This window comes from Fundidesulfovibrio magnetotacticus (assembly GCF_013019105.1).
In the GTDB taxonomy this organism is placed as follows: Bacteria; Desulfobacterota; Desulfovibrionia; order Desulfovibrionales; family Desulfovibrionaceae; genus Fundidesulfovibrio; species Fundidesulfovibrio magnetotacticus.
On sequence record NZ_BLTE01000001.1, the window covers coordinates 220,432 to 444,616 of the forward strand.

Annotated in this window: 198 protein-coding genes and 1 pseudogene (2 of these 199 running past the window's edge); 110 read left to right on the forward strand and 89 right to left on the reverse strand. The window is 68.8% G+C overall.

The features are described from left to right. The 15 genes from NNJEOMEG_RS01060 to NNJEOMEG_RS01125 form a co-directional block, all read left to right on the forward strand. Window positions 1-766: the 3' portion of a nucleotide sugar dehydrogenase gene (locus tag NNJEOMEG_RS01060; protein WP_173080458.1), read on the forward strand. 560 nt of this gene lie to the left of the window's left edge; only the last 766 of its 1,326 coding nucleotides appear in the window; its start codon lies off the left edge, out of view; its stop codon occupies window positions 764-766. A gap of 100 nt (window positions 767-866) precedes the next feature. Continuing rightward, window positions 867-989 carry a hypothetical protein gene (locus tag NNJEOMEG_RS20850; protein ID WP_268885669.1) on the forward strand — a complete coding sequence of 41 codons (123 nt, stop codon included), beginning with the start codon at window positions 867-869 and terminating at the stop codon, window positions 987-989. Between the two features lies 1 nt (window position 990). Next, window positions 991-1,710: a futalosine hydrolase gene (mqnB, locus tag NNJEOMEG_RS01065; RefSeq protein WP_173080459.1), complete on the forward strand. Its 720-nt coding sequence runs from the start codon at window positions 991-993 to the stop codon at window positions 1,708-1,710. A gap of 40 nt (window positions 1,711-1,750) precedes the next feature. Next, on the forward strand, window positions 1,751-2,719 hold the full coding sequence (locus NNJEOMEG_RS01070) for a polyprenyl synthetase family protein (protein ID WP_173081172.1): 969 nt from the start codon (window positions 1,751-1,753) through the stop codon (window positions 2,717-2,719). An 18-nt stretch (window positions 2,720-2,737) separates the two neighbouring features. Further along, the gene (locus NNJEOMEG_RS01075) at window positions 2,738-5,242 is read left to right on the forward strand and encodes a diguanylate cyclase (protein ID WP_173080460.1); all 2,505 of its coding nucleotides are present in this window, start codon (window positions 2,738-2,740) and stop codon (window positions 5,240-5,242) included. A gap of 67 nt (window positions 5,243-5,309) precedes the next feature. Continuing rightward, window positions 5,310-8,297 (forward strand): AIR synthase-related protein, encoded by a 2,988-nt coding sequence (locus NNJEOMEG_RS01080; protein WP_173080461.1) that lies wholly within the window; start codon window positions 5,310-5,312, stop codon window positions 8,295-8,297. Between the two features lie 423 nt (window positions 8,298-8,720). Further along, the gene (locus NNJEOMEG_RS01085; RefSeq protein ID WP_173080462.1) at window positions 8,721-9,179 is read left to right on the forward strand and encodes a cytochrome c family protein; all 459 of its coding nucleotides are present in this window, start codon (window positions 8,721-8,723) and stop codon (window positions 9,177-9,179) included. A gap of 10 nt (window positions 9,180-9,189) precedes the next feature. Then, a complete protein-coding gene (locus NNJEOMEG_RS01090) occupies window positions 9,190-11,229 on the forward strand; it encodes a methyl-accepting chemotaxis protein (protein ID WP_173080463.1) in 2,040 nt (679 codons plus the stop codon). Between the two features lie 221 nt (window positions 11,230-11,450). Next, window positions 11,451-11,612: a rubredoxin gene (gene rd, locus NNJEOMEG_RS01095; RefSeq protein ID WP_173080464.1), complete on the forward strand. Its 162-nt coding sequence runs from the start codon at window positions 11,451-11,453 to the stop codon at window positions 11,610-11,612. Window positions 11,613-11,673: 61 nt separating this feature from the next. Beyond that, window positions 11,674-12,879, forward strand: a complete 1,206-nt coding sequence (locus tag NNJEOMEG_RS01100) for an FprA family A-type flavoprotein (RefSeq protein WP_173080465.1) — start codon at window positions 11,674-11,676, stop codon at window positions 12,877-12,879. 155 nt (window positions 12,880-13,034) lie between these two features. Continuing rightward, on the forward strand, window positions 13,035-14,111 hold the full coding sequence (locus tag NNJEOMEG_RS01105) for an acyltransferase family protein (protein WP_173080467.1): 1,077 nt from the start codon (window positions 13,035-13,037) through the stop codon (window positions 14,109-14,111). A 352-nt stretch (window positions 14,112-14,463) separates the two neighbouring features. Beyond that, a complete protein-coding gene (locus NNJEOMEG_RS01110) occupies window positions 14,464-14,925 on the forward strand; it encodes an RrF2 family transcriptional regulator (protein WP_173080469.1) in 462 nt (153 codons plus the stop codon). A gap of 117 nt (window positions 14,926-15,042) precedes the next feature. Then, window positions 15,043-16,344: a cytochrome ubiquinol oxidase subunit I gene (locus tag NNJEOMEG_RS01115; protein ID WP_173080471.1), complete on the forward strand. Its 1,302-nt coding sequence runs from the start codon at window positions 15,043-15,045 to the stop codon at window positions 16,342-16,344. A 16-nt stretch (window positions 16,345-16,360) separates the two neighbouring features. Beyond that, complete coding sequence (cydB, locus tag NNJEOMEG_RS01120) at window positions 16,361-17,389, forward strand: cytochrome d ubiquinol oxidase subunit II (RefSeq protein ID WP_173080472.1); 1,029 nt, start codon at window positions 16,361-16,363, stop codon at window positions 17,387-17,389. 121 nt (window positions 17,390-17,510) lie between these two features. Then, complete coding sequence (locus tag NNJEOMEG_RS01125) at window positions 17,511-18,260, forward strand: substrate-binding periplasmic protein (protein ID WP_173080474.1); 750 nt, start codon at window positions 17,511-17,513, stop codon at window positions 18,258-18,260. Window positions 18,261-18,296: 36 nt separating this feature from the next. Here NNJEOMEG_RS01125 and NNJEOMEG_RS01130 read toward each other — a convergent pair whose 3' ends face one another. Further along, entirely contained in the window at window positions 18,297-18,725 is a 429-nt protein-coding gene (locus tag NNJEOMEG_RS01130) for a FlxA-like family protein (protein WP_173080476.1), read from the reverse strand. A 199-nt stretch (window positions 18,726-18,924) separates the two neighbouring features. Between NNJEOMEG_RS01130 and ppsA the strand changes: the two genes are divergently transcribed. The 6 genes from ppsA to thiL all read left to right on the forward strand — a co-directional run bounded on the left by ppsA (window position 18,925) and on the right by thiL (window position 28,416). Next, on the forward strand, window positions 18,925-21,339 hold the full coding sequence (gene ppsA / locus NNJEOMEG_RS01135; protein ID WP_173080478.1) for a phosphoenolpyruvate synthase: 2,415 nt from the start codon (window positions 18,925-18,927) through the stop codon (window positions 21,337-21,339). A gap of 175 nt (window positions 21,340-21,514) precedes the next feature. Next, window positions 21,515-24,553, forward strand: a complete 3,039-nt coding sequence (locus NNJEOMEG_RS01140; protein ID WP_173080480.1) for an HD domain-containing phosphohydrolase — start codon at window positions 21,515-21,517, stop codon at window positions 24,551-24,553. 23 nt (window positions 24,554-24,576) lie between these two features. Further along, on the forward strand, window positions 24,577-25,614 hold the full coding sequence (mnmA, locus tag NNJEOMEG_RS01145) for a tRNA 2-thiouridine(34) synthase MnmA (RefSeq protein ID WP_173080482.1): 1,038 nt from the start codon (window positions 24,577-24,579) through the stop codon (window positions 25,612-25,614). Beyond that, complete coding sequence (locus NNJEOMEG_RS01150) at window positions 25,611-26,255, forward strand: D-glycero-alpha-D-manno-heptose-1,7-bisphosphate 7-phosphatase (RefSeq protein WP_308464625.1); 645 nt, start codon at window positions 25,611-25,613, stop codon at window positions 26,253-26,255. Before mnmA ends, NNJEOMEG_RS01150 begins: the two co-directional genes overlap by 4 nt. After that, window positions 26,252-27,454, forward strand: coding sequence for an oligosaccharide flippase family protein (locus NNJEOMEG_RS01155; RefSeq protein ID WP_173080484.1), 1,203 nt, complete (start codon window positions 26,252-26,254; stop codon window positions 27,452-27,454). Before NNJEOMEG_RS01150 ends, NNJEOMEG_RS01155 begins: the two co-directional genes overlap by 4 nt. Continuing rightward, the gene (thiL, locus tag NNJEOMEG_RS01160) at window positions 27,451-28,416 is read left to right on the forward strand and encodes a thiamine-phosphate kinase (protein ID WP_173080486.1); all 966 of its coding nucleotides are present in this window, start codon (window positions 27,451-27,453) and stop codon (window positions 28,414-28,416) included. Before NNJEOMEG_RS01155 ends, thiL begins: the two co-directional genes overlap by 4 nt. A gap of 249 nt (window positions 28,417-28,665) precedes the next feature. On the opposite strand, the gene NNJEOMEG_RS01165 is transcribed toward thiL, so the two are convergent. From NNJEOMEG_RS01165 to NNJEOMEG_RS01185, 5 genes are all read right to left on the reverse strand, one after another. Next, window positions 28,666-29,124 carry a DsrE/DsrF/DrsH-like family protein gene (locus tag NNJEOMEG_RS01165; protein ID WP_173080488.1) on the reverse strand — a complete coding sequence of 153 codons (459 nt, stop codon included), beginning with the start codon at window positions 29,122-29,124 and terminating at the stop codon, window positions 28,666-28,668. 77 nt (window positions 29,125-29,201) lie between these two features. Then, a complete protein-coding gene (locus tag NNJEOMEG_RS01170; protein WP_173080490.1) occupies window positions 29,202-31,340 on the reverse strand; it encodes a cytochrome b/b6 domain-containing protein in 2,139 nt (712 codons plus the stop codon). A gap of 57 nt (window positions 31,341-31,397) precedes the next feature. Then, entirely contained in the window at window positions 31,398-31,706 is a 309-nt protein-coding gene (locus NNJEOMEG_RS01175) for a hypothetical protein (RefSeq protein WP_173080492.1), read from the reverse strand. Between the two features lie 2 nt (window positions 31,707-31,708). Further along, the gene (locus NNJEOMEG_RS01180) at window positions 31,709-32,173 is read right to left on the reverse strand and encodes a hypothetical protein (protein WP_235956784.1); all 465 of its coding nucleotides are present in this window, start codon (window positions 32,171-32,173) and stop codon (window positions 31,709-31,711) included. Continuing rightward, on the reverse strand, window positions 32,166-33,143 hold the full coding sequence (locus tag NNJEOMEG_RS01185) for a 4Fe-4S dicluster domain-containing protein (protein ID WP_173081178.1): 978 nt from the start codon (window positions 33,141-33,143) through the stop codon (window positions 32,166-32,168). The genes NNJEOMEG_RS01180 and NNJEOMEG_RS01185 overlap by 8 nt, the downstream gene beginning before the upstream one ends. A 141-nt stretch (window positions 33,144-33,284) precedes the next feature. On the opposite strand from NNJEOMEG_RS01185, the gene NNJEOMEG_RS01190 reads away from it, so the two are divergent. Both NNJEOMEG_RS01190 and NNJEOMEG_RS01195 read left to right on the forward strand, forming a co-directional pair. Then, window positions 33,285-34,847: a sigma-54 interaction domain-containing protein gene (locus NNJEOMEG_RS01190; protein WP_173080494.1), complete on the forward strand. Its 1,563-nt coding sequence runs from the start codon at window positions 33,285-33,287 to the stop codon at window positions 34,845-34,847. A gap of 86 nt (window positions 34,848-34,933) precedes the next feature. Next, window positions 34,934-35,218, forward strand: coding sequence for a sll1863 family stress response protein (locus NNJEOMEG_RS01195; protein ID WP_173080496.1), 285 nt, complete (start codon window positions 34,934-34,936; stop codon window positions 35,216-35,218). Between the two features lie 83 nt (window positions 35,219-35,301). Here NNJEOMEG_RS01195 and NNJEOMEG_RS01200 read toward each other — a convergent pair whose 3' ends face one another. The 6 genes from NNJEOMEG_RS01200 to NNJEOMEG_RS01225 form a co-directional block, all read right to left on the reverse strand. Then, window positions 35,302-35,781 carry a hypothetical protein gene (locus NNJEOMEG_RS01200; RefSeq protein WP_173080498.1) on the reverse strand — a complete coding sequence of 160 codons (480 nt, stop codon included), beginning with the start codon at window positions 35,779-35,781 and terminating at the stop codon, window positions 35,302-35,304. Next, complete coding sequence (locus tag NNJEOMEG_RS01205; protein ID WP_173080500.1) at window positions 35,778-36,281, reverse strand: hypothetical protein; 504 nt, start codon at window positions 36,279-36,281, stop codon at window positions 35,778-35,780. The genes NNJEOMEG_RS01200 and NNJEOMEG_RS01205 overlap by 4 nt, the downstream gene beginning before the upstream one ends. Window positions 36,282-36,362: 81 nt before the next feature. Further along, window positions 36,363-37,493: a radical SAM family heme chaperone HemW gene (gene hemW, locus NNJEOMEG_RS01210; protein WP_173080502.1), complete on the reverse strand. Its 1,131-nt coding sequence runs from the start codon at window positions 37,491-37,493 to the stop codon at window positions 36,363-36,365. 4 nt (window positions 37,494-37,497) lie between these two features. Continuing rightward, window positions 37,498-38,097 (reverse strand): epoxyqueuosine reductase QueH, encoded by a 600-nt coding sequence (locus tag NNJEOMEG_RS01215; protein ID WP_173080504.1) that lies wholly within the window; start codon window positions 38,095-38,097, stop codon window positions 37,498-37,500. A gap of 3 nt (window positions 38,098-38,100) precedes the next feature. Next, entirely contained in the window at window positions 38,101-39,555 is a 1,455-nt protein-coding gene (locus NNJEOMEG_RS01220; protein WP_173080506.1) for an Rne/Rng family ribonuclease, read from the reverse strand. Window positions 39,556-39,731: 176 nt separating this feature from the next. Next, window positions 39,732-40,709 carry a radical SAM protein gene (locus NNJEOMEG_RS01225; RefSeq protein ID WP_235956785.1) on the reverse strand — a complete coding sequence of 326 codons (978 nt, stop codon included), beginning with the start codon at window positions 40,707-40,709 and terminating at the stop codon, window positions 39,732-39,734. A gap of 83 nt (window positions 40,710-40,792) precedes the next feature. Here NNJEOMEG_RS01225 and NNJEOMEG_RS01230 point away from each other — a divergent pair, with 83 nt between their 5' ends. The 8 genes from NNJEOMEG_RS01230 (at window position 40,793) to NNJEOMEG_RS01265 (ending at window position 48,233) form a co-directional block, all read left to right on the forward strand. Further along, window positions 40,793-41,728 (forward strand): tRNA (adenine-N1)-methyltransferase, encoded by a 936-nt coding sequence (locus tag NNJEOMEG_RS01230; protein WP_173080508.1) that lies wholly within the window; start codon window positions 40,793-40,795, stop codon window positions 41,726-41,728. A gap of 201 nt (window positions 41,729-41,929) precedes the next feature. Next, complete coding sequence (locus NNJEOMEG_RS01235) at window positions 41,930-42,679, forward strand: SIR2 family NAD-dependent protein deacylase (RefSeq protein ID WP_173080509.1); 750 nt, start codon at window positions 41,930-41,932, stop codon at window positions 42,677-42,679. Window positions 42,680-42,701: 22 nt separating this feature from the next. After that, a complete protein-coding gene (locus NNJEOMEG_RS01240) occupies window positions 42,702-43,457 on the forward strand; it encodes a MotA/TolQ/ExbB proton channel family protein (RefSeq protein WP_173080510.1) in 756 nt (251 codons plus the stop codon). A 1-nt stretch (window position 43,458) separates the two neighbouring features. Further along, on the forward strand, window positions 43,459-43,905 hold the full coding sequence (gene tolR, locus NNJEOMEG_RS01245; protein WP_173080511.1) for a protein TolR: 447 nt from the start codon (window positions 43,459-43,461) through the stop codon (window positions 43,903-43,905). A gap of 30 nt (window positions 43,906-43,935) precedes the next feature. Beyond that, window positions 43,936-45,102, forward strand: a complete 1,167-nt coding sequence (gene tolA, locus NNJEOMEG_RS01250; protein ID WP_173080512.1) for a cell envelope integrity protein TolA — start codon at window positions 43,936-43,938, stop codon at window positions 45,100-45,102. Between the two features lies 1 nt (window position 45,103). Beyond that, complete coding sequence (locus tag NNJEOMEG_RS01255; RefSeq protein WP_173080513.1) at window positions 45,104-46,426, forward strand: beta-propeller domain-containing protein; 1,323 nt, start codon at window positions 45,104-45,106, stop codon at window positions 46,424-46,426. Window positions 46,427-46,606: 180 nt separating this feature from the next. Then, complete coding sequence (pal, locus tag NNJEOMEG_RS01260) at window positions 46,607-47,113, forward strand: peptidoglycan-associated lipoprotein Pal (protein WP_173080515.1); 507 nt, start codon at window positions 46,607-46,609, stop codon at window positions 47,111-47,113. Window positions 47,114-47,261: 148 nt separating this feature from the next. Then, on the forward strand, window positions 47,262-48,233 hold the full coding sequence (locus tag NNJEOMEG_RS01265) for an alpha/beta hydrolase (RefSeq protein WP_173080517.1): 972 nt from the start codon (window positions 47,262-47,264) through the stop codon (window positions 48,231-48,233). Window positions 48,234-48,579: 346 nt separating this feature from the next. Here NNJEOMEG_RS01265 and NNJEOMEG_RS01270 read toward each other — a convergent pair whose 3' ends face one another. The 3 genes from NNJEOMEG_RS01270 to NNJEOMEG_RS01280 form a co-directional block, all read right to left on the reverse strand. After that, entirely contained in the window at window positions 48,580-48,948 is a 369-nt protein-coding gene (locus NNJEOMEG_RS01270; RefSeq protein WP_173080519.1) for a hypothetical protein, read from the reverse strand. 56 nt (window positions 48,949-49,004) lie between these two features. Then, the gene (locus NNJEOMEG_RS01275) at window positions 49,005-49,580 is read right to left on the reverse strand and encodes a flavodoxin family protein (protein ID WP_173080521.1); all 576 of its coding nucleotides are present in this window, start codon (window positions 49,578-49,580) and stop codon (window positions 49,005-49,007) included. Between the two features lie 247 nt (window positions 49,581-49,827). Beyond that, complete coding sequence (locus NNJEOMEG_RS01280) at window positions 49,828-50,481, reverse strand: lactate utilization protein (protein ID WP_173080523.1); 654 nt, start codon at window positions 50,479-50,481, stop codon at window positions 49,828-49,830. 168 nt (window positions 50,482-50,649) lie between these two features. Here NNJEOMEG_RS01280 and rpmH point away from each other — a divergent pair, with 168 nt between their 5' ends. From rpmH to NNJEOMEG_RS01310, 6 genes and pseudogenes are all read left to right on the forward strand, one after another. Then, window positions 50,650-50,787: a 50S ribosomal protein L34 gene (gene rpmH / locus NNJEOMEG_RS01285; RefSeq protein ID WP_173080524.1), complete on the forward strand. Its 138-nt coding sequence runs from the start codon at window positions 50,650-50,652 to the stop codon at window positions 50,785-50,787. A 14-nt stretch (window positions 50,788-50,801) separates the two neighbouring features. Continuing rightward, window positions 50,802-51,161, forward strand: a pseudogene (gene rnpA, locus NNJEOMEG_RS01290) (ribonuclease P protein component); the annotation flags it as partial. 62 nt (window positions 51,162-51,223) lie between these two features. After that, on the forward strand, window positions 51,224-51,487 hold the full coding sequence (yidD, locus tag NNJEOMEG_RS01295) for a membrane protein insertion efficiency factor YidD (protein WP_173080525.1): 264 nt from the start codon (window positions 51,224-51,226) through the stop codon (window positions 51,485-51,487). A gap of 10 nt (window positions 51,488-51,497) precedes the next feature. Further along, entirely contained in the window at window positions 51,498-53,102 is a 1,605-nt protein-coding gene (yidC, locus tag NNJEOMEG_RS01300; protein WP_173080526.1) for a membrane protein insertase YidC, read from the forward strand. Between the two features lie 9 nt (window positions 53,103-53,111). Further along, window positions 53,112-54,281 (forward strand): protein jag, encoded by a 1,170-nt coding sequence (locus NNJEOMEG_RS01305; RefSeq protein WP_173080527.1) that lies wholly within the window; start codon window positions 53,112-53,114, stop codon window positions 54,279-54,281. A gap of 225 nt (window positions 54,282-54,506) precedes the next feature. Beyond that, window positions 54,507-54,929, forward strand: a complete 423-nt coding sequence (locus tag NNJEOMEG_RS01310) for a hypothetical protein (protein ID WP_173080528.1) — start codon at window positions 54,507-54,509, stop codon at window positions 54,927-54,929. A gap of 259 nt (window positions 54,930-55,188) precedes the next feature. On the opposite strand, the gene NNJEOMEG_RS01315 is transcribed toward NNJEOMEG_RS01310, so the two are convergent. From NNJEOMEG_RS01315 to NNJEOMEG_RS01325, 3 genes are all read right to left on the reverse strand, one after another. Continuing rightward, the gene (locus NNJEOMEG_RS01315) at window positions 55,189-56,700 is read right to left on the reverse strand and encodes an AMIN domain-containing protein (RefSeq protein ID WP_173080529.1); all 1,512 of its coding nucleotides are present in this window, start codon (window positions 56,698-56,700) and stop codon (window positions 55,189-55,191) included. 41 nt (window positions 56,701-56,741) lie between these two features. Further along, window positions 56,742-57,629, reverse strand: a complete 888-nt coding sequence (locus NNJEOMEG_RS01320) for a hypothetical protein (protein ID WP_173080531.1) — start codon at window positions 57,627-57,629, stop codon at window positions 56,742-56,744. 73 nt (window positions 57,630-57,702) lie between these two features. Beyond that, window positions 57,703-58,581, reverse strand: coding sequence for a deoxyribonuclease IV (locus NNJEOMEG_RS01325; protein ID WP_235956786.1), 879 nt, complete (start codon window positions 58,579-58,581; stop codon window positions 57,703-57,705). Between the two features lie 94 nt (window positions 58,582-58,675). On the opposite strand from NNJEOMEG_RS01325, the gene NNJEOMEG_RS01330 reads away from it, so the two are divergent. Next, a complete protein-coding gene (locus NNJEOMEG_RS01330) occupies window positions 58,676-59,881 on the forward strand; it encodes a glycosyltransferase family 4 protein (RefSeq protein ID WP_173080533.1) in 1,206 nt (401 codons plus the stop codon). 108 nt (window positions 59,882-59,989) lie between these two features. After that, window positions 59,990-60,442 carry a YaiI/YqxD family protein gene (locus tag NNJEOMEG_RS01335; protein WP_173080535.1) on the forward strand — a complete coding sequence of 151 codons (453 nt, stop codon included), beginning with the start codon at window positions 59,990-59,992 and terminating at the stop codon, window positions 60,440-60,442. A gap of 170 nt (window positions 60,443-60,612) precedes the next feature. On the opposite strand, the gene NNJEOMEG_RS01340 is transcribed toward NNJEOMEG_RS01335, so the two are convergent. Then, complete coding sequence (locus NNJEOMEG_RS01340) at window positions 60,613-61,686, reverse strand: glycosyltransferase family 4 protein (RefSeq protein ID WP_173080536.1); 1,074 nt, start codon at window positions 61,684-61,686, stop codon at window positions 60,613-60,615. Window positions 61,687-61,763: 77 nt separating this feature from the next. On the opposite strand from NNJEOMEG_RS01340, the gene NNJEOMEG_RS01345 reads away from it, so the two are divergent. From NNJEOMEG_RS01345 to NNJEOMEG_RS01405, 13 genes are all read left to right on the forward strand, one after another. Then, complete coding sequence (locus tag NNJEOMEG_RS01345) at window positions 61,764-63,167, forward strand: lipopolysaccharide biosynthesis protein (RefSeq protein WP_173080537.1); 1,404 nt, start codon at window positions 61,764-61,766, stop codon at window positions 63,165-63,167. A gap of 180 nt (window positions 63,168-63,347) precedes the next feature. Beyond that, on the forward strand, window positions 63,348-63,773 hold the full coding sequence (locus NNJEOMEG_RS01350; protein WP_235956787.1) for an NADH-quinone oxidoreductase subunit A: 426 nt from the start codon (window positions 63,348-63,350) through the stop codon (window positions 63,771-63,773). After that, a complete protein-coding gene (locus NNJEOMEG_RS01355) occupies window positions 63,749-66,136 on the forward strand; it encodes an NADH-quinone oxidoreductase subunit B/C/D (RefSeq protein ID WP_173080538.1) in 2,388 nt (795 codons plus the stop codon). The genes NNJEOMEG_RS01350 and NNJEOMEG_RS01355 overlap by 25 nt, the downstream gene beginning before the upstream one ends. Window positions 66,137-66,152: 16 nt before the next feature. Then, window positions 66,153-66,647 carry an NADH-quinone oxidoreductase subunit NuoE gene (gene nuoE, locus NNJEOMEG_RS01360; protein ID WP_173080539.1) on the forward strand — a complete coding sequence of 165 codons (495 nt, stop codon included), beginning with the start codon at window positions 66,153-66,155 and terminating at the stop codon, window positions 66,645-66,647. Window positions 66,648-66,650: 3 nt separating this feature from the next. Further along, window positions 66,651-68,042: a complex I 51 kDa subunit family protein gene (locus NNJEOMEG_RS01365; RefSeq protein WP_173080540.1), complete on the forward strand. Its 1,392-nt coding sequence runs from the start codon at window positions 66,651-66,653 to the stop codon at window positions 68,040-68,042. Then, a complete protein-coding gene (gene nuoG / locus NNJEOMEG_RS01370) occupies window positions 68,030-70,507 on the forward strand; it encodes an NADH-quinone oxidoreductase subunit NuoG (RefSeq protein WP_173080541.1) in 2,478 nt (825 codons plus the stop codon). The genes NNJEOMEG_RS01365 and nuoG overlap by 13 nt, the downstream gene beginning before the upstream one ends. Beyond that, on the forward strand, window positions 70,504-71,496 hold the full coding sequence (nuoH, locus tag NNJEOMEG_RS01375) for an NADH-quinone oxidoreductase subunit NuoH (RefSeq protein WP_173080543.1): 993 nt from the start codon (window positions 70,504-70,506) through the stop codon (window positions 71,494-71,496). Before nuoG ends, nuoH (NNJEOMEG_RS01375) begins: the two co-directional genes overlap by 4 nt. A gap of 3 nt (window positions 71,497-71,499) precedes the next feature. Further along, window positions 71,500-72,054: an NADH-quinone oxidoreductase subunit NuoI gene (gene nuoI, locus NNJEOMEG_RS01380; protein WP_173080545.1), complete on the forward strand. Its 555-nt coding sequence runs from the start codon at window positions 71,500-71,502 to the stop codon at window positions 72,052-72,054. A gap of 37 nt (window positions 72,055-72,091) precedes the next feature. Next, window positions 72,092-72,613: an NADH-quinone oxidoreductase subunit J family protein gene (locus NNJEOMEG_RS01385; protein ID WP_173080547.1), complete on the forward strand. Its 522-nt coding sequence runs from the start codon at window positions 72,092-72,094 to the stop codon at window positions 72,611-72,613. Further along, entirely contained in the window at window positions 72,610-72,918 is a 309-nt protein-coding gene (gene nuoK / locus NNJEOMEG_RS01390; protein ID WP_173080549.1) for an NADH-quinone oxidoreductase subunit NuoK, read from the forward strand. The genes NNJEOMEG_RS01385 and nuoK (NNJEOMEG_RS01390) overlap by 4 nt, the downstream gene beginning before the upstream one ends. A gap of 4 nt (window positions 72,919-72,922) precedes the next feature. Then, complete coding sequence (gene nuoL / locus NNJEOMEG_RS01395; protein WP_173080551.1) at window positions 72,923-74,788, forward strand: NADH-quinone oxidoreductase subunit L; 1,866 nt, start codon at window positions 72,923-72,925, stop codon at window positions 74,786-74,788. An 18-nt stretch (window positions 74,789-74,806) separates the two neighbouring features. Further along, window positions 74,807-76,252 (forward strand): complex I subunit 4 family protein, encoded by a 1,446-nt coding sequence (locus NNJEOMEG_RS01400; RefSeq protein WP_173080553.1) that lies wholly within the window; start codon window positions 74,807-74,809, stop codon window positions 76,250-76,252. A 10-nt stretch (window positions 76,253-76,262) separates the two neighbouring features. Continuing rightward, a complete protein-coding gene (locus NNJEOMEG_RS01405; protein WP_173080555.1) occupies window positions 76,263-77,663 on the forward strand; it encodes an NADH-quinone oxidoreductase subunit N in 1,401 nt (466 codons plus the stop codon). On the opposite strand, the gene NNJEOMEG_RS21085 is transcribed toward NNJEOMEG_RS01405, so the two are convergent. From NNJEOMEG_RS21085 to NNJEOMEG_RS01440, 6 genes are read right to left on the reverse strand one after another with little or no spacing between them, the layout of a single operon-like run. Beyond that, window positions 77,660-78,670, reverse strand: coding sequence for an acyl-CoA thioesterase (locus NNJEOMEG_RS21085; RefSeq protein WP_308464626.1), 1,011 nt, complete (start codon window positions 78,668-78,670; stop codon window positions 77,660-77,662). The two genes, NNJEOMEG_RS01405 and NNJEOMEG_RS21085, sit on opposite strands and share 4 nt — an antisense overlap. A gap of 14 nt (window positions 78,671-78,684) precedes the next feature. Beyond that, window positions 78,685-79,227, reverse strand: a complete 543-nt coding sequence (locus tag NNJEOMEG_RS01420; protein WP_173080557.1) for a 2-oxoacid:acceptor oxidoreductase family protein — start codon at window positions 79,225-79,227, stop codon at window positions 78,685-78,687. Window positions 79,228-79,239: 12 nt separating this feature from the next. After that, entirely contained in the window at window positions 79,240-80,052 is an 813-nt protein-coding gene (locus NNJEOMEG_RS01425; protein WP_173080559.1) for a 2-oxoacid:ferredoxin oxidoreductase subunit beta, read from the reverse strand. 1 nt (window position 80,053) lies between these two features. Continuing rightward, window positions 80,054-81,202: a 2-oxoacid:acceptor oxidoreductase subunit alpha gene (locus tag NNJEOMEG_RS01430; protein WP_173080561.1), complete on the reverse strand. Its 1,149-nt coding sequence runs from the start codon at window positions 81,200-81,202 to the stop codon at window positions 80,054-80,056. Continuing rightward, a complete protein-coding gene (locus NNJEOMEG_RS01435; protein ID WP_173080563.1) occupies window positions 81,199-81,462 on the reverse strand; it encodes a 4Fe-4S dicluster domain-containing protein in 264 nt (87 codons plus the stop codon). The genes NNJEOMEG_RS01430 and NNJEOMEG_RS01435 overlap by 4 nt, the downstream gene beginning before the upstream one ends. Window positions 81,463-81,490: 28 nt before the next feature. After that, the gene (locus tag NNJEOMEG_RS01440; protein WP_173080565.1) at window positions 81,491-84,409 is read right to left on the reverse strand and encodes a response regulator; all 2,919 of its coding nucleotides are present in this window, start codon (window positions 84,407-84,409) and stop codon (window positions 81,491-81,493) included. 250 nt (window positions 84,410-84,659) lie between these two features. Here NNJEOMEG_RS01440 and NNJEOMEG_RS01445 point away from each other — a divergent pair, with 250 nt between their 5' ends. The 3 genes from NNJEOMEG_RS01445 to NNJEOMEG_RS01455 are packed head-to-tail and all read left to right on the forward strand — an operon-like array spanning window position 84,660 to window position 87,753. Further along, complete coding sequence (locus tag NNJEOMEG_RS01445; protein WP_173080567.1) at window positions 84,660-85,238, forward strand: helix-turn-helix domain-containing protein; 579 nt, start codon at window positions 84,660-84,662, stop codon at window positions 85,236-85,238. A gap of 8 nt (window positions 85,239-85,246) precedes the next feature. Beyond that, window positions 85,247-86,908: an AMP-binding protein gene (locus tag NNJEOMEG_RS01450; RefSeq protein WP_173080569.1), complete on the forward strand. Its 1,662-nt coding sequence runs from the start codon at window positions 85,247-85,249 to the stop codon at window positions 86,906-86,908. Beyond that, window positions 86,905-87,753, forward strand: a complete 849-nt coding sequence (locus NNJEOMEG_RS01455) for a L,D-transpeptidase family protein (protein ID WP_173080571.1) — start codon at window positions 86,905-86,907, stop codon at window positions 87,751-87,753. Before NNJEOMEG_RS01450 ends, NNJEOMEG_RS01455 begins: the two co-directional genes overlap by 4 nt. Window positions 87,754-88,015: 262 nt before the next feature. Here NNJEOMEG_RS01455 and NNJEOMEG_RS01460 read toward each other — a convergent pair whose 3' ends face one another. After that, window positions 88,016-88,555, reverse strand: coding sequence for a type 1 glutamine amidotransferase domain-containing protein (locus NNJEOMEG_RS01460; protein WP_173080573.1), 540 nt, complete (start codon window positions 88,553-88,555; stop codon window positions 88,016-88,018). Window positions 88,556-88,854: 299 nt separating this feature from the next. Between NNJEOMEG_RS01460 and NNJEOMEG_RS01465 the strand changes: the two genes are divergently transcribed. Continuing rightward, entirely contained in the window at window positions 88,855-89,997 is a 1,143-nt protein-coding gene (locus tag NNJEOMEG_RS01465) for a GGDEF domain-containing protein (protein WP_173080575.1), read from the forward strand. A gap of 138 nt (window positions 89,998-90,135) precedes the next feature. On the opposite strand, the gene recQ is transcribed toward NNJEOMEG_RS01465, so the two are convergent. The 4 genes from recQ to NNJEOMEG_RS01485 form a co-directional block, all read right to left on the reverse strand. Continuing rightward, on the reverse strand, window positions 90,136-92,289 hold the full coding sequence (recQ, locus tag NNJEOMEG_RS01470) for a DNA helicase RecQ (protein ID WP_173080577.1): 2,154 nt from the start codon (window positions 92,287-92,289) through the stop codon (window positions 90,136-90,138). A 148-nt stretch (window positions 92,290-92,437) separates the two neighbouring features. Then, a complete protein-coding gene (locus tag NNJEOMEG_RS01475) occupies window positions 92,438-92,680 on the reverse strand; it encodes a helix-turn-helix domain-containing protein (RefSeq protein ID WP_235956788.1) in 243 nt (80 codons plus the stop codon). A gap of 79 nt (window positions 92,681-92,759) precedes the next feature. Beyond that, the gene (locus NNJEOMEG_RS01480) at window positions 92,760-93,512 is read right to left on the reverse strand and encodes a uracil-DNA glycosylase family protein (protein WP_173080581.1); all 753 of its coding nucleotides are present in this window, start codon (window positions 93,510-93,512) and stop codon (window positions 92,760-92,762) included. A 203-nt stretch (window positions 93,513-93,715) separates the two neighbouring features. Further along, the gene (locus tag NNJEOMEG_RS01485) at window positions 93,716-94,687 is read right to left on the reverse strand and encodes a deoxyhypusine synthase family protein (RefSeq protein ID WP_173080583.1); all 972 of its coding nucleotides are present in this window, start codon (window positions 94,685-94,687) and stop codon (window positions 93,716-93,718) included. A 319-nt stretch (window positions 94,688-95,006) separates the two neighbouring features. Between NNJEOMEG_RS01485 and NNJEOMEG_RS01490 the strand changes: the two genes are divergently transcribed. From NNJEOMEG_RS01490 to NNJEOMEG_RS01500, 3 genes are all read left to right on the forward strand, one after another. Then, on the forward strand, window positions 95,007-96,689 hold the full coding sequence (locus NNJEOMEG_RS01490; protein WP_173080585.1) for a long-chain-fatty-acid--CoA ligase: 1,683 nt from the start codon (window positions 95,007-95,009) through the stop codon (window positions 96,687-96,689). Between the two features lie 44 nt (window positions 96,690-96,733). Next, complete coding sequence (locus NNJEOMEG_RS01495) at window positions 96,734-97,234, forward strand: cyclic nucleotide-binding domain-containing protein (protein ID WP_173080588.1); 501 nt, start codon at window positions 96,734-96,736, stop codon at window positions 97,232-97,234. A gap of 114 nt (window positions 97,235-97,348) precedes the next feature. After that, window positions 97,349-98,797 carry a menaquinone biosynthesis decarboxylase gene (locus NNJEOMEG_RS01500; protein ID WP_173080590.1) on the forward strand — a complete coding sequence of 483 codons (1,449 nt, stop codon included), beginning with the start codon at window positions 97,349-97,351 and terminating at the stop codon, window positions 98,795-98,797. Between the two features lie 85 nt (window positions 98,798-98,882). On the opposite strand, the gene NNJEOMEG_RS01505 is transcribed toward NNJEOMEG_RS01500, so the two are convergent. The 7 genes from NNJEOMEG_RS01505 to NNJEOMEG_RS01535 form a co-directional block, all read right to left on the reverse strand. Then, complete coding sequence (locus NNJEOMEG_RS01505; RefSeq protein WP_173080592.1) at window positions 98,883-99,263, reverse strand: hypothetical protein; 381 nt, start codon at window positions 99,261-99,263, stop codon at window positions 98,883-98,885. A gap of 240 nt (window positions 99,264-99,503) precedes the next feature. Then, window positions 99,504-100,181 (reverse strand): hypothetical protein, encoded by a 678-nt coding sequence (locus NNJEOMEG_RS01510; RefSeq protein WP_173080594.1) that lies wholly within the window; start codon window positions 100,179-100,181, stop codon window positions 99,504-99,506. Between the two features lie 375 nt (window positions 100,182-100,556). Continuing rightward, on the reverse strand, window positions 100,557-101,918 hold the full coding sequence (locus NNJEOMEG_RS01515) for a sigma-54-dependent transcriptional regulator (RefSeq protein WP_173080597.1): 1,362 nt from the start codon (window positions 101,916-101,918) through the stop codon (window positions 100,557-100,559). Further along, window positions 101,918-102,538, reverse strand: a complete 621-nt coding sequence (locus NNJEOMEG_RS01520; RefSeq protein WP_173080598.1) for a hypothetical protein — start codon at window positions 102,536-102,538, stop codon at window positions 101,918-101,920. Before NNJEOMEG_RS01520 ends, NNJEOMEG_RS01515 begins: the two co-directional genes overlap by 1 nt. Before the next feature lies 1 nt (window position 102,539). Continuing rightward, complete coding sequence (locus NNJEOMEG_RS01525; protein ID WP_173080600.1) at window positions 102,540-104,003, reverse strand: HAMP domain-containing sensor histidine kinase; 1,464 nt, start codon at window positions 104,001-104,003, stop codon at window positions 102,540-102,542. A 62-nt stretch (window positions 104,004-104,065) separates the two neighbouring features. Next, window positions 104,066-104,572, reverse strand: a complete 507-nt coding sequence (locus tag NNJEOMEG_RS01530) for a PH domain-containing protein (RefSeq protein ID WP_173080601.1) — start codon at window positions 104,570-104,572, stop codon at window positions 104,066-104,068. Window positions 104,573-104,981: 409 nt separating this feature from the next. Continuing rightward, window positions 104,982-105,941, reverse strand: a complete 960-nt coding sequence (locus NNJEOMEG_RS01535) for a rhomboid family intramembrane serine protease (RefSeq protein WP_173080602.1) — start codon at window positions 105,939-105,941, stop codon at window positions 104,982-104,984. A gap of 89 nt (window positions 105,942-106,030) precedes the next feature. On the opposite strand from NNJEOMEG_RS01535, the gene NNJEOMEG_RS01540 reads away from it, so the two are divergent. After that, window positions 106,031-107,221, forward strand: a complete 1,191-nt coding sequence (locus NNJEOMEG_RS01540) for an AI-2E family transporter (RefSeq protein ID WP_173080603.1) — start codon at window positions 106,031-106,033, stop codon at window positions 107,219-107,221. 151 nt (window positions 107,222-107,372) lie between these two features. On the opposite strand, the gene NNJEOMEG_RS01545 is transcribed toward NNJEOMEG_RS01540, so the two are convergent. Genes NNJEOMEG_RS01545 through NNJEOMEG_RS01555 form a run of 3 tightly spaced genes read right to left on the reverse strand, consistent with a single transcriptional unit; the run spans window position 107,373 to window position 109,453 of the window. Then, on the reverse strand, window positions 107,373-107,819 hold the full coding sequence (locus tag NNJEOMEG_RS01545; protein WP_173080604.1) for a hypothetical protein: 447 nt from the start codon (window positions 107,817-107,819) through the stop codon (window positions 107,373-107,375). A 33-nt stretch (window positions 107,820-107,852) separates the two neighbouring features. Next, the gene (locus tag NNJEOMEG_RS01550; RefSeq protein ID WP_173080605.1) at window positions 107,853-108,452 is read right to left on the reverse strand and encodes a class I SAM-dependent methyltransferase; all 600 of its coding nucleotides are present in this window, start codon (window positions 108,450-108,452) and stop codon (window positions 107,853-107,855) included. Continuing rightward, on the reverse strand, window positions 108,449-109,453 hold the full coding sequence (locus NNJEOMEG_RS01555; RefSeq protein WP_173080606.1) for a S49 family peptidase: 1,005 nt from the start codon (window positions 109,451-109,453) through the stop codon (window positions 108,449-108,451). The genes NNJEOMEG_RS01550 and NNJEOMEG_RS01555 overlap by 4 nt, the downstream gene beginning before the upstream one ends. A 326-nt stretch (window positions 109,454-109,779) precedes the next feature. On the opposite strand from NNJEOMEG_RS01555, the gene NNJEOMEG_RS01560 reads away from it, so the two are divergent. Next, entirely contained in the window at window positions 109,780-110,331 is a 552-nt protein-coding gene (locus NNJEOMEG_RS01560; protein ID WP_173080607.1) for a hypothetical protein, read from the forward strand. Window positions 110,332-110,347: 16 nt separating this feature from the next. On the opposite strand, the gene NNJEOMEG_RS01565 is transcribed toward NNJEOMEG_RS01560, so the two are convergent. Together NNJEOMEG_RS01565 and NNJEOMEG_RS01570 are read right to left on the reverse strand one after the other, a co-directional pair. Further along, window positions 110,348-111,865 carry a nitroreductase family protein gene (locus NNJEOMEG_RS01565; RefSeq protein ID WP_173080609.1) on the reverse strand — a complete coding sequence of 506 codons (1,518 nt, stop codon included), beginning with the start codon at window positions 111,863-111,865 and terminating at the stop codon, window positions 110,348-110,350. Next, entirely contained in the window at window positions 111,859-112,275 is a 417-nt protein-coding gene (locus NNJEOMEG_RS01570) for a DUF4079 family protein (RefSeq protein ID WP_173080611.1), read from the reverse strand. Before NNJEOMEG_RS01570 ends, NNJEOMEG_RS01565 begins: the two co-directional genes overlap by 7 nt. A 119-nt stretch (window positions 112,276-112,394) precedes the next feature. Here NNJEOMEG_RS01570 and bioB point away from each other — a divergent pair, with 119 nt between their 5' ends. From bioB to bioA, 5 genes are read left to right on the forward strand one after another with little or no spacing between them, the layout of a single operon-like run. Further along, entirely contained in the window at window positions 112,395-113,396 is a 1,002-nt protein-coding gene (gene bioB, locus NNJEOMEG_RS01575; protein WP_173080613.1) for a biotin synthase BioB, read from the forward strand. Beyond that, a complete protein-coding gene (locus NNJEOMEG_RS01580) occupies window positions 113,389-114,543 on the forward strand; it encodes an aminotransferase class I/II-fold pyridoxal phosphate-dependent enzyme (protein WP_173080615.1) in 1,155 nt (384 codons plus the stop codon). The genes bioB and NNJEOMEG_RS01580 overlap by 8 nt, the downstream gene beginning before the upstream one ends. Further along, complete coding sequence (locus NNJEOMEG_RS01585; RefSeq protein ID WP_173080617.1) at window positions 114,540-115,175, forward strand: alpha/beta fold hydrolase; 636 nt, start codon at window positions 114,540-114,542, stop codon at window positions 115,173-115,175. Before NNJEOMEG_RS01580 ends, NNJEOMEG_RS01585 begins: the two co-directional genes overlap by 4 nt. Continuing rightward, window positions 115,172-115,969, forward strand: a complete 798-nt coding sequence (locus NNJEOMEG_RS20395) for a methyltransferase (protein WP_173080619.1) — start codon at window positions 115,172-115,174, stop codon at window positions 115,967-115,969. The genes NNJEOMEG_RS01585 and NNJEOMEG_RS20395 overlap by 4 nt, the downstream gene beginning before the upstream one ends. A gap of 10 nt (window positions 115,970-115,979) precedes the next feature. Then, a complete protein-coding gene (gene bioA, locus NNJEOMEG_RS01595; RefSeq protein WP_173080621.1) occupies window positions 115,980-118,004 on the forward strand; it encodes an adenosylmethionine--8-amino-7-oxononanoate transaminase in 2,025 nt (674 codons plus the stop codon). Here the strand turns inward: bioA and NNJEOMEG_RS01600 are convergent. Both NNJEOMEG_RS01600 and NNJEOMEG_RS01605 read right to left on the reverse strand, forming a co-directional pair. Beyond that, the gene (locus tag NNJEOMEG_RS01600; protein ID WP_173080623.1) at window positions 118,001-118,429 is read right to left on the reverse strand and encodes a MauE/DoxX family redox-associated membrane protein; all 429 of its coding nucleotides are present in this window, start codon (window positions 118,427-118,429) and stop codon (window positions 118,001-118,003) included. The genes bioA and NNJEOMEG_RS01600 overlap by 4 nt on opposite strands. Next, entirely contained in the window at window positions 118,426-118,914 is a 489-nt protein-coding gene (locus NNJEOMEG_RS01605) for a rhodanese-like domain-containing protein (RefSeq protein ID WP_173080625.1), read from the reverse strand. The genes NNJEOMEG_RS01600 and NNJEOMEG_RS01605 overlap by 4 nt, the downstream gene beginning before the upstream one ends. A 48-nt stretch (window positions 118,915-118,962) precedes the next feature. Here NNJEOMEG_RS01605 and NNJEOMEG_RS01610 point away from each other — a divergent pair, with 48 nt between their 5' ends. Further along, window positions 118,963-119,847, forward strand: coding sequence for a rhodanese-like domain-containing protein (locus NNJEOMEG_RS01610; protein WP_235956789.1), 885 nt, complete (start codon window positions 118,963-118,965; stop codon window positions 119,845-119,847). Window positions 119,848-120,055: 208 nt separating this feature from the next. Beyond that, a complete protein-coding gene (locus tag NNJEOMEG_RS01615) occupies window positions 120,056-120,481 on the forward strand; it encodes a YccF domain-containing protein (protein WP_173080627.1) in 426 nt (141 codons plus the stop codon). Between the two features lie 9 nt (window positions 120,482-120,490). Here NNJEOMEG_RS01615 and NNJEOMEG_RS01620 read toward each other — a convergent pair whose 3' ends face one another. Beyond that, a complete protein-coding gene (locus NNJEOMEG_RS01620; protein ID WP_173080629.1) occupies window positions 120,491-121,231 on the reverse strand; it encodes a TlyA family RNA methyltransferase in 741 nt (246 codons plus the stop codon). A gap of 130 nt (window positions 121,232-121,361) precedes the next feature. On the opposite strand from NNJEOMEG_RS01620, the gene NNJEOMEG_RS01625 reads away from it, so the two are divergent. Both NNJEOMEG_RS01625 and NNJEOMEG_RS01630 read left to right on the forward strand, forming a co-directional pair. Further along, on the forward strand, window positions 121,362-121,784 hold the full coding sequence (locus NNJEOMEG_RS01625) for a hypothetical protein (RefSeq protein ID WP_173080631.1): 423 nt from the start codon (window positions 121,362-121,364) through the stop codon (window positions 121,782-121,784). Between the two features lie 88 nt (window positions 121,785-121,872). Further along, entirely contained in the window at window positions 121,873-122,271 is a 399-nt protein-coding gene (locus NNJEOMEG_RS01630) for a hypothetical protein (RefSeq protein ID WP_173080633.1), read from the forward strand. 409 nt (window positions 122,272-122,680) lie between these two features. On the opposite strand, the gene thrC is transcribed toward NNJEOMEG_RS01630, so the two are convergent. The 11 genes from thrC to NNJEOMEG_RS01685 form a co-directional block, all read right to left on the reverse strand. After that, window positions 122,681-124,126, reverse strand: a complete 1,446-nt coding sequence (gene thrC, locus NNJEOMEG_RS01635; RefSeq protein WP_173080635.1) for a threonine synthase — start codon at window positions 124,124-124,126, stop codon at window positions 122,681-122,683. Window positions 124,127-124,186: 60 nt separating this feature from the next. Continuing rightward, window positions 124,187-124,723 (reverse strand): DUF456 domain-containing protein, encoded by a 537-nt coding sequence (locus tag NNJEOMEG_RS01640; RefSeq protein ID WP_173080637.1) that lies wholly within the window; start codon window positions 124,721-124,723, stop codon window positions 124,187-124,189. A 200-nt stretch (window positions 124,724-124,923) separates the two neighbouring features. Next, window positions 124,924-126,219 carry a phenylacetate--CoA ligase family protein gene (locus NNJEOMEG_RS01645; RefSeq protein WP_173080639.1) on the reverse strand — a complete coding sequence of 432 codons (1,296 nt, stop codon included), beginning with the start codon at window positions 126,217-126,219 and terminating at the stop codon, window positions 124,924-124,926. 28 nt (window positions 126,220-126,247) lie between these two features. Continuing rightward, window positions 126,248-127,702, reverse strand: a complete 1,455-nt coding sequence (gene dnaB, locus NNJEOMEG_RS01650) for a replicative DNA helicase (RefSeq protein ID WP_371865434.1) — start codon at window positions 127,700-127,702, stop codon at window positions 126,248-126,250. Continuing rightward, window positions 127,671-128,183, reverse strand: a complete 513-nt coding sequence (rplI, locus tag NNJEOMEG_RS01655) for a 50S ribosomal protein L9 (protein WP_173081194.1) — start codon at window positions 128,181-128,183, stop codon at window positions 127,671-127,673. The genes dnaB and rplI overlap by 32 nt, the downstream gene beginning before the upstream one ends. Before the next feature lie 19 nt (window positions 128,184-128,202). Further along, entirely contained in the window at window positions 128,203-128,463 is a 261-nt protein-coding gene (gene rpsR, locus NNJEOMEG_RS01660; protein WP_173080641.1) for a 30S ribosomal protein S18, read from the reverse strand. A gap of 3 nt (window positions 128,464-128,466) precedes the next feature. After that, on the reverse strand, window positions 128,467-128,784 hold the full coding sequence (rpsF, locus tag NNJEOMEG_RS01665; RefSeq protein ID WP_173080643.1) for a 30S ribosomal protein S6: 318 nt from the start codon (window positions 128,782-128,784) through the stop codon (window positions 128,467-128,469). Window positions 128,785-128,846: 62 nt separating this feature from the next. Beyond that, window positions 128,847-130,568 carry a dynamin family protein gene (locus NNJEOMEG_RS01670; RefSeq protein ID WP_173080645.1) on the reverse strand — a complete coding sequence of 574 codons (1,722 nt, stop codon included), beginning with the start codon at window positions 130,566-130,568 and terminating at the stop codon, window positions 128,847-128,849. Continuing rightward, on the reverse strand, window positions 130,565-131,167 hold the full coding sequence (locus NNJEOMEG_RS01675) for a hypothetical protein (RefSeq protein ID WP_173080647.1): 603 nt from the start codon (window positions 131,165-131,167) through the stop codon (window positions 130,565-130,567). Before NNJEOMEG_RS01675 ends, NNJEOMEG_RS01670 begins: the two co-directional genes overlap by 4 nt. A gap of 5 nt (window positions 131,168-131,172) precedes the next feature. Further along, entirely contained in the window at window positions 131,173-131,511 is a 339-nt protein-coding gene (locus NNJEOMEG_RS01680) for an STAS domain-containing protein (protein ID WP_173080649.1), read from the reverse strand. 3 nt (window positions 131,512-131,514) lie between these two features. After that, window positions 131,515-131,937: an ATP-binding protein gene (locus tag NNJEOMEG_RS01685; protein WP_173080651.1), complete on the reverse strand. Its 423-nt coding sequence runs from the start codon at window positions 131,935-131,937 to the stop codon at window positions 131,515-131,517. A gap of 110 nt (window positions 131,938-132,047) precedes the next feature. Here NNJEOMEG_RS01685 and NNJEOMEG_RS01690 point away from each other — a divergent pair, with 110 nt between their 5' ends. The 4 genes from NNJEOMEG_RS01690 to NNJEOMEG_RS01705 all read left to right on the forward strand — a co-directional run bounded on the left by NNJEOMEG_RS01690 (window position 132,048) and on the right by NNJEOMEG_RS01705 (window position 134,711). Next, window positions 132,048-132,836 carry a YkgJ family cysteine cluster protein gene (locus NNJEOMEG_RS01690; protein WP_173081196.1) on the forward strand — a complete coding sequence of 263 codons (789 nt, stop codon included), beginning with the start codon at window positions 132,048-132,050 and terminating at the stop codon, window positions 132,834-132,836. Further along, complete coding sequence (locus NNJEOMEG_RS01695) at window positions 132,836-133,354, forward strand: adenylyltransferase/cytidyltransferase family protein (RefSeq protein WP_173080653.1); 519 nt, start codon at window positions 132,836-132,838, stop codon at window positions 133,352-133,354. Before NNJEOMEG_RS01690 ends, NNJEOMEG_RS01695 begins: the two co-directional genes overlap by 1 nt. A gap of 92 nt (window positions 133,355-133,446) precedes the next feature. After that, window positions 133,447-133,791, forward strand: a complete 345-nt coding sequence (locus NNJEOMEG_RS01700; RefSeq protein WP_173080655.1) for a hypothetical protein — start codon at window positions 133,447-133,449, stop codon at window positions 133,789-133,791. A 20-nt stretch (window positions 133,792-133,811) separates the two neighbouring features. After that, window positions 133,812-134,711 (forward strand): hypothetical protein, encoded by a 900-nt coding sequence (locus NNJEOMEG_RS01705; protein ID WP_173080657.1) that lies wholly within the window; start codon window positions 133,812-133,814, stop codon window positions 134,709-134,711. 58 nt (window positions 134,712-134,769) lie between these two features. Here the strand turns inward: NNJEOMEG_RS01705 and NNJEOMEG_RS01710 are convergent, their stop codons facing one another. Further along, complete coding sequence (locus NNJEOMEG_RS01710; protein ID WP_173080659.1) at window positions 134,770-135,177, reverse strand: response regulator; 408 nt, start codon at window positions 135,175-135,177, stop codon at window positions 134,770-134,772. Between the two features lie 751 nt (window positions 135,178-135,928). Here NNJEOMEG_RS01710 and NNJEOMEG_RS01715 point away from each other — a divergent pair. The 9 genes from NNJEOMEG_RS01715 (at window position 135,929) to NNJEOMEG_RS01755 (ending at window position 145,204) form a co-directional block, all read left to right on the forward strand. Continuing rightward, the gene (locus tag NNJEOMEG_RS01715) at window positions 135,929-136,876 is read left to right on the forward strand and encodes a sugar-binding transcriptional regulator (protein WP_173080661.1); all 948 of its coding nucleotides are present in this window, start codon (window positions 135,929-135,931) and stop codon (window positions 136,874-136,876) included. A 12-nt stretch (window positions 136,877-136,888) separates the two neighbouring features. Further along, window positions 136,889-138,523: a glycerol-3-phosphate dehydrogenase/oxidase gene (locus NNJEOMEG_RS01720; RefSeq protein WP_173080663.1), complete on the forward strand. Its 1,635-nt coding sequence runs from the start codon at window positions 136,889-136,891 to the stop codon at window positions 138,521-138,523. A 348-nt stretch (window positions 138,524-138,871) separates the two neighbouring features. After that, entirely contained in the window at window positions 138,872-139,873 is a 1,002-nt protein-coding gene (phnD, locus tag NNJEOMEG_RS01725) for a phosphate/phosphite/phosphonate ABC transporter substrate-binding protein (RefSeq protein ID WP_173080665.1), read from the forward strand. A gap of 18 nt (window positions 139,874-139,891) precedes the next feature. Then, window positions 139,892-140,674 carry a phosphonate ABC transporter ATP-binding protein gene (gene phnC, locus NNJEOMEG_RS01730; RefSeq protein ID WP_235956791.1) on the forward strand — a complete coding sequence of 261 codons (783 nt, stop codon included), beginning with the start codon at window positions 139,892-139,894 and terminating at the stop codon, window positions 140,672-140,674. Further along, window positions 140,671-141,456, forward strand: a complete 786-nt coding sequence (gene phnE / locus NNJEOMEG_RS01735; protein WP_173080669.1) for a phosphonate ABC transporter, permease protein PhnE — start codon at window positions 140,671-140,673, stop codon at window positions 141,454-141,456. Before phnC ends, phnE (NNJEOMEG_RS01735) begins: the two co-directional genes overlap by 4 nt. Continuing rightward, complete coding sequence (gene phnE, locus NNJEOMEG_RS01740; RefSeq protein WP_173080671.1) at window positions 141,449-142,246, forward strand: phosphonate ABC transporter, permease protein PhnE; 798 nt, start codon at window positions 141,449-141,451, stop codon at window positions 142,244-142,246. The genes phnE (NNJEOMEG_RS01735) and phnE (NNJEOMEG_RS01740) overlap by 8 nt, the downstream gene beginning before the upstream one ends. A gap of 7 nt (window positions 142,247-142,253) precedes the next feature. Then, the gene (locus tag NNJEOMEG_RS01745; protein ID WP_173080673.1) at window positions 142,254-143,048 is read left to right on the forward strand and encodes an HAD-IIB family hydrolase; all 795 of its coding nucleotides are present in this window, start codon (window positions 142,254-142,256) and stop codon (window positions 143,046-143,048) included. A 156-nt stretch (window positions 143,049-143,204) separates the two neighbouring features. Then, complete coding sequence (locus NNJEOMEG_RS01750) at window positions 143,205-143,810, forward strand: hypothetical protein (RefSeq protein ID WP_173080675.1); 606 nt, start codon at window positions 143,205-143,207, stop codon at window positions 143,808-143,810. 143 nt (window positions 143,811-143,953) lie between these two features. Further along, on the forward strand, window positions 143,954-145,204 hold the full coding sequence (locus tag NNJEOMEG_RS01755) for an HD-GYP domain-containing protein (RefSeq protein WP_173080677.1): 1,251 nt from the start codon (window positions 143,954-143,956) through the stop codon (window positions 145,202-145,204). A 192-nt stretch (window positions 145,205-145,396) separates the two neighbouring features. Here the strand turns inward: NNJEOMEG_RS01755 and NNJEOMEG_RS01760 are convergent, their stop codons facing one another. Continuing rightward, the gene (locus NNJEOMEG_RS01760; protein ID WP_173080679.1) at window positions 145,397-146,791 is read right to left on the reverse strand and encodes a diguanylate cyclase; all 1,395 of its coding nucleotides are present in this window, start codon (window positions 146,789-146,791) and stop codon (window positions 145,397-145,399) included. Window positions 146,792-146,988: 197 nt separating this feature from the next. Next, a complete protein-coding gene (locus tag NNJEOMEG_RS01765; RefSeq protein WP_173080682.1) occupies window positions 146,989-147,345 on the reverse strand; it encodes a hypothetical protein in 357 nt (118 codons plus the stop codon). A 91-nt stretch (window positions 147,346-147,436) separates the two neighbouring features. On the opposite strand from NNJEOMEG_RS01765, the gene NNJEOMEG_RS01770 reads away from it, so the two are divergent. Next, window positions 147,437-148,252 (forward strand): helix-turn-helix domain-containing protein, encoded by an 816-nt coding sequence (locus NNJEOMEG_RS01770; protein WP_173080683.1) that lies wholly within the window; start codon window positions 147,437-147,439, stop codon window positions 148,250-148,252. A gap of 127 nt (window positions 148,253-148,379) precedes the next feature. Here NNJEOMEG_RS01770 and NNJEOMEG_RS01775 read toward each other — a convergent pair whose 3' ends face one another. The 3 genes from NNJEOMEG_RS01775 to NNJEOMEG_RS01785 all read right to left on the reverse strand — a co-directional run bounded on the left by NNJEOMEG_RS01775 (window position 148,380) and on the right by NNJEOMEG_RS01785 (window position 156,665). Continuing rightward, entirely contained in the window at window positions 148,380-151,928 is a 3,549-nt protein-coding gene (locus NNJEOMEG_RS01775) for a PEP/pyruvate-binding domain-containing protein (RefSeq protein ID WP_173080685.1), read from the reverse strand. Between the two features lie 311 nt (window positions 151,929-152,239). Then, a complete protein-coding gene (locus NNJEOMEG_RS01780) occupies window positions 152,240-155,944 on the reverse strand; it encodes a pyruvate carboxylase (RefSeq protein WP_173080688.1) in 3,705 nt (1,234 codons plus the stop codon). Between the two features lie 40 nt (window positions 155,945-155,984). After that, on the reverse strand, window positions 155,985-156,665 hold the full coding sequence (locus NNJEOMEG_RS01785; RefSeq protein ID WP_235956810.1) for a biotin--[acetyl-CoA-carboxylase] ligase: 681 nt from the start codon (window positions 156,663-156,665) through the stop codon (window positions 155,985-155,987). Between the two features lie 279 nt (window positions 156,666-156,944). On the opposite strand from NNJEOMEG_RS01785, the gene NNJEOMEG_RS01790 reads away from it, so the two are divergent. The 4 genes from NNJEOMEG_RS01790 (at window position 156,945) to NNJEOMEG_RS01805 (ending at window position 160,532) form a co-directional block, all read left to right on the forward strand. Next, on the forward strand, window positions 156,945-158,138 hold the full coding sequence (locus NNJEOMEG_RS01790) for a tRNA nucleotidyltransferase/poly(A) polymerase-related protein (protein ID WP_173080692.1): 1,194 nt from the start codon (window positions 156,945-156,947) through the stop codon (window positions 158,136-158,138). Between the two features lie 29 nt (window positions 158,139-158,167). Beyond that, window positions 158,168-159,892 carry an alpha/beta hydrolase gene (locus NNJEOMEG_RS20860; protein WP_173080694.1) on the forward strand — a complete coding sequence of 575 codons (1,725 nt, stop codon included), beginning with the start codon at window positions 158,168-158,170 and terminating at the stop codon, window positions 159,890-159,892. 105 nt (window positions 159,893-159,997) lie between these two features. Beyond that, on the forward strand, window positions 159,998-160,279 hold the full coding sequence (locus tag NNJEOMEG_RS01800) for a BrnT family toxin (protein ID WP_173080696.1): 282 nt from the start codon (window positions 159,998-160,000) through the stop codon (window positions 160,277-160,279). Further along, a complete protein-coding gene (locus tag NNJEOMEG_RS01805) occupies window positions 160,266-160,532 on the forward strand; it encodes a BrnA antitoxin family protein (RefSeq protein WP_173080698.1) in 267 nt (88 codons plus the stop codon). The genes NNJEOMEG_RS01800 and NNJEOMEG_RS01805 overlap by 14 nt, the downstream gene beginning before the upstream one ends. Window positions 160,533-160,556: 24 nt before the next feature. Here NNJEOMEG_RS01805 and NNJEOMEG_RS01810 read toward each other — a convergent pair whose 3' ends face one another. Further along, entirely contained in the window at window positions 160,557-162,215 is a 1,659-nt protein-coding gene (locus tag NNJEOMEG_RS01810) for an MBL fold metallo-hydrolase (protein WP_173080700.1), read from the reverse strand. Between the two features lie 97 nt (window positions 162,216-162,312). On the opposite strand from NNJEOMEG_RS01810, the gene NNJEOMEG_RS01815 reads away from it, so the two are divergent. Beyond that, window positions 162,313-162,804 carry an acyl-CoA thioesterase gene (locus NNJEOMEG_RS01815; protein WP_173080702.1) on the forward strand — a complete coding sequence of 164 codons (492 nt, stop codon included), beginning with the start codon at window positions 162,313-162,315 and terminating at the stop codon, window positions 162,802-162,804. 158 nt (window positions 162,805-162,962) lie between these two features. On the opposite strand, the gene NNJEOMEG_RS01820 is transcribed toward NNJEOMEG_RS01815, so the two are convergent. Next, window positions 162,963-164,216 carry a DnaJ domain-containing protein gene (locus NNJEOMEG_RS01820; protein ID WP_173080704.1) on the reverse strand — a complete coding sequence of 418 codons (1,254 nt, stop codon included), beginning with the start codon at window positions 164,214-164,216 and terminating at the stop codon, window positions 162,963-162,965. Window positions 164,217-164,317: 101 nt separating this feature from the next. On the opposite strand from NNJEOMEG_RS01820, the gene NNJEOMEG_RS01825 reads away from it, so the two are divergent. The 12 genes from NNJEOMEG_RS01825 to NNJEOMEG_RS01880 all read left to right on the forward strand — a co-directional run bounded on the left by NNJEOMEG_RS01825 (window position 164,318) and on the right by NNJEOMEG_RS01880 (window position 174,970). Next, a complete protein-coding gene (locus NNJEOMEG_RS01825) occupies window positions 164,318-165,124 on the forward strand; it encodes a tRNA lysidine(34) synthetase (protein WP_173080706.1) in 807 nt (268 codons plus the stop codon). Between the two features lie 96 nt (window positions 165,125-165,220). Beyond that, on the forward strand, window positions 165,221-166,138 hold the full coding sequence (locus NNJEOMEG_RS01830) for a M23 family metallopeptidase (protein ID WP_173080708.1): 918 nt from the start codon (window positions 165,221-165,223) through the stop codon (window positions 166,136-166,138). Between the two features lie 231 nt (window positions 166,139-166,369). Next, entirely contained in the window at window positions 166,370-167,155 is a 786-nt protein-coding gene (gene fliR / locus NNJEOMEG_RS01835; protein WP_173080710.1) for a flagellar biosynthetic protein FliR, read from the forward strand. A 6-nt stretch (window positions 167,156-167,161) separates the two neighbouring features. Then, the gene (gene flhB / locus NNJEOMEG_RS01840) at window positions 167,162-168,232 is read left to right on the forward strand and encodes a flagellar type III secretion system protein FlhB (RefSeq protein ID WP_173080712.1); all 1,071 of its coding nucleotides are present in this window, start codon (window positions 167,162-167,164) and stop codon (window positions 168,230-168,232) included. A gap of 18 nt (window positions 168,233-168,250) precedes the next feature. Then, a complete protein-coding gene (gene flhA, locus NNJEOMEG_RS01845; RefSeq protein WP_173080714.1) occupies window positions 168,251-170,347 on the forward strand; it encodes a flagellar biosynthesis protein FlhA in 2,097 nt (698 codons plus the stop codon). Continuing rightward, window positions 170,337-171,431 carry a flagellar biosynthesis protein FlhF gene (locus tag NNJEOMEG_RS01850; RefSeq protein WP_173080716.1) on the forward strand — a complete coding sequence of 365 codons (1,095 nt, stop codon included), beginning with the start codon at window positions 170,337-170,339 and terminating at the stop codon, window positions 171,429-171,431. The genes flhA and NNJEOMEG_RS01850 overlap by 11 nt, the downstream gene beginning before the upstream one ends. After that, window positions 171,428-172,264: a MinD/ParA family protein gene (locus tag NNJEOMEG_RS01855; RefSeq protein WP_173080718.1), complete on the forward strand. Its 837-nt coding sequence runs from the start codon at window positions 171,428-171,430 to the stop codon at window positions 172,262-172,264. Before NNJEOMEG_RS01850 ends, NNJEOMEG_RS01855 begins: the two co-directional genes overlap by 4 nt. Then, window positions 172,206-173,000 (forward strand): FliA/WhiG family RNA polymerase sigma factor, encoded by a 795-nt coding sequence (locus NNJEOMEG_RS01860; protein ID WP_173080720.1) that lies wholly within the window; start codon window positions 172,206-172,208, stop codon window positions 172,998-173,000. The genes NNJEOMEG_RS01855 and NNJEOMEG_RS01860 overlap by 59 nt, the downstream gene beginning before the upstream one ends. A gap of 34 nt (window positions 173,001-173,034) precedes the next feature. Beyond that, a complete protein-coding gene (locus tag NNJEOMEG_RS01865; RefSeq protein WP_173080722.1) occupies window positions 173,035-173,418 on the forward strand; it encodes a chemotaxis response regulator CheY in 384 nt (127 codons plus the stop codon). 51 nt (window positions 173,419-173,469) lie between these two features. Next, complete coding sequence (locus tag NNJEOMEG_RS01870; protein ID WP_173080724.1) at window positions 173,470-174,219, forward strand: flagellar basal body-associated FliL family protein; 750 nt, start codon at window positions 173,470-173,472, stop codon at window positions 174,217-174,219. After that, entirely contained in the window at window positions 174,219-174,548 is a 330-nt protein-coding gene (locus NNJEOMEG_RS01875; protein WP_173080726.1) for a hypothetical protein, read from the forward strand. The genes NNJEOMEG_RS01870 and NNJEOMEG_RS01875 overlap by 1 nt, the downstream gene beginning before the upstream one ends. Window positions 174,549-174,550: 2 nt before the next feature. Beyond that, complete coding sequence (locus tag NNJEOMEG_RS01880) at window positions 174,551-174,970, forward strand: hypothetical protein (protein ID WP_173080728.1); 420 nt, start codon at window positions 174,551-174,553, stop codon at window positions 174,968-174,970. 120 nt (window positions 174,971-175,090) lie between these two features. On the opposite strand, the gene NNJEOMEG_RS01885 is transcribed toward NNJEOMEG_RS01880, so the two are convergent. From NNJEOMEG_RS01885 to NNJEOMEG_RS01895, 3 genes are read right to left on the reverse strand one after another with little or no spacing between them, the layout of a single operon-like run. Next, window positions 175,091-178,057, reverse strand: coding sequence for a CHAT domain-containing tetratricopeptide repeat protein (locus tag NNJEOMEG_RS01885; protein ID WP_173080730.1), 2,967 nt, complete (start codon window positions 178,055-178,057; stop codon window positions 175,091-175,093). A gap of 60 nt (window positions 178,058-178,117) precedes the next feature. Beyond that, a complete protein-coding gene (locus tag NNJEOMEG_RS01890; protein ID WP_173080732.1) occupies window positions 178,118-178,651 on the reverse strand; it encodes a DUF1318 domain-containing protein in 534 nt (177 codons plus the stop codon). A 2-nt stretch (window positions 178,652-178,653) separates the two neighbouring features. Further along, entirely contained in the window at window positions 178,654-181,947 is a 3,294-nt protein-coding gene (locus tag NNJEOMEG_RS01895) for a hypothetical protein (RefSeq protein ID WP_173080734.1), read from the reverse strand. Between the two features lie 140 nt (window positions 181,948-182,087). Here NNJEOMEG_RS01895 and NNJEOMEG_RS01900 point away from each other — a divergent pair, with 140 nt between their 5' ends. Further along, on the forward strand, window positions 182,088-182,561 hold the full coding sequence (locus NNJEOMEG_RS01900; RefSeq protein ID WP_173080736.1) for a FadR/GntR family transcriptional regulator: 474 nt from the start codon (window positions 182,088-182,090) through the stop codon (window positions 182,559-182,561). Window positions 182,562-182,656: 95 nt separating this feature from the next. Here NNJEOMEG_RS01900 and NNJEOMEG_RS01905 read toward each other — a convergent pair whose 3' ends face one another. From NNJEOMEG_RS01905 to rpmE, 21 genes are all read right to left on the reverse strand, one after another. Then, on the reverse strand, window positions 182,657-184,084 hold the full coding sequence (locus NNJEOMEG_RS01905; protein WP_173080738.1) for an NADH-quinone oxidoreductase subunit N: 1,428 nt from the start codon (window positions 184,082-184,084) through the stop codon (window positions 182,657-182,659). Beyond that, window positions 184,081-185,670 (reverse strand): complex I subunit 4 family protein, encoded by a 1,590-nt coding sequence (locus NNJEOMEG_RS01910; protein WP_173080740.1) that lies wholly within the window; start codon window positions 185,668-185,670, stop codon window positions 184,081-184,083. The genes NNJEOMEG_RS01905 and NNJEOMEG_RS01910 overlap by 4 nt, the downstream gene beginning before the upstream one ends. Before the next feature lie 17 nt (window positions 185,671-185,687). Beyond that, the gene (locus tag NNJEOMEG_RS01915; RefSeq protein ID WP_173080742.1) at window positions 185,688-187,481 is read right to left on the reverse strand and encodes a Na(+)/H(+) antiporter subunit D; all 1,794 of its coding nucleotides are present in this window, start codon (window positions 187,479-187,481) and stop codon (window positions 185,688-185,690) included. Continuing rightward, a complete protein-coding gene (locus NNJEOMEG_RS01920) occupies window positions 187,471-187,710 on the reverse strand; it encodes a hypothetical protein (RefSeq protein ID WP_173080744.1) in 240 nt (79 codons plus the stop codon). The genes NNJEOMEG_RS01915 and NNJEOMEG_RS01920 overlap by 11 nt, the downstream gene beginning before the upstream one ends. A 1-nt stretch (window position 187,711) precedes the next feature. Next, window positions 187,712-189,196, reverse strand: a complete 1,485-nt coding sequence (locus NNJEOMEG_RS01925) for a monovalent cation/H+ antiporter subunit D family protein (protein WP_173080746.1) — start codon at window positions 189,194-189,196, stop codon at window positions 187,712-187,714. Window positions 189,197-189,198: 2 nt separating this feature from the next. Beyond that, window positions 189,199-189,507, reverse strand: coding sequence for an NADH-quinone oxidoreductase subunit NuoK (gene nuoK, locus NNJEOMEG_RS01930; protein WP_173080748.1), 309 nt, complete (start codon window positions 189,505-189,507; stop codon window positions 189,199-189,201). Further along, the gene (locus NNJEOMEG_RS01935; RefSeq protein ID WP_173080750.1) at window positions 189,504-190,016 is read right to left on the reverse strand and encodes an NADH-quinone oxidoreductase subunit J family protein; all 513 of its coding nucleotides are present in this window, start codon (window positions 190,014-190,016) and stop codon (window positions 189,504-189,506) included. The genes nuoK (NNJEOMEG_RS01930) and NNJEOMEG_RS01935 overlap by 4 nt, the downstream gene beginning before the upstream one ends. After that, the gene (locus NNJEOMEG_RS01940) at window positions 190,013-190,576 is read right to left on the reverse strand and encodes a 4Fe-4S binding protein (RefSeq protein WP_173080752.1); all 564 of its coding nucleotides are present in this window, start codon (window positions 190,574-190,576) and stop codon (window positions 190,013-190,015) included. Before NNJEOMEG_RS01940 ends, NNJEOMEG_RS01935 begins: the two co-directional genes overlap by 4 nt. A gap of 1 nt (window position 190,577) precedes the next feature. Beyond that, window positions 190,578-191,561: an NADH-quinone oxidoreductase subunit NuoH gene (gene nuoH, locus NNJEOMEG_RS01945; protein ID WP_173080754.1), complete on the reverse strand. Its 984-nt coding sequence runs from the start codon at window positions 191,559-191,561 to the stop codon at window positions 190,578-190,580. Next, window positions 191,558-192,733, reverse strand: a complete 1,176-nt coding sequence (locus NNJEOMEG_RS01950) for an NADH-quinone oxidoreductase subunit D (RefSeq protein WP_173080756.1) — start codon at window positions 192,731-192,733, stop codon at window positions 191,558-191,560. The genes nuoH (NNJEOMEG_RS01945) and NNJEOMEG_RS01950 overlap by 4 nt, the downstream gene beginning before the upstream one ends. Beyond that, on the reverse strand, window positions 192,730-193,284 hold the full coding sequence (locus NNJEOMEG_RS01955; RefSeq protein WP_173080758.1) for an NADH-quinone oxidoreductase subunit C: 555 nt from the start codon (window positions 193,282-193,284) through the stop codon (window positions 192,730-192,732). The genes NNJEOMEG_RS01950 and NNJEOMEG_RS01955 overlap by 4 nt, the downstream gene beginning before the upstream one ends. 3 nt (window positions 193,285-193,287) lie before the next feature. Beyond that, window positions 193,288-193,815 carry an NADH-quinone oxidoreductase subunit B gene (locus tag NNJEOMEG_RS01960; protein WP_173080760.1) on the reverse strand — a complete coding sequence of 176 codons (528 nt, stop codon included), beginning with the start codon at window positions 193,813-193,815 and terminating at the stop codon, window positions 193,288-193,290. After that, complete coding sequence (locus NNJEOMEG_RS01965) at window positions 193,794-194,171, reverse strand: NADH-quinone oxidoreductase subunit A (RefSeq protein WP_173080761.1); 378 nt, start codon at window positions 194,169-194,171, stop codon at window positions 193,794-193,796. The genes NNJEOMEG_RS01960 and NNJEOMEG_RS01965 overlap by 22 nt, the downstream gene beginning before the upstream one ends. A 407-nt stretch (window positions 194,172-194,578) precedes the next feature. Continuing rightward, window positions 194,579-197,122, reverse strand: a complete 2,544-nt coding sequence (locus tag NNJEOMEG_RS01970) for a PAS domain S-box protein (RefSeq protein WP_235956813.1) — start codon at window positions 197,120-197,122, stop codon at window positions 194,579-194,581. Between the two features lie 230 nt (window positions 197,123-197,352). Continuing rightward, window positions 197,353-199,101, reverse strand: a complete 1,749-nt coding sequence (locus tag NNJEOMEG_RS01975) for a SulP family inorganic anion transporter (protein ID WP_235956792.1) — start codon at window positions 199,099-199,101, stop codon at window positions 197,353-197,355. Window positions 199,102-199,307: 206 nt separating this feature from the next. Beyond that, window positions 199,308-200,804 (reverse strand): alpha,alpha-trehalose-phosphate synthase (UDP-forming), encoded by a 1,497-nt coding sequence (locus NNJEOMEG_RS01980; RefSeq protein ID WP_235956793.1) that lies wholly within the window; start codon window positions 200,802-200,804, stop codon window positions 199,308-199,310. 19 nt (window positions 200,805-200,823) lie between these two features. Then, entirely contained in the window at window positions 200,824-201,645 is an 822-nt protein-coding gene (gene otsB, locus NNJEOMEG_RS01985; RefSeq protein ID WP_173080764.1) for a trehalose-phosphatase, read from the reverse strand. Continuing rightward, window positions 201,642-204,890 (reverse strand): maltose alpha-D-glucosyltransferase, encoded by a 3,249-nt coding sequence (gene treS / locus NNJEOMEG_RS01990; protein ID WP_235956794.1) that lies wholly within the window; start codon window positions 204,888-204,890, stop codon window positions 201,642-201,644. Before treS ends, otsB begins: the two co-directional genes overlap by 4 nt. 502 nt (window positions 204,891-205,392) lie before the next feature. After that, complete coding sequence (gene prfA, locus NNJEOMEG_RS01995) at window positions 205,393-206,466, reverse strand: peptide chain release factor 1 (RefSeq protein ID WP_173080766.1); 1,074 nt, start codon at window positions 206,464-206,466, stop codon at window positions 205,393-205,395. A 12-nt stretch (window positions 206,467-206,478) separates the two neighbouring features. Beyond that, complete coding sequence (locus NNJEOMEG_RS02000) at window positions 206,479-207,426, reverse strand: DUF1385 domain-containing protein (protein ID WP_235956795.1); 948 nt, start codon at window positions 207,424-207,426, stop codon at window positions 206,479-206,481. Between the two features lie 232 nt (window positions 207,427-207,658). Beyond that, window positions 207,659-207,877 carry a 50S ribosomal protein L31 gene (rpmE, locus tag NNJEOMEG_RS02005; RefSeq protein WP_173080767.1) on the reverse strand — a complete coding sequence of 73 codons (219 nt, stop codon included), beginning with the start codon at window positions 207,875-207,877 and terminating at the stop codon, window positions 207,659-207,661. Between the two features lie 195 nt (window positions 207,878-208,072). Between rpmE and thiC the strand changes: the two genes are divergently transcribed. The 7 genes from thiC to NNJEOMEG_RS02040 all read left to right on the forward strand — a co-directional run bounded on the left by thiC (window position 208,073) and on the right by NNJEOMEG_RS02040 (window position 219,520). Beyond that, entirely contained in the window at window positions 208,073-209,371 is a 1,299-nt protein-coding gene (thiC, locus tag NNJEOMEG_RS02010; protein ID WP_173080769.1) for a phosphomethylpyrimidine synthase ThiC, read from the forward strand. A gap of 117 nt (window positions 209,372-209,488) precedes the next feature. Then, a complete protein-coding gene (gene gpmA, locus NNJEOMEG_RS02015) occupies window positions 209,489-210,238 on the forward strand; it encodes a 2,3-diphosphoglycerate-dependent phosphoglycerate mutase (protein ID WP_173080771.1) in 750 nt (249 codons plus the stop codon). A 369-nt stretch (window positions 210,239-210,607) separates the two neighbouring features. Beyond that, window positions 210,608-211,771, forward strand: coding sequence for a non-hydrolyzing UDP-N-acetylglucosamine 2-epimerase (gene wecB / locus NNJEOMEG_RS02020; protein ID WP_173080773.1), 1,164 nt, complete (start codon window positions 210,608-210,610; stop codon window positions 211,769-211,771). Between the two features lie 10 nt (window positions 211,772-211,781). Continuing rightward, window positions 211,782-214,052, forward strand: coding sequence for a glycosyl transferase family protein (locus NNJEOMEG_RS02025; protein WP_173080775.1), 2,271 nt, complete (start codon window positions 211,782-211,784; stop codon window positions 214,050-214,052). After that, the gene (locus NNJEOMEG_RS02030; protein WP_173080777.1) at window positions 214,046-217,093 is read left to right on the forward strand and encodes a tetratricopeptide repeat protein; all 3,048 of its coding nucleotides are present in this window, start codon (window positions 214,046-214,048) and stop codon (window positions 217,091-217,093) included. The genes NNJEOMEG_RS02025 and NNJEOMEG_RS02030 overlap by 7 nt, the downstream gene beginning before the upstream one ends. After that, entirely contained in the window at window positions 217,090-218,478 is a 1,389-nt protein-coding gene (locus tag NNJEOMEG_RS02035; protein WP_173080779.1) for an NfrA family protein, read from the forward strand. Before NNJEOMEG_RS02030 ends, NNJEOMEG_RS02035 begins: the two co-directional genes overlap by 4 nt. A 19-nt stretch (window positions 218,479-218,497) precedes the next feature. After that, entirely contained in the window at window positions 218,498-219,520 is a 1,023-nt protein-coding gene (locus NNJEOMEG_RS02040; RefSeq protein ID WP_173080781.1) for a DUF4434 domain-containing protein, read from the forward strand. 159 nt (window positions 219,521-219,679) lie between these two features. On the opposite strand, the gene NNJEOMEG_RS02045 is transcribed toward NNJEOMEG_RS02040, so the two are convergent. Then, window positions 219,680-223,912: a hypothetical protein gene (locus NNJEOMEG_RS02045; protein WP_173080783.1), complete on the reverse strand. Its 4,233-nt coding sequence runs from the start codon at window positions 223,910-223,912 to the stop codon at window positions 219,680-219,682. Between the two features lie 68 nt (window positions 223,913-223,980). On the opposite strand from NNJEOMEG_RS02045, the gene NNJEOMEG_RS02050 reads away from it, so the two are divergent. After that, on the forward strand, window positions 223,981-224,185 hold the 5' portion of the coding sequence (locus NNJEOMEG_RS02050; protein ID WP_173080785.1) for an A/G-specific adenine glycosylase. 890 nt of this gene lie beyond the right edge of the window; only the first 205 of its 1,095 coding nucleotides appear in the window; its start codon is at window positions 223,981-223,983; its stop codon lies beyond the right edge, outside the window.

Below are 224,185 nucleotides of genomic sequence, written 5' to 3' on the forward strand. Positions count from 1 at the left end.
GCGCGAACTGCTCTGCAGGCTCTACGGCTCGGTGGTGCGCGCCGGGGTGCATCCTGCCAGCTCCATCAAGGTGGCCGAGGCCGCCAAGGTGATCGAAAACACCCAGCGCGACCTGAACATCGCCCTGATGAACGAGCTGGCCCTCATCTGCGAGAAGGTGGGCATCGACACCCAGGAGGTGCTGGAGGCCGCTGGCTCCAAGTGGAACTTCCTGCCCTTCCGGCCGGGACTGGTGGGCGGCCACTGCATCGGCGTGGACCCCTACTACCTCACCTTCCTAGCCGAGGGCCTGGGCCTGCACCCCCAGGTGATCCTGGCGGGGCGGCGCATCAACGACTCTATGGGCAAGCACGTGGCCGAAGTGTGCATCAAGCGCCTCATCGCCGCCAAGCGGCCCATCTGCGGGTCCACCGTGGGCGTGTGGGGCCTCACCTTCAAGGAGAACGTCCCGGACTTGCGCAACACCAAGGTGGTGGACGTAATCCGTGAACTGGGCGAATACGGCGTGAACGTCCTCGTGCACGACCCCATGGCCGCCCCAGAGGAGGCCATGCACGAATACGGGCTCACCCTCTCGCCCATGGAAGATTTCAAAGGCCTGGAGGCGCTCATCGTGGCGGTGGGGCACCACGCCTACAAAACCATGGATCCGGCACGGATCGCTGGCTGCTTCACCGTCCCCGAGGCCGGGCTTGTCATGGACATCCGGGGAGCGCTGGACAGACAACGGGTGCTGGACGCGGGACTGACCTACTGGAGGCTCTAGCGTGGAACTTCTCCGCCTCGTGTGTTCGGGCGACTGCTGAAGAGGCTTCCTGGAAGCGAGTTCGCTTCTGAAGTCCCTGGAGAGCGGCGCCTGCATCGAGGTGGAGATCGACCCCGCCCAGAGCCGCAAGCTGGAACTGGTGAGCCGCCACCGCATGGCGGATGTGGTCTCTCTGCGTGAACTGGACGGGGGAAGGCTCCTGGCCACGGTGAGGAAGCGTTGAAGTGACCCTTTTGCTGGTCACGGCCACCTGGGCCGAGATGCGCGCGGCCCTGGGGAAGCGGCTGCCGCAGGGGATGCCTCCGTTGCGCCGGGGACGGGCCAGGGCGTGCCTTGCCGGGCGCGAGGCGCTTCTGCTGGTCACGGGCGTGGGGCCGCTCAACGCCGCCCTGGAGGTTGGGGCCGCCCTGGAGGCCGCCCGCGCCGAGGGCCTGGAACTTTCGGGGGCGCTCTGCCTGGGCGTGGCGGGCAGTTTCGACTCGGCGCGCGCCCCCCTGGGGAGCGCGGTGCTGGCCGACGCGGAACTCTACCCGGACTACGGCGTGGCCGGACCCGGCCAGTTGGCGGACGCCAACGACTTCGGCTTCGCCCAGTGGGAGGGGCCGTCGGGGCGCGTGTTCCAGCGCCTCGGGCTGGTTCCCGGGGAGGCTGCCCGGGCCATGGATCTGGCGTTGCCGGACAACTGGCCCCGGGGCCTGTTCGTCACGAGCGCCGCCGTCACGGCGTCGGCCGTCCGGGCCGAGGCCCTGGCCGCCCGGCACGGGGCGCTGGCGGAAAACATGGAGGGCTTCGCCCTGGCTCTGGCCTGCCTCGCGAGAGGCCTGCCTTTTTTGGAGGTCCGGACAATCTCCAACGCAATCGGGGAGCGCGACCGGGCCAATTGGAAACTCCACGAGGCCCTCGCCGGCCTGGAGGCCGCGCTGGACGCCCTTCTGGGCAGCTGACCCCGCAACCGGGTGGAACCCGTTAGATTCAAAGCACATGATGAAAGAATTCGCCGAATATCAGGCCCGGGAACTGCCCCTCATCGAAAGCTGCCTCCGCAGCCGCGTGGAGGCCCTGAGCCCCTACGTGCGGCCCACGGCCCAGCACGTCCTGGACGCCGGAGGCAAGCGGCTGCGCCCGCTGCTCACCATCCTCACGGCCAGGGCGCTCGGCCACGCGGGCGACGACGTGTACCCCCTGGCCTGCTCCCTGGAGCTGTTGCACTCCGCCACCCTGCTCCACGACGACATCCTGGACGGCGCGGAGCTGCGCCGGGGCAAGCCCGCCGCCCACGTGGCCTTCGGCAGCACCCACACCATCCTGGCAGGCGACGCCCTCCTGGCCCTGGCCAACACCATGGTGGCCGCCTACGGACGCCCGGAACTCACCGCCTGCCTCTCCGACGCCATCCTGGCCACCGTCACCGGCGAAATCCAGGAGATCGCCCACATCCGCGACATCGGCCTGGGCTACGACGGTTACATGGAGATCATCACCGGCAAGACCGCCTGCCTCATCCAGTCCGCCTGCCAGGCCGGGGCCATCCTGGCCGGGGCCGGTGAGGAGCAGGTGAAGGCGGCGGGCGACTTCGGGCTCAACCTGGGAGTGGCCTTCCAGCTGGTGGACGACGTGCTGGACTACGCCTCGCCCTCGGCCGTCACGGGCAAGCCCAAGGGAGCGGACATCCGCGAGGGCAAGCTCACCCTGCCGCTCATCTTCTACATCGACCAGCTGCCGCCCGGGCAGAAAGAAAGGTTTACAAAAGCCCTGAAAGAGAACATCCTCCCCGACGATGAGACAGAATCCGCCGTGGCCGCAGTCGTCGCCGGGGGCCACGCGGAGCGTACCAGGGACATGGCTGCGGACTACCTGCTCAAGGCCCGGGACTGCCTGGACTGCTTCCCGGACTCCCCTGAGAAACGGCTGCTGCTCGCCGCCCTGGAGGGCATGGCCCGGCGCGAAAAATAACACGCGACACCAGGATTTATGAGCAACACCATCGCCTCCCTGCGCCAGTGCATGAAGATCACCTTCCCCCCGGTGACGCTTCAGCTCCTGGAAGAGGCGGTCAAACCCACGCCCGATTTCGAGATCCTCGCGCGCATCCTCGGCATGGACCCCGTGCTCACGGCCACGGTGCTCACCCTGGCCAACTCGCCCTACTACAACGCGGGGCAGAAGGTCACCGACCTCAACCGCGCGGCCACCATCCTCGGCACCAAGGAAATCCTCAAGATCGCCCTGTCCATCTCCTACCAGAAGCACCTGGGCGAGGCGTTCAAAAAGCACGGCATCGACTTCTTCGCCAACTGGCGGCTCATCGTGTGGTCGGCCATCGCGGCCGAGCTCCTGGCGGAACGCCTTTGCCCGGACCTCTCCGACCAAGCCTACCTCACGGCCCTGCTCAAGGACATCTCCCTCTTGCTCATGGTCTGCGCCGATCCCACGGGCTTCAAAGAACTGGGCCACCACGGGGTGATCACCGCCTTCGTGCCCGGACAGCTGGAGGCCGAACGCGGGGCCTGGAGCGCGGACCACTGCCGCCTCACCGCGGACCTCCTGGACGAGCTGAACATCTCCGCCTCCGACCAGGCCTGCATCGCCTTCCACCACGACATGGACAGCCTCGACGCCCACTCGCCCCTGACCCAGTGCATCATCCTGGCCACGCGCTGGTCCGAGTTGGAACTGGGGACTTCGGGCAACCCGGCCAGCGTGCTCCATTTCCGCACCGCTTTGCAACGCCGCCTGGACATCGGCCCCGAAGAGATGGACGAACTCTTCATACGCTGCGCCCAGCGTTTCCAGTCCATGCTCGCCACTCTGGGCATCGAGGAAGCGCCCCACGACGACCGCTTCTACCAGCACAGCATAAAGCTCATGCAGGAATACCACTTCCTGGCCTCGGAGATCGCCCAGGCGTCCGACGGCAGGCAGGAGGTGGCGGCCATCATCGGACGGCACCTGCGCTTCATCTGGGACGTGCGCCGCTGGGAACTGGCCCTGGGCGTGCCCAAATACAACGACTGGGAACTCTTCGCTTCCCAGGAGGGCCGCGAACCCGCCCGGCTGGGGACCTCGGGCTCGCGCGACGCGCTGCCCTGGACCGCGCCCAAGTCCCACAGCTTCCCCATCGTCACCTCCGGGCCGTTCCTGGGCGAACTGCGCCTGCCGCGCCAGGGCCTGAGCCAGGAGACCCTGCGCCTGCTGGGGCTCTACGTGCGCTTCGTCAGCCAGAACTACGAACACTTCGCCCTGCGCCAGAGCGTGCTGGAGGCCAAGGCCCACACCCTGGACCAGCTGCCCGTGGGCGTGGCCAGGCTCTCGCCTTCGGGCGCCATCCAGGAGATCAACGACCGCCTGCGCCAGTTCCTGGGGCTCCCCGGAGACTGCCTCGGACGCGACCTCTGGACCGCCCTCGGCGAAGGCAAGGACCTCTCCCGCGACTCCCAGTGGGATTCCTTCCTGGCCGATCCGGGCGCGACTTCGCTCCACAAGATCTTCTGCCTCTACAAGGGCGAGCACCACGACACCGACGCCTGCGTCTACCTGGCCGCCGAAAAACGCCAGTGGCAGGGGCGCGACGAGATCCTGCTTTTCCTGGAGGACGTCACCCTGGTCTCCGGCTGGGAATTCAAGGCCCTCAAGCAGGGTGAATTCCTGGAGAAGCTCGTCAAGTCCATGCGCGATTCGGTGTTCACCATCGACGCCACCGGCCGCATCACTTTCGCTTCCCCCCGGGTGGCCCACCTGCTGGAGAAGAATCTCTTCCAGTTGGCGCGGCCCACCAGCGTCCACCAGGGCGCCTGGGGGCCGGAGATGCTCGCGGGAGCGCCCGCCCCGGTGGAGGCCCTTACGCCCGGAGCGCCGGGCGAACAGCCGCACAACCTGGAGTTCGTCTTCTCCCCCCTGCCCAAAACCCCGGGCGGGCAGAAGCAGTGGCTCGTGGTGGGCCGCGACATCACCACCGTGCGCCGCCTGGAAGACAAGCTCAAGCGCCTGGCCCTCTTCGACGGGCTCACGGGGCTTTTGAACCACTACCAGTTCCACGTCATCCTGGAGCGCGAGGCCCAGCGCAGCAAGCGCACCAAGCGCCCCATGGGCGTGCTCTTCTTCGACCTGGACAATTTCAAGGCCGTCAACGACACCCTGGGGCACCAGGCCGGCGACGACGTGCTGCGCGCCGTCTCCCGCATCCTCAAGGCGCGCCTGCGCAAGGGCATGGATTACCCCTGCCGCTACGGCGGCGACGAGTTCGCCGTGGTGGTCACCGAGGTGGAGCCCGCCCAGCTGATGCACCTGGCCCAGCGCCTCCACGAGGCCGTCTCCCAGCACTTCGAGGGACGCCTGGGCATGAGCGCCGGTCTGGCCATGCTCGAAGCCGAGGAGACGCCCTCCTCCCTGCTGCGCCGCGCCGACAAGGCCTCCTACACGGCCAAAAGCCAGGGAGGCGGCTGCATCGTCTGGTCCGGCGAAGCCCCCATGCCCTGAACCGTTCACACGCCCGCCTCCCCAGGGGTCAGGCGGGCGCAAATCCAACGCCCATGAGGTTTCCGACATGCTCTTTCGGGTGGAAGTAGCTCCCAAACCGTACCTGCAGGACATCCCCGGCCGCAGGGCCGCCCACCGCATCACCCACGAGCTGGGCGTCCCCGTGGACGACGCCGCCGTGGTGAAGACCTACACCGTGGCCGGTCTCGACCGCGATCAGGTCCGGCGCGCCGTGGACATCGCCGCCCTGCACGACCCCGTCTCCCACCTGGCCTCCCTCGATCCCCTGGCCAGTGACTTCGACTGGATCGTGGAGGTGGGCCTGCGCCCCGGCGTCACCGACAACGAGGGCCGCACCGCCCGCGAGACCCTGGCCCTGGCCCTGGGCCTCACCCGCGAGCAGGCGAAGAACGTGGCCGTGTACACCTCCGCCCAGTACGCCCTGCGCGGCAGCCTCACCCCGGCCCAGGTGGAGCACATCGCCAAGGACCACCTCTGCAACGAGCTCATCCAGCGCTTCGAGATCAAGTCCGCCGCCCAGTGGGCCGAGAAGCCCGGGTTCGAGCCCAAGGCCGCCCAGGTGACGGGCCGCTCCTCCGACGAGGTGCTCACCGTGCCGCTCTCGGCCATGAACGACGAGGCGCTCATGGCCTTCTCCCGCGAGAACGTCCTGGCCCTCTCCCTGGAAGAAATGCACGCCATCCGCGACCACTTCCTGCGCCAAGACGTGCAGGCCCGCCGCGCAGCCCAGGGACTGCCGAAGGACCCCACCGACGCCGAACTGGAAGTGCTGGCCCAGACATGGTCCGAGCACTGCAAGCACAAGATCTTCGCGGCCGACATCGACTACCGCAACGCCGAAACCGGCCGGTCCCAGGCCATCTCCAGCCTCTACAAGACCTACGTGCAGGGCTCCACACAGGCCATCCGCAAGGCCATGGGCCAGGACGACATCTGCCTCTCGGTGTTCAAGGACAACGCGGGCGTGATCCGCTTCTCCGAAGACCACCACCTCTGCGTCAAGGTGGAGACCCACAACTCGCCCTCCGCCCTGGACCCTTACGGCGGCGCGCTCACCGGCATCGTGGGCGTCAACCGCGACCCCATGGGCACCGGCATGGGCGCCAACCTCCTGTGCAACACCGACGTCTTCTGCTTCGCCTCGCCCTTCCACGACGAGCCCCTGCCCCCGAGGCTCCTGCACCCGCGCCGCGTCATGGAAGGCGTGCGCGAGGGCGTGGAGCACGGCGGCAACAAGTCCGGCATCCCCACCGTGAACGGCTCCGTGGTGTTCCACGAGCGCTTCCTGGGCAAGCCCCTGGTGTTCTGCGGCACCGTGGGCCTCATGCCCGCCCAGGTGAACGGCAAACCCAGCCAGGACAAGCGCGCCCTGCCGGGCGACCTCATCGTCATGACCGGCGGACGCATCGGCAAGGACGGCATCCACGGGGCCACCTTCTCCTCGGAAGAACTCCACGAGGGATCGCCCGCCACGGCCGTGCAGATCGGCGACCCCATCACCCAGCGCAAGATGTACGACTTCCTCATGCGCGCCCGCGACACGGGGCTCTACCACGCCATCACCGACAACGGCGCGGGCGGCCTCTCCTCTTCCGTGGGCGAGATGGCCAACGACTCGGGCGGCGCGCTCCTCGATCTCGCCCGCGCGCCCCTCAAGTACGACGGCCTGCGCCCCTGGGAGATCCTGCTCTCCGAGGCCCAGGAACGCATGACTCTGGCTGTGCCCCCCGAACGCATCGACGACTTCCTGGCCCTGGCCGCCGAAATGGACGTGGAGGCCACGGTGCTCGGCAGCTTCAACGACTCGGGCTGCTTCAAGGCCGTCTACGGCGAAAAGCCCGTGGCCCTGCTCGACATGGACTTCCTGCACGACGGCACGCCGCGCATGCGCCTGGAGGCCGTGTGGGAACGCCCCGCCACCGAGGACTCCCCTCTGCCCGCCGAGGTGGACCACGCGGGCCTTCTCAAGCGCATGCTCGGGCGGCTCAACATCTGCAGCAAGGAATACATGATCCGCCAGTACGACCACGAGGTGAAGGGCGGCAGCGTGGTCAAGCCCCTGGTGGGCGTGGAGCGCGACGGACCGGCCGACGCGGCCGTCATGCGCCCCGTGCTCTCGCGGCGCGAGGCGTTGGTGCTCTCCCACGGCATCTGCCCCCGCTACTCCGACCTGGACGCCTACTGGATGATGGCCGGGGCCATCGACGAGGCCGTGCGCAACGCCGTGGCCGCCGGCGGCGACCTGGCGCACATGGCCGGCGTGGACAACTTCTGCTGGTGCGACCCGGTGCAGTCCGAGAAGACCCCCGACGGGCGCTACAAGCTGGCCCAGCTGGTGCGCGCCAACCAGGCCCTGGCCCACTACTGCCAAGCCTACGGCGTGCCCTGCGTCTCTGGCAAGGACTCCATGAAGAACGACTACACCGGCGGCGGGGCCAAGATCTCCATCCCGCCCACGGTGCTTTTCACGGCGCTCTCCGTGATCGACGACGCCTCCCAGGCCGTCACCTCCGACTTCAAGCAGGCCGGGGACGTGGTCTACGTGCTGGGCCTCACGCGCCCGGAGCTGGGGGCCTCGGAACTGGGCGAGGAGTTGGGGCTCACCTTCGCCGACGTTCCCCAGGTGGACGCCGTGAGCGCCAAACGGCGCTACCAGGCCCTGCGCCGCTCCGCCAAGGGCAGACAGCACAACGCCTGCCACGACTGCTCCGACGGCGGCCTGGCCGTGGCCCTGGCCGAGATGTGCCTGGGCGGACGCCTGGGCGCGGACGTGGACCTCTCCCGCGTGCCCGCAAGCCCCGACTGCTCCGATCCCCTGGCCGTGCTCTATTCCGAGAGCCATTCGCGCTTCGTGGTGGGCGTGCCCTCGGCCAACGTGGCCAGCTTCGAGAAGCTCTTCGCCGGGCAGTGGATGGCCCCCGTGGGCCGCGTGACCACCGACGGGAAGCTCACCGTGCGCCGCGGCGAGGCCGTGCTCCTGAGCGAGACCGTGGACGCGCTGGCCGAGGCCTTCAAGGCCACCCTGGACTGGTAACCCCCCGCTCCGGGCACTTCGCGCTCTACCCAGGGCGTCCGCATTCGCGGACGCCCTTTTCTTAGGGCGAACCCGGAAGACCGGGTTCGCGAGAGCCGCCACGGGCGGCAAAGCCGCCCTGCTCCGGGCTGCGCTCCGCGCAGGGCCGTCGGCTCCGCCGACTGCCAGGGCGTCCGCGTTCGCGGACGCCCTTTCCTTATGGCAACCCCGGAAGACCGGATTTGCCGGAGCCGCTCGGCTCGTCCCCACTTTGGGCTCTCCCTCCCCTTCACCCGGACGGGAGCGGGTGAAATCAAAAATTTGATATCCTATCAAATCACCTCCCTTGGCGCAATTTTTTTCCGTTGCATCATCAGTCTGATTTCCGTAATGATCCTCCGTATTCTCCAACGATTGCACTGGAAACACGTGAGGGGGGCGCTCATGAGGCTGGCTGGCATTCTGTTGGCTGTGACGTTTCTCATGATCGCCGTGCCGCAGGGCAGAACGGCGAAGCAATCCACCTACGTGGGCTCGAAAGCCTGCGAAGAGTGCCACGCCAAGGAATTCGCTTCGTTCAGCAAGTTCGCCAAGAAGGCCCACTCCTTCCAGTCCGTCCAGATCATGGCCTCCAAGCTCGAGCCCGCCGAAATCAAGGAGTGCTACGCCTGCCACACCACCGGCTACGGCCAGCCCGGGGGCTTCGAGAGTTTCGAGAAGACGCCCCACCTGGCCGACGCGGGCTGCGAAGTCTGCCACGGCCCGGGGTCGGAGCATGTCCAATCCGGCGACAAGGCCCTCATCAAATCCAAGCCCAACGTGGAGGAATGCCAGACCTGCCACAACCAGCAGCGCGTCAAGTCCTTCGGTTTCAAGCCCATGCTCTTCGGAGGAGCGCACTAGGAGGTTCACCATGCACCTGTTCTATCAGTCGCTGGGCGTGCGGGTGGTCCTGCTCATCACGGTCGTCTCGGTGCTCGTCTTCTCCGGGCTCTTCGCCGCGAACGCCACCTGGCAGGCCCGCTCCACCATGCAGCTGGCCGCCTCCAGCTCCGGGCGCACGGCGGACCTGATCCTCCTGGCCGTGGAAGAGCCCATGCGCCTGGGCAAGAACCAGGAGACCGCCCACGTGTTCGAGAAGGTGGCCGGACGCGACAAGGCCTCGCGCATCTACCTGACCAACTTCCGGGGCAACGTGACCTACGCCACCGACCCCGCCGTCGTGCGCAAGGACCTGGCCCAGGCCCTGCCCGCTCCGGACATTCAGTCCCTGGCCGCGGCGAGCCTGGCCGGGCAGGAAGGCTCCGGCCGCACAACGCTGGACGGCCGGGAGTTCCTGGCCATGACCAAGCCCATCCGCAACGAGGCCGAATGCCACCACTGCCACGGGGCGTCCAAGCCCGTGCTGGGCGCCATCGTGGTGCTCCAGGACATCACCCCCGTGCTGACCCAGACGGTGCACGACCAGTTCATGGGCGGGGCCATCTCCCTGGCGGGCATGGTGCTCCTGCTGGCCCTTGTCACATGGTTCATGCGCCGCGCGGTGCTCGGAAGGGTCAAGACCATCGCGGACAACGCCTCCCTGGTGCGCCAGGGTCGCCACGACGTGGACTTCGCCATGAAAGGCCAGGACGAACTGGCCGGGCTGGCCTCGGACCTGGCCGCCATGGTCTCCACCATCCAGGACCAGCTGGCCTACAACCGGAGCGTGCTTGCGGGCATCAACATCCCGCTTTTCGTCACCAACCAGAACCTGGAGTTCTGCTTCGTCAACGACCACCTCGCGCGCATCCTGGGCAGCAAGGAGTCGGCCCTGCTGTGCCGCCACGCCGACATCTCGCTCTCGGAAGGCGGCGCGCCCGTCAGCGTCTCGCGCGACGTGTTCGCCTCGGGCCAGGCCGCCAGCGGCAAGCTGCACTTCGAGAACGCCCAGGGAGTGGTGTTTCCCCTGCACTACGAGGTGTCGCCCCTCAAGGGCGCGGACGGCAAGACCCTTGGCGTCATCGGCGTGTTCATGGACCTCACCGAAGAGGAAGACGCCAAGCTCGCCATGGAAGAGCAGCGCATGCAACTCATGGACGTGGCCCAGCAGGTGATGGACGTTTCCGCCAAGCTCTCGGCATCGGCCCTGGAGTTGTCCGGGCAGATGGAAGGCCTGACCAAGAGCGTGGAGCAGACCGCCGCCGAGACCTCCGGCCTCACCACGGCCATGGACCAGATGAACGAAACCGTGCTCGATGTGGCGAAGGTCGCGGGCGACACCGCCGGAGCTTCGGAAAAGGCCAACCAGGTTGCCCGCGACGGCGGCGTGGAGGTCCGGCGCACCGCCGAGGAAACCCGCCAGGTGGCCCAGCGCGCCGAAGAACTGGCCCGCTCCCTGGGCGATCTCAACGACCGCGCCCTGAACATCGGCAACGTCATGAACGTCGTGGGCGACATCGCCGACCAGACGAACCTCCTTGCGCTCAACGCCGCCATCGAGGCGGCCAGGGCCGGGGACGCCGGGCGCGGTTTCGCCGTAGTGGCCGACGAGGTGCGCAAACTCGCCGAAAAAACCATGCACGCCACACGCGAAGTGGCCGAAGCGGTGCGCGAAATTCAAGACGGCACCCGCCGCGCCGCCGAAGGCATGGACGGCACCCGGCAGGCCATGGAGCACGCCGCGGGCACCGCGGGCAGCACCGGGGAGGTGTTCCTGACCATCGTGGAACACTCCAACCGCATCGGGGACATGATCCGGGCCATCGCCGCCTCCGCAGACGAACAGTCCAGCACCAGCGAGGCCATCAACGGCAACGTGGGGCACATCAACGCCCTCTCCCAGGACATCTTCTCGCGCATCCGCGACGCCCACCAACGCATCGCGGAAGTGCGCGACATGTCCGCGCACCTGGCGGACCTGGCCTCGCGTTTCTCAGGCAGGAACTCCCATGACGCAGCACTTCCCACTTGACATCCCCCCCGGCTGCGGCTGATAGATTTCGTGCGCGCCCCGAGGCATTCCCAACGGGCCGCGAATAGGCTATGGTTCCGAACGCCTGGGACATGTCTCCCAGGCGATATGACCGGACGATCTGTCCTCTTTGCCGCTCAGGCAAGGTCCGCCCCAGGGCGCGACCGGCGCTGAGGGCCAAAAGACGGCCATTTTCGTCCGCCATCTTTCCAGGAGGCATCATGGACAAGTATGTCTGCAACGTCTGCGGCTACGTGTACGACCCCGAGGAAGGCGATCCGGAAAACGGCGTGTCCCCCGGCACCTCCTTCGACAAGATCCCCGACGACTGGGCCTGCCCCGTCTGCGGAGCTCCCAAGAGCGAATTCGCCAAGGAAGAATAACCCACTTTTCCACGCCCGCCGCCGCCCGGCGGCGGGCTCCCTTTCCCCCCGAGGTATCCGCATGAAACCCGTCGCCATCAAGCCTGGCGTCCACTGGGTGGGCGCGGTGGACTGGGATCGCCGCAATTTCCACGGCTATTCCCGCTCCCCCATGGGCACCACCTACAACGCATTCCTCATCGAGGACGAGAAGAACACCCTCATCGACACCGTGGAAGACCGCTTCGCGCACAAACTCCTGTGCAACGTGGCCCACATCATGGAGCCCGCCAAGGTGGACTACATCGTGGTCAACCACGTGGAGCCCGACCACTCCGGCGCGCTGCCCGAACTGGTCAAGGCCTGCAATCCCGAGAAGGTCTTCTGCTCCCCCATGGGCGAAAAGGCCATCAAGGAATACTACGGCGCGCAGGACTGGCCCATCCATGTGGTCAAATCCGGCGAGAGCCTCTCCATCGGCAAGCGCACCCTCCACTTCCTGGAGACGCGCATGCTCCACTGGCCCGACTCCATGATGACCTACGTGGCCCCGGACAAGATTCTCGTCTCCTCCGACGGCTTCGGCCAGAACATCGCCAGTTCCGAACGCTTCACCGACGAGATCGACCAGCGCGACCTCGAAGTCCAGCTGGCGCGCTACTACGCCAACATCGTGCTGCCCTTCTCCTCCGTGACCCTCAAAATCCTCGACCAGGTGGCCAAGAGCGGCTGGGACATCGACATGATCGCCCCCGACCACGGCCTGATCTGGCGCGGCGAGGGCGTGGGCTACGCCGTGGAGGCCTACCGCCGCTACGCCCTGCAGAAGCCCGCCAACCGCGCCGTGATCTTCTACGACACCATGTGGCGCTCCACCGAGAAGATGGCCCACGCCATCGCCTCCGGGCTGGCCGACGCGGGCACTCCGGTGAAGGTGATGTCGCTCAAGAGCGACCACCACTCCGACGTGATGGCCGAAGTCTTCGCCAGCGGCGCGGTGATCGCCGGGTCGGCCACGCACAACAACGGCGTGCTGCCCCTGGTGTCGGCCATGCTCACCTACATGAAGGGCCTTAAGCCCCAGAACAAGATCGGAGCGGCTTTCGGCTCCTACGGCTGGAGCGGCGAGGCCCTCAAAGACATGACCGAGTTCATGGTCGGCATGCACTTCGAGATGATCGAGGGCGTGCGCGCCAAAAACCGTCCCGGGCACGACCAGCTGAAAGCCTGCGTGGACCTGGGCCGCCGTGTGGCCCAGGCGCTCCAGGCCAAGGTGGCCGCCGTCTAGCCGCCCGCTTCCGTCGATCCCGTCAGCCCGGCGGCCCTCCCGGGGAGAGGCCGCCGGGCGTTCCACTCCGCGTTGACCGGACGCCCCTTTTTGGATACCCCTTGCCCGGCGTCGTTCCCCGGCAGTGAATCCAAGAGGGCACAAAACCGACATCCATGACCTATACGCTCATCCAGGCGCTGCGCGGCGTGCTCTGCATCTGCGTGGTGCTCATCCACATCAAGATTTACCTCACCAAGCAGGGGGGCGACCTCTCTCTCTTCTGGCACATCCCCGACTTGTTCGGCGGCATCCCCTGCGGATTCTTCGCCATCTCGGGCTATTTCATGGCCTTCCTCGTGGACCGCAACTCGCCCCACTTCCTCGTGCACAGGCTCCTGCGCGTCTACCCCATGTACTTCATCGCCGTCGGAATCGCTTATGTGCTTCGCTTCTGCACCAGCAGCCATCTCGACACCGATGACCTCTTCTATGTACTCTCCCTGCTGCCCTTCGGCATGGGCAAAAGCTACAAGCTGGGCATCGAGTGGACCCTGGTCTACGAGATCTGGTACTATTTCATCTGCGCGGTGTTCTGCAATCAGCGCCTCAAAAGCTATTTTCCTTCTTTTCTCATCACCTGGCTTTTCGGCGTGATGATCACCGATATCTACTTTTTCCGCATCCCGCAGCCCGTTCCCAACATCTTCACCGTGTGGTTCGCCATCTGGAACTATTCGTTCATCATGGGCGCGCTCACCTACTACTATCTCCAGCGCAAGTACGAGCCCGACACCATGGCCTGGGCAGCGATCGTGGCCCTGGGCTCCACGGCCACCTTCTCCTACCTGCACGGCCGGGCCTATTCCGTGCTCTACTGGCTGGGCATCCTGGCCTGCCTGCTCATCGACTGGCTCATCCGCCTGGAGAGCCGCATCCGGGCCCCCAAGTTCCTGGCGCAGTTGGGCGACTACTCCTACACGCTCTACCTCATCCACTCCAACATCATCATCCTGGTTTTCTACTCTTGGAAGAGCACCACCGGCACTCCCCCGGGCACCATCGCCGGGCTCATGGCCTTCGTGCTCTGCATGGGCGGTTTCTGGTACCTGGGCCAGGTGGATGTAAGGCTGCACAAATACCTGAAGTTCCACGTGAACAAGGCCCTTGCGGACGGCTGGGCCGCCGCGGGGCGGCGCTACGTTCTCGCGCCCCTGGCCGCCCTGGTGTCCTCGCGTTCGTCCAGAGACTGATCCCACACCCGGCTGACGCCGCTCAAGCAGCCCGAGCGCGCTCCGCCCGGGCATCCTGCGGCTTGCCGCTTCCCCGTTGCAGCGCGCGCCGGGGAAATTGTCGCCCCTATCCCGCTCGGTCCACACGTCGGCATCTAGCGGCCGACCTGGTTGCGCCTGGAATCCGTCGCCTTACCCATTTTGAGCGTTCCGGCACGTCCTGAGTCCCCGGCCTCCCGCCCCATTTCCGGCTTCGCTCCCTGTGACCTGCACGCCGATTTCGAACCACTTTGTAGCAGCCTTGCGTTGACAGACCGCCTCGCCCAGGATATAGGACAAATCAGCTCCTAATTATCCGCATTGAGGACTGGCCATGAAGCTCACTCGCGCCGCCGAATACGCCATCCGCTGCGTGCTCTACCTCTCCCGGCATGCCGCCGGGCAGCTGGTCAGCCGCAGGGAGGTGGCCGAGGCCATGGACATCCCCCCGGCTTTCCTGGGCAAGATCGCCCAGGGCCTGGCCCGGGCCGGGGTGCTCGTGGTGCGTCAGGGCGCGCTGGGCGGATATCTTCTCGCGCTTCCCCCGAAGGACATTTCTCTGCTACGGGTGGTGGAGGCCATGGACGGGGAGATTCTGCTCAACGAGTGCCTGGCCAGTCCTCATCACTGCGGCATGAGCCCAACGTGCCCGGTGCACGGGGTGTGGGCAGGGGCGCGCAAGCGCTTCCGGGCGGATCTGGCCTCGGTGAGCTTCGCCGACCTGGCCGGATGCCCGGAGCCCTGCGCGGGTGGGCTCTGCTCCGCCGGATGTTCCAGGGCGGAGTGCGGGAACTGACGTTTCCGGCCGCGAGGCCGGGCAAGGGCGAACCGCTTACGGCTCGCCATGGATTCAGGCGGGGCCAGCGGTTGGCCCGGACAACCTTGTAACCGGCCAGAACAGGAGAGAAGGCGCATGGATACCCTGATGCTTTCCCGTTTGCAGTTTGCCGCCGCCGTCTTCTTCCATTTCATTTTCGTTCCGCTGACGCTGGGCCTCTCCATCATCGTCGCCCTCATGGAGACCCGTTACGTCCGCACCGGAGATGAAATCTACAAGAAGATGACGAAATACTGGGGCAAACTTTTTCTCATCAACTTCGCCCTGGGCATCGTCACGGGCATCACGCTGGAATTCCAGTTCGGAACCAACTGGTCACGCTACTCGGCCTATGTTGGCGACATCTTCGGACCGCTCCTGGCCATCGAGGCCTCGGTGGCCTTCTTCCTGGAATCCACCATGCTGGGCGTGTGGGTCTTCGGCTGGGACAAGCTCTCCAAGAAGATGCACTGCGCGGCCATATGGATGGTGGCCATCGCCAGCAACCTTTCGGCGCTGTGGATCATCATCGCCAACGGCTTCATGCAGAATCCCCTGGGCTACGTGATGCGCAACGGCCGCGCCGAACTGGACGACTTCCTGGCGCTCATCACCAACCCCTACGCCTGGGGCGAGTACGCCCATGTGCTCACGGCGGCCTATCTGCTCTCGGGCTTCTTCGTGATGGGCGTGTGCGCCTGGCATCTACTGCGCAAGAAGGAGGTGGACTTCTACACCCGCTCCTTCAAGTACGGCGTGTCCTTCGCGCTGATCTTCTCCGTGCTGGCCGCCCTGGCCGGTCACGCCCAGGGCAACCTGGTGGCCAAGCTCCAGCCCGCCAAGCTCGCGGCCCTGGAAGCCCAGTGGAACACCGAGAAGCGCGCCCCCCTGCACCTGCTGCTCGTCCCCGGCGACGCCGAGAAGGGCAATCTGGTGGAGGCCCTGCCCATCCCCGGCGGCCTCTCCTTCATCGCCTACAACGACATCAACGCCGAAGTGAAAGGCCTCAAGGACTTCAAGCCCGAGGACCGTCCTCCCGTGGCCATCACCTTCTGGAGCTTCCGCATCATGGTGGGCCTGGGCACGCTGTTCATCGCCCTGGCGGTGTTCGCCTGGATCAAGCGCAACGACCTGGTGAACCAGCCGCGCCTGCTCAGGGCCTTGCTCTGGGTGATCCCACTGCCCTACATTGCCATCGACTGCGGTTGGGCCGTGGCCGAGGTGGGCCGCCAGCCGTGGATCGTCCACGGACTCATGCGCACCAAGGACGCCGTGTCGCCCGTGGAGCCTTCCCAGGTGGCCGTGTCCCTGGCGGCGTTCATCGTGGTCTACGCCATGCTTGGCGCCATCGACATCTACCTTCTGGCCAAGTACGCCAAGAAGGGTCCGGTCCACTAACACGGAGGGATGAGACATGGATCTCGGAACCATCTGGTTTCTGTTGTGGGGCGTGCTGTGGGCCGTCTACTTCGTCCTGGACGGCTTCGACCTGGGCGTGGGCATGCTGGCCCCCGTGCTGGCCGGCAGCGACACGGAGAAGCGCATCCTGCTCAACTCCGTGGGCCCCTTCTGGGACGGCAACGAGGTGTGGCTGATCACCGCCGGCGGAGTGACCTTCGCGGCCTTCCCCGGCACCTACGCCGTGATGTTCTCGGCGCTCTACACGCCCTTGATGCTTCTGCTCTTCGCCCTGATCTTCAGGGGCATCGCGTTCGAGTTCCGTTCCAAGATGGAGACGCCCGCCATGCGCTCCCTGTGGGACAAGATCCACTTCCTGGGGAGCTTTTTGCCCACGCTGCTTTTGGGCGTGGCCTTCGCCAACATCTTCCAGGGCGTGCCCATCGACAAGAACGGCATCTTCCAGGGCAACCTTTTCACCCTGCTCAACCCCTACGGCCTGGCGGGCGGCGTGCTCTTCGTGCTGGCCTTCCTGATGCACGGCGCGCTCTTCCTGGCCTGCAAGACTGAAAACCCCATCCGCGACAGGGCCATCCGCGTGGCGGAGAAGCTCTGGGCGGCGCTGCTGGCCGTCGCTGTTCTCTTCCTGGTGTTCTCGGCCGTGGCCACCAAGCTCTTCCTCAACTACATCGAAAACCCGCTGCTCTTCGCGGTGCTCGCCCTGCCGGTGGGCGGGCTGCTCATGCAGCGCGTGTACATCGGGCAGCGGCGCATGCTGGCCGCCTGGACCGCCAGCGCCGTGACCATCGCTGGCGTGGCGCTCTTCGGGGTGCTGGGCATCTACCCGGCGCTCCTGCCCTCGTCCCTGGACCCCGCCTTCTCCATGACCATCGCCAACAGCGCCTCCTCGCCCCTGACCCTGAAGATCATGCTCACGGTGGCGCTCACCTTCGTGCCCATCGTGATCCTCTACCAGGCCTGGGTGTACAAGACCTTCTCCCACAAGGTGACCGAGAAGGACGTGGACTACCACGAGGCCTACTAGCGCGGGCCTGCCCCTCCAACCACGAAGCCCCCGGAGCGCAAGCGCCGGGGGCTTTTCCGTTTTCGCCCTTTACCTGCCTCCAACCCGGGCGTATGCATGACCACGATCCAGGGAGGTTCCCATGAACCGACGGACGTTTCTGCTCGCCTGTCTCGCGGTGTCGCTTCTGAGCGTCAGCGCCGGGGCCGAGCCGTTGCTCGTCATGTTCGACAAGGCCAACCCGCCCTTCATGTACGCAACCGTGGACAACAAGGCCGCGGGCGTCTACCCGGCCCTGGTGGCCGAGGCCTTCTCGCGCATGGAGCAGCCCGCGGTGCTGGAGGTGCTGCCCTGGAAGCGAGCCCTGCACTTCCTGGACACCGGGCGCGGCGGGGTGGCGGGGCTCTACATGACCGAAGAGCGCCTCAAGCGCTACGACTACAGCGACCCCCTGCACACCGAGACCACGCTCGTGGTGCAGCGCGCCTCCGACCCCTCCCCTTACCTTGGCCTGGAATCCCTGCGCGGGCGCACCGTGGGCGTGCTGCGCGGCTGGTCCTACGGCGACGAGTTCGACAAGGCCCGCGCCGCCGGGCTCTTCACCGCTGAGGAGGTGGAGGGCGACGCCCAGAACTTCGAGAAGCTCCTGGCCGGACGCATCGACGTGCTCCTGGCCGTGAAGGAATCGGCCGAGACCTGCATGGCCTCCTCCAATTCCCGGGACAAGTTCAAGGTGCATGAGCGGCCGTTTGCCCGCAACAGCGCCTACCTTGCCTTCTCCAAGGACGCCCACATGGTCGAATTTCTGGACAAATTCAACCGAACTCTGGCCGAGATGCGCCGCGACGGCGCGTGGGGTTCCATCCTCAAGGACATCTTCGAGGGACGCTGAAACCCGTCCGAATCCGGGGCAGGAGCAGGGCCCCTTCTACGTCAGGCTGCTGGCGAAGCCCTGGGCCGAAGTGCCGCCCGTCACGCCGCCGTTCGCCTGCTGCTGGAGCTTTGCCAGCTGGTCGTTGAGCTGGATCATCTGGTTCTGGAGCATCATGATCTGCTGCTGCTTCTGCTTTTCGGGCAGGTCGCCGTTCTTGATCTTGTCCATCTGCTCCTTGAGCTTCTCGATCTGGTCCTTGAGGCTCTCGATCTGGCTCTCCACGGAGGTCTTGTCCGACTTGCCCGCCTTGGTGGTGAGCTTGGCGGCCTCCTGCTTTCCGGCCTCCGAGAGGGAGACGGTGTCGCCCTGGGCGGTCGCGGTCCCGGACGCGCCCTGGGCGGCGTCCTGCGCGCCGGTTTTGAGGGTCCCGCCCAGGGGCGAAAGCGTCTTGTCCGCGCTGAGCAGCGTGCTGGCGATGTTCATGGCGTCCGGTCCGGTTGACGGTTGTTTCTCCAGGCCTCATCGGCATCCGGAGCCGCGAGTTGAGGGGCGGGAAGATGAAATGTCCTTCGCGAGGAGAACTGTTTCGCCGCATTGTGCGCGAAGAAACGCCGCCCTCCCCCTTCAAGCTTCCGCGGCTCCGTGGTAGGCAGGGGGCAAACGTCCCTCCTGGAGGCTTTCCATGGACAAGCGCTCCGCATTGATCCTCTGGTTCGAGGACATCTCCATCGACGACGTGCCTCTCGTGGGCGGCAAGAACGCCTCCCTGGGCGAGATGGTGCGGGAACTCGCCCCCAAGGGCGTGCGCGTGCCCGGCGGCTTCGCCGTCACCGCCCGGGCCTACCGGCTCCTCCTGGAGCACAACCGCGCCGAGGAGCGCATCAAGGACGTGCTCCGCGACCTGGACACCCGCGACATGGAGAACCTGGCCCAGCGCGGCCGAAAGGTGCGCGCCATCATCCGCTCGCTCGCCTTCCCGCCCGAATTGCGCGCCGCCGTCGAAGAGGCCTACGCCGTCCTGGAGCAGCGCCACGGAACGGGCTGCGACGTTGCCGTGCGCTCCTCCGCCACGGCCGAAGACCTCCCCGACGCCTCCTTCGCCGGACAGCAGGAGACCTACCTGAACATCCACGGGGCGGAAGAACTCCTGGAGGCCTGCCAGCGCTGCTTCGCCTCGCTCTTCACCAACCGGGCCATCTCCTACCGCGTGGACAAGGGCTTCGACCACTTCGCCATCGCCCTCTCCATCGGCGTGCAGAAGATGGTGCGCTCCGACCTGGCCTCGGCGGGCGTGATGTTCTCCATCGACACCGAGTCGGGCTTCCGCGACGCCGTGACCATCACCGGGGCCTGGGGCCTGGGCGAGAACGTGGTGCAGGGCGCGGTGAGCCCCGACGAATACTGCGTGTTCAAGCCCACCCTGCGCGCGGGCTTCCGGCCCATCCTCCAGCGCAAGCCCGGGGACAAGGCCATCAAGATGGTCTACACGGACGACGCCAAGTCCCCCACCAAGAACGTGGAGGTCCCCCAGGCCGACCGCACCCGCCTGGTGCTCACGGACAACGAGATCCTGGAACTGGCCCGCATGGCCATGGTCATCGAGGAACACTACTCCGCCAAGGCCGGCACCCCGCGCCCCATGGACATCGAATGGGCCAAGGACGGCCGCACCGGGGAGCTCTACATCGTGCAGGCCCGGCCCGAGACCGTGCATTCCCTCAAGGATGCCAACGTGCTGCGCTCTTACAGGCTCACGGGCCTGGGCGAGGTGGCCGCGCGCGGGCGCGCCGTGGGCGAGATGATCGGCAGGGGCCTGGCCTGCGTGATCAGGGAAGCCGCCAACATCAAGGCCTTCAAGCCCGGCAGCGTGCTCGTCACCGACATGACCGACCCGGACTGGGAACCCGTGATGAAGACGGCCTCGGCCATCGTCACCAACCGGGGCGGGCGCACCTGCCACGCGGCCATCGTCTCGCGCGAGCTGGGCATCCCCTGCGTGGTGGGCGCGGGCGACGCCACCGAACGCATCCGCGACGGCGAGCCCGTCACCGTGGACTGTTCCCAGGGCGCGGAGGGGCTGGTCTACCACGGACTCCTGGACTTCGAGGTGCAGACCGTCAACCTGGGCGAAATGCCCAGGCCCAAAACCAAGATCACCATGAACCTGGCCGCCCCGGAGCAGGCCTTCGAGAAGAGCTTCATCCCCAACGACGGCGTGGGCCTGGCGCGCGTGGAGTTCATCATCAACTCCTCCATCCGCGTGCACCCCCTGGCGCTCCTGCGCTTCGACCAGCTCAAGGACCCGGCCGCCCGGGAGGCCATCGAGGCCATGACGCGCGGCTACGCCGACAAGGCCGACTACTTCGTGGACAGACTGGCCGAGGGGGTGGGCATGCTGGCCGCCGCCTTTTATCCCAAGCCCGTCATCGTGCGCCTGTCGGACTTCAAGTCCAACGAGTACGCCAACCTCATCGGCGGAGCGCAGTTCGAGCCCCACGAGGAGAACCCCATGATCGGCTGGCGCGGGGCCAGCCGCTACTACTCCGAGGGCTACCGCGACGCCTTCGCCCTGGAGTGCCGCGCCATGCGCCTGATCCGCGAGGACATGGGGCTCGCCAACCTGGAAGTGATGATTCCCTTCCCGCGCACCGTGGAGGAGGCCCGCAAGGTGGTGGAGACCATGGCCGAAAACGGCCTGCGCCAGGGCGAGAACGGGCTGCGGATCATCGGCATGTGCGAGATACCCTCCAACGTGATCCTGGCCGAGGAGTTCCTGGAGGTCTTCGACGGCTTCTCCATCGGCTCCAACGACCTCACCCAGCTCATCCTGGGCGTGGACCGCGACTCGTCCCTGGTGGCCCACGTCTTCGACGAGCGAAACCCCGCCGTGAAGCGGATGGTCAAGCAGGTGATCGACGTGGCCAACGCCAAGGGCAAATACATCGGCATTTGCGGCCAGGCCCCCAGCGATTACCCCGAATTCGCGGCCTTCCTGGTGGAATGCGGCATCCAGAGCATCTCGCTCAACCCCGACACGGTGATCAAGACCACCCTGGCCGTGGCCGAACTGGAAAAGAGGCTGGGCAGAAGCGCCTGACGCACCAGCACCCCGGCCGCCAACGGGCGGCCGGGGCGCGCCACCATCCCATCCTATCATTGACTCGGAGCGGCCGAAAAGCTAACGGTTATTAAGCATCGTGATTCCCTTGTTGCGCACTTCTGCCTTCCCGGCAAGGCGCCGAAAAATCCGGGAAGCCTCCAAAGGCCGCTCCATGCCCGCACCTTCCAGCCCCAGGGGCTTCAGCATGTTCTCGGCCGTCATGGCCCTCATCGTGGGCACGGCTGCCGTCCTCACCGTCCTGAACCTGGCCGTCACCGCGCGGGAAAGCTCCCGGGCCGCCCAGGACTCCGCCCTGGAGCTGTTCGGCGAGGCCTCCGCGCGCATCAGGGCCAACGTGGAACTGTTCTCCGGAACCCTCGCCACCCAGGCCAGCGCGGCAGCGCTCTTCCTCAAGGACAACCACGCCCGGGGAGGCTCCCGCCTGGAGTTTTTCACCGGTCTGCTGGACGCCAACCCGGACCTCCTGAGCGTCTACTCCGGCCATGCAGACGGGGACTTCACCCAGGTCTTCTCCGTCAAGGACAGGCCCGCCGTGAAGCAAATCTATCGCACGCCCCCCGAAACGGCCTACATCGAACGCGCCATCTTCCGCAGGCCCGACGGCGCGCGCATCCAGACCTGGACCTTCCTCGGCCCCGCCCTGGAACGCCTGGACTCCCGGGAAGAGACGGACTTCGAGTACGACCCCCGCACACGCCCCTGGTACAAGGACGCCCAGGGCGCCAAGAGCACCGTGTTCACGGCCCCCTACGTCTTCAGCAGTTCCGGCCTGCCCGGCATCACCGGCGCACGTCCCCTGGCCTCGGGCGACGGAGTCTTCGGCGCGGACGTGAGCCTGAAGCAGCTTCAGGATATGGTCGCGCGCCAGGGCGTCACGCCGGGAGGGCGCGTGTTCCTCATGGACACCGAAGGACGCCTGGTGGCCCTTCCCCGCGACGACGTGGTGGTCCCCAAGGGTCAGGGCCTCGCGCTCAAGCCTGCCTCGGAAGCCGCCGACCCCACCGTGCGCGCCCTGGCCCGCGCCTTCGAAGAGTCCAAGGAACCTGTCTCGACGACTTGCAGGACCTTCAGCATGGACATGAACGGCAGGCCCGGCCTGGCCTGCATCGTCTCGCTGGCCGGTCCGGGATCGCCGGACCTCGTGCTGGCCCTGGCGGCCCCGGAAGACGACTTCACGGCGCACATCCGGCGCATGGCGCGCCAGAACATGCTCTACACCCTGGTCTTTCTGGTCCTTGCCGTGCCCGTGGCCTGGCTCATCGCGCGCAGGGTCGCCCGCCCCCTGGCCCAGCTGGGCCGCGAGGCCGCCCGCGTACGCGCGCTGGATTTCTCCCCGGGCGAGCCCGCTGCCACGCGCATCGAGGAGGTGCGCCAGTTCGCCCAGGCCTTCGAGGTGATGCGCGAGACCATCCGCAACCACACCCTGGCCCTCCATGAAAAGCAGCAAAGCCTTCAGCGACTCCTGGACGCCGGGCTGGCCCTCTCCGCCGAACAGGACATGGGCAGGCTTCTGGAGCTGATCTTTCGCACCGCCAAGGATTTCGGCCACGCCGACGGCGGGGCCGTCTACCTGCTGGACTCCGACGGCCTCTCCGTGGAACTGGTCAGCCTGCGCGACGAGACGGCCATGCTGGGCAAGCTCACCACGAACCCCGCCTCTCGCGTTGCGGTCGATCCCGACATCGTGGACCTGCTGGACACCGACACCGTGCTCTTCCACGCCTGCCAGGCCTTCGTGGAGGGGCGCAACGCCGCGGCCTCCGGCGAAGGGTTCGAGCTCTTCCCCACGGGGCTGCCCGGCGAGCAGGACGGCTACGCGATCCGTTCCCTGTTCACCGTGCCCCTGACCAACCGCCTGGGCAAAGCCGTGGGCGTGCTGCAGCTCTTCAATCCCGTGGACCCCGCCACCGGCGAGGCCCTCGCCCTGCACCACCCCGGCGCGGGCTTCGTGGAGGCCCTGGCCGCCCAGGCCGCCGTGGCCCAGGACAACTGGAACATGGTGCACTCGCTGCGCGAGCTTTTCGAGTCCGTCATCCGGCTCACGGCGGGCGCCATCGACGCCAAGTCCCCCTACACGGGGGGGCACTGCGTGCGCGTGCCCGTGCTGGCCGAGATGCTGGCCCAGGCCGCCCACGAGGCCGACTGCGGGCCGCTGGCGGACTTCGCCCTGGAGGGCGAGGAAGGCTGGCGGGAATTCACCGTGGCCGCCTGGCTCCACGACTGCGGCAAGCTCGTCATCCCCGAATACGTGGCCGACAAGGCCACCAAGCTCGAAGCCCTGCACAACCGCATCCACGAGGTGCGCGCCCGCTTCGAAATCCTCTGGCGCGACGCATGCATAGACGCCCTGCGCCAACTGGCCGGCCCCCGCGCCGACGACCCGGACTTCCAGGCCAGCCTGCGGGAGCGCCTGGAATCCCTGCGTGAAGACTTCGCCTTCGTGGCCGAGTGCAACATCGGCGGCGAGTTCATGTCGCCCGAGCGCGTGGAGCGCCTGCGCGCCATCGCCTCGCGCACCTGGGCGCGCCATTTCAGCGACCGCCAGGGGCTTTCCCAGGCCGAGCTGGACCGCCTGCCTGAATCCGAAGCCCCCCTGCCCGTCCAGGAGCCTCTCCTGTCCGACAGGCCCGAGCAGCGGATCGCGCGCACGCGGGCCCAGCTCTGGCCCGACGAACTGCCCGTGAAAATGGAGGTCCCCGAACTGCTCTACAACCTGGGCGAGCTGCACAACCTCTGCGTGGCCCGGGGGACCCTCACGCCCGAGGACCGCTTCAAGATCAACGAGCACATCATCCAGACCCTGGCCATCCTGAGCCAGATCCCCTTCCCGCCCGCACTCAAGCGCGTGCCCGAAATCGCCGGAGGGCACCACGAAACCCTCGACGGCCGGGGCTACCCCTTCCGGCTCAACGCCGAACAGCTCTCCATCGAGGCCCGCATCGTGGCCGTGGCCGACATCTTCGAGGCCCTCACCGCCTCCGACAGGCCCTACAAGAAGGCCAAGACCCTGGCCGAGGCCCTGGGCATCATGCGCCGCATGCGCGACGACCGCCACATCGACCCGGACCTCTTCGAGGTGTTCCTGCGCTCCGGGCTCCACGTGCGCTACGCCGAGCGCTTCCTCATGCCCTGGCAGAACGTGCCGGTGGACGTGGAGGCCCTTCTGCGGCAGGATGCGCGCGGCGGTTGAACGCCCCACGGACCCCACGCACCATGACACTGGCCGTCGCGCTCTCCGGCGGCATGGACAGCCTCCTCGCCCTGGCGCTGGCCCGCGACGCCGGGGGCGATGTCCTGGCCGTGCACGCCCACTTTCTCCCCCCGGACCACCGCGCCCGGGAGCTGGCCCACGCCCTGGAAACCCTCTGCCGGGGCCTGGGCGTGCCCTTCCACGCCCTGGACCTCTCCGAAGCCTTCCGCCAACGCGTGGTGACGCCCTTCGCCCAGGCCTACGCCTCTGGCCTCACGCCCAATCCCTGCGCGGCCTGCAACCGCGACATGAAGTTCGGCCTGCTCTTCGAGGCCGCCCGGGCGCTGGGGGCCGGACGCATCGCCACCGGCCACTACGCCCGACTGGCCCCGGCCCCCGAGGGCGGCCAGGCCCTCCTGCGCGGGGCCGATCCCGCCAAGGACCAGAGCTATTTCCTCACCTTGGTGCACCGCCGGAACCTGGACCACGCCCGCTTCCCACTGGGCGACTGGACCAAGGCCCGCGTGCCCGCCGAACTGGCCCGTCGCGGCCTGACCCCGCCCCTGCCATCGGAGAGCCAGGAGGTCTGCTTCGTCCCGGACGACGACTACCGCGCCTTTCTCCAGTCCCTGGGCGCGCCCCTGCCCGGACCCGGCCCCATCGTGCTGGAGGACGGCCGGGTGGTCGGCCGCCACCAGGGCCTCTGGCGGTACACCGTCGGCCAGCGCAAGGGCATCGGCGTGGCCTGGGGCTTCCCCCTCCACGTGCTGGCCAAGCGCGCCGGGAAGAACGCCCTGGTGGTGGGACCCAAGGCCGCCCTGGCCGCGCTGGAATGCCGCGTGCGCGAGGTCAACGCCCTGGCCGATCCCTCCCGGTGGCCCGGGGAGGTCCTTGTCCAGACCTGCTACCGCCAGCACCCCAGGCCCGCGCGGGCCGCCCCCGACGGCGAAGGGGGGCTCCTGCTGCACTTTCTTGATCCCGTGGAGCGCCCCACGCCCGGGCAGGTGGCCGCGCTCTTCGACGGCAGCGGCCGCGCCCTGGCGGGCGGGATCATCGCTTGAACTCCCTGCCCGCCTTGGGCTATCCCACGCGGGCCATGAACACCATCCGCAACGCCCTTATCGACCGCGACGGCACCATCATCGTGGAAAAGCACTACCTGCACGACCCGGCCCAGGTGGTGCTGGTCCCCGGCGCGGGCGAGGCCCTGGCCGCGCTCCAGGAGGCCGGAGTGCGCCTTTTCGTGGTCACCAACCAGTCCGGCATCGGCCGGGGCTACTACCGCGAGGAGGACTTCCAGGCCGTGCAGCGCCGCCTGGAGGAGCTTCTGGCCCCCCACGGCGTCCGCCTGCGGGACACCGCCTTCTGCCCCCACGCCCCCGACGCGCGCTGCGCCTGCCGCAAGCCGGAACCCGGCCTCTGGACGGCCCTGCGCGACGCCCACGCCCTGGACCCGGCCGAGACCGCCATGATCGGCGACAACGCCTCCGACGTGGCCTTCGGCCGCTCCTGCGGTTTCGCGGAGTCCGTGCTGGTGCTCACCGGCCACGGCAGACGCTTTGCCGCCAGACTGGGCCTGCCCGAGCAGGTGGCGGACTGGACCCGCCTGGTCGCTCCCGACCCGGCGCAGCCCACCCTCCTCGCCCGGGACCTGCCGGGCGCGGTGCGGGCGCTGCTCGCGAACGCCGGGAACGCCCCGTGAGCGCGGCGCGCCGCTTCGCCCAGGCCCTGGCCGGGCAGTGGTCGGCAACGGTCTACTGCGCCGTGCTGGCCACCCTGCTCTCCTTCGTGTTGGGCCGCGTGCTTGGCCCCGACGCCTTCGGAGTGTATTCCTACATCATCACCCTGGCCTCGCTCTTCGCCATCCTCCAGGACGGCGGTTTCTCCACTCTGATCTTCCGGGAGACGGCCCATCCCTCAGAACACCTCACGTCCAGCCCTCCGCTCCTCCGCCAGGCCCTGACCCACTGCGCGCTCACCACCCTGGCCGGGCTGGGCCTCGTCTTGATCGCGCCCCTGGAGCACAAGGCGGCCCTGGCGCTGGCCGTGCTCTACTACGCCCTCTTCAGCGCCGGGAGCTACCTTTCGGCCGCCTTGAAGGGCTCCGGGGCCTTCGTGGCCGAGGCCCGCTGGCGCATGACCGTGCGCACGGCCACGGCCGCCGCCGTGGGCCTGGCGCTCCTCGTGCCCGGCGCGGGCGTAGCCGCCCTCTTCGGCGGCTATCTGGCGGGACAGCTGCTGGCCCTGGCCCTGCCCATGGCCGCGCCGGTCCGCCTTTTCCCGGCCCCGCGCATCGACCCCTCGCTCTACCGGAGCTGCGGGGCTTTCCTGCTCATCAGCGCGGCCACCACCATCTACTTCAAGTCCGACATCATCCTGCTCACCCAGCTCACGGCCGACCCCGCCGAGGTGGGCCAGTACGCCGCCGCCTACCGTCTGGTGGAGGCCGCCGTGCTCTTCTCCTCGCCGCTCGCCCACATCTTCTTCCGCACCCTGCGCACCAGCCTGGGCGACGCGGCCGCCTTCCGCTCCAGCTTCCGCCGCCAGTTGGCCGCCATGTGCCTGCTGGCCGTCTCGGGCACGGCCCTGGCCCTGTGGCTGGGCCCCGGGATCATCCGCCTCGCCTTCGGCGAACGCTTCGGCCCGGCCGGGGAGCTCTGCGCCTGGGTGCTTCCCTCGCTCCTCTTCATCCTGCCCAACGGGCTGCTCACCCAGGCCCTCATCGCCATGGGCCGCGAGGGCTTCTACGCCCGCGTCACGGTGGTCACGGCCCTGCTGAACATCGCCCTCAACGCGGCGCTCATCCCCTTCTTCGGGGCCAAGGGTTCGGCCGCCGCCACCGTGGCCACCGAGGCGGCCCTTGCCCTCGGGCTCACGGCGGGCTACCTGAAGCGGTCATGAACACCACGCCCTTCACCAGCGAAGACGAGTTCCTGGAAGCCATCCACGCCCGCTTCCCCAACGAGCACCCTCACCTGGCCCTGGGACGCGGCGACGACTGCGCCCTGCTCAAGTGCCCCGAAACCGTGGCCCTCACCACGGACCTCTTCGTGGAGCACGTCCATTTCCGGCGCTCCTACTTCTCTCCCGCCGACGTGGGCCACAAGGCCCTGGCCGTGAACCTCTCGGACCTAGCCGCCATGGGCTGCCTGCCCCTGGGCTTCTCGCTGGGCCTGGCCGGGCCGCCGGACACGCCGCGCGTTTTCTGGGAAGGCGTGCTGGACGGCATGGCCGCGCTGGCCGCGCGGTTCGACATCCCCCTGGCCGGGGGCGACCTCAACGCCGCCGGGGCCGTGATGCTGGCCGTGACGGCCTGGGGCAGGCCAGGACCCACGGGCCGCGCGCTTCAGCGCTGCATGTGCAAGCCACAGGACGTCCTCTTCCTGGCGGGCGACGCGGGCCTGGCCCGCGTGGGCCTTGAGGTGCTGGAGCGCTTCGGCCCCGACGCCGCGCGGGACTGGCCCGAGGCGACCGCCGCCCACCTGCGCCCCGCCCCCCTGGTGAAGGACGGCCTCGCCCTGGCCAAATTGCGCACGCGCGGGCTCATGGACCTCTCCGACGGCCTGGCCCGCGACCTCCCGCGTTTCCTGGGCCGGGACCTGGGGGCGGACCTGTCCATCGACCCGGACATCCTCCACCCCGAGGTGCTCGCCTGGGCCAAGGCCACGGAGCAGGACCCCGCGGCCCTGGCCGTGCTGGGCGGCGAGGACTACGCCCTGTTGGGCGCCTGCCACCGCGCGCAATTCCTGGAAATCTACGGCCACGTGCCTTCGGTCTGGGCCGTGGGCGAGGCCAGCGCCAGGCCCGGCCTGCGCGTGAACGGCAAGCCCCAGGACGCCAAGGGGTTCGATCACTTCGGGTAGAGTCGCGGGCGATGGGGACGGGGAGATGCCTCCGGCGGGCAAAGAGGGCGCTGCCCTCTCTGCACTCTCCCACCAGGGGGGAGCCCCCCCTGGACCCAGCAGTTGCTTCGCGGGATTCACCGATACGGCCCACGTCAAACGTTGGTTTTCCCGTACCGCCCCACGACAGGATGAACAGAGGGCCAGCCGCCCTTCCGGGGCGGCTGGCCCTCCAACTACAACCTCTTTGCTTTCCTCTTCGCCCTAACCCTACGTGAACATGTTGATGGCGCACGTGTCGGCCAGCTTCAGGTACTGCTCGGCGTTCATCACTTCGACGCCGTCGATCAGGTCTTCTTTGCCGAGCTTCATCATGTCCAGCGTCATGCGGCAGGCGATGAGCCTCACCCCCTCCAGTTGCGCCGTCTCCTGAAGCTCCGGCAGGTCCGGGATGCCCGCCTGGGCGATCTGGCGCTTCATCATCCAGCTGGCCAGGCGGGACATCCCCGGGATCGCCCCCAGGAAGCCCGGCGGATGGAACAGGAACTTCCCCAACTGTCCCTTGCGCACGGCGTTGATGCCCATAAACGTATGGAACACGAAGGCCTCGTGTCCCAGCCTGCGCGCGTTGATGGAGAGGATCAGGGCAGGATAGGCCCCGTCCAGGGTGCCCCGGGAACAGATGAAGGCGTAGCGCTGGCTTCCACCAGCTTCGGGCTTCGATTCCATGGCGTCACCTCCTGGGTGCGGACTCCGGGGCGCTTACCCCGGAGCCCGCTCGTGCTGTCATAGGCCGTGGGACCGTATCACCCCCGGCGCTTCGATTCCAGCTCCCTGTTCCATTCGCTGTGATGCATCCTGGCCCAGGCGCGGCTCACTTTGCCGTCCACCAGGGTGCGCCACGTGCCCGGGTTGCCGATGGTGCCCAGGTAGGCGTGCGCCAGCGCGCAGGCCACGAAGAGCACCCCGCCAACGCCGTGCAGCGTGGAAAGCCACAGGTTCAGGGTCGCCGGGAGCGACTCCTTCCAGATGAGCGGCAGGCCCGTTCCGGCCATGAGCGCCGTGAGCGCCAGGGTGAGCCAGAAGAAGACCTTCTGCCCCGCGTTGAGCCGCCCGGCCGGGACGTGCCCCTCATCGCCCTCGTGGCCGCCCAGGTAGCCGCCGTTCTTGGAGAACCACTCTCTGTCATAGGGTTTGAAGGCCGCGTCCCTGGCCCAGAGGAGCGCCGAGGCGGCCCCTGCCAGCGTGAACACGATCCCTGCCGCCCAGTGCCACACCGAGGCCGCGTGGTAGGAGCCGAACACGGCCTTGGCCAGGGTGGCGTTGTTCACGAAGAACACGTAGCCCGTGGCCGCCAGCACCGCGAAGGAGAGCATGCGCGCCAGGTGGGTCCAGCGCTCGGCCAGGCTGAACCGCACGATCTCGCCGGGCTCGAAGCGCGCGTCCAGCCCTTTGGGACCCTGCCCCGTGTAGTGCAGAGTGAGCAGGAAGGCCACCAGCAGGATCGCCCAGCTGCCGTAGGGCACGATGGCCGCCTGGTAGACGTTGTAGGCCGTCACGGCGCCGTGGCTGATGCCCAGCAGGCTCGCGTTGGTCGCGGTGCGGGGCTTGCCGTCCGGGCCGAACATGTCCGTGACCTTGCGGCCCGCGAAGACGTTGCCCGTCTCGGAGTGGCAGTCGCGGCAGCCGCCCGCGCCCAGGGCCAGCTTGGCCGGGGCCACGTTGTGGTTGATGTTGAAGCCCTCGCCGTGGCCCACCCAGGTGTCGTCCTGGCGGGTGGCCACCAGTCCGCCCGCGTCCAGCACGTGGATCTCGCCGCCCTTGTGGTAGGCGGGCGACACGGCCTTGAAGCGCTGGTTGCCCTTGAGGGCCTCCGCCACGGCCAGGAGCATGGCCTTGATGTCCTCGGGGGTGTGCAGTTCCGGCTTGTTGGGGTTCTTCACGTCCTTGATGCGCGTTTTGGCGATCTCCCAGGCCTTTTGCAGCTCGCGCATGAAGAGCGGATGGTATGCGCCGTCGGCGTCGCGGTTGGTCCAGGTGACCACCAGAAGCGGGTTCACCGGGGCAAGCTGACCACGCTTGAGCACCTCGATGCGGGGCTCCCACTTGAACTCCGCGCCCATGCCCTTGGATCCGATCTTGGAATAGTTGACCATCTGGCCCGTGGTGACGTCGAAGCCTTCGCCGCCCGCGCGGTTCAGCGCCGGGATGTGGCAGGCCTCGCAGGCCAACTTCTCCAGGTGGCTGGGGCGCACGCCCGAGTGCGCGGGGCGCGGCGCGCCCATGGTCCCGGTGGTGTGGCAGTCGGCGCACTTCTTCATGGTGTTGTCCAGGTCGTCGCGCACGGTGGAGACGTTTTCCTGGCCCTTGGCGAAGTTGTGCTTGATGTCCCCGGGGTGGCAACTCACGCAGGACATGCCGCGCATGTTGTGCACGTCATGGTTCACGGGATCGTTCCAGGAGAAGCCGCGCTTCTTCATGTCGGACATGCCATGGCAGAACACGCAGTTCTCGCTGGGGGGCTGGTCGTTCAGGTCCAGGACCACCTTGCCGTCCTGGTTGAAGAGCCGCAGGTTGTAGGCCACCTGGGGCGTCTGGCCCTCGTCCACGAAGCCGGTCACCTGGGCCAGGCCCGAGGCGGCCGTGGCGGACCAGCGGAAGTTGAGCTTCTTGAGCTGCTTGTTGCGTTCCTTGAAGCTGTAGCCGGGCAGATGGCAGATGAAGCAGTCGGCCTCCACCACGCCGGTCTCGGTCCAGCGGCTCTTGAAGTAGTCGCCGTCCAGGGACTTGGCCAGTGAGGGGTCGCCCTTGAGACGCGCGTCGTAGCGCTGGCCGTCGCGGTCATATTCCAGCCCGCCGCCGCCCGGGTGGCAGCCGCCGCAGCCGGGCACGCCCAGGTTCTTCTCGTCCTTCTCGCCCGCTGCCGCGAACATGAAGGGGGTCATGTCGATCTGGTCGGGATTGTTGTTGTTCTTTTTCGCCAACTGGCGAAAGGAGGGCGGTCAGAACTTGCCCATCATGCCCGGGGAGAGCACCCAGGGCTTGTCCTTGGAGTAGTCGTCCCTGATCTGGTCCCACCCCTGCTGGAAGTGGTAGCCCTTGGTGATGGCCGCGTAGTCGTGGCAGCCCTGCGCGCCGCAGGTCTGGCGCGTGGAGACGGGCTTGTCCGCGTTCTGCCCGGTGACGGGGTTGATGACCGCCCCGTCCTCGGCGCGCAGGAAGAAGGGCGGACAGGCCTTGGACCTGGCCTGCGCCGCCTGGGTGAAGGCCAACAGCATGAGGACCGCCGCGAGAATCCTTGCCGGGTGCATGACTACCTCCTGTTTGTCCTGGATCGACGGTTGAACACCATTGCCAGTGCCGCGATGCCGAGCGCCATGGCCGCGCCCAGGTGTGTCCAGTCCAGGAGCATGGCCGCCAGGGGGGACAGGCTCACGCCGGGAAGGTTGGAGAGCACGTGCGCCCCGCCCGTGAGGGCCAGCAGGCCCAGGAGCGCCAGACGCCCCCGGCCCAGGGAGGCCGCTCCCCGGGCGGCCAGCCGCCAGCCCAGCCAGAAGAGCAGCGCGGCGGCCGCCGCGTAGTGCAGGGCGTGGGTGAAGAGGAAATCGCCGGTCCAGGCCATGCCGGGGATGTCTGCGATGTAGTAGCGCTTGAAGATGGGCATCTGGGCGACGCCCGAAACGGCCAGGGCCGCCGCCGCGAGGCGGTAGAAGCCCAGGCGGACGGTCCCGGCGGCGGAGGAAGCGACGAAGCTCCCGGAAAGACGGCGGTCAGCCATTGGAATCCTCCTTGCGGCCCATCATCTTGCGCGCTCCGGAGAGCAGCGCCCCGGCGGCCCCGGCCAGGGGGGCCAGAAGCACGGCCCAGGCCAGGCGGTTGGACGTGCCCATCACGTCGGCCACGGCGGCCAGCCCGGGCTGTCCGGGGCCGGTCTTCACGGCGGCGGCGAGCTTCTCGAAGGGCACGGGCGAGAGATAGAGGGTGTTGGTTCCGCCGTTCTCCTCCAGGCCGTAGAGGAATCCGCCGTTGTTGCGGGCCATGGCCTTGGCCTGGGCCACGATCTCCTCGCGCGGGCCCATGGTCTGCACGCCCTGGGGGCAGGCCTCGATGCAGGCGGGCATCTTGCCCTGGGCCACTCGCTCGGGGCAGCGGCGGCACTTGTTCATCACCCCGTTGCCCGCCAGGGAGGGCATCAGGTCCAGGTAGAGGCCCGCGCCGGTCTGGCGCTGGGGGATGGACCAGGGGCACACGTCGCGGCACTTGGCCCCACCCAGGCAGATGTCCTGATTGATGGCCACCGTGCCGTCGGCCTCCCGGGCGGCGGCGCCCCAGGGGCAGAGGTTGGCGCAGGGCGGGTTCTGGCAGTGCATGCAGCGCCGGGGGATGTGCACCTCGCGGCCGTCCACCGCGGCGCTCTGGATGAAGAGCCAGTTGTAGGGCGTGAGGCGCGTGTCCACCGCGCGCTTGTCCGACCAGTCCTCCACCTTGACGCGCTCGGGGTACATCTTGGGGAAAGGCTTTTTCGGCTCGGGGTAGCGCGCCGCGTTCTCGACGCGGCAGGCCTCCACGCAGGCCCCGCAGCCGATGCATTTGGAGAGGTCCAGGAAGGTGGCCAGTTCCTGGCCGGTTACGGGAAGGGCCGCGGCGCGCGAACGCTCCGGCAGGAGCGCGGCCGCGCCGCCCAGGCCCAGAGCCTTGAACAGCGTCCGCCGGGAGAAGCGGGCTTTGGGGTCGATGGTTTTGAGCATGACCCGGGAAAGCACGGGGCGTGCCAACCTACAACACCATTGAATAACAATGTATTTTTAGCATTGCATCCTCCTGGGCCTGGCCTTATACATTCATGAGCATATACACTTGACTATACGTAACGATCACTCGGAGGCCCCATGGACGTGAGCGCCCACTGGCAGGACATCTGCCACGCCATCCAGGAAGGCGTCTTCCTGGTGGACCCCTCGGGGCGCATCGTCATGGTCAACGAGGCCATGACGCGCCTCTCTGGCTACTCCCACGAGGAACTTGTGGGGCGCAGCTGCAAGCTCTTCGACTGCGACGCCTGCGAGACAAGCCGTCGCCAGGCCAAGGGGAGCTGGTGCCGTCTCTTCGACGGGCACCCGCCCCGGCCCAAGCGTTGCCTCATCGTGCGCAAGGACGGCCTGCGCATTCCGGTGTTCAAGAACCAGTCGGTGATCCGCGACTCTTCGGACCGGGTGATCGGCGCGGTGGAGACGGTCATGGACCTCTCGGACCTGGACCGCCTGGACCGCAAGGTGGAGGAACTCTCGCGGCTGCTGGACGAGCCGGGCTCCTTCCACGGCATGGTGGGCTCCTCGCCCGCCATGCGCAGGCTCTTCGACATCCTGCCCAAGGCGGCGCGCAGCGAGGCCCCGGTGCTCCTGCTGGGCGAATCGGGCACGGGCAAGGAGCTGGCCGCGCGGGCCATCCACGAACTGGGGCCGCGCGCCAGAGGGCCGTTCGTGCAGCTCAACTGTGCCGCGCTCAACGAATCGCTCCTGGAGAGCGAGCTTTTCGGCCACGCCCGGGGGGCCTTCACCGGCGCGCACCGCGCCCGGCGCGGACGGTTCGAGGAGGCCCACGGCGGCGACATCTTCCTGGACGAACTGGGCGACGCGCCCCTCTCCATCCAGGTGAAGCTCCTGCGCACCCTGGAGACCAAGACCATCGAACGCGTGGGCGAAAACCGCCCCGTGCCCGTGGACGTGCGGCTCATCGCCGCCACCCATCAGGACCTGCGCGGCCTCATCGCCCAGGGGCGCTTCCGCGAGGACTTCTTCTTCCGCGTGAACGTGCTGCCCATCGTGATGCCGACACTGCGCGAGCGCCTGGACGACCTGCCCGGGCTCGCGGCCCACTTCCTGGCGCGCCACGCGGCCCGGTCGGGCGCGGGCCCGCTGTCGCTCACGCCCGAGGCCCTGCGCGTGCTGGCCTCCCACGCCTGGCCCGGCAACGTGCGCGAGCTCAAGCACGCCTTGGAATACGCCGCCGTGCTCTGCGAGGACGGGCGCATCGGCCCCGAGGACCTGCCGCCCGGCCTTGGAGGCCCAAGAGCCTCCGGTTGCCCGGACGCAACGCTCGCGGCGGGAACTCTCGCGCGGGAAACAGTCCCTCCGACCCGGGAGACCGCTCACCGTCCGGCGCAAGGCGTCCCCGCGCCCGGCTCGGCCCCGGCCCCCGGGGCCTGCCTAGCCTGCGGCCTCGCGCCTGGACGCGGCGCGCACCGGGAACAGGCGCTCGGCCCGCTCCTCGCCCCGCCCCCGACCGCGGCGAGCCTCCACGGCGACAGGGAACGCGACGAACTGGTGGAGGCCCTGCGCCAGGCGGACGGCAACAAGACCAGGGCCGCGAAACTTCTGGGCGTCACGCGGCTCACGGTGCACAACCGCATGCGCAAGCACGGGGTGGAATGCGCCCGCGTGGTTCGTTCTTGAGGCATGGGCCTTGCCAAAGGCCCGGCAACGCTCTATGAATTGAAAAATCAGATCAATTCTTTCAACATGTTGCGGGAGACATCACCATGCCGGAGCGCGAAAAGTTCGGCGTCCAGATGGAAGAGCAGCTCGAGCGGCTGCGCGAGAAGATCGACAAGGTCAAAACCAAGGCCGAGGCCAGAGGCGAGGGCTCCATCGGAAAGTTCGAAGAGAAGCTGTCCAGGCTCGAATCCAAGTACGACCTGGCGCGCTACAAGCTCACGCTGCTGCGCAAGGGCGGCGGTTCGGCCTGGGGCGAGCTCAAGGAAGGGTTCGAGAACGCCTTCCACGAACTCAAGGACGCCTTGAGCAAGGCCAAGGGCAAATTCTAGCGCCCCGTACGGCGGGAAGCTCCATCCCGCCGGGAGCGACGGCGCGCGGGGCGGTCCTGAGCCGCCCGCGCGGCCGCCGTGCGTTATTTCTTCTTGATGGTTCCCATCTCGATCATCAGGCCGTCCGCGCCAAGGTTCAAGTGCAGGCCCTTGGACTTGCCCTTGAGCTTGAGCACCACGCCGTTGGTGTTCTCCAGCCACTGATGCCCCTTGCCGTCGCCCACGGCGTAGCCGGCGCGCGCCTGGAAGTAGGCCCCGGGGAAGTCCTCGATGCGCTGGAGGTTGTAGACCTCGCCGGAGGCCGACACCTTGGACACGCCGATGCCGCCCACGCCCAGCCCGCCGGTCTTGAAGGCGTAGCGTTTGCCCCGGAACATCAGCGTCCCGTTGCCCCCGCTGGCCGAAAGCAGGAAGCCGCCCTGTCCGTATTCCATGCTGATGGTGCCCGAAGGTGCGCCCGGCCCCTCATGGGGGGTCTTCTCGGCCGCAAGGGCCGGGGCCGCCGTGAGGATGAGGGCCAGGGCCGCATGCCGCGCCAGCCTGAAGATCGTCGCCGTGTTCATGGATTCTCCCTTGTGAGCGTCTCGCCGTTCTGTTTTCCCGCCTGCGTTCCCTGCCGGATTTCCCCCCACTGGATCAACAGCCCCTCGCCGGCCGCGGCCAGGGACACGCCCTTCACGACGGAGCGCAGCCGCAGGGTCACGCCCTTGGTGTTGCGCAGCCACAGGACGCCCTTGCCGTCCCCGAAGGAGTAGTCCGCGCCGCCCTGGGCGTAGGCCCCGGTAAAATCCTCGACGCGCTTGAGGTCGAACACCTCGCCCTCGGCCTCCACCTTGCTGACGCCGAGTAGCCCCAGGCCCATGCCGCCCACCTTGAAGGGGTATTCCTGCCCCTGGTAGGTGAGCGCGCCCGAGCCGCCGGTGATGCTCACGATCATGGCCCCGCGCCCGACGCTCATGCGCACCGTGCCGGAACTCTCCGCATGGCCCTCCTGGGCGGCGGCCGAAGCGGCCTGGCAGGCCAGCCCCAGAGCCAGGGCCAGGATGAGGACGATTCTTCGCATCGCCTGGATACCTCCACGGTTTCCCCGCAAGGGGTTTCGGGTTCCCTACACCAATCCGGGGCCGGGCAAAAGCCCGGGGCGTCAGGGAAAGAGGAAGCGCCCGATGATCAGGTTGGAGACAAGCATGCCCTGGCGCGTCAGGCGAAGCGTCCCGTCCTTGATGCGGATGAGGTCCTTCTGGCGCAGCGCGCCCAGGAGCTTGGCCTCGGTCCCGGCCAGGTCGCGCCCGGTGAGGCGGCGGTAGTCCGCCAGGCGCATGCCCCGGGAGGTGCGCAGCGCCAGCATGAGAAGCTCGCGGGCGCGCACCTGGGGGTCCAGGGTTTCGGCGTCTCGGCCCCAGGCCTTGTCCCGGGCCGCCTGCACGTAGTCGGACACCGCGCGGGGGTTCTCCCAGCGCCTGCCCTGGAGGGTGGAAACCGCCGAAGGCCCCAGGCCCAGGTAGTCCTTTCCTTCCCAATAGCCCTGGTTGTGGCGCGAGGCGAAGCCCATGCGCGCGAAGTTGCTGATTTCGTAGTGCAGGAAGCCCTGCTCCTCCAGAAAGTCGCCGCCCTGCACGTACATCCTGGCGGCCTCGTCCTCGCCGACCGGGGCCATGGCCCCGGCCTCCACGGCCTCGGCCAGGGGCGTGCCCGGCTCCAGGGTGAGCCCGTAGGCCGAGATGTGGTCCGGCCCCAGGCGCACGGCGGCCTTGAGGTTCTCCATCCAGAAGCGCAGGCGCTGGCCGGGCAGGCCCCAGATGAGGTCCACCGAGAGGTTGGGCAGGCCCTGGGCGCGCAGGCGCTGCACGGCGGTGTGCACGTCGGCCAGGGTGTGGGGGCGCCCCAGCAGGGCCAGCTCCTCGCCCTGCAGGGACTGCACGCCCAGCGACACCCGGTTCACCCCGGCCTCGCGCCACAGGCGCATGAGGTCGGTGTCGCGGGCGGAGTCCGGGTTGGCCTCCAGCGTGAACTCGATGTCCGCCGGAATGTTGAAGTGGCGCTTGAGGGATTCCATGAGCCGGTCGAAGGCCCAGGCGGGCATGAGGCTCGGCGTGCCCCCGCCCAGGTAGACGGTCTCCACCTCGGGGCGGCCCAGAATCCTGCCGTAGTGGGCGGCCTCGGCGGCCACGGCCCGACCCCAGGACTCCAGGGCGTCCATGTCCAGGGGCTGGGAGGCGAAGGCGCAGTAGCGACACTTGGCCGCGCAGAAGGGCACGTGGACGTAGAGGAGCATGGGCCTAGCGCGGGTTCACGCCCCCGCAGGCAGGCCCTGCGCCGGGATAGCCCGCCGACAAGGGCAGGCGGCGCAATTTCTTCACGTAACGCTCGAATTCCGAGTGCACGCAGCCGCAGTAGGGCTGGCGGTAGAGCCCCCACTCCCGGGCGAGGCGCTGGCCCTCGTCCCAGCCGGGGCGGAAGTCCTCGTAGTGAAAGGGCACGCCGTGCACGCGCGCGGCCTCCTCACCGGCGGCGCGGATGGCCTCGTGGTCCTGGTAGCGGCTGTAGAGGAGCGTGGTGGTGAAGGCCCCGGCCCCCAGGCGTCGGGCCTCGCGCGCCGTGCGCTCCAGGCGCAGGGCATGGCATAGGGGGCAGCGCTCCTTCTCGCGGAAGGTGGTCAGGCGCAGGAAGGAGGCTGGGTCGTGCCCGGAGTGGTCGAAGTCAACGGGCGTGCCCAGGCGCGCCGCCACCTGCTCCAGGGCTTCGGCGCGGCGCAGGTATTCGCCCAGGGGGTGGATGTTGGGGTTGTGGAAGAACCCCCTGGGGGACAGCCCCCTCTCCATAAGGCCCGTGAACACCGTGATGGAACACGGGCCGCAACAGGCGTGGACCAGCAGCACGCCCTATTCCGTGAGCACGTGGATGGCCTTGCCGTACTGCTCTTCCAGGGCCGCGAGCCTGCCCCGCTTCTGGTTGAGCAGATAGAAGGCCAGCTCCGCGGAGGTGCGCCAGGTGATGGAGTCGCCCGAACCCGAACGGCGGATCAGGCGGTAAAGCTCCCGCAGCGACTGGGTGGCCTGCCACTCCAGGTTGCGCCGCGAGCCCGAGCCCTGGCAGATCGGGCAGACCTCCGTGGAAACCGACATGGCCGAAGAGCCCATGCGCTGGCGCACGATCTCCATGAGTCCGAAGCGCGAGATCTTGCCCACGTCGTGGCGGGCGCGGTCGCCCTTCATGGCGTTTTTCATGGCCTTTTCCACTTCGGCCACGTGCTTGCGGTCCTTGAGCTCGATGAAGTCCACCACCACCTGGCCGCCGATGTCGCGCAGCCGGAGCTGGTTGGCAACCTCTGCGGCGGCCTCCATGTTGGTCTTGAGGGCCATTTCCTTGAAGTTGGTCTCGCCGCCGATCTTGCCGGAGTTCACGTCCACGGCGGTGAGGGCCTCGGTGTGGTCGATCACCAGGCGTCCGCCGGAGGGCAGGATCACCTCGCGGCCGTGCAGCTGCTCGATCTGCTTGCGCAGGGAGAAGCGCTCCCACATGGAGTGCTCGGGGTCGTTGTGCTGGCGCACCAGGCCCTGGCGGCGCGGGAAGACCAGGGCGGCCATCTCGGAGACGCGCTCGGCGGTCTCCTTGTCGTCCACCCAGACCTCGGCCACGTCGTCGGTGAGGTAGTCGCGCACGGCGCGGGCGGAGAGGTCGGGCTCCTGGTAGATCATGGCCGGGGTGGCCACGCTGGCCCCCTTGGCGCGCACCTCTTTCCAGAGGCGCTTGAGGTAGCTCACGTCGCGCTCCAGGGCGGCCTTGGACTGCCCGATGGAGGCCGTGCGCACGATGATGCCGATGCCCTCGTCGAGCTTCACTCCGGAGGCGATCTCCTTGAGGCGCTTGCGCTCCTCGTCGTCCTCCACCTTGCGCGAGATGCCTTTCTGTTCGCGCCCGGGCGTGAGCACGAAGTAGCGCCCCGGCAGCGAGAGGTAGCTGGTGACGAAGGCCCCCTTGTTGCCCGTGGGTTCCTTCACCACCTGCACCAACACCTCCTGGCCCTTCTTGAGCACCTTCTGGATGGGCGGGTACTTGCCTTTGTGGCCCGTGGCGTCCTCCAGGTAGTATTCGGGATGCACTTCGTCGATCTGCAGGAAGCCGTTGCGTTCGGCCCCGTAGTTGATGAAGGCGGCCTGGAGGGATGGATCGACGTTGTGGATGCGGCCCTTGTAGATGTTGCCGCGCGTCTTGGCCTGGTGGGTCATCTCCACGTAGTATTCGTGGAGCGCCCCGTCCACCGTGACAGCCACCTCCACCTCTTCTCCGGGAAGGACGGAGATGAACATCTTGTGTCTGCGTTTCTTCGCAGCCATGAAAGCTCCTTTCCGGACTGCCCGCGCGGCCGCGATCGGGCGCGGCGCTTCGGGGCGGCCCCTCGGGGCCGCTGGTCCGGCGACGCCCGGATCGGGCGTCCGTTGACGCCGGGCGGGCGAATGGCCCCACGCGCCGGCGCGGTTGAAAGACGAAAAAAGTCCGGACCTTCCGGCTGTCAGCGTCCGACGCGGGAGAAAAACGTCTCGCCGCCCAGGGTCACGGCCTTCACCAGGCCGCGCGCCGAAAGGTCGTCCAGTAAATTTGCCAGGTCCGCTTCCCCCGCGCCCAGGGCCGACGCCAGCGACGATGCCGTCTGGGGCCTGCGGGCAAGGGAATCGAGGACCCTCATGCCAAGGGCCTCTAAACGCCGGGAGCCCTCGTTGTCCAGTGGCGGCGCGAACTGCGCCGATTTTTCCGGCCCGGCCGCCAGGGGCCGCGCCTCCCCGCATAGGGCCTCGCGGAAGCGGGCCAGGGTGGCTGGGGAAGCGGGCAGGGCCTGGGGATAGGCCCCGGGACGGCTCATGGTGGTCACGTCCACGCGGTCGGGGGCCAACTCGGCCGTGAAGGCCTCCAGGCGCGCAAGGTTCTCGGACGAATCGTTCATGCCGGCCAGCAGGAGCACTTCCAGAAAGAGCTTGCCCGCGAACTGGCGGCGGAACGTGAGGAGCCCCCTGCGGATGTCCATAAGCGAAGCGCCCGGCAGCGGGCGGTTCACCTGGAGGAACTCCGAGGGCATCAGGCTGTCCATGGAGGGCAGCACCATGTCGGCCAGGCAGAGGTCGCGGCGCACGTCGGGGTCGGCCATGAGGCTCGAATTGGTGAGCACGGCCACGGGGGTTCCCGGGCAGAGCTCGCGCACGCCTTCGATGATCTGCCCCATGTCGGTGTTCAGGGTGGGCTCGCCCATGCCGCCCAGGGTGACCACCTCGAAGGGCGGGTGCGGCTCGAAGAGCCAGGCCGCCAGTTCGCCCAGGAGCCTGGCGGCGGGCACGTAGGGACGCCTGGCCGCCGTGAGGGCGCGCGTGGCCCCGGCTTCGCAGTAGAGGCAGTCGAAGGTGCAGATCTTGGCCCCGAGAAGGTCGAGCCCCAGCGACGCGCCGAGGCGGCCGGAGCGCACCGGGCCGAAGACGAGGCCCTGCGATTCAGCTCTCACGGGAGGTCCTCCGCTTGACAGGGACGGCCGAGGGGGACACAGTGGCGCGCTTTGCCACACGATGAAGAAGGAATATTTCCGGCATGATCCAAACCGGTGAATTGGTACTGCTCATAAGCCCCGAGGGCAAGCGCTATCTTCGGCCCCTGGACCCCGCCCAGGCCTTCCACACCCAGGAGGGCCTGCTCAAGATGGACGAGGTGGCCCTGGCCGGGTTCGGAGCCTGCGTGCGCACCCACAAGGGACACCCCTACCGCATCCTCAAGCCCACCCTGCACGACTGCATCAAGGGCGTGAAGCGCCTGACCACCATCATGTACCCCAAGGAGATCGGCTACGTGCTGCTCAAGCTGGGGGCCGGTCCGGGGCGGCGCATCATCGAGGCGGGCTCCGGCTCGGGGGGGCTCACCACGGCCCTGGCCTGGATGGCCGGGGACACGGGCCGCGTCTACACCTGCGAGAAGCGCGCCGAGTTCTCCAAGCTCGCCCGCGAAAACCTGGAGCGCAACGGCCTGGCCCAGCGCGTGAGCTTCTTCACCCGCGACGTGAGCGAGGAAGGCTTCCCCGAGGAGGCCCACGGAGCCGACGCCCTCTTCCTGGACGTGCGCGAGCCCTCGGACTGCCTGGAACATGCCGCCCGGGCCGTCTGCCCCGGAGCGCCCGTGGGCTTTTTGCTGCCCACCACAAATCAGATTTCCGACCTGCTGCGCGGCCTGGAGACCTCCGAGTTCGACGACGTGGAAGTGCTGGAGATCATGCTGCGGCGCTACAAGCCAGTGGCCGACCGCCTGCGTCCGGAAGACCGCATGGTGGCCCACACGGGCTTCCTGGTGTTCGCGCGCCACAAGGGCCTGCCCCCCGAGCCCTGGACGCCCCCCGCCCCCCCAGAATCGGACGCGGCCCCGGGGACGCCCCCCGACAGCGGCACGGAGAGCGGGCCTGAAACCGGACCCGGCCCTGCCGCCGGAGAGCACGCCGCCCGGGAAGCTTCCGGGGACCGCGCGGATGCCGGTTCATGAACACCTTTTAATCTGGGAATCCCTTCCGCAAAAACGGGAGGGATTCCCCGCTGTTATCCCGACACCCCCAGCAATTGGCCCGCAACGTGCCGCACCCGGCGCGGCGCGCCCCTTTGCAGCACCGGGGCAATCTGCTAGCAGCCGCCGTGGGCGATGCAACGCCAAGCGGCGGCACGCCCAGAAGACGGGGCGCCCCCTTCCATGAAAGAAGCAGTCGAACGCATCGCAAGGCTCTGGCCCTCCTCCGGCAAGGTGCTCGTCCTGACCGGGGCCGGCATATCAGTCCCCAGCGGCATCCCGGACTTTCGCAGCCCGGGCGGGTTGTGGTCGCGCTACGATCCCATGCGCGTGGCCACGGCCGAGGCGCTGGCGAACTCCCCCGCCGAGGCCTGGCGCTTCATCCTGGACGCGCGCGACGTGATGGCGGCCGCCCGGCCCAATGCGGCCCACGAGGCCCTGGCGGAACTGGAGCGCGCGGGCCTGATTGAGGGCATCGTCACCCAAAACATCGACGGCCTGCACCAGCGGGCCGGATCGTTGAACGTGGTGGAATTCCACGGAACCATGTCCGGCTGGCGCTGCAACGGCTGCCAGGCCCCCAAGGACGCGACCCGGGCCATGGAGGTCACGCCGGAGACGGCCCCCTGGCTCTGCGAGCGCTGCGGCGCGGTGGTGCGCCCGGACGTGGTGTTCTTCGGGGAGCCCATTCCTCTTGACGCCCTCGACAAAAGCGGTCAATTGGCCTCCGGCGCGGAGCTTGCGCTCATCGTGGGCACCTCCTGCGAGGTGGCCCCGGCCAACGTCCTGCCGCAGCTTGTCCGGCAGCAGGGCGGCCGTCTGGCCGAGATCAACCTCGCGGCCTCGCGCCTGGCCCCCCTGTGCGACGCCGCCGTCGCGGCCGGGGCCGAGGAGGCCCTGCCCCTGCTGGCCAGGCTCCTGCTGGACCAATGAACCAAACCACTCAGGTGATCCCATGCTCGACACGCTGACGCCCCAAGGGGGCATCCTGGAAATGCTCATGAAGGCCACTCCCACGGTCAAGTTCGTCATGGCCGTGCTGGTGTCCATGTCGCTGGCCAGCTGGAGCATCATCTTCATCAAGCTCTTCACGCTCAGTTCCGCCCGCAAGGAAGCCGCGCGCGACGCGAGGCTCTTCCAGGAATCGGAGAACCTCAAGATGGCCATGCGCGCCGTGAGCCAGAACAAAGCCTCGCCCTGCTACGCCGTGGGGCTTCAGGCCTTCGAGGAGCTCATGCGCATGGAGGAGGCGGACCTCGAGCCCGCCGAAAAGTCCCGCGTGGCCATGGACAACATCCGCCGCACCCTGCGTCAGGCCGTCTCCACGGAGCTGGGCATGCTCACCAAGAGCCTGTCGTTTTTGGCCACCTGCGCCAACGCCACGCCCTTCATCGGCCTGTTCGGCACGGTGTGGGGCATCATGAACTCGTTCCATTCCATCGGCCTGCAGCAGTCCGCCGCGCTGGCCGCCGTGGCCCCCGGCATCTCCGAGGCCCTGGTGGCCACGGCCATCGGCCTGGGCGTGGCCATCCCCGCCACCCTGGCCTACAACTTCTTCCTGGGCTACATCCGCCACATCGAGCGCGAGCTCATCGGCTTCTCCGGGGCCTTCCTCAACCGCATCCAGCGCGAAGTGAGCTGGGCTCCCAAGCAGCCCGCCCGCGCCGAGGCCCCCGCCGCGCCCCGCGCCCGCGCCCGGGAGGACTACTAGCATGGGCATGTCCACCGGAGGGGGCGGCGACGGCTTCCTCGCGGAGATCAACGTCACGCCCTTCGTGGACGTGATGCTCGTCCTGCTCATCATCTTCATGGTCACCGCGCCCATGATGACCCAGGGCCTGGAGGTGGACCTGCCCAAGACGCAGACCGTGACCACCCTGCCCGAGACCTCCGAGAACCTCGTACTGACCATCAAGAAGGACGGCTCGCTCTACCTCGACGAGTACCCCGTCTCCTTCGACGACCTGGCCCAGCACGTGCGTCGGCTGGTCACGGACCAGAAGAAGCTCCTCTTCCTGCGCGCCGACAAGGACGTGCCCTACGGCACGGTGGTGCGCGTGATGGGCTCGCTCAAGGGCGCGGGCGTGGACAAGCTCGGCATGGTGGCCGAGCCCGAGGCCGTGAAGGAAGAAAAACCCCAGGGCCGTCCGAAAAAATGATCCACTCCCGGACCTCCGCCTTCTGACGCCATGCGCTACCTGAGCTGGCTCTTCTCCGTCTTCCTGCACCTCACCGTGGTGTTGGGCGGCATTCTGCTCTCCAACCTGGAGATGCGGAAGATCCGTCTGGACATCCCGGTCTACGAGTTCGAGATGCTCGATCCCGGACTCGCCGGACCCGCCGCCAAGCCCGACGCGGCCCCCGGCTGGGAAGGCCCCGGCCAACCCGGCCAGCCCGACACGCCCCAGCCCCCGGGCCCCAAGGAGGCCGAGAAGATTCCTCAGCCGCCCAAACCCGACGAGGCCGCCGCCAAAGCCCAGCAGGAGGCCGCGAAAAAGGCCGCCGAGGATGCTGCCAAAAAGGCCGCTGCCGACGAGGCCGCGCGCAAAGTGGCCGCCGAGAAAGCCGCCTCCGAAAAGGCGGCGACGGAAAAGGCCCAGGCCGAAAAGGCCGCCCGCGAGAAGGCCGCTGCCGACGAGGCCGCGCGCATCGCCGCGGAGAAGGCCGCCCGCGAGAAGGCCGCCAAAGAGGCGGCCGACAAGGCCGCCGCCGAAAAGGCCGCAAAGGAAAAGGCCGAAAAAGAGGCCGCGGAGAAGGCCGCCAAGGACAAGGCCGCCAAAGAGGCAGCCGACAAGGCCGCCAAGGACAAGGCCGCCAAGGACGCAGCCGATAAAGCCGCCAAGGACGCAGCGGACAAGGCCGCGGCCGAAAAGGCAGCCAAGGATAAGGCCGCCAAGGACGCAGCGGACCGCGCCGCGCGCGAGCGCCAGGACGTGCTCAACCAAGCCCTCAAGGACGCCAAGTCCAAGACCGGCTCGGGCTCCAACACCGTGGCCCAGGAGCTGGAGAAGCTGCGCCGCCAGGCCGGACAGGGCGGCGGAGGCGGCGGAGGCGGCGGTACGGCCGGGGGCGGCACGGGCACCTCGGAGGCAGTCTACGGCGGCATCGTGGAAAAGCTCATCAAGCAGAACTGGCGCTTCCCGCAGTTCACCAACCTGAAGCTGGTCTGCGTGGTGGAATTGCAAATCGACCGCGATGGGCGTATCCAATCGGTCCGTCTCGTCTCGTCCTCCGGCAGGACGGATTTCGACAACTCGGCCCTGCGCGCCGTCCAGGACACCGAGAACCTGCCCAAGCCGCCCTCCGCGAACCTGGGCAAGCTGGAACTGACATTCAACTCACAGGAAAAACGCTGACATGGTTCGAAACCGCGCTTTCCTCGCCTGCGCCCTCGCGACGCTGCTCTCGCTGGCCATGGCCGCCGACGCCCTCGCCCAGGACACCCTGGCCATCGAAATCCAGGGACCTGGCCAGGCGCGCATGAACATCGTGCAGTCCAAGCCCTTCGGCGACGGCAACCTGCCCTCGGACGCCCAGTACCTCAACGAGCTCATCCGCAAGAATCTCGCGTTCATGCCCTTCCTCAAGATCATGAGCGATTCCGACATCCTGGGCGGCGCGACCCTCTCGGGCCCCAAGGCCGACCAGATCGACTTCAAGCCCTTCACCCTGGCCAAGGTGGACCTGGTGGTCACCTCGGTGTGGAAGCCCGGCAAGGGCCTGGGCGACGTGGAACTGCGCGCCTACGAGGTGTTCTCCCAGAAGATGCTCCTGGGCAAGGCCTACGCCGGGGTCACGCGGGACCAGCTCCCCGAGGTGGCCGACCGCTTCTGCATGGAGCTCATGGCCCTGCTCACGGGACAGGGCAGCATCTTCAAATCCAAGCTGGCCTTCGTGAAGCCCTCCGGTAAGGGCAAGGACATCTGGATGGTGGGCGCCATGGGCCGCGAACTGGCCCAGGTGACCCGCTACGGCGACCTGGGCATGGCCATCTCCCCGGCCTGGTCCTGGGACGGCGGGCGCATCTGCTTCACGCTCATCGGCTCCACCTCGCACTACCTGGGCATCTGGAGCGGCGGCAAGGCCAACGTCTTCACCCTGCCTTCCTCCACCGTGATCAGCCCCCACTTCATGCCCAACGGCACCGTGGCCGTGGCCCTGAACATCCGCCACAACACCGACATCTACACCCTGGACAGCTCCTACAAGCAGACCGCCTCCACCCTGGTGGCCGACTCCTCCATCGACGTTTCCCCCAGCTTCGACCAGTCCGGCAACCTCATGGCCTTCGTCTCCGACAGGCTGGGCAACCCCAACGTCTTCGTGAAGGACCTGGCCTCGGGCTCCGTGCGCCGCGCCTCCAAGGCCGGGTACAACACCAACCCCGCCATGAGCCCGGACGGCAAGTACGTGGCCTACTCCAAGCAGGCGGGCGGCGGACACCGCATCTTCGTCTACGAACTGGCCACCGACACCGAAAAACAGTGCAGCTTCGGACCCGGCTCCGATGAGAACCCCACCTTCGCGCCGGACTCCTTCTTCATCGCCTTCTCCTCCAGCCGCGCCGGAGGCAAGAAACTCTACCTGACCACCCGAAACGGCGACGGCGCCGTGCAGATTCCCACCGGTGAAGGAGACGCCATCATGCCCGCCTTCAGCCCCGTGGCCCCCAAGGAATGATGTGTTGCGCCGCGCCGCATCCGGGAGAACCCTTTTTCTCCCTGGAGGCGGCGCGGCGCTTGCCTTTTTCATGCAAGAGAGTATGTGTTGCCCCCGTCGGACGCGTGTGTTTTTTTCATCGCCCGACGTAACGCGGTAGAGGGTGGCACCGTCGAGTACCGCAAGAGGAGGAAAATCCAAATGAAGAACAGACTGTTGTTGGCCGTCATGGCGATCCTGTGCATGTCCCTTCTGAGCTTCGGCTGCGCCAAGAAGCAGGTGGCAGGCCCCGACAAGGACAACTGGGAAGAGCAGGAGCGCGAACGTCTCGCCCGTGAGCGCGAGCTGCGTGAGAAACTGGGTCGCGTGGCCGGCGAACTGGGCACCATGATCCACTTCGACTTCGACCGCTACGACCTCAAGCCCGAAGCGCGCCAGACCCTGACCCGCAAGGCCGAGATCCTCAAGCAGTATCCCGAGATCAAGCTCGTGATCGAGGGCCACTGCGACCAGCGCGGCACCGCCGAGTACAACCTCGCCCTGGGCGAGCGTCGCGCCCGCGCCGCGGCCGACTATCTGGTCAACCTGGGCGTGCCCACCGCCAAGCTCTCCATCGTGAGCTACGGCAAGGAACGCCCCCTCGATCCGGCCAACAACGAGGCCGCCTGGGCCAAGAACCGTCGCGACGAGTTCAAGCCCAGCTACTAGCCCGCAAGACTGCGCGCATCATCAAGGCCGCGAGGGAAACCTCGCGGCCTTTCGCGTTGCTGGAGGCGCGCACGCCCGGCAGGGGCTTGGCGGGGAGACCCGCTCGCGGTATGCTTACGGCAGAACACAAGACCACAGGAAGCACAGCATGACCCAGCACTCCGGACCTCAGGACTTCGCCCTGGACCCCGTCACCGCCGCGTGGCTCAAGGCCCGCCAGGACGCCAACCTGCCCCCCGTGGACACTCTCCCCGTGGATGCGGCACGCATGGGCCTCGAAACCGCCCAGGCCCAGCCCGTGGACAAACCCCGCGCCCTCTCCGACGACGTGACCATCCCCGGAGGCCCCACGGGCGCCGTTCCCGTGCGGGTGTTGCGCCCCTCGGGAACGCAGGGCAGGCTCCCGGCGCTCGTCTACATGCACGGCGGCGGCTGGGTTCTCGGCAGCCCCGACACCCACGACCGCCTCGGGCGCGACCTGGTGCAGGCCCTCAACATGGCCGTGGTCATGGTGCGCTACGCCCGCGCCCCCGAGGCCCGCTATCCCGTGGCCCTGGAACAGTGCCACGCCGTGGTCTCCTGGCTGGCGGAGCATGGCGAGGTCCTGGGCCTGGACTCGTCCCGCCTGGCCGTGGGCGGTGACAGCTCCGGCGGCAACCTGGCCGCCGCCACGGCCATCCTGGCCAAGCGCCGGGGCGGGCCGGACCTGCGCAGCCAGGCGCTCATCTATCCTGTCACCGACGCGGCCTGCGACACGCCCTCCTACGAGCGCTTCGCCGAGGGTCCGCACCTGACCCGCGGGGCCATGCGCTGGTACTGGGACCAATACTGCCCGGACGAGGCTGACAAAGCCCAGGACACGGCCTCGGTGCTGCGCGCCGACCCTGAAGCCCTCACGGGACTGCCCCCGGCCCTGGTGCTCACGGCCGAGGTGGACGTGCTGCGAGACGACGGCGAGCGCTACGCCCGTCTGCTCACCCGGGCGGGCGTGGAAGTGCAGGCCCTGCGGCTCCTGGGCGCGCTGCACGGTTGCGCGGCGCAGAACCCGCTGGCCGCCACCCCTCCCGCTCGCGCGGCCGTGGCGGCCGTGGCGGCCTTCGTGCGACGCTGCATGGCTTAACTTCTTGAGATTCTTCGTCGGCTGCGTCGCCGGGAAAAGGCCGGGACCACACTCCGTGGAGATACGTTTCGCGCCCGACCTCTTCCCTGCCCTTTGCCTGCGCGCTGGCCTTGATAAGGCGGCAGGCAGCGACTTTTTCCACGAGCCGCCTACCAGGCGACCAAGCAAGAAGCGCCCCTCGCGGGGCGCTTCAGCTTGAAGACAAACCCCGAAGCGGGGTTTGTGAGATACGCTCACGGGCGGCAAAGCCGCCCTGCTCCAGGCTGCGCTTCGCGCAGGGCGCTTCTTGTCGATGCCGACTCTCGACGACGGGGTGAGAAGGCGATCCCGGGGCGTCAGCCCGGGCTCACCTCAACTCGTACCCCACGCGCGTGAACTCGCAGCAGAGGCGGAAGTGGAACCGCTCCGTCACGTACATGGAGCCCACCTGGCGCATGGGGGTCTGCACTTCGTCCACCTTGACCCCGTCCCGGTAGAACACAAGGACCAGCTTGAACCCGCCGGAAGCGAAGCGGGGCTTCGAGGCGGCGGCGAGGGTGAACGAACCCGTGAAACTGTAGGTCCTGGGGGCGTCTTCCTCGATCTTCCCCACAAGATTGCCGTGCTCGCCGGACACGGTGACCTTGTGCACGGGCCCGGCGGCGAGGGCTGCCGGGGAGAACGCGAGGAGAGCCAGCAGCGCGAACGCCGCGAGAGGGAAAACCGTCTTGCGCATGGGGCAAACTCCCGATGCCCGCGTCCCGTTGGGCGGCGCGGCCCAGAGCGCGGGGTTCAGCACGCCAGTTTTTTCATGAGCCAGGCCATGTTCCGGCCCAGGTCGCGCATGGTTTTCATGCCTTCCTGGTCGCCTTCCACCTGTCCGATGTCCCGCCCGAAGCCGAAGTTCCAATAACTCGAACCGGGCACGACCATCTGGCTGATGAAGAAGAAGGCGTTGAGCGAATTGAAGGTCTGCATGCCGCCGCCCCGGCGCTGGCTCACCACGGCCGCTCCCGTCTTGCGGGCGAACATGTCGCCGTTGGCCCGGGCCACCATCCCCGCGCGCTCGATGACGGCGCGAAGGCCCGCCGTGACGTCGGCGAAATACGTGGGAGAGGCCAGGATGACGCCGTCGGCCTCCAGCATGGCCTCGATGAGCCCGTTCAAGGCGTCCTTGGTCACGGCGCAACGCTTGTCCTTGCGCTTGAAGCACTCGTAGCAGGCCACGCAACCCGAGAGCTTCAGGCCGTGCAACTGCTCCATGCGCGTCTCGATCCCCTCGTTCTCAAGTTCCTCGAACACGGCGCGCACCAGGATGGCGGTGTTGCCGTCCTTGCGCGCGCTGCCGTTGATGGCCAGCACCTTCATGCTTCCTCCGGTCGCGGATTTGCTCCGCCTGGTTACGCCTTGGGCCGGTTGCCGCTGCGTCGCCGGCACGAAGACGCCCGGCGGGCCGCCCGGTGGGGACGGTCCGCCGGGCGCGGTGGTTCGCTGATCGGCAGGGCAAGGCCCGCTGCCGCCGCGCACGGGGGGACCAGGAATGTGGCGCCATCCCGGGCCCGCACGGCCGCACCATACAACGAAATCCCGTCCCTGTCTCCCGGGGGAGGGCCGACTAGAAGCCCAGCTCCTCGTTGATCAGAATCACGGTGGTGCGCTCCTTGGGGGCGCATTTGACGTGGATCGTCCAGGTGTTGCAGATGCGCTCGGGCGAGGGGCAGTCCTCGCAGCGGTGGGTGGCGGTGCAGGGGGTCTTGCGGGAGAGCCTGGCGGCGTTCACGGGGGCCGCCACGTCGCGGATGCGCTCCATGGCGGCGTATTCGTCGGGGCAGATCTTGTTGCGCCCCGCAAGCACGATCACCTTTTTGGGGCCGAATGTCAGAGCGGCCACGCGGTTGCCGGTGCCGTCCAGGTTCACCAGCGCGCCCTGGGCCGTGACGGCGTTGGTGGAGGTGATGAAGAGGTCGCAGAGCAGGGCCTGGCGACGCAGTTCGATCATCTCCGCCGGGGGCAGGGCATAGTTGTAGGTGTCGAAAAAGGCGAGCCCGGGCAGGGCCTTCACCTGGTCGTAGAGGCCGGACTCGGTGATGGTCATGGAGCCGCCGAAGGCAACGGAGCCGGGCTGTATCCGCGGGATGAGGGTGTTCAGGACCAGCTCCTTGGCTTGCTGCATGTCGGCGGCCACGTGGGCGGCGAAGTTGTTCTTGCGCAGGGCCTTGGCGGTCTCTTCCAGACGGGCGAGATAATGCTCATTGAGTTTCGGATGCATGGCTTGTCCTTGTTGACAGAAGGGTTGCAGGGCTTTACTCCTCAGGGGCTTTACCGCCGGGGCAGGGGCAAGTCTAGTGTCCTGGATGTAAGCTACCCTTGACACCCAGGCCGATCGAGGCTATGAAGCCAAGTTCCATTTTTCACCCCGACACGACGGAGACCATGCATGAGCAAGAGAACATACCAGCCGCACAACACCAGGCGCAAACGCACCCACGGCTTCCTGGTGCGCTCCCGGACCAAGAACGGCAGGGCGATCATCCGCCGCCGCCGCGCCAAGGGTCGCAAACGCCTGGGCGCCTAGGGTTTCCCAAGTCCCTTCATCTGGTCCGGCGCTCCGACTTCCTCGCCTGTTACGAGCGGGGCTGGCGCCACCATTCGCGGGGCTTTCTGCTTTTCGTGCTCGACCGGCCAGCCCCCGGCCCCTGGAGGCTGGGGATGGCCGTGAGCCGAAAGGTAGGACATGCCCCCACACGCAACCGGGTGAAGCGGCTTTTGAGGGAATTCTTCCGGCTCCACGGCCCGGCGATTCCGGGCGGCATCGACATCGTAGCGGTTCCCAAGAAACAGCTGGACGTGCACGGCCTGACGCTCAAGCTCCTCACCGAGGACCTCGAGCCGGTACTTGAGAAAATCCAGGCCCGACGGAACCGCAACGCAAGCCGCCCAGACGCCTGAAGCCCGGCCGGACGGGTCCGAAGGACCCACAATCCGGGCCGCGAGGCCCGGTTCGGGATACTATGCAAAGGCTTCTGTTGGCGCTCATCGCCGTGTATCGGTACTGCCTTTCTCCTTTGATTCCTGGGCATTGCCGGTTCATTCCATCCTGCTCGGAGTACGCCCGCGAGGCGTTGCTCCGCCACGGCCCCTTGCGGGGGTCGGTCCTTACCGCTTGGCGCATCCTGCGTTGCCAGCCCCTTTGCGCTCCCGGCCTCGATCCCGTCCCACAAACCTTCTGCCGTGGCGCCTTCTCGCGCCCGAGCCCGCGGCACGCCGCGAAATAGGACGTATTCCATGGACAACAACAAGCGCGTTCTGCTGGCCATCGCCCTGTGCCTTGGCGTCCTCATCGCCTGGCAATACTTCTTCCCCCAGAACTCCCTGATCCAAAAGGCCCCGGACCAGCAGGCCCAGCAGCAGGGCCAGAAGGCGGAATCCAAACCCGCCGCCAAGCCCGACCCGTCCATGGCCCAGGCGGAGCCCCTCCCCGGCTCGCCCATCGTGGTGAGCACCCCGCTCTACAAGGCGACCCTGCTCACCTCCGGCGGCGTGCTCCAGCACTTCACGCTTTCCAAGTACAAGCTTTCCCTGGACCAAAACTCCCCCAACATGGACCTCGTTTCGGCCCAGGCCGCTTCCAAGGCCCCCATGGGGCTTATCGTGGACGGCAAGGCCTCCTGGCGCGACGCCGCCTGGACCACCGACGCCAAGGACACCACCCTGGCCCCCGGCTCCACCGCCACTCTCACCTTCACCGGCGCGGTGGGCGGCATCACCATCAAGCGTGAACTGACCTTCCACGCCGACAAGTACGAGATCGACGAGGCCGTCACCCTGGTCTCCCAGGCTCCGCAGGTCTCCAAGCTGGCCTTCACCCTGGCGGCCGGCAGCCTCACCGGCGGCGAGGCCAACTACAACCCCACCCGCGCCGCCTTCTACACCAAGAGCCTCGAGGAAATCACCGGACTGGACGGCCTCAAGGAAGGCAAGATCGTCGATTCCGGCCAGTGGGCCGCCGTGGAGAGCAACTACTTCATCTCCGCCCTCATCCCGGCCTCCCCCGCCCTGCTCAAGCTCCAGCACGTGGACGGCGTCACCCGCCTGGCCGCCGAGCGCGACAACATCTCCCTGGCCGCCGGAACGCCCGTCAAGGTGCAGAACAGCTACTACCTCGGCCCCAAGGAGCGCTCCACCCTGGCCCAGGCCCCAGGCAACCTCAAGGCCGCCCTGGACTACGGCTGGTTCCACATCCTGGCCGAGGGCTGCCTCTGGCTGCTGCACTTCCTCTACGGCTACGTGCACAACTACGGCCTCGCCATCATCATCCTCACGGTGCTCATCAAGGCAGCCTTCTGGCCGCTCTCCCAGAAGAGCTACAAGTCCATGGAGAAGATGCGCCAGATCCAGCCCCTCATGGCCGCCATCCGCGAAAAGCACGGCGAAGACCGCACCAAGATGAACGAAGAGCTCATGCAGCTCTACAAGACCTACAAGGTCAACCCCGCCGGCGGCTGCCTGCCCATCATGGTGCAGATCCCCGTGTTCTTCGGCCTCTATCAGGCCCTGCTCAACTCCATCGAACTGCGCCACGCGGCCTTCATCGCCAAGCTGCCCTTCACCGACCTGCCCTGGCTGGCCGACCTCTCCGCCAAGGACCCCTACTACATCACGCCCCTGATCATGGGCGCGACCATGTTCATCCAGCAGAGGATGTCCCCCCCCGTGGGCGACCCCACCCAGGCCAAGATCATGCTCTTCATGCCCGTGGTGTTCACCTTCATGTTCCTCAATTTCCCTTCCGGCCTCGTGATCTACTGGCTCGTGAACAACGTGCTCTCCATCGCCCAGCAGGGAATGCTCATGAAGGGGAGCGCGCCCGCACAGGCCAAGAAGGCGTAGGGTGAAGCCATGAGCGATTTCAACACGTTCACCGGCAAGACCGTGGACGACGCCATCGGCGAAGCCTGCCGTTTCTTCGCCGTGGAACGCGACAAGCTGGAGGTGGAGATCGTCAGCGGCGGCTCCACCGGCATCTTCGGCCTCGTGGGCAAGAAGAAGGCCCAGATCAAGGCCCGCCGCCGCATTGATCCGGCCCTGGCCGCGCTCCTGGAACAGGACGCCAAGGCCGGACGCGAAGCAGCCGCCACGCCCCGCCCCGAGGCCCCAAGGCCCGCGAGGCAGGAAGCCGCAAGGCCAGAGTCGGCCCCCCAGACGCAGGACGCGACCGTGGCCCCCGCCGCGGTGGATGCCTCCCAGGAGGCCGCTCCCGCCGAGGCCAACCGGCAGGACTCGGCCCGCCAGGTCGATAATCGCCGGGAGCGCGGCAACGGGCAGCGCCCGGAAGGTCGCCGCGAGGGCGGACGTTCCCGCAACGGCGCCCGGCCCCAGGAGCGACGCGAGCCCCAGGCCGCTTCCGGCGACCAGCCCGAAGCGCGCGACGGCGAGGCCCAGGCGCGCCAGCCCCGGCGCGAACGCGGCGAGCGTCGCCCCCGGCAGTCCGCCCCCCGGCAGGGCTCGCCCCGCGACGAAGCCGCCCTGGACGCCATGGACGACGATGCTCCCGAAATCCACGACGACACCCCGGCCTCGCCGGAACTGCTCGCCCTGACCGGAGAGGTGATGAAGAAGCTCCTCACGCCCATCCTGGAGCAGGAGCCCGCCATGCGCATCGAGGGCAGCGCAGGCCGCGTGAGCGTGAGCGTCCTGGACGAGGAGCACTCCGGCCTGCTCATCGGCCGCGAGGGCCAGACCCTGGCCGCCCTCCAGTACCTGGCCAACCGCATCGTGGCCCGGGCATGGACCTCGCCGGTGCGCGTGCAGATCAACACCGGTGAATACCGCGAGAAGCAGGACGACAACCTGCGCCGCATGGCCCTCTACCTGGCCGACAAGGCCAGGAACCTGGGGCGCTCCCAGTCCACCAAGCCGCTCAGCTCCTACCACCGCCGGGTGATCCACCTGGCCTTGCAGTCCGACGAGACCATCCAGACCCGTTCCAAGGGCGAGGGGCCCATGAAGCGCGTGATCATCGTGCCTCGCAAGCCCAAACCCCCTTCCGAGTCCGAAGCCGCCCAGTAGGCGGCCCCTTCAATGTTCCTTCAAGGCCGGGCCATGCCCGGCCTTCTCTTTTCGCGCCGACCGGATGTCGTCCACGCGGGCTCCGATGGATCGGATGCGCCCGGCAATGACCCAACGGTGAAACCTTTTCACTGGCACGGACCCTGCTTTGCGTCCAACGGGGGAAGAATTTTCCCACACCGAAACGAGGCGGCCCCGGCCGCGCGAGTACGCAAAGGATCAGACATGACCGCAATCTCCTCGCTCTCTTCATACGGCTACGGCACGTCCCCCCTGGAAGCCCTTAAGAAGGCCCGGGAAGAGGACGCCTCGTCCCGCGCGCAAGCCAACCAGGCCCAGGGAACTTCCGGCGGCGACACGGCCAGCATCTCCGATACGGCCAAGGAGCTTTCGCGCATCATGGCCAAGGCCAAGGGTGAGAACTCCGGTGATTCCTCCGAAAGTCAGGATCCCATCGAGCGCATCAAGAAGAAGATCGACGAGTTGGAGAAGAAGATCGCCGCCGTGCAGCAGAGCCGCCTTCCCGACGGCGCGAAGCAGGGCATGGTGAAGGGCCTCGAGACGGAACTGGCCGCGCTCCAGCAGGAACTGGCGAGGATGATGTCCGAAGCCAAGTCCCAGACGGGTTCTTCCGCCGCCAAGGGATAGTCCGACCTTTCGCCGGGCCACGGACGGCCCGGTCACGCCCCGCCCGCCCCCCCGCGGCAACGGGCGTGGGCACGGCGCGCGCCTGCGCCCGTGCAACGCCAGGGATGGCTCCTCGGCAGGGCCGCGAAGGGCGTTCGCGGCCCGCCGCCGGAACACGCCGTCTCTTAGGCGTCGTCCGCGCCCTCCCCTTCGACCACGGAAGCCCCCGGATGCCTCTGCCACGCGCGACAAACCTTGCGCGGCGACTTGTTCCGCCTTGTCATTGTTCCGGGGCAGGGTCCGGCTTCTCCCGGGGTTGCTCCGCACCCGGAGCAGCCGGTCCCGCAGAATCCTGGCGGGAGCCCGGAGGAACCCGGCGCTCCCTTGGCAGGGCCAGGCGCACGCGCACGCCCTCGGGAACGGGCTCCAGCCTGGGCGCGGCGGCCTGGGCCTCCTTGTCTCGGAAATCCAGGACCACCCGGAACTTGCCGGGGTGCTCGCCCAGGCGCACGCGCTCGAAGGGGCCGCTCTCCACCGCGCCGGAACGCGCGCCGTCGGCCTTCCAGTCGCCCAGGATGTCCAGGCCCAGGCGCGCCGGGTCCCTGGCCTGAAAGACCACCACCTTCTCGGGCTGGGCGCTCGTGCGCACGGTCATCATCGCCTCGTCCCCGTCCACGACCACCTGCACCCCGAGCACCCTGCCGCCCTGGGCCTTGCCCTGGACCGCGTCGCCCTTGGGGGACGCCTCGGGCCGGGTCTGGCCCGGGGGCACGGCCGGAGCCGGGGCCTGTGCCGGAGCCGGGGCCTGTGCCGGAGCCGGGGCCTGTGCCGGGGTTTGCTCCCGAGCAATGGGCTGGTCCGGGGCCGGGGTTGGATCGACATCCGGGCCAGGGACCGGCGGCGACTCCGGCATGGCGGCAGGCGGGGCCCCCGGCGCTTCCGTGCGCGGGGCCGTCTCGTCCATGGGCGGCCCTGCCGCTTCGCAACGCGGGGAGTGCTCCCCGGCGGCCTGGGAAGCCGGAGGCGTCACGACTGCCGCTTCCGGGGCCTCCGCAGCTGGCCCTTCGGATGGTGGGGGAGCCGAAGCGTGCGGGACGGCAGCATCCGGGGGCCGGACGTCCGGGGCCGCCACGGGGGCCTCCTCCGCGACCGGGGCAGGCGGGGCTGGGGGCGTTTCGTCGGCGCGGGCGATGGTTCGAGGCTCCTGGGAGGGCCGGAGCGGCGCGGCGTCCGCAAGCGGCGCGGGGACGGCTTCACCGGCAGCCCGCGCCCCGGGGGGGGAAGCGGCCTCGCGCGCCGGAGCATCCTCTCCGGGGACGGCAGTGGGGGGGCTGTCGGGTCCCCCGGCAACGGACGGTGTGCCCGACGCGTCGGCAGGGGCGTTGGCGCTGGACGCGGCCTGGGCCTGGTCCGGCGGGGAGGCTTCAGCGACAGGGGCCTGCTCCGGCAGGGCCGGGCCGATCTCCACGCTGCGCCCGAGGCGCGCTGCCCGCGCGCTGGCGGGCGCGTCCGTCACCGGACCGGGCGCGAGCCGCCCGGCGCGGGCCACGGCGACCTCTACCGGCACGGGACGCGCTTCGGGCTCCGACGCTGGAGACAGCCCGGACGGCGCGCCCCCCGACCCGGCAGGGGCCGGGAGCGCAGGCCCGGACTGCACCGGACGCGCCGGGGCCTCCACGCGCTCCGCCTTCAGGGGCGCGCGCGGCTGGTAGCGGGCGATGCCCACGCCCAGCCCCACGGCCCCCGCCAGCAGGAGCGCCGGAAGCGCCAGCCCGGACCAGCGCGTCTTCACGGCCTAGATTCGCCCTTCAAGGCGGCGGGCGCTGGGGGCGCTCACTGCTTCGGGGCCTCCTCGGGCAGTTCGTGGGCGCTCTTGAGCCCGGACAGGTAGCCCACGATGCGCCCGGCGTCCTGCGAGAGGCGCATCCAGGTCATGAGGGCCGCGGCCTTGGGGCAGAGACTGCGCCCTCCGGCCATGTAGGCCTTCACCGGACCCGCCATGTAGAGCGCGTAGGCCGCCAGCACCGGCAGGACCCATACAGCCCGCCAGAACCCCATGAGCAGCATCTCCAGCCCGGCGGCGTAGAGGCCCAGGCGCAGAAGATGGCTCTTGGTGTTGGCCAGCGCCCGGCCGTCGGCCTCGGTGGCGCGGCGGCCTTCGTGGTAGAGCGCACGCGCGTCCGGGGCCAGCCGCACCCGGGCGGCCGCCGCGGAATGGGCGTGGGGCGCAAGCCCCGCATCCTCAAGGGCCGACACGGCGTGCGCGGCGTCCAGGGCCAGGAAACCGGGGCGCGCGGCCGCGATCTCCCAGGCCTGGCGGCCCAGGGCCAGGAAGCGCCCGCCGGCGGCCGGCGACACGCTGGCCCGGCAGGCCTCTTCGAGGGTCTCGGCCATGGGCTCGCAGGGGAAGACCGCCGCGTCCCGACCCGAAAGCGCGCCTGCCCGGGCGATAAAATCCGCCGCCAGCACGGCGGAGGCGTCGGCCACGGCCACGGCGTCGCCGTGCGCCAGGGCCGCGAGGGATTCGGGGGCCAGGGCCTGGAGGCTTGCGAACACGGCCCCCAGCGGGTGCACGCGCACGATGCTTTCGGCCCCGGCGGCTCGCCCCGTCAAGAGCACGATCACCTCGTCGGGCCTGCGCGTCTGGGCGGCCACAGAATCCAGGAACGCGTCCAGGCGGGCCGCGTCGTCGCCAACGGTTGCGATGAGGCTTATGGTCATGCCGGTGTCCTTTCTTTGAGGGGTTCGGGGTCCTCGACCCGATCCCGGATTGTCCTGTCCCCGCACGCGCTTGTCAAGAACGCTTTGGTTCCCTGCGGCCGGGAGCGACGAGCGCCCTCAGTGCAGCCAGGTTCATGCGGTCCTCTTCCAGGTCCTTTTCCTTGTGCGTTTCCAGGATCATGGGCAGCCCGGCCAGGAGGGGATGGTTCACCACGGCCGCGAAGCCCCCCTGCCCGATGGCCCCCTGTCCGATGTGCTCGTGCCGGTCCAGGCGCGACCCCAGCGCCCCCTTGCTGTCGTTGACGTGCACCAGGCGCAGCCGGGAGGCGTCCAGCCGGGCCAGGGCCGCGTCCAGCCCCTGCGGGGAACGCACGTCGTGGCCAGCCGCGAAGGCGTGGCAGGTGTCGAAGCACAGGCCCAGGCGATGGGCATGCCGGGAACGTTCGATGATCGCCCCCAGCTCGCCCAGGTCGCCCCCCAGGGTGGAGCCCTGCCCGGCCGTGTTCTCCAGTAGCACCAGGGGGCCTTCGCCGTCCGCCGCCTCCAGCGCGGCATCCAGGCTCGCGGCCGCGCGGTCCAGGGCCTCTTCCGTCCCCGAGCCCGTGCGCGCCCCCGGATGCAGGACCACCAGCCCGATCCCCAGGGCGCGGCAGCGTTCCAGTTCCGCCGCCAGGGCCGCCGTGGAGCGCGCGCTCAGCTCCTCGCCCGGCGCGGCCAGGTTGATCAGGTAGGAGGCGTGAGAGGCCACGGGATGCGGCCCCCAGTCCTCCAGGGCGCGGGCGAAGGCCTGGGCCTCGCCCGGAGACACGGGCGGGGCCTCCCATTGGCGCTGATTGCGCGTGAACAGCTGCAAGGCGTCGCCTCCGGCGGCGCGGATGCGCTCCACGGCGCGCGCAACGCCGCCGGCAGCCGACTCGTGAGCCCCGAAAATGCGCTGTTGCGTCTTCATCATGCCTCCCTGCCCCGAAATCTGTTGTGGAGTTCGCTTCGGGATGCTACCCAATGCCTCCCCGCAACCACGGTCGGAAGGCGCAGTCAGAAACCATATGTCCGGAACAGCATACGTAACCCTTTGGTATCCCAAACCCTCGGAAACCTTCGTGGTCGGCGAGGTGGCGGCCTTGCGCGAGCTGGGCATGCCCGTGACGGTCTACACCCTCTACGGGCGTCTGCGCCGCAACGTCAGCAAGGACATGGAGACCAAGTGCGCGCCCGTGCACCGGCTGGGCTGCGCCTCCATCCTGTCCATCCTCGCCTCGGTGCGCTGGTGGTGGAAGAACCGGCCCGACCTCTTGCGCGCGACCGCCCGCAAAGTGCTGGTCCGTTTCTGGCGCGACCTGGAGCAGACCGGCGAAAACGCCTGGGCTTTCCTGGCCGGGTGCCACCTGGCGCGGCTCTTCACCCAGGCAGGCGTGGAGCACATCCACGCGGGCTGGGCCAACGGCCCGGCCACGGCCGCCTGGACGGCCTCGCTGCTCACAGGCATCCCCTTCAGCTTTACCGGCCGCGCGGGCGACATCTACCCGCCCGACGGCGCGCTGGAGGAAAAAATCGCCGACGCCAAGTTCGTTCGCACCGACGCGGGCTTCAATGTGGACTACCTGCGCCAGTTCACCTGGGAAAAGAAGGACCGCGTCCACCTGGTGCGCAACATGCTCTCCTGGGACGTGCCCGCCCCGGCGGAGCTGCCCATGCGCGAGCCCTTTCGACTGCTCGCCATCGGACGTTTCGTCAAGACCAAAGGCTTCGACGTGCTCCTGGACGCCTGCGGCCTGCTCAGGGAGCGCGGCGTGGACTTCCGCCTCACCCTGGCCGGGTCGGGCGCCATCGAGGGCAAGCTGCGCGCCCAGGCCAAGCGCCTGGGCATCGAGGACAAGGTGGAGTTCCCCGGCTTCATCCTGCACCGCGACGTGCCGGAACTCATCGGCCGCCACGACATCTTCGTGATGCCCAGCAAGATCTCCGCAACCGGCGACCGCGACGGCCTGCCCACCGTGATCATGGAGGCCCTGGTGAGCCGCGTGCCCGTGGTGGCCACCGACGTGGGCGGCATCCGCGAGGTGATCGAGACCGGCGAGACCGGCATCCTCATCCAGCAGAAGAATCCCAAGGCCATGGCCGAAGCCATCCTCAAGCTGGCCGCCGACCGCGACGAAGCCGTGCGCATGGCCGAGAACGGCAAGGCCCGCGTGCTGGATTTCTACGACACCGCGCGCAACGCCCGCTCCTTCCACGACCTCATCACGCAGTGACCCGGGGCCGCGCCCCGGACCGAACGCAGACCCGGCGGACGAGCCCATGCCCCCCTCGCGGGGACATTCCCGCGCCGCTCCACGCCGCGTACGCCCACGGGGAACCCCATGCACATCTACGCCGACGCCGACGCGCTGCCCAACGCCATCAAGGAGATCCTCTTTCGCGCGGCCGTGCGCCTGCGCATCCCCCTGACCCTGGTGGCCAACAAGTTTCTGCGCACGCCCGATTCCAGTTACATCTCGGCCATCCGCGTGGGCCAGGGCTTCGACGTGGTGGACGCGGCCATCGTGGAGCGCGTCGCCCCGGGCGACCTGGTGGTCACGGCGGACATCCCCCTGGCGGCCCAGGTGATCGCCAAGGACGCCCACGCCCTGAACCCGAGAGGCGAGCTCTACACCAAGGACACCATCCAGAGCCGCCTGACCATGCGCAACCTGCTCAGCGAACTGCGCGACTGCGGCGTGGCCACCGGCGGTCCGCCACCCCTGGGCAACCGCGACCGCGAGGCCTTCGCCAACCAGCTGGACATCTTCCTGACCAGACACGCCAGGGAATGACGCGCCCAGCCGTGCTTCCCCGGCGCGCGGCGCAGGCCGCCTGACCAGAAACGCCGGGGGATGACGCGCTCGGGTGGTTGAAGAGAGGGTCCCTGAAGCTCAGGACTGCCAGGACACGCCAGGATGTGCAGCCTGCGGGGGGATGGCCCGCAAAAAGCCCCGGGCGGACCTCAACGCGCCAGCGCGCGTTCGACGGCCTCTGCATGGCGCTCGGCCACGCTCTCAAGGCTGTGCTCGGCCAGGGCCGTCTCGCGCCCGGCCGCTCCGAAGCGTTCCCTGAGCCCCTCGTCCGCCAGGACCTGCAGGAGTGCGCGCGCCAGGGCCTCCGGGTTCCGTTGCGGGACCACGAAGCCCGTCCGCCCGTGGCGGATCACCTCACCGACGCCCCCGGTGTCCGTGCCCACGCAGGGCAGACCCATGGACATGGCCTCCAGGAGCACGTTGGGCATGCCTTCGGCGACCGATGAAAGCACGGCCGCGGAGGCCCGGGAGAAGTGCCCTGTCGGATCGGGCGTGCCGGGCAGCAGCTCCATGCGCTCCCTGGCGGGGCTCGACTCCATGCGCGCCGCCAGGCGCTCGCGCAGCTCTCCGTTCCCCACCATGCGCAGCTTGACCTCGGGGCGTTCCCGGTGGACCAGCTCGAAGGCCCGCACCAGGGTCTCGTGGTCCTTCACAGGGCTCAGGCGCGCCAGGCAAAGGAGCACGGGGCCGGGCTCGCGCTCCCCGGGCCTGGGGACGAAACGGGCCGTGTCCACGCCGGTGGGGATCACGTCCACACGGTCTCCGGGAAGGTCGTAGCGCTGCGTCAGGGTGCGCTTGAGGGCGTGGGCGTTGCAAATGTGGCGGTGCGCCAGATGCTTGAGCAGGAACTCGTGCTGGCGGTGGAAGTCATCGCTGCCGCGGCAGTTGGCGATCACCGCCGGGACGCGCTCCAGGGCGCCGAAGACCCGGCCCCAGATGTTGGGCGTTACCGTGAGGGCCAGAAGCGCCTGGGGCCGGTGCAGGCGCAGGGCGCGCCACAGCCCCCACAGGGAGCGCGGCGTCACGGCCTTGCCCGGCGAAAGGGCGCGCACCGTGAGCCCCGCCGTACGGGCCTCCTCCGCGAAGCCGCCGCCTGAGAAGAGCGTCCAGATCTCCGTGTCGAAGCGCGCGGGGTCCAGCCGTTTGGCCAGCTCCACGGCGTGGCGCTGGGTGCCTCCCAGGTGGAGGTCCTGCAGCAGGAGGACGGTCTTGATCGGATGCATGGTTGTGTGAAATGACGGCGCGGTCCGGCCGGAACTCTCTACGCCATTTCTCTCCGGCCCGCCAAGGGAAATCCTTCATGAGCGCCCAGCACACCATCCTGCGCAAGTTCCTGCACCTGGCCACGGCCCAGTGGGTGCGCGACGGCCTGCACACCCTGCTCATCGTGGTCCTGGCCCGGGCCGGGGCCGGCACGTACGGCGAGTTCGTGCTGGCCTTCTCCCTGGCTCAGTTCATCCTCTTTCTTGGCGAATTCGGGCTCAACCAGCCCATGGTGGTGGCCCTCTCGCGCCAGTGGGGCGACAAGGGGCAGGTGCTGGCCCAGTACGGGCTCATCAAGATGGGGCTCTACGTGGCCGGGATGCTTGGCGTGGGGCTGTTCTGCCTGCTCCAGGGCTACACGGGGGGGCTGCTCTGGATGTCCCTGGGCATCTGCGCCGGGTGCGGGCTGGAGCCCCTGGCGGGCTCGTTCTACGTGGCGCTTCGCGTGAACCACCGCCAGGACCTGGAGGGCTACGTGCGCTCGGCCTCGGCGGCCCTGGGCTACGGCTACGCCCTGACGGCCCTCTTCCTGGAGTGGCCCGTGTGGAGCTTCGGCCTGTTCAAGGTGGTGGAGAACGTGGCCAGCCTGTGCGGCTCGGCCGCCCTGTGCCTGCGCATGGAGGACGTGAAGGGCCTCGCCCTGGGTCGGCGCGGCGTGGCCCGGGCCTGGCGCACGGCCGTGGGCGGCCTGGTGTTCGTGGGCATGGCCCTGGCGGCCATCGGCTACAACAAGGCCAACGTCTTCTTCCTGCAGCGCTTCGGCGGCTCCGAGGCCGTGGGCGCCTACGGAGTGGCCTGGGAGTTGGTGGACGGCGTGTCCAACCTGGCGGCGTCCCTCCTGCTCTCGGGTGTGATCTACCCCCTGCTCGTGAAGCTCTGGCGCACCGACCGCGAGGGCTTCGCCTCCCTGGCCCGGGGCAGCGCCCGCACGCTCACGGCCGCGAGCCTGCCCGTGATGGCCTTCCTGGCCATGGAGTGCGACCGCATCCTGCCCCTGGTGTTCGGCCAGGCCTACGCCCCCCACGCCTGGGTGGCGGCGTGGCTCGTGCCCTCCATCCTCATCGCCTTCCTGCACAACCTGGCCGCCTACATGATGCTGGCCTTCGGGCGGGAGCGCCTGCTCCTGGCGGTCTACACGGGGGGCCTCGCCTCGGGTATCGCACTGTGCTGGGCGCTCATCCCCTCCGCGCCTCTGGTCGGGGCGGCGCTCTCCATCGTTGGGGTCAAGGCCCTGGTGGCGGCGTGCACGGTGGGCTACTGCCAGCGCCGCGTGGGATTCTTCAAACTCCCGGAAATCCTCTCGATCCTCGCCTGTTCGGGCCTGGCCCTGCTGGCCTGGGCGGGCCTTTCCCGCATCGCCCCGCGCGAGGCGGCCGAGGCGGCGGCCCTGATGCCGCTGCTCTGGCTCCTCTGGCGCTGGCGGCCGCGCAAGGCCTCCTGAGCCCCTTCCCACGACGCTCCCCGGGGTTGCGCCTCCGGCCCAAGGGAGCCCACTTTGTGCGAACCGGCACAATTTATTCTTTTCTTTACCGTTGTGCCCTCTTTGGTCTAGAAAGGGGACATCCTCGCTTTCCGAAGCCTCTGCGCCCGGCAAGCCCGTGAACCATCAAGGAATCCGCCCATGACGCCAATCGACGCCGCATCCGGTGCAGCAACAACTACCGCCATGTCCCCCTGGGAGCCCGGCGGCATGGCGCTCACGGTCTTCGCCCTGCTGGTGGGGGCCGTGGTGGTCGTGCTTTTGCTCCTCACGCGCTACGTCAACCCGGCCCGGACCTCCCCCGAGAAGGACCGGCCCTACGAATGCGGCGTGATCCCCACGGCCGGGCACGGCTTCCGCTACCCCGCGCCGTTTGCCCTGGTGGCCATGGCCTTCCTGGTGTTCGACGTGGAAACGGCCTTCCTCTACGCCTGGGCCGTCTCCTTCGAGAAGCTCACGCCCGCGAGCTTCGCGGGCATCTGCGTGTTCATCGGGGTGCTCCTGGGGAGCCTCTGGTACCTCTGGCAGAAGGGAGGGCTCCAATGGGGCGCGCCGGTGAAGAGATGATGCGTCCGCCGCAGCCGAACGCCGTGGACCTGGCCGTGGACTGGTGCCGCGCCAACAGCCTCTGGCCCTTCTTCTTCGGGCTCTCCTGCTGCTTCGTGGAGGAGGCCACGGCCTTCACCTCCCGCTACGACATCGCCCGCTTCGGCTCCGAGGTGTTCCGGGGTTCGCCCAGGCAGTCGGACGTGCTCATCGTCTCGGGCACCATCTTCAAGAAGGTGGCCCCCGCGGTGCTGCGCCTCTACGAGCAGATGGCCGGTCCCAAATGGGTGATCTCCATGGGCTCGTGCTCCAACACGGGCGGCATGTACGACGTCTACTCCGTGGTGCAGGGCGTGGACCAGATCCTGCCCGTGGACATCTACGTGCCCGGCTGCCCGCCCAGGCCCGAGGCCCTGCTGCACGGGCTCATGGCCCTGCAGGAGCGCGTGAAGCGCGAGCGCCCCCTGCGCCCGCTGCTGGGCCTGCCGGGAGGCGTCCAGGGCGGACGCACCGAGCACCTCGTGGACGGCGTTTCCAAAAGCATGGACACGCGCGGCCCCGGCTTCGCGGGGTCCCTGGCGCGCGGCACGGCCGCCGCGCCCCCGCACTTCGAGGGCAACCGCTCCCGCCTGATGTGGACGCCCCCCGCCGCGCGCATCGAGGTGACCCAGCGCGACAGGACCCTGGCCGAGACCCTGGCCGAGCGCTTCGGCCCCGGCATCGAGCAGCAGGAACCCGTCTCGGACATGCTCACCCTGAGCGTGCCCCGCGAGAAGGCCCACGACGTGCTGGCCTTCCTCAAAACACGCCCCCGCTCGCCCTACCGCCGCCTGGAAGACGTGACCGCCGTGGACGAATCGGCCCGGCAGTCCAGGGAAGGCCGCCCCGATTTCCACCTGGTGTACACCCTGCTCAACTTCCGCGAGGCCGCGAGGCTGCGCCTGAAGGTCCCCCTGGCAAAGGACGGCCCGGCCCCCGACAGCGTGACCGACCTCTGGGAAAGCGCCGACTGGTACGAGCGCGAGGTCCACGACATGTTCGGCGTCGGCTTCGCCGGGCACAAGCGCCTGCGCCCGCTCATCGCGCCGCCCAACTGGCCGGGGCATCCGCTGCTCAAGGGGCACCCGCGCCGGGCCACGCTCATGAAGCCCTTCACCCGGGAGGATCTCCCGGCCCTGGAGCCCGTGGACGCCCTGGAGCTTCTGGGCAGGCCTCTGGACGACGAGGAGATGCTCCTCAACTTCGGCCCCCACCACTACGGCACCCACGGCGTGATGCGCTACGTGCTGGCCCTGCACGGCGAGACCATCAACGCCATGGACATCGAGATCGGCTACCACCACCGGGGAGTGGAGAAGATCGCCGAGCACCAGCACTGGCATCAGTTCATCCCCTACACCGACCGCGTGGACTATCTCTCCGGCGTGGCCAACAACCTCTCCTACGTGATGGCCGTGGAGCAGCTGGCGGGCATCCGGGTCACGGACCGGGCCTGGGCCATCCGGGTGATGCTCTGCGAGTTCTTCCGGCTCTCCAACCACCTGCTCTTCTACGGCACCCTGGTGCAGGACCTGGGGCAGATGTCCGCCATCTTCTACAGCTTCCGCGAGCGCGAGATGGTGCTCGACATCATCGAGACCATCACCGGCGGGCGGCTGCACCCCTCCTGGCTGCGCCTGGGCGGCGTGGCCCAGGACCTGCCCGCAGGCTGGAAGGACATGGTGGACCGCTTCATCAAGGTCTTCCCGGCGCGCATCAAGACCTACGAGGCCCTCTTCAAGGACAACCCCATCTTCGAGGCGCGCACCAAGGGCGTAACGGCCGTCACCCGCGAGCAGGCCATGGACTGGGGCATCTCCGGCCCCAACCTGCGCGCCTGCGGCGTGGACTGGGACCTGCGCAAGAAGATGCCCTACGGCCCCTACCCATCGCTCAACTTCGACGTGCCGACAGGAACCACCGGAGACTGCCACGACCGCTACCTGGTGCGCATGGAAGAGATGCGCCAGAGCCTGCGCATCATCGAGCAGATCGCGGCCGACATGCCCCCCGGACCCGTGGCCAGCCCCGACTCCCGCTACTGCCTGCCCGACAAGGCGCGCAGCCTCAAGGACATCGAGAGCGTGATCCACCATTTCGTCAACGTCTCGCGCGGGCCGACCATGCCGCGCGGCGAGTGCTACCACGCAACGGAGGCCCCGCGCGGCGAGCAGGGCTACTACGTGGTTTCCGACGGGCTCACCACGCCCTACCGCCTGCACATCCGCTCGCCGGGCTACGCCAACGTCCAGGCCGCGCGTTTCTTCACGCCCGGCCACACCATCCCGGACCTGGTGGCCACCCTGGCCTCCCTGGACTACATCCTGCCGGACATCGACCGCTGAAGGAGCGAGCCCACGCATGCTGCCCGACGAGCTGGAAAAAACCCTGGACGGCTTCGTCCACCACGCCGACCACCTGCGCGAGGCCGCCGTGGACGTGCTCTACGCCCTGCAGAACCACTACGGCTACCTCTGCGACGAGGCCCTGGAAGAGGCCGGACGACGCCTGGACATGACCCCCGCCGAAGTGGAGGAGCTGGCCACCTTCTACGACTTCCTCTACCGAGAACCCGTGGGCCGCTACGTGATCCACGTCTGCGACGGCGTGGTCTGCTGGATGCACCGCGTGGACGGCGTGTTCCGCCACCTCCAGGACGTGCTGGGCATCGAGGTGGGCGGCACCACCCCCGACGGCATGTTCACCATCCTGCCCACGGCCTGCATCGGAGACTGCCAGAACGCCCCGGGCATGCTGGTCAACGGCAAGTACTACGGCAGGCTGACCAACGAGAAAATCGACGAGATCCTCGCCCGGCTGCGCGAACACGGCGAAGAGATCGTGGTGTGCAGGTGAACCATGGCTGAACCGGTCCTGTTCAAGCACCGTCGCGGCAGACGCCACGCCTCCCTGGAAGACTACGTGGCCGACGGCGGCTACGAGGGCCTGAAGAAGGCGCTCGCCTCCATGGCCCCGGCCCAGGTGATCCAGGAAGTGCTCGACTCCGGCCTGCGCGGCCGGGGCGGCGCGGGCTTCCCCGCCGGGCGCAAATGGGGCGGCGTGCCCCCTGACGGCGAGCACCCGCGCTACATGCAGTGCAACGCCGACGAGATGGAGCCCGGAACATTCAAGGACCGCCTGATCATCAACGCCGACCCCCACCTGCTCCTCGAAGGCATGGCCCTGGGGGCTTACGCCATCGGAGCCTCCAAAGGCATCATCTTCATCCGCCCCTCCTACGAGCTGGAGGCGGAACTGCTCACCCTGGAGATCGAGCGGGCCAGGGAGGCCAACTTCCTGGGCCGCAACATCCTGGGCACGGACTTCTCCTTCGACATCATCGTGCACCGCTCCGCCGGCCGCTACATCTGCGGCGAGTCCGGGGCGCAACAGCGCGCCGTCATGGGCGTGCGGCCCAACCCCATCGAGACGGGGTACCGCTCCGCCGTGCGCGGCCTGTGGAACAAGCCCACCGTGGTGAACAACGTGGAGACCCTGGCCCACGTGCCGGGCATCGTGCGCAACGGGGCCGCGTGGTTCAAGGGCCTGGCGCTCACCCCGGGCGGAGACGGCACCAAGCTCTTCCCCGTCTCCGGCATGGTGGCCAACCCCGGCTGCTTCGAGCTGCCCTCGGGCGTCACCCTGCGCGAGATCATCTTCACCCACGCCGACGGCATGCTCCCGGGCAAGCGCTTCAAGGCGGCCCTGCCCGGCGGCACCTCCACCAAGTTCATCCCCGAGCGCCTGCTGGACATGCCCATGGACTTCCAGTCCATGCGCGAACAGGGCTACCGCCTGGGCACAGGCGCGGTCATCGTCTTCGACCAGGACACCTGCCTGGTGGCCGCCACGCTCAACATGATGCACTACTTCGCACGCGAATCCTGCGGCTGGTGCACCCCCTGCCGCGACGGCCTGCCCCTGGTGCTGGACCTGCTGGGACGCATCGAGGAGGGCTCCGCCACCCGCGAGGACGTGGCCGAACTGGGCCGCACCGTGGCCTTCATGGACCACGCCAACTGCGCCTTCGCGCCCGGCGCGGCCGAACCCGTGCTGGCGCTCCTGGAACACTTCATGGACGAGGTGGAGGCCCACCTGGACGGCAAGGGCTGTCCCTTCAGCGCCCAGCCCGCCCTGCCCTGGCGGGGCGAACCCCAGCGGGTGTTCACCTGGCCCGGCGAGCCCGAGGGGGCCTGCCCCGGCGCGCGCCCCAGACCCAAACCCAGGCGGATCGTCTCATGCCCGATCTGATCATCGACGGACTCAAGGTGAGCGTCCCGACGGGGACGCTGGTCATCGACGCGGCCGAGCGCCTGGGCGTCATGATCCCGCGCTTCTGCTACCATCCGGCCCTGGGCGGCGTGGGCTCCTGCCGTATGTGCGCCGTGATGTTCGCCGACGGACCCGTGAAGGGTCTGCGCATGAGCTGCATGGTCAAGGCCCAGGACAAGATGGTGGTGGACACCGGACACCCCGAAGTGCTGGAGTACCGTGAGCACATCGCCAAGCTGCTCATGCTCCACCACCCGCACGACTGCCCGGTCTGCGACGAGGGCGGCCACTGCCTGCTCCAGGACACCACCATCTCCTGCGGCCATTCCCTGCGCGCCTTCCAGGGCAGGAAGCGCACCTACCGCAACCAGGACCTGGGCCCCCTGGTGGCCCAGGAGATGAACCGCTGCATCCACTGCTACCGCTGCGTGCGCTACTACCAGGAGTTCGCGGGCGGCCGCGACTTCGGGGCGCGGCGCATCGCCGGCGGCGTGAGCTACGGCCGCTACCAGGAAGGCGCGCTCGTGAGCGTCTTCGCGGGCAACCTGACCGAAATCTGCCCCACCGGCGTCTTCACCGACAAGCCCTCGCGCCATCAGGCCCGCCACTGGGACCTGGAGCGCGCCCCGGGCGTGTGCCTGCACTGCAGCCTGGGCTGCTCCGTGGAGGTGGACGCCCGCTACCGCCGCGTGGTGCGCATCGAGGCCCGCTACAACCCCGAAGTGAACGGCCACTTCATCTGCGACCGGGGACGCCACGGCTACGAATACGCAAGCCTGCCCCAGCGGCCCCGCCAGGCCCTGGTGGACGGCGCTCCCGCCCCCATGGACCAGGCCCTGGACGAGGCCGCGCGCCGCCTGCAGGCCGTCACGGCGGCCCACGGACCGGGCGCGGTGGCGGCCCTGGGCTCCTCGCGCCAGAGCCTGGAGAGCCAGGCCGCCCTCAAGCTCCTGGCGGCCCGGGCCGGATGGCCCGCCCCGGAGTTCACCACGGGCAGCCACCGCAAGCGCAACATGCTCTCGGCCGTGCGCGGCCTCTCGCCGGAACTGCGCGTCTCCCTGGCGGACATCGCCCGGGCCGACGCCGTGCTGGTGGTGGGCGCGGCCCCCCTCTCCGAGGCCCCCATGCTGGCGCTCTCCCTGCGCCAGGCGGCCCGCAAGGGCGCTGCCGTGGCGGTGATCGACCCCCGGCCCGTGGAGCTGCCCCTGCCCTTCACGCACATCCCCTCCCGACGCCACGACATGGAAGCCGCCCTGGGGGCCGTGCTGCGCCGCGCCTTCCCCGACCCAGCCGACGAGGAGCGCGCCTTCCTGGAGGCCTTCACGGGCGAGATGCCCGAGGCCCACGCAGCACCCGGCTGGGAGGCCTTCGCCGATCAGCTGGGCCGCGCGGCCTTCCCGGTGGTGGTCTGCGGCTCGGACATCGTGCGCCTCTCCACCCCGGACCTGCTGGCCGGCGCCGCCGAACTGATGCGCCGACGCCTGGGCCGGGCCGGGTTCTTCCCGGTGCTGGCCGGGGCCAACGCCTTCGGCGCGGCGCTCATGAACACCAACGAGGAGACAAGCTTCGACGACGTGCTGGAAGGCATCGAGTCCGGGCGCGTCAAGGCCCTGGTCTGCCTGGAGGCCGACCCGGTGGGACGCTTCGCCGCCAGCTCGCGCGCCTTCGACGCCCTCTCCCGCCTGGAACTGCTGGTGGCCGCGGACTGCCTGCCCTCGCGCACCATGGCTCGCGCCCACGTCTTTCTCCCCACCCGCACCGTCTTCGAGGCGGGCGGGCACTACGCCAACCAGGAGGGCCGCATCCAGCGGGCGTACCCGGCCCACGCCTGCGGCACGCCCCTGGCCCAGTCGCTGGAGCGCGGCCATCCCTCCCACGACTTCGCCCTCCAGGCCCCGGGATCGGCCCCCCTGGCAGCCCCCGACCTGGCCCTGCGCCTGATGGATGCCCTGGGGCTGGACCCGGCTCCCGCCGCATCGGACGCCTGGAGCCTCATGGCCTCGGCCCTGCCCTGCCTGGAGGGCCGCCTCCCGGACGAGCCGGGCTTCCTCTGCTCCCCGCCCGGCATCGGGCTCGCGGCCAGGCCCTCGCCCGTGCCGGAGAACCTGGCCGTCGACCTGCTCATCACGGAGCAGGCCTTCGGCACGGAAGAGCTTTCCAGCTACGGGTCCATCCTCAAGGCCCTGGCCCCGCACCCGCAGGTGGTGCTCCACGAGGAGGACGCCGCCACCATCGAGCTGCGCCAGGACGAGCAGGTCCACCTGGCCTGCGCCATCGGCGACGCCCACTGCTTCGTACGCATGGCCGCCAACATGGCCCGCTCCACGGTGGTGGTGCCGCGCAGGCCCGACTCCGGCTGGCAGTCCGCCGTGGCCCGGGGGTACATCGTGGAGCTTTCCCACCTCGAAAAACGGGGCGAGGGCTCCGGGGAGGAGGCGTCATGACCCTTGTCCTCGCGGGATGGGCCGTGCTCCTGGCCAAGATGGTGGTGCTGCTGGCCCTGGTGCTCGCGGGCGCGGCCTACCTGGTGCTCGTGGAGCGCAAGCTCCTGGGGAGGCTCCAGCAGCGCTTCGGCCCCAACCGGGTTGGCCCCTTCGGCCTGCTCCAGCCCCTGGCCGACGGCGTGAAGGCCCTCCTGAAGGAAGACCTCGTGCCCCAGGGCGCGGACCGCTTCCTCTTCCTGGTGGTGCCGGGCCTGCTGCCCCTGGCGGCCATCCTGGCCTTCGCGGTGGTGCCCTTCGGGTCGGACCTGACCTTCATGGGCCAGAAGGTCCCGCTGGTGCTGGCCGACCTGGACGTGGGCCTGCTCTTCGCCCTGTCGCTCTCCTCGGTGGGCGTCTACGCCCTGGCCCTGGGCGGCTGGGCCTCCAACAGCAAATACAGCCTCCTGGGCGCGGTGCGCGGCATCGGCCAGATGATCAGCTACGAACTGCCCCTGGGCCTCTCCCTGGTGCCCATCGTGATGCTGGCCGGAACCATGAGCCTCACGGGCATCGTGGCCGCCCAGGCCGACCTGCCCTTCATCGTGCTGCAGCCCGCCGCCTTCGCGCTCTTCTTCATTTCAGCCCTGGCGGAAATCAAGCGCGTGCCCTTCGACCTGGCCGAGGCAGAAAACGAACTCCAGGCCGGATTCCACATGGAATACTCCGGCATGCGCTTCGCCCTGTTCTTCCTGGGCGAATACGTGAACATGATCTTCCTGGGCGCGCTGGCCGCCGTGTTCTTCCTGGGCGGCTGGCACGGGCCGTGGCTGCCGCCCATGGCCTGGATGCTCCTCAAGACGGCCGTGATGCCCGTGCTGCTCATCTGGATCCGCGCCACGCTGCCGAGGCTTCGGCCGGACCAGCTCATGCGCCTGTGCTGGGTGTGGCTGGCCCCCCTGGCGCTTCTGAACATCGTGGCCACCGGGGCGATCATGCTCCTGAGAGGTTGACCCATGGGCTCCAACGACTCCCTCCTGGGCAAGGCCTTCAAAGGCACGGCGGGCATCCTGCGCCCCTTCGCCGTGACGGCCTCCCATCTCTTCCAGGGAACCATCACCGAGGAATACCCCGACTACAAACGCCCCCTGCCCGAACGGGCCAAGGGCCGCATCGTGCTCACCCGCAGCCCGGACGGCGAGGAGCGCTGCGTGGCCTGCCAGCTCTGCTCGGCCGTGTGCCCCGTGAGCTGCATCTCCATGCAGTCCGAGGTGCGCGCCGACGGACGCCGCCAGGCGGCGTGGTTCCGCATCAACTTCGGGCGCTGCATCTTCTGCGGGATGTGCGAGGAGGCCTGCCCCACCCTGGCCATCCAGCTCACGCCGGACTTCGAGATGTCCACCGACGACCCGCTCAAGCTGGTCCATGAAAAAGCGGACCTCCTGGTGGACCACGGCGGACGAGACCCCGACTACGACTTCTACCGCCATGCCGGCGTGGCCGTGGGCCGCGACCCCGGCACGCACCCCGACGAGGAGCCCCCCGTGAACCCCAGGAGCAACTTCCCGTGAGCCCAGGCAACCGCAACCCCCTGGCCGGAGCGCGTCCATGAGCCTCACCCAGTTTCTCTTCTACCCCCTGGCCGCCGTGATCGCCGTCTCCACGGCCCTGGCCGTGACCCGGCGCGAGCCCGTGCACGCCGTGGTCTACCTGGTGGTCTCCTTCTTCGCCACGGCGGTGCTCTTCGCCCTTTTGGGCGCGCCCCTGGTGGCGGTGCTCCAGATCATGGTCCCGGCCGGGGCCGTGATGGTGCTTTTCCTCTTCGTGATCATGCTCCTGGGCTCGGAGCTCTCCAAACCCCGCCCGGCCTCGCCCTTCCGCTGGGGCGTGCCCGCGATCCTGGCCCTGGCCGTGGCGGTGTGCGGGCTTCTGCTCCTGAGCGACGCCCCGGAGGCGGCCTCGCCCCTGGCCATGGCCAAGGCCTCGGCCCGGGAACTGGGCACGTTCGTCTACGAACACTACTGGCCCGCCGTGGAGGGCATTTCGGTGCTCTTCTTCGTGGCCCTGGCCGGGGCCTGCTTCCTGGTGAAGGACTTCAGGCCCGCGAAGGCCGGGGAGGACAGGCCATGACCACCGCCCCCATGGAACACGTGCTGGCCCTGGCCCTGATCCTCTTCGCCATGGGCGCGTTCTGCGCCCTGGCGCGGCGCAACCTGATCCTGATCCTCCTGGGCGTGGAGGTGATGCTCAACGCCTGCACCATCGCCCTGGTGGGCGCGTCGCTCAAGTGGCAGGCCCTGGGCGGGCAGGCTTTCGCCCTGGTGCTCATGGCGCTCACTGCGGCCGAGGCGGCCGTGGGTCTGGCCCTGTTCGTCCACGTTCGCAAGCGGGCGGGGACGCTTGATTCCTCCCGCTTCGACACCATGAGGGGGTGAGACCATGAAGACCCTGGCCCTGCTCACCCTCGCGCCGCCCCTGCTGGGCGGAATCATCCTGGCCGTGGCCGGGCGCGACCTGCCCCGGCGCACCTGCGAGACGCTGGCCTGCCTCGCGGTGCTGGCCTCCTTCGCGGCCTCCGCGGCGGCGTGGTTTCTCTTCCCCGGCGGGCGCGAGGTGGTCCACCTGGCCCCCTGGTTCCAGGCCGGCGCCGTCACGGCGTCCATCGACGTGCTCTACGATCCGCTCTCGCTCATCATGGCCATGATGGTCACGGGCGTGTCCTCCATCATCCACGTCCACGCCGTGCACTACATGCGCGAGGACGAGGGCTACGTGCGCTTCTTCTGCCACCTGAACCTCTTCGTCTTCAGCATGCTGGCCATCACCCTGGCCGACAACCTGCTGTTCCTCTTCCTGGGCTGGGAGGGCGTGGGCTACTGCTCCTTCGCGCTCATCGGCCACTGGAACCAGGAGACCTTCCGGGGGCTGGCCGGGCAGAAGGCTTTCCTCTACACGCGCGTGGGCGACGTGGCCTTCGTGGCGGCCATGGCCGTGCTCGTGGCCAACGTGGGTTCGCTCTCCATCGACGCCGTGGACGCCCGCGCCGCCGAGCTCTCGCCCGCGCTGGCCACCACGCTGGGGCTGCTCTTCCTCTTCGCGGCCACGGGCAAGTCGGCCCAGCTGCCGCTGCTGGTCTGGCTGCCGGACGCCATGGCCGGCCCCACGCCGGTTTCGGCGCTCATCCACGCGGCCACCATGGTCACGGCCGGGGTCTACCTGCTCATGCGCCTGTTCCCCCTGGCGGCCGCCTCCCCGGACGTGCTCCTGGCCATGGCCTGCGTGGGCGCGCTCACGGCCTTCATGGGCTGCCTGGCGGCCCTGGGGCAGCGCGACATCAAGCGCGTGCTGGCATGGTCCACCATCAGCCAGGTGGGCTACATGCTCCTGGCCCTGGGCGCGGGCGACGTGACGGGCTCCATGTTCCACCTGCTGGCCCACGCCTTCTTCAAGGCCCTGCTCTTCCTGGCCGCCGGGTGCGTCATCCAGATCCTCCACGAGGAGCAGGACCTCCTGAACATGGGCGCCATGCTGCGCCGGGCCTCGCCGGAGGTGTTCCGGCTCTTCGCCGTGGGGGCCGCCTGCCTGGCCGCCCTGCCGCCCACCTCGGGCTACTTCAGCAAGGGCCGCATCCTGGAGGCCGTGCTGGGCCAGAACGGCCCGGTCTACGGTTGGCTTTTCGTGCTGGCGGGCCTGGGGGCGCTCATCACGGCCTTCTACACCTTCCGCATGCTCTTCCTGGCCTTCTGGGGCAAACCCCTCACCCCCATGCACCACGAACCGGCCACCCTGCCCCGGCCCATGACCGCCGTGCTCTGGCCCCTGGCCGTGCTGGCCCTTGGCGCGGGCGTGGGCGGCGGCCCCCTGGCCCATGCCCTTCAGGGCGTGCCCGGGGTGGCCCCCCTGCCCCACACGGGCTACGCCTTCTGGGTGGAGGCGGGCGACGCCGCGGCGGGCATCATGGGCCTGGTGATGGCCTGGCTGCTCTACGCGCCCGCGCGCAGACCCTCGCCCCGCGCCCTGGCCGCGCGCGAGGACGGCGTGTTCGGCGTCTTCCGGGGCGGCCTGGGGCTGGACGCCTTCTACAACGCCTGCTTCGCCGCCCCCTACCGCGCCCTCTCGGGCGCGCTCTGGAAGGGCGTGGACCGGGGCCTGGTGGACGGCGCCCTCGCGGGCCTGGCGGGCCTCTTCGCCTGGGGCTCCGAGCGCGCGCGGCCCCTGGCCACGGGCAGGCTCTCCCTCTACCTCTCGCTCCTGGCGGCCGGGCTGGCCCTGCTGCTGGGTTTCCTGGCCGCCTGGGCGCGCTGACCGGAGGATGAACGACGCATGAACGCCTTCCCGCTCCTCACCGCCGTCACCTTCCTGCCCCTGGCGGGGGCCTTCGGCGCGCTGCTCCTGGCCGGGCGTCCCGAGGCCTGCCGCCGCTTCAGCCTCGCGGCGTCCCTGGTCCATCTGGCGCTCACGGCCGCTGCCCTGGCCCAGCCTCTGCCGCTCGTGGAGGACATGGCCTGGATCCCCGCCCTGGGCGCGCGCTACACCCTGGAGATGGACGGCGTGGGCGGCGCGCTCACGCTGCTCACGTCCTTCCTCACGGTGATCGCCGTGCTGGTGTCCTGGAAGGAAATCCGGGAGCAGGCCGGGGCCTACCACGCCCTGCTTTTCGCGGTGTCCACCACGGCCGCCGGAGTATTCCTGGCGCGCGACCTGCTGCTCTTCCTGGTGTTCTGGGAGGCGCAGATGGTGCCCATGTTCTTCATCATCCGCATCTGGGGCCACGAGGACAAGCGCCGCGCGGCCACCAAGTTCATGCTCTTCTCCATCGCCGGGGGCCTGGCCATGCTGGTGGGCGCCGTCTGGCTGGCCGTGGACCACGCCCAGACCCACGGCGCATGGACCTTCTCCCTGGCCCAACTCATGGCCTCCCCGGCGGCGCCGGCCGCGCAGGCCTGGCTCTTCGCGGCCTTCGTGCTGGCCTTCGGCGTGAAGACCCCCATGGTGCCCGTGCACACCTGGCTGCCCGACGCCCACACCCAGGCCCCCACGGCGGGAAGCCTCCTGCTGGCGGGGGTGCTCCTGAAGACCGGCTCCTACGCCCTGGTGCGCTGGGCCGTGCCGCTCTTCCCCCACGCCTTCGAGCAATATTGGTGGGTGCTGGCGGTGCTGGGCGTGATCGGGCTGGTGTACGCCTCCTGGGTGGCCTTCGCCCAGACCGACGCCAAGCGGCTGGTGGCCTATTCCTCGGTGGGGCACATGGGGCTGGTGGTGCTGGGCGTGGCAGTGTGGCGCGCTGCGGCCCTGGAGGGTTCCGTGCTGCTCATGGTGAACCACGCCCTGACCACGGGGGCGCTCTTCGTGATGGTGGGCATGCTGAGCGAACGCGCCCACACCCGCGAACTGGCCCATTTCGGGGGCTTGTGGAAGACCATGCCGCTGTTCTCGGGGTTCTTCCTGCTCTTCGCCCTGGCCTCGGCCGGGCTGCCGGGCCTGGGCAACTTCGTGAGCGAGATGCTCATCCTGCTGGGCTCCTTCGAGACGGCCCCCGCCACGGCCTCGGTGGCCTTCGCCGGGCTGGTGCTCACCCTGGCCTACGTGCTGCGCCTGGTGCAGAGCGTGCTTTTCGGCCCTTCGGAAGGCAAGCCCGTCTACCGCGACCTGTCCCCGCGCGAGGCGCTCATCCTCACGCCCCTGGCCGCGTGCGTGGTCTTCCTGGGCGTCGCGCCCTGGACCGCCCTGGCCCTCATCACAACGCCGCTCAAGGCCCTTCTGTCCTGAGGGGGATTCGATGAACCCGGCAATCGCAAGCTATCTGCCCATGATCGTCCTGGCCTGCGCGGCCCTGGCCGTGTTCACGGCCGGCGCGCTGGCCCCCTCCCGGGGCCGCCTCTTCCGGGGCCTGGCCCTGGCGGGCGCGGGCGCGGCCTTCTTCGCCAGCTTCGCCCTGCCTCCGGAGACGGCCCAGGCCCTCACGGACACCGGACCCCTGGCCCGGTTCTTCGCGCCGCTTCTGTGCGCGCTCACGTTCCTCACCCTGCTCTTCGCCGGGGAGTACGCCCGCCGCCGGGGGTTCGAGCGCGACGAGTTCCACGCCCTCGCGCTGCTTGCCGGGGCGGGCATGGTGCTCCTGGCCTGCGCCCGCGACTGGGTGATGTTCTCCATCGCCCTGGAGACGCTCTCGCTCTCGCTCTACGTGCTCATCGCCGCGCGGCGCGACAAGGTCCGCTCCCTGGAGGCGGCGGTGAAGTATTTCGTCCTGGGCGCGGTGGCCTCGGCCATGGTCTTCATGGGCGTGGCATTCCTCTACGCGGCCTCGGGCAGCCTGGACATGGCCGCGAGCCTCCGTGTCACCGACGGGGTGGCCCTGACGGGGCTGGCCCTGGTGCTCACGGGGCTGGCCTTCAAGCTCTCGCTGGCCCCCCTGCACCTGTGGACCCCCGACGTGTACCAGGGCGCGCCCGCTCCCGTGGCGGCCTTCCTCTCGGGCGGTGCCAAGGTGGCGGTGTTCGCGGCGCTGTTGCGCCTGAGCCTGGCCAAGGCCCCCCTCTGGGACGCCCTGGAGCCCGCGCTGTGGTTCGCGGCGGCCCTCTCCCTGGCGGCCGGGACCCTGGGCGCGCTGCTGCAGCCCAGCTTCAAGCGCATGCTGGCCTACTCCTCCGTGACCCACGTTGGATTCCTGATCATGGCCCTCATGAGCGTGAAGGCCGCCGGACCGGCCCCGGCCCTCTTCGCGGCGGCCGCCCTGGGCGTGATGGACGTGGCCGTGTTCGGCTGCCTGGGGCTGCTCTCCCCCGTGGACGAGGACGCCGACATGGTGGACGGACTGCGCGGGCTGGGCTTCCAGCGCCCGGGCATGGCGGCGGTGCTGGCCCTGGCCCTGGTCACGCTGGCGGGTCTGCCGCCCACGGCGGGCTTCATGAGCAAGCTGGTGGTGTTCAAGGCCGCCCTGGGCGCGGGCTACCTGTGGCTCTCGATCATCGGCGCGCTGGCGGCCGTGGTCTCGCTCTTCTACGTGCTGCGGGTGCTGGCCGCGCTCTACGGAGCGGGCGGAGGCGAGAGGCCGGAGCTGGAATCCCCCGGCGCGGCGGGCTGGTTCGCGGCCGTGCTCTCGGCCCTGGGCATGGTCTGGCTGGGCGTGGCCCCGGCCTGGGTGCTGGACGCGGCGGCCGCCCTGCCGCTGCTGCCTTAATCCCCCGGCGACGCAGGCGCTCCCGCCTGGGAGTCCCGCTCCCGGGCGCGTTCCGCGTCGCGGGCTTCGCCGCGCCGTCTGGCCTCGCGCCAGCGCTCCAGTTCCTGGGCGCTGCCGGGGATCAGGGCGGGCGCGTCGCCGGGCGCGCCGTGCGCATCCAGCCCCCGGTAGACCATCCAGGCCTCGGCCGCGCGGCGCGATTCCCCCGTCACCAGATTCTCGGCCATCACCTCCACCCCCACGTCCATCAGCGGCCCCCGCGCGCGTTCCACGCAGGCGCGAAACGTGAGCACCTCGTCCACGCGGCCCGGGGCCAGGAAGGACACCCCCTGCACGGACACGGCCTCCACGGCGAGCCCTGCGTGGCGCATGGCGGCCATGGCGGCGGCCTGGTCCATGTTCAGGAGGATCACCCCGCCGTGCACGTTGCCCGCCGGGTTGGCGTGCCAGGGCATCATGCGCACGGGCATGTCCGTGCGGGAGGCCTCGGGGGAGCGGCCGGGACCGGTCGGAGGAGCGATGTCCCCAGGGAAGGGCTCACCGGCCGTCCGGCCGCGCTCGGCCTTGCGCAGCGCGCGCCGCTCCAGGGCCTCGCGCACCCTGCGCTCTTCGTCCGGCGTCTCGGGGAGGAGTTGCGGCACGGCGGCGGGCTTGCCGTCCGGCCCCATGGCCACGAAGGTGGCGTAGGCCGTGGCCGTGTGACGCACCTCCCCGGTGGCCAGGTCTTCGGCCTCCACGCGCACGCCCACCTCCATGGAGGAACGCCCGGCCTGGTTCACCCGGCACTTGAAGAGCAGCGCCCGTCCCACGGGGGGGAAGCAAAAGAAGTCCATGCGGTCCAGGGAGACCGTGACCACGCGGCCGCGCGCGTGGCGCATGGCGGGCATGGCCGCCGCCAGGTCCACGCCGCGCAGCACGGTCCCGGGGGTGACGCGCCCATCCGCGCCAAGGTCCTGGGGCAGCACCCGCACGGGCATGACCGTCTCGCAGTCGCGGGGATGCTTCACGAACGCCCCAGGGTTCAAACCGCGGCCTTGCCCAGCTCCAGGCCCAGCTCCAGGGCCTGGCGGTTCACGGGCAGCAGGCGCGGCGGCAGGCGCTTCTCCAGGGAGCTCATCAGGGCCGCCACATGCACCAGCTCCGTGAGCCCCAGCAGCGCCCCCAGCACGCAGATGTTGAAGACCACCGGCTGGGCCAGTCGGTTCACCACTTCCTTGTACATGGGCAGGCTCACGTGGCGCGCGTCCACGTTGCGCCGGGTCTGCACGTGGCGCGAATCGGCCAGGAGAAGCCCGCCGGGACGGATGATCCCGGAATACCTGTTGTAGGCCTCCTGGGTGAGGCACACCAGGATGTTGGGCTCGCCCACCTTGGGGTAGTGCACGGGCCGGTTGGAGATGATCACGTCCGAGCGGGTGGCCCCGCCCCGGGCCTCCGGGCCGTAGGACTGGGACTGCACGGCCTCCAGCCCCTCGAAGAGGGCCGCCGCCTCGGCCAGGATGATGGCCGCCGTGATGACGCCCTGGCCGCCGGAACCGGAAAACACGAGCCGTTTGGTTTCCATGGGGGGCGCTCCTTACGCCTGGGCGGCCCGTTCCATGGCCTGCCGGACGATCTTGTCGTATTCCTCGCAGTATTCGGGCATCTGCCGGTCCACGAAGACCCCGCGCTCGATGAGTTCGGGGTTGTCCTGGAGGTCGGGCGAGCCCACGGGCACGGTGATTTCCTTGTAGCGGCGCATCATCTCCACCGCGCCGCCCTCCTTGTTCTTGCGCCCGAAGTAGGTGGGGCACTGGCTGAAGATCTCCACCACGGAGAATCCCTTGTGGCTGATGGCCCGGGCCAGGATCTTGGACATCTCGCGCACGTGGTAGGTGGTGGTGCGCGCCACGAAGGTGGCCCCGGCGGCGCGGGCCAGCTCGGCCACATCGAACATGGGGTCGATGGTGCCGCCGGGGGCCGTGGTGGCCTTGAGCCCGGGGCCGGTGAGGGGCGAGAACTGCCCGCCGGTCATGCCGTAGATGCGGTTGTTCATCACGATGGCGGTGATGTCGATGTTGCGCCGCGCGGCGTGGATGAAGTGGTTGCCGCCGATGGCCAGGGCGTCGCCGTCGCCCATGGGCACGATGAGCTTCAACTCGGGGCGGGAGAGTTTCACGCCCGTGGCGAAGGCCAGGGCGCGGCCGTGCAGGGTGTGCAGGGTGTGGAAGTCCACATAGCCCGAGATGCGCGACGAGCAGCCGATGCCCGAGACCATGACGATGTCGTTCTTGGGGATGCCCAGCCCGTCCACGGCGCGCAGAAGCCCGCCCAGGACGATGCCGTGGCCGCAGCCCGGACACCAGATGTGCGGGAAGAACCGGGAGCGGATGTAATCCTTGACGGCCACGTCAGACCCCCTTTCCCTGGATGAGGCGCATGAGGTTCATGATGTCCTCTGGCGCGATGAACACGCCGTCGTAGCGGTTGACCAGGAACACGTCGTCGGACCTGTCCACGGCGAGCTTCACCTGGTCCACCACCTGGCCCAGGTTCATCTCCACCACGATCACGCAGCGCGCCCGGGCGCAGGCCTCGCGCACGGCCTCCTGGGGGAAGGGCCAGAGGGTCTGGAGCTCCAGCAGGCCGAAGCGCTCGCCGAAGAGGCGGCGCTCCTCCACCACCTGACGCACGGTGCGCGCCGAGGAGCCGTAGGAGACGAACACGTATTCGGCGTCTTCCAGGAAAAAGCCCTTGGTTTTGCAGACCTGGGCGGTGTTGGTCTCGATCTTGTCCACGAGGTGGCGCATAAGGTCGCGCACGATGCGGGGGTTGTCGGTGGGGAAGCCCCACATGTCGTGGAAGAGGCCTGTGACGTTGTAGCGGTGCACGCCGCCGAAATCGGACATGGGCAGGCGTCCGTCCTCGCGGGGCAGGTAGGGGTGGTAGTTCACGCCCTCCTTCACCTGGGTGCGCAGGCGCTCCGTCAGGGGCAGCTCGCCGGGCACGGGCAGCACGAGCTTCTCGCGCATGTGGCCCACCACTTCGTCGAAGAGCAGGATCACGGGCGTGCGGTAGGTTTCGGCCATGTTGAAGGCCTCCACCGTCATGGCGAACACGTCCTGGTGGTTGGAGGCCGTGAGGCAGATGACGGCGTGGTCGCCGTGGGTGCCCCAGCGGGCCTGGTTCACGTCGCCCTGGCTCACGTGGGTGGGGATGCCCGTGGAGGGGCCGCCGCGCATGACGCTCGCGATCACGCAGGGGATCTCGGCCATGACGGCGTAGCCCAAGGCCTCCTGCATCAGGGAGAACCCCGGGCCGCTGGTGGCCGTCATCACCTTCTTGCCCGCCTGGGAGGCCCCGATGATGGCGCACAGGGAGGCGATCTCGTCCTCCATCTGGATGAACCGGCCGCCCCGGGCGGGCAGGCGCGCGGCCAGATGTTCCGCGATTTCGGTGGAAGGGGTGATGGGGTAGCCCGCGAAGAAATCCAGGCCCGCGTAGAGCGCGCCCTCCACGCAGGCCTCGTTGCCCTGGACGAAGACGGTTTCCCGGCTCATGAGGCGCTCCCGGCTGTTTCACACGTTTCGGGCGCGGCCCCGGCGGCGCGGGGAGCGTCCTCGGCCACCACCTCGATGGCCAGGTCCGGGCAGTAGAGTTCGCACATGCCGCAGGCGATGCAGTCCTTGAGGGACATGGCCGCGGCCTTGTCCTCCTCGTCCAGCACGAGCACGTCCTTGGGGCAGAAATGCACGCAGATGCCGCAGCCCTTGCACCGGGCGCGGTCTATGAGCAGTTCCTTGAGCAGTTTCTTGGCCATGCGTCTTCCTTGTTGGTGCGCCGGGCGTCTAGCTCGGGCCGCGTCTTCGTGCCACACGTCCCAGCACCTGGTCCAGCGCTTCCAGCTCCACGGGTTTGGAGAGGTAGTCGTCCATGCCTTCGGCCAGGAAGCGTTCGCGGTCGCCAGCCATGGCGTGCGCCGTGAGGGCGATCACGGACACGCTGGCGTCCCAGGCCTGGCGCTCGTTGGCCCGGATGGCCCGGGTGGCGGCCAGGCCGTCCATACCGGGCATCTGCACGTCCATGAGCACGCAGTCGAAGGGACGGCGAGCCAGTTGTTCCAGCGCCTGGAGCCCCGTCTCGGCAAGCACCACCCGGTGGCCGCGCTTTTCGAGGAGGTTTTGCATCACGCGTCGGTTCACGGGCTCGTCATCCACCAGCAGCACGTCAAGGGAGCGCGCCGGGGCGTCGGCTCCGCCTTCCGATTCCGGACGCGCGGCCGATGCGCCCGGGGCTTCGGGCGGCGCGGCCAGCACGGGGATTTCGAAGCGCACGCGCGTGCCCCTTCCGGGCTCGCTCTCCACCGTGACCTCGCCCTCCATGAGCTCCACCAGCCTTTTGACGATGGAGAGCCCCAGGCCCGTGCCGGGATATTTCTTGTCCAGCGCGCCGTCGATCTGCACGAAGGGCTTGAAGAGGTCGTCCTGGCGGGCTTCAGGGATGCCTATGCCCGTGTCGGCCACGGTGAAGCGCAGGAGCGTGCGCCCCTGGGGGGCGGGGCCCGCGCTTTCCACCAGCAGGCGCACGCCGCCCTTCTCGGTGAACTTGAGGGCGTTGCCGATGAGGTTGAAGAGCACCTGGCGCAGGCGGCTGGCGTCGGCCAACACGAAGCCGGGCACGCCGGAGGCCACGTGGAAGTCCAGGGCGAGGCCCTTGGCCTGGGCCTGGCCCCGGAAGAGCCCGGCCATGAAGCGGCAGGTCTCCTCCAGGTCCACGCGGCTTTCCACCAGGTCGAGCTTGCCCGCCTCCACCTTGGAGAGGTCGAGGATGTCGTTGATGAGGCCCAGCAGGTTCTTGAGCACGGCCTCGCCGGTCTCCACGAAGCCGGACTGCTCCTGGTCGAGCGGCGTGGTCTTGAGAAGCTGGAGCACGCCCAGGATGCCGTTCATGGGGGTGCGCAGTTCGTGGCTCATGTTGGCCAGGAAGGCCGACTTGGCGCGATTGGCCGCGTCGGCCTGTTCCTTGGCGGCAAGGAGTTCCTGTTCGGCGGCGCGCAGGGCGCTCACGTCCATGAGGCACTCGATGTACCCCCAGACACTGCCTTGCTGGTCGCGGATGGGGGCGGAATAGGCCATGAAGGCGTGCCCCAGGATGCCCTCCTCCGTGGGGGTGGAGGGGCGGATGGAGGTCCGGTCGCGGCTGTCATCGTCGCAGAGGGCGCAGTGGCCGCAGATGGATTCCAGCCCCTGGAACACCTCGTGGCAGCGCCGCCCGAGCACCTCCTCGCGCGTGAGGCCCACGGCCGCGAGCATCTTGTCGCACACGTCCACCACGCGGAATTCGCGGTCGATCACGTGGATGTAGCCCGGGATGGCCTCGAAGATGGCGCGCAGCCTGTGGTGCAGGTGGGCGAGTTCGGCGGTGCGCCGGGCCACGCGCTCCTCCAGGGTGCGGTTCTGGGCCGCGATGATGTTGCCCTTGGCCCTGAGCTCCTCGAAGGAGGAGAGCAGCTGCCCGGCCATGCGCGAGAAGGCGCGTGCCAGGCGGTCGAGTTCGCGCACGCCGGGGGCCTTCACGTCGAGGTTCCAGCGGCCCTGGGAGAGGCCGTCGGCGGCCTGGGCCAGGCGCTCCACGGGCCGGGTGAGCAGGCCCGCCAGCACCACGCCGGCCAGCGTGGCCAGGAAGGCCGCCGCCAGAATAAGCGCCAGGGTCTGGCGGGTGTTGGCGTCGATGCGCCCGAGAAAGTCGCTGGCGGGGGCCACGGCCACGATGAGCCAGTCCACGCCCATGGGGTCGGTGAAGGGCGTTGCCTGCAGGAACTGGCTTTGGCCGTCCATGTCGAATTCCAGGGTGGTGTCTTCCGCGATGCCGGCCAGCCCCCCGGGCAGGGCCTCCAGGCGGCGGGCGGCTGCGGCCACGCGGGGCCTGGGGGCCTGGTCGGCCCGGAGGCGCTCGAACCCCTCGCCCTTGGGGACAAGGAACAGCGAGGGGGGCATGGTGCTGGAGGCCAGGAGCTCCCCGCCGCGCTCCATCAGGAACACCTCGCCGGAGTTCCCCACCTTGATGGTGCGCAGGAACTCGTGGATGTTGCCCAGGGCGTAGTCCACCCCGAAAACCCCCACCAGCCCGCCCTTGCCGTCGTGGACGGGCAGGGAGGCCGTGAGGGTCAGGTCCTTGAGCACGAAATGGCGGTAGACCGGGCTCCAGACGGCTTTTCCGGCCTGGACGCCGGACTTGTACCAGGGGCGCGCGCGGGGATCGAAATTCGGGTAGGCGGCGCGGAACTCCAGGGGGTCGCCCAGGGGCGAGGTGGAAAAGTAGGTGGAGGCCTGGCCCGTGTCGCGCCCGGCGTGGATCACCTCCACCTCGCCGGCCTCGTTGCGCCGCGCGCCGTGGAACTCGCCGTCGGGCAGCCCGATGAAGGAGTAGGCGATGCGCGGGTTGGCGGCCACCACCCCGTGGAAGTAGCGGGCGCGCCGCACGGGGTCGGAGAGGTCCAGCACGCCCGCGCGCAGGGCCTGGGCGTTGGCCTCGTTGAGCTTGCGGGGCAGGTCCAGGAAGCCCGTGAGGTGATCCTCCACGCGTTTGAGCACCTCGGAGCGCAGCTGACCGGCCACGTCGAGCACTGCCTCGCGCCCGTCCCACAGGGAGAAGAACCCCACGAGCCCGCAACTGAGCACTATGAGGGCCACGAAGGGCAGCGTAAGGGCGAACCGCAGCGAAACGGGCCTGGAGGTTGCTCGCGAAGGCGATGGAGCGTGTTCCATGCGGCGTCCACGCTTGGGTTGCGATACCGGCTTGTTTCAGAACTTCAGGACGAGGCCGGGCGCTTGCGCGTCCCACGGACCGCGCGTGCCTCTTCCTGACACTCTTTGGCCCATCTGCCGACCATGTTCAAGCGGAAAAGCCATTCTGCACCGATTCCGGACAAACCGGCAAAAACCGTCTGGAATCGCAGGAACAAAAATGTTAAGCGCCTGCCTCGGAAACTCATACGTCAAGCACAAGCGAGGGGGCATGAACGGCGAAATCAAGTGCGGCGCGCGCATCCGGAAGCGCAGGACGGCCCAGGGGCTCGGCATCGAGGATCTTTCGGCCCGCACGGGCCTGGACGCGGCCTATCTGGAGGCCCTGGAGAATGGCGAGGTGACCACCAGCCTCGGCCCCCTGCTCAAGGTGGCCCTGGCCCTGGGCACGCGCCTTGGCACCTTCATCGACGACGAACTGGGCTCCGACGTGTGCCTTTCCCGCGCCTGCGCCTGTTCCTCGCCCGAGCAGGCCCAGCAGGCCGCGCGCGGCAAGCGCTCCAGCTTCAGCTTCTACTCCCTGGGCGCTCACAAGACCGACCGCCACATGGAGCCCTTCTACATCGAGATCCGCCCCGACGAGCCCGGCGCGGAGCACCCCCTCTCCTCCCACGAGGGCGAGGAGTTCATCGTGGTGGCGCGCGGGCGGCTCCTGGTGGTCCTGGGCCAGGAGCGCCACGAGCTGGGGCCTGGCGACAGCATCTATTTCAACTCCATCGTGCCCCACTACGTGGGCTGCGCCGGCCAGGAACAGACCGACATCCACGCCGTGCTCTACTTCCCGGCATAGGGGCCGCCATGGAAGACTTCACCCTGCGCGAGATAACCCTGGGCCAGCTCCTGGACGAGGCCGTGGCCGCCCACCCAGGCAACAAGGCCGTGGCCTACGTGGACCGCGATCTGCACCTCACCTACCGCCAGTTCTCCGACCTGGCCGACTCGCTGGCCAAGGGCCTCATGGCCCTGGGCGTTCAGCGCGGCGAAAAGGTGGCCGTGTGGGCCACCAACGTGCCCCACTGGGTGGTGCTGCAGTTCGCCACGGCGCGCATCGGCGCGGTGCTGCTCACGGTGAACACCAACTACAAGAAGAACGAGCTCAAGTATCTGCTGGAGAACTCCGAGGCCGAGAACATCTTCATCATCGACGGCTACCGCGACTCGGACTACCTCCAGATCCTTTACGACCTGGCCCCCGAGCTCAAGGGCCAGGAGCGCGGGCGCATCGTCTCCCAGACCTTCCCGCACCTCAAGCGCGTGCTCTTCCTGGGCCAGGAGAAGCACCGGGGCATGTACTCCATACCCGAGATCATCGGCCTGGGCCGCACCGTCCCAGAGGCCGACTACAAAGCCCGCCAGGAGTCGCTCTCGCCCCACGACGTGGTGAACATGCAGTACACCTCGGGCACCACGGGGTTCCCCAAGGGCGTCATGCTCACCCACCACAACCTGGTGAACAACGGATTCTGGATCGGCGAGCGCCAGCGCTTCACCCACCTGGACAAGGTGTGCCTGCCCGTGCCCCTGTTCCACTGCTTCGGCTGCGTGCTGGGCGTGCTGGCCTGCGTCTCCCACGCCTCCACCATGGTGCTCCTGGAGACCTTCGACCCCGTGCAGGTGATGACCTCCATCGAGACCGAACGCTGCACGGCCCTCTACGGCGTGCCCACCATGTTCATCGCGGTGCTGGAGCACAAGCTCTTCAACAAGTTCGACTACTCGTCGCTGCGCACGGGCATCATGGCCGGATCGCCCTGCCCCGTGCCCGTGATGCGCAAGGTGATGGAGGTCATGAACATGACCGAGATCACCATCTGCTACGGCCTCACCGAGAACTCCCCGGTGATGACCCAGACCCGCACAGACGACCCCATCGACTACCGCACCGCCTCCGTGGGAGCCTGTCTGCCCGGCATCGAGGTGCGCGTGGTGGACCCCGAGACCAACCTGCCCGCGCCCCCCGGGACCCAGGGCGAGGTGGTCTGCCGGGGATACTCGGTGATGAAGGGCTACTACAACAACCCCGAGGCCACGGCCAAGGCCATCGACGCCGAGGGCTGGCTGCACTCGGGCGACCTGGGCGTGATGGACGACAACGGCTACCTCTCCATCACCGGACGCCTCAAGGACATGATCATCCGGGGCGGCGAGAACATCTACCCCCGCGAGATCGAGGAGTTCCTCTACACCATGCCCGGCGTCCAGGACGTGCAGGTGGTGGGCGTGGCCAGCACGAAGTACGGCGAGCAGGTGGGGGCCTTCATCATCCTCAAGGAGGGCGTGGAGATGGCCCCCGAGGACGTGCAGGACTACTGCCGGGGACAGATCGCCTGGCACAAGATCCCCAAGTACATCGCCTTCGTGAAGGGCTACCCCATGACCGCCAGCGGCAAGATCCAGAAATTCCTGCTGCGCAAGCAGGCCGTGGACCTGTTCGCCGACGGCGCGCAGGCCGTGCCGTGAGGAACGCTGCGCGCTCGCGCGCAGACGCCGGGGCGAGCCGGGCGCGCTCCGGCGCGGCAGGAACGGGCCTGCTCCCGCGCGGGAGCGCCGGAGGCGCACGCGCCCTGTCGGCCCGGCTCTGCCTGGGCTGCCTGGCCCTGTTCCTGGGCCTGCTTCTGGCGGCCGCGCCCGTGCGGGCCGCGTCCTTCAAACAGACCCTCCAGGCCGTGGTGGCCCTCTCCCCGGGATGGGACTCCAGCCAGGCCGAGGTGCGCCTCTACGAGCGCTCCCCGGGCGGCCGCTGGAAGCAGGCGGGGCCGTCCATCCGGGCGGTCACGGGCCGCAACGGCCTGGCCTGGGGCCGTGGCCTCGCCGCGCCCGGCGCGGACGGGCCCGTCAAGCGCGAGGGCGACGGCAGGGCTCCGGCCGGGGTTTTCGCCCTGGGCTTCGCCTTCGGCTACGATCCGCCCTCGGCCCGGCCCCTGAAGATGCCCTACGTCCAGATGACCGACGCCCACGAATGCGTGGACGATGAGGCCTCCCCGGCCTACAACGCCGTGGTGGAAGTCACGCCCCAGAAGCCCAAGACCTGGAGCTCTTCCGAGGAGATGCGCCGCAAGGACGAACTCTACCGCCTGGGCCTTACCGTGGAGCACAACACCGGCCCGGCCAGACCCGGCGCGGGCTCCTGCATCTTCCTGCACGTGTGGCGCGGTCCCGAAAGCGGCACGGCGGGCTGCACGGCCATGGACCTCAAGAACCTGGAGCGGCTGGCCGCCTGGCTCGACCCGGCCAAACGCCCCGTGTTCGTGTCCCTGCCCGCCGGACTGGCCAGGGCCTACGCGCGCCCTCTCGGGCTGCCCTGACCGGCGTCCTCAGCGCCGCCGCCCGGCAGGGCGGCGGCGGTGGTCGGTCGCACGGCGACGCCCTCCGGTCGTTCCCGCCCGCTGGGCCGATCCGGGGAGGTTGCATCCGGTCGGCAACGGTCCTCTTCATCCTCGCGCTGCCCCCCGCCTGCCCGTCATGGGCCATCGCCGTCGACGCCTTTCTCGTCTCCCGCGAGCGGAAACCCACTGACTCCTTGGCATCTCCTATGCAAGGCTTCCGTGTGCCATCCCGAAATTGCCGCTAGCCGTCGCGGAAGGCGAACCAGTCCAGGATGGCGGCGCAGAAGTCGGGCAGGTCGGCCGGGCGGCGGCTGCTGATGAGGTTGCGGTCCACCACCACTGAGGCGTCTTCCCAGACGGCCCCGGCGTTTTCCAGGTCGTCCTTGAGGGCCACGCAGCCCGTTACGCGGTAGCCGCGCACGATCCTGGCCGAGATGGGCACCCATCCTGCATGGCAGATGAAGGCCACGAGCTTTCCGGCCTCGTGGAAGGCGCGGGTGAGGGCCATGCCCTTGGCGTCGCGGCGCAGGATGTCCGGGGCGAAGCCGCCGGGCACGATGAGGGCGTCGAAGTCCTTCGCGTCGAGATCCCTGAGGCAGGCCTCGGAAACGCACGGGTAGGTGTGCTTGCCGGCGTAAAGGCGTCCGGCGGGGTCGAGCCCGGCCACCACCGTCTCTGCCCCGGCCTCGATCATGCGCAGTTTGGGGTACCAGAGTTCCAGGTCTTCGTAGGTGTCGGCCACCTGGATGAGGATGCGCTTGCCGGTGAGGGGTTTGGACATGATGTTCCTCCTTGAACGGGTCATGAAGAGGAAAGCATACCCCGGAATGGCCGGACGGGTCCAGGGGATCGGGGCGGGGGCGTGAACCCGGCGAAACAACTTCCGCTGCTCCTGTATCCGCCCTTGCCAGAATCGCGCCTGGGCGTCTATGGAAGGTCACTCTTGCCGGGGGCGGTCGGCCTTGCCCAGGCTCGTCTGCCGAGCCCAGGCGTTCACCGCGCGCCCGTCCGGCAGGCATTCATCACGAGCGCGGTCCTCCGCCCGGGGTGGCGCAACACTCCACCGGGAAGGCAGCCATCTTGAAAGCAGAACCCGACGACCACGACGCACCGAGCATCGGCTTGCGCGAACTCCTGCGCAAGGCGGGAATCGACAGGAACGACCTCGGCGAGGGTTTCGGCGAGGGGGACCAGGCCTATGCCGACCTCCTGTACCACCTTACCAGGATGCGTTTTTCAGTCGAGGACTCGCTGCGGTACTGGAAAGGGATCATCTCCAACCTGGAGAAGCTGAACGCCGCCCAGGGGCGCGACGTGGGGCTGCGTGTCGCCATCTGCGACTATTTCCAGAATCACCACCCCAAGCTGCGAAGCCCCATCCTCGTGGAGAGGAAGTTCCTGCTGCGCAAGGAAAGCGACAGCCTCGTGGACGAGCTCACGGGGCTCTACAACCGGCATTACTTCAAGAAATCGCTCCACCGGGAGATCGAACGGTTCAAGCGCTTCCAGCACCGTTTTTCCCTGATCATGCTCGTCCTCGACGACTTCCGGCAGATCGCGGAAACCCACGGTCAGCCCGGCTGCGAGGAGGTCCTCAGGGCCGTGGCCCGGACCCTGGACGAGACTGCCCGCGACACCGACCACATCGTGCGCTACGACACGGACACCTTCGGCCTGATCCTGCCCGAAACCAACTGCGACCAGTCCTTGGCGGCCGCCGAACGGCTGCGGCAAACCCTGGAGCGCGCCCCCGTCCGGCTGAACGACACGCCAGTGACCCTGACCGCGAGCCTGGGCGTGGCCTGTTTTCCCGAGGACGCCATCAACGCCAAGACCCTGCTGGAGCGGATCGAAAAGGCCCTGGACGAGGCCAAGCGCACCGGCAACTGCGTCTTTTCCTTCTCGGGCAAGGACGCCGGGGCCACGGGCAAGGCCCCGGACCGCAATCCCGTAACGGCCACCGTGCTGCGCGTCACCTCGCGGAGCATGCACTGCCAGTCCTCCACGGTGATCCTGCCGGGCATGGAGGTGGACATCGTGGTCCCGGGCGAGCACCCAGGCGAATCCGACACGCACCTGGGGTGCCGCGTGATGCGCGTGTTGCGCCGGGAATGCCAGGCGGCGGAAGGCCCGTGCAACTTCACCATGCCCCTCGAAGTGGTCACCGCGGAGGAGCGCCGCGTGCTGCTCCACGGCTACCTCTTCAACGACAGGCCCGGCTAGCCTTGAACCGTCGCGTCCGGCGCGACGCTGGCCGAAACGATGCGGCCGGGCACGGCCGCACGCCGTCGGTGCGGCACCGAACGGGCGTCCCGGGAGCCGTATGAGGTTCGTCGCCCACGGGATGCGTGCCCGCCCCGTTCAGGCGTAGCGCGAGCCGAAGCGTTCGGCGATCGCAGCGCCCAGGGGGCCTGATCGGGAAACCATGGCCAGGAGCCAGCCGGTCTCCGCGTCGCGGACCGACAGATAGCCGCCGTTTACTTTGAGTTCCAGCCCCAGGTCGTCCAGGCGGTCCAGGAAGTCGCCGTGGTCGGCCGCCTGGGCGAGGGCCGTGCGCACTTTCACCACGGCCTCCGAGGCCACCTTGCTCTCCCTGTCGAGATCGCGCCGGTCGGGCCTGGCTTCGGGGGCCTCCTCCGGGGCCTGCTCCCTCTGGGGCGGATCGGCTCCGACGGGCCGCTCGCCCGCCCCCGCGCCGAGCCCCAGGTGTTTGCGCACCTGATCGAGGAACACCTGGCCGTATTGCGCGAGCTTCTTCTCGCCCACGCCATGGATGTGCGCCATATCCTCCAGCGACGTGGGCTTGCGCTCGGCCATGTCCAGGAGAGTCCGGTCCGCGAAGATCACGAATGCCGGCACGTCCTGCTGCTTGGCCAGGCCGGTGCGCAGGAGCTTCAGGGCCGTGAGCAGCTTGTCCGCCACCTGCCCCACGGGGTTCGGCCGCGCGGACGCCCTGCCCCGCTTGCCGCGCGCGGGCGCTTCGTCCAGCAGGTCGCCCCGCATCCGCACACGCTCCGCGCCGCGCAGCACGGCCCATCCCTTGGGCGTAACCTTCCAGCAGCCGTGGTTCACGATGTCGAGCGTGGCCAGGCCCGAGCCCATCAGCTGCCGGAAGACGGCGCGCCAGTATCGGGCGTCCACGTCCTTGCCGACCCCGAAGGTTGGCAGGGCGTGGTGGCCGCAGCGCTCCACGGCGTCGGTGCGCTTGCCGAGCAGGATGTTCACCAGGTGCTCCATGCCGAAGCGCTCGCCGGTGCGCACCATGGCGGACATGGCCTTCTGGGCGTCGATGGTGCCGTCGCGCGCCACGCAGCCGCTTTGGCACACGTCGCAGTTGCCGCATGGCGGGGCCTCCTCGCCGAAATAGGCCAGCAGGGTCTGGCGGCGGCAGCGCGGCGTCTCGCACAGGGCGATGAGCGCGCCCAGGCGGTGCGTTTCGATGCGCTTCTGGTCTTCCCCGGCCTCGCTTTCCGCGATCTGGGCGCGCCGGAGGCGGATGTCGTCCAGGCCGTAGAGGGTCAGGGTGTCGGCGGGCAGGCCGTCGCGCCCGGCGCGGCCGATCTCCTGGTAGTAGGCCTCGATGCTCTTGGGCATGCTGGCGTGGCAGACGAAGCGCACGTCGGGCTTGTCGATGCCCATGCCGAAGGCGATGGTGGCGGCCATCACCACGCCGTCCTCCTGCTGAAAGCGGGTCTGGTTTTCGCGGCGCTGGGCCTGCTCCATGCCCGCGTGGTAGGGCAGCGCGTCCCGGCCGCTCTCGGAGAGCGCCTCTGCGAAGCGTTCGGTCTCCCTGCGCGTGGCGCAGTAGACGATGCCGCTTTCGCCCGGGTGCTTGGCGACGAAATCGAGCACCTGGCGGCGGGCGTTGTCCTTGGGGGCCATGGCCAGGCGGATGTTGGGGCGGTCGAAGCCGTGCACGAACACGCGCGGCGGCCTGGAGAAGAGGCGCGCCGCGATGTCCGCGCGCGTGGCCTCGTCGGCCGTGGCGGTGAAGGCCAGGAGCTGCACGTCTCCGAAGGCCTGGGCGGCGTGGCGCAGCTCCAGGTATTCCGGCCGGAAGTCGTGGCCCCATTGCGACACGCAGTGGGCCTCGTCCACCACCAGACGCCGGACGGCGCAGCCCTGCAGCAGTTCGAGCGTGTTGCCCCGCAGCAGGCGCTCGGGGGCCACGTAGAGGAGCCGGGCTTCGCCTGAGCGCGCCGCGCGCAGGGCCTGTGAGTTCTCGGCGGCGCTCTGGCCCGAGTTGAGCGCATAGGCGGCCACGCCCAACGCCCGCAACTGGCTCACCTGATCCGTCATGAGGGCGATGAGCGGCGAGACGACCACGGTGAGCCCTCCCCCGGTCAGCGCGGGCAGCTGATAACAGAGCGACTTGCCGCTGCCCGTGGGCATCACCGCCAGCACGTCCTCCCCCGCCAACGCGGCCGCGACCACCGCATCCTGGCCCGGCCGGAAGGCGCTGAACCCGAAGACCCGGCGCAAGACGGGCAGGACGCTGGAAGTATCGTAGGACATGGATTGATTATTGGGGGAATCACGCATGGCTTGACGGTCATGCGATACACGACAACGGGGCGGGGCGCAAGGTGGGGGGAGGGGGGCGGGGAAGCTTTGCCGTCGCCGATTTCCGCGCGGAAGAGGGCAGCCCGTGGCTGACGCCGCGTCAGGTAAGCGCTTGCAGCCCCTTGCGGTCGATGACGTCCAGGAGACGCGAGGCCGCGCCCGCCGGTTTCTTGTGCCCCTGCTCCCACTGTTGCACGGTGGAAGCGCCGACGCAGAGATAGCGGGCGAACACGGCCTGGCTCAGGTTGTTGGCCGTGCGGATGCGCTTGATCTCGGCAGGTGCGAACTCGCGCCGGGGCGGCAAGCAGAGTTCCTCGATCTGGCGCAGGGTGGTCTTTTTCATGACGCCCGCCGCGTGAAGATCGCGGGCAGTTTCGAGGGCGGCTTCGAGCATTTTGCTAGACGGATCGCAGGGGTCGTACTCACCGACTATTTATTCCCCTAAGAATAGCATAGTCACAAACACCTTCTTCAAAATATTGATAATAGCTTAAGCGCAAATATTTTTGCAACATCGTCCTACTGAAGTGCGCCAAAGGAATTATACACTTGCCGCACCCATCCATCCTATACAAACGGCCATGTGCCTGAACAACCGTTGGCAGAACACCTTGACTGGCAAGATATGCCCCCTTCATATACCGCCATGTCCTCGTGCTGAACGAAAAAATGAGATCAACATTCTTAGCCTTTTCAATCTCTGTCCGCAGAAACCTCTCGCCGCACAAATCACCTCTCTTATCATCGACATCCCTTGTCGCCACCCTACACTTCACCAAATCTGTAACCAAAAAATGATTGTAAAAGTCACAATCTAAATAATTGTCGAGATTGTCGTAACTTATCAATTTATACTTTTTTAAAATTCCAAAAAACGACTCTGAAAAAGATCTATTGCTCTTCTTTAGCCACTTCGACAAATATTTTCGAGTCATGGCAACAAATTCTTCACTGGAGCCAACTTGTGCCAGATCCTTTCCTTCATCCGACACGGCCACACCTTTAGTACCACCAGGGTTCTGCATTACCATCATGAAACGCGGCCGCTCAACGTCCCTATCTTCGTAATATACCGCGAAAGAGTTTATTCCATCAACTTGCGTGCCATCTCCACAACCGGGGCAATTTGCGACACGCCCAGCAAAACCTTTCATGTTCCTGATATCGAAAGACACGACTAACCTCCCTGGCAAGCCTAACCGACACGGATACGCGACGTTTCTCACCAAAGCACAACCAAAGGAAATGACAAACAATAAAATGCCAATGTTCGACAAAAGTATAAAAGGCCGTCCCCTCACGGGGGCGGCCTTCATCATCTTATCCGTCTTTCATCTCGGCCGCTGACCGGCCGCCGCGCGCTCTTTCCTCCGCGCGCCTACTCCCCCAGCACGTAGCTGAAGATCAGCGGGGCCACGATGGCCGCGTCGGAATTGATCATGAACTTGGGCGTGTGGATGTCCAGCTTGCCCCAGGTGATCTTCTCGTTGGGCACCGCGCCGGAGTAGGAGCCGTAGCTCGTGGTGGAGTCGCTGATCTGGCAGAAGTAGGCCCAGAACGGCGTGTCTTCCAGCTCCAGGTCCTGGATGAGCATGGGCACCACGCAGATGGGGAAGTCGCCCGCGATGCCGCCGCCGATCTGGAAGAAGCCGATGGGCGTTTTCTTCTTGCCCATCTCGATGTACCACTTGGCCAGGTGCTCCATCTGCTCCGTGCCGTGGCGGATGGCCCCGTGGCTCTTCACGTTGCCGCTCATCACCTCGGAGACGAAGATGTTGCCCAGCGTGCAGTCTTCCCAGCCGGGCGTGTAGATGGTCACGCCCATTTCCTTGGCCGCCAGCACCCACGAATGCTCCGCAGGAACCTGGAACAGCTTCTCGATGCCGGGCTGGTCCAGCAGGTCGTAGATGAACTCGTAGGGGAACTTGGGCTTGCCCTCGTCGGCCGCCTTCTTCCACAGCTTGGCGATGTCGCGCTGCACCTGGCGCAGCACGCCCTCGGGGATGCAGGTGTCCGTGACGCGGTTGAAGCCCGCGTCGTAGAGCTCCTTCTCGGCCTCGGGCGAGAGGTCCCGGTAGTTGGGGACCATCTTGTATTCGTTGTGGTTGAAGAGGTTGAACAGGTCCTCCTCAAGGTTGGCCGCCGTGCAGCAGATGGTGTGCACCTTGCCCTCGCGGATCATGCGCGAAAGGATGATGCCGATCTCGCAGGTGCTCATGGCGCCGGCCATGGTCAGAAACATCTGGCCCCCGCCGTCGAGCAGGTCTTTCCAGGCTTTGGCGGCGTCCAGCGTCTCGCGGGCGTTGAAGTGCCGGAAATTGTGGTCCATGAATTGGGAAATGGTGGTCATAGCCGCTCCTGTGCCGCGCTCGGGACGCCGCGCGCGGGGCGCGCGTCCGGTGGTGCGAAATGGATTGCGTTTCTGAAAGTGGTCTGTTCGCCTGCGGAATGGGCGCTCGCGCGCCGGGCTCCTGCCGGACTCCGGCCGGTAGCGGGCGTGCATGGCGTCGCCTAAGAGCATTGCCCATACCAGACAACCAAGCGTCGCGTAAAGCCCGCCGACGCCCTTTCCTGGGCCGTTTTTCAACAGGCGGAGCGCCCGTCATTGTCCCGAAACGCGGGATGTAGTAAGAGGGTCGAAACATCCATCAGACAGAGAACACCCCGCCATGACCGACACCGAAGCTCCCTGGCTGGACCACTACGACCCCCACGTGCCCCCCAGCGTGGACTACCGCCTCGAACCCCTCACGGCCATCCTGGACCGCGCCGCCCACACCTGGCCCGACCGAACGGCCATCGCCTTCCGCAACTGGCGCTGCACCTACGCCCAACTGCGCCAGCGCGCCGGGCGCTTCGCCGCGGGGCTGCGCGGCCTGGGCGTCGCCCCCGGCGACCGCGTGGCCATCATGCTGCCCAACCTGCCCCAGACCCTCGTCAGCTACTGGGGGGCGCTCTACGCCGGGGCCACGGTGGTGTTCGTAAACCCCCTCTACATGGAGACGGAACTCACCCACATCCTGGAGGACTCCGGGGCCAAGGTCCTGGTGGTGCTGGACCTCCTGCTGGCCCGGCACTCCCGGCTGCTGCGGGGGTCGAAGCTGGAACGCATCCTGGTCACTCGGGTCAGCGGCGCGCTGGGCTTTCCGCTCAATTGGCTCTACCGCCTCAAGGCCTGGCGCGAGGGCAAGCTGCCCCCCCTGGACCTGGACGGCAGCCGCGTGCTCGCCTGGGAACCCACCCTGGCCCGCGCCCCCCTCTTCGATCCCGGCGAGGACCCCGCGCGCGACCTGGCCATGCTCCAGTACACCGGGGGCACCACGGGCCTGGCCAAGGGCGTGATGCTCACCCACCGCAACCTCTCGGTGAACATCCAGCAGGCCCGCTCCATCCTCTATTCCATCGGAGAGTCGCCCGAGGTCTTCCTGGGGCTCCTCCCTTTCTTCCACATCTACGGCCTCATGGTGAACGTGAACTTCGCCACGGACTGCGGGGCCACCATCATCCCCCTGCCCCGTTTCGACCCCCTGGACACCCTCAAGGCCATCCACAACAACAAGCCCACGGTGTTCCCCGGCACGCCCTCGGTGTACATGGCGCTCATGCAGCAGAAGGATTTGCCCCGCTACGACCTCAAATCCGTGCGTTTCTGCATCAGCGGCTCCGCGCCGCTGCCCATCGAGCTGCAACGCCGCTTCGCGGAGGTGACCGAGGCGGAGCTCGTGGAGGGCTACGGACTCACCGAGGCCTCGCCCTTCACGCACATCAACCCCCTGGTGGGCAATCGCAAGGAGGGCTCCATAGGCCTGCCCTTCCCGGACACCATGGCCCGCATCGTGGACACAGCCGACCCCGGAAAGGACGTGCCCCCCGGCGCGCCCGGCGAGCTGCTGGTGAAAGGCCCCCAGGTGATGGCGGGCTACTGGAACCGCCCCCGGGACACCGACGAAGTGCTCCGCGACGGCTGGCTGCACACCGGCGACGTGGCCGTGATGGATCAGGACGGCTACTTCTTCATCGTGGACCGCAAGAAGGACATGATCATCTCCGGCGGCTACAACATCTACCCCCGCGAGATCGAGGAAGTGCTCCACGCCCACCCCAAGATAGCCGACGTGGCCGCCGTGGGCGTGCCCCACCGCACGCGCGGCGAGGTGGTCAAGGCCTACGTGGTGCCCGTTCCAGGCTCGGGGCTCACGCGCGCCGAGGTGCTGGCCTGGTGCCGCGAGAAGCTCGCCGCCTACAAGACGCCCAAATACGTCGAATTCCTGGACGAACTACCCAAGACCTTCGTGGGCAAGGTGCTCAGGCGCGTGCTTCGCGACCGCCCCGGGGAGCAAAAGCCCGGCTAGCGCATCGCGCGTTCCTGTGGCATGGTCGCGGGCGGAGGACGCCCATGGATTACGAGACGACCGAAGACCTCTTCCACGACCCGGACGTGGGCCCCAAGCTCCTGGAGATGGTCGACGGCTCCACCTGGGCCAAGGACTTCTCCGAGGACGACGTCAAACGGCTCTGCCGCTACCTGCGCCTGACCCGGCACGAACGGGGTTCGGTGGTGTTCGCCGAGGGCGACCCCGACGACTCCATGGCCATCATCCTGGAAGGCTCCATCGAGATCACCAAAAAGGACACCTCCCCCGAGCACAAGCCCAAGTGTCTGGTGCGCATCGGCCCCGGCCGCGCCTTCGGCGAACTGGCCCTCATCGAGGGGCCGCCCCGCTCCGCCACCGCCCGCGCCCTGGACGGCGTGAGCCTCCTGGTGCTCTCCCGGGTGAACTACGAACGCCTCTGCGCCAAGGACCTGAAGCTCGCCCTCAAGGTGACCACCAACATCGCCCGGCTCATGAGCTTCCGGCTGCGCAACACCAGCGTGAAGCTTGTGGAATACTTGTAGAAGCACTCGCATCGGCAGTGCGGACGCTGGCAGCGGGCTCCCTCTCCGGGAACCGGCGCTCCCGTGCCGCCTGAAAACCGTCCGCCCATCATCAGCCCATCACGGAGACGACATATGGCATTCAAGGACCTCCAGGACTTCCTGCACGCCGTGGAACGCCAGGGCGAACTGCGCCGCATCGGCGTGGAGCTCGACAGAAACCTGGAAATCGCCGAGGTCACCGACCGCGTGAGCAAAGTCGCCGGTCCCGCCCTCCTCTTCGAGAACGTGCGCGGCAGCCGTTTCCCCGTGCTCACCAACACCCTGGGCTCCGAGCGGCGCATGAACATGTCCCTGGGCGCGGAAAGCCTGGACGAACTGGCCTCGAAAATCGAGCTGTTCATGGAGATGAAGAAGCCCGACGGCATCATCGAGAAGCTCAAGCTCCTGCCCAAGCTCGCCCAGATGGCCAACATCTTTCCCAAGACCGTCTCCAGCGGCCGCTGCCAGGACGTGGTGCTCACCGGCGACCAGGTGGACCTTTCCATCCTCCCCGTGCTCACCACCTGGCCCGGAGACGCCGGGCCCTTCATCACCCTGCCCCTGGTGATCACCAGGAATCCCGAGACCGGCACGCGCAACATGGGCATGTACCGCATGCAGGTCTACGACCGGAACACCACCGGTATGCACTGGCACAAGCACAAAGGCGGGGCCTACCACTACCATCTGGCCGAAAAGCGCGGCGAGCGCCTCCCCGTGGCCGTGGCCCTGGGGCCGGACCCGGCCGTCACCTTCGCCGCCACCGCGCCCATCCCCGACGAGATCGACGAGTTCCTCTTCGCGGGCTTCATCCGCCAGTCCCCCGTGGAGCTGGTTCGCTGCAAGACCTGCGACCTGGAAGTGCCCGCCAACGCGCAGTTCGTGCTCGAAGGCTACGTGGAGCCCCTTGAGCGCCGCCGCGAAGGCCCCTTCGGCGACCACACCGGCTACTATTCCCTGGCCGACGACTACCCCGTGTTCCACGTGACGGCCCTCACCCACCGCTCCGACGCCATCTACCCCGCCACCCTGGTGGGGCCGCCCCCCATGGAAGACACCTACATGGGCAAGGCCACCGAACGCATCTTCCTGCCGCTCATCAAGAAGCAGCTGCCCGAAGTGGTGGACATGAACCTCCCCGTGGAAGGCGTGTTCCACAACCTCTGCTTCGTCTCCATCGACAAGCGCTACCCCGGACAGACCCGCAAGGTGATGTACGCCCTCTGGGGCATGGGACAGATGATGTTCACCAAGGCCATCGTGCTGGTGGACAAGGAAGTGAACGTGCAGAACGTCTCGGAAGTGCTCTGGCGCGTGGGCAACAACGTGGACTGGCGGCGCGACATCGTGGTGGTGGACGGCCCCACCGACGCGCTGGACCACGCAGGCCCCCTGCCCCACCTGGGCGGCAAGATCGGCATCGACGCCACCCGCAAAGGCCCCGACGAGGGGCACCACCGCGAATGGCCCGACGCCCTGACCATGAGCCCCGAAGTGCGCGCCCGCGTAAGCCAGCTCTGGCCGACGCTCGGCATCGACTAAGCCCCTCCAAACAACAACGGGCCGCCCCCTCCGGAGGGGCGGCCCGTCTGCCATGAAAAGCCGCCCGAAAGCGGCAGATGCCTCGCTACTTCATTCCCTTCTTGTACACGCCGTCGATGGAGGCCTTGCCGCCGCACTGGTTGCAGGCCTTGCCGCTGTCCAGACGGGCGTTGCCCTTCTCGAAGGTCAGGGAGAACCTGCACTTGGGATCGTCGGTGCTGATGCCCACGCCGTCCTCGATGGTGATGAACCCCTCCATGCTGCACGTTGCGCCGTCCTTGGCCACCATCAGCACCTCGTAGGCGTGCTGCGCGCCCTTCACGCGGGTGAGCTTGAGCGACCCCTTGGCCGCCTCGGACTTGAACCCGTAGGTTCCGGCATAGGACGCGGGAGCCTTGGCGATGGCGGACCCCACGGAAACGGCGGCCAGCACGGCCACCAGAACCACGATCTTGAACAGGCGCATGGATGGATTCCTCCTGGATTCTATTGCATTCGATCGGTCGGGAAAGGATTTTCTAAGTCACCCCGAGCCCGAAAACGTTCCGCTCGCGTTGAGAAGGCGTGACATCATCATGACGCCCGCCGACCGGCCGCGACAACGCACGGCCTCGCGCACCGGGAACGCCCGCGTCCGCGCCTTAGCAGGAGGAATGCGGGGGCCGCGCGGCCGGTTGCGAAGAAAAGGCCAAGCTCCGCAGGGAGATCATTTACCGGGGTTGCGGGCGCGCGCGTCCGCCCGGGGTGCGGGGATCACAAAGTCGCAGCACGTTTCCAGTTCGTTGGCCAGTCGGTCGACGTTCAGCACGAGGACCTTGCAACGCCGGACCATGACGTCGTGGGGCATGGCGAAGGCCGCTTCGCGGTTGACCGGCCTGGAATACAGTTCCCTGCGCCATGCGACGTTCTCGTCGGCCATGCCCGCTATTTCGACTCTCGCGGCGCGCATGTCCGGCAACAGAAGATCATCGGGGGTGTTGTTGACGCTCATGAACGTCTCCATGGCGTCCAGCAGTTTGCCGGACCTCTCCAAAGCGTCGTTGACGGCCGTGAGTATCTGCCCGGCGTAGTCCACGGGTTTGCCCAGTTCTTCGCCGATCTTCGCGCCCGCGATGCCCCCGGCCACCGCCCCTGCCACCGCCCCGATCTTGCTGCGCGTAAGCGCGCCCCCGGCGGCCCCGCCCGCGACGCCTCCCACAACGCCGCCCACCGCCTTGAGCAGTATGCCGTTGGCCCTTTGAGGTTCAGCGCGCATGCGCGCGGCATCCTGGAGGAGGTTGATGGTCGTCTTGCCCCATTTGGTCAGCGGCCGCAGGTCGGCAATATCGTCGGCGCGGCATTCCGCGTGGACCAGCAGGAACACCGCGAGGGCGAGCAGTCTCATTGAATCCTCCGTGCCGGGCAGGAGCCGCTTCGCGCCGTGCGCCATGCCTGACGATCATGCGTGCCTTGCGGCACGGCCTTGCGTGAAGCGTTGGAATCCCACATATTCTGGAGCTTGCGGCCGCCGCGTGTCAACCGGGGAAACGCCGTGGGGGGCGGGCGCGGCGACGACCGGTCGCCAGGGTCTCGCGTAACGGCCTGCTTTCCCTGTGCCCTCCCCGCGCGGGCGGGCACAGGGAAAGCTCCACCGCCACGGCGGCAAAGAAACATCGCGAAGCAATTGCGGGGTCTGGGGGGATCATCCACCCAGCGGGTGCGGGGCGGAGCCCTGCCGGGTCCAGGGCAGCGCCCTGGCGGGGTGCGGGGCGGAGCCCTGCTATGGCTTGATGACGCGGCGACGGGTGGGGATGTCGATGCCGTACTTCTGGATCTTGTAGTTGAGGGCGCGGCGGCTCACGCCCAGCAGGGGGGCGGCGTCCTTCTGGACCCAGTTGGACTTTTCCAGGGCCTTGACGATGGCCTGCTTCTCGCTTTCATCCAGGGAGAGGGCTTCGCTCTCGCCATGGCGCGGTTTTCCGGCGGGGCTTACCTGGAGGTCGGCGGGCGTGAGCACGCCGCCTTGGCAGAGCACGATGCCTGCCTCCACGGCGTTTTTCAATTCCCGGATGTTGCCCGGCCAGGCGTAGGCCAGCATGAACTCGGCGGTTTCGCGGGGTATGGCCACGGGGGGCATGCCCTGGGCCTTGCAGAAAGACTTGGCGAAATGCTCGGCCAGGATGGGGATGTCCTCGCGGCGGTCGCGCAGGGGGGGGACCTGGATGGTTACCACGCGCAGGCGGTAGTAGAGGTCTTCCCGGAAGTCGCCCCGGGCCACGTCCTGGGCGAGGTCTGCGTTGGTCGCGGCCACCACGCGGCAGTCCACGGCGATCTCGCGGGTGTCTCCGATGCGCCGGATCTTGCGGTTTTCCAGGAAGCGCAGCAGGCGGACCTGCATCTCCTGGGAGATGTTGCCGATCTCGTCGAGGAAGAGCGTGCCCTTGTGGGCCTCTTCGATGAGCCCTTTCTTGTCCTTGACGGCGTGCGTGAAGGAGCCCTTCACGTGGCCGAAGAGTTCCGATTCCAGGAGGCTGGCCGGGGTGGATCCGCAGTCCACCACCACGAGGGGGTGTTCGCGGCGCGGCGAGAGTTCGTGGATCAGGTGAGCGATGCGCTCTTTGCCGGTGCCGGACTCGCCCAGGAGCAGGACGTTCACGTCGCGGGGGGCCACCTTTTCCACCACCTGGGCCAGGTCGCGCATGCGCTGGGAGGCGGTGCGCCACATGCCGCCGTCGCCTGCGGCGGGCGAGGCGGCCTGCCCCTGTCCGTGGCGGTCGAGCACCTGCTTGACCTTGTCGAGCAGTTCGCGGCCCTCGAAGGGCTTTGTGAGGTAGTCCACCGCGCCGCTCTTGATGGCGGTGACGGCGTCCTGGATGGAACCGAAGGCGGTGAGGAAGATGATGGGCAGGCGCGGGGCGATCTTTTCCAGGCGCGCCTGGAGCTCCAGGCCGTCGAGGCCGGGCATGCGCACGTCGGAGATGACGAGGTCCACGGGCCGGCGGGAGAGTTCGGCCAGGGCTTCGCGCCCGTCGGCGGCCAGGATGACCTCGTAGCCCGCCGAGGAGAGGCGCACGTCCAGGACTTCCTGGATGTGCGGGTCGTCGTCTGCCACGAGGATGGTCTTGCGGTCCTTGGAGGCCATTACTGGCTGCCCATTTTCTTCTTTTCCTGGATTTCGCGGTGGATGGTTTCCAGGGCCTTGATCTGCTTCTGGAGGTGCAATACCTCCTTTTCCTTTTCCTGCAAACGCCTGGCGAGGTCGGCGTCGGCCGGGGCGGGCTTGGGGGGCAGCAGGGGCCTGGCCTCGCGGTTCTCCCTGGCCGGGGCCAGGAGCCTGTCGTTCTGCAGGAAGGGCGAGAGCATGCGCGGGTCGGACTGGGCGGGGTCGCCCACGGAGGCCATTTCCCACTGCCGCCAGATGTCGCGGGCGGCCTTGAGGTCGTCCTGGTTCTGGGCGGCGGCCAGGCGGGCGCAGGCGAGGCCGAAGAGAGCGCGGGCGCGGTAGGCCTGGTCGTCCTGGCGGCGGGAGATGCTCTCGAAGAGCGCGGCGGCGGCCTTGTAGCGGGCGGACCAGAAGGCCTCCACGGCCTGGGTGTAGGCGGTGTCCACGTCCAGGGCGTCGGCCCCGGCCACGGTGATGGGCGCGGGTTCTGGCCTGGGCTCGGTGACGGGGGTCTTGGGCTGGCATGCCGCGGCCAGGAGGGCGAGCGTCAGGAGGGCGAGCCGGAGGGCGCGGCCCGGTTGGGTGTGCGAAACGTGCATGTTACTGCGTCTCCCTGGCGATGGGTATGGTGAAGAAGAAGGTGCAACCGCGCCCGGGCCTGCTGGAGAGCCAGATCTTGCCCCCATGGGCCTCCACGATGTTCTTGGCGATGGAGAGCCCCAGGCCGATGCCGTCGGCGGATTTTTTCAGCGTTTCGCCCCGGTAGTACTTGTTGAACACCAGGGGCTGCTCGGCGTCCGGGATGCCCGGCCCCTGGTCCACCACGGAGAAGAGCAGCTGGTTGCCGCCGTCGGCCAGCTGGAGGGAGGCCTCCACGGTGGAGCCGGGCGGGGAGAACTTCACGGCGTTGCCGATGAGGTTCAGCAGGGCCTGGCGCAAGTGTTCGGTGTCGGCCATCACGGAGGGCACGTCGGGCAGCGCGTGGGAGGAGATGGCGATGCCCTTGGCTTCGGCCTGGGGCGTGGCCTTGTCCACGGTGTCGTGGAGCAGGTGCACGGGGTCCACGGGCTTGAAGCTCAGGGTGATGAAGCGCGAGGACATGCTGGAGACCTGCATGAGCCGGGCGAGCAGCCGGGAAATGCGCTCCAGTTCCGAGGAGGCGATGTCCAGGAAGCGCTTCTGGCGGTCGTTGACGGAGCCCAAAACCTGTTCGCGCATGAGGTTCACGGACTCGCGGATGGAGGTGAGCGGCGTGCGGATCTCGTGGGAGAGCATGTCGATGAAGTCGGTGCGCATCTTCTCTTCCTCGGTGAGGCGCGCGGTCATCTCGTTGAAGGCCTGGGCCAGCTCGCCCAGTTCGTCGCGGGAGATCACGCGCACGCTGGTGAGCTTGCCGTCGAGGGTGAAGGCGCGGATGCCCCGGCGCAGTTCGCGCAGGGGCCGGAAGAACGAATAGGTGAGATAGGCGCTGCCGATCAGGGCCACGGCCATGGAGACGCCCAGGCCGATCATGCCCGCGCGCACGCTGCGCTCGCTCCAGGCGTAGAGGGCGCGCATGCTGGACTCGATGGAGCGTTCGTTGGCCTGCTTGGCCTCGAAGATGCGCTCGGTCCAGGTGTTGAGCTTCTCCTGGGCCAGCCAGGGCGGTTCGGAGCGCGTGACGGCGTCCAGGTCCTGCGAGGAAGGGAACGTCTGCTGGAACTGTTCCTGCAGCTCGCGCCAGACCTCGGAGCCGGGGTAGCTGAACCATTGGATGGAAGCCAGGTTGCGCCGGTATTCGCGCAGGGCGGAGAGGAAGTACTCCCGGTAGTTGTCCTGGCGCAACACTTCGTATTTTTTCTGGTTCTCCTCCATGGAAAGCAGCGAGTCCACCATGGACTGGGAGATGGAGAGCACCTCGAAGCGCACCTTCACCACATCGCGCGAGATGTTCACGATGCCTTGCTGATAGTCGAAAATGTTGGAAGTGGTGAAGTAGATGATCACCAGGATGGAGGCGAACACCAGGATCAGCTTGAAGAGGATGCCGAACCTTGGGAAGCGTGGTTTTGTGGGAAAGCGCATGGGCGTACGGTTGTGTTCGGGGATGCCGGGAGGGCGTTACGCCCAAAGCGCGGCGGGGGCAATCACTTCGCGCCGAAGAGTTCGCGCTCGAACTCGTGGGGGCGGCGCAGGTTGGCGATGGCCACCTTCTGGCCGGAGCCCAGCCCCAGGATCACCTTGCCGTAGCCAAGAAGCGAGCCCAGAAGGCCCGTGCAGGCGCGAACGGACTCCACGCCGCCCAGGTCGATGGAGGTGAGCGAACCCGAGAGCACGTCGTGCTGGATCACCCGTTTGCCGGTGATGATCACCTTGTTGCTGAAGAAGCTCATAAGTCTCGCCATGCCCAGAAGCCCCAGAATCACGGCGGCTGTGAAGCATGAGCCTTTGACGGTCCAGTTGATCACCGGGGGCAGGATGCGCTTGAAGTCCTCCGGGGGCGTGAACTGCGCGGCGGCCAGGAGGGGGTCCTTGTAGGCCAGCACCAGGGCCGCAAGCCCGAAATAGATGGCGGACTTGAGGAACACGGCCCAGTGTTTCTTGGTCTGGTAGCGGATTTCCTCGTTCTCGGACAGGACGCGTCGGGGGTCCATGCTGCACGCTCCGTTGGGGACTTTTGCACGGCGGAAACACCCTTCTAGCGCGGTTGCGCCGCCGGTGTAAAGTTTGGCCGGGGCGGGAATTTCCTTGCCGCCCCTTCCCATCCGGTCGATCGGCGCTTATGATGGAAGCAAGAATTCAGCCCAGGAGAAACCGATGCTGGACGCGCTCTTGTTCTTCGGGGTCCTCATGGCCCTGGCCGTGCTGATCAACTGGCTCTTCCCCAAGATGGAAGGCGGCGGAGGCTGAATCCCCCGCATCGGACCGGACTTCCGTGCGAAGTCCGACAAAGACGGCAACGACAAGTCCTGCAAGTAGTGCCCCGCGCGCGGCCGTGTCCGCCTTCTCCGGCAGCCCCTCGGGGCGGGCCGGGACGCGGGCCGGCCCCGTCCGCCGGAAACGTCACCGGATGAAGGCCGCCGCCCAGGCGGCCAGGGCCAGGCCGCCAGCCGCGATCCCCAGCCACGGGGAGAGCGGTCGGGCCGATTTGCCCGTGTACTTTTCCGCGCAGGCGTAGAGAAACCCCAGACCGAATCCTGCCCCGAAGCCCATGAAATGCCCGGCCAGGTCGATGCGCCGGGCTTCCTCCTCGCTGCCCACGCCGAGAAACGCCAGGATCATCACCCCCGCCGCGAAAGGCAGGGCGCGCTTCCAACTGAGGTCGCGCCCCAAGCGCACCACGCGCACCCCCGCCAGGGCCCCCAGCGCCGCGAAGACAGCCGTGCTCGATCCCAGGAAATGGTACCCCGGACGCTGCAGGGGGATCTTGGCCAGGTTGGCCAGCGCCCCCCCGGCCACGGCCAGGAACCACGCCGTGCCGAGCCCCGCCTGACGGGCCAGGAGCACCAGGAACGTCCCCCCCAGGCAGACGTTGCCCATCAGGTGTGCGATGTCCGCGTGCAGGGTGAGCGCCGTGACGGCGCGCCACCACTGCCCCTGGGCCATGAGCGCCGTATCGCCGCCGCCCCGGCCGTGCCAGTCGGCCAGGAAGGCCCCGAGGGTGGCTTCGGAGCCGGTCATGGTCAGGAAGGCCGTAACCGCCGCCAGGCTCCAGAGCACACCGGGCAGCTCCACCCAGAGCGTGGCGCGGGGCCGGAAATCAGGCAGCGCCACGGGGCGCGGGGGATTCTCGGCCAGGAAGGCGCGCAGCTCGCCCTGGGCCTCCTCCAGGCGCGAGGCGGGCACCAGGAGCCGCAGGCCGGGCCAGCCCTGGCGCACCCGGTGGGGCACCTGGCGCGCCGAGAGGGCCAGGGACCATTGCCGGGCCGTCTCCAGGTCCAGCTCCTGGAGTCCGGCCTCGGCCAGGATGTCCTGGGCGCAGTCGAGCCAGTTCTGCCGGGGAATGCCCGGTGCGTGGTTCATGGTGGGTCCGCCTTGGAAATGCCGCTTTGCCGCCAGGGGCGAATCTGGTAAGTATGCCGTGTCATCCGCCGAAACGCAAAGGGGTAGCCATGCAGAAGATCAAGCGTCGTCCGGCCCAGCCGGTCAGGAGCCCGCAGGAAGCCAGGAGGGAGCACGTCTACTCGTTCTTCCTGCTGAGCATCCTGGCGGTGTCGCTCTACTTCGCCTACCTGGTGCTCACGCCGTTTCTGCACGACATGTTCATCGCCATCATCGTGGCCACGCTGCTTCAACGGCCGCACCAGCGCATCAAGCGCGCCCTGGGCGGCAGCGACACCCTGGCGGCCCTGGGCACCACGCTGCTCTTCACTCTGTGCGTCATCCTGCCGCTGTTCCTCTTCACGGGGGCGCTGGCCGGGCAGGCGGCCAAGTCCATCGCGGCACTGCAGAACTGGCTCAAGGACGCCCACCTGGACACGTGGTTCAAGGGCGAGGCCATCGAGCCCTACGTCAACTGGATCAACACGACCCTGCCCTGGCTGGAGCTGGACCTGGGCAAGATCGACATCAAGGGCAACCTCCTGGAATTCTCCAAGAACGCCGGCCAGATCACCCTGGACCTGGGCGGCAAGCTCCTGGGCAACTTCCTGGGCGTGCTGCTCAACTTCCTGATCATGCTCTTCGTGCTCTTCTTCCTGCTGCGCGACGGCGAACGGATGCTCGTCCAGCTCAAGCACCTCTCGCCCCTGCACGACGCCCAGGAGGACCGCATCCTGGGCAAGATGCGCGACGTGGCCCGCTCCGTGGTGGTCGGAAGCTTCCTGGTAGCCCTCTGCCAGGGCGTGGTGGGCGGCGTGGGGCTGGCCCTGGCGGGCATCCCGGCCCTGTTCTGGGGTTCCATGATGGGCTTCGCCTCCCTCGTCCCGGTGGTGGGCACGCTCCTGGTGTGGGGGCCGGCCTCCGTCTACCTGGTCCTGATCGGCGAGTGGAAGTGGGCGATCTTCCTGGCGGCCTGGGGCGGCATCATCGTCTCGGCCATCGACTCGGTGGTGCGCCCGCTGCTCATGCAGGGTCAGGCCCAGATGTCCACGTTCTGGGTGTTTCTTTCCATCATCGGTGGCATCAAGTTCTTCGGGCCGCTGGGCATCCTCTACGGCCCCATGGTGCTTGCCCTGGCCATGGTGATGCTCTCCATCTACGCCGACGAATACCACGAGGTGCTGGCCGCCAAGTGCGCGCCGGTCCCGCCCGAGGGCGAAACCGCCCCGGAGCCGGACTCCGGGCGCGACGGCCGACCCTGAATCGCGAAAGAGCCGGACCTCGCGGTCCGGCTCTTCAGCTTGATGCCAAACCCCGAAGCGGGGTTTGTGAGATACGCTTACGGGCGGCAAAGCCGCCCTGCTCCAGGCTGCGCCGCGCGCAGGGCGCGTTGCGGCCCTGGCGCGCGCCGGGTCAGCGGGGCTGGCTCCACTCCTTACGCAGCTCCTCCAGGAGCGCGGCCGCCTCGGGCACCTTCTTGCGGGACATGGCCCACACTCGCAGCGCCTTGTTCACCGGGATGGGCGTGTTGGCCGGGTCCTTGTAGAAGGCGTCGAGCCCGTCCACGAAGTCGCGCAGGGAGAGCCCGAAGAAGTAGCGGCTCGTGTTGTACTCGAAGGTGGTCTGGGCCTTTTCCAGGCAGGCCTTGTCCGGCTTGTGGAGCACCACGCTCCCCGAGGTGAGGGTGGGGAAGGTGAAGTCGGCCCCGGTAGTCACGCCGTCCAGCAAGCCGGTGACGTAGGCGTACTTCCAGGCGTCGTTCTGCTCGCGCCAGGCGGCGCCGTCGCGCTCGGTCTGAGCGTGGGAGACGGCGGCGGCGGCCAGGAGCAGGAAACTCACGATGATCACGATCAGGCGCATGGCGGGTTCTCCGGTTGGGGTGGCGCGGTGGTATCAGGAGGCCCGTCCGCTGGCAACCGCCTGTTGCCCGGCGGCCGACGGTTTGCGGCAGAGCATGCGCCCCATGAACCGGGGCGGCTCCTCCTCGTAACCCTCGAAATGCTCGATGATCTCCCACCCGTCGAACCATCGGGCCAGCTCCCCGCGCCGCAGAAGGTGCTCGGGCCGACGCGGCCTGCCCAGGGTTTCCTGCCCTTCCAGGTAGGTTTCATAGGCGAACAGGCCTCCCGGGGCCAGGCAGCGCCGCAGCGCCGGAACGAGCGGCCTGTGCAGGAAGCGGAACACCAGCACCGCGCCGAAGCAGGCCTCGCCGAAGTCCGGGAGCTCCGGGGCCTCCAGGTCCATGGCCCGGAAGACCGCTCCATGCGGACAGCCCGGCTCGCGCAGGCTGGAAAGGACCTCCTCGGAGCGGTCCACCAGCAGGACCCGCGCTCCGCCCCCGGCCAGCAGAAGGCCGTTGCGGCCGTCGCCGCAGGCCACGTCCAGCGCGGGCAGGCGCGCCGTCGCCTCCAGAAGGAGCGGCAGACGGCGCAAAACGAAGGCCGAGGCCCTGTCGGCCGCCGGACGGCAGCCCCGGTCCGGCGAGGCGTTCACCGCCCGCCCCCGGGCAGGGCCTGGGGCCACAGGTAGTAGCAACCCGCCTCCAGGGGCAGGCCCATGCTGGAAAGGTCGGGCACGAGGGACCGGGGGGCGTCCGCCCCGTAATCCGCCGTGGCGGTGTTGTAGAGGGTGTCGTCGTGGACCTTCTGGCGGCGATAGGCCACAAGCCTGGCGTCCGGGGGCAGCCCGGCCAGGGTCCGGGCGCGGGCCACGGCGTCGGCGGGGTGTCCCAGACGGTCGACAAGCCCCAACTCCAGGGCGCGGCTCCCGGAATAGACCCCGGCGCGCGCCACCTCGGCGCGCGCGGCCGGAGCCAGGGAGCGCCGGGCGTCCAGGAGGGCCAGGAACCCCCGGTTGAGTTGCTCCGTGAGCTCCGCGGCCAGGCGGCGTTCCTCCTCCGTGGAGGGCCGGAAGGGCGAGCCCATGTCCTTGAGGTCTCCGGACTTGGCCACCTCGGCCTCGACGCCGATCTTGCCCATGAGCCCGGCAAGCTTGGGCGTGATGAACACCGTGCCCACGCTGCCCACCAGGGACGAGGGCAGCGCCTGGATCTCGTCCGCGCCCAGGGCCGCGTAGTAGCCCCCCGAGGCGCACACCGTAAGGGCCTGGGCCACCACCTTGGCCCCGGTGGCGGCCTTGAAAGCCTCGATCTCGCCCAGCAGGAGGTCGGAGCCCGCCACGGTGCCGCCGGGGCTGTCCACGAAGAGCACCAGGGCCTTGATCTCCCGGTCCTCCCGCGCCTTCCTGAGCACGGCGGCCGCTTCCTGGAGCGCCCCGGGCCGCGAGCCCAGAAGCCCCTGGCGCGAGCCCGCGCCGATGAAGCCCGTCACCCACAGGGCCAGCACCTTGCCCCTGCCCTTGCCCTCCAGGTCGTACTGCTTCAGCGGGTCCTGCCCGGCCTGACCCATGAGGCTGAAGCGCGGCGAGCAGCCGCACAGGGCCAGCGCGAGCGACAGGATCAGGACACGGGACAGGGCGCGGACAGGATCCTGCATGGATGGCTCCTCCGGTTCGATACGGTTCGCAAGCCACCTATTCCACAGCACGGCGCGCAACGCCAGCCCCGGGAACATCGCGACGATCCGTGGCCCGAGGCGAAAGGCTCGGGGAGGTCGGCATCGACGGCGAAGCCTGGCCCGGGCGAGCTTTCGCGCCGCGGCGGACCGGCAGGCGCTGCGCGCGGCATACAACAGGACGCCGCCAGGGGAGCGTCTGTTGCGCATGCCGCATGCACGTTGAACGATTGATGCGTTTCTCCCTTGCAATCCCAGAGCAAATGAAGCAGTGACTTATGAACAGACTGCAAAAGTCGGAGGCACGCATGAACGGCAAGGCGCGCGCGACCAGGTGGCGGGAAAAGCAGGTGGCTGGCGGCGGCAAACCCATCGGCGTCACGCTCACCGCGCCTGCGGCGCTGGCCCTGGAATCGTTGCAGTCCACGTTCCGCTGGTCCCAGCGGGAGGCCATCTCCCTGGCGCTGGAGTTCGCCGCGCACCATCAGGAACTGCTCGCCAAAGCCCCCGAAGCGTCCCCGCAGGCCGAAAGCCCCCTGGAACACGGCCCGGACTCCCGCATTGCAGACCTCGAAGCCCGCCTCTCCCAGCTGGAAGCCCTGCTGGCGGGCGTGCAACAGGCCAAGGAACAGGTCACGCCCGAGGAAGAGGCGCGCAGGAACAAGGAAGCCCTCATCGGCTTCACGGCGCGCCAGATGATGGAACACGGCGAACGCATGTCGCGCGTGCAACTCTACGCCGCCGCCAAGCAGCAGGGCGTCCCCGTGCCGGGCAGCCAGCACGAATACAACGTCTTCATCTCCTACCACATGGATGTGATCCGCGACATGATGCGCACCCTCAAGGAGCGCACCCACTGACGCGCGAGCCCGCGCTTCACCGCCGCGAAGACTTCACCGGCCCCATGGGCACGGCGTAAAGCAGGCTTGTTCCCTCGGGCAGGCCCAGCAGTTCGGCGGCCTCGCCGTCGTAGAACGCCCCCACACCGCAGGCCCCCAGGCCAAGGCTCTCGGCCGCCAGGTAGAGGCGCTGCCCCAGACGTCCCGCCGCCTGGAAGGACCAGCGCACGCCCCGCGCGCCCAGGAGGGGGTCCAGGGCGTCGAAGTCCGCGAAGAAGAGCGCCACCATGGCCGCGCGGCGCATCCAGAGCTGATCAAGACAGACGGAGGCCATGGCCGGGCGCATGTCGCCGTCGCGGCGCAGCCCCAGCGCGACGCCCTCGCGGTCCAGCATGTAGAGCCCGGGCCCTCCCCATGGCCCGCTTCCCAGCAGGACGCCCGCCTCGCAGGCGTGCTCCAGCGGGTGGCCGCCCGGCGGCAGGAGCGCACCGCAAAGCGTCGAGAGCGCCTGGGCCGCCACGGCGGGAGAGAGTTCCACTGGCATGAAGGCCCGCCGGGAACACCGGGATTCCACGGCCTCGAAAAACGTGGCCCGCCCGGCCGCACCCGCCCCGTCGGGCAGGGCGCGCCAGCGCAGGCCCGATCCCAGCCTCGTCGCCGCGCCGCCCGGCAAGGCGCGGTCTTTCCCTGATTCGGGCGAGACATGGTCATGCGTCAACGAAGCGGCCCGGTGCACCGCCGCAAGATCCTGCGCCAACCCGTCCGAGACCGCGCAGCGGCTGAAGGCCTCCACGCCCTCCGGCAGCGGCCCAGGCGCGGCGTCCGCCTCCGCCTGGCCGCCCGCCTCGAAGCGCGCCACGCACAGGCAGGCCTCTCGGGCGGGGTCCAGCCCCAGATGCGCGGCCACGGCCTCGTCGGAGAAGTCGAGCTCCATGCGCCAGGGGATGCGGTAAGCGCCCAGGCCCAGCGCCAGCCCTTCCGCCAGATGCCCGGCGTCCAGGTTCAGGTAGCGGTAGGCCCTGGCGCGGTATTTCCACGCGCTGCGGTGCATTACCGCCGTGACGAGAAACAGCGCCTCGCCCGGCAGGCGCGAACGCCCGGGCAGCCCCAGCGCCTCGGGGTCCACGCCCCCCGGGCGCAACGGCGTGAGCCCGTGGCGCGTCACGTCGTAGTGGTGGAGCCCGCTCCGGAGCCCTCCCCCGCCGGGCCACGCCAGATAGACCTCGCAGGGATAGAGCGCCCCGGCCGACGGGCAGGCGCGGTAGATGTGCTCCACCCCGCCGTGGCTGGCCGAACGCGTGAGCCCCGCCGCGTGGAAAAGCACGGCCGAGAGCACATCCAGGCCCGCTGGCGCGGCGGCGGCCCCCGACGCCCCCTGCACGGACTGCGCCACCGACACCCCGGGCAGTTCGGCCTCGCGGGGCAGTTCCACGAGGGGAAGCCCCGGATAGCTCTTGAACTGGCGCGGCTGGTCCGACCAGTCCGGCCCGCCCCCCGAAAGCAGACCCCGCATGTAGGAGACGGCCTCGTGGTAGCGCCTGGCCTGGGTCACCATACGAAGTTCTCCAGCACGCGCCAGCCGGTCCAGACCTGCGCCAGGCACAGGGCCGCCAGGAGGGTGTTGCCGGCGGCGTGCAGCAGGGCCACGCCCGCCGGGGCTTTCCCGCGTCCCCTGTCCAGCCTGCCCCCCGTGACCGCGCCCGACACGGCCAGAACCGCCGCGCATGCGCCCAGCAGGGCGTGCCATCCCGTGGCCCCGGGCCCCGACCAGACGCCCCATGTGACCCCGAGCCCCCCGGCCACCCCGAGGAGCAGCCCCGCCAGGGTGACCCGACCCAGCGACACATGGCGCTTCCACGCGAACACGCCTTGGCGTCCCAGACGTTTGGACGCGAAACGCGTCGCCCCCAGCCGCAGGACATAGAACACAAGCCCCGTCAGGCAGAGCATGATGACAGGATGCACGTGGTGCAAGGTTCCTCCGTGCGGGGCGGTTGCCAAGTCCGGCCGCGCCGGGTAAGGATGCCCCTGCCCTCCCGATGCCACCTTCCGGGAGGAGTATCCCTGAATCGTTACGTCAACTTATGATCATTGGCAACCGGCCGCTCCACGCGGCGACCACCCTCGTCCTGGACGGGCAGGACCTTCGGGGCGAGCTCCTGCACGAAGTCATCACCGTCGTGGCCCAGGCCCGGGGCGAAGAACTGGCGGACCTCCTCGGCGCGGCGCGGCGCATCCGACTGGCGCGCCTGGGCCGCGCCGTGAGCCTGTGCGCCATCGTCAACGCCAGGAGCGGGCGCTGCTCCGAGAACTGCGCCTTCTGCGCCCAGTCCTCCCATTTCGACACCGGCGCGCCCTGCCACCCTTTCCTCGATCACGAACGCATCCTCGACGCCGCCCGGACCATGCGCGCCCACGGGGCCAGGCGCTTCGGCATCGTGCTCTCCGGGCTCACCCCCTCGCGGGAGGACTTCGAGCGCCTGCGCCGGGCCGTGCGCGGCGTGGCGGACCTGGGCATGCTCCCCGACGCCTCCTGCGGCATCCTCTCTCGCGCGCGGTTCGAGGAGCTTCGGTCCGACGGGCTACACCTCTACCATCACAATCTGGAGACCGCGCGCAGCTTCTTCCCGGAAATCTGCACCACCCACGACTACGAGGACGACGTGCAGGCCGTGCGCGACGCACTGGACGCGGGCTTGGGCGTCTGCTCGGGGGGCATCTTCGGTCTGGGCGAAAGCTGGGAGCAACGCGCCGAACTGGCCCTGACCCTGCGCGAGCTGGGCGTGGACTCCGTTCCCGTGAACTTCCTCTCGCCCATCCCGGGCACGCCCATGGAGCGCAGGCCGCCCCTTGCGCCCGAGGAGGCGCTGAAGATCGTGGCGCTTCTGCGCTTCATCCTGCCCTCGGCGCATCTGCGCATCTGCGGCGGCCGCAAGACCGTGTTCGGACCGACGCGGGGCCTCGCGCCGCTGGAGGCCGGGGCCAGCGGGCTGATGATCGGCGACTACCTCACCACGTCTGGCCTGGACGCCGCCGCCGACCGCCAGGGCATCCGGGACGCCGGATGGGAGATCGAGGATGCCTGAGGAGCGCTACCGCCAGGCCCTGGCCGAGTCCCGGAACGCCGGACGGCTGCGCGCCACCCGCGCCTTCGACCCCGGCCGCCGGGAAATCCTGGACGCCTCCTCCAACGACTATCTGGGCCTCTCGCGCCACCCCGCCGTGGTGGAGCGGGCCTGCGCCTTCGCCCGCCGCTGGGGAGCGGGCTCGGCCTCCGCGCGCCTGATCCGGGGCACCCTCCCCCCCCACGACGCCCTGGAGGAGAAACTGGCCCGGCTCAAGGGCCACGAGGCCGCCCTGCTCATGGGCTCGGGCTACCAGACCAACGCCTCGGCCATCGCCGCGCTCCTGGACGAAAGGACTCTGAGCGCAGAGCCGCTGGTCTTCGCGGACAAGCTCAACCACGCCAGCATGCACGAGGGCTGCCGCCTGGCCGGGGCGCGCCAGCTGCGCTACCGACACCTGGACCTGGACCACCTGGAGGCCCTGCTCGGGAAGCACGCCCACGAGAAGCGCGCGCGCTTCATCCTGAGCGAGTCGGTCTTCTCCATGGACGGCGACCGGGCCGACGTGCACGCCCTGGCGGACCTGGCGGCGCGCCACGGGGCCTTCCTCTACCTGGACGAGGCCCACGCCACCGGGGTGTTCGGCCCCACGGGCATGGGCCTGGCCGAAGGCGTGGCCATGGAAAGCGGCCTCGTGATGGGCACCCTGGGCAAATCGCTGGGGAGCTACGGGGCCTACGTCTGCTGCTCGCGCGCGGTACGGGAATATCTGGTGAACAGGGCCTCGGGCTTCATTTTCTCCACGGCCCTGCCCCCGCCCTGCCTGGGCGCGGCCGACGCGGCCCTGGACCTCGTTCCGACCCTGGCCCCCCGGCGCGAACGCCTGCTCGCCCTGGCCGAAGCACTGCGCGGGCGTCTGAACGCGGCGGGGCTGTCCACCGAACGTTCCTCCACCCAGATCGTCCCCGTGATCCTGGGCCATGCCGCCCGCGCCCTGGCCGCCATGGAGGCCCTGCGCCGCGAGAACGTGCTGGCCGTGGCCGTGCGCCCGCCCACCGTCCCCGAGGGGTCCAGCAGGCTGCGCCTGTCGCTTACGGCCCTGCACACCCCGGACGACGTGGAGCGCCTGGCCGACGCCGTGGTCCGCGCGGCAGGGGCCTGCTCGTGAGCGCCCCCGCCCGTCTGCTCTTCCTGCACGGCTGGGGCCTGGACGCCTCGTTCTGGAAGCCCCTGCTCTCGAGGTTCCCGGGCCACCACGCGGCGGCCCTGGACCTGGGCTATTTCGGCCCCGAACGCCCGGACCCGCCTCGGGAATTCCTCGCCGCCCCCGGCCCCCTGGTGGCCGTGGGCCACTCCCTGGGCTTCGCCGCCCTGCTGCGCCGGGAGGCCCCACGCCCCGACGCCCTGGCCTGCCTGGGCGGCTTCGCCCGCTTCCCCGGCCCGCCCGGGGCCGTGCGGGCCATGCGCCGGGGTCTCGCTCGCGATCCACGCGCCGTGCTGGCGGCCTTCCACGAGGCCTGCGCCCTGCCCGCGCACTTGCGCCCGGACACCTCCCGCGCCGACTCGGCGCGCCTGGCCAAAGGCCTGGACCACCTCCTGCAATGGGACGAATCCCCCCGTCTGGAGGCCTGGTCCGGCCCGCTCCTGGCCCTGGGGGCCGAGGACGACACCATCGTGCCCCGTCAGGCCTTCCTGGAGCGCTTCCCCGGGGCGGCGCTCCTCCCGGGCGGCCACGCCTTCCCGGCTACGCGCCCGGACGAGACCTTCCGGCTCCTCCAGGCCTTCCTGGAGCGCCCGTGACCCTCTCGCGCCAGGCGCGCATCCGTCGGGCCTTCTCCCGGGCCGAGAGCTACGACCTCCACGCCAGGCCCCAGGAGGCCGCGGCGCACCGGCTGGCCGGGCTCATCCTGCAACGCGGACTTCCCCACGGCGCGAGCGTCCTGGACGCGGGCTGCGGCACGGGCTTCCTGGCCCAGCGCCTGGCCGCCCAGGCATCGGTGGGCCGCTATGTCCTGGCGGACCTCTCCCCGGTGATGCTCGGGCGCGCCGTCCGCCGCCTGGACGCGAGCCCGGGCCGACTCCGCATCGGACTCCGGCCCGGCGCGCCCCTGGCCGTGGCCATGGACATCCAGGCCCCGGCCCTCAGGCCCGGCTTCCACGTGGTGGTTTCCAGCATGGCCCTGCACTGGACCGAAAACCTGGGCCAGGCCCTGGCCGCCCTGTGGTCCCTGGTGCGCCCGGGCGGGCTGCTGGCCGTCTGCCTGCCCGGCGCGGGCACCTTCGGGCCCTGGCGCGCGGCGCATCAGGCCCTGGGGCTCCCCTGCGGCCTCCAGGACTTCCCCTCCCAGGAGGATCTGGCCGCGCTCTTTCCCGCGCCCCCGGAGATCATCGAGGAGGTCCACCCCCTGGCCCTCGCCAGCGCCCTGGACCTGCCCCGCCACCTCCGGGCCGTGGGCGGGCGTGTGCCGCGCCCCGGCCACACGCCCCTCGCGCCGGGCGCGCTGCGCGCCGTGGCCGCCCTGGCCGACGCATCCCCCGCCCCCATGGCCTACCACGCCCTCCACGCCCTGGCGTTCCGGCCGCTTACGCACTAGGATCATCTCCATGAACGGCTACTTCGTCACCGGCACCGACACCGGCGTGGGCAAGACCGTGCTCAGCGCCCTGCTCTGCCGCGCCCTGGGCGCGGACTATTTCAAACCCTTCCAGACCGGACAGGACTCCGACACTTCCGAGGCGGCCCGGCTGGCCGGGCTCGGCCCCGAACGCCTGCATCCCCCGGCCTGCGTGCTGCCCGCGCCCCTGGCCCCCAGCCAGGCCGCCGAACTGGCGGGCGTGCGCCTGGACATCCACCAGGTGCGCCTGCCCGGGACCGCGCGCCCCCTGGTGGTGGAGGGCGCGGGCGGAGCGCTCGTGCCCGTCGCGCCGGGGCAGGACATGGCCGCGCTCATGGCCCGCCTGGGCCTGCCCGTGCTGGTGGCCGCCCGCTCGGGCCTGGGCACCATCAACCACACCCTGCTCACCCTGGAGGCCCTGCGCCTGCGCGGCATCGAGGTGGCGGGCGTGGCCCTGATCGGCGAACCCGACGCCCGCAACCGCCGCGACATCGAAAAGCTGGGCCGCGTGCGCGTGGTGCTGGAACTGCCGCGCCTCGATCCTCTCACGCCCGAGGCCCTGGCTCCCTGGGCCGCGCGGCTGGAGCTTCCGGTGACGGTGCGGGCCGACGGCGCTCTGGTGCGGAGCCGAGACGACGGGGTCGTGGACGCCGCCATGCCTGCCCCTGGCCTTCCGGAGCCCGACGACCGGCAAACCCGCGCCCCGGGCCCCGACGTGCTGGAGATGGACCGCCGCCACGTCTGGCATCCCTTCACCCAGGCCGGGACGGCCCCTCCGCCGATGCAGGCCCTGCGCGGCCAGGGCGCGCGCCTTTTCACGGCCGACGGCCGCGAGCTGCTGGACATGGTTTCCTCCTGGTGGGTCACCTGCCACGGCCACGCCCACCCGGCCGTGGTCCGGGCCGTGGCCGGCCAGGCCGCGCGCCTGGAGCAGGCGCTCTTCGCCGACTTCACCCACGAGCCCGCCGCCCGTCTGGCCCTGGCCCTGGCCGAGGCCCTGCCCGGAGGGCTCACGCGAGTCTTCTTCTCCGACAACGGCTCCACCGCGGTGGAGGCCGCCCTGAAGATGGCGCACCAGTACTGGCGCAACGAGGGCCGACCGGAGCGCCGCCGCTTCGCCGCGCTCCAGGGCGGCTACCACGGCGACACCGTGGGGGCCATGTCCGCCGGGTATTCCAGCGGATTCTACGCCGGGTTCGAGCCCCTGCTCTTCCCCGTGGACCATCTGCCCTTCCCCGCCACCTGGGCGGGCGACCCGGACGCGGACGAAAAGGAATCACAGGCCCTGGCCGTGGCCGAGAACTACTTCGCCGTGCACGCGGGCAACGTGGCGGGCGTGATCCTGGAGCCCCTGGTGCAGGGCGCTTCGGGCATGCGCATGGCCCGGCCCGGATTCGTCAAAGCCTTCTCGGAAATGGCCCGCCGGGCCGGAGCGCTGGTGGTCTACGACGAGGTGATGACCGGCTTCGGACGCACCGGGACCCTCTTCGCCTGCGAGCAGGTCGGTTTCGCCCCGGACATCGTCTGCCTGGCCAAAGGGCTCACGGCCGGGTTCCTGCCCATGGCCGTCACCGTGACCACCGAGGCCGTCTATCAGGGGTTTTCGGGCCAGACTTTCGACCGGGCCTTCGCCCACGGCCACTCCTTCACCGCCAACCCCCTTGGCTGCGCGGCGGCCCTGGCCGGGCTCGATCTCTTCCGGGAGGAGGGAACGCTTGCGCGCATCAAGGCCCTGGAGGCCGTCCACGCGCAGCGCCTTCTGGCGCTGGCGGGACGCCCCGGGCTCGCGCGGCCCCGCTGGCGCGGGGCCATCGGCGCGGTGGACGTGACGGGTTCGGGCGTAGGCTACGAGGCCGCCGTGGGCAGGCGCGTCAAGGCCTTCTTCCTGGAGCGGGGATTCTACGTGCGCCCGCTGGGCGACGTGTTCTACTTGATGCCTCCGGCGTGCCTCGCGCCCGCCGAACTGCACCGGGCCTACGACACCCTGGAGGATGCCCTCAAGACCCTGGACTAGACCCCGGCGTCGTCCCTGGCCTGGACCACCGCGCCCCACTGGGCCAGCAGGCCCACGGCCAGGATCGCCGCGTCGCGCAGCAGGGTCTCGCCGGTCACGGCCTGACCCGCGCCGCCGAAGCAGCCGCAGGTCACGTCCAGGCCCCGGAGCATGGCCTGGCCCAGGCCCAGCATGAAGGCCGCCATGAGCAGGTTGAGGATGCCCGCCGCCGCGCGGGCCATGCAGCCTGTCCAAAGGGCCAGGCCGCACACCACTTCCAGCGCGGGCAGGAACAGGGCCACCGGATAGACCAGCTGGCCCGGCAGCATGCGGTAGTTGAAGATCACGTCTGCGAACGTGGCCGGGTCGGCCATCTTCTCGGCCCCGGCGTAGACGAACACCGCGCCGAACGCGAGCCTGGCAAGAAAGTAAAGCGCGCGCATCATTTCGCCTCCACCGGGCCGCCCGCGGCGCGCCAGCCATCAAGCCCCTCGGGCATCACCGCGATATCCGCGAAGCCCAGTTCCTTGAGACCCTGGGCCAGGTCCCTGCTCTTGGGGCAGGCCAGGTCGCCGCAGTAGACCAGCAGCGGACGCCCCTTCTCCACCCCGGGCAGCACCGAGTCCATCCCCGTGAGCAGCGCCTCGGCCGACACGCTCACCGCGCCGGGGATGTGCCCGGCCTCGTACTCGGCGGGCTCGCGCGCGTCCACGAAGAGCCGCGCCCCCGCCACCAGCATGGCCCGGGCCTCGGCCGGGGCCACCGTGAGGAAACCCTTGCGCTGGGTCTGCGCCGCCTTCTCCGCCCGGAAATCGGACCACCACGGGAGCTTCACGGGCCGCGCTTCGTTGACAACCCACGCCGCCATGATGGATACCGCCACAAGAACAACAACCCCCGGCCACCAGGGGAGGCTCGTACGTGCTTGCATGTCCTGCCTCGCTTCGGCTTGCCGCCGACTCACTGCCTAGAGGAAATCGTGCGGAAACTCAACGCCCTGCTCGAATACTTCCGATTCCTGCTCACCGCCAAAGCCCCCGGAGGCCCCATGAACAGCCACCCGCCCAAGGACATCGACGCCGCCTCCGCCAAGGCGCTCCTCGCCAAGGAACGCCCCGGCGGACTCCTCGTCCTCGACGTGCGCCAGCCCTGGGAATACGAGGAATTCCACCTGCCCGGGGCCAAGCTCCTCCCTCTGGGCGAACTGGAGGAGCGCCGCGCGGAAATCCCGGACGACGCGCCCGTGCTGGTCTACTGCCACTCCGGTCGACGCAGCGCGGCCGCAGCCTCCCTGCTGGCCCACGCGCACCCGGACGTGACGAACCTCCTGGGCGGCATCATGGCCTGGACCGGCGCCACCGCCGTGGGCGCGCCCGAAACCGGCATGCGCCATCTCTCCGGCGACGAGTCGCCCGAACGCATCCTTGCGCTCGCCTACTCCATGGAACGCGAACTGGGCCTGTTCTACCAGCGCCTCGCGGGCGAGTTCACGGACCAGGGCCTCAAGGAGCTCTTCAACCGGCTCGCGGGCTTCGAGGACAAGCACAAGCTGGTGGTCTACCACCTCTACAAGAGCTACCGCCCCGAAAGCCGGGGCATCGAAGACCTGGAGGCCCTGGCCGTGGACAAGGCCCTGGAGGGAGGACGCGACGCCCAGGACATCCTCGCGGATCGCAAACAGCCCGTCGCGCCCCGCGACGCCCTGGACATGGCCATGGGCATCGAGGCCCAGGCCATGGACCTCTACATGCGATTCGCCGCCAACGCCCAGGGCGAGGGCAGGCAGACCCTCCTGGACCTGGCCAACGAGGAGCGCGGACACCTGAAAGCCCTGGCCACGCTCATGGACCGGCAGGCGAAATAGGCGGACCGCAGGAGCTGCTTCGGAGGCGGGCGGCCAGCCGCCAGGAGAAGAGGCCTCCGGCGGGCAAAGAGGGCTCCGCCCTCTCTGCACTCTCCCGCCGGGGGGAGAGCCTCCCCCCGGACCCCGGCAGTTGCTTCGCGGGCTTCACCGGCCACGGTGCGCGAGCGAGCGATCCGGCAAACAACAAACATCCGTGCAAGGAGACCCGATGGCCCCCGTGAACTTTATCCTGAACGTCCTGTGGCTTGTGCTCGGCGGCATCGTGATGGGCATCGGCTGGTGCATTGCCGGGCTCATCATGGTGCTCACCATCATCGGCCTGCCCTGGGCGCGCTCCTGCTTCGTGATCGCCGGGCTGGCGTTCTGGCCCTTCGGCAAGATGGTGGTGGACCGCCAGTTTGTGCAGGGCTACCACGACGCGGGCACCGGGCCGCTGGGACTGGTGGGCAACGTGATCTGGTTCCTGCTGGCGGGCTGGTGGCTGGCCCTGGGACACCTGGCCAGCGCGGTGGCCAACTTCGTGTCCATCATCGGCATCCCCTTCGGCGTGCAGCACCTGAAGCTCGCCCTCATCTCCCTGGCCCCGGTGGGCAAGACCGTGGTGGACTCCTCCGACGTGCGCGTGATGCAGTAGACCCGCGCCTCAACGCAGGAGCAACAGATACTCCTGGTTGCCCTTTGGCCCCTTGACCCCGGCCGGGACCACCCCGGCCGGTTCCAGCCCCAGCTCGCGCGCCGCGCCCTCCACCAGCTGCACGGCCAGCCGCCGCAGCGACTCGTCGCGCACCACGCCCTTGTCGGTCTGTCCCGGACCAAGCTCGAACTGCGGCTTGACCAGGGCCACGATGAATCCCCCGGGTTTGAGGAACCCCTTCACCGCCGGGAGCACCTTGGCGAGCGAGATGAAAGACACGTCGATCACCGCCAGATCCACGGGCTCGGGGATCAGGTCCGGCGCGGCCAGACGGAAGTTCACGCCCTCCAGGGAGACCACGCGGGGGTCGGCGCGCAGCTTCTCGTGGAGCTGGCACTTGCCCACGTCCACGGCGTAGACCTTCACCGCCCCGTGCTGGAGCAGGCAGTCGGTGAAGCCCCCCGTGGAGGCCCCCACGTCCAGGGCCGTGCGGCCCGTCACGTCCAGGCGGAAGTGCTCCAGCGCGGAGAGGAGCTTGTAGGCCCCCCGGCTCACGAAACGCTCCGGCGCGGCCAGGGAGAGCGCGGCCGAAGCCGGAAGCATCCGCCCGGGCTTGTCCAGCCGTTCGGGGCGGCCGTTCACGTCCAGATAGACCTGGCCCGCCATCACGAGGCGCTTGGCGCGCTCGCGGCTCTCTGCCAGGCCCTGGTCCACCAGGAGCTGGTCTGCGCGTATCTTGGGGTTGGCCATGCGTGTTGCCTGCGGCGGGCTCGTGGTTTACAGGGCGTTCCATGCCAACGACACGTCGCCCCAGGGCGTCCCGACCGAGGGGGCATACGGCGCTCCGGGCCGCGCGTCAACGCTCCCGGAGAGAGCGCCCGTGAGCCCCAAAGTGCACGCCGCGCAAGGAGCGCTGAGCGCGGCGATCCTTTACCCCTTCATCGGCAACGACGCCCTCCTCTTCGGGCTCACCGTGTTTTTCATCGACCTGGACCACCTGATCCCCTTCGTGCGCGACTGCCGCAGCCTCGACCCGAAACGCTTCTTCGCCTACCACCGCGCCGTGCACGACTACGACGACTATCTGGCCCTCAGCTGGTTCCACACCGCCGAGTTCATGCTGCTGCTCTGGGCTCTGGGCTTCTGGCGGCACGAATTCCGGGTGATGCTCGCGGCCTGCCTTTTCCACATCCTCTTCGACGTCATCAAAGCCTTGCACATGGGCAAGCCGTTCCTGAGGGCGTACTCCTTCGTGGAATACGCCCTACGGCGCGAGGGAAAACGGACACGCCACACGGCATGAAACCCGACCCGACAAGACACGCCGCACAACAAGCGACCGCTTGACAGAACAAATAGAACGATCGATACACTTCGCGCAGGAGGCTCCCATGAAACTCTGCGCGCACCTGATCGCCCTGGCGTCCATCCTGTTCCTGGCCGCCCCCTGCCTGGGCCAACGCGGACCGGGCAGCGTGTCCAACAAGTCCGGCGCCACCATCTACCGCAACGAGGGCACCAACTATAATCGTTCAGGCAATTCAACCTACGGCAACAACGGGGCCACCTACAACCGCAACGACAACTCCACCTACGGCAACGACGGCTCCACCTACAACCGAAACGGCAACTCCACCTACGGCAACCGGGGGACCACCTACAACCGCGTGGGAGACACGTGGTACGGCAGCGACGGCTCCGTCACCAACAAGGTGGGAGACAGCGCCTACACCAGAGGCGGCAAAGGCGCGCCGCCTCCACCCGTGTTCGAGGGCGGAAAGTCGCGCTAGGGCCCAGCCCCGGCGCCCGCCCCGCGACAGCGGGAGGCGCGGCGGGTGTCTGCTGCCGTGCCCGGCTGTACGCCGTCCTGGTCCTGTGTGACCCCGCGCGTTAACCTCGCGGCCGACCGATTTGAAGACGATCTGCCGCGAGGGTTACGCGCAGGTCCACACAGGACCGAGATGAGACGGTCTAGCCGGTGAAGCCCGCGAAGCAATTGCCGGGTCCAGGGGGGGCTCTCCCCTGGCGGGTGAGGTCTGGAGAGGGCAGCGCCCTCTCCAGCGGGTGCAGGGCGGAGCCCTGGCCGCCGGAGGCTCTTCCAACGCCTGAGCCCCATCCGCGCCGCACCGGGCGGCCCCTTCAACGCAAAGGGGCGGCCGAAGCCGCCCCGTGTTGCATGCGCCGTGCGCGAGACAGCGCTTATTTGCCCGCGAGTCCCAGCCGTGCCACGACTTTTTCGGCGGCGGCCACGGTGTATTCCTCGGGGGAGAGGCGTTCCTTCTCGTCGGCGGTGATCACGAGTTCGGGCTTGTTCACCAGGGACTTGTCGGCCTTGACGCCGTACTCGGCGGGGAAGGCGTCGTTGAAATACATGTCCTGGAAGCCGATGAACTTGAGGCTGTGGGCGGTGGCGTCCAGGATGGCGGTCTCGGAGGGTTCGATCAGTCCCAGTTCGCGGGCGCGCAGGAGTCCCGCCACGCATTCGCCGCCCTGGGTGCAGCTGATGTGTCCGTGGCGGTTTGCCAGGAGCATGCCTTCCACGATGGCCTGTTCTTCGACCTGGACCACCTGGAAGGAGCCTGGGCCGCCGATCTTTTCGTACTGTTCGGCGAAGTGCCGCACGCGGGGGAAGCTGACGGGGTTGCCGATCATGGCGGCCTGGGCGGCGCTGGGTTGCACCTTCACGGGCTCGAAGGAGCGGCCGGCGGGGTCTTGCGCGTAGTAGCGGTAGACCGGGTCCGCGTGGGCGGACTGCACCCCGAAGATGCGCGGCAGCGAGGGGATGATGCCCAGGCGCTTGAGCTTGAGGAAGCCGCTCATGACGGCGGTGACGTTGCCCGCGTTGCCGATGGGCACGAAGACGGCCTTGCGGTAGGTGTCCCAGTCGTACCACTGGGCCACCTCGAAGGCATAGGATTCCTGGCCGAGGATGCGCCAGGCGTTTTTGGAATTGAGCAGGGCCACGCGGTAGTTGTCGGCCAGGTGCTCCACCACTTTCATGCAGTCGTCGAAGACGCCGGGCACTTCGAGGACCACGGCCCCGCTGCCCAGGGGCTGGGCCAGTTGCTGGGGGGTCACCTTGCCCTGGGGCAGGATGACCACGGAGGTGATGGGCGGTCCCACATAGGCGGCGTAGAGCGCGGCGGCGGCGGAGGTGTCTCCGGTGGAGGCGCAGACGGTGAGCACCTGGTCCCAGCCGTTGGCGCGCACGAGGTGCTTCAAGTAGCTGAAGGCGCAGGCCATGCCCCTGTCCTTGAAGGAGGCGGAGGGGTTCTGGCCGTCGTTCTTGAAGGCCATGGGCACGCCCAGGATCTTGGAGAGCGCGGGGCTGGCCTCGATGATGGGGGTGTTGCCCTCGCCCAGGTAGACGATGTCCTGGGGCTCCAGGATGGGGGCCATGAGCTCGTAGAAGCGGAAGATGCCGCGCAACGGGGTGTTCTTGCTGGCGGCGCGCTTGTCGAAGAGCGACTTCCAGTAGACCGGGGGGTTCTCGGCCAGGGAGTCGAACCAGTCGTCCTCGAGAAGGAACACGCCCCCGCATTTGGGGCAGGTGTAGTGGAGCGCGCCGATGTCGAAGCGTTCCTGGCAGCCGAGGCAGAAGTATTCCATCTTGCCGCGGTAGGAGGGGAAATCGTTGGGGATCATGCTGTGTCCTCGCAGAATGGATGGGTCCGTTCGACGGCGCGCAGTTTATCCAAGGCCGGGCTAAAAGCCAAGGGCGGCCACGGCCTGCTTCGCCGCGGGCCAGGCGGCGCGGGCCGCGAGGCCCACCATGGCCCCGCCCAGGCCGATCTTCACCACGAAGCCCAGAACCCGGCCCCACATGGCCCCGCGCGCGGCGTGCCACGCCTCGGGGGAGGGCCGTCCGTGCATGCGCTCGAACACGTAGCAGCCCACGTAGGCCCCGCCCACCGCGCCCAGGAGCGCGCCAAACCCGAAGAGGAACGGGGCGAAGAAGATGGCCCCGGCTATGGCCCCGATGAAGGCCCCCAGGTTGCCCTTGTTGGTGCCGCCGTATTTCTTGGCCCCGTAGAACTGGGCCCCGAACTCCAGGGCCTCGCCCAGGACAGCCATGGCGATGAGCGGCGCGTAGTAGCCCCAGCCCAGGTTCAGGGAGGGGTGCGTGAAGTCCCACAGCCAGGCCAGGGCCAGGATCACCCAGTTGGCGGGCAGGCCCAGGACGTTGAGCGAAAGCACGCCCAGAAGCAGCAGGATGTAGAGGATGGACCAGACGTATTCCATGGAGAGGTTCCTTGATGAACGGTGTGGGTGTGTGCCGGGTCAGCCCCGGCGGTCTGAGGAACTAGCTCCTCGACTGCCATCCGGAGGACGTGGCGATCTGGTCGGTCCCCGCCCGCGCTGCCCTGCCCCCCGCACGGAAGTGCAGAGGGCCAAGCCCTTTGCCAGCCCGGGGCTTGCCCAGCGACGGACCGGCCCCCTGCCTACTCCTTGCCGCGCAGGTCCACCACGCGCACGGCCTTGCCCTCGCTCTTGGGCAGGGAGTTGGGCTCCACCAGGTCCACCTTGGGCGTCACGAGGATCTCGTCGCGCAGACGGTGGGCGATGCGCTCGCGCAAGGCGGCCAGGGCGCGCATGTCTTCCACGAAGAACTCTTCGCGCACTTCGGCCTTCACGCGGATCTGGTCGATGTGGCCCTCGCGGGTGAGCTCGATGAGGTAGTTCTGGCCCACCTCGGGCAGGGACATGAGCACCTGCTCGATCTGGATGGGGTAGATGTTCACGCCCTTGATGATGATCAGGTCGTCGGAGCGGCCGGTGATGCGGTCGATGCGCAGGTGCTCGCGGCCGCAGGGGCAAGGCCCGGGCAACACGCGGGTGAGGTCGCGGGTGCGGTAGCGCACGATGGGCATGCCCTCGCGGCACAGGGTGGTGAGCACCAGCTCGCCCACCTGGCCGGGCCGGGCGGGCTCCAGGGTGACGGGATCGATCACCTCGCAGAGGTAGGCGTCCTCCCAGAGGTGCATGCCGTTCTGCTCCCTGCACTCGAAGGCCACGCCGGGGCCGTTCATCTCCGAGAGGCCGTAGGAGTTGAAAGCCTTGAAGCCGAAGATGTCCTCCAGGCGGCGGCGGGTCTCCTCGGAGTAGGGCTCTGCCCCCACCAGGGCGATGCGCAGGCCCAGGGAGCGCGGGTCGAGCCCCTGGCGCGCAAGGTAGTCGGCCAGGTAGAGGGCGTAGGAGGGGATGATGTGCAGGGCCGTGACCTTGAAGTCCTGGATGAGCTTCACCTGGCGCTGGGTGTTGCCCGCGCCCATGGGGATGGCCATGCAGCCCAGCAGTTCCGCGCCGTAGTGCATTCCCAGGCCGCCGGTGAAGAGGCCGTAGCTGGTGGTGTTCTGGAACACGTCGGCGGGGGTCATGCCCACCATGCGCATGCAGCGCGCCACCAGGGAGGACCACCAACGCACGTCGGAGGCCGTGTGGTAGACCACGGTGGGCGTGCCCGTGGTGCCCGACGACACGTGCAGGCGCACCATCTGGTCGGCAGGCACGGTGTTCAGGCCGTCGGGGTAGGATTCGCGCAGGTCCTGCTTGGTGGTGAAGGGCAGGCGGCGCAGGTCGTCCAGGCTCTTGATGTCCTCGGGCGCGACGCCGTGCTCCCTGAACTTGCGGGCGTAGAGCCGGGAGCGGGCGGCGCGCTCGCAGGTGGTGCGCAGCCGGGAAAGCTGAAGGCGGGAGATGTCGTCGCGGGCGAGGAATTCGGCCGGATCGTAGCGCATGCGCCCTCCTGAAGGCGTGTTCCCCGCCTCAGCCGCCGTATTCGGAGGGCGGGGGGATGTCCGTGGGGTTCTCGAACGACGTGGATTCCTTGAAGAAGCGCAGCTTGACCATGCCGGTGGGGCCGTTGCGCTGCTTGCCGATGATGATCTCGGCCACGTTGTCGTCGGGGGTGAGTTCGTCCTTCTTCTTGTAGGCGGCTTCCCGGTAGAGGAAGATGATCACGTCGGCGTCCTGCTCGATGGCGCCGGATTCGCGCAGATCGCTCATCATGGGGCGCTTGTCGCTGCGCTCTTCCACCTTGCGGTTGAGCTGCGAGAGGGCGATGACGGGCACGTGGAGTTCCTTGGCCAGGGCCTTGAGGCTGCGCGAGATGTCGGAGATCTCCTGCTCGCGCGAATCCACGCGCCGGGCGGAGCGCATGAGCTGGAGGTAATCCACCACCACGAGGCCCAGGCCGTGTTCGGCCTTGAGGCGTCGGCAGCGCGAGCGCACCTCCATGGTGGTGAGCGCGGGGGTGTCGTCCACGAAGATGGGCGCGGGCGAGAGCGCGTTGGCGGATTCGTAGAGGCGCGCCCAGTCGTTGTCGTCCAGGCGTCCGCGCCGCAGCTTGGAGAGGTCCACCTTGCCCCAGCAGCAGAGCATGCGCATCATGATCTGCTCCTTGCTCATTTCCAGGGAGAAGACTGCGGTGGGCACGGTGTACATGCAGGCGGCGCGCATGGCCAGGTTCATGGCGAAGGCGGTCTTGCCCATGGAGGGGCGCCCGGCGATGATGATCAGGTCCGAGGGCTGGAGGCCGGCGGTGTATTCGTCGAAGGTGTAGTAGCCCGTGGGCACGCCGGTGACCATCTCCTTGTTTTCCACGCGCTTGGCCAGCTGCACGAACACCTCGTCCACGAGGGTCTTGCTGGAGGTGAGCACGCCGGACTTTTTGGAGTCGGAGATGGCGAAGACGGCCTGTTCGGAGGCGTCGAGGAGGGCGTCGGTCTCTTCCGCGCCCTCGAAGACCTTTTCAATGATGTCCGAGGCCGTGGAAATGAGGCGGCGCTTCACGGACTTGTCGCGCACGATGCGCGCGTGGTGCACCGCGTTGGAGGCGCTCACCGTGGCGGAGGCCAGCTCGGCCAGGTAGACGGGGCCGCCCACCTCGTCGAGCCTGCCCATGCGGGCCAGCTCTTCGGCGAGGGTGACCAGGTCCACGGCGACGCTCTTGCGGCCGAGTTCCAGGCAGCCCTGATAGATGGCGCGATGGACGGGCGAGTAGAAGTCGTCCTCGCCCAGGATGTCGATGATTTCGTGGAGGATCGAATTCTTGATGAGGATGCCGCCCAGCACCGATTGCTCGGCCTCCGGGCTGTGCGGCGGAACCCGGCGGATCAGGTCGTCGGCGACCCGCTCCAAAGTCTGCGGGGCGAGCTGGCCGTCCTGCCCGCCCGCCCCGCCTCGGGTTCTACGCTTCGGCTTCGGCTGCCGGGCTTCCACTGTCTTCCGCGGGCTGTTCGGCGTCCATGAGCTTCTCGCCCTGGCGGCAGACCATCACGCGGATGGTCCCGATGACGCCAGCGTGGAGCTTCACCGGCACTTCGTGCACGCCAAGGGTGCGGATGGCGTCCTCGAGCACGATCTTCTTGCGGTCGATCACGATGCCCTGGGCTTCGAGGCCGTCGGCGATCATGGAGGAGGTGACGGAGCCGTAGAGCTTGTCGCCGTCGCCCACGCGCACTTCGATGGCCACGGTGGCCGCGGCCACTTTGGCGGCCAGGGTCTCCGCGTCGGAGCGAAGGGTGTCCATCTTGGCCTGGAGCTTGCGGCGCTCGGTCTCGAAGACTTTGAGATTGGAAGGGGAGGCCAGCATTGCCAGGCCCTGGGGGATAAGGAAATTGCGGCCGTAGCCGGGCTTCACGGTGACGACTTCGCCCAGTTTGCCCAGGTTTTCCATGTCGGCGCGCAGGATGAGTTTCATGACAGCCATGGCTTTTCTCCTACTGCATCTTCTTCAGGTAGTCGGCGCTGTGGGTGGCCGTGTAGTAGAGAAGGGCCATCTGGCGGGCGCGCTTGATCTCGGTGGTCAGACGGCGCTGGCACTTGGCGCAGGTGCCGGTGATGCGCCGGGCGATGATCTTGCCGCGCTCGGTGATGAAGTCGCGCAGGATGTCGGGGCGCTTGTAATCCATGGGCAGGTTCTTGTTGGCGCAGAACCGGCAGAACTTCTTCTTGGGGGTGAATTTCTTCTTGAAGGACATGGTCTAGGCCTCCGGGGCGGCGGCGGGCACGGCCTTGTCGGCCAGCTTCACCGTGACGAACTTGAAGATGCCGTCCGTGATGCGCACGATGCGCTCCAGCTCCGCGACGGTGGTCGGGGGAGCGGTGAACTCCATGCGAACGTACTGGCCGCGCACGTACTTGCGCACGGGGTAGGCCAGATCCTTGGTTCCCCAGTCGTCCACGGTCAGGATCGACCCGTTCTCGCGCTCGGTGATGGCGACCAGGCCGTCCACGAGGCTTTTTTTGCTCTCGGCGTTCAGCTCGGGGCTGAGCAGGAGCAGCAACTCGTATTTACGCATGCGTTTCCTCCTTTTGGTCCATGGCCCTTCCCCGCCGGGAAGAGCAAGGCGAACCGCAGTGGTTAGGCTGTTCGCCCGGCCGTGTCAAGGGCCTGGGCAAATCCGGAGCGCAGGGCCGCGCACTCCGAGGCCGCCTCGTCCAGGGCGGCCTGGCGGGCGGCAACGTCGGCCTCGAAGGGCGAAAGCACCTCTTCGAGGGCGTCGGCGGCCTGGTCCGTGCGCGCGCCCACCAGGCGCAGCACCTCCTCCTCCACGCGGCGAGCCCCGCGCGCCAGCGACTCCCGCAGCGAGCGCAACAGGCGTGGACGCCCCACGGCCAGCACGCTCCCCGCCAGGGCGGCCCCGGTTCCGGCCAGCAGCCCTCCCGTCACGTCCAGCGCCACGCCCTGCACCGAGAGCACGAAGAGGCTCCCCGCCAGCACCATGATGCCGCCCATGGCCGCCCTGGGGTCCATGCGGGCAACGCGCAGCGGGTCCACGCGCACGGGGTCGTCCCCGGCGTCCAGGAAGGCGTCCAGGGCGCGGGCCACGTCCGCGAGCACCTCCTCCCGCCGGGCGCCGGGGGGCGTGTTTCCGGCCGGGTCCTGCCCGGCCAGGGCGCGCAGGTCCCGGGCCAGGGCGGCCACGTCCAGGGCGAGGCGCTGGCTCAGGGCGGCCGCGCCCTCGCGCGCCTGGGATTCCACCTGCGTCTCCAGGGACTCCCTGAACGTGCGCTCCAGGCCCTCCAGCAGCGAGGGCACCGCCGAGGAGCGCCGGAAAAAGCCCAGCACGCTGCGCCGGAACATGCTGGCGAAGGAAAGCTCTAGCTCCAGGGCGGCCAGATACCCCTGCCCGGTGCGCTCGAAGCGCTGCCTGATGCGCCCTGCCAGGGCCTCCACCTCCAGGCGCGCGGCAGCGCGGGTCTGGCGGATGCGCTCACGCATGGCCAGGGCGGCTTCGCGGTCCGCCTCCACGCTCTGGGCGACGGCAAGCCCCGCCGCCTCCACGCCCTCCAGCACGGCCAGGCCGCCCCGGGCGAGGGAGGCCAGCTTGGCCCGGGCGTGCTCGCCCCCGGTGACCATTTCCCGGATGTGGCGGCGCACGGCCTCCATGCCCGAGAGTTCGGGCTGGACGGCCTCCAGGGCCGCCGAGACCACGAAGAGCGGCGCGCCCTCCAGGCCGCGCTCCCTGGCCAGTTCCAGCACGCGCTGGCGGTTCACCTGGAGCTGGCCCGGGGTCGCCAGGTCGGCCTGGGTGAGCACCAGGGCCACCTTGCGCCGCCAGCGGGAGGCGACAAGCCCGAGGAAGTCCCAACTGGCGCGCGAATAGGGATTGAGCGACGACAGGGCGTAAAACACCTGGTCGCAACGGGGGATGAAGCGTTCGGTGATCTCCTGATGGCGGTCCACCACGGAGTCGATGCCCGGGGTGTCCACCACGGCCACGCCGTGCAGGATGGGGTGCGGCAGTTCCACGCGGGCGCTGAGCGGCCCTTCGTCCGTGCGCGAGCGCCCCGGCCCGTGCGCGATCATGAGGATGCGGTCGGTGCAGGGGTCCGGGGCCACGTCGGAGACCTGCTCGCCCAGCAGGGCGTTGATGAAGCTGGACTTGCCCGCCTTCACCTCTCCGGCGGCCACGAAGAGGAAGGGCTCGCCCGCTGCCTGGCGCAGGGAGGCCGCGTCGCGGGCGAGGCTCTCTCCGGCGCGGCGCGCGGCCAGGGCCTCCAGTTTTTCGAGCAGACCGGCAACCCCCGCCCTGGCCTGGGCCAGGGAGGGGTCCAGCAGATGGGGGCCTGCCTGGGTCATCGGGGCAGGAAGTAGTCCAGGTCCAGGGGACGGGCCGGGGCCTCCGGCTTTTTGGAGGTCGTATCGGAAGCCTGCTTCGCGCGGCGGCAGTCCTGCTCCTCCTTGACCCAGCTGCGCGAGGAGATGCGCAGGGAGTTCCCCCTCGTGAAGGAGTCGTCCTCGCCGTCGTAATACTGAAGAATGATGGACACGTCCCCGGCATGGGGGTCGAGCAGGCTCCATTTCCAGATGCGCAGGTTGCCGAAGGCGTTGCCGCGCCACTGCTTGGGCTCGCCGTAGCGTTTCTTGAGTCCCGCCAGGATCTTGTCGTGGAATTCGCGGGAGGAGTCGGCGTAGTTCATCTTCACGCGCACCACCCGGCCGGGCTGGGCGCAGTTGCCGTAGGTGACGTAGCCCGAGCGGTAGCCCGGCAGGGGCTTCATGGCCTGGATGGTCAGGTAGCCCTGTTCCAGTTCGGGTTCGGCCATGCCGGGGTCGAGCTTGTCGGCCAGGTCGCGGATGTTGCTGCCCAGGCGCACCCCGGCCAGTTCCGGGGGGGCGGCCAGGGCCGGTCCCGCGAGGCAGCACGCCAGCAGCAGGGACGCGAAGAGGGCGCGCACGGGGCTCACCCCTTGAAGCCGGCCACGGCCTGGGCCTGGTCGGGGAAGATGGGAAAGAGTTCGTTGTAGCCCGAAATCTCGAAAACCTCGCGCATGTAGTCCTTGATGTCGCACAGGTGGAGCATGCCGCCGCCGCGCTTGAGGTGCTGGAAGGCCATGAGCAGCACGCGCAGACCGCTGGAGTTGATGTAGTCCACGCCTCCGAAATCCATGACCACCTTGGTCGCTCCGCCGGTCACGACGCCCATCACCTTGTCCTCGAGCTCCTTGGAGGAGCCGGAGTCGAGCCGGCCGTCGATCTTGAGCACGGTGACGGGGCCGGTGGTGGTCACGATCAATTCCATGGTCTACTCCTGATTGGTCTTCTTGCGGATGAAGAGGATGTTGCGTCCGTTTTTGCGCTCGTAGGAAAGCTGGTCCATGATCTTGCGCACGAAGTGGATGCCCAGGCCTCCGATGGGTCGCGCCTCCAGGGGCGCGTTCACGTCGGGCTCCGGGGCCTGCAGGGGGTTGAAGGGGTCGCCGTCGTCCTCCAAGGTCATGTCCACCGCGTCGGGGCCGCGCTCCAGGACCAGCTCGATGCCGCAGGGCCGGTCGGGCGGCGAGGCGTAGGAGATGACGTTGGTGACCAGTTCGTCCAGGGCCAGCTGGATGTGGTAGGCCGCGCGGCCGGACACGCCGCCACGTTCCAGGAAGGCCTCCACTTCGCAGCGCAGACGTTCGAGTTCGTGCAGGTCGTTCCCGATGGAGAGCCGTAACCGCTCGCTCATGATTTCCATTGTTTTCCACGAAGACCGCCCGCTGTCAACGAGCCGGGGCGATTGACGCTTCCAAGCGGCGGCCGAGGGTGGTAGTCACCCCGTCCATGGACGCCAACAGCATGGACAAAGACGCCGACGTCGGCCACGACGCCGCCAGCCGCTTCCTGGACAGCCTGCCCGAGCTGCGCCCCGGCGAGCCCTTCCGCTTCGCCTGCCACCCGGACGTGCCCTGTTACAACGCCTGCTGCTCCGACCTGGCGCTCATGCTCACGCCCTACGACGTGTTGCGCCTGCGCCGCCAGCTGGGGCTTTCCAGCCGGGACTTCATCGCCCGCCACGCCGTGATGGCCCAGGCCCCGGACACGGGTTTCCCCATGCTGCGTCTGGCCATGCGCGAGGACCTGCCCGGTCTGCCCTGCCCCTTCGTCACCCGGGCGGGGTGTTCGGTCTACCCCGGCCGCCCTGGCGCGTGCCGCACCTACCCGCTGGGGCGCGCCACCAAGACGGGCCCCGACGGCGAGGTGGTGGCGCGCTTCTTCGTGGTGCGGGAGCCCCACTGCCGGGGCTTCGAGCAGGCCCGGGACTGGACCTCCGCCTCCTGGCTCGACGACCAGGACCTGGCCGAATACAACCGCTCCAACGACCGCTACATGCTCCTTCTGGCCCACGCCCGCGACCGGGGGGCCACGCTCAACCCCAAGCAGGCCAACACCGTGTTCCTGGCCGCCTACAACGTGGACGCCTTCCGCGATTTCCTGCGCGACACCCGCATGCTGGAGCGCCTGGAACTGGCCGACGAAGACCGCCAGGGCATCCTTGACGACGAGGAGCGCCGCCTGCGCTTCGCCATGGACTGGCTGGAGCTGGCCCTCTTCGGCCTGGAGAACAACCTGAGGAAAAAGGCCTGATGCGCCCCTCCTCGGCCCTGGCGGACAAGATCCTGCCCCTGGACGCCCTCCTGGAGCGGCTGGCCCCCCTGCGGGCCGGGGGCGGCATCGTGTTCACCAACGGCTGCTTCGACCTGCTCCACCCGGGCCACGTGGACCTGCTGCACCGCGCCCGGGAACTGGGCCGCGTCCTGGTGGTGGGCCTCAACTCCGACGCCTCCGTGACGGGCCTCAAAGGCCCCTCGCGCCCGGTGACCCCCTTCGCCGACCGCGCCCTGGTGCTGGCGGGGCTGGCCAGCGTGGACTTCGTCACGGGCTTCGACGCCCCCACGCCCCGCGAACTCATCGAGGCCGTGCTCCCCCACGTGCTGGTCAAAGGCGGGGACTGGCCCGTGGAGTCCATCGTGGGGCGCGATGCCGTTGAGCGCGCGGGCGGCCGCGTGCTGAGCCTGCCGCTGCTGCCGGGCTACTCCACCACGGAGACCCTCCGGCGCGCCCTGAGCCTGGCGGAGCCCGCGAGGGAGCGTTCCGGCTCCTGATCCTTCTCGGCAACTCCTGTCCAGGCGGCCGCGAAGCTTGACGCTCAGCTTTGCTGGAACTACAAATGGATTCCTTGATGTCAGGAAACACCATGCACCGAATCTTGCTCCACCTCGCGCGCCGCGCGGCGCTCCCGGCCCTGCTGCTCGCGCTCCTGGCTGCGGGCGCGGCCGCCCAGTCCGATCCGGACATGACCCTGGTGGCCGCCGGGGCCTCCATCACCGCCGTGGTGGGCGAAGAGGACGGCGAAGGGCTCTGGCTTCTGGCCTCCGACGGCACCAACTACGCCGTCTGGACCCCTGAAGAAGTGACCGTGGAATCCCTCGCCGCCTTCCAGGCCGCCTTCAAGAACAAGGAAGTCACCCTGAATGGCGACGTCTACAAGGACAAGTTCGGCAACCTGAACCTCTTCGTCAAGGCCTTGCCCCAGCCCTGAACGCCCACTCCGGAGCGGCCATGCCCTCCCCGCGCGTCGAATCCCTGGCCCTGGCCGTGCTGGACCTCCTGCACCACGGCCTGCCCCAGGACAACGACACCCTCCACACCCTGCGCTCCACCTTCGGCGACGATTCCCCCGAAGGCCTGGCATCGGTCCTGGCCGACGCAGGGTCCGCCGAAGCGGCCACCCTGGCCGCCCTGCTCCTCTCCCCCGGCCCCGCCGTGCGCGAGGCGCTGGAACCGGCACTGGAAGCCTGCCGCCTGACCACGGACGAACTGCCGCTCCTCACGGACCTCGTGGCCAACGGGGCCGCGCGCACCGCCGCCCTCTTCCCGGACGGACGCAGCGCCCCGCTGGACCTGGACGCGGAAAGCGCCCGGGCCTTCACCCTCCGGCTGCACCCCGAGGCCACCCCGCCCCAAGAGTTGACGCGCATCCTGGACCGGCGCTTTCCAGGCCGTCCGGCCTGGCGGCTCAAGGCCCTGCTTCGCGCCGCGCGCCCGGACTACACGTCGCCGCGCGTCTTCTTCCTCAGCGCTCTGCTGGAGCGCCTGGAGGCCCCGGACGGCGATGTCCTGGCCTGGGCCGTGCGCTTCCTGGAGGAACGCGGCGACGACCCCACGCCCCACCAGGCCCTGGCCGCAAAATACCACGAACTCTCCGCGCGCCTGCGCCAGGCCCAGGACTTCCGCAAGGCCCTGGCCGCGTCGAGCTTCGAGGTGATGGCCTCCCGGGGCGTGCGCCTCTCCCACCTGCACCCCGAGGCCCTGCGCGAGGAACTGGCGCGCCTGGACGCGGTCTGCCGGGCCGTGCTGGGCGGCCCTGCCTGGGCCGTGGCAGGCCTGGGCGAACGCGACCTGGGATCGGGCCACGACGCATGGTCCATGGCGGAACTGCTCTCCGGCCTGGAGGATTGAACGCCGCGCGTGCCCGGACGGAGCGCGTCCCGGAGGAGGGAGGCGCGGCGGGAAGGGGTCAGACGATGCGGGAAGTGACGGAGGCGTCCGGGCGGCGGTGCGGACCGTCCGCCTGTCCGATTCCGGCGAGGAGGGCGTCCAGGCGCTCGACGTCCAGGGGCTTGCGCACCACGGCATCGGCCCCGAACTCGCGGGCGTAGTCGAGATAGTCGTCGGAGAGCGCGGGAGGCGCACCCCCGGACATGGCCACCACCTTGATGGACGCGTCGAGGCCTTTCACGCCCAAAACGACCTGGAGCCCGGAGATGTCCTTGAGGAAGATTTCGGTGATGACGAGATGGAAAGGCCCGTGCTCCTGGAGGTCTTCGAGATAGTAGCGGGCCTCCGCCACGAAGGGGTCGTGGCCGAGGGTTCGCAGCATGCGCGTGAGCCTCAGGGCGGTCTCGTCGTCGTTATCCAGCACCATGACGCGCAAAGGGGCCTCCCTGGGATTTGCCGCGAAACAGATCAATCGGTTTTTCTACCCATGGGCATCTCTTCCTGGAAAGTCCAGTAGGGAGAACCCTACTCTTTGGCTACAGGAATGCCGACTGGACGCCTCCGTCCGGAATGGTTGCCATACCTCCCGCCGAGGGGTAACCTGACGGCATGAAAAAGCACCCTCTCCACACGCCCCCCCTCAGCCCCGGGGCGGCCCGTCGGCCAGTGCCGACCCGCAGGCCAGCTGAACAGGCAGACATGCTGCTTCGCAACTGACCTCCCGGCCCTGCACGGGCTGCGGCTGGTGCTGCCTGGACGCCCAGTGCGGCGAGTCGCACATCCTGCACGGCTACCGGGAGCGCTGCCCGGAGCTCTTCTGGGACCAGCCCCTGGGGCTCTACCGTTGCCGCCTTTCCGACACCCCCCGCTTCCGGGAGCTCCTGGCCATGGGCGAGGGGTGCTGCGCCCCCCTGAACCCCTGGCGCGACAACGTGCGCCGACGCGACCGCTGACCTACGCCCCAGAGGTTTTCGGGATCCCCCCTTGCGGCGCGGACGTGCACGGCGCGCCCCTCCTCCCCGTCCTGCCCCTCCTGCCCCTCCTGCCCGCCTGACCTGCGCCGGGTGTTTCCGTTTGCCCCGCGGACCCGCCCCCTTCGACAAATGTATTTACACTGCGCACAAAAATGTTAGAGTTCCGTCCGTAAGCAAACTTCTGAAATCCAATCGGGCAAAAGTATGCAGGACGCCGACGAACACGAACAACAGCTCCTCTCCCGCGCGGCCTGGCTCTATTTCCACGAGGATCTCACCCAGGCCGAGATCGGCGAGCGCCTGGGCGTCACCCGGCTCAAGGTGAACCGCCTGCTCCAGATGGGCCGCGAGTCCGGGCTCATCTCGGTGTCCATCAACACGCCCTTCCGCGAGTGCGTGGACCTGGAAGGCCGCCTGGTGCGCCGCTTCGGCCTCATCCGGGCCATCGTGGCCCCAACGCCCGAGCACGGCGGCGAACGCCTCTACGAAGCCATCGGACGCCCCGCCGGAGAATACGTCTCCCGCGCCCTGCGCGACGGCCAGTCCCTGGGCGTCGGCTGGGGCAGAACCATGCGCGAGGCCATCAACGGCATCGCCGTACGGGCCTACCGCGACATCTCCATCAGCTCGCTCTACGGCGGGGTGCCCCGAAGCCCGGTGAACCCCTTCGACTCCACCGCCATGTTCGCCCGGCGCTTCCAGGCGCGCACCTGCAACCACCTGGCCGCGCCCATGTTCGTCTCCTCCCCCCAGGTGCGCGACACCATCGCCGGGCAGGACCTCTTCCGCACCTTCTACGAGGAAGCCCTCCAGGTGGACATGATCCTCACCGCCTCGGGCGACCTCACCTCCCAGGCCACCAACCTGGCCCTGGGCGTGATCACGCCCGACCAGCGCGCCTCCCTGGCCCGCGCCGGGGCCGTGGGCGAGTTCTTCGGGCGCTTCCTGGACGACAAGGGCGACCCAGTGGACCACCCCCTCAACGCCTGCAGCATGTCCCCGGACTTCACCGGACTGTTGCGCGCGCCGCACATCGTGCTGGTGTCCGGGGGGCTGGCCAAGCTCAACATCCTGCACGCCATCCTCGGGCGGGGCTACGTCCACGTCTTCGTGACCGACGCCGAAACCGCCCAGAACCTGCTCAACCGCTGACAAAGGCACCCCGTGGACAGAAGAGAATCCCTCGCCCGGCTCAAAGCCCCCCGCCCCTTCGACATCCTGGTGATCGGAGGCGGCGCCACCGGCTGCGGCGTCGCCCTGGACGCCGCCACCCGCGGGCTCGACACCGCCCTGGTGGAACAGTCCGACTTCGCCCAGGGCACCAGCAGCAAGAGCACCAAGCTGGTGCACGGCGGCGTGCGCTACCTGGAAAAGGCCGTACTGGGCCTGGACCGCGAACAGTTCGCCCTGGTGCGAGAGGGCCTGCGCGAACGCGGGCTCTTCCTGCGCAACGCCCCGCACCTGGCCCACTCCATCCGGCTCATGACCCCCGTGACCTCCTGGGTCCAGGCGGGCTACGTCTTCGCGGGCCTGGTGCTCTACGACCTCCTGGCCGGACGCCTGGGCCTGGGCCGCAGCGCCTTCGTCACGCGCGGCAAGGCGCAAAAGCTCTTCCCCCAGCTGGACCTCTCCGGCGCGGTGGGCGCGGTGACCTACCGCGACGGCCAGTTCAACGACGCCCGCATGGCCGTGGCCCTGGCCCGCACCGCGCAGGACCACGGCGCGGCCTGCGCCAACCACGTGGAGGTGACGGCGCTCCTCAAGGAGAACGGACGCCTGCGCGGGGCCACCCTGCGCGACGCGTTCACCGGCGACTCGTGGGACATCGCCGCGCGCGCCGTGGTCAACGCCACCGGCCCCTTCGCCGACGGCGTGCGCCGCATGGACGACCCCGCCGCCCGGGACATGCTCAAGGTCAGCTCCGGCATCCACATCCTGCTGGACAAGAGCTTCGCCCCCGAGGGGCTCTCGCTCATGATCCCCTCCACCGAGGACGGCCGCGTGCTCTTCATGATCCCCTGGATGGGCCACGTGCTCTTCGGCACCACCGACGAACCCGCCGACGTGGAGCGCGACCCCGAGGCCAGCGAGCGCGACATCGACTACCTGCTCTCCTACGCCCGCAAATACCTGCGCCGCCCGCCCGCGCGCTCCGACGTGCTGGCCGCCTGGAGCGGCCTGCGCCCCCTGGTGTTCGCCCCCGGCAAGCAGGGCACCCAGGACCTGGCCCGCACCCACGTGATCGAGCAAAGCCCCTCCGGGCTCGTGAGCATCACCGGCGGCAAGTGGACCAGCTACCGCGCCATGGCCGAGGAGGCCGTGGACGCGGCCGTGAAGGCCTTTGCGCTGGACGCCGGGCCGTGCGCCACCCACGAGTTGCGCCTGCTGGGCTCGCGCGGTTTCGTGCCCCAGGGATGGCGCGCCCTGGCGCGTCGTTTCGGGCTCGACCCCGAAACCGCCCGCGCCCTGCACGAACTCCACGGCGACGAGGCCGCGCAGGTGGCCGCGCTGGGCCAGGCCGAAGGGCTCATGGACCGCCTCCACCCGGCGCATCCCTACATCCTGGCGCAGGTGGCCTTCGCCGCGCGCCGGGAGATGGCCGGCAGGCTCGCGGACGTGCTCACGCGCCGCCTGCCCCTGGGGCTCCTGGAAGAGGCCCACGCGCGCGAGGCCGCACCGGCCGCGGCGGCCGTCATGGCCAGGGAGCTGGGCTGGGACGAGGCCGCCACCCAAGCCGAGATCGCCTCGGTGGTCGAAGGCGCGGCCCGCTCCGCCCCGGCGGCGGGAAGTCCCGCATGAGCGACGCGCCGCTCCCGGCGCACCGAACAGGCCGGATGAGTCGGGGCACACGCCCGGGCGTGCCTTGGGCGTTGCCGGGACGGCTCAATTAGCTTACGTTTTTTCGCCGCTCCTTGGGCGCGGCGGGGCATGCCGGGCCGGGTGCGCGTCCCTGCCACCACAGATTGACGGCAGTCCCCGGAAACGGGGCCCGCGCGAGACGCTTACGGGCGGCGAAGCCACCCCGGCGTGATGACACACCCCGACGGCGGGGTTTGAACGAGTCGCTTACGGGCGGCGAAGCCGCTCTGCTCCATTGGCTGTCTTGAGGGAATCCGTGTTCGGGCAACATCTTCACGAGGAGGGGACATGCTGAAACGTTTCGCGATCCTAGCGCTTCTGACCGTGCTCTTAGGCGCAACCGCCGCCCAGGCCCAGGACGACTGCGCCAACAGGGGAACCCTGGACAAGCAGTACTGCGACGCCGACAAGAACCTTGTGGCCGACGCCCCCAAGGCCGGCAAGTGTCAGGACCCCGGCACCCTCGTCTTCACCTACGCCCCGGTGGAAGACCCGGCGGTCTACAAGGATCTCTTCGCCGACTTCCAGGAGTACCTCTCCAAGGCCACCGGCAAGAAGGTGGTGTACTACTCCGTGCAGTCCAACGCCGCCGAGGTGGAGGCCATGCGCTCGGGCAGGCTGCACATCGCGGGCTTCTCCACCGGCCCCACCTGCTTCGCGGTGAACCTGGCGGGCTACGTGCCCATCGCCGTGAAGGGCTACGAGAAGGAATTCCAGGGCTACAACCTGATCATGGTGGTCAAGAAGGACAGCCCCTACCAGAAGCTTGAAGACCTCAAGGGCAAGAAGATCGCCCACACCTCGGCCTCCTCCAACTCCGGCAACATGGCCCCCCGCGCCCTGTTCCCCAAGCTGGGCCTCGTCCCGGACAAGGACTACACCGTGGTCTACTCCGGCAAGCACGACCAGTCCGTGCTGGGTGTGGTGCACGGCGACTACGACGCCGCCCCCGTGGCCTCCGACGTGTACGACCGCATGGTCAAAGCCGGTCGAGTGGACAAGGACGCCCTGCGCATCATCTACCGCAGCGCCACGTTCCCCACCTCCTCCTTCGGCTACTGGAGCCAGCTCTGCCCCGACCTGGCCAAGAAGATCCAGGACGCCTTCAACTCCTACCGCTTCACCGAAGCCATGAAGAAGAATTTCGACGGCGCGGACCGCTTCTACCCCGTCACCTACCAGAAGGACTGGGCCGTCATCCGCGAAATCAACGACGCGGAGGGCGTGACCTACACCGAGGAAGGCATGCGCAAGGAAGAAGAGAAAGAAGCCGCCGCCAAGAAGAAATAGGAATCCATGAGCAGCACCATGAACAACGCAGGGAACGGGGCCAGGCCCCGTTCCCTTTCGGTGGAGAACCTGGAGAAGGCCTACCGTTCCGGCAAGCCGGTGCTCAAGGGCATCTCCTTCCAGGTTGAGGGAGCGATCACGCTGGGCATCATCGGGCCTTCGGGCTCGGGCAAGAGCACCATGCTGCGCTGCATCAACCGGCTCATCGAGCCCACGGCCGGGCGCATCGTGGTGGCCGGGCAGGACGTGGCCGGGCTCTCCGGCACGGCCCTGCGCCACGCCAGACGCCACATCGGCATGGTCTTCCAGGAGTTCAACCTGGTGGAGCGCCTCTCGGTGATCGAGAACGTGCTCTGCGGCCGCCTGGGCTACATTTCGCCCTTCAAGGCCTGGCTGCGCAAATACCCCCAGGAAGACATCGACAAGGCCTTCGCGCTCATCGACCACGTGGGCCTGGGCGACTTCTACAACCAGCGCGCCGACAGCCTCTCCGGCGGCCAGCGCCAGCGGGTGGGCATCGCCAGGGCCGTCATGCAGGAGCCCGACATCATCATGGCCGACGAGCCCACCAGCTCGCTCGACCCCAAGACTTCCGTGGAGATCATGGAGCTTCTGCGCCAGTTCTCCCGCGAGCGCGACATCCCCATGCTCGTGAACATCCACGACGTGGAGCTGGCCAAGCGCTTCTGCGACCGCATCATCGGCATCTCCCAGGGCGTGGTGGTCTTCGACGGCCCCCCCGGAGAGCTGACGACAAGCGACCTCAAGGCCATCTACGGCGGAGAGGACTGGCTGGCATGAGCGCCGCAGCCCTTCGCACGCCCTTCCAGCCCAACTGGTGGGCCAGGTTCGGCTTTCTGCTGCTGCTGGTCTACTGCGCCTACGCCGTCTCGGAGCTCTCCATCACCTGGGAGCGCTTCGTCACGGGGCTCCACACGGGCGCGAAATTCCTGGCCGAGCTGTTCCCCCCCAGCTCCAAACGCCTGGGCCTGCTCTTCGACAACCTCGTGGAGACGGTGCAGATCGCGGTGATCGCCTCGGCCGTGGGCATCGCCCTCTCGCTGCCCCTGGGGCTGCTCTCGGCGCGCAACCTCATGCCCGGGTGGCTCACCTGGCCCGCGCGCGCAGTGATCGCCATCAGCCGCTCCTTCCACCCGGTGATCTTCGCCATCCTTTTCGTGAAGGCCGTGGGCTTCGGCCCCCTGGCGGGCATCCTCACCCTGGTGTTCGCCTCCATCGGCTTCGTGGGGAAGCTCTTCGCGGAGGCCATCGAGGAGATCTCGCTCAAGCCCGTGGAGGCCGTCACGGCCGCCGGAGCGCCCTTCATGAGCGTGCTCACCTACGCCGTGCTGCCCCAGGTGTTCAACCGCTTCATCGGCTTCGCCACCTACCAGTTCGACTCCAACCTGCGAAACTCCACCATGATCGGCGTGGTGGGCGCGGGCGGCATCGGCGGCACGCTCTTCGCGGCCTTCCAGCGTTTCGACTACGACTTCCTCTGCACCATCCTGCTCGCCATCATCGGCCTGATCATGGTGGGCGAATACCTGGCCGTAAGGATCAAGGCGACCTTCAATGACTGAACACAGACACTGGGAGCGCTTCACGCGCGCGCAGCGGCTGGCCCGTTTCGCGGTCTACCTGGGGGCCGCGGCCCTGCTGGTCTTCTCGCTCAAGACCGTGGAGGTGATCCCCGACTTCCTCCTGGACGCCCCCAAACAGGTGGCGGACCTCCTGCGCCGCATGTGGCCCGTCGACTTCGCGGCCTACCACAAGCAGGACATCCACACCGCCCTCATCGAAACGCTGAACACCTCCACCCTGGGCACCATCGTGTCCCTGTTCATGGCCGTTCCCGTGGGCATCATGGCCGCCAAGAACATCGTCAACGCGCCCGTGCTCAACTGGATCGCCAAGTTCATCCTGGTGTCCTCGCGCACGGTGAACACCCTGGTCTGGGCCATCCTCTTCGTGGCCGTGTTCGGCCCCGGCGCGCTGGCGGGCACGGCCGCCATCGCCTTCCGCTCCATCGGCTTCTGCGGCAAGCTCCTGGGCGAGGCCCTGGAGGAGATCAAGCCCGGCCCCATCGAGGCCCTCAAGGCCGCCGGAGCGCCCTGGACCAGCATCCTCATCAAGGGTTACTGGCCCCAGGTGGCCCCCGCGTTCTGGGGCATCGCCCTCTTCCGCTGGGACATCAACGTGCGTGAATCCGCCGTGATCGGCCTGGTGGGCGCGGGCGGCATCGGCGTCTCCCTGGAGAACGCCATGAACATGTTCCGCTGGACCCAGGTGTCGCTGGTGCTCCTGTGCATCTTCGCCGTGGTGGTGCTGGCGGAGCTTTTCGTCACCAAGATCCGCGAACGCATGATCTGAGGCCGCCATGCTCCCGCTCAACCTGATGCCCGCCGAAACGCGGCGGGCCGTGCGCTTCGTGCTCACCGACATCGACGACACCCTCACCACCGAAGGCCGCCTGCCCGGCGTGGCGTACCAGGCCCTGGAGGACCTGCGCGGGGCCGGGCTGGTGGTGGTCCCCATCACCGGCCGCCCGGCAGGCTGGTGCGACCACATCGCCCGCATGTGGCCCGTGGACGGCGTGGTGGGCGAGAACGGGGCCTTCTACTTCCGCTACGACCCCGCCGCCCGGCGCATGATCCGCCGCCACCACCGCGACGCCGACCAGCGCGCCCGGGACGCCCGGGCCCTGGAGCGGCTCAAGGGCGAGATCCTGGCCGCCGTGCCCGGGGCCGCCGTCTCCGCCGACCAGGCCTACCGCGAGGCCGACCTGGCCATCGACTTCCGCGAGGACGTGCCCCCCCTGCCCATGGAGGAGGTCCAGCGCATCAAGGCCCTCTTCGAGGCCGCCGGGGCCGTGGCCAAGATCAGCTCCATCCACGTCAACGGCTGGTTCGGCGACTACGACAAGCTCACCATGACCCGCCTTTTCTTCCGCGAGGTCCTGGGCGAAGACCTGGACGCCGTGCGCGAGCAGGTGGTCTTCGCTGGAGACTCGCCCAACGACGCCCCCATGTTCGCCTTCTTCCCCAACTCCGTGGGCGTGGCCAACGTGCTGGACCTCAAGGACCACATGGAGGCCCTGCCCGGTTACGTGACCGGCGCGCGCGGCGGCGAAGGCTTCGCGGAGCTGGCCCGCGCCCTGGTCTCGGCGCGCTGAGCGCGAGCCCTCCGTCCTGTTGACCCGCGCGGCGAAGCGGCCTATCGCTCGATCATCGCTCCTGGTCCCAAGCGTCACCGGCAGGCGTTCACGTGCGCGCGGGCGGGGCCTCCGCCTCGTGCGCTCCGGTCCGGCACCTCCACCCCGGAGGCCCTGATGCACCCTCGCACCTTTGCCCCGAATTTCCTGGCCCTGCCCGCCCTCCTCGTCCTGGCCCTCTCCCTGGCCGCGCCCCTGGCGGCCCAGACCCCTGCCCCGGGGGACATCCTGCATTCCCCTTCCGGCCAACTGAGGATCGAAATCACGCGCATCCCCGAGAAGAACGAGGCCTGGCTGGTCTCGAGCCGCGACGGGCAACGGCGGCTGCTCCACCGCTTCCCGCGCGATCTCGACGCCGTCTTCTCGCCCGACGACAGCCGCATCGCCCTGGTGGACTGGGAATCCAGCGACCGCGCCGTGGTGCTGGTGTTCGAGCGTCGGCGCGACCTGGAGTACGCCCGCCTCGACGCGGACGTGGACACGCCCGCCTGGAAGGCCTGCGCCCGGAGCCTGGGCGTGCCCGGCCCCGAGGTCTTCGCCAACCGCTACACCGCCGCCCTCTCCTGGTCGGGCGACTCCGGGGCGCTGCTGCTGCGCCTGACGGGAATGCTCGAAACAGGCGAATTGCTGAGCGGGTTCCACTGCATCTACGACCTCGCCGCCCGCAAGGTGCTCCTGGACCTGGCCCGCATGAACAAGACGGCCCTGGCGCGACGGCCCTGACCCGGTCCGCGCGGGGCCAGGGCGCATCCGGCGCAATCCCTGCTGGTCCGCAGCCCGCTGTTATGACAGGATGCCATCTTCCGCCGCTTGGCGCGTGAAGTTGGCCAAGGTCCCATCCAGGTACCGGACGAAGGAGTGTCGGCATGCGCAAGGCCTCGATCCATCGGATGCTTGTCGCCAGGCTCTTGCTGGTGTTCGTCCTGCTGTCGGCGGTGGTTTGCGCCTTCGACTACTACTATGAGCTTGAAAAGGTGGACGAGCACGTCCTGCGTCTGGCCCTGGAGGAATCGAGCCACTTCCGGGAGGATGAGGTGCGCTACGTGCGCGACGGCGACCTGCGCCGCCTTGAGGCCGGCGCCCGGGAACACCTGATGACCAGCGCCTTCATGATCATCGAGTTCTACGACGCGAACCGAAAGCCCCTGGTTGAGGTGACGAAGCCCGAAGCCGCCTCCATCGAGGAACAGTTCAACAGACTCGCCCACCAGGACCTGCTGGGCGACGCGCCCAGGTACCGCAAGCTCGAACACCAGGGACGCCTCTACCTCCGGGTTGCCGCGCCGCTGGCTGTCGATGGGAGCGTCGCCGGGTATTTCGAAGGCATCTACGCGGTGGGGGAGGCCGAATTTGCCCGCATCCGGGAGCAGATGGCCTTTTCCCTGCTGAAGGTCGTTGCCGTGGTCTTCGTGACCACCCTGGCGCTCTACCCCGTGATCCTGGCCCTCAACCGGCGCGTGCTCGACTACGCCGGTGTGCTGCTGGAGGCCAACATCGGCGCGCTGGAATCGCTGGGCAACGCCGTGGCCAAGCGCGACAGCGACACCAGCGAGCACAACTACAGGGTCACGCTCCAGGCCATCGCCCTGGCCGAACGCCTGGGCCTGGACAGGCCGACACTTCAGGAACTGGTCAAGGGCGCGTTCCTGCACGACGTGGGCAAAATCGCCATCAGCGACGCCATCCTGCTCAAGCCCGGCAGGCTCACGGAGGAGGAATTCGCCGTCATGCGCACCCACGTGGCCCACGGCGTGGACATCCTGAGCGATTACCAATGGCTGAAGGAGGCCGTCCACGTGGTGGAATTCCACCACGAAAAGTTCGACGGCTCGGGATATGTCCGGGGCCTCAAAGGGCGCGACATCCCGGAGACCGCCCGGATCTTCTGCATCGTGGACGTGTTCGACGCGCTCACTTCCAGGCGCCCCTACAAGGAACCGTTCTCCTGCGAGACGGCCCTCGCCATCCTGCGCGAGGGCAGCGGCACGCATTTCGACCCGGACTGCCTGGAGGCTTTCCTGGCCATCGCGCCGGAGCTTCACGAAGCCCAACGGACCATGGACGAGCGCACGCTCAGGACGCTCCTGCGGGCGAGAGTGCGCGCGCTGTTCGGCTAGCGGGGCTCGGGGAAACCTCGGCTGGGGGAACGGCTCCCAAGGCGGCGGCCGGCCCGGGCAGGGCTTGGGCGACGCGTCACTCCTCGCCGAGGCCGGGCGACCGGCCTCGCGACGCGGGCAGGACTCGGGGGGCCCGGGTCGGGCGTACGCCTTCGTACGCCGACGGATGCGGGACGGTTGCGGACCCGCCGTTCAGCCCTGGCAGACCCTGTCGCGTCCGGCGCGCTTGGCCTCGTAGAGGGCCTTGTCGGCGCGGTGGAGCAGGTCGTCGGCGGAATCCGCCTCGCGCACGGAGGCCACCCCTGCGCTCACGGTCTGGGGCCTGCCGCTCTCGAAGGCGCTGCCCTTTACGGCCAGGCGCACGCGTTCGGCCACCACCAGGGCCTCTTGGGGGCCCGTCTCGGGGCAGAGGATCAGGAACTCCTCCCCGCCCCAGCGACCCAGCATGTCCGTGCCGCGCAGGCTGTTCTGGGCCGCGCGCGCAACGGCCACCAGGACACGGTCGCCCATGAGGTGGCCCAGGTCGTCGTTGACGGACTTGAAGCTGTCCAGGTCCAGCATCACGATGGACAGCGGGCGGGCGTAGCGTCTGGCGCGCTCCAGCTCCCGGGCGAACTGTTCGTTCATCTTCAGGCGGTTGGGCAGCCCGGTGAGGGTGTCGGTGAGTGAGCGGCGCGTCAGCTCCTCGTTGTGCCTGCGCAGCCGCCAGTTCCAGACCGCCGCCAGGACCAGCAGCGCCGCCACGCCCGCGCCCACGCGCCAGATGAGCGCCTTGCTCACGCCTGTCTGCACGTTGATGGAGACGTGCCGGTTGACGATCTGCTCGCGCTCCTGGGGGGTGATGGTGCGGATGGCCCGGTCGAGCACGTCGCGCAGCATGGGGTCGTTCTTGGCCACGCCCATGCGCAGTTGGTTGGCGTAGCCCGGCAGCTGCCCAGCGATCTTGAGGTTGAAGAGCCCTTCCTTCTTGATGGTGTAGGCCGCCACGATGAGCGAGCGCATGGTCATGTCGGCCTTGCGGTCCGAGACCATGGCGATGGCCTCCTCCTCGGTGTCGGTGACGAGCACGCGCAGGTTGGGGTAGTCGCGCCGGATGCGCTCCTCCATGGCGGTGCCCTTGGGGAAGACGATGGACTCGCCCGTGAGCCCCGCCGGGTCGCTGATGAAGGCGTGCTCCTCGCGCGTGATGAAGACGTTGGGGTCGCTGAAAAGCGGCTGGGTGAAGACGAGCCATTCCTCGCGCTTGGGAGTCTGGTTAAGGAAGCTCAGGACCCGGCAGAGGCCCTGGCGCGAAGCATCCAGGGATTCGTCCCAGTCCTTGGTGCGCGTCAGCTCGAACTCGATGCCCGCGCGGCGGCCCACCAGGGCCACCAGGTCCGCCGCGATGCCCTCGTGCTGGCCCTGCGGGTTGATGCGCTCGAAGGGAACCCAGTCCGGGTCCACGCAGAGGGTCACGCGGCCCAGGGAGCGGATGTAGTCCTGCTCCACCTCGGTGTAGACCTGGGCCAGCGATGGGCCGGGCGCGAGGCAGAGAAGGAGGGCAAGGACGGCAAGGAGCGCGAAGGCGCGCCAGGAGAGGCGGGGCATGCCGCCACCAGGGGGCGCGAAGCGCGCACGACGGGGGCCACGTGCCGGAAGCAGGGACGGAGCAACCGCTAAAGGCACGCTCGCGGCGAGGGGGCCTCGCGGCGCGTAAGACTTGGCGCGCGGACAGACCAGCGAGTGCATTATTCCTTCTAGGGGACGGGGGGGAGGGAAGTCAATGCACGAGGCACCTGCTCCGTTCATTTAGGAAGGATCATTTGATCATACCTTTCACCAAGCAACATTCTTGCCCCATCACCATTCCCAGAGAAACTCAAATATATCAGATAGGGAGCGAGCACGGAAATGCCTCCTAACAGACCAAGGACTCCGAGCAGTATTCCATATGATGAGAACCTATTACGCCACGCCATCCAAATCGCTGAAAGTACAAGAAGACTCGTGAAATCAGCATTGAACTGACCAGCCCAGCTCAGATCATATATATCTCCGAAGAAAACATCGATAAAACCCCACCCTCTCCTGCCTACCACGGCAACAGTATACGGAACAATAAACCCAACCAGACACATCAGCAATACGCGAAAAGCATTCATGGCCATCCTCCCGACTGATTGTTTGCATCACGACAAAGGCGAGTGTAGCCTCCTTGGGAGCAAACAATCCATTACCTACAAGGTAAATGACATGACCACCTCCCATGACCTTCCCTCCAAGGGGGGGAGCATCGGCGACACCATACGCCTTTGGAGAAAAAACAGGAAAATCAGCCAGATGGACCTTGCGCTCAACATTGATACGTCCGCGCGACACCTGAGTTTCGTGGAGACCGGCAAATCCAGACCGAGTCGTCAACTTATCATTCGCATCGCGGAATCATTGAACATGCCGTTCAGGCATCGCAACGCGTTGCTGACGATGGCGGGGCACACGCTTGAACGCGAGCCTTTACCCTTTGACGCTGAATCTATGACAACCATCCGTCAAGCGTTGCAGCGTCTGCTGGACACCCACGAACCTCTTCCTGCATTTGTTGTCGACTCTGCATACAATATAAAGATGAAAAACTCTGGATACGCCAGACTTGTCGCGTCACTGACAGGAGCAGACGCCCTCAAGAAATACACGAACGTATACCTCTTGACATTTTCAGAAGATGGCCTCTGCAACCGCATCATAGACTGGCCTCGTGTCGGCAGGTTCATGCTGGACAGATTGAAGAGTGAAGCGTCATTCCATCAGGATGCAAGACTTTTTTCGCTTTACAATACCTGTAACGGTTTGTTTCGCAACACCCCGGAGGTTAATGAACCAAGTCTCAACGACCTCCCCGTATTGCCGCTCATGTTTGAACACAAGCCGACGCCATTGAGTTTCATCACAATGATCACCACGTTGGGAACGCCTCTCGACGCCGCGACCCAGGAGCTGCGCATCGAATCGCTCCACCCGTCAGATGAAGCGACAAAACTTCTGTTCACCAAAGCGGCGGCACTCGTCTGAAGCCCTGCGGCGCAACAAATAAGGCGGCCCCTCGCGGGGCCGCCTTTCGTATTCTCTCTGTCCGCTCACCGAAGGGCTATCCCTCCGGCCGCCGGGCGCTTCGCGCTCCGGCGTCTCGTCCCTGGCGCTACCAGGTCTTCTTGCGCTGTTCTTCCAGGGCCTTGGCCTGTTCTTCCCAGTCGCTGAAGCCGGCGTGGTAGAGGGAGTCGCCCACGGTCTTCTCCCAGTCCCACACGGCGTAGATCACCGGTTTGTGGAAGGCCGCGCGGAACTTCTCCAGCTCCTGGCGGTAGAAGCTCTCCTTGGGGGTGTCCAGGTGGTCGCGCAGCTGGCCGGAGAGGCGGGTCTGCTCGCCCTCGTACCATTCGTTCAGGTCCTTGGCGGTGTTGTACTTCTTCAGGATGTGCTCGTACTTGTGCGACTTGAGCAGCTCGTGCAGGCGGTGCAGGTGCTGCTCCGCGATCCAGCCGCCCAGGCGCGACACCGGGATGTTCAGGGCCTCCACGGCGGCCACGTCGAACTTGGTCTGGTAATAGGTGTCGGGCACCACCGAGGCGCTCACGATGCCCGCGATGGACACCAGCCCCCGCAGGATCAGGCTGTTGGACACGCCCTGACCGCAGAAGCCCACCTTCTTGCCCATCTTCTGTCCGGTGAAGATGGTCACGAGGATGGCCCAGACCACGGCCGGGTCCTCCTCGTCGTAGATGTGCTTGAGGCTGGAGTTGTCGCGGTCGGTGGCAAGCACCATCTGGGTCATGTCGTTGGAGCCGATGGAGAAGCCGTCGAACTCCTGGATGAACTCCTTGGCCAGGATGGCGTTGGAGGGAATTTCGCTCATCATGTGCAGCTTCAGGCCGTCCTCGCCGGAGCGCATGCGGTGCACGCGCGAGAGGTAGCGGCGCATGGAGCGGGCTTCCTCGAGCGTGCGCACGAAGGGCAGCATCATCTGGAGGTTCTTGCCCCCGAAGATGCCCCGGGCCAGCTTGAAGGACTCGATCTCCCAGTCGTGGATGTTGCGCGAGACGCCCCGGTAGCCCAGCATGGGGTTGTCTTCCATGTGCTCGAAGAGCATGCCGCCCACGAGGTTGCGGTACTCGTTGGACTTGAAGTCCGTGGTGCGGTAGATGATGGGCTTGCCGTAGAAGGCCATGGCGAAGAGCGAGAGGTTCTGGGCCAGGGTCTGGACGTAAAGTTCCTTGCCGGTGCGGTAGCCCCGGGAGCGCAGCTGCTTGGCGATGCGCCCGGGCAGGGTGCTCACCTCTTCCATCTCGCGCTGGATGCCCACCTGGCGGGCGATCTCGGCGCGCATGGTCTTGATCTTCTCCAGGGTCTCCACGATGAAGGGCTCGGCGGCCACGGCCTGGGCGCGCTCGGCCACGTGGGCCTTCACTTCCATGCGGCGCTTCACGGCGTCGGCGTGGGTGGAGGTGTCGTTCAACTCCTCCCAGTAGCCCAGGATCACGGCCACGTGGTCTTCCAGGCTCACGGAGGTCTTGAGCACGTCCAGGCGGCGGGTGGCGTTGCCCAGGTATTCGTCGAGCTTCTTGTCGAGCTCGCGCAGCTTGCGGTGGATGGCCAGCACCTCGTCGGTGCCGCGCGCGCCCTCGCGCTCGGTGAGGTGTTCAAGCTCCTTGGTGAGGCCGGTGACCAGGCCCACGTACTGGCGCAGCTTCAGGTCCATGGGGATGTAGCCCGCGGACATCTGCTCCTTGATCACCTTGGTGAGGCGCTGGTCGTACTCGTGGAGCTTCTTGTCCACCAGCTGGTTGAGCACGCCCTGGTCGTAGGCTTCGAGGGCCATGGGGTGCACGCCGATGTTGCCCAGCATGAACTCGGCGCGCAAGAGGCCCACCTCGAAGTCCGGCATCATGCGCAGGCGCGAGAGGAAGAGCGCCTGGCCCACGTCGGCCAGGATGAGGCCCACCTTGGTCTTGGTTTCGGGCAGCTTGGAGAGGTCCATCTCGCCGCCCACGGCGATGAGGGGCAGAAGCCCCCGGTAGGCCACGCCGCGCGAGCCGTCCACCGTGACCTCCTGGCCGTCCAGGGAGCGCAGCAGCTCGGAGCGCTGGATGCCGATGACGGCCGGGATGCCCAGCTCGCGGGAGGTGATGGCGGCGTGGGAGGTGTCGCCGCCCACGTCGGCCAGGATGGCCGAGGCCACGCGCATGCCGGGCACCATGTCCGGGTCGGTGCGTTCGGCGGCGAGGATGTCGCCCTTGTTGATCTTGTTGAGCTCCAGGGCCGAGCGCAGGAACTTCACCATGCCCTGTCCCGCGCCGCGCGAGGCCCCGTTGCCTTCGAGGATCACCTCGGCGCGCACGAGGGCCTTGGGGTCCACCTCCATGCGGCGCATGAAGATGGTGTCGGGGTGCAGCTCGAACTCTTCGTTCCAGCGGGTCTCGGGGCGGGCCTGCACGAACCAGAGCCGCTCGGACTGGTCGATGCAGAACTCGGTGTCCATGATCATGCCGCCGTAGGCCACGGAGATGGCGCGCACGCCCCGGGCGACCTCCTCGGCCTGGGCCAGGGAGAGCGCCCAGCGATAGGCCTCCAGCTCGTCCACGGGGACGATCTTGGTGCCGCCGCGCTCGTCGTAAATGATCTTCTTGTCCTTGAAGCCCATGAAGCGGATGACCACCTCGCGGGCGTCCTCGCTCTGGAAGACGAAGAGCTTGTCCGGGGTGACCATGCCGCCCACCACGGCCTCGCCCAGGCCGTAGGAGCAGTCGATGGAGACGAGATCCTTGCGGTCGGTGCCGCGGCAGCCGGTGGCGGTGTCTGCGGAGAAGGCCGTGCCGGAGATCACGGGGTTGATCATGCGCATGAGGCACACCGAGAGGGAGGTGTTCTCGATGGCCCATTCCTGCTTGGCCTTTTCGGCGATTTCGTCGTCGCCGGTGCGCTCGGCCAGCTGCACGGCGTCGAGAATGGCCTCGCGGCGGTAGGTCATGGAGCGCAGGTTGTAGGCCGAGGAGCAGTCCCACTGGTAGGCCTCGACCACGCGGTCGTCGCCCACGATGTTCAGATAGGTGTCCTGGAGGCCCGCGAAGGCCTTCTTGCGGGAGTCTTCCCCGGCGGCGGAGGAGCGCACGGCCACGGGCACGTCTTCCAGGCCGGCCTCGCGGCAGATGTCCTGGTAGCCTTCGCGCACGGCCTCGGCCACGTCCAGGGGCAGGTCCACGCAGAGGATGGCCACCTGCACGAGCACGGAGCGCTTGCGCAGCTGGTCGATGCCTTCGGGGGAGGTGGCGAAGCCTTCCACCACGTTGTTCACGAAGGTGCGCAGCTTGATGAGCGTGACCTTGTCCGGCTCGGTGGCCTTGACCTCCTGCGCCAGGGTACGCACGAAATGCTTGAGGAATTCCGGATCCTTGTTGACTTCCTCGCTGGTCCAGTCAACGCGGTTGTATTCGTGGTCGACGGTCTGGCGGATGAGCGCGGCGTTGACCTTGGTCTCGTCCAGGAGCTTGTGGAACGCCAGGGAGGAAACGGCCCGGAACTGCGGGGCGCGGATGCCCTGGACCTGGCTGATGATGGCGGTGTTGTAGTTCTTGCCACCCACCACCAGTTCGGCCTCCTCGCCGATGGCCGCGATGTCGGCCCCGGTGAGGATGAGCTTCTTGGTCAGTTCCTTTTTCTCCTTGGCGGGGGCTTTGGGAGCGGCTTTAGCCATTCGATTCCTCCTGGGAAGTCCGAAGATGCTTGTGCGGCCGGTTCGTCGCGGTTCGCGAGGGGTCGCGCGGGTCAGCCGGGGGGCCGCCGCCGGGTCCGGAGCGCGCGGCGGCTGGGGTTTCGTCGCGGGGCGGATTTTAGCAGGAACAGGCGCGAGGGCTCCAGTATTTTCTTTCGCGGCCTTCGCGGGGCTCCCAACGCATACAATTCACATTTTCAGCAAACCACAGCCTCCCGCCCGGCCCCGGCCGGAGGCCGGGAATCCAGGCGGGAAGCGGCCGGAGCCGGTTTTCCCGGCTCCGGGGTCGTTCGCTAATCCTGAGTATACTCCATGCCGTAGCCGCACCAGGGGCAGTAGTGGAAATCCTCCGCTCCCAGGGGTTCCTTGCAGCCGGGGCAGGCTTTGCCCACGGGGGCCAGCTCCACCAGGAGCTCGCCCTCCTTCACGGGCACCATTTTCTTGTCCTCGAAGTAGTCGGCGTTCTTGAGCACGCGCTTCACCACGCCTTCCACCTGGGCGAGGACCGATTTCTCCTGCTTCATCACAGAGATGTTGAACATCGCCTGGCCGGGCTTCACGAAGTCGCCGGGGGAGACGTGCATCACCCAGAGGTCGCCGTTGCAGGGCGCGGCCACATGGAAGGGATTGTTGGGGTCGGCCATGGGCAGGTCCTGCGCGCCCTTGCCGCCCAGGGCCTCGGCCACCTTCACCTGATGGGAGAGGATCTCCGAGTCCAGCACGTAGCGCACCACGCTCATGCCCTGGTGGTCCGGGGCGGAGATGTCGAGCAGCGTGAAGGTGTGGGGCTTGCCGCGCGAGTCCTCGAAGAAGAGCTCCTGTCCGGGTTCCAGGCCTTCGAACCACACGTCCAGGGGCAGGCGGTTGGGGTCGCCGAACTTGGTGCGGAACTCGATGGTCTTGAGCGCGTCGCCGGGGTGGTTCAGATACATCACGAACTCTTCCGGGGTGGGCTCGCGCTGGAGGCGCTTGGCCAAGGCCTTCTCCTCGGAGGGCAGGTCCACGTCCTTGAGCGAGGCCAGGGGCGAGTCGGTGGTGCGCTGTTCGATGGCGGCGCGCCAGTCCGGCCCGAAGGCGGACTCGTACACCCAGTCCGGCGGCCAGCCCAGGGGCAGCTTGCCGTACTTGCCCAGGAGCAGCTGACGGAAGGCGTCGTTGGCGTCGGCGTAGAGCATGAGCCGGTCGGCCTTGCAGGCCTGGGTGACGCACTCGTCGGGGTGCATGCTGGTGGCGTCGAGCACCTCGAGCATGTCGCGCACGGCGCGCTCCCCGCCGCGCTTGTAGGCCCCGGTCACGGCCAGGAAGGCCGTGTTCCAGGTGATCTGGGAGCCTGGCGTGACGTCGTGGTAGCGCACGATGCGCCGCGTTCCGGCCAGGAACTTGAGCATGTAGGGCAGCAGATGGATGTAGCCCTGCTTGAGCGCGCCCTCCTGGCTGGAGCTGGTGGCCCCGCCGGGCATGCCGTGCTCCACCACGTCGTAGTCGATGCCCTGGAAGTATGGGGCGGTGTAACGGTCGTAGTAAGGCATGACCTGCTTGAGCACGAAGCCGCAGGTGCGGATCATCTCCTTGTTCAGGCTGGTCTTCAGGCCCAGTTCGTCTTCCAGGTAGGCCGCCGTGGAGAGCACCTCGCCCTGGCCGTACCAGCGCACGCTGGCGCCGATGGCCGTGTCCACGATGTGCGCCCCGGCCTTGGCCGCCGCGCCCACGGCGGGCACGAAGAGGCCGTCGGTGTAGTGTCGGTGGTAGTCAACAACCAGGTCGGGGTACTTGTCGCGGATGGCCGCCACGAGGGCCGAGACGAAGCGCGGCGGGCACATGCCGGCCATGTCCTTGAGCGCCAGGATGATGATCTTCGAGACCTTCTTCTTGGAGAGCCCGGCCACCTTGGCGCAGCACTCCAGGATGTCTTCGAGCACGCCCATGTAGTGGTGCACGTCGAAGCCCTTGGCCCAGGAGAGGGAGATGGCGGGCTGGAAGACGTTGCCCTTGGAATTGAGCGCCACCTCCGCGAAGGGCTGCATGTTCTCGATGTGGTTCAGGAAGTCGAAGCAGCGGATGATGTCGTAGTGTTCGCAGATCATCTCGCCGGTCAGGCGCATGAGGTTGCGCGGCTGGGGCTTGTAGCCCAGCACGTTGGTGGAGCGGATGAGTATCTGCTTGCAGGTTTTGGGGGCGAAGCAGTTCCACTGCTCCCCTTCGGTGAAGGGGTAGGTCATGTTGGCCATCATGGCCACGTGGAAGTGCGCGCCGCCGCCGTTCTCCAGGGAGAGGAAGCCGCAGTTGTCCAGGTAGGGGCCGATTAGGGCGTCCTCGGCCAGGCGGAAGCGGTTGCCGGAGTTGGACTGGGTGATGTCGCGGGTGGTGGTGTCCACGAAATGGACGAGCCCCGAGTCGCGGATCTGGTCCAGCAGGGCCTGGCGGTCGCCCCTTGGGTAGGGAGGCTTCCAGGCCTTGCGGTCGAACACGGGCATGGCCGGGGTGAAGCGGCCGAGGCGTTTGTCGGCGCGGCCCCGGTATTCGCCCAGCTGCACGTGGGGGTTGTAGCCCTTGGCGGAGATTTCGCTCACCAGCTTGGAGAGGCGCAGGGCCTCGGGCTCCACGTCGTGGTATTCCAGGAGCTCGGGGGCGGTGGCGATGAAGTTGGTGTCGTAGTCGCCCGAGCGGAAGCGCGGGTGGTTGATCACCTGGAGGTGGAAGGGGATGGTGGTTTTGGGCCCGCCCACGATGTATTCGCGCAGCGCCCTGTCCATGGTGCCCAGCACCTTCTCCCAGGAGCGGCCGTAGGCCATGAGCAGCGCGCCGGCCGAGTCGTACTGGGAGGGGAATTCGTAGCCCGCGGAGATGCAGGAGTCCAGGCGCACGCCGGGGCCGCCGGGGGAGATGTAGCGCGTGATGAGCCCGGCGTTGGGGGTGAAGCCCTGGCGCGGGTCCTCGCAGTTGATGCGCACCTGCACGCACCAGTTGAAGGGCTTGGCGTTGGTCTTGCTGTAGCGAAGCTTCCCGCCGAAGGCCACGGAGATCTGTTCCTCCACCAGGTCGATGCCGTAGCGGCACTCGGTGATGCCGTGTTCCACCTGGAGGCGGGTGTTCACCTCGATGAGGTAGGGGGTGCCGTCGGGCTCCACCAGGAATTCCACGGTGGCCAGGGAGTAGTAGCCCACGTGCTTGACGAGCTTCTCGGCCCACTCCTTGAGCTGTTCGCGCAGCTCGGCGGTCATGCCCTTCCAGGGGGAGGGGGTGATCTCCACGAGCTTCTGGTGGTTGCGCTGCACGGTGCAGTCGCGCTCGTCCAGGGCCAGGACGTTGCCGTGCTTGTCGGCGATGACCTGGATCTCGATGTGGCGCACGCTGCGCAGGTATTTTTCCACATAGAGGCGCGGGTTGCCGAAGCTGGCCTGGGCCAGGGCCGAGGCCTTGGAGAAGGCCTCCTCCAGCTGCTTGGGCTCGTGCACCACGTAGATGCCGCGCCCGCCGCCGCCGCCCTCGGCCTTGAGCATGATGGGGAAGGTGATCTGGCTTGCGATCTCGCGGGCCTCGGGCACGCTCACCGCGCCCTCGGAGCCCGGCACCACGGGGATGCCCAGATTCTTGGCCACGTTGCGCACGGCCACCTTGTTGCCCAGGAGGTTCATGGCCTCGGAGGTGGGGCCGATGAACACGATGCCGGCCTCGGCGCACTTGGCGGGGAAGGTGTGGTCTTCGGAGGCGAAGCCCCAGCCGGGATGGATGGCCGCGATGCGCCGGGCCTTTGCCTCACGGATGATAAGGTCGATGTCCAGGTAGGCCCTGGGGTCTTCGCCCAGGAGGATCAGTTCGCGGGCGCCGGCCACGGAGGGGGAGGTCATGTCCACCTTGGTGGCGGTGAGCACGGGCACGGCGTGGAAGCGCTCGCGGATGGAGCGCAGCACCCTGCGGGCCGTGATGCCCCGGTTGGCGACAAGAATCTTCTTGCCCTGGATTTCCTTGAGAACGTCGTTGAAGGTCTTAACGCCCATGGGAGATGTACCTAACCTGGATGCTTGGGCGGTCACCCGTTCAGGCCCGCCAGATGCTGCCGGAGGTGAGAAGCCGTTCGCCCGCCCCGTCGGCGGGCTTGACCCGAAGCGCCCCGTCCGGGGCCAGGCCCAGGATGCGTCCCGTCCAGGGCGGCTCGGAGCCGTCGCGCACGAGAACCTCCTGGCCAAGCCAGCAAAGACGCGAGGACGTACGCGCCGCAGCCTGTCCGGGGCTTCCTTGGGAAAGTTCGTCAAGGTAGCCTGTTTTCACAAAATCCACAAGAGCGGACCACAGGGACACGGGCGTGGACGCAACCCCCAGCCCGGCCAGGGTCCCGGCGGGAACGGCATGGCCGTTGCGCAAAAACGACGGGTCCGGCGCGGCGTGCAGGTTCACCCCGATTCCGGCCAGCGTGACGCCCTTGCGTTCCTCCACGAGCATGCCGCAGACCTTGAGGCCGCCGCAGATCACGTCGTTGGGCCATTTCAGGCAGGCCTCCACGCCCAGCCCCGCGAGGAATTCGCACGCCAGACGCCCCAGGATCAGGGGCGTGAGCGTGTCGAAGGCCTGGGGCACGGCAGGGAGCACCAGCGCGCCGTAGACGTTGCCGGGCGGGGAGTCCCACGGACGGCGCAGCTGCCCGCGCCCGGACCACTGCGACACGGCAAGCACCGAGTCCCAGGGGGTGAGCAGTCCGTTTTCGGCCAGCGGGCGCGCCACGTCCAACGACGAGGAACACCGCCCGCAGACCACCACTGTCCCCTCGCAGCGCGCCCGCGAAACCCACCACGATTCCGCGTCGCACGTCGTGCACCAGGGGACCGATTCCTCTTGCCAAGGCGCAAGTCCGCGCGCATCCTCGGCCCAGGCGGGGTGGCTGGCTGCCAGGCGCTCTGGATCGAGAGGACAGGCGAGATCCTCGCGTCCCTTGGCCCACAACAGAACGCCCGGCCCCGGAACGCGGGGACCTTGACATTGCATCACGGAAGGGAAACCTCCATGCGAATCCACCTGGTCGGCGGCGCGGTGCGAGACATCCTGCTCGGCAGGCCGCTGGCCGACCGTGACTATCTTATCGAAGACGCTGCCCAAAGCGACTTTCAGGGTCGGTATCCCACGGCCCGGCTGGTCGGCAAGTCCTTTCCGGTCTTCCTCCTGGACGGGGCCGAATACGCCTGGCCGCGCGGGGGCTCCCTGGAGGCCGACCTGACCCTGCGCGACCTCACCGTCAACGCCCTGGCCCTGGACGAACGGGGCATGCTCCGCGCCCACCCCCGCGCCCTCTCCGACCTTCAGGCCCGGGTGCTGCGCCCCTGCTCGCCCACGTCCCTCTCGGACGACCCCCTGCGCGTGTTCCGCGCCGCGCGTTTCGCGGCCCAGCTCACGGACTTCGCGCCCGCTCCGGAACTGCTCCAGCAGATGCGCGCCCTGGCCGGATCGGCGGCCCTTGGCGCGCTGGCTGCCGAGCGCGTGGGGCGCGAGGTGGTGAAGGCGCTCGCCGCGCCCAGGCCCTCGCGCTTCCTGGAACTGCTGGAGGCCACGGGCTGCCTCCTCCCGTGGATGCCCGAACTGGAGGCCTGCCGGGGGGTCCCCGCCGGGCCGCCCCGCTGGCACGACAAGGACGTGCTGGGCCACCTGCGCGACGTGATGGACCGCGCCGCGGGCGACCCCCTGGACGCCTGGATGGCCCTGACGCACGACCTGGGCAAGGCCGCCACGCCGGGCGACATCCTCCCAGCCCACCACGGACACGAGCAGGCCGGGGCCGACCCGGCCCGCGCCCTGGGCCTGCGCCTGCGCCTCTCCACGGCCTTCGTGGAGGCCGGCGAGACGGCCGCCCGCGAACACATGACCGCCCGGCGCTACCCCGAACTGCGCCCCGGCACGCGCGTGGACCTGCTCATGCGCCTGGAGGCCCGGGGCCTGACCACCCGGACCTTCCGCCTGGCCGAGGCCGACGCGGCGGGACGCCCCGGAGCGCCAGGGCCGGGGGAGCTGCTGCGCCTTGCCCGGCGCGACCTGCGGGCCGTCCGCAAGGTGACGCTCCCCCCCGAACTGCGCGACCAGGGAGAACGTTCCGGCGAGGCCCTGCGGCAGCTGCGCTGCGAGGCCCTGACCCGGGCGCGCCGACCCCACGCGGACGCCGCGTTGCCGGACGCCTCCGACTCGGCTACACTGCCTCCCGGCTCGTGAAGCCGACCACACCATTTCGGGGAGACCCCGTGGCGAAGGTATTCTTCGGCATTCTCCTGGCGTTGTGCTGCCTGTCGTCCGGCCCTGCCGGGGCTTCGGGCGCGGTCTACAAGGGAACCCTGCGACCCGGCGGCGGCGGACCGCCCATGGGGGTGGCGCTGGTTCTGGAGGGAACGGACTCCCTCCAGGGCTACCTGGCCCTGGAGGGCGGGCCGGTGCTGCACGCCCAAGGCCCGGGGCCGGGCGCGTTGCGGCTCACGCCCCCCTGTCCGTCTTCCATGGCGCCCGCCTGGGAGGCCAGCCTGGCGCGCGCGGGCGACGGCCTCAAGGGCTCGCTGACCGCCCTGCCCGGCGCGCCCTCGCCCTGCGGCGCGCTCCGCGTCCCCGGCGGACGCGTGGAATTCTCACCCGATCGCGACGCACCCGCCGAAGCCGTGGCGGAACGTCTGGCCCGGCGTTTCGCCGCCGAATCGCTGCGTCTGGCCGGTGAAGGGCTGCTCGCCCAGCGCGAAGCCGCCGCCTTCGACGCCGTGGAAAGCCTGGAGGCCGCCCTGGCCGTGGCGCGCCTGGCCTTCCCCGACGATCCGGCCCCCCTGGCCGTCTACGTGGAGCCCCTGGTGCGCGCCTACGTGCTGGCGGGCGACATCCCCTCGGCCAAGGCCCTGGCGGCTTCGTACGCCGAGCAGGCCGCCCTGCCCCCCCCGGCGGCCCGACGCCTGGAAGCCCAGGCGGAGCCCGCCCTGTCGCGCGGCGCCGCCGAGGAACGCCAGTACGACCTCGTGCGCGTGCATTACGCCACGGACCGCGAACGCACCGCCACCCAGGAGCCCATGGGCCGCTTCGGCAGCGCCCCCGCCGCGGCCACTTCCTACGGCTACTGCGACGTGGCCGTGCCGCGCAGCCATACGCCGGGCGTCCTGGAAGGACCGTCCCTGACGAGCCTGACCCTTTCCTACGATCCCAGCCGGCACGTGACCGTCACCGCCGTGAAGGAGCAGCGGGCGGGCGAATTCTTCCGATCGATCCGCGACAACGTGCGTGACGGCCGCAAGGACGTGCTGGTGTTCGTCCACGGCTATTCGGTGTCCTTCGACAGGGCCGTGCGGCGCATGGCCCAGATGGTCCACGACATGCGCTTCGCGGGCACGCCCGTGGTCTACAGCTGGCCCTCGGAGGGCCTCGTGCAGCGCTACGCCCAGGACGCGGAGAAGACGGGCCTCTCCGTGCCCCGGCTTACGGCCTTCGTGGAGACCCTGGCCCGGGATGTCCAGCCCGCCAACATCCACATCATCGCCCACAGCATGGGCAACCGGGTGCTGCTGGGGGCGCTGGAGCGTCTGGCGGCCTCGCGCGGCGACGGCGCGGGGACCCTGATGCGCAACGTGATCCTGGCCGCGCCCGACGTGGACAGCACGGTGTTCCGCACCCGTATCGCGCCGCGCATCGCGGGCGTGGCGCAGAACGCCACGCTCTACGCCTCCTCGCGCGATCTGGCCATGGTGCTCTCCAAACTCTACAACAAGGCCGCCCGCCTGGGCGACGCGCAGGAGCTGGTGGCCGTGCCGCCCCTGGACTCCATCGACGCCTCCACCGTGGACTCCGGGCTCCTGGGCCACAGCTACTACGGCCAGAACCACGCCGTCCTCGACGACATGCACCTGCTCATCCAGGGGCTCAAGCCGCCGCAGCGCCCGCTCCTGGTCCCGGCCAGAACCGCCGCCGGACAGGACTACTGGAGGTTCAAGACGCCGTAAGGGGGGGGGGGCGGGACAGACGCCGCCGTTCGATCGACATGGCCGGAGGAACCCGGCCTTGCTTGACGGCGTACGTACGCAATCGTATGTACAACAGGGAACAGGATGCACTTCACGTGGGACGAGCGCAAGAACGCGCTCAACAAGGCGAAGCACGGCATCCGCTTCGAAACCGCCCTGCTGGCGTTCGACGACCCGCTGCACCTGAGCAGGCTCGAACGTGTCGTTGGCGGCGAGGAGCGCTGGCAGACCCTCGGCTCGGCAGGCGGCGTGGTCCTGATCCTGGTGGCGCACACCTACCGAGATCACGCCGGGCAAGAGTCCGTGAGGATCATTTCAGCGCGCAAGGCCACGGCCCACGAAAGGAAACTGTATGAGCAAGGCTGAATCTGGAAACAGAGAGGAACTCCAGTCCCTCGCCGCCCTCCCCGACGAGGCCGTCGACACCTCGGACATCCCCGAGGTTTCCGAATTCGAAGGCTCCGTGCGCGGGCGGTTCTTCCGCCCCCTCAAGAAGTCCGTGACCATCCGGCTGGACGCCGACGTACTGGAATACCTGCGCGCGATCGGACCCGGCTACCAGACCCGGATCAACAGCATCCTGCGCGACTACATGGCCGCGCGCGCCAGGTCCGCGTAGCCGCCTGCCCGCCGCTCCCCCGCCTCACCACCCTGCCTGGTCCACCCCGTAGAAGTCGCCGTGGCCGGGGAAGACCATGGCCCGGCGTCCCTTGCGGGCCTGTTGGGCCATTGTCTCGCGCATGAGCGCGCGCAGCATGGCCATCTCGCGGTGGAAGAGCGCCGAGTCGGCGTTGGTGTTGGTCAGGAGCGACTTGTGCACCGAGAGGGCCTCGCGCTCGCGCGGGGAGAGGCTGGCCGGGTCCAGCAGGTAGTCTCCCGTGAAGAGCACGCCCTGCTCGGGGCCGTAATAGAACACCTGCCCCGCCACGTGGCCGCCCAGGCTCTCCAGCGCCAGAAGCTCCAGGTCCGCCAGGCGCACGCGCCCCATTACCCGCAGCCCTCCCGCCTCGGCCGGAGCGCCCTCCCCCGCCGCCTCGAAGGGCTCGATGCGCGCGGGCGGCGTCAACCCCGTGAGACGCCCCACGAGCCGCGTGAAGGAGCGGTTGATGGCCGCCAGGGCGCTGCGCCCCAGGGTGCGGTCCTCCAGGGCGAAGACGCGCTCGCACTCGGGGTGCATGAACACCCTGGCCCCGTAGCGCTCCTGGAGGCGGCCCGCCCAGCCCGCGTGGTCGGCGTCGGGGTGGGTGGCCAGCACGGCGTCCACGCGCGCGGGGTCGAAGCCGTGGGCCGCCATCCAGGCCATCACGTCCTCGAAGAAGATGCCGAAGTTGGTGTCCAGGAAGGCCAGGCCGCCGGGGTGGCGCAGGAGGTAGCTGTTGGCGCCCTCCGGGCAGGCCAGCATGTAGAGCGATACGAGGGGCGTGAGCGGCACGGGGCCGGTGAGGCGCAGCGTGAAGTTGGGCCCCGTGGCCCCCACGGCCATGGCCGCCAGGCGCAGGATGTCCGCGAAGGTCTCCGAGGCGGCCAGGGCCTCGCCCGAGGCCCCCGAGGCCCGGCGGAACTCGGCCAGGGCCTGGCGCATCTCCCGCGAGGTGTTGAAAAGCTCCTCCAGCCCGCTCATGCGCTCGGGCGGAAGCACCGAACGCAGCTTGAAGAGGAAGGCCTCCACCTCGGAGAAGCCCAGGGCCGCGTCCACGTCGGCGTCGTCGCCGCCGCGCCAGAGCACGTGGTAGTGGTAGCCCGCCCGGGTCATCTCGCCCAGGAGTTCCGAGACGCGCCCCGCCCCGCGCAGCGACACCGAGGCCTCGGCCATCTCCGGCTCCTGCCCGGAGTCGTAGCGCAGGTGGATCACGTTGGCCTCCAGCGCCCGAAAGCGTTCGGCCAGCTCGGCCAGGGTTCCCGGCCGGTTGCGCAGGGCCACCTTGAAGCAGAGCACGCCGTCCAGGTCCGTGATGAGCGCGGGCTCGGCCTCCCGGTCCGCCGGGGCGTCCAGGTAGCCCCGGGCCGCCAGGCGGTCCAGGAGCTTGCCCGCGCGCTGGGCCTGGGGCAGGGACACGGCCAGGTCCACACGGTGGGGGTGTTCGCCCCGGTCGTAGACCAGGCGTTCGATGTTGGCCCCCAGCGTCGAGGCCAGGCTGGCCAGATCGGCCAGCGCGCCCGGCCTGTCGGGCAGGTTCACGGCCAGCTCCGCCCGCCAGCGGCCCTCGCGGCGCGCCAGGAAGGAGTCCCCGGCCCGTGCCTCGGACTGGACGGGATTGCACGCGTCCCCAGCCTGCGCTAACATGTTCTTTTGCACTTCCATGACCCTCGCTCGGCTTCCCCGATGCCCTCGACGGGCGTCCCGGACGGGGGCAGACAGCGCCCCCGTCGCGCACGGAGGCCGCACCGGAGCACTCCCAATGGACGATCGGCCCGCGCTTGGCAAGCCCGTCTCGGCCAGCCGCACGGAACTCTCCCTGGCCATGCTGCCCCAGGACGCCAACCCCTACGGCTCCATCCACGGCGGCGTGATCCTGAAAAACATGGACGCCGCCGCCGCCATGGCCGCCATGCGCCATTGCCGGGGCAACGCCGTGACCGTGGCCATGGACGGCGTGAGCTTCCTGGCTCCCTCCCGCGTGGGCGAACTGGTCACCTTCCGGGCCCAGGTGAACCACGTGGGCCGCACCTCCATGGAAGTGGGCGTACGCGTGGAGTCCGAGAACCTCTTCACCGGCGAGGTGCGCCACACGGCCTCGGCCTACCTGACTTTCGTGGCCCTGGACGTGTCCGGCAAGCCCTCCCCGGCCCCGCCCCTCGTGCTGGAGACCGACGACGAGCGCCGCCGCTTCGCCCAGGCCGAAGAACGACGCCGCACAAGACGCTGCTGCGTGCTCCACCAGGGAGCCTGACGGCCTGAGGGGCACCTCTCCGAAGGCGGGACCCGCCCGCCTTGCGGGCTGCCAGTGTCGCAGCCTCACAATCCGTCAACACGAATTGCCAAGGCAAGCATCGTAACTCGTTGATTTTAATTTTGAAAAACATCTTCATGTTTTTCAAGATCGCGACACTAGGCGTCCTGGTCCCTGAGGATGTCGTAGGCGATGTTCAGAAGCTTGGCCCGTTCCGAAAACAGGGCCTGCACCTCCTCGCCAAGGGTGCTCGCCTGGTCCGGGTGGTTGGCCTTCATGCCCGCGATGTAGGCCTTGCGGACCTCGCCGGGCGTCGCGCCGGGGGGCACACCAAGGATGCGCCGCGCCCACTCCCGGTCCTTAACGTCCCGCGAGCCCTCCAGGCCCGCGCCATCGCGCCCGGAGCCTCCCGTTCGGGAGGAGTCCGCGCGCGGCCCCTGCCCGTCGTTGCGCCGACGCTCTCCGGCCCGGCCGCGCTCCGCTTCGGCGCGGCGGCGTTCCGCCTCGGCGCGCAGGCGCTCCTCGCGCACTTCCTCCCGGCGCATGCGCACGAAGCGCTCCCTGTCGGCGCGCAGCCAGTCCTCGTCGGTTCTGCGCCTGACCTCCCGCTCGCGGACCTGCCGGGCGTCGTCCGGGGCGAAGCGCACGCGGTCGCGCTCCGGCGCGGCTTCGCCCCCCGCCTCGGAGGCAGCCACGCCCCGGCGCGCGCGCACGTTGGGCCTGGGCTGGCGCTTGCGCGCCCGCGCCAGCGCGGCCAGGGCCGCCACGCCCAGGAAGACGGCCAGCATGGCCAGGGATTCGGGGCGCAGCGCCACGCGCAGGGCCTCGGGCAGGCGCGACGCCGGGCCCGGGGCCACGCCGGGGGGCGCAGAAGCCGGGGCCTGGGCGACCTCGCGCGGGGCTTCGCCCATGCGGGAGACCGGAACCCGGGACGCCCCGGCCGGATCGCCCGCGCCACCCTGGACGCCCATGCGGCGTGGGTCGTCCGGGGCCATGGCCCCGGGCCGCTCCCATGGCCGCGAGGGGGCCGGAGGCGGCGCGGGACGCCGCCAGTCGCCCTGGGGACCGGGAGGCGGCGCGAACGTCGGGCCGGGAACCTGGTCGGGCCGGGGACCGGGAACGGCGCGCGCTCCCGGAGCCATGCCCTCCGGCACGGGGCGTCCCGCGAGTCCCGGAGCGGGGGGGACGGGCCTTGGCCCCGACGGGCCGGGGCGCACCTCGCGCGGCGGCGGAGGCGGAGGTCCGAAAGGTCCTTCTCCGGGCGCGCCCCCGCCTCCGGGCAGGCGTCCCTCGCCGGGCCGCGCCTGGGCCAGGAGCACGGTCTCGCCGGGCTGGCTCCGGGCCGCCCCCGGGGACAGGATCAACGCAGACGCCAGGGCGAGCAGCAGGGCGATGCGGACGCGCGGCTTCATGTCCTTTCGCGTACCATAATCCGCCGCGCCCGGCCATGGCCTCCCGGGGCCATGCCGGAGCGGGCCTTGAGATCGGCGCCGGTTTGGACTAGAGCCCGCCCATGTCATTCCTGCGAGTTCGAGAGGAAAAGTCCACCTTCGCCCAGAAGGTCTGCGTGGGCCGCGTGGGCAAGCTCATGCGCCAGACCGCCATGATCGGCCCCGGGGCGCGCGTGGGCGTGGCCGTGTCCGGCGGCGTGGACAGCTTCGTGTTGCTCAACGTGCTGCGCCTGCGCCAGCGCATCGTGCCCTTCCGGTTCGACCTGCTGGCCCTGCACGTGAACCCGGGGTTCGATCCCGCTTCCCACGCCCCCCTGGCGGACTGGTGCGCCGGAAAGGGCCTGGCCCTGCACGCCGAAACCACCGACCACGGCCCCCGCGCCCACTCCCCGGAGAACCGCAAGGCCTCGGCCTGCTTCTACTGCGCCATGCTCCGGCGCACGCGCCTGTTCCAACTCTGCGAGGCCTACGGGCTCACCCACCTGGCCATGGGCCATAACGCCGACGACCTGGCCGCCACCTTTTTCATGAATGTCTTCCAGACCGGCAGGGTGCAGGGCCTCTCCCCCCGCGAGCCCTTCTTCCAGGGCAGGCTGGTGATGATCCGTCCCATCCTCACCGTGGAGAAGGACCACATCAAGCGCGCCGCCCGGCAATGGGGGCTCCCCATCTGGTCCAACCCCTGCCCCTCGGCGGGGGCCACGCGCCGCTCCGACTTCGAGGACTGGCTCAAGGAGATGTATGCCCGGGACAAACGCTACCGGGCCAACGTCTTCGGGGCGCTCACGCGCTGGCAGGTTCCTGAGGGCCCGGCGGACGGCGCTCCTCGGGCCGCCGGACGGGAGCCGGACCACTCCGGCGAGGCCTGATCGCGCCCCGGCCGCCGCCTTCCTGCTCACCCCTGGACGGCCGCGCCGCGCCGTGGCAGAACGCCCGGAGCCACCCGCCAAGGACGGCCATCCGCCATGCCCACGCCCTCACGCTTCGAAATCTTCCGCGACGACCACGGCCGCTACCGCCGCGTGTCCCCCAGAAAGGGCCTGGCCCTGGCCGCCGTCGTCTTCCTGGTTCTGGTGGCGGCGGGCAACGTCTGGTGGTTCGCGGCATCGCTCACCCGCCCCGCCCTGGAAGACGACACGGAGGAACGCCGCCGCCTGTCCTCCCTGCGCGGCCCATCCCTGGAACACATCGAGGCCCGCGCCCGGGAGATCGCCGAGGGAGTGGCGCGCCTCAAGGAGGGCGAGGAGAGGTTCGACGCCCTCGTCACCCTGGACAAGGAAGCCGCCAGGGCCATCCGGGAGGCCCGCGCCGCCCTGGGAGGGCAGCAGGGGGACGAAAGCCCGGGGGACATCCTCACGCGCATGGAGATGCGCGCGGCCTTCGCCAGGGCCATGAACCGCCCCGTGAAGCTCGCCGTGACCGACGGAACCGCCATCATGGCCCTGCTGCCCACGGGCGGGCAGCCCATGGGGGCCGCTCCCGACGCCTGGCCCGTGCGCGGCGTGCTCTCTTCGGAGTTCGGGGCGAGGCTCTCGCCCTTCGCCGGGCAGGAGGAGTTCCACAAGGGCGTGGACATCATGGCCCCGGCCGGATCGCCCGTGCGCGCGCCCGCGCCCGGGGTGGTCACCTTCGCGGGGCGCGACGCAGAGGGTTCCCTGGCCCTGGTGCTGGACCACGGCGGCGGCTACACAACGCTCTTCTCCCACCTCCAGGGCCTGGACGCCAAGGCCGGAGACCCCGTGCTCCGGGGCCAGGCCATCGCCTCCGTGGGCACCGAGGGGCGCTCCACCGGGCCGCACCTGCACTACGAGGTGCGCCTCTTCGGCGTTCCCGTGAACCCGGCCCCCTACCTGGGCCAGGCCCCCCGGGCCGCCCAGCCCTGAAGCCCCCTCCCTGCGGCCCCGATACGGCGCTCCACGAGGACGGGGGCGCGACTGCCGCTGCGGGCGGCAAACCGCCCCGCGCCGCGCCGCGCCTTCCAGGAGCGCACCGGGGCCTCCCCCGGCCTCGACGGAAGCCCCGAAGCGACCCCGGCCGGACGCTCCCGCGCGAACCGCTTCGCCCATGACGCCGCCCTGTCCGCCGTCTGGCCCGCCTCTTGCTAAGGTTGGGGCATGGAACTCTTCAATCTCCAGGCCTCGCAGTTTTACGGGTTCATCCTCACGCTCATGCGCGTGAGCCTGGTGGTGTTCTTGCTGCCGTTCTTCGGCGCGGGCACGGTGCCCAACGCCATCAAGGGGGCCTTCTGCATGGTGCTCACCCTGGCGATCTTCCCCCGGCTGTCGTTTCCGGGTTCGCTCATGCCCCTCTCGGTGCTGGGCCTTTCGCTCATGTTACTGGGCGAGCTGGCCCTGGGCCTGGTGCTGGACATCATCATCCGCCTGCTCTTCGCCGCCGTGATGACCGGGGGGCACATGATGGGCTTCGCCATGGGATTCGCCATGATGAACGTGCTCGACCCCATGACGGGCCTCTCCGAATCGGTGACGGCCCAGTTCCTTTACCAGTGCACGCTCATGATCTTCCTGGGGCTCAACGGGCACCTCTTCCTGCTCACGGGGCTGGCCGAGAGCTTCGTGCTGGTGCCGCCGGGGGGGCTCTTCATCACGCCCGCCCTGGCGCAGTCCATGCTGGCCTTCTCGGCGCAGATCTTCGTGCTGGCGGTGAAGATCAGCGCCCCGGTGGTGGCCTCGCTCTTCCTGGTGGACCTGGCCCTGGCCCTGATCTCCCGCGCGGCCCCGCAGATGAACGTGATCCAGGTGGGCTTCCCGCTCAAGGTGGGCGTCGGTTTTTTGTTCTTCACGCTCACGCTCACGGCGCTCTCCCACTTCGTGGGCGACTACATCGCGGAGCTGGGCCCCATGTACCACACCGTCATGAACCGGCCCCTGGCCAGGTAGGCGACCATGGCTGAGCGCGACCCGTCAAAAACCGAACGAGCGACCCCGAAACGCCGCAACGAAGCGCGCGACAAGGGGTCGGTGCCCAAAAGCCAGGAACTGCCAAAGATGCTCGTGCTCCTGGCGGGCATGGTGGCCTCCAGCATGGCCATCGGCGTCTACGAGCGCGAACTGCGAGACATCTTCCGCTTCTTCCTCTCCGAGGGCCTGCGCATGGAGGTGACGCTCAACACCGCGCACAACCTCCTGCTGGAACTCTCCTGGCGTCTGGCAAAGATGCTCCTGCCCACCTTCCTGCTCCTGGCGGGCACGGCCTATGTGGTGATGCGCATCCAGGTGGGCCAGATCTGGGTGCTGCCGTGGCAGAACTTCCAGTGGAGCCAGTTCTTCAACCCCATGGCGGGCGTCCAGAAGCTCCTGCTGGACAAGCAGACCCTGATCCGCCTGGGCAAGCAGGTGCTCATGGCCCTGGCCATCGGCATCGCCCCCTACATCGTGCTCAAGCGCGAGTTCGGCAACATGCTGCCCCTGTTCTACACCGACGCCTACGGCATGGCGGCCTTCATCCTCTCCAACGCCATGAGCATGCTCTGGTACACCATGCTCCCCATGGTGATCATCGCGGCGGCCGACACCTGGTACACGCGCTGGGACTACGAGGAAAACCTCAAGATGACCAAGAGCGAGGTGAAGGACGAGCGCCGCAACGTGGAAGGCGACCCCGAAGTGAAGCAGCAGCAGCGCCAGAAGATGTTCCAGGTGATGGGCAAGCGCATGCTCAAGAACGTCCCCAAGGCCGACGTGGTGATCACCAACCCCACCCACATCGCCGTGGCCCTGCAGTATAACCCCCTGTTCGCCCCGGCCCCCATCGTGTTGGCCAAGGGCGCGGACCACCTGGCCCAGAAAATCAAGGAAATCGCCCGGGAGAACGGCGTGCCCATCCGCGAGAACGTTCCCCTGGCACGGGCATTGTATAAGGAAGCGGACGTGGGGGAGACCATCCCCGAGGCTCTCTTCCAGGCAGTGGCCGCAGTGCTGGCCCAGCTGGACAAGTTCCGCAACCGCGGGCGTTAAGGGAAAGGTGTCAAAATCATGGCCAAGTCACTCGCAGTGAATTTCGACTACGCCAAGTTCACCAAGCAGGGCGACGTGATGCTCGCCGCCGGCGTGGTGATCATCCTCTTCGTCATGCTGGTGCCCATGCCCACCATGGTCATCGACCTGATGCTCACGCTTTCCATCTCCGTGAGCCTCGTGGTGCTGGTCACCTCCATGTTCATGACCTCGCCCCTGGAATTCTCCATCTACCCCTCCCTGCTGCTGGTGACCACCATGCTGCGCCTGGCCCTCAACGTGGCCTCCACGCGCCTGATCCTCATGCACGGCGACGAGGGCACCGGGGCCGCCGGACAGGTGATCAAGGCCTTCGGCGAGTTCGTGGTGGGCGGCAACTACATCATCGGCGTGGTGGTGTTCCTGATTCTCTTCTCGCTCAACAAGACCGTCATCGTGGCGGGCACCACGCGCATCGCGGAAGTGGCCGCCCGCTTCACCCTGGACGCCATGCCCGGCAAGCAGATGGCCATCGAGGCGGACCTGAACGCCGGGCTCATCGACGAGCAGGAGGCCACCACCCGCCGCGACACCATCCGCAAGGAGGCCGACTTCTACGGCGCCATGGACGGCGCGGGCAAGTTCGTTTCCGGTGACGTGAAGGCCACCATGCTCATCACCGTGATCAACATCGTGGGCGGCTTCCTCATCGGCGTGCTCCAGAAGGGCATGGACTGGAAGCAGGCCGCCGCCACCTACACCATCCTGACCATCGGCGACGGCCTGGTCTCCATCATCCCCTCCATCGTCATCTCGGTGTCCGCGGGCCTCATCGTGTCGCGCGCGGCGGCCGAGGCGCGCATGGGCGAGGAGTTCATCGCGCAGCTTACCGGGCATCCCAAGGCTCTCACCCTGGTCTCGGGCATCCTCTTCGTCTTCGGCATCGTGCCCGGCATGCCCTTCGTGCCCTTCACCGTCCTGGCAGTGCTCATGTTCGCCCTGGCGCGCATCACCAAGCGCGAGCAGGCGGGCCAAGCCGAGAGTCAGGAAACCGACAAGGCCAAGCCCCAGGAGCTGGAGACCCCCGAAGAGGTCCAGCAGCTGCTGCCGCTCGACTCCCTCGAACTGGAAGTGGGCTACGGCCTCATCCCCCTGGTGGACGAAGACCAGAACGGCAACCTCCTGGCGCGCATCCGCTCCATCCGCCGCCAGTTCGCCCTGGACATGGGCGTGATCATCCCCTCGCTGCACCTGCGCGACAACCTGCAGCTCAAGCCCGGCCAGTACGCCGTGCTCGTGAAGGGCAACGAGATCGCCTCGGCCGAGATCCTCATCGACCACTACCTGGCTATGGACCCTGGCGACGTGAAGCACCGCGTCCACGGCGTGGACACCCGCGAACCCGCCTTCAACCTGCCCGCGCTGTGGATTCCCGATGCGTCCAAGGAAGAGGCCATGCTCGCGGGCTACACCGTGGTGGACCCCGCCACCGTGATCTCCACGCACCTCACCGAGGTCTTCCGGCGCAACCTCCACGAGTTCCTGGGCCGCCAGGAAGTGCAGGCCCTGCTGGACAACCTGCACAAGCGCGCCCCCAAGGCCGTGGAGGAACTGGTGCCCGGCGTGCTCTCCCTGGGCCAGGTGCAGAAGGTGCTCCAGAACCTGGTGCGCGAGGGCGTCTCCGTGCGCGACATGCTCACCATCGTGGAGACCCTGGCCGACTACGGACACGCCAGCAAGGACCCCGACCAGCTCACCGAATACGTGCGCGCCAAGATGGGCCGCAGCATCGTGAAGCCCTTCCTCTCCACCGGCGGCACGCTGCCCATCTTCACCCTGGCCCCCACCGCCGAGGGCATGGTGCAGGAATCCATCCGCCACACCGACCACGGCTCCTACCTGGCCATGGACCCGGGCTCCGCCCAGCAGCTCATCGCCAGCATCAACCAGAACATGGAACGCGCCATCGTGGCCGAAGGCCAGCCCGTCCTGCTGGTCGCGCCCATGACCAGGCCCCACTTGGCCCAGCTCTTGAATAGGTTTCTGCCGGCGCTGCCGGTGATCTCCCAGGCCGAGATCCCGGCGGAAATCAAGCTGCAATCGTTGGCAACCATAGGACTCAGCCATGCGGGTTAAGACCTTCCGAGGCGCGAGCGCCGCCCAGGTGATGGCCCAGATCAAGAAGGAACTGGGGCCGGAAGCCGTCATCCTCTCCAACCAGACCAGGCGGGAGGACGGCAGGCAGATCTGCGAGATCATGGCCGCGGTGGAACCCGCGCAGGAAGTTGGCGGCTTCCCCGGTCAGGATTCCGACGACCTCCCCGGCGCGGGCCCCGGCCCGCGCGGCGCGGGCTGGGAGCGCGAATGGCGCGAAATGAAAGACCACCTCTCGGCCCTGCTCAAGCCCCACATGAGCCTCGATGGCCTGGCCCCCCGCCAGCGCATGGCCATGGAATACCTGGAGCGCGAGGGCGTGGACGAGGCGCATCTGGTGGGGCTGCTGCGCAAGCTCAAGGCCTCGCCCGGCGTCTCCATTCTGGCCGAACTGGGCAGGCTCGCCCGCGTGAAGCCCTACGGACAGTTTCACGAGCGCTTCCAACTGGCGGCAGGCCCCTCGGGCGCGGGCAAGACCACCGTGCTGGCCCGCATGGCCCTGGAGGCCCGGCGGCTCCATCCCGAAAAACGCATCGGCATCCTCAACTGCGACGGCCGGGGCGCTGGCGGGAAAGCCATCCTCAAACGCTACGCCGAGCTTTCGGGCATCACCTTCGCCGACGCCACCGAACCCGAGGACTTCAACAAGGTGCTCCTCGCCTGCCGAAATTTTGACACCATCTTCGTGGACCTGCCCTCCCTCCCCCAGGGCCGCACCCTGGCCCAATGGCTGGCCGAACGCTCCCTGGCGGGGCGCGACGACGTGGCCGTGCACCTGGTGCTGCCCCCCTACATGGCCCAGGGCCACTACGAATCCCTCTGGAAGCGCCACGCCTCCGACCTGGTGAAAAGCATCGTCTGGACGAAACTGGACGAAGCGGATAGCTTCGGGGCGCTGATCAACGTGGGCCACATGACCGGACTGCCCGCTTCGGCGCTCTCCTACGGCCCCGGGGCGGCCGGGTCCATGTCCCCCGCCGACTCCCAGGCCCTCTGGCGGCTGGTGTTCTCCCACCAGATGCCCACCGCCCAAACCCCGTCCGGCTCGCAGGAGCAGGCCGCATGAACGACGCCCCCAACAGACTCCCCCTCGTGTTCACCGTCACCTCCGGCAAGGGAGGGGTGGGCAAGACCAACATCTCCGTGAACCTGGCCCTCTCGCTTTCGCGCATGGGCCGCCGCGTGGTGCTCCTGGACGCCGACCTTGGCCTGGCCAACGTGGACGTGCTCCTGGGTCTGGCCCCGGACCTGAACATCTTCCACCTGTTCCACAAGGGCGTGAGCCTCAAGCAGGTGCTCTACAAGACGCCCTTCGGCTTCCATATCCTGCCCGCATCCTCGGGCGTGGCCGAGATGCTCTCGCTCTCAACGGGCCAGAAGCTCGACCTGCTCGAAGCCATGGACTACCTTGAGGACCGCATCGACTACCTCATCGTGGACACCGGCGCGGGCATCGGCGACAATGTGCTCTATTTCAACATGGCCGCCCGGGAACGCCTGCTGGTCTTGACCACGGAACCCACTTCGCTTACCGACGCCTATGCGCTGGTGAAGGTGATGCACCTCAACCACGCGGTGAACCGCTTCCGGGTGGTGGTGAACATGGCCCCCTCGGAAAAGGCGGCGAAACAGGTGTTCAGCAAGCTCTACGCCGCGTGCGACCACTTCCTCGATGGGATTTCGCTGGATTTTGTGGATTATATCCCGCATGATGCAGCCGTGAGGCAGGCCGTGATCCGTCAGGTTCCGTTCTGTCACATGGCCCCGGAAGCCCCCGCCAGCCTGAAAGTGGCGGATGTCGCGCGAAAAATCACCGGATGGGACTCGGACGCGCACCTCGATGGAAACATCAAGTTCTTCTGGAAAAAACTCCTCTTCCAAGAGCAGTCCGTGGCTTAGCTTCGAGGCCGGGGCCAGGCTCTGGCAGGACTTCGGTCAGTCCGAACGCCAGGAGATCGTGCGGCACTACTCGCCCAAGATCAAACTGCTCGCCCTGCGCCTCAAGGCCAAGCTGCCCCCCAGCGTGGAACTGGGCGAACTGCTCAGCGCCGGCGCCCTCGGGCTCATGGAGGCCCTGGGCCGCTACAAGCCGGAGCTGGGCATCAAGTTCGAGACCTTCGCCGAATCGCGCATCAAGGGCGCCATGCTCGACGAGCTGCGCAAGCTCGACTGGTTCAGCCGGGGCCAGCGCCACCGCGTGCGCATCATCGACGACGCCATGCGCCGCATGGAGGCAGCCTCCGACAAGACCCCCAGCGCCGAGTCGCTGGCCCAGGCCACCGGGCTCACCGTCAAGGAAGTCAACCAGGCCATGGAGGCCATGCAGAGCCAGCTCTGCCTGAGCCTGGACGCCATTTCCGAAAACCTCACCTCCTTCAAGCAGCAGCAGATCGACAACGAACCCTACAAATCGGCGGCGCTCAAAGAAATCGTTGACAAACTCGCGCTGCTTATTGATGAACTGACGCCAAGGGAGCAACTCGTGCTCTCCCTGTACTACGTGGAAGAACTCAACATGCGCGAGACCAGCGAGGTCATGGGCATCACCGAGGGCAGGGTCTCCCAGCTGCATTCCCAAGCCCTTGCCAAGCTGCGCGGCAAATTCCACGCGCAATACGGCATCGTAGACGCTTAGACGCAAGCACAGGTAAAGCGTAAAGGAGACCATCATGGCCGTGAACAAGGACATGCGCGTGCTCGTCGTGGACGACTTCTCCACCATGCGACGCATCATCAAGAACATCCTGCGGCAGCTCGGCTTCACCAACATCATCGAAGCCGACGACGGCACCACGGCCTGGGAGACCCTCAACAAGGACAGGATCGACTTCGTCATCTCCGACTGGAACATGCCCAAGATGCCCGGCATCGAACTGCTGCGCAAGGTGCGCTCCAGCGAGGAATTCGCCGCCATGCCCTTCCTGATGGTCACGGCCGAGGCCCAGCAGGAGAACATCATCGAGGCCGTCCAGGCCAAGGTGTCCAACTACATCGTCAAGCCGTTCACGGCCGAGACGCTCAGCCAGAAGATCGAAAAGATCTTCGAAAAATAAACGCGGGCGGGGCCAGCCCCGCCCCGTTCACCTTCACCGGTCCTCCAGGCCATGGTCCCTGCCCCTCCCCCAGACGATCCAGGTGCGACCGGTCCCCGTTCGCAGGCCTTCGTCGCGGAAGACTCCGAACAGACCAAGGCCAAGCTCGACGACGCCGAACTCTCCACCACCGGCTCCCCGCGCGCCCTGCAGAAGGTGGAGTTGGACCTGGACGACGCCCCCTTTCTCGAAGAGGAAGAGGAACTTCCACCGCCGCCCGAGGAACTCCCCAAAGCCCCCGCGCCGCAACCGCTCGGCGATGTCCCCGTCAAACTGCCCCTGTGGAAAAACAAAAAGGTGATCCTGGGCGCGGCGGCGCTCCTCCTGATTCTCATCGGCTTCTGCGGCTGGTGGTTCTTCCTGCGCGCCGACGAGCCGCCGCCTCCTCCTCCGCCGCCGCCTCCCGTCGTGGAGCCCCCGAAACCGGTGGAACCGCCGCCGCCACCGCCGCCTGCGGACATCTTCGTGCCCATGGCCCCCTTCCTGGTCGAAAAATCCGACGAGAAAGGCGCCACCAAGATCCTTTCGCTGAAGGTGAAACTGGTCTACAAAGAAGACCCGCGTCTCGCACAGGAAATCCAGGCAAAAACCTTCTCCCTGCGAGACGGCCTCTACTACAACCTCAAGAATAAATCTTTCGCCCTGCTGACCGATAAGGATTCCGTGGAACAACTCCGCGACGAACTGCGAGGGGTGGTGAACAACTACCTCAACACCGGACAGATCGATCAGATCCTTTTCGAAGAACTGCTGGTGAAGTAATGAGCGACATCAACATCGTCACCACCGTGGCCCAACTGCCCAATCTCCAGGGATTGGCCGGGGCCCAGCTGGCCCATCCCGAGGCGCAGCAGGTCTTCGCCGCGCAGATGACCCAGCAGATGCTCAAGGACCAGCACGACCAGGTGCAGAAAGTCGACAAGCAGGAAGGAAGCGACGCCGTCGACGAAGACAAGGAAGGACGCCAGGAAGCCAGACGACAGGCTTCAGGCCGCAGGAACGCGCCCCACCACCAACCCGAGCCGGAGCCCGAGGCCCAGCCCGCCTCCTCCTCCCCCTGGCTCGGCCATCTCATCAACAGGAAGGTCTAGCCTTGTCGCTCCAGGAATGGCTTCTCTTGTCGCTCACCGGCAGCGAACTGGTGCTGCTCATCCTCATCGTGGGCTTCTTTTCCCGGCTGCGCCGCTCCGAAGACATGCTCCAGTCCCTTCAGGCCAACCAGGCAGAACTCATGAGCAAACTCCAGAAGAGCGCCCTGCTCGAACAGGAGCTCCTGGAATCCTTCGAACAGCGCCAACGCGAACTCGTGCGGCTGGAAGACAAACTCGCCGTGCGCGAACGCGAACTCTCCAAACTCCTGCGCATGGCCGAGGAAGTCAGCCGCTCCCCGGATTTCCTGCGCCAGACCGTCCTGGCTGGCCTGAAGAAAGGCCAGACCACCCGCGAACTCGCCAAACTCACCGGCCTCTCCCAAGACGAAGTGGAACTCATCGCCTCCCAGAACCGGCGCTGACCAGCACGACCCGACCCACACCACGCAACCACGCGACTGTCGGGGGAGGAGCCTCCTGCGGCCAGAGCCCCGCCCTGGAGGGGCGGGCAGGGGGAATCCCCGCCCGTCCTGCCGGTCGTGTCAGGGTTCGCCCAGATAAACGAAGGCTCCCCAGTAGTACGGGTTGTCGGATCCGTGCCGTTCGCGCACGATTGTCCGCTGTTCCTGCATGGCCTGGCGCAGGGCCTGTGGCCGGGTCATCTTGCCGGTGGCGAGGTTGCGGTAGAAGGCGGCCATGAGTTCGCCGGTTTCGCGGTCGGGGACGCTCCAGAGGCTCATGACGAGGCCTTGCGCTCCGGCCTGGAGCAGGGCGCGGCGCAGTCCGAAGACGCCTTCGCCGTTTTTCACGTCGCCCAGTCCGGTTTCGCAGGCGGAAAGCACCACGAGTTCCGTGCCGTTGAGGTTGAGGCTCAGGAGTTTTTCCGCGGTGACCACTCCTTCGCTGCCGCCCTGTTTGATGGCGCTGTTGGCGCCCGCCAGGAGCACGCCGGAGCGCAGGAGCGGGTTTTCGCTTTCGGGGCCTGCCGCGCGCGTGGGCAGGATGCCGGAGCGTTGGCCTTCGGCCTCGCCGCCCTCCAGGAAGAAGCCGTGGGTGGCCAGGTGGAGCACGCGCGGCCTCTTGAGCGTGAGAAGCGCCTCTTCCAGGGCGCTGGCGCCCAGGAACACCTGGGCATCCGCCAGTTGTCCCTTGATGGCCCGGACTTCCGTGGCCGTGCCCGGCAGCCTGCGGAAGCTCTGGCCGCGCAGCGCCCGGGAGACGTTGCCTCCGCGCGTGGGCTCGTAGCCCATGCTTTTGGCCTGGACGGCGAGTTCCTTCAAGCCCAGGTTGAAGTCCGGGTCGCCGAAAAGGGCGGGCTTGCCTGTCCCGGCGGCGGCGTTGGAGAGGCCCTGGGCGTCGAAGGCCAGCATGTCGCGCCCTGCGGAGAGATAGGAGAAGGAGAATTCTTCCAGGAGGGGTTTGCCGCCCTGCGGGGTGAGGATCTCGAAGGGGAAGAGGTTCAGCGCGCCGTCCGGCGAGAGGAACACCTGGCGGGCCTGGGCCAGGGAGGCGCGCAGGGGTTTGAAGACCAGATCGTGAAGGGCCGTGGTGTAGCGCTGGGTCTCCTGTTCGGCGGGTTTCCCGGAGTTGGCCGCGTCGCGCACGCTCTTCACGAATCCCGCGGCGGCCTCGTCGATGGGCTGGGCCGGTCCCAGGTCCACCATGGACGGCGTGGCGTTGCCCGAGGCGAGCACGAAAGCAAGATAGCGATCAGGCTGATTGGCGCGTTTGGCGAAGTCGTAGCCCCGGAAGCGGCTGAACTCCACCAGGGCCGAGCCCTTGGGCAGGGCCTGGGCCAGTGTGGCGGTGGAGACTTCGGCGGCGCGCTTCTGTTTGGCGAAGCCGCGGCTCAGGGAGGCCAGCTTGTTTTCAAGTTCGGCCTTGCGGGCTTCCAGGCGGGCGATTTCCTTCTGCGCGCCCTCGCCTCCGCCTGCGGCCATGCTCAGGGAGGCCAGGCGGGAGCGTACCGAGGAGAGTTCTTCGTACTGTTTGCGCACCTCGGGGGTCGCGTCCACCACCAAGGCTTCCTGGAACTGCTTCTGGGCCTCCAGCACCGCGCCCTTGCGGCGCAGCCAGAGATTCATGGCCTCGGAGCGGACGTTGCCGTCCTGGCGCAGGTGATCCAGCGCCAGCGAGAGGAAGGCGTCCACGCGGTAGCGGTTGCCCTGGAGGTAGGTGAGCTTGTTCTGATCGGTGGCGAAGCCCATCACTCGGTCGATGAGGGCGTCGTCGGCCTCCTGGCCCTCGCGGAGGGCTTCCAGGGCAGGTTTCCAGGCTTTGCGGTCGGCCTCGAGGAGACCGCGCATGTAGCAGGTGTCGGAATAGTATTCGCTGGTCTTGCCCAGAGCGGCAGCGCTGATGGCCTTTGCGCGCTCCAGGAGCTTGAGGCCATCCTGAACGCGTCCGGCCATGTAAAACAGCCCCGCCTGGTTGTTGAGAAGCTGCGCCAGCGTGGGATGGTTGGGGCCCAGGGTGCGCTCCACGATGCCCACGGCCTGTCCCATGAGTTCCGTGGCCTTGGCGATGTCTCCCGTGGCGAAGTGGTCCACGGCCATGTTGTTCAGCCGCAGGGCCATGTCGGGGTGCTCCGCGCCCTGGGTCTTGAGGGTGGACTCCATGGCCTGGGTGGAGAATTTGAGGGCCTCGGCCTGGCGTCCGGTATTCTGGTAGACGAAGGAGAGGTTGTTGCGCAGCGAGGCGATATGGGGATGGTCCGGCGGCAGGTTCTTCTCGAGCACGCCCATGGCCTTGAGGCTGTATTCCTCGGAGCGCTGGTAGTCCTTGAGCTTGGCGTAGAGCACGGCCAGGTTGCCGTAGGAGATGGCGGTGTTGATGTTGCCCGGCCCCCAGAGCTTTTCGCGGGTGGCCTTGGCCATCTCCAACTGGTCGCGGGCGCAGGCCAGATCCTCCATGCCCATGCAGACCTGGGACATCGCGGTGCGCACGGCGGCAACGATCTCCGAGCCGGCGCCGTCCGTTTTGATGAGAATGGCCAGGGCGCGCTCGGCCTCGCCCTTGGCCTCGGCGAAGCGCCCCTGGTCGGCGTGGATGGTGGCCAGGTTGGCCAGGCATTTGGCAAGGGTCTGATCGTTGGGGCCGCCAACCTTTTCGGCCTGCGGGACCAGTTCCTTGAACAGGGCCTCGGCCTTGGCGAAATCGCCTTTATGATAGGGGATTTCCGCCACCATGTAGCGCACGAAGAGCACGTTCTTGCCGTTCTCCCCCTCCTTGCGAAGGAAGATGCCCAGGGCCTTGTCGAGGGTCAGCCGCGCCTTCTCGTATTCGCCCAGGCGACGGTACGTCTCGCCCAGGATCACGGCGTCGTAGCCCACCAGGGTGGAATCCGGGCCGTAGGACGCCTCGTGCTCGGCCAGGGCCTTTTCGGCCAGGGGCAGGGCCTCCTGGGGTTTCTCGTCGCGCAGGAGGGTGAAGGTCTTGTAGGTGGAGCAGCCGCATGACAACAGCACGGCGCACACGGCCAGGGACGCCAGGAAGCGGACGCCGGACATGGCGGGACCCTCCTCGCATTCTGTTGGCGGGCCGGTACGCAGGCCCCGGAAACGCGAACGCTACTTCTTGGACCAGCTGCCGTCCTCGGCCTGCACCCACCAGCCGGGGCGGGCGTTGTCGCGCCAGGCCTTGGCGTAGATGGTGCCGATGCGCGGCACGTCGGCCTTGCGGACCTTGAGGTCGGCGGCCAGGGCTTCGTAGAGGGCCTTGCGGTCGGCGTTGTCGTCGCCCACGAGGGCCTTGGTCAGGTCGGCCTGCTTGGCGCAGGATTCGGCGCCGGGGCGCAGGGAGAGGTAGCCGTCGCTGCCGATGCCCACGCAGCCCTCGTCGTACAACGGTTTGAGGCTGGCCTGCCGGCCCAGGATGGCCTCCATGGTGGACTTCACCGCGGGGTTGGGCACGGAGTCGATGCGCAGGGTCTGGCCCGGGCCGCGCGTGGCCACCATGTTACGCGTGGCGAAGGCGTCGGCCACCAGCAGGTCGGCGCTCTGGGCCACCTCGCTGGCCGGGAAGTTGACGTTCACCGTGGCGCACGCTCCGGCCAGCGCCGCCAGGAGGACCATAGCCAGGTACGTCTTTCGGGCCGCGATCATGATCATTCCCTCGCTTTGGGTACGTTGCCTTCAGGTCCGGCGGCCTTGCCCGGCGGAGCGGGCGGATGGGGCAGCTCGAACCTCACCTTCGTCTCAATCCTCTTATTAATGATATTCAGGATACGGGCAAGCAGGTCCGCAAAGGGAATGGCATTTTCCGCGTTGCCGATCACCACGTCCACGCCCGTGAAGCCGGACCGCCGCAGGACATACTCCACGCCGTTCTCGTGGTGCAGGCCGCGCACGGTGCACCACTTGCCCTTGAGCCCCACCATGAGACCGAGCTTGCGGTAGCCGAAATCCCCGAAGAGCTTGAGGGCCGTCCGGGCCGCGAAGCCCGGGTCCACGGCGCGCCCGGCCGAGACCTCCGTGAGGGAGTTCACGGCCCCCAGGCTGATGCGCTGTTCCACACCCGGCGTCTCCACGGTCTCCACGCGCAGCGTGAAGGACAGTGGCAGGAAACCCGCCACGCGAAACTCCGAGAGTGTGACGTTGACGCGCCCCGTGACGCGCCCGCCCCCGGTCATGGCGCTCAGGCGCTCCAGGTCCGCGCCCAGGAGCCCGGCGTGCAGGCGCACCTGGCGGTCTTTTTCCAGGGGCTTGGCCACCATGACGCCCTTGACCACGGCCCGCCCCCCGAAGGCCTCGGCGGCGAGCTCCCCGTCCAGGGTGAGCATCTCCCGCGTGAGGGTCACTTTGGGCCAGTGCCCGGAGAGGGGGGCGTCCACGCGGCCCCTGGTGAGCCCCTTGAGCGGCACGTCGCGCAGCGTGGCGGAGGCGCTGGCCGCGAAGCCCTGCCCGAAGGGGTCGCGCACCTCGGGATGTTCGATCTCCAGCACGCCGCCCAGCACCCCCAGGGAGAGGCGCGGTGAACGCTCGTCCCAGAGGCGCAGCAGGCCCTTTTCCAGGACCACCGGGATGCGCAGGTCCTTGGCCGTCACGCCCTGGGGCACCTCCAGCGAAGCCAGGTCCACCGCGCCCGCGCCCGTAAGGTCCGCCGGGGCGAAACCGCCGTTCAAGCGGAACTTCAACTCCGCGCGCCCGGCGAGCCGGGGCAGAGCCGTGCCCGGAGGCGCGGCCAGCATCGCGGCCTGGGCGATGTCCGCCACCTCCGCGCGGGCTTCCAGGGAGGGGGTCCAACCCGACCGCGCGCGAGCCAGAGCGCCCCGGACGCGCAGGATGAGCATTTTGGCCAGGGAGGCCCGGGCGTCCAGACCGATGCGGCCCCCGTCCTGCTCGATCGACGCCTCGCCCTGAAGGCGCAAGGGCAGGCGCGCCAGATCGACGCGGCGTCCCTGCCCCTCCAGGAGACCGGACCCGGCGTCGGCGGAAAGATCGACGCGCGGCGTCGCGCCCGGGTGCAGCCTCACCTGAAAGCTCGCGCCGACTCCCCGCGCCTTGGCGTCGCCCGGCAGGTCCAGGGCGAGGCTCCTGAGCGCCCCTGTCACGTCCAGGGTTTGGGAGTCCGCTTCCTGCTTCGCCTCCAGGCGGCAGACGCCCGCAGGCTTCAAAGCCTGGACCGACCGGGGCGTCAGGCGCGCAAGCCCTGGCAGGGAGACCTCGGCCCGGGCGGACTCCAGGCGGACCCACTCCAGGACGGCAGGAACGGGCGCGCCGCGCTCCGACGGCTCGCGGCCGGGCGCTTTCGAGCCCTGCGCCTCGTGGTCCGGCGATTTCCGGACCGGCGACTTCCTGTCCCGCGTTTCCTGGCCCGGCGCTTTCCGGACCGGGACGGGCCTGCCCAGGCCCAGCACGGCTTCTGCCTCGCCAACGCCCGCCAGGCGCCCGCGCAGGTTCAGACGCCCGGAGGGCAGGCCGTCCGACAGATCGAACAGGCCCTCACCCCCGGCCTCCAGGGCGGGCAGAACCATGTCGTGGACCGCCGTCCCGGCCGGGACCGACACCGACAGGCGCTCCAGGCGCAGCGCCCGGGGCAGGTCGAGGCCTCGTGCGCCAGCTCCTGGTTCGCCCGCGAGCGTCGCCTGGACCCGCGCTTCCGGCAGGCGCAGGCCCGGGCGGTCCAGCGCGCCCAGGACGGATACCGAGGCGGCAAGCCCGGACTCCGTACGGGAGGCCTCCGCGCTCACCACGCCCGAGACGCCCAGGGAAGGACACGACACCGCCAGCCCGGGCATCCGGGCCGTGCCGGAGAGCCCGGCCAGCCCCTCGCGATCAGGGTCCATGGCGGCCCGCAGCTCCACGGGGCCGGAGAGGGAGAGGTCGGCGGGCCAGCCGGGCGCGAAGGCCGCCGCCAGGGGCGTCAGCAGGGCCGCGTCCGCCACGCTGGCGCGCAGGGCGACTTGCGGTCGGCCGCCCTCCCCTGCCGTGAGGCTGCCCGAGGCGTCCAGGAGCCCCGGCACGGCCAGGGAATCCACCTCCAGGGCCGCACGCCCGCCCGAAAAGCTCCCCGAGGCCTTGAGCCGGGCAGTGAGGCCCCCGGGCAGCGCGGCAAGGGCCCGGGCCGCGACCTCGGGAACGTCTCGGGGGGCGTCCTCCACGGCCAGCGCGGGCACGTCCAGCACCAGTCCCGTGACCCGTACCGCGTCTTCCGCCACGTCCGCTTCGCCCGAGGCCGCGAGCGACGCCCGCAGCCATGCGGCGGAGGCCTCGCCACGCTCCAGGCGGAAGGCGGCGCGCAGGGAGCGCGCGTCGAGGTCGAAATTCCCGTCCAGTGCGATGTCGCTTTCGGCCCGGACGGTATCCGGCGCTTTGAGGCCCGTCCGGATCATCGCGCCGCATCGACTCGTCAGGGAGAACGCCCCCGTGGAGGCGGCGTCCAGGCTGAGCCCTGAGGCCCAGGCCTCGCCCTGCGGCAGGGCGAGGCGCATCGCGCCGTCGGAGACCAGCACGCGCAGGCTGCCAAGGGCCATGGGCGGCTGGGGCGGGCGCTCCCGGGGCCCCTCGGAGGCCTTGCGCCCCGTGAGCGTCACGGACACGCGCGGGGACTCCACGCGCACAAGCCAGTGGCTGCCGCCCGGGGCGTCGCGGCGCTCGAAGACGCAACGCGCGGCCCGGATGTCCACCTCCATGTCGGGAAAGGAGCGGCGCAGGCGCACCTGGTGGAGTTCCGCGCGGGGCGGGTCCACGGAGAGCACGGTGTCGTCGGCGGAGGCCTCCACGCCCAACGCGGCCAGGGAGGCGTTGAGCGCCTGGGTGCGCGACGGAGCGTGGGCCAGGAAGGCGCCGAGCGCCAGCACGGCCAGCACGGCCAGCACGGCCGCTGCGGCCAGCGTGCGCCCGGCGCGTCCGCGCCTTGCAGGCCTCGCCGCCTCGCCGTCGCCTGATGCTGCACGCATGCCCGATCCCCCGCGCTGAGGATGGATGAACCTCATGCATTCTACCATGCGCCGCTGGCTGCGTAAACTGCGGCGGCTTGCGCGCCGGGCGCGCCTGGGCCATGATGGGACGCCCGGCACGCTCCGGGCAAGGAGTGCCCATGCTCGACGACGCCCACCACGCGCGCTTCATGGAAATGCAGGTCGCCCGAAGGCCCGGGCGCATCCGCGACGTCATGGAATTCCGGCTGCTCCTGGAGCCCGAGGTGGCCGCCCTGGCCGCCCGTCGGCGCACGCCGGAAGATTTGGAGCGGCTGCGCCGCGTTCTGGAGGAGCAGGATCGCTGCGCCGACGCCGATTTCGCCGGGCTGGACGCGCGCTTCCACATGGCCCTGGCGCGCTGCACCGGCAACGAGGTTGTCTGGGAGACGGCCGCCATGCTGCGCGATCTCGTTTCCGAGAGCCGTGCGGCCCCGCTCATCACCGAAGCCCGTCGCGCGGGCTCCCTCCACGACCACCGGCTCATCCTGGAGGCCCTGGAACAGGGCGACCCCCGGGCCTGCCGCGAGGCCATGCGCGAACACCTGCTGCACACCGGCGAAGAGGCCGGACAGGCGGCCGCCCGCAAGGGCTGAGCACGAAAAAAGCGGGACCGGCCCAAGGCCGATCCCGCGTCCGGTTGTCCGTCCTTTCCTCCCCGCGCCCTGGCGAGGCGCGGCAAGGGCGCGCGTCAGGGCGTCGCCAGGCGCGCGGCCGCCAGGGCCATGTCGAAGAGCGGCGCGGGATAGAGCCCCGCCGCCAGGAGCAGCGCCGCCAGGGAACCGCCAAGCCAGGCGCGGGGCCTGGAGAGCAGCGCCGGTTCGGGCGCTCCGGCCGGAACCTCGGCGGGCTCGGCCGTGTAGGCGTGGCGCACCATGTTCAGATAGTAGTAGATGGCCACGGCCGTGTTGAGCACGGCCACGATCACCAGCCAGTCGTGCCCCCTGCCCCACAGCGAACCCAGCAGGAAGAACTTGCCCGTGAACCCGGCCGTGGGCGGCAGGCCCACCAGGGAGAAGGCCGCCACCAGCAGCACGAAGGCCGAACCCGGCGAGCGTTTGGAGAGTCCGTCCAGGCTCTCCAGGGTGGGGTTCTCGCCCGCGAAGTCCAGGCGGCAGATCACGAAGAAGGCCGCCAGGTTCATGAGCAGGTAGCAGGCGGCGTAGAACGTGGCCGAGGCCAACCCCTCGGGGCCGCCCGCCACGAGGCCCATCACGGCGAAGCCCGCGTGGGAGACGCTCGAATAGCCCAGCATGCGCTTCAGGTCCCGCTGCACCAGGGCCGAGAGGTTCCCGGCGGTCATGGAGAGCGCGGCCAGCACCGCCAGGGTGGAGGCCAGCTGCCCGTTCATGCCGATCTCGCCCACCAGGCGCACCAGCACCGCCACGGCCCCCAGCTTGGGCAGGGTGGAGACGAAGGCCGCCGTCTCGTTGCCCACGCCCTGGTACACGTCCGGGCACCAGAAGTGGAACGGGAACAACGCCAGCTTGAAGAGGAATCCGCACAGGTAGAGCGAGAGCCCCAGCACCGCCAGGGGGGCCTGGGCCACGCTCCAGGGCTTGGTGGCCAGCTCCGCCAGATACGTGGTGTGCTGGGCGGCCATGACGAGCGAGAGCCCGTAGAGCGCCAGCGCCGTGACCATGGCCCCGTAGAGGATGTACTTCACGCCCGCCTCCGCCGCCGCGCGGCTGCCCGCGCGCAGCGGGGCCACGGCGTAGAGGCTCAGGGACGCCAGTTCCAGCGACAGGTACATGGTGGTCAGTTCGGCGGACGAGGCCAAGAGCATCAGGCCCAGGGCCGAGACGGCCAGCAGCATGAAGTAGTCCGGCCGCTTGTCTTCCTCCACCGAGGCCGGGCGCGGCCCCATGGCCGTCACCACCGCGAAGCCCAGGGCCACGGCCAGCTTGAAATACTGCGAGAGGGCGTCCACCACGTAGACCCCGGAGAAGAGGTTGCCGCGCGCGCCAAGCGCCAGGAGCGCCAGCAGGGCCACGCCCCCGGCCATCCAGACCATGGCCCCGCGCAAAGGCTTGAGCGCCTGATAGCCCAGGGTTTCCAGGAAGAAGGCCAGGGCCAGGAGGGCCATGCCGATCTCGGGAGCCAGGAGACAGGCGTTCATCGCGTCACCTCCACGTACTGGGCCAGGGCCCGCGGCGGGGCGTGCCCGAGGGTTGCGCCTTCAGCCGGGACCATGGCCGAAGCGGGGAGGACGGGCCTGCGCGTCTGCGCGTCCACGCGGACCTGCTGCCCGTGCACGCCCGCCAGCAGACGCTCCAGGGCGGGCTCGATGGTGCGGATGGCCAGCCCGGGCGCGAAGCCCAGATAGAGCACCAGGGCGGCCAGGGGGGCCAGCGCCGACCATTCGCGGCGGTTCAGATCCGCCCAGTTCCTGGCCGTGGAGGGAGCGCCCCAGGCCATGGAGCGCGTGGCGCGCAGCATGTAGGCCGCCGCCAGCATGGCCCCGGGGATGGAGAGGAACGCGGCCCAGAGGTTGGCCGAGAAGGCCCCCGTGAGCACCAGCAGTTCGCCCACGAAGCTGTTGGTGCCGGGGAAGGCCAGCGAGGACAGGGCGAAGAGCCCCCAGAGCCCCATGAATCCGGGCAGGTACTTGCCCATGCCCAGGTGGTCGGCCATCTCGCGGCTGTGGCTGCGCTCGTAGACGGCCCCGAGCATCATGAAGAGCCCGCCCGTGGTGATGCCGTGGTTGAGCATCTGCATGAGCGCCCCGGCCAGCCCCTTGGTGTTGAAGAGGAAGATGCCCAGGGTGACGAAGCCCATGTGCCCCACAGAGGAGTAGGCCACCATGCGCTTGAGGTCCGTCTGGCCCAGGGCCGTGTAGCCGCCGTAGAGGATGGAGGCCACCGAGAGCGCGATCATGAGCGGCGCGAAGTAGACGCTGGCCTCCGGGGTGAGCCCCAGGCAGAAGCGCATGAAGCCGTAGGTGCCCATTTTGAGCAGCACCGCCGCCAGGATCACGCTGCCCGCGCTGGGGGCCTGCACGTGGGCCGCCGGCAGCCACGTGTGGAACGGGAACATGGGCACCTTGATGGCGAAGGCCAGGGCCATGGCCAGGAAGGCCCAGCGCTGGAAGCTCTCGGAGAAGCGCAGGCCCAGGAGCTCCGGGATGGCGAAACTGCCGCCCGAGGCCCGGAAGGCGATGATCGCCACCAGGAGCAGCGTGGAGCCCGCCAGGGTGTACAGGAAGAACTTGAGCGAGGCGTAACGCCGGTCCGGACCGCCCCACACCGCGATGAGCAGGAACATGGGCACCAGCATGGCTTCCCAGAACACGTAGAAGAGCACCAGGTCCAGGGCCGAGAACACGCCCACGCAGGCCGCGGTCATCACCAGGAGGCAGATGTGGAACTCTTTGATCCTCTTGGAGATGTAGGTCCAAGAGCAGAGCACGCACAACGGCAGCAGGAGCACCGAGAGCATCACCATGAAGAGCGAGAGGCCGTCGAGCCCCAGGTAGAAGCTCATGCCCCACTGGGGGACCCATTCGTGGCGCTCCACGAACTGGAAGCCCGGCAGCGAGGGGTCGAAGGCGTAGAGCGGGATGGAGAGCAGTAGCTCGGCCAACCCGGCCGCCAGGGTGACGCGCCGGACGGTCAGGTCGCTCTTCACCGGCAGGAGCGCGCCCACGGCCGCCAGGGGCAGGAGCATCAGGCACGTCAGGAGGGGGAATCCGCTGGAACCGGTCATGCGTTCTCCTTACACTCTTACAGGAACCACACCAGGGCGAACACCAGCACGGCGATGGCCAGGGAGGCCCCAAGATAGGTCTGGAGCCTGCCCGTCTGGGCCGATGCGGCCAGACGCCCGGCCCCGGCCGTGGCGTAGGCCGCGCCGTCCACCACGGTGTCGATGCCCTTGCGGTCGAAGATCGCGGCCGCGTCGGCCTGGGCCATCACGCCGCGCAGGCCCACGGTGCGGTAGACCTCGCTCCACACGCCGTCCACCGCCGCCAGGGGCGTGGAGACGGCCCGGTAGAAGGCGCGGCCCACCAGGGCGTAGAGGCGCTCGAAATCCGCCAGCCTGCCGGGAAGCGGCGCCCAGAACCTGCGGGTGAGCGCCAGGGCCAGTCCGCCGAAGGCCGTGAGCGACAGGGCCTGGAAGACGCTCCAGCCCGAGTAGGGATGGAAGTCCACGGGGTTGGGCAGGATGGCGTACACCGCGCCGGGGAACGCGCCGATGCCCAGGCACAGGAGCGCGGCGGCGGCCATGGCCAGTTTGCGGTTGGCCGCCACGGGGGCGACGGGCTCGGGGGCCTGCCCCTGCCCGAAGAACACCAGCCAGGGCAAGCGGATGCCCACGGCCAGGATGGCCGCCAGCGCGCCAAGTTCCAGGGCCAGACCCAAGGGCTGGGAATACTCGAAGGCCGCCGTGATGGTCATGGACTTGGTGGTGAAGCCCGAAAAGAGCGGAAGGCCCGATGTGCTGGCCGCCGCCGCCAGGTAGCAGACCAGCACGAAGGGCATCTTCGCGGCCAGCCCGCCCAGGCGGTCCATGCGCATGGTGCCGCAGGCCGTGAGCACCGCCCCGGCGGCCATGAACATGAGCCCCTTGTACACCACGTGGGCCACGGCGTGGGCGCAGGCCCCGTTGATGGCCATGGCGCTGCCCACGCCCACCCCCGCCACCATGAAGCCCACCTGGGCGATGGTCTGGTAGGCCAGGGAGCGGCGCACGTCGTTCTCCACCAGGGCGTAGAGTCCGGCGTAGAGGGTCATGGCCGCTCCCAGGGGCGCAAGGGCGTCCAGGCCCGCGAAGCCCCGGGCCAGCACGTAGACGGCGGTTTTGGTGGTGAAGGCGCAGAGGTACACCGCGCCCATGGCCGAGGCCTCGGGGTAGGCGTCGGAGAGCCAGGCGTGCAGGGGCACCACGGCGGCGTTCACCGCGAAGCCGCCCAGGATGAGCCAGTCGTAGTAGGCCAGCTCGCTCCCGGAGCCCAGATGCCCGAAGGCGAAGCTCCCGGTGGCCTTGGCCCGCAGGATCAGCCCGAAGAGCAGGAGCACGCCGCCGAAGATGTGGAAGAGGAAGTAGCGGTAGCCCGCCGCGATGGCCGCGTCCGTGCGCCGAAGCCAGATGAGCAGCGTGGAGCCCAGGGTGGTCACTTCCCAGAAGATGAAGAGCGTGATGAAGTCGCCCGCGAACAGGCAGCCAAGGGCCCCGCCCACGTGGAGCGCGGCCGCCGCCGGTTCCGCCGGGGTCTTGGAGTCCATGGCGTACACCGCGCCCACCAGGGACTGCACCGCGAAGACCCAGGCGAACACCAGGCAGAGCTTGTCCACGCGGCCGAGCGAGAGGGCCGTGCCCATCCACTCGAAGCGAGAGAGTTCCAAGGCGTGGCCGTTCAGGGCCAGGGTCAGCGAGGCGGCCGTGAGCACCGCCAGGGCGGGCGGCAGGAGCGTGAGCGCCCGCCAGCCCGGCACGCGCGACAGAAACGGCAGCGCCATGGCCAGCAGGATGAAGGCCCAGGCCGGATTGACGAAGAACACCTGATCAGCCGTCATGTCCGTCCTCCTCCCAGCGGGTCAGGGGCCGCAGGGCCAGGCCCCCGGCCAGGGCGAGCGCCGTCCCGCCCAGGAGCCCGAACAGGGGCCAGAAGCCGTAGAGTGACTCGGCCGCGAAGTGCGGGTGGTGCGGGTGCACGAAGAGCCCGGCCACCACCAGGACGCCCAGCACGGCCCCGAGGGCCGCCCAGCGGCGGGTGAGACGTGCGGTTCTGTTGTCGCTGGCCATTCTAATAGCCTCCGAAGACCTGCGCGAAGCGCAGGAAGGTGTCGGGGAACACGCCCAGGTAGAGCGAGATGAGGGCCGTGGCGGAGAGGGGGATCACCATGGTCAGGGGGGCCTCGCCGTGGTGATGGTGCTCCGACCCCTCGGGCGCGGGCTTGAAGAAGGCCCGGTAGATGATGGGCGTGAAGTAGGCGGCGTTGAGCACCGTGGACGCGCCCAATGCGATGAGGATCACCAGCTTGTCGGCCTGGAGCGCGCCCCCGGCCAGGAGCCACTTGGTGGCGAAGCCGCAGGAGGGCGGCACGCCGATCATGGAGAGGCTCGCGATGGCGAAGGCCGCGAAGGTGAAGGGCATCTGGCGTCCCAGGCCGTCCATGAGGCTGATCTTCTTCAGGTGTGCGGCCACGTAGATGGCCCCGGCGGCGAAGAAGAGCGTGATCTTGGAGAAGGCGTGGTGCGCGATGTGGGCCAGCCCCCCCTGCACCGCCATGGGCGTGAGCAGGGCCACGCCCAGGATCACGTAGGAGAGCTGGCTCACGGTGGAATAGGCCAGCCGGGCCTTGAGGTCGTCCTTGTTGAGGGCGATCACCGAGGCGGCCACCAGGGTGAAGGCCGCCAGGTAGGCCGTGGCCATGCCCATGCCCAGGGAGTTCATGGTCTCCACGCCGAAGCCCGAGAGGATCACGCGGGCCAGGGAGAACACGCCCGCCTTGACCACCGCCACCGCGTGCAGCAGGGCCGAGACCGGCGTGGGGGCCACCATGGCCCCGGGCAGCCAGTTGTGCAGGGGCATGATGGCGGCCTTGGCCAGCCCGAAGAGGTAGAGGAAGTAGGTGACGCGCACGAGCGTGGGGTCGGCGTCGGGCGGGAAGATGCCGTGCACGGCGTCGGAGAGGTTGAAGTCGAGCGTTCCGGCCAGCACGTAGGTGAGCGTCATGGCGGGCAGCAGGAAGAGCTTGGAGGAGCCCATGAGGTACACCATGTACTTGCGCGCGCCCGCGAAGCCCTCCTCGTCCTGGTGGTGGGCCACCAGGGGGTAGGTGAAGACGGTGATGAGCTCGTAGAAGAGGTAGAGCGTGAACACGTTGGCCGAGAAGGCCACGCCCAGGGCCCCGAAGATGGCCACGGCGAAGCAGAAGAAGTAGCGCGTCTGGGCGTGCTCGTTCAGCGAACGCATGTAGCCGATGTTGTAGCTGGTGGCGAACATCCAGAGGAAGCAGGCCACCAGCGCGAAGATCAGCGCCAGGCCGTCGGCGCAGAAGCTCACCGTCACGCCCGGCAGGAGCGTGAAGAGCGTGAACTTGAGCACCTTGCCCGAGAGCACCGCCGGAGCGAGCCACAGCGTGGAGGCGAAGGCCAGGAATCCTGCGACGAAGCTCGCGCCCTCGCGCCGGTTGGGGTTCGCGCCCAGCTTCCACACGGCCAGGGGGGCCAGGAACGTGATGGCCAGGGGCAGGAGCATCCTGGGGCTTTCGATGGTTTCCAGCATGGCTACCCCTTGAGCTCGGAGACTGCGTCGGCCGACGCGCTCCCGAAACGGCCCCGGACCACGTAGACGATGGCCAGCACCAGGGTTGATTCGGCGGCCGCGAGACCCATCACGAAGAGCGTGGTGGACTGGGCCAGGGCGTCGGGCATGGGCGTGAGCTGGCCGGCCGCCACCACCGCCAGTCCCGCGCCGTTGAGCATCAGCTCCACGCTGATGAGCATGCCCACCAGGCTGCGGCGCGCCAGGAGCCCGAAGATTCCCACGCCCAGGAGCCCGAAGGCCACCAGTTGATAGAGCGAAAGCGCGTTCACGCCCCTTTCCTCCTTTCGAAGGCCAGGAGCACCGCCCCGGCCATGGCCGCGAAGAGCACCACCGAGATCACCTCGAAGCCCAGCAGGTACTGCCCCAGGAAGGTCTCGCCCAGTTGCGCGGGGGAAACCTCCGCCGCCGTGCCCACCAGGGCCGGGCCGTGCTTGAGGCAGGCCGCCGCCAGAAGCCCCGCCACCGCCAGCCCAACGGCCCCGGAGCGCAGGAGCCTGCCCCGGTCGCCCGGGCGGGCCTCCTCGGCCTCGGCCTGGGCGCGCGTGAGCATGATGGCGAAGAAGATGAGCACCACCACGGCTCCCACGTAGATGAGGATCTGCATGAGCGCCACGAACGGCGCGGCGATGAGCACGTAGAGCGCCGCCACCCCCATGAGCGAGATGGTCAGGCCCAGCAGCGCCCGCACCAGGCTCTCGGCCGTGACGGCCCACACCGCGCCCCCCAGCGTGATGAGCGCGTAGAGGGCGAACGACGCGTTGACGACGAACTCTTTCACGGCTTGCCCCCTTCTCTGCCCGACTGCCTGCGCAGCCTGGCCATGAGGTCCAGCTCGAAGGTTTCCCGGGCTTCCCCGGCGAAGTAGACGTTGGAGGAGAAGCGGATGGACCCCGCCGGGCAGTTCTGCACGCACAGGCCGCAGAGGCTGCACGTGTGGTAGGTGAGGTGGTAGCCCAGGAGCTTGCGCGCCACCGGGGCCTGGCTGGGCGGCGCGGCCCGGAACTTGGGCGTGGGCATGAGCAGGTCGCTCATGGTGTGCGCCACGGAGGGCGGGGCCTCGGCCGGAGGCGGGTCCTCGGCCTCCACGCGGATGCAGCGCGAGGGGCACAGCTCCATGCACAGGCCGCAGCCCACGCAGCGGGCCAGGGCCGGATCGTCGTCGGTCCCCACCAGTTCGATGTGCCCCCGGAAGGTGGCCAGCGCATCGCGCGGCACCTCCTGACGGGGATAGTGGACGGTCTCCTGGGGCCGCAGGAAGTTGGTCCCCGTGACCTTGAGGCCCACCACCATGCTCTTCAGGCCCGAAAGGGCCTCCGAGAACGCGGCTACCAGTCCCATCTTACGCGCCCCCCCACAGTTTGACGCAAAAGGCCGTGAGCACCAGGTTCACCAGGGCCAGGGGCATGAGCCAACGCCAGTTGAGGTTGAGAAGCTGGTCGAAGCGCACGCGGGGATACGTCCAGCGCATGAAGATGATGAGCGTCACCAGGGCGTACATCTTGGCCAGGAACCACCACGGCCCCGGGGCCCACGGCCCGGCCGCGCCGCCCAGGAAGAGCACCGTGGCCACGCAGCTCACCACGAGCATGTTGGCGTATTCGGCCAGGAAGATGATGCCGTTGCCCATGCCGGAGTATTCGGTGTGCACGCCCGCCGTGAGTTCGGACTCGGCCTCCGCCAGGTCGAAGGGGGCGCGGTTGGTCTCGGCCACGGCGCAGACGAAGTAGATGAAGAAGGCCAGGGGCTGCACGAAAACGTTCCACTGCCAGGGCCAGGCGCCCTGGTGGGCGGCCACCTCGCGCAGGTCCAGGCTGCCGGTGAGCATGGCCACGGCCAGCACGGAGAGGAGCAGCGGGATCTCGTAGGCCACGGCCTGGGCCACCGCGCGCGCCGCGCCCAGGAGCGACCACTTGTTGTTGGAGGCCCACCCGGCCAGGCAAAGGGCCAGCACGTTGAAGCCCGCGAAGGAGAGGATGAGCACCAGCCCCAGGTCCGTGCCCAGGCCCCAGAGGTTTTCGCTGAAGGGCATAGCGATGAACATGAGCGGCACGGGCATGAAGGCCATGAGGGGGGCCGTCCAGAAGAGCAGCGCGTCGGCCCCCCTGGGGGTGGCCAGTTGTTTGCCCACCAGCTTGCCCGCGTCGGCCAGGGCCTGGAGCAGGCCGTGGGGGCCGACCTCGAAGGGGCCGGGGCGGCGCTGCACGTGGCCCGCCACCTTGCGCTCCACGTAGAGCAGGGCCATGCCGTTGGCGGCCACGAAGCCCATGATGGCCACCAGGGCCAGCACCAGCCGGACGAATTCGGGTGCGAAGAAGTCGCTCATCGGTCGATCTCCGGGATGACGAGGTCCAGGCTGCCCAGGATGGCCACGGCGTCGGAGAGGAGCGTCCCCCTGGCCAGTTCGGGGAAGAGGCTCAGGTTGGAGAAGCTGGGGGAGCGCAGCTTCACGCGGTAGGGGATCTCGGAGCCGTCGCTGGCCAGATAGACGCCGATCTTGCCGCGCGCGCCCTCCACGGCGAAGTAGCTCTCGCCCGCGGGGGGCTTCCACTTGCCGCGCGGGGCGTCGGGGTGCAGGTGGTGGCCTTCGGGCAGGCCGTCCAGGGCCTGGCGGATGATGGCCAGGGAAGCCTCGATCTCGTCCATGCGCACCAGGTAGCGGGCCATGGAGTCGCCCTCCTCGCGCGTGGGCACGGGGAAGTCGAAGAGGGGGTAGGCCCCGTAGGGCTCGGCGCGGCGCACGTCGTAGGCCACGCCGGAGCCGCGCAGCACGGGGCCGGTGGCCCCGTAGCGCCGGGCCATCATCCTGTCGATGACGCCCACATCCTCCAGGCGTCCGCGCAGGATCACGTTGCCGCTCACCAGCTGGCGGTACATCTCCAGGCGCTCGGGCATGCGGTCCAGGAAGGCGTAGGCGTCGCGGACGAAGCCGGGCGTCACGTCGGCGCAGAACCCGCCGAAACGGAAGGCGGCGTAGGTGAGACGCGACCCCGTGATCTCCTGGAGCATGTCCATGACGATCTCGCGGTCCTCGAAGGCGTACATGATGGGCGTCACGGCCCCCAGGTCCAGGAGGTAGGCCCCCCACCAGAGCAGGTGGGAGTTGATGCGGTTCAATTCCGTGACGATCACCCGGATGAACTCGGCGCGCGCTGGCACCTCGATCCCTGCCAGGCGCTCCACGGCCCCTGCCCAGGCCCAGTTCCAGGCCAGGGCGTGGAGGTAGTCCACGCGGCCCATGTTGGGGAAGAACTGCACGTAGGCGCGGTTCTGGGCCATGGCCTCGTGCATGCGGTGGATGTAGCCCAGCACCGGCTCGGAGCGCACGATGTACTCGCCGTCCATCTCCAGGAGCACGCGCAGCACGCCGTGGGTGGAGGGGTGCTGGGGGCCCATGTTCAGGATGAGGGTGTCGTCGCGCGCCTCCAGGGCGAAGTGGCGGGCGTAGAAGTCGCCCTCCAGGCCCTGGCAGGGATCGGCGGCGGGGATGCGGGTCATGACCGGCCCTCCTCGTGGCCGTCTGGGCGTGCGGCCTGTTCTTCCTCTTCGGGGCCGCACACGGCCATGAGCTCCTCGGCCAGGGCGTGGCCCCTGGCGGAGCCGATCCATTCGCCGTGGGGCCAGAGCTGGTTGATGGACATGCGCGCCACCGGGGCCTTCACCAGGGGCGGCGGGTCCAGGCGCTCGGCCAGGAGCAGGGGCGTGTCGTTGGCCGCGCCCTCGAAGCGTATGCCGAAGAAGTCGGCGGTTTCGCGCTCGTGCCAGGAGGCCCCGGGGTAGATGCCCTCGATGGAGGGGCAGACGGGCGCGTCGTGGGGCAGCAGCACGCGCAGCACCACGCGTCCCGGGCGGGTCCAGTGGGCGAAGTGGTAGAGCACGGCCATGCCCTCGGCCACGTCGAGGCCGCAGACGTCCTCCAGGAACCAGTCCTGGCAGAGCAGGCGTTCGGCCACGCGGCGCAGGTCGCCGGGCTCGATGACCAGGGCGGCCTCGCGTCCGCTCTGGCCCGGCGGCAGGGACAGGCCGAGGCGTGCGGTGAGTTCAGGCATGGATCACTCCTCCACCAGGGCCGGAACGGGCCAGAAGCGTTTGCCGGTCAGCTTGGCCTGCAGCCGGAAGATGCCCTCCATGAGGGCCTCGGGCCGGGGCGGGCAGCCGGGCACGTAGACGTCCACGGGAATGAGATTGTCCACGCCCTCCACCACGCCGTACTGCCCCGGGTACTTGAAGGGGCCGCCGGAGATGGCGCAGTTGCCCATGGCCAGCACGAACTTGGGGGCGGGCATCTGCTCGTAGAGGGTGACGAGCGCCGGGGCCATCTTGCGGGTGACCGTGCCCGCCACGATCATCAGGTCGCTCTGGCGGGGCGAGGGGCGAAACACCTCCGCGCCGAAGCGGGAGAGGTCGAAGCGGGGCATGGTCACGGCCATCATTTCGATGGCGCAGCAGGCCAGGCCGAAGGTCATGGGCCACAGGGACATGGCCCGGCAGAGGTCGAAGACCTGCCCCGGCAGCTTGAAGTCCAGCCTGGGAGGCAGAACCTCGTCGGAGCGCGGCGTTATCGGATGCGCCTGGGCCATGAGAACACCCCTTTTTTCTGGAAGTAGGCCATGGCGAGCCCCAGCACGGCCACGAAGGCCAGCACGGCCACGAAGGGCTCCCAGCCCGGGCTCTGGGGATAGCGCGCCGCCACCGGGAAGAGGTAGAGCACGTCCACGTCGAAGGAGAGGAAGATGAGGGCGTAGAGGGCGTAGTTGATGCCGAACCGCGTCCAGGCCTGACCGCGCGGGATCATGCCGCACTCGTAGGGTTCGGCGAAGGCCCCGCCCCGGGTGCGCGGGGCCAGGAGCCACGACGCGCCCAAAGGCCCCGCCGCGAAGGCGACGCCCGCCGCGAGACAGAGAAAGACCGCCACGTTGAGCCAGCTGAAGACCATTGTTCACCTGCCAGCCGAAATTGTGCGAAACCTTACCAAGCCGTAACCAGCGTATGTCTGAACCGGCGATATTTGTCCAGAAAAAACAGTATTGTGTGCGTTTTTTCCCAATATGGAACCGCTTCGGTTGAGTATGCGCACCGCCAGAAACGCGTTTTCAATAGGCACTATCTATTGCTTTACAACAATCGATCGATGCCACCGCTTTCCCGTCCATGGGACAGGACGCCGCGCGTGGATGTCCGAAGACGCTCGGACGCCGCCCGAAGAGGCTCGGCGGCCCTTGGCGGGAGCCTTCGGGCGGCTGCTGCCGCTCGCAGGCCCGACAGGGCGCGGGGCGAGACATTCGCTGGCGGTACGCGAAGCCGGAAGCGGCGCGGCCCCCCGCCGGGCGCAACGGCGCGCGCTCAGTCGGCGGAGTGGGAGGCGGAGGGGGCCGCCTCCAGGGGAAGGCGGATCACGAAGCGGCAGCCCTGACCGGGCTGGGAGAGCACGAAGATGCTGCCGCGATGGGCCGAAACGATGAAGAAGGAGACCGAAAGCCCGAGCCCGGTGCCCTCCCCGGGCGGTTTGGTGCTGAAGAAGGGCTCGAAGGCCTTGCGCCGGACCTCTTCGCTCATGCCGGGTCCGTTGTCCTCCACTTCCAACACGGCCATGTCGGCCTCGCGGCGCAGTCGCAGCATCAGGCGCGGCGGAGCGCCCTGAGCCGGATGCGATCCCATGGCCTGGGCCGCGTTGCGCAGAAGGTTCAGGATCACCTGTTCGATCTCCATGGGCGAGCACGGCACCTTTGGCATGTCCGGTTCGTATTCGCGCACGATCTCGATCCTTTTGAAGTCGTACTTCTTTTTCAGATCGTAGTCCGTGGCGGCCAGCTCCAGGCTGTTCTCCAGCAGTTCCTCCAGGCTGGACGGGACGCCGGGCGACTGGGAGCGCCGCGAGAACCCCAGCATGTTTCCCACGATGCGCGCGGCACGCTCGCCGGATTGCCGGATGGAATCCAGGAACTCCAGCACGCCCCGCAGGCGGAAATAGTCCTGCATGGCGGCGAGATCCACGCCCGCCTCCCGGGCCGCGGCCTTGTTGGCGGCCAGCTCCGGGGAGAGCCTGCGCCGGATGTTCTGCACGCCCTGAAGGATGCCGCCCAGGGGGTTGTTGATCTCGTGGGCCATGCCCGCCGCAAGGCCGCCCACGCTCATCATCTTCTCGGTCTGGACCATCATCTCTTCCAGGCGCAGCTTGTGGGTCACGTCGTCCACGCGCAGCACCGCGCCCTGTTCGCCGTCGGTGAGCAGGGGGTAGACCATCACGTCGTAAAAGCGCGGCTGGCCGCCGTCTTCCGGGCGCACGGTCTCCACCAGGAGCCTGCGCTCTCCCTGGGCGCTCTCCAGGGCGGGGCGGGCCTCCCGGTCCAGCCAGTCGCAGACCCGGGAGAGCGGGCTGCCCAGGGCCTTGGGGGCCTCCTGCCCGCAGAGTTCCCCGGCGCCCTTGTTCCAGTGGGTCACCATGCCCCTGGCGTCCAGGCCGATGATGGCCGAGGGCATGGACTCCAGGATGTTGTTGAAGAGGTTGCGCGTCTCGCGCAACGTGCGCTCGATGGCCTTGTAGTCCGTGACGTCGCGGATGGACTCGATGGCCCCGACCACCTCGCCCCGGCTGTCGTAGAGAGGCGCGGCCACGCCCCAGAGGGCCGTGGGCACGCCGCGCACGGGGGCGGTGGTTTCGGCCACCACGCGGTCGCCCACGCTGCGCACGAAGTCGTATTCGCGCCTCACCTGCTCGTCGGGGAGAAACACCAGATCGATGAGCATGGGGCGGCGCTTGCCGTAGATGGGCAGGGAGTATTCGTGGTCGCCCTTGCCGAGCATGTCGGCGGCCTTGACCCCGCTCATCTCTTCCATGGCCCTGTTCCAGGCGATCACCCGCCCCTGCCGGTCGATGACGAACGTGGCGTCGGGGGCGAAGTTGAAGATCTCGGAGGCGCGCTGTTCCGATTCGCGCAGGGCCTCCTCGGCCTGTTTGCGGGTGGTGATGTCGCGGAAGATGCCCTCCACGCCCAGCACCTCGCCCTCATCGTCGCGGTAGAAGGCGCTGCTGGTGGAGACAACCACGGGGGAGCCGTCCTTGCGCACCAGGGTGACCTCGTAGTCGCGCACCTCGCCTGTTCGCGCCAGGGTGGCAAGAAAGTTGTCGCGTTCATGGGGGTGGGCGTAGAAGCTCGAGGCGCTGCGGCCGAGCATCTCTTCCACCGAGGCGTAGCCCAGGAGACTGGCCCCGGAGGGGCTGAACATCACGAGCGATCCGCCTTTGTCGGTGCGGTAGTAGACGTCGGAGATGTTGTCGAGCACGGAGCGGTAGCGGGCCTCGCTTTCACGCAGGGCCTCCTCGTCGTGTCGGCGCTGGGTGATGTCGCGCCCGGAGACGATGGCCACGTCGCGTCCGTCCAGGATGGCCCGGCGGATGGAAACCTCCAGCCAGAAGAGCAGGCCGTCCCTGGTCCTGGCCCTCCAGGGGGTCACCACGGTCTCACCGGCGGCGGCGCGGCGCAGGAGCGCCTGGGCCCCGGCCTGCGTGTAGGGGGCTTCGCCGGAGCTGAGCTGTTCCACGCTTCGGGAAAGCATCTCGTCGCGGGCGTAGCCGTAGGTGTCCAGTGCGCGGCGGTTCACGTCGAGGATGGCACCGTCGGAAACGTCGAGGATGAAGAGCACGTCGCTCACGGAATCGAAGATGGTGCGGAAGCGTTCCCGGCTGTCCTCGATCTCGGCCAGGTGGGCCTTCACGCGTTCGTCTCCGCGCCGGATCACCACGAGGATCAGCGCCGCCGAGAGGGAGACGAAGAACCACCCCTTGAGCGTCTGCGCCCAGTGCAGGCCATCGGGCGAGCCGGAAAAGAGCGAACTGACGACCGCGTCGGAGAACACGATCCAGAGCACGCTCAGGATCAGATACATCAAGGCGACTTTCGCGGCCCGAGACTGGATCATCCGGAGACCTTCCACGTTTCCATACCTGTAGCGTGTAGCGGGCGCGAAGACAACACGCGCGGTGATCATCGGGAAAGGATTCATGCCGAAACGGCGGCGAACGGGTTCGCGCGGACGCTGATTCCGGGGCGAATCCCTGCGCGCCGCCATCCGTGGTGTCCGGCCTCCCCCGCGCGGGGAGGCCGGACACACGTGCGTCAGATCCTGTAGGGCACCTTTTCGGCGGCCTGGATGGCCTCGATGACGCTGTTGTAGAGGTGGTCCGGCCCGATGAGGTCGTCGGTGCCGAAGCGGTGCATGGTGGTCAGGAAGTGGGGGCGCGCGCCCACCAGGAAGAGTTCGATCTTGCGGTGGCGGCATTTGCGGATGAACCCCTCCAGGGCGTTGACGCCCGTGGAGTCGATGGTGGGCGTGTGGGTCACGTCCAGGATGAACACCCGGGGCTTGCCCTTCACCACGTCCAGGATGTCCTGGAAGCGGTCCGCGATGCCGAAGAAGAAAGGCCCGTCGATCTCGTAGACCTGGATGGAGTCGTCCCCGGCCACGTTGCCGCTGGGCAGCGGGCAGGATTCGTAGTCTCCCGGTCCGTCGGAGCGCCCGGCGAGGCTCATGGGGGCCTCGTCCTCCTCCTTGTCGTTGCCGGGGAGCTTCCAGGTGCTGATCTCGGTAAGTTCGCTCATGCGGCGCATGAAGAGCAGAGAGGCCAGCAGCACGCCCACGTACACGGCCACGGTGAGGTCCACCAGCACGGTGAGCGAGAACGTGGCCAGCAACACCGACACGTCGGAGCGCGGGGCCTTGAGGAGCCTTGCGAAGCGGCGGTATTCGCTCATGTCGAAGGCCACCACCAGGAGCACGGCGGCCAGGCTCGCCAGGGGGATGGCCGAGGCCAGGGGCGCGGCGAAGAGCACGAAGAGCACCAGTGTCAAGGCGTGCACGCAGCCCGCCACGGGCGAGACCGCGCCGCTCTTGATGCTGGTCACCGTGCGGGCGATGGCCCCGGTGGCCGGAATGCCCCCGAAGAGCACGGAGGCGATGTTGGCCGTGCCCTGGGCCATGAGCTCGGCCGAGGAGTCGTGGCGGTCGCCGGTCATTCCGTCGGCCACCACGCAGCACAGCAGCGACTCGATGCCCGCCAGCAGGGCGATGGTCATGGCGTCGGGCATGAGCCCCTTCACGGAGGACCAGTCCAGCGTGGGCGGCGTGAAGGCGGGCAGCGCGGAGGGGATGCCCCCGAAGCGGGTGCCGATGGTCTCCACGGGCAGGAAGAAGGCGGCGGCGGTCACCGCGCCCACGGCCACGCCGAACACCGGGGCCGGGATGATGGGGAAGAAGCGCCGGGCCAGCAGGATGGCCCCCAGGGAGACCAGCCCGATGGCCGAGGTGGCGGGGTCCACCTTGTCCAGGGAGGAGGCCAGCAGGGCCACCTTGGGCAGGAACTCCGAGGGCACGTGCGCGAGCTTCATGCCGAAGAACTCGGTGAGCTGGCTGAAGAAGATGAGCACCGCGATGCCGCTGGTGAAGCCGGTGGTCACGGGATAGGGGATGAACTTGATGAGCTTGCCCAGGCGGGCCGCGCCCATGAGCAGGAGCATGGCCCCGGCCAGGAGGGTGGTCAGCACCAGGCCGTCGTAGCCGTGCCGGTCCACCACGCCCGCGATGATCACCACGAACGCGCCCGTCGGCCCGCCCACGGCGAAGCGCGATCCGCCCAGGAAGGAGATCAGAAAGCCCGCGACGATGGCCGTGAAAATGCCCCGCTCGGGGGGCACGTGGGAGGCGATGGCGAAGGCCATGGCCAGGGGCAGGGCCACCACGCCCACGGTGAGCCCGGCCAGCACGTCCTTGGTAAGATCCCTGAGGCCCAGACCCCTGCGCAACACCCGGAACAGCTTGGGCACGGGCCAGCCTGTGGCCTCGCGCCCCGCGAAAGATGCCTCTTCCAAAGCCCTCTCCCCTTTTGCCAGATAAAAAACACTGCAAATCTGAGCAGTTACAAATTGAAAAGCTTGCGAAATGCGTTTGCGACGCTACGCCCTTTCCCAGGGGATTCAAGCAAAAAATGTTGCACCTCCGCGCCGCGTGCGGGGGCTTCACCACCGCGCCGACATGCGGCGCGGCGGGGGTCTCTTCAAGGGGCGGGGGCGGGCGATCAGGGGGTGGGCGTTTCGTCCAGGCTCCAGGGTTCATCCCAGGGCGGACCCATGCGATCCTGCACGGTGAGGTAGAAGTCGCCGTCCTTGGTGGGGAAGTCGCCCAGGCGCTTGGAGAAAGCGGCCATGAGGAAGGAATCGACCCATTGGAACACGTCGAAGCGCCGCAGGATGTCGCGCAAGGCGCGCATGTGCCTGCGCCTGACGGCCGCCGGGGTGTCCATGGCCTCGCGGATGGCCCGGGCCACCCCTTCCACGTCGAAGGGATTGATCATCGCAGCGTGGCGGTGGAACTCCATGGCCGCGCCGGCGAATTCGCTCAGGCAGAGCGTGCCGGTGAGCGCGGCGTTGCAGGCCACGTATTCCTTGGCCACCAGGTTCATGCCGTCGCCCAGGCTGGTGACGAGGCACATGTCGGCGGCCATGTAGTAGGTGATGAGCTCCTCGCGGGGCAGGTTGCGGTAGATGTAGTTCACCGGAGTCCAACCCGGCGTGGCGAAGCGGCCGTTGATGCCGCTGACCAGGCGTTCGACCTGCGCGAGCATGTCGCGGTACATGGGCACCTCCTCGCGGCTGGGAACGGTCACCTGGATCAGGCAGACCTTCCCGTGCAGCTCCGGCGAGGATTCCAACAGATGAGCGAAGGCGTTGAGCCGCTCGGGGATGCCCTTGGAATAGTCCAGCCGGTCCGCGCCGAAGAGCACGAAGCGGTTGCCGAATGCCTCGCGAAGCTTCCTTGCTGCGGCGACCGCCTCCTGGCGCGCGGCGTCGCGGACGAAGCTCTGGAAATCGATGCTGATGGGGAACCCGCCGATCCTTGTCTGACGCCCCCTGGAGGACACGGAGACGACCTGCCCCCTGCCCTTTCGTCTGCTGCCAGGGTAGAGGCGGCGGACGGACTCCGCGAAATTCACGCGGTCCTTGAGGGTCTGGAAGCCCACCAGGTCGAACTCCAGGAGGGCGTCCACCACCTGCCGCCTCCAGGGCAGGCGCAGGAAAATGTCCGCCGGGGGGAAGGGGATGTGCAGAAAAAAGCCCACGCGGAAGCTCTTGCCCATCTCCTTGAGCTGCTTGGCCATGAGCATGAGGTGGTAGTCGTGCACCCAGATGAAGTCGTCCGGGCGACCGGCCGCGGCCACGGCCGCCGAGAATTTGGCGTTTGCCCGGCGGTAGGCCTCCCAATAGGTGGGCAGAAAGTTGCACGGCAGCATGAACTCGTGGAACAGGGGCCACACGATCTCGTTGGAAAAGCCCTGGTAGAAACCGGCGACGTCTGCGTCGTCCAGTTCCACCGGGCGCAGCAGATACCCGGCGTCCTTGGAGAACTGGCGGCACACGGCGTTGAGCCCCGGCCCCGTGGCGCCGGGCCAGCCCACCCACAGGCCGCCTCTGTCGCGCAGCACCGGGGCTAGGGCGGTCACCAGCCCTCCCGCGCCCTGCCGGATGCGGAGCTTCCCCTCCTCGTGCGTCACCCGCACGGGAAGGCGATTGGACACGACGATGAGCCGCCTGGCGTCATGTGTTGACTGTTCCACCGAGCATCCTCCTTTGCATCCCGAGGGAGGCCGCGAAGCGCCCCAGCAGGATAAGCAGTTCCTGGGGCGCGCCGATGCGGTAGGCGGCCCGCGACGGACGCGGCCGTTCGTTCACCAGCACCCCGATGCCGCGCCCCTCCAGCGCGCGGAAGGCGTCCTCGTCGGTCTTGTCGTCTCCGAGGTACAGGACCAGGGCCCCGGGATTCTCCTGGAGCAGCGCCTTCACGGCCGTGCCCTTGTCCACTCCGGGCAGCCTGAGCTCCAATCCTCCGTCGAAGGCGTGAAGCTGGAACCCGGCCTCGTCGGCCAGACCGCGTAGCGGGGACTTCAGGCGCGCCTCAAGGGCATCACGCTCAACCGGGGACAGGCCGCGCCAGTGTACGGCCAGGCCGCAGGGCTTGCGCTCCGCCAGGGCGGGATCTCCGATCAGAGCCTCGGCGCGCTCCAGGGCAAGTGTCTGGGCGGCGTCCAGGAGTTCGAGCCTGGGCTCCATGCCGGGAAGCGCGCGTTGCGCCCCGTGGCAGCCCCAGATCTCCGGGGTGGGGTGAATGCCCAGCAGCCTCGCCAATTCCCCGGCCTCCCGGCCGCTTACGAGCACCATGCGGCTGGGACCGGCGGGGGGGAGGCGCTCCAGCACGTCGCGTACGCCCGCGTAAGGTTGGGCGTGATCTCGCGCGGGCCGGAAGGGGGCGAGAGTGCCGTCGTAGTCCAGGGCCAGGATCCAGGTTCTGCGGCCGGAAAGGGCCTCCACCATCTCCGGCGCTTCCAACAGGTGCCGCAGACCGGGCAGTTGAACGCTCATGGGAACACCTTCAGATAAGAATCGACCATATCCATGTACATGTCAGCCTCGTCGGGCCGCTCCCAGGCTTCGCGCATCACGCGCCCCAGGAGCTGCTCCAGCAGGAATATTCTTAGAAGTCCCAGCGTTTCTTCCCGAGCGCCGGGCAACTGTCCGGAGGGTTCCGCGTGCTCCAGGTAGCTCTTCAGGAAGGCGTGCCCGGCGGCGCGACGCCATAACGCGCGCCAGGCCGCCAGCCGGGTCTGGTCCGCCGGGTGTTGGCCGGGATCGGAACGGCTTGCGCGGGACACGGCCCTCTCGATGGAGACCAGCATGTTGGCCACGTCGCGCAGCGGCGAGCGTTTGATGGCGCGCTCGCCCAGTGGCAGCCGCACGTCGCCGTCGAAATCCACGATGCACAGCTCCGGCCCCCTGCGAAGAATGTTCACCAACCGGAAGTCGCCGTGGATGCGGATGCGCAGCCCGGAGGGCGGTATGGCAAGCAGGCCCGCCAGCCTGTCGCGCACCTGGGCCAGCGGCAGCCGCCTGGCCGTGCGCCCGGCTTCCTGGGCCGCGCGCCGCACCGCGCTGTCGGCACGGTGCGCCAGGTTGCGCATGCTCTGGTAGATGGAGCGCTGATAGAGCTTGTTGAAGGGCTCGGGCTCGAAGGCCGCCCCGGGCTCGCGCCCCAGGGCCGCGTGCAGGGATGCCGCCCGTTCGCCCAGGCGGCGGAAGAAATCCAGCACGTGTTCGCCCAGCACTCCGCGCTGGGCCTGGGTGAGCGCGGGCGCGGCGAGCAGCGGCTGCGCGACGGGGTCTCCGACGGGGCAGTCGGTGGCCAGGGCGAGTTCGGCCATGTGCCGCAAGGCCTGGTCCGCGAAGTCCCTGCCGTTCTCCGCGCCCGGGAGAAACTCCACGATCACGGCCAGCGTCATGCCCTGACTGCCCGGCCGGCGGTAGTCCAGCTCGGCGATGAGTTCCGGCACCCCCTCGAAGCCCTGACGCTTCAAGGCTTTGAGCAGCTCCGGCTCGTGATGGGCGCCCTCCTCCGGATGCCGGTAGATCTTGAGCAGCCCCTCATTGCCCAGCGACCAGCAGGCCGAATGCCTGGTGGAGCGCAGCAGGCGGCAGGCCTCGGACGCCACGGCCAGTTCGGCGCGACGCGCCCGCGGCAGAAGAACCTTGGCCGACCACTCGCTCTCCCGCGAACGCCGGGTGAATCCTCCGGTCATCTGGGCGGCCAGAAGATGCGCGGTGCGCGCGTCCTCCAGGCCGTCGATCAGCCCCGTGACCCTTGCGCCGTCCTTCAGGCGGGCCAAGACGGCCTCGGGCCGCGTCTCCTCCAGGTGGCGCAGGGATTCGCCGTGTTTGAAGCCGGGCATGGCCAGACAGAACGCCGCAGGCTCCTGCCCCGCTCCGGCGTCCACCAGGGCCAGCACGGGGGCATCGTCGCCGTGCCCCAGCACGAGATGGTCCAACAGACGCGCCGGACGCTGGGGCGCTCCTTCCTGCTGAAGGGCCGGCTGCGTCAGGAGTTGGGGGAAACGGGACACCACGCGGGCTATGATGTCATACCCCGGGACCTCGGAGGCGTCGTCCTGCAGGCCCCGCAGCACCACGCCCTCCGGGGCGCACGCCGGGGCCCGCTGGTCCTCCAGCACGAGCCAGAAATGGTCGTGCGGCCCGAGCGTCACCACGTAGGGGGCCTTGCCCACCTGCGGGAAGCGCGAACCGCCGAACACCTCCACCGGCGTGGTCCCGGCCAGTTCGCCCAGTTCCAGTTCGGCCACCTGGGCGTGGCGCGAGAGGTTCACCAGCACCAGCAGACGTTGGGATTCGTGCTCGCGCAGAAAGCTCAAAACCTTCGTGTTCTCGCTGCGCACGAAGCGAAGGGAGCCTTTGCCCAGCGAAGGCAGGGACTTGTACATGGCTATCAGGCGGCGCATCCACCACAGGAGCGAGGTCTGGTTGCGCTCCTGCGTCTCCACGTTGACGACCTGATAGTGGTATTCGGGATCCACCACCACGGGCGGATAGATGCTTTGGGGGTTTGCCGTGGAGAAGCCCGCATTGCGGTCCGGGCTCCACTGCATGGGGGTGCGCACGCCGTGGCGGTCGCCCAGGTGGTAGTTGTCGCCCATGCCCAGCTCGTCGCCGTAGTAGATGATGGGCGTTCCGGGGAAGGAGAACAGCAGGAAGTTGATCACCTCGATGCGTCGCCGGTTGTTCTGCATCAGCGGGGCGAGCCTGCGGCGGATGCCCATGTTGATACGCGCGCGGGCGTCGCTTGCGTAGGCGCGGACCATGTAGTCCCGCTCCTCGTCGGTGACCATCTCCAGCGTCAGCTCGTCGTGGTTGCGCAGGAAGAGAGCCCACTGGCAGACCTCCGGGATGGGGGGCGTCTGCTCCAGGATGTCCACCACTGGGTAGCGGTCCTCGGTCCACAGGGACATGAAGATGCGCGGCATCACGGGAAAGTGGAAGGCCATGTGGCATTCGTCGCCCCGGCCGAAGTAGCTCACGGCGTCCTCTGGCCACTGGTTGGCCTCCGCCAGGAGCATGCAGCCGGGGTGGCGGGCGTCCACATGAGAGCGCAGCTCCTTGAGGAACTCGTGGGTTTCGGGGAGGTTTTCGCAGTTGGTGCCGCTGCGTTCGATCAGGTAGGGCACGGCGTCCAAGCGAAGGCCGTCCACCCCCATCCCCAGCCAGTGGTCCACCACCTTGATCATGGCCTTGCGCACGGCGGGGTTGTCGTAGTTGAGGTCGGGTTGGTGGGAGTAGAAGCGGTGCCAGTAATGAGCCTTGGCCACGGGGTCCCAGGTCCAGTTGGAGTGCTCGAAGTCGTTGAAGATGATGCGCGCGCCCCGGTACTTCTCGGTGGTGTCGCTCCAGACGTACCAGTCGCGTTGGCGCGAACCCGGCGCGGCGCGCCTTGCGCGCTGGAACCAGGCGTGCTGGTCCGAGGTATGGTTGAGCACCAGTTCGGTGATGACCTTGAGGCCTCGGGCGTGCGCCTCGTGAAGAAAGCGGCGGAAGTCGCGCAGGGTTCCGTAGACGGGGTTGATGGAGTCGTAGTCGGCGATGTCGTACCCGTCGTCGCGCAGGGGGGATGGGTAGAACGGGAGCAGCCAGACGGCCCCCGCCCCCAGGCGTTGCAGGTAGTCCAGCTTGCCGATGAGACCCTTGAAGTCGCCCACGCCGTCACCGTCGCCGTCGGCGAAGGAGCGCACGTGCAACTCGTAGATGATCGTTTCTTTGTACCACATGGTGTCGTGCCTTCGTGTTCCGGTCGGCGGCGGTCCGGTCCGGGCGAACCCGACGCGCCGGCGGCGCATCGCGGCGGACCCCATGCGTGAGCCTTCCCGGCCTGCGACGACTTGGAAAGAACGCATCCCGGATGCCATGAAGTTGTTCGGAACGTTATGCAGCACCTGAATGGCCAGCTCCGCCTTCAACGGCGATCTGAACGCTGCATCGTGTTAGATAATTCAAGAAAAATACAAACGTCAGAAAGAAAACAGCAATCAATCTCGCTTGTTCATGAATACTCAATGGATACACAGCCGTCAACGCAGCTGGAATACTGTCCAATAATGACACTTATCAAAAGATTACGGATTGATACGGCTAGCATACAATGGTGCGCAACATGAAGTTTTGTCCATCTTCAGGAGTGATGAGGGGTTGCGGAAACAGGCAGCCCCAACGCGAAACGGCCCGGAACCTCGCGGTTCCGGGCCGTTTCGCCTCGTAGGGCCTTCAGGGCGATCAGGCGTTGTCGGCCTGGGCCTTGAGGGCTTCGGTCTGGTAGTGGCTGATGAGGGCGTCCATCATCTCGTCGATGTCGCCGTCCATGAGCCGGTCGAGGCTGTAGAGCGTCAGGTTGATGCGGTGGTCGCTCATGCGGCCCTGGGGGAAATTGTAGGTGCGGATGCGCTCGGAGCGGTCGCCCGAGCCCACCTGCTGGCGGCGGGTGGCTTCCACCTCCATGCGCTGCTTCTCCTGCTCCTGCTGGAGCAGGCGCGAACGCAGCACCTTGAGGGCCTTGGCCCGGTTCTTGTGCTGGCTCTTCTCGTCCTGGCAGATCACCACCAGCCCCGAGGGGATGTGCGTGACGCGCACAGCCGAGTCGGTGGTGTTCACGGACTGTCCGCCCGGGCCGCTGGAGCGGTAGACGTCGATGCGCAGGTCGTTGGGGTCGAGCTGAACGTCCACCTCGTCGGCCTCGGGGAGCACGGCCACGGTGGCGGCCGAGGTGTGGATGCGCCCCTGGGACTCGGTGGCGGGCACGCGCTGCACGCGGTGCGTGCCGGACTCGTACTTGAGGCGGCTGTACACCTTCTCGCCCGCGATGCTCAGGATGATTTCCTTGTAGCCGCCGGTGTCGGAGGGCGATTCGCTCATCACCTCCATCTTCCAGCGCTTGCGCTCGGCGTAGCGCACGTACATGCGGAAGAGGTCGGCCGCGAAGAGGGCCGCCTCCTCGCCGCCGGTGCCCGCGCGGATTTCCAGGAGGATGTTCTTGTCGTCCAGGGGGTCCTTGGGCAGCAGCAGGAGCTTGAGCTCGTCCTCCAGCTTGGGCATTTCATCCTGGATGGCGGCCACCTCGGCCTTGGCCAGGTCGCGCATGTCGGGGTCGGCGTCCTCCAGGAGGAGCTTGTTCTCCTCCAGGTCGTCCCGGAGCTTCTTGAAGCGGCGGTACACGGCCACCACATCGCCCAGGTCGGCGTGGGCCTTGGTGAGCTTGCGGTAGCGCTCCTGGTCGGAGAGGGCGTCGGGGGAGGAGAGGTCCTTCTCCAGGGTCAGGTACTTCGATTCGATGCTTTCGAGCTTGGCGAACATGATGGCGTCCGTTTACCGCTGGCCCAGCGCGCCCTTGAGGGCGGCGATGGCCACCTCGATCTGGGCGTCGTCGGGTTCGTGGGTGGTGAGCATCTGCATGGCCATGCCGGGACAGGAAAGGGCCTTGCAGAGGATGCTCTTGTGGAATTTACCGGAAAATTTAATGATCTCGTAGGAGATGGCGCTGATGGGGATCATGAGCACGAACTTGACCCCGATGATCCAGGCCTGCTTGAGCACAGCGTTCTGGGGCGACCAGAGCTGGATCAAGAGCGGCACCAGGAACGTGAAGAGCACGATGGACACGGCCAGCACGAAGAGCAGAAACGTGGTGCCGCAGCGCGGGTGCAGGCGCGAGAAGTCGCGCACGGCCTGGGGCGAAAGCTCCACGGAGTTCTCGTGCGCCCAGATCACCTTGTGCTCGGCCCCGTGGTACTGGAACACGCGGCGGATCTCCGGGATGAAGGAGATGGCCAGGATGTAGCCCACGAACATGAGCAGCTTGAACAGGCCGTCCCACATGTGGAACGAGAGCGCCTCGGCGTCGCCCGAGAGGCCCAGCCAGTTCATGCCCAGCGAGAAGAGGTGCGGGGCCACCACGAAGAGCAGCAGGGCGAAGCCGATGGCCCCGGCCATGGTCAGGGCCATGGCCCAGGGGGATATCTCGCCCTCCTCCTCGTCCAGGGACTGCTGGGCCGAGAAGTTGAGCGCCTTGATGCCGTTGACCAGCGTCTCCAGCAGCACCGGGAAGCCGCGCAGGAAGGGCTTGCGCAGGCACACGGGCGTCATGCTGAACCAGGGGCGCGTTTCCACGAAAATCTCGCCCGAGGGTTTGCGCACGGCAATGGCCAGGCAGTCCTTGGAACGGATCATCACCCCTTCCATGACGGCCTGCCCGCCAACGGTGTCGTTGGGGCCGGATGCCAGGAGGGACACGGACTTCAGGATGCGGCGGATCATGGCAGCCCTGGCGGCGCGGCGGTCGCGCCGCCCAAGTGAAAGATTCGTCGGGGCATGGAGCCCGTGGCGAACGACGCCAGGAGCCCGGCCGTCGGCAATTCCGGCGGCCCGGGGATGGATCGGCCCTGCGGACGGCCGCGGGCCTCGCCCGGGGCCGTGCGCCCCGCCGCCCGGCGGCAGGCCGCCACCCGGCGCGGACGCGGCCCCGCGAGGCGCGCCAAGCCTTTGCGGGCTAGGCCTTCTTGTCTTCGAACTTGGCGTACTTCTTCCGGAAGCGGTCGATGCGCCCGGCGGTGTCCACGAAGCGCTGCTTGCCGGTGTAGAAGGGGTGGCAGTTGGAACAGATTTCCACGCTCACCGTCTCGCCCTTGGTGGAGATCGCTTCGGACTGGTAGCCGCAGTTGCAGACGATCTTGGACTTGAAAGTCTTGGGATGGATGCCGCTCTTCATAAAATGCTCCTTGCTCAAATCGAAGACGGGCTCTATACACTCCCGCCAGCCGGGTGGCAAGCGAAATCCCGCGCTTTCGCGCGCCGCCCCGCCGTGCTAAACGCTTCGGCACGAACGGACCCGGATCCCCCGCGCGCCCGCATCCGGCCGCGCTCCCCCAGCCCGTCGCGCAAACAACCCATCGAGGACCTAGTTATGTCTCTCACCGAAAAAAACGCCGTCGTCTCGCGCCTGCTCGCCTCCCACGGCGAGGAGATCGCCGCCCACGAACACCTCACTCCCCAGGACATGGCCAGGGGCCTGGACGCGGGCCGCATGGTCCTCTTGGCCAACCCCGCCCATAAGAATGTGTCGCCCACGCTCATCGGTCAACCCGCCCGGGTGAAGGTGAACGCCAACATCGGCACCTCGCCCATGATCAACGACGTGGCCATGGAGCTCAAGAAGCTGCGCCTGGCCGAGCAGGCCGGGGCGCACACCGTCATGGACCTCTCCACCGCCGGAGACCTCGACCAGGTGCGCCTGCGCATCCTGGAGGCCTCGCCCCTGCCCCTGGGCACCGTGCCCCTCTACTCCGTTGCCCAGCCCTACGTGGCCAAAGGCCAGGACCCCAGCGACTTCACCGCCGAGGAACTCTTCGAGGAGATCGAGAAGGAAGCCGAACAGGGCGTGGACTTCATGACCCTGCACTGCGGCGTCACCGCGCGCGCGGCGGCCATGGCCTCCGACGGGCGGCGCATCCTGGGCATCGTCTCGCGCGGCGGGGCGCTCCTCGCGCGCTGGATGAAGCGGCGCAACGCCGAAAACCCGCTCCTGGAGCACTACGGCCGCCTGCTCAAGATCTGCCTCAAGCACAACGTGACCATCAGCCTGGGCGACGGCCTGCGCCCCGGCGCGGGCGCGGACGCCGGAGACGCCGCCCAGTGGGAGGAGGTCTCCGTGCTGGGCGACCTGGCCCGCCAGGCCCTGGACCACGGCGTGCAGACCATGATCGAAGGCCCCGGCCACGTGCCCCTGCACCTGGTCCAGGCCCAGATCCAGGGCATCAAGCGCCTCACCAACAACGCGCCCCTCTACGTGCTCGGCCCCCTGACCACCGACGCCGCTGCAGGCTACGACCACATCGCCGGGGCCATCGGCGGCGCCCAGGCCGCATACCACGGGGCCGACTTCCTGTGCTACCTCACCCCGGCCGAGCACGTCACCCTGCCCGGACCCGAGGACGTTTGGGACGGCGTGAAGGCCAGCCTCATCGCGGCCCAGTCCGCCGAAACCGCCCTGGGCCGCCCCTGGGCCGTGGAGCGCGACCTGGCCATCTCCCGCGCCCGCGCCGCCCTGGACTGGGAGGCCATGGCCGACAACGCCCTGGACCCCCACACTCTGCGCAAGCGCCGCAAGGACTTCCACAAGGAAAAGGAGTGCGCCATGTGCGGCGCGTTCTGCGCCATCCGCATGCTGGAAGGCGCGGAGCACGGCGTCTGCGACAAGGGCTGAGCCCTCTTCGCCCGTGAAAAGACAGGCCCCGCGCGACGCAACGTCACGCGGGGCCGTTCCTTTTGCAGCCCGAACGTGTTATGAGGGGCCATCTTCCCCACCGACCCCGGAGGCCCCATGCACAAGCTCGTGCTCGTCCGCCACGGCCAGAGCCAATGGAATCTGGAGAACCGCTTCACCGGCTGGACCGACGTGCCCCTCTCGCCCCTGGGCGTCCAGGAGGCCCAGGCCGGGGCCAAGGCCCTTATGGACGCCGGGCTCGACTTCGACCTCTGCCACACCTCGCTGCTCAAGCGCGCCGTGAAGACCCTGGACATCATCCTGGAGGCCATGGACCGCATGTGGCTTCCCGTCGTCAAGGACTGGCGGCTCAACGAGCGCCACTACGGCGCGCTCCAGGGACTGAACAAGGCCGAAACGGCCGCGAAATACGGCGACGCACAGGTGTTCGAGTGGCGCAGGAGCTACGACGTGCGCCCCCCCGCCCTCGATGCCGACGACCCCCGCCACCCCCGCTTCGACCGGTGCTACGCGGCCCTCTCCCCGGACCAACTCCCTGCCGTGGAATGCCTCAAGGACACCGTGGCCCGCGTGATGCCCTGCTGGCACGAAGAGCTGGCCCCGGCCGTGCGCTCCGGCAGCCGCTTGCTGGTGGCGGCCCATGGCAACTCCCTGCGCGCCCTGGTGAAATACCTCGACGGCATCAGCGACGAGGCCATCGCCCAGCTGAACATCCCCACGGGCGTGCCTCTGGTCTACGAACTCGACGAGAACCTGAAGCCCCTCACGCACTACTACCTGGGCGACCCCGACGAGATCGCCCGGCAGGTGCAGGCCGTGGCCGACCAGGGCAAGGCGCGGGCCTGAGTCCGCGCCCGATTGGCCAGCCTAACAGCGTGAACTTCCTGCGCGGACGGCCCCGAACGCCCTCTACCCGAGGGCGGAGCGCGCGGGAGGCCGGCGCGCCCGCGACGACGCCCTTGCTTTCTGCTCCGGGATCGTGTCCGTCGCCCCCCGCCGGGCGGAGAATCATTCCTTCCTGGCACAGGAGAGCAAAAGACTCGCTGGACGCCCGTCGCCACTGTTGATAATGTTTGGGAGGGGAGGGTTTTCCAGGCATACCCTCCCCTCCCGCAGCGGCGCTCCTGGTCGCGGAGCCCGGCGGCGGCTCCCGGTTCACCGTGGCGTTGTAGTAGCCCGCACTTTTTCCACTTTCAAAAGGGTTGTTGGTCGACCATGAAGAAACTTCGGATCGCCGTCGCTCTCGGCACGCGCCCGGAGGTTGTGAAACTGGCCCCGGTGGTCAAGGTCCTGCGTTCGCAGCCCGAAACCTTCGAGGTGTCCGTGCTTTCCACCGGACAGCACCGCCAGATGCTCGATCAGGCCCTGGCCCCCTTCGGGCTGGAGGTGCAGACAGACCTGCGCCTCATGCGCGAGAACCAGACCCTGCCGGACCTCACGGCCCTGGCGCTCACGGCCGTCACGGGCGCGCTGGCCTCGCTGCGCCCGGACATGCTCCTGGTGCAGGGTGACACCACCACGGTGCTGGCGGCCTCCCTGGCGGCCTTCTACGCCCGCGTGCCCGTGGGCCACGTGGAAGCGGGGCTGCGCAGCCACGACATGGCCAACCCCTTCCCCGAAGAGGCCAACCGCAGGCTCACCAGCGTGCTGGCGGAACTGCACTTCGCCCCCACGCCAGGGGCCGGGGCCGAACTCCTGCGCGAGGGCGTCGCGGCAGACCGGGTGGTGATCACGGGCAACACGGTGGTGGACGCCCTGCTGGAGCTGTCCGCCAGGCCTTTCAACCCGGTCGGGACTCCCCTGGAGGGCCTGCCCCTGGAGGGCAAGCGCGTGGCGCTGGTCACGTCGCACCGCAGGGAATCCTTCGACGGCGGCATAGAGCGCATCTGCCTGGCCCTGGCCGAACTGGCCCGCGCCTTTCCCGATCTGGCCGTGGTCTACCCCCTGCACCTCAACCCCAACGTGCGCCGCGCCGCACGGAGCATTCTGGAAGGCTGCCCCGGGGTGCACCTCACGGAGCCCCTGGACTACCCTTGCATCGTGCACCTGATGCGCCGCGCAGAGCTCATCCTCACGGACTCCGGCGGCATCCAGGAGGAGGCCCCGACCTTCGACACCCCGGTGCTCGTGCTGCGCACGGTCACGGAGCGCCCCGAAGCCAGCCAGCGCGGCCAGGCCGTGCTGGTGGGCACGGACAAGGACCTCATCGTGGCCACGGCCTCGCGCCTGCTCACCGACCCCGCCGCCCGCGCGGCCATGACCGGCAAGGGCAACCCCTACGGCGACGGCCGCGCCGCCGGGCGCATCGCCCGGGCCATCCAGGGCTGGGCCGGGGGGCAGACGCCCCCGCTGCCGCCGGAGCTTCAGTTCGTTCCGTAGCGAGTGCGCCATGTCGACGTTCGATCTCTCCATCCCCTACGCCCTGCTCGGGCTCAAGCTGTTGCTCATCCTGCTCTCGCTGGTGTTCTTCGTCAGCGGCATCGACGAGCTCTTCTTCGATTGCGTCTACCTGGTGCGCCGCATCTACAGGAAGCTTTTCATCCTGCCCAAATACGAACCCCTTACGGAAGAGAAGCTCCTGGCCGTCCCGGAAAAGCTCATCGCGGTGATGATCCCCTGCTGGGACGAGTCTGCGGTGATCCGCAAGATGCTCACCAACACCATCCGCAGCGTCAACTACTCCAACTATTACATTTTCGTGGGCACCTACCCCAACGATCAGGCCACCCAGCGCGAGGTGGAGCTCGCCCGGGAAAGCTTCGACAACGTCCAGCGCATCGTCTGCCCCAAGGACGGCCCCACCAACAAGGCGGACTGCCTCAACTGGGTTTACGAGGGCATCAAGGTCTTCGAGAAGGACCACGGCCTCACCTTCGAGATTTTCGTGATGAACGACTCGGAGGACATCGTGCACCCGCTCTACCTCAAGCTCTTCAACTACCTCATCCCGGCCAAGGACATGGTGCAGCTGCCCGTGTTCCCCCTGCCCGGCGTCTGGTGGAACCTCACGCGCGGGCACTACCTGGACGAGTTCGCCGAGAACCACTCCAAGGACATGACCGTGCGTGAGGTCCTGAGCCGCAGCGTGCCATCGGCGGGCGTGGGCAGCGCCTACAGCCGCCGGTCCCTGGACACCCTGGCCGCCGAGACGAACCATCAGCTCTTCAACATCAATTCCCTCACCGAAGACTACGATTTCGGCATGCGCCTGGGCAAACACGGCTTCAAGCAGATCTTCGTGCGCCACGCCATCCGCCGCACCGTGAAGAAGCGCAGGCTCTTCGGCGGCATGCGCGAGGTGGAAACCCGCGAATACGTGGTGATCCGGGAGCTTTTCCCCGGAACGCTCAGCACGGCCGTCCGCCAGAAGTCGCGCTGGGTCATCGGCATCGCGCTCCAGGGCTGGGCCTCCATCGGCTGGCAGGGGGGGTTCTGGTCCTGCTACATGCTCGCGCGCGACCGCAAGTCGCTTCTCACCAACCAGGTGAACATGCTGGGCAACATGCTGGTGCCCGTCATCGGCGGCTTCTGGCTCTGGAAGACGCTCAACCCCGACGGCTACCGCTATCCGCCGCTGGTGGTGGAGAACACCCCCCTCTGGACGCTGCTGATCATCAACATGTTCTTCCTGGTCTGGCGCATGCTCTGGCGCGCCGTGTACACCGCGCGCATCTACGGCCCCCTGCAGGGCCTGCTCTCCGTGCCCCGGCTCTTCTGGGGCAACCTCATCAATTTTTTCGCCACCCTGCGCGCCATCCGCATGTATGTGCGCTACCTCATCACCGGCAAGATCATCGCCTGGGACAAGACCGCCCACGTCTACCCCAGCGAGGACGAACTGCGCGCCTACCGCCGACGCCTGGGCGACCTGCTCCTGGACAAGCGCTACGTCACCGTGCAGCAGCTCGACGAGGCCCTGGAACTGCAGAAATCCACCGGACAGTCCCTGGGCGAGGTGCTCCTGGCCAGGGGGCTCATCGGGGAGGACGACCTGGTGCAGACCCTCGGTCTGCAGTTCCGCCTGAACACCTCCCGGATCGACCCCTATGCCGTGCCCGAGGACGTGCTGGAGCTCATCCCCAGGGAGGTCGCCCAGGCCAACGACATCTTCCCCCTGGGCCTGGAACCAGCGGGGGCGCTGCGCATCGCGGTGCTCACCCCCCTGGCCGGGCCGGAGCTGCGCCGCCTGGAAGAGGCCCTGGGACGCCCCTTGGAGATGGTGCTCGCCTCCAAGAGCGACATGGCCTTCGCCCTGCGACGCGGCTACGAAAGGCTCGATGCCCCGGACCCCGCCCAGGCCACGCCCCTGGGCGAACGCCTGGTCAAGGGCTGCGTGATCACCCCGGACCAGCTCGACGACGCCCTGCGCACCCAGCGGCGCGGCTACTCCCGCCTGGGCGACATCCTCGTTCTGGAAGGTTCGCTCCCTGCCGGGAAGCTCAACAAGGCCGTGGCGGAGTTCTACAAGGGAACGGGCGCTCACGGCCGTTTCGGGGACTTCCTGGTGGAGAAAGGCTACGTCACGCAGGCCCAGCTGGACGCGGCCCTGCGCATCCAGGCCAAGAGAGCACGCTTCCTGGGCGACATCCTCTCCGACATGGGCGTCCCCGCCGGGGACATCGACGCTGCCCTCAACGGCAAGGGGGCGTCCCGGTGCTGAACCCGGCCCGATCCTCCCCCGGCCGCCTCCGACGGGGCCTGACGGTCCTGGCGGCCCTCTTCGCGCTGGCCTCCTGCCCGGCGTGGCGGGGCATGGCGCTGGCGCAGAGCGTGCCGGACTCCGTGACCCTGGAGGGCAACTGGTTCCAGCGCGAGCTCACGCGGCTCAAATCCTTCCCGCACCTGGACAAGGCGTACCGCCTGCTCGCCCAAGGCAACCGGAGCGAGGCCGTCAGGGAATTCCAGAGCTATCTGGCCCTGGTTCCCGGCGACACCAAGGTGCAGGAACTCCTGGCGGGCCTGCTGGCCGAGGAAGGCCGCGCCGAGGAGGCTCTGCGCCAGGCCGAGGCCGTGCTGGCCGAGCGCCCCGGCCTGCCGCGCATGCGCCTGATCCGGGCCAACCTCCTGGTCCGCCTGGGCCGCGACGACGAGGCCGCCAAAGACTTCGAACAAGCTCTCGCGGATGGCGGCCAGGACCGGGAGCTTGCCCTCCAAGCCGCCTCGGGTCTGGCCGGAATCCGCCTGCGTCAGGGCCGTCCCGCCGAGGCCCTGGCCCTGTTGGAGGCCCTGGACAAGCCCGTTCCCGTCACCTCGCCCGTGGCAACGCTCCTGCGCGCCCAGGCCCTGGTGGCGCTGGGTCGTCCGGTCGAGGCCCAGGCCCTGCTGGCAAAGTCCCTGGAGGCTGCCGCCACGCCCCAGGACAAGGCCGAAGTGCTGGACCTCTGGGCCAAGGCCCTCGAAGACCAGGGGGACCTGGAGGGCGCGCGCGAGCGCCTGCTGGAGAGCCTGCGCACGGCCCCGGGCAGGGCCGCCGCCCTGCGCGCCCTGGCCGAGAACGCCATCCGGCGCAAGGCCCCGGAGGAGGCCGTGGAATACGCGCGGCAAGCCGAGGCGGCAGAGGCCTCCCCGGCCGCGCGGGAGCTCGCGGCCAACGCCCTGCTCCTGGCGGGACGCCCCCGCGAGGCCGCCCAACTGCTCGAGAAGATGGCCGCCGAAACCGCCGCCCAAGTGGAGCGCGATCGCCTGACCCTGCGCGCCGCCAACGCACTCGCCCTTGCCGGCGACGACGCGGCTGCCGCCGAAGCCTACGCGCGCGCCGCACAGAGCGGCCGCGAACCCGGCGCTCTGGAAGGGCTGGCTGCGGCCTTCGAGCGCCTGGGCCGCTTCCAGGAAGCCGCCGACGCCCTCCAGAAGGCCCTGGACGCCTTCCCCTCCGGCGAGCGTCTGCTGCGCCTGGCCGGGCTGCGCAACAAGGCGGGAGACCCCACGGCCGCCGCACGGCTGGTGGAGCGGGCCCTTGCCGGGGAGCTGGCCCAGGAGGCGCGGGCCATGGCCTTGGAGGAACTGGGTCTCCTTCAGGAAGAAGCCGGGAAGAACGCCGAGGCGGCGGAGGCATGGAAACAGGCCCTCGCCTCGCGACCGGGCGATCCCACGCTGCTCGCCCGGCTGGCTGCCGTCAGCCAGCGCATGGGGGACATCCGGGCCGCCCTGGGCTACGCCCGGGCCGCGCGCGACGCCAAGCCGGACCTGGAGACCACTTCCTCCCTGGCCGTGCTCACGGCCCTCTCGGGCCAGCCCGGCCAGGCCGCCGAACTGCTGCGCCAGGCCCTGCCCATGGCCCAGGGCAGACCCGAAGAGCAGGCGGACATCCTGGAGCGGCTGGCTGTGTTGGAGGCCATGACCGGCCGCCACGACCTGGCCGCCCAGGATTTCGTCAAAGCCTACGACGCGCTGCCCGGCAAGGGCTCCCCGGAGCTGCTGGCCAAGGCCGCCGGGGAATGGCTGGCCGCCGGGCAGGACGGACAGGCCCGCGCCGTGCTGGAGCGCCTGTTGCGCCTGCCCGGGCTCTCGCGGGAGGTTCGCGCCCAGGCGCAGGCCCGGGAGGGGGCGCTCCTCCTGCGCCAGGGCGACATGGCCCGTGCCGCCGCGAGCCTGCGCGAGGCCCTGGGTTCCGGCGCCCTGCCGCGCCTCATGCGCCTGGACGCCCTGGCTTCCCTGGCGGCCCTGGAACAGCGCGAGGGCAACGCCGACAAGGCCGTGGAACTGCTCGAACAGGCCATGCGCGAAGGCATGGAGCCCTGGCGCGCGCGCCTCTCCATGGGCCTGGCCCTTTTCCAGGCCAAGCGCTACGCCCAGGCCCTGGAACAGCTCCAGGCCGCCCAGCGCGACCGCCCCGGACCGCGAGTCTCCCTGGCCGCGGCCCGCTGCTACGAGGCCCTGAACAAGCCTGGGCTGGCCATCCGCGCCATGCTGGAGGTGATGCCCAGGCAGTCCGGGCTCTCCGAGGAGGAGCAGCGCGAATACTTCTTCGCCCTGGGCAACCTCTACGCCCAGACCCAGGACGAACGCCGCGCCGCCGAGGCCTACCGGCAAAGCCTCGCCTACCGGGAGGTCCCGGCCGTGACCATCCGGCTGGCGCGCATGGAGCGCCTGCTGGGCAGGCCCGAGGAGGCCCTTCACCTGCTGCGCCAGGCCCAGGCCCAGGCCGGGATGCTCCCGGAACAGGCCCAGGCCCCCGGGAGCAGGCCCGTGGAGACGGCCCTGGCGGACGCCCCGCCGTCCGCCCGCGCGCCCAAGGCCGCCCCCGGGCAGCAGGGCGCTCCCGCCGCCGCTGCGCCAGGAGCCAGGACGGAGGCCCCGGCCGAGGCCAGATCGACCGGCGAGGCGCAGCGCGATCCCACTGCGTCCCCGGCGTCCGCGCCCGCCCGCGAGCAGGCTTCCGCCGCGCAAGACGGCGTCCGGCCCGTCCGGGTGATGTTCCAGCAGTCTCCCTCCGGGGACGCCGTGCTACTCAAGGGCGTGCCCGCGGACGCCCGCCCGGCCGTCGCGCTCTTCGACGCGCCCTGGAGGCTCGTGGTGGACCTGCCGGGCGAGTGGACCATCGAAACCCCCGGCGCGGCCCCGCCCGCGGGAAACATCCAGCGCGTTCGCGCCGCCAGACACCCCGGCAAGCTGCGCGTGGTGCTCGACCTGGCGGAGAAACCCGGCGGACGCGCCCTGGAGTCCACGCCGGAAGGCCTGGTTGTGAGGCTCTCCAGATGAAACCGACCTTTCACTCCCTACGCGACGCGCCGCGCATCTTCGCGGCCCCGGCGCTTGTCCTGGCCCTGGCGGTCGTCCTGGCCCTGGGCGTCGCCCGCGCCATGACCGGCCCCGATCCCGTGCCGCCGCCCTCCGCCAAGTCCGTGCAACTCAGCCGCGACGACCAGCTGCTGCTGTACGCCGAACTCTCCAAGACCCTCATGGAGCTCAAGCGCCCCGAAGAGGCCGAGACGGCCCTCCAGGCCTCCCTGGCCTTGGAGCCCACGGCTTCGGGCTATTCCGAGCTGGCCAAGGCCTATCAGAGCCAGGGCCGCAACGACCTGGCCGTGGAGGAATACCGCAAGGCCCTGGCCCTGCGCGAAGACCCCCAGGACCTGGCGGACCTGGGCTACTGCCTGCTGGCCCAGGGCAAGCGCAAGGACGCCCTGACCGCCTGGGACAAGGCCCTGGCACTGGAACCCGAGCGCCTGCGCCTCTGGGAGGACGCGGGCTACGCCGCCATGGTCCTGGCCCGCAACGACGCGGCCAAGCAGTACTTCAAGGCCGCCATCGACAACCAGCCCCTCTACCCCGCCCGCGACGAGGACGAGGCCCGCCGCACCCGCGAAACCGTCCACCGTCTGCGCCAGGAGGTCACCAAGCTCGACGAGAGCCTGAGCCTCACGGCCTACCTGACCTACTACACCAGCCGGGCGGGCCAGTCCGACGCGCCCGGCGGCCAGGGCGGCATCTACCAGCCCTCCGTGAGCGGCGTGGAGGCGGCCTGGACCCCGCCCGTCATCGGCCTGCGCGACGACCGCCTCTTCCAGGTGGTGGCCCGCCTCAACTGGACCCTGGAACGCCAAAGCATGGCCTTCGACCCGGACTCGGCCCAGGGCGCGGTGGGGCTGCGCTACAAGCCCTTCAAGAGCCAGAACGTCTCCTTCGGGGCCGAACGGCTCATCAAGATCGGCAAGAACGCCGAGGACAACTGGCTCCTGCGCGCCATGGGCTCCTGGGCCGACGGCTACGGATTGGACCCCGAGCGCTCCAACTGGAACTTCAGCTACCTCTACCTGGAGGCCGACCGCTACCTGGAGAATCCCGCGCGATTCCTCTTTAACGGCGAGGTCCGCCAGGGCTGGAGCTTCAAAGTGGCGCGCAACGCCACGCTCACGCCGCACCTGGTGGCCAATGCGCGCATCTGGACGCCCGACGACAACAGGCTCTCCCTCTGGGAGGCCGGCGTAGGGCTCTCCTTCAAGTACCGCTTCAACGAGACGAAATACACCACGCCGCGCTCCTATCTGGAGGTGCTGGCGCAGTACAAGGCCGGACGCCTCTACAACAGGACCACCGACCAGGGCGTGGACGGCCTCTACCTGACCACCATCCTGCGCTATTGACCACGAAGGCCACAACGTCATGACACCGCGCCACGCCGCCCTCACCCTGGCCCTCCTCTGCCTGCTGGCCGCCGCCCTGCCCCCCGGGCACGCCCAAGCCGGGCCGCCGCGCTTCCAGGCCACCTTCTTCCAGCCCCTGCGCGGCCACGAACAGTGGCCTCCGGAACGCTTCGAGCGCCTCTTCGACGAACTGGCGGCCCTGGGCGTGCGGGAAGTGGTGGTGCAGTGGTGCGCCTTCGGCAGGACGCGCTTCCTGGCCGACCCCTCCGGGCGCGACGCCGAGGCCCTTCCCCTGCTGGAACGGCTCTTCCCCCTGGCCGAGGCCAGGGGCATGCGCCTGCGCCTGGGCCTCGTCCACGACCCGGAGTGGTGGGCCAAGACATCCCGCTCCCCCGACGTGGTGGAGGTCTATCTCAAGCGTCTGGAACTGGACTCCCTGGCCCTGGCCAAGGACCTGCTCGCACGTTTCGGCGGCTCCCCGGCCTTCGCCGGGTGGTATCTGCCCCAGGAACTGGACGACGTGCGCTGGAACGGGCCGCGCCGCGCCCTGCTCAGCGCCCATCTCAAGGGTCTGGCGGCGGGCCTGAAAAGCCTGGACCCGGCCCGCGACGCGGGCGTCTCGGGTTTCGTCAACGGCTTTCTGGACCCTTTGGCCCTGCGCGAATGGTTGGTGGAACTCATGAGGGAATCGGGGCTGGCGCACTTCTACCTGCAGGACGGCGTGGGCGTGCGCAAGCTCACTCTGGCGGAGCTGCCTCCCTACCTGGAGGCCGCGTCCCAGGCCGCCGCCCGGGGGGGCTGGACGCTCCATCCCGTGGTCGAGGTCTTCGAGCAGACCCACGGAGAGCCCCTCGATCAGGAGCCCTTCCAGGCCCGCCCGGCGGACATGTCCCGCGTGGCCGCCCAGCTGGCCGCGGCCGGGCGCTTCGCCCCGGAGGGCATCACGGCCTTCTCCCTGCCCGAATATGCCATGCCCGCCGACGGCCCCCTGGCGGCGGCCCTCAACGCCGCCTACCGACGCTACCTGGCCTCGGGGCGCTGAAACGGACAGAGAGCACTCCCCGGCGATCTCCTAGCAGGCCGCGTCGCGGTGCATCGGCCCGAGCACGTTCGTGCCGGACTCATCGGACGAGGCTATCCCCCCGAGCCTTGCCGTGCGGCGTCCGGGCAGACGGCGGAGGGCGACGCCTCCAACCGCCCGTCAGGACCGGGGCTCTCCCTTATCCGGTGGGGGCGAGCCCTGCGTGACGCCGCCCGGGGCGCTCCCGGCGGGGGCTTCCCTTCCGGACGCGCCGCGCCGCCACGGCCACGAGAACACCGGCCTGCGCCAGACCCCGCCCTCGCTGTAGCACTCCCAACCCCAGCGCAGCCACCCCGACAGCGACCACGCCAGCCACATGGACCACGCGAGCATCAGCCCCCGACGCCACCAAGCGGGCACGGTGAAAGCCCCGGCGTCCGGCAGTTCGCCCGGCACGCGCCCGAAGTCCCACGCCAGACTCCAGGGGGTGGAGCCGTTGCCCGTCACGGCCAGGGCCGGATCGCCCAGAAGTCCCGAGCGTACGGCCTCGAAGAGGCAGGCCAGCCCTGCCAGGACGGTCACCGCCAGGAGCGTCTGGAGCAGATCGAAACCGAACCTCCCCGCCGGAGCGTGGCCGCGCCGCCAGCCCAGGGCCAGAAGCCACGCCACCGCGGCGGCCGCCACCTCGGGCTGCGTCTGGGAGAGACCCAGGCCCAGGAGCAGCCAGTGGCGGAAGCGCAGAGGCGTCCAGGGGATGCGCCCCAGGAGCGTCGCCGCCAGGGCCACCCCGGCCAGCGTGCCCCAGAGCGTCACGGCCGGGGCGAAGGGTGTGTCGCCCCAGACGAAGAGAGTCAGGCGGTCGCGGGGCAGCTCCAGCTGCAGGCGCGCGTTGGCCGCCGGATGACCCAGGTCCACGGCGGGCAGGGTGGCCCGCCACAGGCCCCGCGCCTCCTGCCGCCATGAGACGCGCGGCTCCGAAGCCCCGGGCGGCAGGGTCAGGGCCAGCTCGCCGCCGGGGCCGGGCGTCCAGGACGCGGGTCTGCCGCCCAGAGTAACGCCGGTAACCTGGGCGTCCGGGGGCAGGCGCAGCACGTGGCGGCCGCCCAGGGCCGAGCGCAGGCGCAACTCCAGGACGGCCTCCTCGGAGCGCTCGCCGGGCGAGGCCTTGAGCCTGGCGGCGTCGATTGTCAGGCTCTCGCCGGGCGCGGGGGCGGGCCGCGTGACCGCGAGCGTGACCGACTCGCCGGGCCAGGGCCGCCAGAAGGGGGCGAAACGCCCCTGGGCGTCCCGGGTGGCGACCGGGACCACTCCTGCGAAGCGCACTTCCCAAACCGGCGAGGCGGAGAGCTTCCAGGACTCCACCCAGTCCACGCCCTGGGGGGCCTTGAGTTCCAGGCTCGGGATCACGTCCAGACGCGAGCGCCAGCTCACGCGCTCCTGCCCGGCCGCCAGCACGGCCACGGCGCGGCCATCCTCCACGCGCACGCCCTGGCCCGTCACCGTCTCGCCCGGCAGCAGGGGCACCGGAACGCTCAGGGGCTCCCCCCCTCCCGAGAGGCGGCGCACCGTGGTGACGGCGCTCCAGGTGAGCCCCAGTTCCAGGGAACGCTCCACCTCCAGGAAGGGCGGCACGGCGGAGGCCAGCGCCCCCGGCGCGTCCTTCCCGGAGGCTGCCGGATCCTGCCGCCTTGTGAAGCGCAGGCCGCCCTCCAGAGCGCCGTCGGGACCGATGCCCAGCACGCTCCAGCCCGGGGCGCGGGCCTCGGCGAGCTTGGGCGGCACGGGCGAGGAAATCGTGAAGGACGCGCCCGAGGGGGCAGGCCCGGCGAGCACCACCGTGTGCGCTCCCGGCTCCAGGAGCACGCAGGCCACGCCGTCAAGGAAGAGCACGGCGGCGGGCCTGCCGTCCACGCTCACCTGCCGGGGCCGCCAGCCGTCCCCCGCGCCGGGCAGGGGCAGCGCCAGGCGCGCGGCCGCCCCGGCCCAGACGGTCATGGTGAGGGTCTGGGCGTCCAGGGCCACGCCGAGTCGCGAGACGCCCGCGCAGTGGGGCTGGCACTCGGCGGGCCTGAGCAGGCGCGCGCGCAACTCGTCGAGCATGTCCTTGGACGGGATGTCCCCTGCCTGGGCCGGGGAGGCCAGCAAGGCCAGGAGGCACGCCGCGACGGCTGCGGCGCGGGGCGAGGCCTTGCCGCGCACTGTCAGAAGCCCCAGGGCCGCCAGGATCAGCGCGGCGCGGGCCAGGTGCAGGAAGGCGTTGACCACGGGCGGCACGAGAACGAGCGACAGACGTTCCGAGGGCTCCACCGGCCCGGTCCAGGAGAGGCGAACCTCCCGCCAACGCCAGAGGGGAAGCCCCGGGCCGGTCTGCACCAGGCTGTTGGGGTCCTGCTCCAGTCCGGCGCGGCCACCCGGTGGGGAAGGCTTCACGGCGGGCGGGGCCGGGGGCGACGGCGCGGCGGGCTGCTCCTCGGAGGGGGCGGCTTCCTGCATGCGCAGGGCCAGGGAAGCTCCTTCCGGGCCCGATGCCTCCGGCGCCGATGCGTCCGGTTTCTGAGCGCCGGTGGCCTGGAGGGCGGGGGCGGGCGCGGGAGCCCTGGCCGGGGCCGCCTTGCGCCGCACGCCTTGGGCCTCCCAGGGCGTAGGACCGGAGAGTTCCTCCAGTTGCGGGTGCAGCCCGAAGCGCGCCTGTTCCAGGGCGAAGGGCAGCGCCGTGACCGCCAGCAGGGCCACGGCCAAGGTCTTCAGGAACCCCGCCATCCGCGCGCCGCCGGACATGCGCGCGAAGCCCCTCTCCAGGGCGAGGGCGGCCAGGAGCGGCAGCCACTGCCACACGGGCGCGCCCTGCTCGTGGAGCGACACCGCCAGGAAGGCCAGGAGCGCCCCCCCGGCCAACGGGCGGCCCAGCTTCCAGGCGCACAGGGGGATGAAGAGCGCCAGGAAGATGTCCATGAGCGACCAGCCGTCCGCCCAGGAGCCCTCGGCCCGCTCCGGGCCTGAAGCCGCAAGGAGGCTCCACCCCGGGGGCAGCTCCAGCACGGCCGAGAGCGAGGAGACGCGGGCGTCCCATCCAGAGGCCGGGAGCGCCGCGCCGCGCCCGGGGGAGCGCGATTCGGCCGTGAGGTTCAGCTCCGCGCGCCTGAGCACCACGCCGCGCGCCACGCCGCCCTCGCCCCCCAGGAGCACCACGGGCTGGTCGCGCCCGTCCAGGGTGGCCCGGCCCAGCTCTCCGGGGGGCGTCATGGCCAGGGTCCAGCCCCGGTCCCCGGAGCCGCCCAGGCGTCCTTCCAGGCGGTCCTGGACGGTGAAGCCCCGGCCGTCGGGGTCCAGCCAGAGGCGGCGGGCCAGGGACGGTCCCTGGCCCTGGGCCGGGGGCTCGCCGCGCCGGGCCGTGGCCAGGACAAGGGTCGCGCCGTCCGAGGCGGCGTAGGCCTGGTGGCGCTTCCAGGCGGCGGGGAGGTCGGTGGTCTTGGGGTCCACGGGGGGCAGGCCCGAAAGCAGCGCCTCGCGCAGGGGGGCGTCCGGGGCGAAGGCCCAGACCTCGGGGCCGAAGGGCAGGCGCAGGGGGCCAACCGAGGCCGGATCGCCCGTGAAACGGCTCTCGATCTCCACCTCGTGGCGGCCCGCCCCGGCCAGCACGCTCACCCTGCCGTCCGGGCCGAAGCCCACGGGCACGGGGGAGCGCACGGCCAGGGGCTCGGTGCCGGGCAGGAGCAGGCCGTCCAGCTCCAGGGTGCGGGCGCGTCCCGACACGTCCAGTCGGGCCAGGGTGACCATGCGCACGGGCACGCCGTCGCGCAGCAGCCGCAGGACGTTCACGCGCAGGGAATCCCCGGCCGGGACGGCGGCGCTCCCCGGGGCGGCCAGCTCCAGCCTGCCGTCGCCTGAAAGCCTCGGCGCGGCCACCGGGGCCCTGTCCAGGACCAGCTCGACCAGGCCCGTGCGCGGCGGCACGTTGAGGAAGGCCGGGCGGGATTTCCAGGAGAGCCTGCCCGTCACCTGCCACTCGCCGGGTTCCAGGCGCACCCCGGGCACGCCCCCGGCGTCCAGCACGGGCACGGGCTTTCCGAACACCTTCACGTCCTCCGGCCAGAGGCCCTGGCCCCACGGCAGGCTGACCAGCGACGGGGAGAACACCCGCCAGACCATGGAAAAACCGGCCCCCGAACCGTCCGCCGCGACGGATAGCCACGTGGGGAATAGGCACTGTCGCCTGGTGGGATCCTGGGCCAGGGGCGGGCAGAGGGCCTCGTCCTGGCCGTGGAGCGCCCAGCCCTCCCAGGGGGCCAGCTGGGCCGGGAGCCAGCGACGCTCCTGAGCCTGGGCCTGAGCCTGGGCCGACGGGGGCGTGAAGGCCAGGAGCACGAGGACGAGAACGGCCAGGACCAATGCGAGGGGCGCTGTGCGGGGCATGGGCTCTCCGTGGTCGACGGGTCGGGGCGATTGGGATATAGCGCGCTTCGCTCCTTTTGGAAACGCCCATGGTCCACGATCCCCGACTCAGCGCCCCCCTGCTCCACTGGTTCGCCGCTTCCCGGCGCGCCCTGCCCTGGCGTGACGGCCACGACCCCTACCGCGTCTGGCTCTCGGAAGTGATGCTCCAGCAGACCCAGATGGAGCGCGGCGTGGACTACTTCCTGCGCTTCACCCGGCGCTTCCCGGACCTGGCCTCCCTGGCGGCGGCGG

Excerpts from the sequence above, each read along its gene's own strand:
- NNJEOMEG_RS01070 (WP_173081172.1), top strand. The coding sequence starts at position 1,751 with ATGAAAGAATTCGCCGAATATCAGGCCCGGGAACTGCCCCTCATCGAA.
- NNJEOMEG_RS01075 (WP_173080460.1), top strand. The coding sequence starts at position 2,738 with ATGAGCAACACCATCGCCTCCCTGCGCCAGTGCATGAAGATCACCTTC.
- NNJEOMEG_RS01080 (WP_173080461.1), top strand. The coding sequence starts at position 5,310 with ATGCTCTTTCGGGTGGAAGTAGCTCCCAAACCGTACCTGCAGGACATC.
- NNJEOMEG_RS01085 (WP_173080462.1), top strand. The coding sequence starts at position 8,721 with ATGAGGCTGGCTGGCATTCTGTTGGCTGTGACGTTTCTCATGATCGCC.
- NNJEOMEG_RS01090 (WP_173080463.1), top strand. The coding sequence starts at position 9,190 with ATGCACCTGTTCTATCAGTCGCTGGGCGTGCGGGTGGTCCTGCTCATC.
- rd (WP_173080464.1), top strand. The coding sequence starts at position 11,451 with ATGGACAAGTATGTCTGCAACGTCTGCGGCTACGTGTACGACCCCGAG.
- NNJEOMEG_RS01100 (WP_173080465.1), top strand. The coding sequence starts at position 11,674 with ATGAAACCCGTCGCCATCAAGCCTGGCGTCCACTGGGTGGGCGCGGTG.
- NNJEOMEG_RS01105 (WP_173080467.1), top strand. The coding sequence starts at position 13,035 with ATGACCTATACGCTCATCCAGGCGCTGCGCGGCGTGCTCTGCATCTGC.
- NNJEOMEG_RS01110 (WP_173080469.1), top strand. The coding sequence starts at position 14,464 with ATGAAGCTCACTCGCGCCGCCGAATACGCCATCCGCTGCGTGCTCTAC.
- NNJEOMEG_RS01115 (WP_173080471.1), top strand. The coding sequence starts at position 15,043 with ATGGATACCCTGATGCTTTCCCGTTTGCAGTTTGCCGCCGCCGTCTTC.
- cydB (WP_173080472.1), top strand. The coding sequence starts at position 16,361 with ATGGATCTCGGAACCATCTGGTTTCTGTTGTGGGGCGTGCTGTGGGCC.
- NNJEOMEG_RS01125 (WP_173080474.1), top strand. The coding sequence starts at position 17,511 with ATGAACCGACGGACGTTTCTGCTCGCCTGTCTCGCGGTGTCGCTTCTG.
- NNJEOMEG_RS01130 (WP_173080476.1), bottom strand. The coding sequence starts at position 18,725 with ATGAACATCGCCAGCACGCTGCTCAGCGCGGACAAGACGCTTTCGCCC.
- ppsA (WP_173080478.1), top strand. The coding sequence starts at position 18,925 with ATGGACAAGCGCTCCGCATTGATCCTCTGGTTCGAGGACATCTCCATC.
- NNJEOMEG_RS01140 (WP_173080480.1), top strand. The coding sequence starts at position 21,515 with ATGCCCGCACCTTCCAGCCCCAGGGGCTTCAGCATGTTCTCGGCCGTC.
- mnmA (WP_173080482.1), top strand. The coding sequence starts at position 24,577 with ATGACACTGGCCGTCGCGCTCTCCGGCGGCATGGACAGCCTCCTCGCC.
- thiL (WP_173080486.1), top strand. The coding sequence starts at position 27,451 with ATGAACACCACGCCCTTCACCAGCGAAGACGAGTTCCTGGAAGCCATC.
- NNJEOMEG_RS01165 (WP_173080488.1), bottom strand. The coding sequence starts at position 29,124 with ATGGAATCGAAGCCCGAAGCTGGTGGAAGCCAGCGCTACGCCTTCATC.
- NNJEOMEG_RS01170 (WP_173080490.1), bottom strand. The coding sequence starts at position 31,340 with ATGACCCCCTTCATGTTCGCGGCAGCGGGCGAGAAGGACGAGAAGAAC.
- NNJEOMEG_RS01175 (WP_173080492.1), bottom strand. The coding sequence starts at position 31,706 with ATGCACCCGGCAAGGATTCTCGCGGCGGTCCTCATGCTGTTGGCCTTC.
- NNJEOMEG_RS01180 (WP_235956784.1), bottom strand. The coding sequence starts at position 32,173 with ATGGCTGACCGCCGTCTTTCCGGGAGCTTCGTCGCTTCCTCCGCCGCC.
- NNJEOMEG_RS01185 (WP_173081178.1), bottom strand. The coding sequence starts at position 33,143 with ATGCTCAAAACCATCGACCCCAAAGCCCGCTTCTCCCGGCGGACGCTG.
- NNJEOMEG_RS01190 (WP_173080494.1), top strand. The coding sequence starts at position 33,285 with ATGGACGTGAGCGCCCACTGGCAGGACATCTGCCACGCCATCCAGGAA.
- NNJEOMEG_RS01195 (WP_173080496.1), top strand. The coding sequence starts at position 34,934 with ATGCCGGAGCGCGAAAAGTTCGGCGTCCAGATGGAAGAGCAGCTCGAG.
- NNJEOMEG_RS01200 (WP_173080498.1), bottom strand. The coding sequence starts at position 35,781 with ATGAACACGGCGACGATCTTCAGGCTGGCGCGGCATGCGGCCCTGGCC.
- NNJEOMEG_RS01205 (WP_173080500.1), bottom strand. The coding sequence starts at position 36,281 with ATGCGAAGAATCGTCCTCATCCTGGCCCTGGCTCTGGGGCTGGCCTGC.
- hemW (WP_173080502.1), bottom strand. The coding sequence starts at position 37,493 with ATGCTCCTCTACGTCCACGTGCCCTTCTGCGCGGCCAAGTGTCGCTAC.
- NNJEOMEG_RS01220 (WP_173080506.1), bottom strand. The coding sequence starts at position 39,555 with ATGGCTGCGAAGAAACGCAGACACAAGATGTTCATCTCCGTCCTTCCC.
- NNJEOMEG_RS01230 (WP_173080508.1), top strand. The coding sequence starts at position 40,793 with ATGATCCAAACCGGTGAATTGGTACTGCTCATAAGCCCCGAGGGCAAG.
- NNJEOMEG_RS01235 (WP_173080509.1), top strand. The coding sequence starts at position 41,930 with ATGAAAGAAGCAGTCGAACGCATCGCAAGGCTCTGGCCCTCCTCCGGC.
- NNJEOMEG_RS01240 (WP_173080510.1), top strand. The coding sequence starts at position 42,702 with ATGCTCGACACGCTGACGCCCCAAGGGGGCATCCTGGAAATGCTCATG.
- tolR (WP_173080511.1), top strand. The coding sequence starts at position 43,459 with ATGGGCATGTCCACCGGAGGGGGCGGCGACGGCTTCCTCGCGGAGATC.
- tolA (WP_173080512.1), top strand. The coding sequence starts at position 43,936 with ATGCGCTACCTGAGCTGGCTCTTCTCCGTCTTCCTGCACCTCACCGTG.
- NNJEOMEG_RS01255 (WP_173080513.1), top strand. The coding sequence starts at position 45,104 with ATGGTTCGAAACCGCGCTTTCCTCGCCTGCGCCCTCGCGACGCTGCTC.
- pal (WP_173080515.1), top strand. The coding sequence starts at position 46,607 with ATGAAGAACAGACTGTTGTTGGCCGTCATGGCGATCCTGTGCATGTCC.
- NNJEOMEG_RS01265 (WP_173080517.1), top strand. The coding sequence starts at position 47,262 with ATGACCCAGCACTCCGGACCTCAGGACTTCGCCCTGGACCCCGTCACC.
- NNJEOMEG_RS01270 (WP_173080519.1), bottom strand. The coding sequence starts at position 48,948 with ATGCGCAAGACGGTTTTCCCTCTCGCGGCGTTCGCGCTGCTGGCTCTC.
- NNJEOMEG_RS01275 (WP_173080521.1), bottom strand. The coding sequence starts at position 49,580 with ATGAAGGTGCTGGCCATCAACGGCAGCGCGCGCAAGGACGGCAACACC.
- NNJEOMEG_RS01280 (WP_173080523.1), bottom strand. The coding sequence starts at position 50,481 with ATGCATCCGAAACTCAATGAGCATTATCTCGCCCGTCTGGAAGAGACC.
- rpmH (WP_173080524.1), top strand. The coding sequence starts at position 50,650 with ATGAGCAAGAGAACATACCAGCCGCACAACACCAGGCGCAAACGCACC.
- yidD (WP_173080525.1), top strand. The coding sequence starts at position 51,224 with ATGCAAAGGCTTCTGTTGGCGCTCATCGCCGTGTATCGGTACTGCCTT.
- yidC (WP_173080526.1), top strand. The coding sequence starts at position 51,498 with ATGGACAACAACAAGCGCGTTCTGCTGGCCATCGCCCTGTGCCTTGGC.
- NNJEOMEG_RS01305 (WP_173080527.1), top strand. The coding sequence starts at position 53,112 with ATGAGCGATTTCAACACGTTCACCGGCAAGACCGTGGACGACGCCATC.
- NNJEOMEG_RS01310 (WP_173080528.1), top strand. The coding sequence starts at position 54,507 with ATGACCGCAATCTCCTCGCTCTCTTCATACGGCTACGGCACGTCCCCC.
- NNJEOMEG_RS01320 (WP_173080531.1), bottom strand. The coding sequence starts at position 57,629 with ATGACCATAAGCCTCATCGCAACCGTTGGCGACGACGCGGCCCGCCTG.
- NNJEOMEG_RS01325 (WP_235956786.1), bottom strand. The coding sequence starts at position 58,581 with ATGATGAAGACGCAACAGCGCATTTTCGGGGCTCACGAGTCGGCTGCC.
- NNJEOMEG_RS01330 (WP_173080533.1), top strand. The coding sequence starts at position 58,676 with ATGTCCGGAACAGCATACGTAACCCTTTGGTATCCCAAACCCTCGGAA.
- NNJEOMEG_RS01335 (WP_173080535.1), top strand. The coding sequence starts at position 59,990 with ATGCACATCTACGCCGACGCCGACGCGCTGCCCAACGCCATCAAGGAG.
- NNJEOMEG_RS01340 (WP_173080536.1), bottom strand. The coding sequence starts at position 61,686 with ATGCATCCGATCAAGACCGTCCTCCTGCTGCAGGACCTCCACCTGGGA.
- NNJEOMEG_RS01345 (WP_173080537.1), top strand. The coding sequence starts at position 61,764 with ATGAGCGCCCAGCACACCATCCTGCGCAAGTTCCTGCACCTGGCCACG.
- NNJEOMEG_RS01350 (WP_235956787.1), top strand. The coding sequence starts at position 63,348 with ATGACGCCAATCGACGCCGCATCCGGTGCAGCAACAACTACCGCCATG.
- NNJEOMEG_RS01355 (WP_173080538.1), top strand. The coding sequence starts at position 63,749 with ATGGGGCGCGCCGGTGAAGAGATGATGCGTCCGCCGCAGCCGAACGCC.
- nuoE (WP_173080539.1), top strand. The coding sequence starts at position 66,153 with ATGCTGCCCGACGAGCTGGAAAAAACCCTGGACGGCTTCGTCCACCAC.
- NNJEOMEG_RS01365 (WP_173080540.1), top strand. The coding sequence starts at position 66,651 with ATGGCTGAACCGGTCCTGTTCAAGCACCGTCGCGGCAGACGCCACGCC.
- nuoG (WP_173080541.1), top strand. The coding sequence starts at position 68,030 with ATGCCCGATCTGATCATCGACGGACTCAAGGTGAGCGTCCCGACGGGG.
- nuoH (WP_173080543.1), top strand. The coding sequence starts at position 70,504 with ATGACCCTTGTCCTCGCGGGATGGGCCGTGCTCCTGGCCAAGATGGTG.
- nuoI (WP_173080545.1), top strand. The coding sequence starts at position 71,500 with ATGGGCTCCAACGACTCCCTCCTGGGCAAGGCCTTCAAAGGCACGGCG.
- NNJEOMEG_RS01385 (WP_173080547.1), top strand. The coding sequence starts at position 72,092 with ATGAGCCTCACCCAGTTTCTCTTCTACCCCCTGGCCGCCGTGATCGCC.
- nuoK (WP_173080549.1), top strand. The coding sequence starts at position 72,610 with ATGACCACCGCCCCCATGGAACACGTGCTGGCCCTGGCCCTGATCCTC.
- nuoL (WP_173080551.1), top strand. The coding sequence starts at position 72,923 with ATGAAGACCCTGGCCCTGCTCACCCTCGCGCCGCCCCTGCTGGGCGGA.
- NNJEOMEG_RS01400 (WP_173080553.1), top strand. The coding sequence starts at position 74,807 with ATGAACGCCTTCCCGCTCCTCACCGCCGTCACCTTCCTGCCCCTGGCG.
- NNJEOMEG_RS01405 (WP_173080555.1), top strand. The coding sequence starts at position 76,263 with ATGAACCCGGCAATCGCAAGCTATCTGCCCATGATCGTCCTGGCCTGC.
- NNJEOMEG_RS01420 (WP_173080557.1), bottom strand. The coding sequence starts at position 79,227 with ATGGAAACCAAACGGCTCGTGTTTTCCGGTTCCGGCGGCCAGGGCGTC.
- NNJEOMEG_RS01430 (WP_173080561.1), bottom strand. The coding sequence starts at position 81,202 with ATGAGCCGGGAAACCGTCTTCGTCCAGGGCAACGAGGCCTGCGTGGAG.
- NNJEOMEG_RS01435 (WP_173080563.1), bottom strand. The coding sequence starts at position 81,462 with ATGGCCAAGAAACTGCTCAAGGAACTGCTCATAGACCGCGCCCGGTGC.
- NNJEOMEG_RS01440 (WP_173080565.1), bottom strand. The coding sequence starts at position 84,409 with ATGGAACACGCTCCATCGCCTTCGCGAGCAACCTCCAGGCCCGTTTCG.
- NNJEOMEG_RS01445 (WP_173080567.1), top strand. The coding sequence starts at position 84,660 with ATGAACGGCGAAATCAAGTGCGGCGCGCGCATCCGGAAGCGCAGGACG.
- NNJEOMEG_RS01450 (WP_173080569.1), top strand. The coding sequence starts at position 85,247 with ATGGAAGACTTCACCCTGCGCGAGATAACCCTGGGCCAGCTCCTGGAC.
- NNJEOMEG_RS01460 (WP_173080573.1), bottom strand. The coding sequence starts at position 88,555 with ATGTCCAAACCCCTCACCGGCAAGCGCATCCTCATCCAGGTGGCCGAC.
- recQ (WP_173080577.1), bottom strand. The coding sequence starts at position 92,289 with ATGTCCTACGATACTTCCAGCGTCCTGCCCGTCTTGCGCCGGGTCTTC.
- NNJEOMEG_RS01475 (WP_235956788.1), bottom strand. The coding sequence starts at position 92,680 with ATGAAAAAGACCACCCTGCGCCAGATCGAGGAACTCTGCTTGCCGCCC.
- NNJEOMEG_RS01485 (WP_173080583.1), bottom strand. The coding sequence starts at position 94,687 with ATGACCACCATTTCCCAATTCATGGACCACAATTTCCGGCACTTCAAC.
- NNJEOMEG_RS01490 (WP_173080585.1), top strand. The coding sequence starts at position 95,007 with ATGACCGACACCGAAGCTCCCTGGCTGGACCACTACGACCCCCACGTG.
- NNJEOMEG_RS01495 (WP_173080588.1), top strand. The coding sequence starts at position 96,734 with ATGGATTACGAGACGACCGAAGACCTCTTCCACGACCCGGACGTGGGC.
- NNJEOMEG_RS01500 (WP_173080590.1), top strand. The coding sequence starts at position 97,349 with ATGGCATTCAAGGACCTCCAGGACTTCCTGCACGCCGTGGAACGCCAG.
- NNJEOMEG_RS01505 (WP_173080592.1), bottom strand. The coding sequence starts at position 99,263 with ATGCGCCTGTTCAAGATCGTGGTTCTGGTGGCCGTGCTGGCCGCCGTT.
- NNJEOMEG_RS01510 (WP_173080594.1), bottom strand. The coding sequence starts at position 100,181 with ATGAGACTGCTCGCCCTCGCGGTGTTCCTGCTGGTCCACGCGGAATGC.
- NNJEOMEG_RS01515 (WP_173080597.1), bottom strand. The coding sequence starts at position 101,918 with ATGGCCTCCAAGGACCGCAAGACCATCCTCGTGGCAGACGACGACCCG.
- NNJEOMEG_RS01520 (WP_173080598.1), bottom strand. The coding sequence starts at position 102,538 with ATGCACGTTTCGCACACCCAACCGGGCCGCGCCCTCCGGCTCGCCCTC.
- NNJEOMEG_RS01525 (WP_173080600.1), bottom strand. The coding sequence starts at position 104,003 with ATGCGCTTTCCCACAAAACCACGCTTCCCAAGGTTCGGCATCCTCTTC.
- NNJEOMEG_RS01530 (WP_173080601.1), bottom strand. The coding sequence starts at position 104,572 with ATGGACCCCCGACGCGTCCTGTCCGAGAACGAGGAAATCCGCTACCAG.
- NNJEOMEG_RS01535 (WP_173080602.1), bottom strand. The coding sequence starts at position 105,941 with ATGAACCACGCACCGGGCATTCCCCGGCAGAACTGGCTCGACTGCGCC.
- NNJEOMEG_RS01540 (WP_173080603.1), top strand. The coding sequence starts at position 106,031 with ATGCAGAAGATCAAGCGTCGTCCGGCCCAGCCGGTCAGGAGCCCGCAG.
- NNJEOMEG_RS01545 (WP_173080604.1), bottom strand. The coding sequence starts at position 107,819 with ATGCGCCTGATCGTGATCATCGTGAGTTTCCTGCTCCTGGCCGCCGCC.
- NNJEOMEG_RS01555 (WP_173080606.1), bottom strand. The coding sequence starts at position 109,453 with ATGCAGGATCCTGTCCGCGCCCTGTCCCGTGTCCTGATCCTGTCGCTC.
- NNJEOMEG_RS01560 (WP_173080607.1), top strand. The coding sequence starts at position 109,780 with ATGAACGGCAAGGCGCGCGCGACCAGGTGGCGGGAAAAGCAGGTGGCT.
- NNJEOMEG_RS01565 (WP_173080609.1), bottom strand. The coding sequence starts at position 111,865 with ATGGTGACCCAGGCCAGGCGCTACCACGAGGCCGTCTCCTACATGCGG.
- bioB (WP_173080613.1), top strand. The coding sequence starts at position 112,395 with ATGATCATTGGCAACCGGCCGCTCCACGCGGCGACCACCCTCGTCCTG.
- NNJEOMEG_RS01580 (WP_173080615.1), top strand. The coding sequence starts at position 113,389 with ATGCCTGAGGAGCGCTACCGCCAGGCCCTGGCCGAGTCCCGGAACGCC.
- bioA (WP_173080621.1), top strand. The coding sequence starts at position 115,980 with ATGAACGGCTACTTCGTCACCGGCACCGACACCGGCGTGGGCAAGACC.
- NNJEOMEG_RS01600 (WP_173080623.1), bottom strand. The coding sequence starts at position 118,429 with ATGATGCGCGCGCTTTACTTTCTTGCCAGGCTCGCGTTCGGCGCGGTG.
- NNJEOMEG_RS01605 (WP_173080625.1), bottom strand. The coding sequence starts at position 118,914 with ATGCAAGCACGTACGAGCCTCCCCTGGTGGCCGGGGGTTGTTGTTCTT.
- NNJEOMEG_RS01615 (WP_173080627.1), top strand. The coding sequence starts at position 120,056 with ATGGCCCCCGTGAACTTTATCCTGAACGTCCTGTGGCTTGTGCTCGGC.
- NNJEOMEG_RS01620 (WP_173080629.1), bottom strand. The coding sequence starts at position 121,231 with ATGGCCAACCCCAAGATACGCGCAGACCAGCTCCTGGTGGACCAGGGC.
- NNJEOMEG_RS01630 (WP_173080633.1), top strand. The coding sequence starts at position 121,873 with ATGAAACTCTGCGCGCACCTGATCGCCCTGGCGTCCATCCTGTTCCTG.
- thrC (WP_173080635.1), bottom strand. The coding sequence starts at position 124,126 with ATGATCCCCAACGATTTCCCCTCCTACCGCGGCAAGATGGAATACTTC.
- NNJEOMEG_RS01640 (WP_173080637.1), bottom strand. The coding sequence starts at position 124,723 with ATGGAATACGTCTGGTCCATCCTCTACATCCTGCTGCTTCTGGGCGTG.
- NNJEOMEG_RS01645 (WP_173080639.1), bottom strand. The coding sequence starts at position 126,219 with ATGCGCTACGATCCGGCCGAATTCCTCGCCCGCGACGACATCTCCCGC.
- rplI (WP_173081194.1), bottom strand. The coding sequence starts at position 128,183 with ATGAAACTCATCCTGCGCGCCGACATGGAAAACCTGGGCAAACTGGGC.
- rpsR (WP_173080641.1), bottom strand. The coding sequence starts at position 128,463 with ATGTCCTTCAAGAAGAAATTCACCCCCAAGAAGAAGTTCTGCCGGTTC.
- rpsF (WP_173080643.1), bottom strand. The coding sequence starts at position 128,784 with ATGCGTAAATACGAGTTGCTGCTCCTGCTCAGCCCCGAGCTGAACGCC.
- NNJEOMEG_RS01670 (WP_173080645.1), bottom strand. The coding sequence starts at position 130,568 with ATGACCCAGGCAGGCCCCCATCTGCTGGACCCCTCCCTGGCCCAGGCC.
- NNJEOMEG_RS01680 (WP_173080649.1), bottom strand. The coding sequence starts at position 131,511 with ATGGAATTGATCGTGACCACCACCGGCCCCGTCACCGTGCTCAAGATC.
- NNJEOMEG_RS01685 (WP_173080651.1), bottom strand. The coding sequence starts at position 131,937 with ATGAGCGAGCGGTTACGGCTCTCCATCGGGAACGACCTGCACGAACTC.
- NNJEOMEG_RS01690 (WP_173081196.1), top strand. The coding sequence starts at position 132,048 with ATGGACAAAGACGCCGACGTCGGCCACGACGCCGCCAGCCGCTTCCTG.
- NNJEOMEG_RS01695 (WP_173080653.1), top strand. The coding sequence starts at position 132,836 with ATGCGCCCCTCCTCGGCCCTGGCGGACAAGATCCTGCCCCTGGACGCC.
- NNJEOMEG_RS01700 (WP_173080655.1), top strand. The coding sequence starts at position 133,447 with ATGCACCGAATCTTGCTCCACCTCGCGCGCCGCGCGGCGCTCCCGGCC.
- NNJEOMEG_RS01705 (WP_173080657.1), top strand. The coding sequence starts at position 133,812 with ATGCCCTCCCCGCGCGTCGAATCCCTGGCCCTGGCCGTGCTGGACCTC.
- NNJEOMEG_RS01710 (WP_173080659.1), bottom strand. The coding sequence starts at position 135,177 with ATGGTGCTGGATAACGACGACGAGACCGCCCTGAGGCTCACGCGCATG.
- NNJEOMEG_RS01715 (WP_173080661.1), top strand. The coding sequence starts at position 135,929 with ATGCAGGACGCCGACGAACACGAACAACAGCTCCTCTCCCGCGCGGCC.
- phnD (WP_173080665.1), top strand. The coding sequence starts at position 138,872 with ATGCTGAAACGTTTCGCGATCCTAGCGCTTCTGACCGTGCTCTTAGGC.
- phnC (WP_235956791.1), top strand. The coding sequence starts at position 139,892 with ATGAACAACGCAGGGAACGGGGCCAGGCCCCGTTCCCTTTCGGTGGAG.
- phnE (WP_173080669.1), top strand. The coding sequence starts at position 140,671 with ATGAGCGCCGCAGCCCTTCGCACGCCCTTCCAGCCCAACTGGTGGGCC.
- phnE (WP_173080671.1), top strand. The coding sequence starts at position 141,449 with ATGACTGAACACAGACACTGGGAGCGCTTCACGCGCGCGCAGCGGCTG.
- NNJEOMEG_RS01745 (WP_173080673.1), top strand. The coding sequence starts at position 142,254 with ATGCTCCCGCTCAACCTGATGCCCGCCGAAACGCGGCGGGCCGTGCGC.
- NNJEOMEG_RS01750 (WP_173080675.1), top strand. The coding sequence starts at position 143,205 with ATGCACCCTCGCACCTTTGCCCCGAATTTCCTGGCCCTGCCCGCCCTC.
- NNJEOMEG_RS01755 (WP_173080677.1), top strand. The coding sequence starts at position 143,954 with ATGCGCAAGGCCTCGATCCATCGGATGCTTGTCGCCAGGCTCTTGCTG.
- NNJEOMEG_RS01760 (WP_173080679.1), bottom strand. The coding sequence starts at position 146,791 with ATGCCCCGCCTCTCCTGGCGCGCCTTCGCGCTCCTTGCCGTCCTTGCC.
- NNJEOMEG_RS01765 (WP_173080682.1), bottom strand. The coding sequence starts at position 147,345 with ATGAATGCTTTTCGCGTATTGCTGATGTGTCTGGTTGGGTTTATTGTT.
- NNJEOMEG_RS01770 (WP_173080683.1), top strand. The coding sequence starts at position 147,437 with ATGACCACCTCCCATGACCTTCCCTCCAAGGGGGGGAGCATCGGCGAC.
- NNJEOMEG_RS01775 (WP_173080685.1), bottom strand. The coding sequence starts at position 151,928 with ATGGCTAAAGCCGCTCCCAAAGCCCCCGCCAAGGAGAAAAAGGAACTG.
- NNJEOMEG_RS01780 (WP_173080688.1), bottom strand. The coding sequence starts at position 155,944 with ATGGGCGTTAAGACCTTCAACGACGTTCTCAAGGAAATCCAGGGCAAG.
- NNJEOMEG_RS01790 (WP_173080692.1), top strand. The coding sequence starts at position 156,945 with ATGCGAATCCACCTGGTCGGCGGCGCGGTGCGAGACATCCTGCTCGGC.
- NNJEOMEG_RS01800 (WP_173080696.1), top strand. The coding sequence starts at position 159,998 with ATGCACTTCACGTGGGACGAGCGCAAGAACGCGCTCAACAAGGCGAAG.
- NNJEOMEG_RS01805 (WP_173080698.1), top strand. The coding sequence starts at position 160,266 with ATGAGCAAGGCTGAATCTGGAAACAGAGAGGAACTCCAGTCCCTCGCC.
- NNJEOMEG_RS01810 (WP_173080700.1), bottom strand. The coding sequence starts at position 162,215 with ATGGAAGTGCAAAAGAACATGTTAGCGCAGGCTGGGGACGCGTGCAAT.
- NNJEOMEG_RS01815 (WP_173080702.1), top strand. The coding sequence starts at position 162,313 with ATGGACGATCGGCCCGCGCTTGGCAAGCCCGTCTCGGCCAGCCGCACG.
- NNJEOMEG_RS01820 (WP_173080704.1), bottom strand. The coding sequence starts at position 164,216 with ATGAAGCCGCGCGTCCGCATCGCCCTGCTGCTCGCCCTGGCGTCTGCG.
- NNJEOMEG_RS01825 (WP_173080706.1), top strand. The coding sequence starts at position 164,318 with ATGTCATTCCTGCGAGTTCGAGAGGAAAAGTCCACCTTCGCCCAGAAG.
- NNJEOMEG_RS01830 (WP_173080708.1), top strand. The coding sequence starts at position 165,221 with ATGCCCACGCCCTCACGCTTCGAAATCTTCCGCGACGACCACGGCCGC.
- fliR (WP_173080710.1), top strand. The coding sequence starts at position 166,370 with ATGGAACTCTTCAATCTCCAGGCCTCGCAGTTTTACGGGTTCATCCTC.
- flhB (WP_173080712.1), top strand. The coding sequence starts at position 167,162 with ATGGCTGAGCGCGACCCGTCAAAAACCGAACGAGCGACCCCGAAACGC.
- flhA (WP_173080714.1), top strand. The coding sequence starts at position 168,251 with ATGGCCAAGTCACTCGCAGTGAATTTCGACTACGCCAAGTTCACCAAG.
- NNJEOMEG_RS01850 (WP_173080716.1), top strand. The coding sequence starts at position 170,337 with ATGCGGGTTAAGACCTTCCGAGGCGCGAGCGCCGCCCAGGTGATGGCC.
- NNJEOMEG_RS01855 (WP_173080718.1), top strand. The coding sequence starts at position 171,428 with ATGAACGACGCCCCCAACAGACTCCCCCTCGTGTTCACCGTCACCTCC.
- NNJEOMEG_RS01860 (WP_173080720.1), top strand. The coding sequence starts at position 172,206 with ATGGAAACATCAAGTTCTTCTGGAAAAAACTCCTCTTCCAAGAGCAGT.
- NNJEOMEG_RS01865 (WP_173080722.1), top strand. The coding sequence starts at position 173,035 with ATGGCCGTGAACAAGGACATGCGCGTGCTCGTCGTGGACGACTTCTCC.
- NNJEOMEG_RS01870 (WP_173080724.1), top strand. The coding sequence starts at position 173,470 with ATGGTCCCTGCCCCTCCCCCAGACGATCCAGGTGCGACCGGTCCCCGT.
- NNJEOMEG_RS01875 (WP_173080726.1), top strand. The coding sequence starts at position 174,219 with ATGAGCGACATCAACATCGTCACCACCGTGGCCCAACTGCCCAATCTC.
- NNJEOMEG_RS01885 (WP_173080730.1), bottom strand. The coding sequence starts at position 178,057 with ATGTCCGGCGTCCGCTTCCTGGCGTCCCTGGCCGTGTGCGCCGTGCTG.
- NNJEOMEG_RS01890 (WP_173080732.1), bottom strand. The coding sequence starts at position 178,651 with ATGATCGCGGCCCGAAAGACGTACCTGGCTATGGTCCTCCTGGCGGCG.
- NNJEOMEG_RS01895 (WP_173080734.1), bottom strand. The coding sequence starts at position 181,947 with ATGCGTGCAGCATCAGGCGACGGCGAGGCGGCGAGGCCTGCAAGGCGC.
- NNJEOMEG_RS01900 (WP_173080736.1), top strand. The coding sequence starts at position 182,088 with ATGCTCGACGACGCCCACCACGCGCGCTTCATGGAAATGCAGGTCGCC.
- NNJEOMEG_RS01905 (WP_173080738.1), bottom strand. The coding sequence starts at position 184,084 with ATGAACGCCTGTCTCCTGGCTCCCGAGATCGGCATGGCCCTCCTGGCC.
- NNJEOMEG_RS01910 (WP_173080740.1), bottom strand. The coding sequence starts at position 185,670 with ATGACCGGTTCCAGCGGATTCCCCCTCCTGACGTGCCTGATGCTCCTG.
- NNJEOMEG_RS01915 (WP_173080742.1), bottom strand. The coding sequence starts at position 187,481 with ATGACGGCTGATCAGGTGTTCTTCGTCAATCCGGCCTGGGCCTTCATC.
- NNJEOMEG_RS01920 (WP_173080744.1), bottom strand. The coding sequence starts at position 187,710 with ATGGCCAGCGACAACAGAACCGCACGTCTCACCCGCCGCTGGGCGGCC.
- NNJEOMEG_RS01925 (WP_173080746.1), bottom strand. The coding sequence starts at position 189,196 with ATGCTGGAAACCATCGAAAGCCCCAGGATGCTCCTGCCCCTGGCCATC.
- NNJEOMEG_RS01940 (WP_173080752.1), bottom strand. The coding sequence starts at position 190,576 with ATGGGACTGGTAGCCGCGTTCTCGGAGGCCCTTTCGGGCCTGAAGAGC.
- nuoH (WP_173080754.1), bottom strand. The coding sequence starts at position 191,561 with ATGAGCGACTTCTTCGCACCCGAATTCGTCCGGCTGGTGCTGGCCCTG.
- NNJEOMEG_RS01950 (WP_173080756.1), bottom strand. The coding sequence starts at position 192,733 with ATGACCCGCATCCCCGCCGCCGATCCCTGCCAGGGCCTGGAGGGCGAC.
- NNJEOMEG_RS01955 (WP_173080758.1), bottom strand. The coding sequence starts at position 193,284 with ATGCCTGAACTCACCGCACGCCTCGGCCTGTCCCTGCCGCCGGGCCAG.
- NNJEOMEG_RS01960 (WP_173080760.1), bottom strand. The coding sequence starts at position 193,815 with ATGGCCCAGGCGCATCCGATAACGCCGCGCTCCGACGAGGTTCTGCCT.
- NNJEOMEG_RS01965 (WP_173080761.1), bottom strand. The coding sequence starts at position 194,171 with ATGGTCTTCAGCTGGCTCAACGTGGCGGTCTTTCTCTGTCTCGCGGCG.
- NNJEOMEG_RS01970 (WP_235956813.1), bottom strand. The coding sequence starts at position 197,122 with ATGTATCTGATCCTGAGCGTGCTCTGGATCGTGTTCTCCGACGCGGTC.
- otsB (WP_173080764.1), bottom strand. The coding sequence starts at position 201,645 with ATGAGCGTTCAACTGCCCGGTCTGCGGCACCTGTTGGAAGCGCCGGAG.
- treS (WP_235956794.1), bottom strand. The coding sequence starts at position 204,890 with ATGTGGTACAAAGAAACGATCATCTACGAGTTGCACGTGCGCTCCTTC.
- prfA (WP_173080766.1), bottom strand. The coding sequence starts at position 206,466 with ATGTTCGCCAAGCTCGAAAGCATCGAATCGAAGTACCTGACCCTGGAG.
- NNJEOMEG_RS02000 (WP_235956795.1), bottom strand. The coding sequence starts at position 207,426 with ATGATCCGCCGCATCCTGAAGTCCGTGTCCCTCCTGGCATCCGGCCCC.
- rpmE (WP_173080767.1), bottom strand. The coding sequence starts at position 207,877 with ATGAAGAGCGGCATCCATCCCAAGACTTTCAAGTCCAAGATCGTCTGC.
- thiC (WP_173080769.1), top strand. The coding sequence starts at position 208,073 with ATGTCTCTCACCGAAAAAAACGCCGTCGTCTCGCGCCTGCTCGCCTCC.
- gpmA (WP_173080771.1), top strand. The coding sequence starts at position 209,489 with ATGCACAAGCTCGTGCTCGTCCGCCACGGCCAGAGCCAATGGAATCTG.
- wecB (WP_173080773.1), top strand. The coding sequence starts at position 210,608 with ATGAAGAAACTTCGGATCGCCGTCGCTCTCGGCACGCGCCCGGAGGTT.
- NNJEOMEG_RS02025 (WP_173080775.1), top strand. The coding sequence starts at position 211,782 with ATGTCGACGTTCGATCTCTCCATCCCCTACGCCCTGCTCGGGCTCAAG.
- NNJEOMEG_RS02035 (WP_173080779.1), top strand. The coding sequence starts at position 217,090 with ATGAAACCGACCTTTCACTCCCTACGCGACGCGCCGCGCATCTTCGCG.
- NNJEOMEG_RS02040 (WP_173080781.1), top strand. The coding sequence starts at position 218,498 with ATGACACCGCGCCACGCCGCCCTCACCCTGGCCCTCCTCTGCCTGCTG.
- NNJEOMEG_RS02045 (WP_173080783.1), bottom strand. The coding sequence starts at position 223,912 with ATGCCCCGCACAGCGCCCCTCGCATTGGTCCTGGCCGTTCTCGTCCTC.